Source organism: Neobacillus sp. OS1-32, assembly GCF_030915425.1.
GTDB lineage: Bacteria > Bacillota > Bacilli > Bacillales > Cytobacillaceae > Neobacillus > Neobacillus paridis.
In genome coordinates, this window is the sequence record NZ_CP133263.1 from 2074738 (window position 1) to 2305423 (window position 230686).

Genomic DNA, 230686 nt, shown 5'->3' on the forward strand with positions numbered 1-230686 from the left:
AACTCTCCACCAGTAGACTCCATAACTTTTGAGTAGGGAAGCCAAGTCATTTTATAGGTGCCAAGTAGATTTAAGGAGGATTCCCTACCCTTCATAGTGCCTTGTCCTGTATTTAATCCCCAATTTAACTCACCTTCTAAGATCTTTTCATTATGAATTCTATACTCTAAATCATTAGGTACCTTATCACGGTACACAGGCTGTTTCCAAAGTGCAGGTTCATTGGATAGGATAATAGCAAATCCATTTGTGTTATCTAATGTGTTACAAACCGTTTCAATTCGAACAATGTCCTTAATACAGTCATACCTTGCTAAATCAGGTGCTCCATGACTTTTCAAATTAAATGATTCATCAATTATTTGTAAACTAATTTTTTTTGTAATGTATTTCAACTCTATTGCTGTACGGTAGCCATTTGCGTGCGTAACCCATATATCGAGATACATATTACCATAGGAAATTGTTGGATTATATTCTAATCTTAACTTACTCTGTGAATAGTTATTATGTATTTCCCAAGCCAAAGCGTGTTGAAAATCTGCTTCTGAATGAAACACTGGTCTTTCTTTAGACAAGGTAGTCAATATTGACAACAATTGATCCATATTCCTACACCCCTACTCGATATTTACGAGATTATTAAATAAAGAAGAGCCCGCTAAATAATCCATAGATGGGCTCTTTCTATCTTCGTTTAATATTCATTCCATATTTTTTTTACAAAAAGGAAATTTCTCTAAGCATCCATCGGCCAACCTTTATACTGTTCTTCAGCCTGTTCCATAAACTTATTAGTTAGGAATTGTAGTTGTTGCCCGGTTACTTTTTCCTTCATTAATACCATTTTGACTGCAAGTTTCACTTTGGCATAAACATCTTGGCGATGTGGACTGGTCCAATCAACATCAAGTTTCTTTTTTAACTCATTCACAACTTTGTGAATTAAGTTGGCTAGGAATTCATTTGAAAAAGCGCCTTCTTCCATAGAAGTAATGGCTTTATAAAACTCAACTTCTTCTTCAGACAAACCTAAGTCCTGACGTCTACGCATTTCTTCTTCCATCTCTTTGCGCATTTTAATCATCATTCGAACCACATCTGCGGCTTGAATGACACGATTATGGTATTCAGTCAATGTTTTTTCTAACAACTCTTGCATTGTTTTAGTTTGTGGGCTACCTTGCTTAAATGTAACTTTGATCTTGTCCTCAAGAAGTTTTTTCAATAGTTTTAACCGCAGATCTTCATGTTCTTTCTTTGTTAAATCGGCTAGAAATTGCTCATCAAGAATACTGATATCTTGACGTTCTATCCCAGCAACCTTGAATATATCTACCGTTTCTTTAGCCAATAAATTATGATCTAATAATGCTGACAGTTGCTCTTCTAATGTCTTATTCCCTCCTCCAGTACCACCCGGAGGTCTTAAATGCTTTCGCAGTTGAACCTTTAACATAAGGTATAGAGTGACTTCATCAGCAATTACCATTACTTCTGGCTGATTTTTAACGAGTTGGTAAGATTTTTCTAATTTCGTTGCATATTGTATATAATCATCTGTATCACTGTTTAATAGCACATTTACTATATCTGCAATAAAATCTTCTCTGTCTATTTGCGGTTTATGCCTCCAACCATCAATTACAACATTAGAAGGAATATAATTCCTTACTAAAACTAAATTCTCATTAAATATCCGAATGGCTTCAGCAATATCGTAAGCAGGATCACCTGTACCTCCACCTTTAGTATATTTATGTGTTGCCTCTTTAAGAGAAGTTGCAATTCCTATATAATCAACAACCACTCCACCTTCTTTTCCGGGAAAGACACGGTTAACCCTTGCAATGGCTTGCATTAGATTATGACCCTTCATAGGCTTATCAACATATAGGTATGAAAGTGGCTGTGCGTCCATTCCTGTTAGCCACATATCCACCACTATTACAAACTTAAGTGGGTCTTCAGGGTCTCGTAATTTAGCCTTAACATCTTCTTGCTCTTTCTTAGACTTTATATGTGAATATTGGCTACCTTCCTGATTTTCTCGCCATTCACGCGGGTCTTTAGAGACATCACCAGTCATTATGACTTCCGTTTTTGGACAACCTTCTACTTCTCTTAAACAATCATATAAATCAGCAGCAATTTGGCGGCTCATACATACAATCATTGCTTTTTGAAAAGGATTGGCCAAAGAATTAAAATGTGATACGATGTCGTTTGCAAGGCGTTTGAGCCGTTTTGGAGTTCCCACAACTTTTTCTAAAGCGGCCCATTTTCTTTTATAACCTTCTGTTTCGTCACCTTCACCATTATCCACAAATATATCTTCAAATTGTTCATCAATGTCTTCTGCGGTTAAATCAAGCGGTATTAGTCGGCTTTCATAATAGATTGGTAATGTTGCTTTATCAGCAACAGCCTGAGCCATGTCATAACGGTGTATAGTGTGTCCAAATATCTCTTCAGTATTGTTTCCTACGAAATCTACTGGTGTCCCTGTAAAGCCGATATGAGAAGCATTAGGAAGTGCAAAACGCAGTTGGGCAGCATAACCACCTTCGAAACCTGACTGAGTACGATGTGCCTCGTCAGCAATTACAACAATGTTCCTCCGTTCTGAAAGTACTGGGTGTTGTGTTTCTTCACCTTTCAGACGAAATTTTTCAATTGTAGAAAAGACAACGGGTGTGGCTTCACCTCTAAGAATCGTCCTTAATTTTTCAGTGTTACTTGCCCTTTCAACTTTTCCGATTAATGACTCGCCCTCAACAAAAGTATCATACAATTGTTCGTCTAAATCATTTCTGTCCACTTGGATTACAATTGAAGGATTATTTAGTTCAGGATGTCTACTTAATATCCCTGCAAAGAAAAGCATACTCAAAGATTTCCCTGAACCAGTCGTATGGTACATAACCCCGATTTTTCGATCTCCGTCTGGCCTTGTTGCACGAACAGTTTCCTTAACTGCAAAATTAACTCCGAAAAATTGGTGGTATTTTGCCCCTATTTTCTTCGTTTTGTCCCCCGCCTTAAGGAAGACTATAAAGTTACGAATATAATTTAACAGACGGTCTTTAGGGAACAAGCCCTCTATTAATGTACGCATTGTATTAGCCCGATTGTTGTCTACATTTCGGCCATCAATTGATTTCCAAGAAGCAAAGAAATCATAATCGGCAAATGGCATTCCATGCTTTGTTTCCACATTATCTGAAACAACCGTGAACGCATTGTAGTTAAAAAGTTGTGAAATATCATAAGTGTAGTTTTGTATTTGTGTAAAAGCATCCTTAACGGTTGCAGTTTCACTATTAGGATTTTTTAATTCAAACACAATGAGCGGGAGCCCGTTAACATATATAACTATATCTGGTCTACGAGACATTCTTCCTTCGATTGATAGTTGGTTAACAACTAGAAAATCGTTATTCTCAGGGGTATTCCAATCAATAGGAAAAATGTGAGGAGTAAAAGTTTCACCGTTCAATTCATAGTTAAACTCTACTCCTTTAACTAACATTTGATGAAAGGCTTGATTTCTCTGTATTAAATTTACCCCGTCAGGAGATGTGAAAATGCTTATTAAACGCCTAATTTCTTGATCTGGTATATTAGGATAAGCCTTCTTTAAGAAGGCTTCAAACCTATTAAATAATACAACTTCCTGCAATTGTTCACGTTCCCCACGCTGGAACAATTCTTGTGCATGGAGATATTCATAACCTATTCTTTTCAATCTTTCTATCGTAGTCTCTTCAAATGCTGATTCACCTAGAGGTCTGGACATGATGCAACACCTCCTGTTTTTAAATTAATATGTTTCTTTGGACCGATTTTCAAAGTTTACAATCTCACCTGAAAATAATCGTGGGATTAAGTAATCCCTAATTTCTATTAACTTTTTAATTTCATATATATTCTCTAAAACCAATTCTGAAAAATTCCATACATAATTATTAAATTCTACTATTACTGATCTGTCATTCGGAATAATTATTTGGTATTTCTTCATTTCATTCCAATTTGTCCTTGGCATTTTTGTCCCACTAGAAACACTTACACAATAATCAATAAAGGAATCTTGAATAACTGTACCTAACAATAATCCATAGAAATGGTCTTCTTTAGGTCTTAATACTAAAATATCGGTTGAACATACACCATCATTTGGAGCAATACCTACTTTTTTAAAATAAGGTCGTAATTTCCCAAATAGTACATCCATTTTTTTATATTTATATTTGTTACTTGATACTTCTTCTGAATTTCCCCAATCTGATAAGGTGATTGAACCCTTCGGCATATGTTCTAATCCAATATATGGACACTTTTTATCAATTTGTTGCGGCTTAATGGATTCTTTGGAAAGTAAAAATAACTCCTCAAATGTCTTAATACTATAATCATCTAATATCGGTGTATCTTCACCTGCTGTATTTCCTTCTTTTACTTTGGCACAGTCTACAAAAAGATTTTTGTATTTAACCCTAATCTTTTCCTCAATCAGAGAATTAATATTTAAATTTAATTTTACTTTTTCATTTAGTGGGTCTAAGATTGATACAATTTCCTGTTGTAGTTCTAATGGTGGAACAGGTACTTCCATATTTCTTAGAACATTCAATGCTAGAAAGGGCTGTGCACTTCCTGTACATACCGCCCTAATATTTTCTTGAAACTTAGGAGAAATGACATAGTAATATAGAAATCTTGGCTCTATTATATTAGGGTTGGGCTTCAGCAAAGCAATATTTTTTATAGCATATTCCGGTGAATAATCTATAAAAGCACATTCACCCACTGTTCCAATATTGGAAATTAAAATATCATTTTGTTCAACTTTGCTTCGTTTATTTATCGTTTCATAATCATCTTGAGAAATTATTTGGCAATCATCCAGATTAACAAAGCCATTTTTTATATTTTTGCCTTTTACTAATGGATAACCTCTTTCAGAAGTTTTTGGAGTATCATGGGTTCCATCTGTTACTAATAAACAAACCTCTTCCATTCTTTTATGAATTATCAAATCAAACCCTCCAAATTCTTCCTAATTATATCTTGAAGTCGATTTGACTCTTCAAAGTGTTCTAAAAGAGTTTGTGTTAAGTCAGCCATTTTTTCCTCATATGGTACTTCATCTTCAAAAAGTTCTTCTGTACCCACATAAATTCCTGATGTTAACTTATAATCATTCGCACGAACTTCCTCTATCTTTGCAACTTTACAAAAACCTGCAAAGTTTTCATATAATTTATCTTCATATTTAAATGCATGATATACATTAGACATTTTATCAATATCTTCTTGTGTTAGTGCTTTTTGCTTCCTACTTACTTGCACTCCCAATTTGCGTGCATCAATAAAAAGGATTTCATCTTTTCTTTCTCTAAACTGACCTTTGCCATCGCGGTTTTTACTTAAGAAGAATAGACAGCAGGGGATGCCAGTTGTAAAGAATAATTTTTCTGGCAACTGAACAATACAATCAATATATCCTTCATCAATTAAATATTGACGGACTTCCTTTTCTTCTTTTACATTGGTAGTCATTGCCCCATTAGCCATAACAAATCCAGCAGTTCCACTATCATTTAAATGATACAAAAAGTGTTGCATCCACATATAGTTAGCATTACTATTTGTAACAGTCCCAATTAGTCTCGGATCATTCTTTGCTATACGTTCTGCTCCCCAGTCCTTTTGATTAAAAGGAGGATTTGCAATAACATAATCTGCTTTTAAATCTGGAAACTGATCATTTAACAAGGAATCTCCTAATCGAATCTCCGCATTTATTCCATGAAGAAGTACATTCATTTTCCCTAAGCGAACTGTTGTCGTCACGTTTTCTTGTCCATAAAACGATAGGGCTTTCTTGCGAGGGGAATACTCTTCACTTTGAATGAACATTCCACCACTACCACAAGCAGGGTCAAAAACTTTACCACTGATTGGCTCCAACATAGCAACTAACAGATTTACTATACTTGACGGTGTGAAGAATTCTCCTCCTCTATTCCCTTCTGATGAAGCAAAAGAACCGATAAAATATTCATAGGTACGTCCTAAAACGTCCACACTCTCATTGGCTCTAGCACTGAATATATCACGTGAAAATACTTCAATAAGTCCTGCTATGTTTTCAGCAGGAAGATTAGAACCTTGAAATATCCTTGGTAACATTCCTTCCAGTTCAGGGTTCTCCTCTTCAATTCGTTTCATTGCATTATCTAGTAATTCCTTTATATTTGGTTGTTTTGCATTGGACATTATATATGACCATTGAGCCTCTTCTGGAACAACAAATACATTTTCCGCCTTATATTGATCATGATCTTCAATAATAATCATTTGGGTATCTTCATCTTCGGTAAACCAATCACTGTTTGGGTCTTTTACCATTTGTTCTAATTGCATTCTGCGTTGCTCATATTTGTTTGATAAATACCTCAAAAAGATTAAAGGTAATACATAGTGTTTATAATCAGCAGGTGCTACACTACCCCGCATTTTATTGGCTGCTTCAAAAAGATCTCTTTGAAAATTTATATCTGCTTGTACCTTCATGGTTTATCCTCCTAAAAATCAACAAAAAAACTTCTACCTATTTTCCTATTTTATCATATATTAATTGCCATACTGATTACATATTTTAGTGAATTCTTAAAGAAACAAAAAAGAAGTAAGGAAAAATTCCTTACTTGCTCATTTGAGATTATTAATTATTTTTTCTTTATTCTTCTGTGTTTCTTGCATATCCCTTTTGTAAATGTTAAACAGAATGATTGCAACTTTAAGTTTCATTAAAATTTTTAACTCATTATGCTCTTTCCTCAATATTGTCCTTTGATTTTTCACAGCGCTACTTTTAGGAATCACTATGGCATATTTAGCCTGATTCATCCTTGAAGGTTTAATCTTGATAACTGCAACAAAAATATCATTTTGTTGTGCCACAACCATATCTTTATTAACTTGTATAATTTCCGTTTCATTTCTTACGTTCATCTCTCTACCCTCTTTCGTAAAATTCATTATTGCCATGATGTTCTACATAGAGAGGGCGATACCTTTTTTTATAGATTTCATATCTATTTCCAATTTAGAAGATATAATAAAATAAAATTTAATTATTTTATCAATCTATCAGAAGGAGAACATAATGGCGTTAAATAGGGAATTTATTATACAAACTTTGGCAAAAAAGTATTACCAATTCCTTAGTGCACTTCCATATCATGATCAACTCTATATGAAGGGTATTCATGAAGGAAAAGGGAAATTTCTTGCAAACTTACACATTCATTTAGTCACAAAAGATTTGCCTAAGAAGTGGAATGACAAACGGTATTCTACTGATTTTGTAACACCTGCTGCATTAGAAATTCTTAAGAATAATAGTGTTAATGGCCTTGAATATGAGCATTTAATTCCAAAAAAGAAATATATTCAAGATATATGCGAACAAAAAGCCATTGCGTGAAGCCTAACTGAAGAATTCGTTAGGGACATTATTAGTCAATACCTATGGACCGCAACCGTGACAACACAAGAACATAAATTGCTTTCTCGAAGGGTTATGCCTACAAATTGGGACAATAGAAATATAAAGGCACGATATGAGTATGCTGGCATTACTTTACTAAATCACGAAAAGGAATACCTTGTATGTAATTAAAAATAAAAATGATAAAAACGGAAAATAATTTACAATTACCGTTTTTATCATTTTTTGAATTATTCGAGTGTTATTAATTCTTCCGTTCTTAAATTGATGGCCCAGTCATACGCATTATTATTGTAATTATAAATAATTATTTCAGGATGATAATGATTTATTACTCTACCTAAACTAAAACTAAGTGAAACAGGTGTTGTAGCAAATAAATGGATTTTATTAACACCGTCAGCCTTTAACTTCGACAAAATATCCAAAAAGTATTTTTGATATAAGTCTATTTGAGCATAATTATTAATCTTCCATCTACCTGGATTTTCAATGCCAATTGATATTATTTGTGATACGTTTGTAACGCCTATTATCCCTTCATCCCTGATAGGAAATGATTGCTCTATTTTTAGTGCAATTTCATTTTCGTAACTATTTTGCTGATTATAATTACTAACCATTTTCATGTCAGTATTATATTTCTTATTTAATTCATAGAATCCCTTTCCTAATGATTCTGTATCCTCTCCCTGATACTCGAATAATATTGGATCATCAGTATCTTTGAAATGATATCCATCTAAAAAAGCCAGCGGCACATGCGGGAATCCAAGATAAATTAGTGAATTACTATTTTTACCTCGCTTTATTGCAACCTTCATCCTTTTCTTTTGCTTTTTTAATATTTTCAGGAGATTCTTCTTATTAATACTCCCATCAACCTCAAATAATTTTATTACATTAAGGGTTAAAAACAAACAGCCCTGCTCTTGAAATTTCCCCTTAATTTTTGAATAGTTGGCTTCTTTCTTTGAAAAAGTGGTTAACATGACAAACTCTCTCTTCATAAAACGAAGGATATTATTAATTATCCAATTATATACAATTTGTAGTAACCCAAACTTTTTGTATAACAGAATACTAGAAAAAATCAATATTAATAGAGTTATTATTCCAGTTAATGGGTCACTTTGTATAAGTTTAAATAATTCAGTTACTGTTTGAACTAATTTCATCATAGGCTCCTTTGTAAATATTAACTATTTCCCCATTTAATCGATTCCCAACCCAAATTTTATAAGAATCAATACCACCAATAATGAAAATCAAATAATCGGTGAAAGTATAAGATTTTTTTAGTAACTTTCTCCAATTCCTAATATCTTGTTGAGAGTAATGCGGATCATTTTCAGGATGCGTATGCCATTCACCCATATACATAACAGTCCCATTACTATCCATCCATTTTTTTTGCAATATAGCATTATGAGTCTTTTTCTTTCTTATAAATCGATATCTTGATTGATGATCCCCTATTTGAGGTATAGTGTAGTCTTTAATTTCAATTTCATTGCTGTTAATTACAATTGAGCCTATCACCATACCACCAGATTCTTTATCCTGATAATTTACTTGACGCCTTGCCCTTATTTCTTCAATTATTGTTTCTTCAACATTTATAAACATATTTTCATATTTAATCCTAAGCATTACTAAGTGCCTCTTGAGGATGAATGGAACATATTTTACAACTAGAATTAATATATTCATAGGTATCCTGCATTAAAATATCTAATGGTTGTCTGTATCTCTCAGAAGTTTGGTATCCACTTTTTTCAAACGCTTTAGAAGAACCCCTCCATGATATCAATGGATTTCCATTAATCTCGTTGTTTAAATACCTTAAAACGAGTCTTGAAGCAAGTAATGCTGTCTCCATAGAATCAATACTTCCATATGGAGTGAATGAAGTTGCGCATCCATTTATACTTTTAATAAATGGTACATCACTCTTACCAGCAAATGCTGAAAGCATATTTAATTCATCATCAATTAAACATTCATAACAACCTTTTCCTCTATTGTTAACCATTAAGGCGTGCCCACCTATTCCATAGGCTTCAACCCAAGTAAAAATAGCAGGTGTCGAGGATTTAACGATAAATTCATTTAACTTTCTTTCAACATTTGGGTCCCCAATGGCAACAATTATTAAATCATAATCATTTAGGTTTATTTCCCTCTTATCGATTACAGAAAGAGCATCTTTATCCAATGTTTTTATCTCAACATTAGGATATCTTGATTCAAATTCTTCTTTTAGGAGTTCTACCTTTGGCTTGAAAAGAATTGACTTGTTCATTCCTAAAAAATGTCGATATGAATTCTCAATATTCAATGAGTCATTGTCTAGAATAGTAAAATTTTTAATACCTGACCGTGCTAACAAAAACAGTAAGTCACTTCCAACTGACCCACAGCCAATTAGTAAGGTATTTATATTTTTTTTAACTCCTCCACCTCTTTCAACTAAAGAGGAATCATCCTCCCTAAATATAAACAGAGGAATTATTTCAAAACAATCTGCAACACTTTCATCAATGATAGGTACAACTTTTTTTGAAATAGATGGATTAATTTTCTTATACCAAAGCCCTATAATGGTCTTTTCGCCTGTTAATAATGGAATACTCAATAAATAATAATAATTATTCTTATTTATTGCAAAATCCTTTATTTTTGAAATTGTATCACTTGTTGTATGTTCTTTTACAAGTTTAATGATATCTGTATTACTCCAAAAACGATCCCTTTCTGGGACGCTTCCATTATAGGTAAGATCCAATGGTATAAAAAATGCTTTATCAAACTTACGAGAGTTAATATTTATATTCAACACTCTGCTCAAAACTTGCTTAGATTCATTATTTTCTGTTAAAAATGCCAATGGTCTATTTTTGAGAGTAAGTACTGAAATTTCCATAGGATAATCACTTGGTGTAAAAACTGAAAATACATAATGTATTCCTTGAAGACTTCCAAAATAATAACTAAATTCCCGATGATATTCTATTTTTGGTGAGTCTGCAATTAATACTTTTTCCACTCTCTCAAAAACAAAGTCGAGAGTACTTTCAGGGATATTATTCCAAATAACGCCTTCTCGCTCTAAAAAACATATCAACCCGTTATTCATTACGTGAGGAATTTTCGGTATAATATGCTGCCTTTTGTTTATAAAAACAAAAGGCAACTGTGATGGAAATAACGGACTAAAAGTTATCTCCAATGGAATCGTGTACCCATTTCTCATATTAAATAAAAATTCAAATTGGAATGGGTTTATTGTTTCAACATTTTCTATATATTCTTTTTCACTTAATAATTTTTTAAAATCAGTTTTCATAACCAAATCCCTTTGCAGAGTTTGATGCTGGAGCACTTGATAACGCAACTTTTTGGTATCTTGCTTGTGCTGACTCTGGAATCGGGAATTTATCTCCAAGATATGGACTTAATACAGTACAAGCATCATGTGGATCACTTTTGCTTTGTGCATCGGCTAATGCACCCTCAAAAGTGACGAGTTTTTGATAAAATGTATTCATCTGTACCTTTGTCATTTTAGAAAAGACATTCGAATATGGCTTGACTGGTAAACTATATTCAATTGTGCGTAGATATTCTTCCCGTTCTGAATCCCACACAAGTACAAATTTATTTTTTAAATTATTTACAAAGTCTTTTAAAGCAGTCAAATCGTCATATTTATACGTTCCTGATAAAGAGTTGTATGTTTGTCTAGGGGAAAATAAATCAACTGCTGCAATAGTTATCCCTACACTCGGTGGCCTTGAACTACCTGAAGAAGTAAAGCAAATATCTTTCCATTTTTTCATATATCTCACAATTCGTTTAAATTGTTTTTTATCATCACCTGTAAAAGAATTCGAAATGTGATCGTTTAACCCTTCTGGATCTGCAGGGTCCCAATATTTCTTATCATTCGCGGCAAATTCCTTCCCCCAAGCGAGATACAAATCATTATCATATTTTGATTTAATATAAACAGGTAAATCGACATGGTAAATTGGTTCATCATCTAGTGAATAAGTTATGGTTACACAGGGGTTTTTAATCTTTGGTGGAGTGCTTGTGTGGTTTGCAAGTATATCTTTTATAATTTTTTTTAATTCTACACTATCAGTGTAATCCTCTTTATATAAATCAAAAATTACTCCTTCGTCAATATCGTAATCTTTATCTTCTGGTACAATACCAAGATCAACTGCATAACTGCCTTGATCAATGAATTCTAAACTTGGAACGTCTTTCTCCATTTCTTCAAATTTAGTCTTAATTCCACTTTTGATTTTGCCTATTATGATATCTCTTTTTTCCCTTAACTCTTTGTTTTCCTTAAATCTTTTCAATTTAATCGCATCATGGAACTCTTCAAATTGTTTCTGGATATCAGCCATTATTTCTCCCCCTAAAATATTTTCTTTTCTACTATTATACGACAAAATCTGGAAACCATAAAGAAATGAGACTACAGGCTACGACAAATGAACTGAATTAATTTTAATAAACAACAAAAAAAAACAGAGAATTTTCCCTGTTTTTTTATTGCTGTATATATTTTGTAATTTGTGTCCGTAAGTATGGTACCGGTGGTCGGGGTCGAACCGACACTCCAGAAGGAACACGATTTTGAGTCGTGCGCGTCTGCCAATTCCGCCACACCGGCGTATTAAGATGTTGGTAATGCAATGCCGAGGACCGGAATCGAACCGGTACGGTAGTCACCTACCGCAGGATTTTAAGTCCTGTGCGTCTGCCAGTTCCGCCACCCCGGCGAAATCATTTACCCGTTCTAATCCATACTCAACATTTTTGTTTATGGAGGCGGCAACCGGATTCGAACCGGTGGTAAAGGTTTTGCAGACCTCTGCCTTACCACTTGGCTATGCCGCCATTTATGATGGAGCGGAAGACGGGATTCGAACCCGCGACCCCCACCTTGGCAAGGTGGTGTTCTACCACTGAACTACTTCCGCATGATTGGCTGGGCTAGCAGGATTCGAACCTACGAATGACGGAGTCAAAGTCCGTTGCCTTACCGCTTGGCTATAGCCCAATCATAATAAAAATGGATCAAAGAATCAATAATAAATTTATGGGGCGGCTGACGGGAATCGAACCCACGAATGCCAGAGCCACAATCTGGTGCGTTAACCACTTCGCCACAGCCGCCATAATTCTGGCAGGGGTAGTAGGAATCGAACCCACACCAAAGGTTTTGGAGACCTTCGTTCTACCTTTAAACTATACCCCTGTATATGGTGGAGGGGGACGGATTCGAACCGCCGAACCCTGAGGGAGCGGATTTACAGTCCGCCGCGTTTAGCCACTTCGCTACCCCTCCATATATCTATTCAATTAGTCAGCTTAAGGTGCCGACGAGAGGAATCGAACCCCCAACCTACTGATTACGATTCAGTTGCTCTACCTATTGAGCTACATCGGCATCTGCAATCATTTAAAAAAGTGGTGGCTCAGGACGGAATCGAACCGCCGACACAAGGATTTTCAGTCCTTTGCTCTACCGACTGAGCTACTGAGCCATTCTAGCAATGGCGGTCTGGACGGGACTCGAACCCGCGACCTCCTGCGTGACAGGCAGGCATTCTAACCAGCTGAACTACCAGACCGAATTGCGGGGGCAGGATTTGAACCTGCGACCTTCGGGTTATGAGCCCGACGAGCTACCGGACTGCTCCACCCCGCGATAATAAAAAGATATAAAGTTTTCCTATGCTCCATGCATAAGGACTGTCCCTTTCTCTACCAGCTTATTCAAGGAAGCTAATGCGTCGGGACAACTTGCAGGTTATTCATGGAAGCAACGCCCGTTGCTCCACCCCGCGATAATGAGATTTATTATGGTGGAGGATGACGGGATCGAACCGCCGACCCTCTGCTTGTAAGGCAGATGCTCTCCCAGCTGAGCTAATCCTCCAATATGGTGACCCCTACGGGATTCGAACCCGTGTTACCGCCGTGAAAGGGCGGTGTCTTAACCGCTTGACCAAGGGGCCATATGTATTTAATATGGCGGAGAGCAAGGGATTTGAACCCTTGAGACAGGGTTACCCGTCTACACGATTTCCAATCGTGCTCCTTCGGCCACTCGGACAGCTCTCCACAAAATGGCTCCGCAGGTAGGATTCGAACCTACGACCGATCGGTTAACAGCCGATAGCTCTACCACTGAGCTACTGCGGAATAACTATATAATTCCATACTCAAAGCTTAATTTGTGTCCCCGCCTCAGAAAGAGAAACCAAGTAGCATCTCGGCGTGTACAACTCGCTGTCGATTCATGATGCTTCGCTCGTCTCTACCACTGAGCTACTGCGAAATAATTTATAAATGCCCGGCAGCGTCCTACTCTCACAGGGGCGCGTGCCCCAACTACCATCGGCGCTGAGAAGCTTAACTTCCGTGTTCGGTATGGGAACGGGTGTGACCTTCTCGCCATCACCGCCAGGCCATTAATTTAATCGACACTTTCTTATTATAGTGCCTTTTTCATTTTTTTCAAGAGAAAATTTTCATTCCCTCAAAACTAGATAATACAGAAGAAGTAGTTAAGAACGAGTTCATTTATATTAATTGTCCAGCTCCAGCGTCCAGCAACTAGTGTCTTTCGGTCTTTTCCCTACGATAAGTCAACATCGAATCGTTTCACTCTTCGTGTTTCCTTTATCTCAGTCAAAGCCCACCACAAGGAACACTTCGTCAGCGTAGGCATCGCACGAGGAAAAAGCATTAGCTTTTTCGAGGAAGCCATACGTTGCTAAGCGGACGCTTCCGCTTTTCGATTTTGGTTAAGTCCTCGATCGATTAGTATCAGTCAGCTCCACGTGTCACCACGCTTCCACCTCTGACCTATCAACCTGATCATCTTTCAGGGATCTTACTAGCTTAAAGCTATGGGAAATCTCATCTCGAGGGGGGCTTCATGCTTAGATGCTTTCAGCACTTATCCCGTCCGCACATAGCTACCCAGCGATGCCTTTGGCAAGACAACTGGTACACCAGCGGTGCGTCCATCCCGGTCCTCTCGTACTAAGGACAGCTCCTCTCAAATTTCCTGCGCCCACGACGGATAGGGACCGAACTGTCTCACGACGTTCTGAACCCAGCTCGCGTACCGCTTTAATGGGCGAACAGCCCAACCCTTGGGACCGACTACAGCCCCAGGATGCGATGAGCCGACATCGAGGTGCCAAACCTCCCCGTCGATGTGGACTCTTGGGGGAGATAAGCCTGTTATCCCCAGGGTAGCTTTTATCCGTTGAGCGATGGCCCTTCCATGCGGAACCACCGGATCACTAAGCCCGACTTTCGTCCCTGCTCGACTTGTAGGTCTCGCAGTCAAGCTCCCTTGTGCCTTTACACTCTGCGAATGATTTCCAACCATTCTGAGGGAACCTTTGGGCGCCTCCGTTACTCTTTGGGAGGCGACCGCCCCAGTCAAACTGCCCACCTGACACTGTCTCCCACCCCGATTGAGGGGTGCGGGTTAGAATTTCAATACAGCCAGGGTAGTATCCCACCGACGCCTCCACCGAAGCTGGCGCTCCGGTTTCTCAGGCTCCTACCTATCCTGTACAAGCTGTACCAAAATTCAATATCAGGCTACAGTAAAGCTCCATGGGGTCTTTCCGTCCTGTCGCGGGTAACCTGCATCTTCACAGGTACTATAATTTCACCGAGTCTCTCGTTGAGACAGTGCCCAGATCGTTACGCCTTTCGTGCGGGTCAGAACTTACCTGACAAGGAATTTCGCTACCTTAGGACCGTTATAGTTACGGCCGCCGTTTACTGGGGCTTCGATTCAGAGCTTCGCTTTTAAGGCTAACCCCTCCTCTTAACCTTCCAGCACCGGGCAGGCGTCAGCCCCTATACTTCGCCTTGCGGCTTCGCAGAGACCTGTGTTTTTGCTAAACAGTCGCCTGGGCCTATTCACTGCGGCTTTTCAGGGCTTTGACACCCTAAAAAGCACCCCTTCTCCCGAAGTTACGGGGTCATTTTGCCGAGTTCCTTAACGAGAGTTCTCTCGCTCACCTTAGGATTCTCTCCTCGCCTACCTGTGTCGGTTTGCGGTACGGGCACCTTGAATCTCGCTAGAGGCTTTTCTTGGCAGTGTGGAATCAGGAACTTCGGTACTGTATTTCCCTCGCCGTCACAGCTCAGCCTTCACGGTGAACGGATTTTCCTATTCACCAGCCTAACTGCTTGGACGCGCATGACCAGCAGCGCGCTTACCCTATCCTCCTGCGTCCCCCCATCACTCAAACGATTCAGAGGTGGTACAGGAATATCAACCTGTTGTCCATCGCCTACGCCTTTCGGCCTCGGCTTAGGTCCCGACTAACCCTGAGCGGACGAGCCTTCCTCAGGAAACCTTAGGCATTCGGTGGATGAGATTCTCACTCATCTTTCGCTACTCATACCGGCATTCTCACTTCTAAGCGCTCCACCAGTCCTTCCGGTCCAGCTTCAACGCCCTTAGAACGCTCTCCTACCACAGACACCAACGGTGTCCATCCACAGCTTCGGTGATACGTTTAGCCCCGGTACATTTTCGGCGCAGAGTCACTCGACCAGTGAGCTATTACGCACTCTTTAAATGGTGGCTGCTTCTAAGCCAACATCCTGGTTGTCTAAGCAACTCCACATCCTTTTCCACTTAACGTATACTTTGGGACCTTAGCTGGTGGTCTGGGCTGTTTCCCTTTTGACTACGGATCTTATCACTCGCAGTCTGACTCCCACGGGTAAGTCTTTGGCATTCGGAGTTTGTCTGAATTCGGTAACCCGATGAGGGCCCCTAGTCCAAACAGTGCTCTACCTCCAAGACTCCAAGCCGTGAGGCTAGCCCTAAAGCTATTTCGGAGAGAACCAGCTATCTCCAAGTTCGATTGGAATTTCTCCGCTACCCACACCTCATCCCCGCACTTTTCAACGTGCGTGGGTTCGGGCCTCCAGTAGGTGTTACCCTACCTTCACCCTGGACATGGGTAGATCACCTGGTTTCGGGTCTACAACTACATACTAAAGATCGCCCTACTTAAGACTCGCTTTCGCTGCGGCTCCGTCTCTTCAACTTAACCTTGCATGCAATCGTAACTCGCCGGTTCATTCTACAAAAGGCACGCCATTACCCGTTAAAGGGCTTTGACTACTTGTAGGCACACGGTTTCAGGTTCTCTTTCACTCCCCTCCCGGGGTGCTTTTCACCTTTCCCTCACGGTACTGGTTCACTATCGGTCACTAGGGAGTATTTAGCCTTGGGAGATGGTCCTCCCAGCTTCCGACCAGATTTCACGTGTCCGGCCGTACTCAGGATCCACTCAGGAGGGAACGAAGTTTCGACTACAGGGCTTTTACCTTCTCTTGCGGACCTTTCCAGATCGCTTCGTCTACTCCGTTCCTTTGTAACTCCATGTTGAGTGTCCTACAACCCCGAAAGGCAAGCCTTTCGGTTTGGGCTGTTCCCGTTTCGCTCGCCGCTACTTAGGGAATCGCGTTTGCTTTCTCTTCCTCCGGGTACTTAGATGTTTCAGTTCCCCGGGTCTGCCTTCCTTCCCCTATGAATTCAGGTAAGGATCCTGCTCCATTACGAGCAGGGGGTTCCCCCATTCGGAAATCTCCGGATCGACGCTTACTTACAGCTCCCCGAAGCATATCGGTGTTAGTCCCGTCCTTCATCGGCTCCTAGTGCCAAGGCATTCACCGTGCGCCCTTTCTAACTTAACCTAAAAGGTTTAAAACCATAAATGAGCGATTACTCGGTTCTTACTTGGTTACTTCTTCTATTACGATTATCTAGTTTTCAAGGAACAAGGCTACTGATTTTCATCACGAAGTGATGGATCATATAGCTTTATGAGAGATTATTCTCTCAAAACTAAACAAGGCGACTTCCACGAATCAACTTCATGAATGACCTTCTTAGTTTTGCTTCAAGCTGCCTTGCGACGAGCTGAGAAGTTACTTCCTCGAACTACTACGGCGCAGGAGCAAACTTAACGAGAGGATTGTTCCCTCAAAACTAAACAAACAAGAAACGTCAACTCTTATTATCCTTAGAAAGGAGGTGATCCAGCCGCACCTTCCGATACGGCTACCTTGTTACGACTTCACCCCAATCATTTGTCCCACCTTAGGCGGCTGGCCCCTTACGGTTACCCCACCGACTTCGGGTGTTACAAACTCTCGTGGTGTGACGGGCGGTGTGTACAAGGCCCGGGAACGTATTCACCGCGGCATGCTGATCCGCGATTACTAGCGATTCCGGCTTCATGCAGGCGAGTTGCAGCCTGCAATCCGAACTGAGAATGGTTTTATGGGATTGGCTTAGCCTCGCGGCTTCGCTGCCCTTTGTACCATCCATTGTAGCACGTGTGTAGCCCAGGTCATAAGGGGCATGATGATTTGACGTCATCCCCACCTTCCTCCGGTTTGTCACCGGCAGTCACCTTAGAGTGCCCAACTGAATGCTGGCAACTAAGATCAAGGGTTGCGCTCGTTGCGGGACTTAACCCAACATCTCACGACACGAGCTGACGACAACCATGCACCACCTGTCACTCTGTCCCCCGAAGGGGAACCTCCTATCTCTAGGAGTGTCAGAGGATGTCAAGACCTGGTAAGGTTCTTCGCGTTGCTTCGAATTAAACCACATGCTCCACCGCTTGTGCGGGCCCCCGTCAATTCCTTTGAGTTTCAGCCTTGCGGCCGTACTCCCCAGGCGGAGTGCTTAATGCGTTAGCTGCAGCACTAAAGGGCGGAAACCCTCTAACACTTAGCACTCATCGTTTACGGCGTGGACTACCAGGGTATCTAATCCTGTTTGCTCCCCACGCTTTCGCGCCTCAGCGTCAGTTACAGACCAGAAAGCCGCCTTCGCCACTGGTGTTCCTCCACATCTCTACGCATTTCACCGCTACACGTGGAATTCCGCTTTCCTCTTCTGCACTCAAGTCCCCCAGTTTCCAATGACCCTCCACGGTTGAGCCGTGGGCTTTCACATCAGACTTAAAGGACCGCCTGCGCGCGCTTTACGCCCAATAATTCCGGACAACGCTTGCCACCTACGTATTACCGCGGCTGCTGGCACGTAGTTAGCCGTGGCTTTCTGGTTAGGTACCGTCAAGGTACCGGCAGTTACTCCGATACTTGTTCTTCCCTAACAACAGAGCTTTACGACCCGAAGGCCTTCATCGCTCACGCGGCGTTGCTCCATCAGACTTTCGTCCATTGTGGAAGATTCCCTACTGCTGCCTCCCGTAGGAGTCTGGGCCGTGTCTCAGTCCCAGTGTGGCCGATCACCCTCTCAGGTCGGCTACGCATCGTCGCCTTGGTGAGCCGTTACCTCACCAACTAGCTAATGCGCCGCGGGCCCATCTGTAAGTGACAGCTTGCGCCGTCTTTTAGCTTATCTACATGTGTAGATAAGAATCATCCGGTATTAGCTCCGGTTTCCCGAAGTTATCCCAGTCTTACAGGCAGGTTGCCCACGTGTTACTCACCCGTCCGCCGCTAACCTTGAGGAGCAAGCTCCTCTTGATTCGCTCGACTTGCATGTATTAGGCACGCCGCCAGCGTTCGTCCTGAGCCAGGATCAAACTCTCCAATGAAGTTGAGTTGAAATAGCTCATAAAATTTAACGTTGGCTTCATCTCGTTTAAAAAATGAATATTATTGTTTGTTGACGTTTTTGTTTGTTTAGTTTTCAAAGAACGATCTTAATCGCTCAAAAGCGACCTACTTAATATATCATAAAGTGCTTCGCAATGTCAACACTTTTTTTCAACCGCCGTCTACGAAAACTTCTTTTGATGTTTCGCAGCGACGGTTATTAATATACCAAGTTTTTTGATCCTGGTCAATACTTTTTTACGATAATTTTTTATTTACCCGATAACAGCGATGGTAGACTCCTTGGCCTTTTGTTTCGACATTAACTACTTCTAGCACATGTTTCTCAATTAAATATTCGAGTAGGACTGGCAGATCAACAGAGTATGGTCTTAATTCCTCTTCATTTAACATTTCATTGTACATCCAGTATTCCTTTGAACTTAACACTTTAATTAAATGGGCTGATCCCATTTCCGTTCTGGAATGAATTAAGAACTCACTAGCGAGGAATAACAATTCAAGTCTTTGCTCAAGTGTCTCTTCACTATTAACCAATTCCTCATATAATTTATAAATTTCCGGCTCAATTTGTTTTATCTGACGCCAAACCGTAAGTTCTGGATGCAGTCCATTTTCAATCACCGCTAGTCTGGCCAGATGGTGCAATGAATGAACGACATGATTGTATGCATCTAAAAATTGTTTGTTTTCAAAAAGTGTCTTACCGTCAACATAGCGGCGGATTAATTTTGCAAATTCCAGACCCATCTTGATTTTTCGACCATGAAATGGAAATTCCTCCAGCTCTGTTTTTAATTTAGCAACATATTCGTTACGATCAAAAATAATTCTCGCATGATGCAGCCATTCAAATATCTTACGGTTTGTTCCTAATAAAAGCCATTCCTCAAGCTGTGCTTCTGAAATAACATGCATCGCGGCTTTTTTTTGATCATACGTATAATGTTTTATAAATACCGGATTTTCTGCTTCTTTGACAATAATTAAGAGGACAACATCAAAAGAGTCTGTTGTGAGCGTTGTCTTTTCCTTCTTTTCTACCAATAAAACCCCTAATGTATTCAATTGGCTTGCTCTTTCTTGATAAATAGGCCGAAGAATATCTTCCATCCATGATACCTCCATTTTTCATGTTAGCAATATATGTTCGACAATAATGATAAATCTCCTTCTAAAAAATAAGTCAAAATTCGACATTCCACAAGATGCTGTTTCTTTTTCTCACTTTTAAATAAATATGGTATAGTTTCTCTAGGAGGAGAGACAGATGGCAAAATATTCGAGTAAAATTAATAAAATTCGCACTTTCGCGCTCGCTTTAGTCTTTGTTGGATTTATTGTTATGTACATTGGGGTTTATTTTCGTACCTCTCCCATTATTATGACCATTTTTATGATATTGGGACTTATTTTTATTATTTCAAGTACGATTGTATATTTTTGGATTGGGATGCTCTCAACCAAGGCCATTCAGGTGAAATGTCCCAACTGTGGGAAACCAACAAAAATGCTGGGCAAAGTGGATATGTGCATGCACTGCCGTGAGCCATTAACCCTCGACCGGGATCTTGTCGGTAAGGAGTTTGATGAAAAATATAATAAGAAATCTTATAAAAAATAAAAAAAGGTGACTTAACTATTGGCTTTAAAGTGCCAAAAAGTTAAGTCACCCTTATTTGAAGTGGTAGGCAATTAGTGTACCTCTTTCCCTGCACAATCCGGACATGTACCGTAAATTTCTAAACGATGAGTATCCACCTTGAACCCTGTCACATGTGCGGCCAAATGCTCCACCTCGTCTAAGCCGGGATAATGGAAATCAACAATTTTCCCACAATGCTCACAAATAACGTGATAATGTTCTGATGTAACAAAATCAAACCTGCTGGAAGCATCCCCAAAGGTTAATTCCTTTACAAGGCCAACTTCACGAAATACTCGTAAATTATTGTAAACTGTTGCCACACTCATGTTAGGGAATTTTCCTTCCAACGCTTTGTAAATTTCATCTGCAGTGGGGTGTGACATTGAGTTTATTAAATATTCAAGTATCGCATGACGTTGTGGAGTAATTCTTACTCCAGTATCCTTAAGAGTTTCCAACGCTTCTTTTAGCTGATTCATCGCCATGCACCTCTTTTCTAAAAAATATTATTAGATTATAATTGTTATAATTAGTTTACTAGGAAATTAGTACTTTTGTCAATATTGTAATATCGTTTATGAATGCAATGTTTTTTCGTTAGCACCAAGCAGTTGGTTTACATAGCGAGCGGTTACAAACAGCAAATCTGACAGCCTGTTTAAATAGGCCAGAACTAGTGGGTTGACATCATCTCCAAGCGCCACTGCACATCTTTCTGCTCTCCTTGCGGTTGTTCTTGCGACGTGGAAAGCAGCCCCTGAAGGATGGCCGCCAGGTAAAATGAAATTAGTTAACTGCGGCAGTGTTTGATCCCATGCATCGATATATCGTTCCAATTCTTCAATATCTTCGGGCTTAAGTGACCATTTGACTTCCTTACCTTTAGGAGTAGCCAATTCTGCTCCTACATGGAAAAGATTTGTTTGTATTTTATGATAAACTTTCTCAATTATTTCTTTTTCTTGAAAGTTTTCCTTATTTAAATAACTTAACGCCAGTCCAATCATCGAATTCGTTTCATCACAGGTTCCATATGCTTCTACCCGTATATCGTTTTTTGCAACTCTTTGCCCATAGACGAGTGAAGTAGTCCCTTTATCTCCTGTTTTTGTATAAATTTTCATTTAGAACACCTCTTTCAATCAACAGTATTCATCCAGTTCCATTGTAAAATCTTTTTTATCATACCATTGATTTATGAAGAAAGAAAAGTTTCAGCTATTTACGACACCGTTTTAGACATAAAAAAAGGGGCCCTGTAAGGACCCAAAATTCTATCTGAGGAGGTATGCCCTAATAAAATGATATTCAAAACATGCTCACTTGCATTGGACAAATGCCTTTTCCTTCAAAAATAGGCTTGAAAATATTATAGATTTTCCCGAATGTAGCTTAAGGCTTCCTCGACATGCCCATTCACTTTAACTTTTCTCCATTCCTTTACTAGAACGCCTTCCTTATCAATAATAAAAGTTGACCTTTCAATACCCATATATTCTTTGCCAAAGTTTTTCTTCAACTTCCAAACCCCGTAGCTTTCAGCCACTTGATGATCTGTGTCGGCTAACAGAAGAAATGGCAGTCCATGTTTTTCAACAAACTTTTGATGCTTTTCGACCGGGTCTGGACTGACACCTAGAATAACTGCATTTACATCATCAAATTGATCAAATTGATCACGAAAATCACAAGCTTCCGTTGTGCAGCCCGGAGTCATATCTTTTGGATAAAAATAAAGGACAACGTTTTTTCCTTTTAAATTCGATAATGTTACTTTTTCTCCATTATGAGCTTCTAAGGTAAAATCAGGTGTTTGTTTTCCAATTTCTACTGTCATTTTTATCACTCCACTTTGAAAATCATTCCTATCCATAGCCTAACCAAAGTTTCGTTTCTAAACAACTTTCCTGCTTACTTATCGCGTTCAAACATCACTCTGGCTACAAAGGCTGCTGGCAGAGTATAGCCAATGAGCGCTTCAATCGCAGCAATAAACCTGCCGATACCTTGAGGGATGACGTCCCCATTCCCAACTGAAAATAACATCATCGTACTGAAATAAAAACTCGTTTCAAAAACGTTGTAGCGACCAGCCTCATTGACCTCGATGAGTACAGGCATCTCCATTAAGTAAAGTATTAAATAAATAAGGCCGAATCCAATGATAATTGTTAAGTAAACCGTACATAAATAAAAGAAATTATCGATAGACACTAATTTTCCTTTAATCGTATTTGGAATAAACAGTAAGCGGATGCTCATAAAGATACAAAAAATCACGATTGGCAGCAGGAAAAAGATCAATACAGATCACCTCTAATGATAGGGAGATACTTTATTTCTATGCCAGCTTGGCCAATTAAATGAAAACTTGCCGACTGGCGAGTCCTTTTTTCATGAGGCTTAGTTAAATTTACGCGACAATGGTTCCCTCACACCTGCTTAGTTCCCTGCTCCACGGTATTTTTTTATTCCATGATTCCATAAAACGATCGATAAGCTGAAAAAGACGACGCCTATTAGCGGTGTTAAAAATGCATACCAATACCATTCCGTTTTGCCAAGAAAAAAGGAGGCTGGATAGACACCGACAAAGGCAAACGGCAAAATCCATGTCAGGACAAAACGAATTAATTTATTATAAATATTGACCGGATAGCGGCCGTAATTGCTGATATTATACATCATTGGCATAATCGAGGTTCTGGCGTCAGCCCAAAAGCTAATACAGGCCAGCATCACAAAGATGCCGCCGTACACCAAGGCTCCACCGATGACAAAAATGAAAAATAAAAACGGATCATACCATGTTACCTCTAACCCCAACCTGCTGCCGGCGTAAACCATGACAGCGATTCCGGTAACAGCACCTAACAAAGATTCCAGCTCTATCTGCTCCAGGATGATTTGAAACAGGCTGTGGATCGGCCTTGTCAAAATCCTGTCCAGTTCCCCTTTAACGATATAGCGCTCATTAAAATTCCAGATGTTAAAAAACGCGGAGAAAACGGCATACGGGACGAGAAAAAAGCCGTAAATAAAAATAATTTCATCCCGGCTCCAGCCTCCAAGTAATTTTGTATGCCCAAACACAACCAAAATGAACACAAGATTAATCGCCTGGGACATTAAATCTGATAAAAATTCCACGAACAGATCTGCGCGGTACTGCAATCTTGTTTTGGCATATTGAGAAATATATTGAAAAAACATTGTTAGATAAAACACGTCTTTATCCCCCTTGAATGATCAGCTGTTTCTTGGCAATATACCACAGCAATTGGATCGGCAGGATTAATATTACCACCCAAATAAACTGCTGGCCGATGGCAGCCCATGCTTCTTGATGTGAAAAACCTTTTGTAAAAATCATACTCGGCACGTAGCTGATTCCTTGAAACGGCAGAAATTTCATGATCGACTGGACCCAGCCCGGGAAAAAGCTGATCGGCAGGAGTAATCCAGAAAACAAATCAATAATCACCCGCTTCGCCCGAATGAGGCCGGCATTATTATAGAGGAAAAAGGTGGTAATCCCAGTTAATAAATTCAGCTCTGTGTTAATAAAAAAGCTTAATAAAATGGAAAGGGCAAATAAACCCCAGACACTTAAATCCCAGGTAAAATGAATCGGAAATATCAAGTAGACAATCACAAGTCCGGGCAGCGAAAATAAAAACAACCGAAAAATTCCTTCTCCCAGCCCCTCCATCGTTTTCATTCCGAGGTAATTGTACGGCCGAATTAATTCAACCGCGACCTTTCCTTCCATAATTTCCATTGCCATTTCCCGGTCAAGGTTATTAAAATAAAACGCCCGCGCCATCCAGGAAATCGCCACGTAGGCAGTCATTTGACTAACGGATAAACCCTGAATTTCCTCCTTGCCAGCATAAATCGCCGTCCATAAAAAATAATAGGCACCAATATTAATGCTATAAATCAGTATTCCTGTATAATAATTCGTCCGATAAGCAAGCATCATTAAAAAACGGATGCGAATCATTTCGATATATTTATCCAACTTCAACCGCACCCTTTTCATAGATATTGCGAATGATTTCCTCCGTAGAGGTCTCATTAATTTTAATATCCTTAATTTTAAACGCGGCCACGACTATAGCAATCACTTGAGAAATTAAAAGATCGTCATTCTCAAGGTTCGCGATAAACACCTGCTCCTTTTCATCAAGATCCCACTTAACAGGCATGCCGCTGGTTAACTTTTTCACTGCTGGCAGATCAACCTGCTCAAGAAATTGAAAATGCAACTCTTTTCCGTCGGCGAGATTTTCCTTCAGATGATGCAGGGCCCCATCGTAAATAACCTTACCTTCATCAAGCATGATCACCCGTTCACATAATGCTTCGATATCAGACAAATCGTGGGTAGTCAGGAGAATCGTCGTGTTGTATTTCTGATTGATTTCCTTTAAGAATTCGCGGATCTTCAGCTTTACCAGCACATCGAGACCAATCGTCGGCTCATCCAAAAAAAGCAGCGGCGGATTATGAATCAGGGCTGCCGCCAGCTCACATCTCATCCGCTGGCCAAGAGAGAGTTTCCTAACCGGCTTGTCCAAAAGCGGCTCAATGTCCAAGGTTTTAATCACATGCTGCATATGATCGTCATATTGCTCGTCTGTTACTTTATAGACCTTTTTTAACAGCCGGAACGATTCCTGAACAGCAATATCCCACCATAGCTGCGAACGCTGGCCGAAAACGACGCCAATCGTGCGGACAAATTTCTCCCGTTCTTTGTGCGGGTTCATCCCGTTAACACGGATATCTCCCGAGGTCGGCGTCAGAATGCCAGTCAGCATTTTAATGGTCGTTGATTTACCTGCCCCGTTTTCACCAATGTAGCCCACCATTTCACCCTGGCTAACGGAAAAACTGATATTGTTAACAGCCGGAACCACTTTATAATTTCTTGTAAATAAATCGCGGAACGCGCCTTTCAGTCCGGAGCGGCTGGAATATGCTTTAAACTCTTTGCGCAAATTTTTTACTTCAATAGCATTCATATTTGTACCTCCAGATACATATCTAAAGAAATAGTTTAGCATAAATGATCTACTGACTGCGGTTTATTTGCTTGCTTTTGGATAACAAGACCACTTATTCAATTCTCTTAAATCTGAGGCTATTGTTTTATTTCCCCAGATAACTTGCAACAATTTGAATTTTGTTCATATAATTTCTCTTGGTGATATGTTTTAATTTAAGTGTACGATTATATCACCTCTGCTCAAATATGGATAAAGACCTATTATTGAAAGGATATTAGAGAAAATGAAGTTAGGGGCCCGCATTTTTAAAACGGGAATAGCTATTGTTTTATCGCTTTACTTGGCTCAGCTGCTGCATTCGCCATCACCAGTGTTTGCCGCCATTGCTGCCATTTTCGCGATTCAGCCAACCATTTACCGCAGCTATCTAACGATTATTGAACAAATACAAGGGAACGTGATTGGCGCCATTCTCGCTGTCCTTTTTGTTCTGTTTCTAGGAAATCATTTTATAGTTATTGGACTAGCTGCCATCATCGTCATAACCCTTCATCTGAAACTCAAGCTGGAGAATACGATTGGCCTTTCTCTGGTAACGCTGATTTCGATCATGGAAACAACCAATATGAACTTTATGCAATTCGCCGGCATTCGTTTTTCGACGATCATGATTGGCGTTTTCTCCGCGTTTATTGTCAATCTCGTGTTTATGCCGCCTAAATATGAAAATAAGCTTTATTTAAAAATCGTCAGCACAACGGAAGAAATGGTCAAATGGATCCGGTTAAGCATCCGCCATGATTATGATCATCAACTGTTAAAGGCAGATATTAAAAAACTCAAGGAAAACATTCTTGCCATGGAGCAGTTTTATAAAATGTACAAGGAAGAGCGCCAGCTTTTTAAAAAGAACGATTTGGAAAAGTCGCGCAAGCTCGTGGTTTATCGCCAAATGACCATTACGGCAAGAAAAGCGCTGGATACGTTAAAACGGATTCATCGATATGAAAATGAATTGCTCCAGCTTCCGGAAAACTTTAAGCAATCGATTCAAGAACAGCTGGATTCTTTAGTGTATCATCATGAACAATTAATGCTGCGGTTCATTGGAAAAATCCCGACACCGGCGCCGTATTCCGATGAAAATATGTACTTGAATAAAGATGAACTATTTCAATTCTATTTAACTTACCAACAGCAATTACCCGGAAAAGCTCAAGAACCGCATATTTATCACATGATGCAAATTATCGCCTCGATTATTGATTACGGCGAACAGGTGGAACATCTTGACACACTGATTACCAGCTTTCATTCTTATCATCACAATGAAATATCAGTCGAAGCGGACAACAAAGAATAGAGAAACCGAAGCCAGCTTATCCTGCTTCGGTTTCTCCCTGCTTCAATTGCTGTACTTGAAATAATCCGTAGTATTTCCCTTGTTTTTCCATCAGCTCATCATGTGTCCCTGTTTCGACAATCCGGCCGTGTTCGATTAAAATAATTCGGTCTGCATGTGTAATCGTTGACAAGCGATGCGCCACAATGAAGGTTGTCCGGTCTTTCGCCAATCTGTCGAGAGATTCTTGAATCGAGTGTTCACTTTCTAAATCAAGTGCCGACGTCGCCTCATCTAAAATTAGAATCGGCGGATCTTTCAAGAAGACTCTGGCAATCGCAATTCTTTGCTTTTGCCCTCCGGAAAGCTTAACCCCTCTTTCCCCGACTTTCGTATCATAGCCATCTGCAAGTTGTAAAATAAATTCGTGAGCATTGGCGGCCTTTGCTGCTCGAATGACCTCTTCTTCTGATGCACCCGGTTTTCCCAGTAAAATATTTTCCTTTACTGAATCACTGAAAAGAATGTTATCTTGGAAGACAACACCAATTTTATCCCGTAATGACTGCACTTTAAACTTGCGGATATCGAGGCCGTCCAGCAGAATTCTCCCCACCGTCACATCATAAAATCGCGGGATCAAACTGACAAACGTGGACTTGCCACCGCCGCTCATGCCGACAAGGGCAATCGTTTCCCCTTTTTTCACATCGATATTTATATCCTTTAAAACCTCCTCCTCTCCTTCGTTATAGGAAAAAGAAACCCCTTCATATGAAATATCTCCGTTTACCTGCCGGCACTCCACTGCATCGGGGGCATCCACGATATCATACTTTTCATCCATTAGTTCAAAAACCCTATCCATCGAAGCAAATGATTGCGTGATTGTTGTGGAGGAATTGACTAGTCTCCGCAGCGGATTATAAAGCTTATCAATATAAGCATAAAAGGCCATCATCGTCCCCAAGGACAAATTGCCCTGAATCACCAGATAACCAGAATAGGCGATGACAAGTAACGGGGCAATGTCCGTAATCGTATTTACGACAGCAAATGATTTAGCGTTCCAGCTTGTATGCTTCAGTGCTTTTTCCAAAAAGTGATCATTTGCTTTATTAAACCGGGTTTGCTCGTATTCTTCAATCGCAAAGCTTTTTATGACCGGCATCCCTTGGACACGTTCATGCAAATAACTCTGGACCCCTGCTAAAGCCTGGGAACGAATCCTTGTTAAGCGCCGTAAATTTCCGAAAAAGTAGCGAATCGAAAAGGCATATAGCGGAAAAAGTGCAATCGAAATAAGTGTCAGCTTTACATTCAATGAAAACATAAGAATAATCGCAATAATAATTGTAGCCATATCCAGCCAAAGGTTCATTAACCCGGTAACCACAAAAGCTTTCGTCTGCTCTACATCATTAATAATCCGCGAAATGATTTCACCTGCACGGGTATTGGCATAATACTTAAAGCTTAGCTTTTGGATATGCTGATATAAGACGTTACGCAAATCATATAGAATTTTATTGGAAGTCCATTGGGCAAAATATTGGCGGTAATACTCAATTGGCGGTCTAAGGATAACGAAAACGATAATCATAATCCCCATGATGACCAATAATTTATCTATTTTCTCGTTGGCAACTAAATTGGGATTTTGCACAATATCATCGACAACATACTTAATTAACATCGGAAGAATAAGCGGAATGGAAAATTTAATAATTCCAATGATAATGGTCGCAACAATTTGCCAACGATAAGGTTTGACAAATGTAAGATATCTGCGAATACTATCCATGTTGCAGCCCCCTCTCCCTACTATCTATTTCATTAAAAAACGCCTGTTGATCGCAGTCAACAGGCGATTAAAAACATGCGGTGAACAGAGCCAAGCATTACTGTACGAGAGTTTGCATAATCACTATTTTTTGAAATGAACCGTTTTTTTGCTTTGCTCTGTCCTTGTCCACTACCGTCTGTACGTTAAATAACGCTCATACCAAATATCGATAAAATCCGCTGCAAATGGACCACTTCGCTGTCTAATCATTTGGACAAGTTTATCAACATTCCGCTTTAATATTTGATCAATAACCTCTGGATAATTCATTTCACGGCGATGACGCTCGTACTCATCCTCATCCAACAGATTAAAGGTCATATCGGGATACACTTTGATATCTAGATCATAATCAATATACTTCACTGCCTCGCCATCAAAAACAAATGGTGAGCTGAGATTACAATAATAATAAATGCCATCTTCGCGAATCATGCCAATCACATTAAACCAGTATTGCGAATGAAAATAACAAATGGCCGGTTCCCTTGTAATCCAAGTCCTGCCGTCTGATTCTGTCACCAGAGTACGGTCATTAGCGCCAATCACCAGTTTCTCCGATCCTTTCAAAACGGTTGTCTCTTCCCAGACGCGATGGATGTGCCCATTGTGTTTATAGCTATGTATTTGTACTGGTTCACCTTCGATGGGTACGCCCATTATCTCCCCTACCTTCATTTCCGAACGCTTTGCAACCTATTACTGCCAAAAAATGATAAAAGGCAACAAAGAAAATTCCTATTTTCTTATTAACATTATAACGGTTGCAGACAGAATTTAAAACAAAAGAGCCATAATTCCTACGGCTCTTTGTAAAAATCTCGTATTTCAACTTGATGGTACTAAGTTCATATCCCGGTAGGAATTAATGACATCTTCTGTTTGTTTTTCAAAAATGGTTTGGATTTCTTTTAATTCATTTTTCATCCGCTGAATTTCCGCTTGGATATTATCAAGATCCGTTTCATTTTGCAAACTCAGAAGTTCCGCTTCAACTTCTTGACAGCGTTCCAGCTCTGCTTGAAGAAACAATAATTTGTCCATCGTCGCCATCTGTTCGGAAACCAGTCGGTTAAAATCATTCATCTTCCTCACCGCCTTAATAATAGTTCATATATGTATTCTTTAAAATTAGGTCATTTCCTTTGACTAGTTCTGTATTCTGAAGAAAAGTTTTGTCGAACCTTAAAGATCTTGGAATTCTATAACAATCAGTGAAGTGATTCTCAACTGCTAGATGTCAATTTGGCGATTTCATTCAATGAAATCTAACAAAAAAGAAGGCACCCAATGCATGAATGAGTGCCTTCTAAGTAAGTATGTTTTAATTAGCTTTGACCGAATTGACCGGCGTTTTGGTTTTTTTTAGATTCTGCTTGTTGGTTTTGCTGTCTTACTTCAGAAGCATTCGTTTCACTCGCAAATTCTGTGCCAAAAGATCCAGAAGCGCCTCCTTGGGCAGAGCGAGCATTTTGCTTTCTTACCTCAGCAGCATTGGTTTCACTTGCAAATTCAGTGCCGAAATTAGATCCAGCAGAAGTTTTGTTTGGCTGTTGGTTGAATTTTGCCATTGATATCACCTCCACGAGTATAATGTACCCTTGTTGGTGAAGATTATCCAAAAATTATCAAAAATTAAACGAGCAGCGAAATTCCGCCATCAACAATGATCGTTTGCCCCCTGATCATGCTGGATTGATCAGACAGCAGGAACATTACACAATTCACCATATCCTCAATTTCCACCATTCTGCCCGCAGGTGTTTTTTCGGCGGCCTCCTTTAAAAGCTCGTCGCGATTTGGAAAAGATTTTAGCGCTTCGGTGTCCACTGCACCTCCGGAGACGGCATTAACGACAATATTCTTGGCTGCTAATTCAACCGCCAGGTACCGCGTTAACGCTTCTAGCGCTGCTTTCGATACCCCGACAGCCGTATAGTTTTCCAAATAGCGGATCGCCCCTAGTGAGCTGATACTGACGATTTTTCCACCGCCACTTTTTTCCATCAACTTAGCTGCTTCCTGAGCGCAAAATAACAGTGCCTTGCTGTTAATATTTAAGGTCCAATCCCAATGCGATTCTTCTAGTTCCATCGCCGGCCGCTGAACTCCGGATGCAGCATTATTGACGAATACATCAAGCCTGCCAAATTCTTCATTTATTTGGGCAAACATTGCTTTAATCTTGCTGACATCCCCGACATTAGCTTTCACAATTAACGCTTTTCTCCCAAATGCTTCAATTTGTTCAGCTGTTTCAAGTGCGCCTTTTTTGCTTCTTGCATAGTTAATGACGATATCATATCCCTCTTGTGCCAGCCTGATGGCAGTGGCTTTGCCAATTCCACGGCTGCTTCCTGTGACTAATGCTACTTTTTGTGTCATAAAACTCCCTGCCCCTTTTAAACGTGATGCTATCATTTTAGCTTTTTCATGAATAGAAGACAATTGATATACAAAAAACTATGGGAAATCAGAAATTTGAAAGGATGGCGAGTTATGTATTCTGGGCGCGATATGACTGAACTGTCGATGGTGTCGATTACTGATTGGAAGGATGAAGAACTGGGGTATTTTCACCAGGCCTTACAGCAAATCATGCCTTATTTAAATAGTGAGGGGCAGACGATTCATCGGGAGATAATGGAGGAAATTCAAAATCGCGGCGGAACAGGGCAATTGCAGCTTTGATTTGATGGATTGGGATTGGCAACCGGAGAGAGGAGGGGTGCCAATCACCAATACCCGTGATTGGTTACCCAGGCAGTGCTTTTTTAGATGGCTCAGGCTCCAATAAGGCGCATTGGTTACCGGCTTGACTAATTTTCTCCTGCCCCGGGCGCCAATAAGCCTTATTAGTCTTCCAATGACTTCCTTAATTTAGTAAAGATTCCTGATACAGCAGAAACATCTTCTGATAAGGAACTGGAAAAGCAAATTGCTCCATCTCTTCTGGCGAAACCAGCTTCCATTCATCACTTTCCGCGAACGTGCCATCTATTTGTCCAATGTACACCTTAATATTCCAAAGCAAATGGGAAAAGATATGCTCAACCTGGCCGATAACCTTTCCTAAAGTTACCGACAACTCTGTAGCAGTATTAAAGAGTTGCTCCACATGACCTCGCTCTCCCTCCAGCGGATGAGCAATTTCGACATTTGGAAACTCCCATAAATTGGCCAGAAGACCTGTGGAAGGTCGCTTATGAATTAAAATTTTCCCGTTACCAGCTAAAAGAATCGCCGAAGCTAACTGCACCTGGCGCGTCTTTGTTTTTTTTGTTTTGACCGGAAGTTCTGACTGTACTCCTTCATCAAATGCCTGACAATGTTCACGAACCGGGCATAACAAACAAGCAGGAGAGGTTGGTGTGCACACCAATGCACCTAACTCCATCAATGCCTGGTTAAAGGCAGAGGGGTCCTCATGAGAAATAAGTTCACGAACTGCTTGTTCAAATATCTTCCGCGATGATGGGCGGGCAATATCTTCCCAAATAGAAAGAATTCGTGATAACACCCGCATCACATTGCCATCCACCGCAGGTTCCGGCTTACCGTAGGCAATACTTAATATGGCTCCGGCAGTATACGGCCCAACTCCTTTTAACTTGGAAATTTCCTCGGGACTGTCAGGCACCACCCCACCGTATGTTTCCTTTACTTCCTTAACCGCTGATTGCAGATTTCGTACTCTTGAATAATATCCCAGCCCCTCCCAAGCCTTAAGGACTTTTTCTTCATCGGCAGTTGCCAAATCTTCAATAGTTGGAAACCAATCAATAAAACGATTGAAATAAGGAATGACTGTATCGACTCTTGTTTGTTGCAGCATCACCTCAGATACCCATACTTTGTAGGGATCTTGGTCCTTTCGCCACGGTAGGTTCCGCTGTTCTTTTTTAAACCAGGAAATTAAATCCGTTTGAAAAGCATTTATATTGATTTTTTTTAAATTATTTAGTTCAATTAACATAATATTTCCCCCCATTTTTATAAACAAACAACGAAAAGGGTATATAATAAGTAACAGATATACGATAATTCACTTTATCTTTTTTGACAAGAAATTAAGGAGGCTCAATTTTTGGATACTGGAACTCATGTTGTGATGGGCATTGCACTTGGCGGTCTAGCAACACTGGATCCAGCAGTCGCAAGCAGCCATGTTACGACAACTAGTGTTTTAATTGCTACTATTGCTGGTTCACAAATACCTGACATAGATACGGTCTTAAAATTAAGGAATAACGCGATATACATTCGAAATCATCGCGGTGTCACTCATTCCATTCCGGCTGTCATTTTATGGCCGCTCGTTCTCTTGGCGGTTATCTACCCGTTTTTCCCTGGGGCAAACCTGCTCCACCTATGGGCTTGGGCGTTCGCTGCCGTATTTATCCATGTATTTGTTGACATTTTTAATGCCTATGGCACCCAGGCACTGCGGCCTTTTAATTCAAAATGGCTGGCACTTGGTGTGATTAATACGTTTGATCCGTTTATTTTTGCGATTCATGTACTTGGAATCATTGCATGGGTCATGGGTGCGGATCCCGGTTTTACCTTCCTGTTAATGTATTTTATTATCATTGGCTATTATTTCAAACGATATCAGACGAAAAAGCGGGTTTTGGTCGAAGTAAGGTCGATGATTCCGGATGCCACTGAAATCATTGTTGCTCCCACGATGAAGTTCCATCAGTGGCGAATCGCCGCAATGAACGAAGACTGCTTCTTTGTCGGCAGATCAATTAATGGCGAGGTAAAGATTCTTGATCGCTTTAAACGAATTCCTGTGCCCAACACTCCGGTGATTGAAGCAGCGAAAAAGGATCAAAATATCTCGGCATTCCTTTCGTTCTCACCTGTCTATCGCTGGGAAGTCGATGAATATGATGATCATTATGAAGTCAGATTTATTGATTTACGATACAGGAGCAACGGGCACTACCCATTTGTCGCGGTAGTACAATTGGATCTTGATTTAAAGCCAATAAATTCCTATACTGGCTGGGTATATAGTGAAAGAAAGCTGCGGAAAAAGTTAGGAGTAGTTCCGAGTTAAAAATTTACAGCGGTGACCACATAGTCACCGCTTTTTTATTTGGGGATAAAAGTTCTATTATGTCTGTCATTACGCGATTCAATTTAAAGTATTTTTATCCTGCTCAAAAAATTGCTTGAATTTCGGATTTGTGGCTACGAATTCATGGAGCTTGTCACCATAATGTTCAATCCACTGTTTGACAATTTTCTCGGTCATTTCACTTCCCATGTATTTCTCTCCTGCCTTTGCATATGATGACTCAAAATCTTCCCATAATAATTCCACCCATGTCCGAGCTTGATAATAGGAAAGATAGTCATTTTTTTCAAGCAGTAATTTTGCCAATCGTTCATGATAATCATTCATTAAAAACACACCCCCGTTGCCAATTTCTATTAACATAAGTACAAAAATTAATGCGAATACTAACCTTACGTGATAAGCAATGCGACCTGAACGCTTTGCTCTTCACGTTTCTCATTCCCTTTTTGGAGGTAAAACATGAGAAATAAACAACGCAAATTCCCCAACCAAAATAATAATAAGCTAGAGGGAGAACCGCGGGCAAAAGCAGAATATGCATCAACAAGAGCGGACGGCAGCATAAATACACATCCACAGGAACGGATGCGGGCCTCAGGCGAACGTGATGACGAATCACCACAAGTTTGGAAATAATTTCAACAGAGCCAGAGAAAAAAGACAAGCCAGAGAGGATCCATTCTCTGGTTTGTCTCAGATTATCTTAGCCATTTTAGCATCGATATTGGCAATGCCTCATCTTTGCCGGAGCCATTAAGACGATATCCCCAGGCAAACACACCATTGATATAATCAATTTTAAAATATTCCCCCGGAGCGCCTTCAATTTCATATATTTCTCCAGGTTCAAACTGTCCAGGGTCTGAAAGATAGGCGCGTGCCATTTGCACTTTTCTTTCCAATACGGCAAACTCATTAACCATCCCCAACTGTTCCGCTTTACGGGCTTTTTCTTGGAGAGTGGCAATTTCCTGCCATAATTCTTGATGCGTCATCTCACTGTAGCGTTTCTCCTGCTGCATTAGCTTCACTCCCGATTATCGCTTTATTTCAAGTATAAGTTTTTTTATTCAATTAATAAAGTGAGACCACTCTGCCTTTAGTCTATACCCATCTTGAAAAAATCATCTCAGTAATCGGCGCTATTTTTTTCTGCCAAAAATTTTTCAATTAACTCGATGGAAAAGCCTTTGCGATATAGGGCTTGTTTCATTTTTTGCTGATATTCAAACCCGCTATATTGTGAATATTTACGGTGTGCCTTTTCGCCCTGGTGCCTGATCGCTTCAAGCTCTGCATCCGTCTCTTCTTTAGGAACCGTTTCTTGTAATGCGATTTGAATCAGTTCAAATGAGTACCCTTTGCGGTAAAGCAGCTGCTCAAGCTTTTGCTTTTGAATTTTTAATGAATCTTTTGAGGGCTTTTTGAAAAACTTCTTCCCCACGTTCACAGCCTTGTCAAGCTGCAGCTCAGGAGGAAATTCTGCCAACGCTTGAATGATTATTTTTTCAGCAATTCCTTTTTCTTTTAACTCCTGCTTAATGATATCTGGTCCTTTGTCAGTTGTATTGACCATCGTTCTCACAAATGCAAAGGCGTATTCCGAATCATTGAGATATTGCTGGCTTTTTAATTTATGAACCACTTCTTGAATAATTGGTTCCTCTATGGCTTTTTTTTGGAGATAATCTCTGATTTCTTTTTCCGAGCGAATTCGTCTTGCCAGAAATTGAACAGCTAAATGGTAGGCTTTGCGAATGTCGTCCTGAAATTGGATTTCCAATAAGGAAAAATCATCAAGCTCCATTCCTTTTTTTAACTGGAATTTAATAAGCACATCACTGTCGACACTAAAGGCAAATTTCTCGCCTTTGCCATCATCCATGAAAATATTATAGCGATCGTGGTTTTTCTGTTGTGTGGTGATTTTAGTAATAATGGCCATATCCGTCACCTCAACAATACTTTACCATATTCTCTCGGCAAAACCTGATTGAAAAAGTAATTTTTCGAAAAATGGTATCATTCCTCGTGATAAAGGAAAAAATAGGGAAATGTAGCAATAAATGATGGAAAGGGATGAGCACAATGGGTGGAAAAAAGAAAAAGGATATGGGAAAAGGTAAATATTCGTTAACCAGTACGCAGGAGGTATTGTATCAGCGTGAGTTTAAAATGGCAGACCGTGCCGGCGGCTTTACCGATCGTAAAACAAAGCTGTAATTGATAATTTTAACAACTTCCTGAAAGTTTTCCCATTCATGAACCCCTTGAGAATGGCAGAAGCTAATAGCGGGACCGTATCGGTTCTAATTAGTCATCAGTGAAAGGGGTTTTCGCAATGGGTCGTTCACGCGGACAAAGAACACGTGATAAAAACAAAGCAACACTTCCACAAGTACCAAAAAACATGAAATCCGACGGAATAGATGTAGAATTCTCCCAAGAACTGGCTGACCAGGCAGACCTTGAAGCACAAGCAAGATCCAATGCTGCTAATCAGCGCGTCAAAAATCGCAAATAAGCAAAAGAAGCAGGGGGTATCCCTGCTTCTAATGAAGTTTATTATCGTTCATTGGTTGCAATTTTCTTGTCTTTAGCTTTTTTGAAGTAGCCTTTAATATATGGAACAGCGAATCGGTCGAGCCCGAAGTAGTAAGCACCGGTACCTGCGAATAAGAGAATCATTGCGATTGTATAAAGAATTGGGTTTGTGCTTGTTGTTCCTGCCAGCATAAAGTTCAGGTTCATGAATGCTCCAGCAAGCAAGGCTGGAATAGTAGCTAAACCAACGATTAAACCAATACCGACTAAAAGTTCTCCCCAAGGAATTAATACATTAAAAATATCAACGTTTGGAATCGCGAACTGTTGTAAAAAGTCTGCATACCATGCTTGCACTGCCGGGTGTTCACCAGTTGCATTGGCAAGCGCCCCTTTGAGGAAGCCTCCTGCGTCAAATCCACCAGTTATTTTTTCAAATCCTGCTGTTATCCACTGATAGCCAAGATAAATCCGTAAAACTGTCCATACAACTGCTGCAATAGGCGTTTTGTACCATTTCATTACAATCATCTCCAAATGATTTTATTTTTGATAATGGTAATCAGCTAGCTGTTTCTTATAGTGAAGGCTTGTGATTTTTATCACTACCTTCGCTACACTTATAATATACCTTGAGGACTATTGAAAAACAACCGTTTTCACATTTTCTTAACATATTAATGTTGGATATTTGATAAAATTGTGAACATTCTCAGTTTGTACTTTACATAGGCTTGTTTGTGGGTATTTATCTGGAAAAAGAAAAAGCATCCTGCCATTTGGATGCTTCCATTTGCTGTGTTTTCGAGTGATTAAATCACTGTTGCTGTGGGTTTATTTAAAATGGGCAATTTTCCATCACCAAGAATCTGAAAATAACAAATCTCCGGTTGCCGAACAGCCAAGCCCTTTAAATCCTCCTTGCCAGCTTCGATGATAAAAATGTTGTCAGTAACCTCATCAAGCCAGGTAATTTCAGGATGTTTCGTTTTTTCAACAAAACCTTGAAGCAACCAGTAGTCTTTTTGTTTCCTCCTCATCCGCCCTCGCCAATCAGCAGTTTTCTTAATATTTTGCCGGCTGTTAAGTTTACTTTGACAAACATAGACCAAATCTTCAATCATCGCACTTGCTGTTGGATACATGCCGGCTCCCGGGCCCTGCAGCGTGATTCTGCCAACAATATCGGAATGCACATTTACCGCATTCTCGACACCTTCCACGTGATAGAAGGGATTCTCGTCGCCCACCAGGATCGGTTTTACAGACGCAATGATCTGTTCGTCTTCCTTGCTTATACTGGCTACATGTTTAAACCGCAGCTTTAATTTTTCTGCTGCCTCTATTAACTCGCTTGTGATCGCAGTTATTCCCTGACGTTCAACCGTCTGCCAATCGGGCTCTTCTCCGAAAGCAATCCTGCTGAGTATCATCGCCTTGTAAAAGGCATCGAAACCCTCAATATCATTAGTGGGATCAGCTTCTGCATAACCTTTTGCTTGAGCCTGGCGCAAACTTTCAGCAAATGACTGCTTTTTTTCACGCATTTCGGACAAAATGAAGTTAGAAGTGCCATTTAAAATTCCCTGAATTTGTGATACACGATTAATGTTTAAGAGCTGCCTAAGGGTTTGAATGACGGGAATTCCTCCGGCCACGGTTGCTTCATAGCCGACAGAAACACCGTTTTCCTTTGCTAGATCAAGTAATTCTTTTCCATGGTGCGCAAACATTTCTTTGTTAGCCGTTATGATGTGGCACCCCTTGCCAATTGCTTGTTTCAAATAAGTAAAGGTGGGTTCCTTGTCGACGATGGCTTCAATTACAACATCAAGCTGGGGCAGCCGAAGAATTTCCTCAAAATTCGTTGTCAGAAGCACACCTTCACGAATATTCCTTTCCTTTTGGATGTTTTTTACAAGTATTGCCGTGACTTCAACCTTTTTCCCGAGAACAGCTGTAAATTCTTGCGCATGAGATTGAATCGTCCGGTAAACCCCTTCACCCACCGTTCCGAATCCTAATATCGCTACCTTAATAACAGACACCATTCCTCACCCCACTTCAAAAATAAAAACCTCTTCGATAAGAAGAGGTCTGGTAATCCTCTCTTATCTTTCAGATCCTTAAGATCTGCAGGAATTAGCACCTTTTCAAGGATCACCTTGAAGGTTGCCGGGCTTCATTGGGCCTAGTCCCTCCGCCGCTCTGGATAAGAGTTTTATATGAACTTTTATAAATTTTCCAATAATTAAAGAAAATATTAGCTCAATCTGCCACCAATGTCAATAGTTTCTTTTTGAAAGAGAAGCAATTGCGGAGTGAATCTTTTAATCGTTTTTTGGAATCTTTGCAGGGTTTCGATTATACTTGCACAAAATCAAACCCGCCAAAATTGAGCGGGTTTGATTTTGTTTATTTATGCAGTTTTTGCTCGGCTAATTGAATTTGCTGCTTCACTTGTTCTGGTGCTGTCCCGCCAAAGCTATTGCGAACGGCGACAACTTGTTCCGGAGCCAGTACCTGATAAATATCCTCTTCAAATAAATCGCTAAATTGCTTATATTCCTCGATGGTTAAATCGAGCAAGAATTTGTTGGACTGAATTGAATAAAGGACAATTTTTCCAATCACCTCATGGGCCTCGCGAAACGGCAGACCTTTGCGAACAAGGTAATCGGCAATATCCGTAGCATTGGAAAAGTCAGTGTTGATCGCCTTGCGCATTACCTCTTTATGGACGGTCATCGTTTCGATCATTGGTGCTAATAGCTTCAGGGAGCCTTCCAGCGTCTCTACCGTATCGAACATACCTTCTTTGTCCTCTTGCAAATCCTTATTATAAGCAAGCGGAAGGCCCTTTAATACAGTGAGTAAACCAATTAAATTGCCATACGTGCGCCCTGTTTTTCCCCGCAAAAGCTCCGGTACGTCCGGATTTTTCTTTTGCGGCATGATGCTCGAACCGGTGCAAAAGGAATCGTCCAGTTCAATAAATTGAAATTCCTGGCTTGACCAAAGGACCATTTCCTCTGACAAGCGTGAAATATGGGTCATAATAATCGAACCAATCGACAAAAATTCTAAAATAAAATCACGGTCGCTGACAGCATCCATACTATTTGGATAAATCGTTTCAAATCCTAATAATTCCGCGACCTTTTCGCGATTAATTGGAAAGGTGGTCCCGGCCAGGGCGCCAGAGCCTAACGGCAGCCAATTAATCCGTTTCAAAGAATCCAGCAATCTTTCCTTATCTCGTTCAAACATCCAAAAATACGCCATTAAGTGATGAGCGAAAGAAACCGGCTGGGCCCGCTGCAAATGGGTATAGCCCGGAATTAGTGTTTCAATATTCTCCTTCGCCTGCTTGATGATCGAGAGTTGGACATCTTCAATCAATTTAATTAATTCAGTTGTTTTGGTCCGCAAATATAGATGCATGTCGGTTGCCACTTGGTCGTTTCGGCTGCGGCCAGTATGAAGCTTGCCCCCCACCGGACCAATTTGTTCAATTAACAGTTTCTCGATATTCATATGAATATCTTCATCCGCAACGAGAAACTCAACCTCTCCGCGGTCAACCCTTTCCTTTATTGCCAGCAGACCTTGTTTGATTGTTTCCGCATCCTTTAGCGGAATAATGCCGCACTCCCCTAACATCTGGACGTGGGCAAGGCTCCCGGCAATATCTTCTTTTGCCAGCTTTTGATCAAACGATATCGAAGCGGTGAATTCTTCTACCAGCTTGTTCGTTTCCTTCGTAAACCGACCGCCCCATAATTTTGACATAGATTGCTCCCCCTAAATGATCAGAAATTCCTGTTAATACTTGATTTCCTTTTGTGAATTGAAAATGATATCTGTAGACTAACTCGATATATCTGCAAGTTTCACAGATTTATCTGCCGTTTTGCCTGATATATCTGCAAGTTTTTCAATATATCTGTAGATTCGCTCATTATATCTGCAATTCTCAAAAGTTAGTACTTAAGCAGATTGCCCCCGAATATGCTTCGGGGGCATCACAGTTTATTTTACCATTGATTCTTTCTTATTTACTTCGGTGAACACCTTTGTTGGTAATCCCCACAATTTGATAAACCCAACAGCTGCATTGTGATCGAAGGCATCACCTTTTGTATAGGTTGCCAGCTCTTCGTTATATAAACTGTGCGGCGATTTCCGGGCAACCACTGTATGGTTTCCTTTAAACAGCTTCACGCGAATGGTGCCTGACACCACTTTTTGTGTTTCTTCGACAAACGCATCAAGGGCAGCTTTTAATGGTGAGTACCAAAGGCCTTCGTAGACAATTTTGGCCATCTGCTGTTCGACCTGGGTTTTAAACTGGGTAACTTCACGCGGCAGAGTCAAAAACTCCAATTCCTTATGAGCATTAATTAAAATAAGGGCTGCCGGGTTTTCGTAAACCTCCCGTGATTTAATTCCTACCAATCTATTTTCGATATGATCAATCCGGCCGACACCGTGCTTGCCGCCAATTAGATTCAATGCCTCAATCAATTGAACAAGCGGTAATGTTTCGCCGTTCAGAGCGACTGGTACGCCTTGTTCAAATTCAATTTCGATATATTCCGGAGTATCCGGGGTTAATTCAATTGGATTGGTCCAATCATAAGCTTCTTCCGGAGCCTCGGCCCATGGATTTTCGAGGACGCCAGCCTCGCAGGCACGGCCCCAAATATTGGCATCAATCGAAAATGGATTATCCAAATCAACCGGAATCGGAATCCCATTCTTCTCGGCATAAGCAATTTCCTCATCACGGGTCATGCCCCATTCACGAACGGGAGCCACCACTTTTAAATCTGGGTTGAGCGCTTGGATCGACACTTCAAAGCGCACCTGATCATTCCCTTTTCCCGTACAGCCGTGGGCCACGGCAACTGCTCCTTCTTTTTCGGCGACATCAACTAGCAATTTTGAAATCAGCGGGCGTGATAGCGCCGAGGACAGTGGATATTTTCCTTCATATAATAAATTCGCTTTTAATGCTGGTAAAATATAGTCCTTAGCGAGCATTTCCTTGGCATCAAGGATATAAGCTTTGATGGCACCGACATTTAAAGCTTTTGTTTTAATTGCCTCTAAATCTTTTCCCTCTCCGACATCAAGTCCCAATGCAATGACATCGTAGCCGTACTTGTCTTGAATCCATTTTACAGAAACGGAAGTATCCAGGCCTCCCGAATATGCCAACACAATCTTCTCTTTAGCCATTTTTATTCCCCTTACTTTCCCTTTTGTATTAAAATTCACTGAATAGAATTATTATACATTATTTTTTATAAAAATAAAGACTATTCTGCAAGTAATAATTTTAAAATTGCCTTTTGGGCGTGAAGCCGGTTTTCTGCTTCATCAAAAACAACTGAATGCGGCCCATCAATGATACCCGTTGTTACTTCTTCACCACGGTGAGCGGGAAGGCAATGCAAAAAGATAAAATCGGCATTGGCCTGTTGGCACAGTTCCTCGTTTACTTGATAGGGGGTAAAAACCTTCAGACGCTTGGCTGCTTCCTCCTCTTGACCCATGCTGGTCCAGACATCGGTTACGACCACATCTGCATTTTTAATTGCTTGGATCGGGTCATTGGTGATCGTGACAGTCGCTCCGCTCAGTTTTCCGGCAGCAATTGCCTTTTCAGTGATTATTCCATTCGGCAAGTATCCGGGAGGGCTGGCAATGTTAATATCCATCCCTACTTTAACGGCACCCTCTATTAAGGAATGGGCCACATTGTTATTGCCGTCACCGATGTAGCAAAGCTTTAAGCCGGCCAGCTTCCCTTTATGTTCGAGGATGGTCAACAAATCTGCCAAAACCTGAGCCGGGTGCTGCAGGTCGGTTAAGCCATTGATGACCGGAATCGTGGCATGTGCTGCCAATTCTTCAACAGATTCATGACTATACGCCCGAATCATGATCCCATCGACATATCTGGAAAGCACTTTGGCCGTGTCGGCAATACTTTCCCCTCTGCCCAACTGGATATCCTTTGAGCTCAAGAATATCGCATGACCGCCAAGCTGCAGCATGCCAACCTCAAAGGACACCCTGGTGCGGGTGGATGATTTTTCAAAAATCATCCCCAGCACCTTTCCAGTTAAATATGGATGCGGAATCCCCTGTTTCTGCTCGGCCTTTAATTGTTGCGCCACTTCCAGCAGATAATGAATTTCTTCAGTGGAAAAATCAGCCAGCTGTAAAAAATCTTTTGACTTCAATTGATATTTAATAGCTTCCGACATGGATTGATCCTCTCTCTCCCCATTTGTAATATTCACTTAGCGTCCTTACATTGATAGCAGCGTTACTGGTTTTGCCCATTTCCATCATTGCTTGCACCGTGTCAAAATGGGTAAATACCGGCACCTTATAGCGAATCGCTTGTTCACGGATGCGAAAGCCAAATTTCATTTTATTACGGCCCTGATTGGGTATATTGATAACCGCCTTTACCGCCTGCTGGCGAAACAGGCTGTCAACATCCTGTTCATTGCGAAGTACCTTTTCAACCTCAACCCCATGCTCTTGAAGGAAAGCAGCCGTGCCCTCTGTTGCGGCAATCTTTAAATTTTTTCCAAGCTCACGGATAATCGGCAGACTTTGCGGTTTTTCCCGGTCGGAAATCGAACATAAGAGATAGTCTGCCCCGCTATTTCCTGTCAAAGCCGGAATGACTTTAGCTAGTGCCTCAAGATAGGTTGCCCCCATTCCCAGCACCTCGCCGGTGGACTTCATTTCCGGACCAAGAACATGGTCGACTCCTTTTAGCTTTCCAGAGGAAAAAACCGGGGCCTTAACGGAAAAATATGACGGTTCCGGCTGCAAGCCCGGGGCATCAGAAAATTTAGTTAACGCATCGCCCAATTGAACGCCAATCGCCCACTCAATCATTGGAATCCCCGTTACTTTACTGATGATTGGCACCGTCCGTGATGAACGTGGATTGACTTCCAGAACGTAAACCTGCTGGTCATAAACGACGAATTGGATGTTCATCATCCCAATAACCGGAGCCGTTTTGGCAATTTTTGAAGCATAGTCTATTAAAGTTGCTTTTATCTCCTGAGACATTGAAATCGGCGGAAACACGGAGATACTGTCGCCGGAGTGGACGCCGGCTTTTTCAATATGCTCAAAGATTCCCGGAATGACAATGCTGTCACCATCACTGATGACATCAATTTCGCATTCCAGTCCCGGTAAATATTTATCAACTAGTAACGGCCACATTTTCTCATTGGCATTTTGATTAAGCTGGTTCATATAATCATGCAGTTCCGTTTCCGAAAAAATCGTGAACATTGCCTGCCCGCCGATGACATAGGACGGTCTCACAAGTACCGGATAGCCTAAATCAGCCGCTGCTGTAAGCAATTCCTCTGCGTGGAAAACGGTTTTTCCTTCGATATGAGGAATATTCAAATCTTCGAGCAGCTGGTAAAATTCCTTTCGGTCTTCGAGACGGTCTACATTTCTCACAGTCGTGCCCAAAATCGGAACGCCTTCTTCTTCAAGATCGTGGGCAAGATTAATCGCGGTTTGCCCGCCGAATTGAATCAGTACACCTTCCACCTGTTCTTTTTCAATCACATGAAGCACATCTTCGACGGTGAGCGGTTCAAAATAAAGCCGGTCGGCGACGGAATAATCGGTACTGACCGTCTCTGGGTTGTTATTGATGATAACCGCCTGATAGCCGTGTTTCTTGAGCGCTTTTGCGGCATGCACCGAGCAATAATCGAATTCGATTCCCTGCCCAATCCGGATTGGCCCGGAGCCAATAACGAGAATCTTTTTCGCATCGGTTGTTTCTACTTCGTCAAAGCCATGATAAGTAGAATAATAGTAAGGGGTGACCGCATCGAATTCTGCCGAACACGTATCGACCATTTTATAGCCGGGTTTGATACCAAGTTCCTGCCACTTAGTTCTTATTTGTTTTTCCGGAATTATAAAGATTTGCGCTAGCAGCTTGTCGGCGATATTCATCTTCTTCGCCCGGATCAGCAGAGATTCAGGAACATTGTCCCAATGGAAGCCTGCCAGTTCTGTTTCTACGGCCACGATGGCGCTAATTTTGTGCAAAAACCAAGGGTCGATCTCGGTTAATTGCTGAACTTTTGTAACCGAAATGCCTCTTCGAAACGCCTCGGCAATAATAAAAAGCCTCTGGTCATTGGCTTGTTCCAGCAATTCCAAAAGGTCTGCTTCTGGCAATGATTGATTCATCCGGCGGCAGAGGCCGTAAACATTCATTTCCATGGAGCGGATCGCCTTATTAAGCGCCCCTTCGAAAGTCCGATCAATCGCCATCACTTCTCCGGTAGCTTTCATTTGGGTTCCGAGCGTTCTGTCGGCTTCTGGAAATTTATCAAACGGAAAGCGCGGCAGTTTGACGACAATATAATCAATAGCCGGTTCAAAGGAGGCAAACGTATTGCCGGTTATCGGGTTCAAAATCTCATCCAAGTGGTAGCCGGCCGCACATTTTGCCGCCATTCGGGCAATTGGATAACCGGTTGCCTTTGAGGCCAGTGCTGATGAACGGCTGACCCTCGGATTGACTTCAATAATATAATATTCATTGGAATTTGGATTTAGCGCGAACTGGATATTGCAGCCGCCTATAATTTCGAGTTCCCGGATTACTTTTATCGAAACATCGCGGAGCATTTGATACTGTACATCAGTAAGTGTTTGCGACGGAGCAACGACAATGGAGTCACCGGTATGGACGCCGACCGGGTCCATGTTCTCCATATTGCAAACGATAATGCACGTATCATTGGCATCGCGCATAACCTCATATTCAATTTCCTTCCAGCCTTTGATGCTTTTTTCGACGAGCACTTGGTGAATCGGACTGGCTGCCAGCCCTTTTTTCAGGACCAATTCCAGTTCCTCTGCATTATAGGCAAAACCTCCGCCTTCTCCGCCAAGCGTAAATGCCGGACGGATAATCACCGGAAAGCCAATTTTGTTAACAAATTGAACGCCTTCCTCATAGCTTTGGATGATCGCTGATTCGGGAATCGGCTCCCCGATTTTTAGCATCAAATTGCGGAACCGTTCGCGATCCTCGCCATTTTTAATCGATTCGACTGACGTTCCAAGGAGGGCTACATTGTATTTTTCAAGAATTTTTTGTTCAAACAGCTCCACAGTCAAATTCAAACCGGTCTGCCCGCCAAGTGTGCCAATCACTCCGTCAGGCTGTTCTTTTTGAATGATTTTTTCAATCGTGGCAACATTAAGCGGCTCGATATAGACCTTATCGGCCACTGCTTCGTCGGTCATAATCGTCGCCGGGTTATTATTAACGAGGACAACTTCCAGTCCTTCTTCTTTCAAGGCAATACAGCCTTGAGTTCCGGCATAGTCAAATTCTGCAGCCTGACCAATAACGATCGGACCTGAGCCTATCACAAGTACTTTTTTCAACTGCTTATTTAACGGCATATTTTGTCTCTCCCAATGACGCGATCTCTCTGACAAATCCTGTTAAAATGTATTCTGTATCACTTGGTCCCGGATGTGCTTCGGGATGAAATTGCACCGATTGAATCGGATAATGCTTATGTTTTAAGCCCTCGATTGAGCGGTCATTGACATTGCGGTAAGTAACCTCAAACACCTTGCTGTCAATACTTTCATCGATGACCACATAGCTGTGATTTTGTGCGGTTATTTTGACTTTTCCGGTGGCCAGTTCTTTCACAGGGTGATTACCGCCACGGTGACCATAGGTAAGCTTTTCCGTTTTCGCCCCGTAGGCTAGGGCAATCAGCTGGTGACCCAAGCAAATCCCCAGAGTTGGGAAATACTGGCTGATCTTTTTATATTCGGGGAACCATTTTTTTAACGCCATCGGGTCGCCAGGACCATTGCTAAACAGAACCCCGTCGGGTTGTATGGATTTTATTTGTTCAAACGTTGTATGATATGGGACAATCGTGACGGCGCAGTTTTCAGCCAGCAACGCCGTGAGAATTGACTTTTTATAACCAAAGTCAACTAAGACAACATGAGGACCGCGATTTTTAAAAAACTGCTGCTCTTTCGTCGAAACTTTTTCCACCCAAAATGGGGTTTGTTCCTGAGAAGGAAAAGCGATTGCCTTCTCCCTGCCTAAATAGCCTTTGACGGTTCCCCGGCTGCGGATGGTTTTCACTAACAGTCTCGTATCGACGCCAGCAAGCCCGGGTACTCCAGCTTGCTTTAGTTTTTCAGAAAACTTTTCAATTGATTGATAATGGCTCGGTGTTTCACAAAGGTCGCCGATTACGACACCGGCAAGCGCCGGGGTAATGCTTTCATTATCTAAAGCATTGATGCCATAATTACCAATTAGCGGATAGCAGAAGGTGATAATTTGCCCGGCATAGGATGGATCCGTAATAATCTCTTGATAGCCAGTCATGCTTGTATTGAAGACAACTTCTCCTAGTGAATCGTGTTCTGCACCAATCAGTACCCCTTCAAACAGTTCCCCTGTTTCCAAAGTAAGATATCCTTGTTCCATAAAGCCTCACTCGCCTTTCTCTATACCTTGGAATGCCTGTTCCAACTTTTGCGCAAATTCATCGATTTCACTTTTAGTTACCGTTAACGGTGGCAGGATCCGAACTACATTGGGACCGGCGGTTAGCACTAACAAATTGTGGCTGATCGCTTGTTTTACGATGTCTAACGCATTCGTTTCCACAACCAGTCCTTTCAGGAGCCCTTTGCCGCGGATATCCTTGATGGCTGAAAATTGAGCCTTCAGGCTTTCGAGTTGGCAATCAAGGTAGACGGACATCTCCTGAACATCACTTAAGATGTCGCTGTTAATCATCCGTGAAACAGTGGCAACTCCAGCTGCCGTTGCTAGCGGATTGCCGCCAAATGTGCTGCCATGGCTGCCTGGTTCAAAAACTTTGGCCACTTCTTGTTTGGCAATTATCGCTCCGATTGGGAATCCTGATCCCAGCCCTTTGGCAACGCTGATTACATCCGGCTTAATATCATATTGTTCATAGGCAAACAGCGTACCTGTTCTGCCCATTCCCGTTTGAATCTCATCGACCATTAGCAGAATGTCGTTTTCTTGGCAAATCCGAGTGAGTGCCTGCACCCACTTCTGATCAGCAGGAATGACCCCGCCTTCGCCTTGAACCAATTCAAGAAGAACCGCTGCCGGCTTGATTGTTTGCAGCATCTCAAGGGCATCGTTATCGTTAAACGGCAAGTAACTAAATCCCGGCATTAACGGTGAAAAACCGTGCTGAATTTTTTCCTGCCCAGTGGCTGTTAGAGTGGCCAGCGTCCTGCCATGAAATGATTGCTTAAAGGTGACAATTTCGGGAAAATTGCTGCCCTTTACTTTACTGGCGTAGCATCTTGCCAGTTTAATCGCGGCTTCATTTGCCTCGGCTCCACTGTTACAAAAAAACACTTGATCACCGCAGCTGTTGGCTGTAAGAAGACCGGCAAGTTCCTCCTGATTGGGAATATGATAAAGGTTGGAGCAATGCCATAGGTTTTCGAGCTGCTCCGCCAGTTTCTCTTTTACACAATCGGGAACATGACCAAGGTTGCAAGTGGCAATCCCTGAAGTAAAATCCAAATATTGCTGACCGTGATCATCCCAGACATAGCTTCCTTTTCCTTTGACCAGTGTTACCGGGAAACGGCTGTAGGTTGCCATTACCGGTGAAATTTGCGAGACTAATGTATTGTGGCCCATCCTGCTATCTCCTCTTCTAGAACAATTTTTGTACCAATTTTTTTACCCTGTGTATAATCTATTAGACTATTTTTCTCAAATCCGTTAATGATGGCCACCTCGCGGATATTGTGAACAAGACCATCGATCGCTGCCTTGGCTTTTGGAATCATGCCGCCGTAAATCGTTTGATTGTCAATCATTTCTTCAATAATCGATTTGGAAACCACATCCATTTTCGTCTTTACCCCATCTTTTTCAACCAGAATCCCGGGGATGTCACTGATAAAACAAAGATTGGCTCCTAATGCTTTCGCTACCGCAGAGGCTGCAACATCACCGTTAATGTTATAGCGCTGACCATTACCGTCAATTCCAATCGGGGAAATGACCGGGATATAGCCCTGTTGGATGACTCCATCAATGACTTCATCGTTAACTCCAATTACATCTCCGACAAAGCCTAACTGTTTGGCATTTTGTGCTGGAGCTGCCTGGAGCAGGCTGCCGTCCACCCCGCTGACACCGATGGCATTCCCTCCTGCCTCGATAATCTTGCGAACAACCTGCTTATTGACCATGCCACTTAAGACCATTTCGACAACATCCAATACATCTTTGCTCGTAACCCTTAATCCGTCCACAAAGCGTGTCTCAACATCCAGGCTTTTTAACAATTGATTGATTAACGGACCGCCGCCATGGACAATAATCGGGATCCATTCCCTTGATTGATGAAGGGAAATCACATCCTGATAAAATGACTTAGGAAGGTTTTCCAATACACTCCCGCCGCATTTTATTACTAAGTATTTCATGGAAAAGGCCCCCTTTTATGTGCGGTAGGATGCGTTGATTTTGACATAATCGTAGGTTAAATCGCATCCCCAGGCAGTGGCACTTACATCACCTTGATTTAATTCCACAACGATTTGGACATTTTCTTGTTCCAAGTATTGTTTCAGTTTGGCCTCATCGAATGGGGTAGGCAAGCCGTTTTCAAAAACCGGATAGGCTCCAATCGAGACCTTTATTGAATTTGGGTCAATCGGCACGCCGCTGTAGCCAATTGCCGTGACAATTCTGCCCCAGTTGGCGTCGGTACCATAGATAGCCGTTTTTACCAGATTGGAAGAAATAATGGCTTTTCCGACGGCTCTGGCTGCTTGTTGACTGAATGCACCAGCTACCTTGACTTCAATTAATTTCGTCGCCCCTTCACCATCGCGGGCAATTTTTTTGGCCAATGCTTCGCAAACAGTCTTTAACCCTGCGTAAAAAACCTCCCAATCGGGATGATCTTTTGTGAGCTGACCATTACCTGCCAGGCCGTTTGCCATGACGACAACCATATCATTGGTACTTGTGTCTCCGTCCACCGTGATCATGTTAAATGTTTCGTTTGTGATGTCTTTTAGTGCACTAGATAAGTCTGTATATGCAATGTTAGCGTCCGTGGTCACAAATCCGAGCATTGTTGCCATATTAGGATGGATCATTCCCGAGCCTTTGGCTGCACCGCCGATGCTGACAGTTTTCCCATCAATGTTCATTTGCACGCCAATTTGTTTGACCATTAAATCGGTCGTTAAAATTGCCTGCAGAAAATTATTTACTCCTTCATTGTCTTTGTGAAGGAGTTGCTTAATTCCTGTGTTAATTTTATCCATTGGCAGAAGCTCGCCAATGACCCCTGTTGATGTAACCGCTACTAAGTGGTCTTTGACGCCAAGTTCAGCAGCAAATTGACTTTGCATTTCATAGGCATCCTTTAACCCTTGCTCGCCTGTGCAGGCATTGGCGTTGGCCGAGTTAACCACAATAGCCTGAATTTTATTTTCCTTTGCCAGGCTTTCCTGCGTTACCACGAGCGGTGCTGCTTGAAACACATTTGTCGTGTAGACGCCAGCAGCGGTTGCCGGAACCGCCGAGGTGATATAACCTAGGTCCAGTTTTTTTCTCTTCAATCCGCAATGCAAACCGCCCGCCTTAAACCCCTTTGGTAAGGTCACACTTTCATCTTTTAAAATGACTATTTCTCTCCCTGTTGTTACCTGTGCCAATTAAATTTCCCCCTTATTCTCCCTGAAACGATTTTATGGATAGATTGGTAGTTGGTTAAGACCACTTCGTTCATCCCAACCAAACATTAAGTTCGCATTTTGAATTGCCTGCCCGGCAGCTCCTTTTACCAGGTTGTCAATTACCGAAATGACGGTCAGCCGGTTTGTTCGGCTATCGACATGAAGCCCGATATCACAATAGTTGCTTCCGTGCACTTCTTTCGTTGCCGGAATGTTTCCTTCCGGTCTGATTCGGACAAAGGATTTATTTTTATAAAAATTAGTGTATAAATCTACAACTTCCTTCGTTGAAATAGATTCGTTTAATGTAAGATACATTGTGCACATAATCCCTCTTGTCATTGGCACCAGGTGAGTTGTGAAACTAATCGTGATGGGAGTACCGCTTTCATCTGAAAGGACTTGCTCAATTTCCGGAATATGCTGATGGCTTCCCAGTTTATAAGCTTTTAAGTTTTCGTTTATTTCCGCATAATGGGAGGTTAAGGAAAGTCCTCTTCCTGCCCCTGAAACTCCGGATTTTGCGTCAATGATGATGGATGCTAAATCAGCTTGATTTGTTGTTAAAATCGGGATTAATCCCAAGGTTGCTGCGGTTGGATAGCAGCCCGGGTTGGCAATCAATGCTGCTGTTTTTATTTGCTCCGGATAGATTTCGCTTAATCCGTAAACAGCTTGTTGTATATATTCATGATTGGCTGGCCTTCGCCTATACCACGTTTCGTATTGTTCGCTCGACCTTAGCCGGAAATCCCCGGACAGATCAACACATTTAATCCCTGTTTCCATCAGCTGCGGGACAAGCTTGCTGCTCACACCTGATGGCGTCGCCAAAAACACAATATCATGGTTTTCTGCGATCGTTTCCGGGTCAAATTTTCCTAACGGCTGGTCGGTTAATCCTGATAAATGAGGATAACTTTCACTGAAATTGTTTCCTGCTTGAGAGTTGGAAACAACCGAGCCTACATCTAAATAGGGATGCTGGTGGATAAGTCTGATTAATTCAATCGCACCATATCCTGTACCGCCAATAATTGCAGCTTTCATTTTTTCCACTCCCACGCGTTACTTAGATAATGAATTATTATACATACATGTATATAATTATTCAACAGGAAAATGACCAATTTTTCTGCAAATATCAAATAATTTAATTGACAGCGGTTACATATAAGGTTGAATCGTTATACATTTTTATATACTGAAGACTCACCGATTGGCGAGTCGTTAGGGCGAAGACAGAGGCAAAGTTACACTTATGGCAAATAGGAAAGTTTTTTCTTTTCTGATCAAAAAAAGCCAACCTGACAATTTGTTCATTATTGCGTCAGATTGGCTGATATATTTTCCAGTTTATTCATTTGTAACTCGGCCTATTTCCCCGACATTTAGCCAAAAGAATTTTAATCCCCAAATTAGGAATGTAACAGATGTAATGCTCTTCTCAGTTCTGCTGCCTCTACTTGACCAGGAGCGGACTTCTTGCCGGCAGAAGCAAAGGTCAATGCTGATCCAAACGTTCCTCCGGCAAGGCGGCTGATTACTCCTTTACTCCCCATTGAAATCGTGATAATCGGTCGGTCTGCATACTGTTCATACATTATGTTTGTCGCTACCAACAATGTTAAAACATCGCTGGAACTTGTTGGCATCACAGCAATTTTCGGTAAATCTGCTTCCAATTCCTGCGCTTTTCGCAGCCGTGCAATAATCTCTTCCTTTGAAGGTGTTTTCTCAAAATCATGATTCGAAATGATGACCAATACCCCTTTGCTATGTGCCGTTTTCACTAATGATTTCACAATTGTTTCTTCATTAAGTAACTCTATGTCTATGATGTCCGCCAGGCCAGTTTCAATGATGGCTTTATTCAATTCAATATAATAAGCTGTGCCAACCTCCTTTTCGCCACCTTCTTTAGCACTTCTGAAGGTAAAAATAATTGGCGTATCTTGGAGAATGGCCCGAATTTGGCTTAGTGTTTCCTCTACTTTTCCAATATCCTCAATCTGTTCAAAATAATCGGCCCGCCACTCGACAATATCGTAATCAATTGTTTTTAAGGCGGCCGCCTCCTCGATTAATTCGGCTACCGTGCGGCCAACCAATGGCACACAAATTTTAGGAATCCCCCTACCAATAGTGATTCCTCGGGTTGTTATTGTTCTCTTCATGTCTTCAATCCACCTTTTGAAGAATTTCTGCGACAACCTCTTCGGGATTTTTGTGATCAACCGTAATCTTTACATGATGATCAGCATAAATTGCTTGCCTCTGATTAAAAAGTTCTTCCATTTCTTTAATTGTTTTTCCATGAAGGACCGGCCGGCTATCTTGAATAAGACGAAGCCTGTCCTTCCAGTTTTCAAACGAAATAGTTAAAAAGATCACCGTGCAGGTTGATAAACAAATGTTTTTGATATCCTCCTGGAGGAATGCTCCCCCTCCGACCGAAATGATTTTTCCATGTTGTTCTGCCATGCTGTAAATCAATTCCTTCTCCCGCTTTCTAAATGTTTTCTCACCAAACTTCTGAAAAATTTCGGGAATGGGCAGTTTGAATTCTTTTTCAATTTCCTCATCTATATCAATAAATTGTCGATTGAGCTTTTCAGCCAGCAACTTTGAGACGGTCGTCTTCCCTACCCCCATGAAGCCTATCAGGACGATGCTCTTTTCTTTATTCATTACAAATAGTTCCTCCCACCACAATACGAACAATCTTTAGCTAATTATAAATCTTCTGATTATATAACACAAAATGATTTTTTAAGCTAATTAGAAAAGACCCCACACCCGAGGTCTTTTCGGCTAGTTTTTCATTTTTGGATCGAGGACATCGCGTAAGCCGTCACCCATCAAGTTGAAGCCAAGTACCGTCAGCATAATTGCCATCCCCGGGAAAAATAGTGTCCACGGGGCATTGGTAATATAGTTCTTGGAATCGGCCAGCATTTTCCCCCACTCCGGTGTCGGCGGCTGCGCCCCCATGCCAAGAAACCCTAGTGCCGCTGCTTCAATAATCGCTGTGGCAATCGCCAATGTGGCCTGAACAATGACCGGTGAAATGCTATTCGGTAAAACATGGCGGAAAAGAATCCGTGAATCCTTCATTCCGATCGCCCGCGCCGACATAATGTATTCTTCCTGTTTAACACTTAACACCTTTGAACGGACAAGCCGGCCGAAATTGGGGACGTTGATAACGGCAATTGCGATCAAGGCATTTTGCAATGACGGGCCAAGGATGGCGACTACAGCAATTGCCAGAAGAATACTGGGGAACGCCAGCATGATATCAAAAAACCGAGAAATAATTGTATCTATCCAGCGCCCGTAGTAACCGGCTACGATCCCGAGGAATGTCCCAACTACGACAGATCCCAGGACAGAAAAGAATCCCACCCATAAGGAAATTCTAGCTCCATATATTACCCGGGAAAAAATATCCCGGCCAAAATCATCCGTACCAAACCAATGTTTACTTGATGGTGCCTGCATCCGCTCGGACATAACCTGCTCTTTAAAACCGTATGGCGCCACCCACGGAGCAATGAGAGCAAGGATAATAAAGAAGAGAACAATGGCAAGGCCAATCACGGCCAAACGATTTTTATAAAAAGACTGCCAGGCCTCCTTCCACGGAGGAATAAACGTTTCTTCAGCAGGTATGGTTTGTAGATCCGTTGTATTTTTTGCTAATTCAGCCACTGCTAGAGTCCTCCTTTACTTCGTGTATTTAATCCGCGGATCGATAAACACATACAAGAGATCCACTACTAAATTGATCAATACGAAGATCGCGGCAATAATCAAGATTCCTGATTGAATCACCGGATAGTCGCGATACCCGATGGCATCATATAAATATCTGCCAATTCCGGGCCAGCCGAAAATGGTTTCCGTTAAAATTGCTCCGCCTAATAACAGGCCGGTTTGCAGGCCGATGACGGTAAGAACAGGAATAATTGCATTTTTTAAAGAATGCTTGTACACGACCCAGAACATGCTTAATCCTTTGGCCCGTGCTGTCCGAATATAATCTGATTTCATGACCTCCAGCATTGTCGCCCTGGTCATTCTTGCAATAATCGCCATTGGAATCGTTGCCAGCGCTGCACTCGGTAAAATTAAATGCTGCAGCACAACTTTAAACTGATCGAACCTGCCCTGCAATAATGTGTCAATCAAATAAATATTTGTGATAGCGGTAACCGGATCCCTGACATCCTCCCGGCCAGTTGTCGGCAGCCAGCCTAATTCAATCGAAAATACCCATTGTCCCATTAACCCAAGCCAGAAAATAGGCATTGACACACCGATTAAGGCAAATACCATGGCGGCATAATCAAACCAGGATTTCGAAAACCAGGCGCTGATAATCCCGGCGTTGACTCCAATAATGACGGCAATGATGATAGCAACTAAGGTCAATTCAATCGTCGCGGTTAAATATGGCCAAATTTCCTCATTAATCGGGCCTCTTGTCCGCAATGAAATGCCCAAATCACCATGCAGGAGAGCATTAATATAATCAAAATATTGTATGTACCATGGCTGATCCAGCCCCAACTGTTTTGTCAGTTCTGCGACGGCCTCCTTAGTTGCCCTTTGACCGAGAATAACCTGCGCCGGATTTCCTGGTATCGCGTGTATGATGGCAAAAACAATCAGAGTCATTCCAATTAACACTGGTATTAATGAAAAAATTCGCCGGATTGTATAGGTTAGCACTTTTCTCACCTCTTTTAGTCAGGTTCAAATTAAAGCGGTGTTATAAATCGCGGTGTTTTTGCCGCGAATTTTTCTCAATAAAATGCACATATATTGCTTGTAAAATTTATTAAAATGGCAAGCCTTTGTTGGCAAAAGGGGAGGCAAAGAAACCTCCCCTCGTCTTACTCATTATTTAAATTCAACCTTGCTTAAGCACTCGGAACCGGTTGGATGCGGTAGGTAGTTTACCACGTCTTTAGATGCCGCCAGAAGTGGTGTGGAATGAACGAGCGGCACCCATGGCGCGTCTTCATGAACAATTTCTTGCGCTTTCTTATAAAGCTCGTTTCGCTTTTCTTGATCAGCAATGGTTTGTGCTTCAATTAAAATATCGTGAAGCTTATCATTGCTGTACTGAGCATAGTTGTTGCTGCCGATACTGTCTTTATCCAGCAATGTGTAGATAAAGTTATCCGGGTCGCCATTGTCACCGGTCCAGCCGAGCATGAACATATCAAACTCGCCTTTATTGGCCTTATCTAAATAAGTCGCCCAGTCCACAGATTTGATGTTTGCTTTAATATTAATTTTACTTAAGCTTTCTTGAATGACTTCAGCAACTTTTTGCGCCTCTGGCATGTATGGACGGGCAACTGGCATGGCCCATAAGTCAATGGTAAAGCCTTTTTCCAATCCGGCTTCCTTCAGAAGTGCCTTAGCTTTTTCCAAGTCATATGGATAATCTTCAATCGCATCGTTGTAGCCTTCAATCGAAGGAGGCATTGGGTTTTTCGCAGGCAATGCTTTACCGCCATAGAAGGCATCGATGATTGTCTTTTTGTCAATGGCATGATTAATCGCCTGACGGACCAGCTTGTTATCAAGCGGCTTACGCGTAGTCGTTAAGCCAATATAGCCAATGTTCATCGATGGACGTTCGATGATTTGCAGTTTGTCATTTGCCAAAACGGTTGCTTCATCTGAGTTATTTAAGCCGTCCATGACGTCAATTTCTCCATTTGCCAAAGCATTAAGCCGGGCCGTATTTTCCGGAATTACGCGGAAAATAATTTTGTTTAACTTCGGCAGGCTCTTGTCCCAATAATCAGGGTTCTTTTCAATCACAATGCGGTCGTTAGCCTTCCACTCAACAAATTTGAATGGACCGGTCCCGACAGGATTTTTTCGGAAATCATCGCCATATTTCTTGAGTGCTGCCGGACTGGCGATACCAAACATCGACATGGCTAAGTTTTTCAGGAATGGTGCCTGCGGTCTTTTCAAAATAAATTGGACAGTATGGTCATCAAGAGCTTTAATCTCTTTAATGACATGGCCTTTATCTTTCTTAAATCCGCCAAACATCGTATAATAAGGGAATTGTTTTTCATTTCCGTTCATCCAGCGGTTAAAATTATAAATAACGGCATCTGCATTAAAATCCGTGCCGTCGTGGAATTTTACCCCTTGACGGAGGTGGAACGTATACTGCAGCCCATCATCAGATACTTTCCATTTTTCGGCAAGTCCCGGATGAATCGTTGTATCTTGCTCCCCATAGTTTAATAATGTTTCAAAAATATTAATGGTAACCTTAAACGTTTCCCCTTCTGTTGTCGTGATCGGGTCGAGTGAAACGGAGTCACCGCCACGGCCATAGACAAGCGTATCCTTTGCAGGAGCACTGCTATCAGCTGGCTTCTTGCTGTCGTCTGCTTGTTTATTTGTTTTCGAGTTGCAGCCAACAAGAAACATGCTGATCGCTAGTATTGAAATTAACAGCATTTTTAACGTCTTGTTCTTCATTAAATATTCCTACCCCCTAAATGTTTGTTTTTATATCATCAATGCTGCCCATCACTCGTCATATAAGTGGCAGGCAACATAATGACCGTTCAGAATGCGTTCTGTTGGTCTCGTTGTTTTACAAATCTCCATGCATTCTCCACATCTCGTGTGAAAGGCGCAGCCTGATGGCGGATTAGCCGGGCTGGGCAAATCCCCTTCAATTAGGATTGCCTCCTTTTGGAGATCGGGGTTCGCTATGGGAACCGCTGAAAGCAACGCTTTTGTATAGGGATGCAATGGATTTTCGTATAATTCTTCACTCTCCGCAAGCTCTATTAATCTGCCTAAATACATAACCCCGACCCGGTCGCTGATATGACGGACTACCCCTAAATCATGGGCAATAAAGATATAAGTTAGCTGGAATTCTTTTTGAATATCCTTCATCAGATTTAGAACCTGGGCCTGAATTGAGACATCAAGGGCGGAAACCGGTTCATCGGCGATGATCAGTTTCGGCTTTGTCATCAGCGCCCTGGCAATCCCAATCCGCTGCCGCTGACCGCCGCTGAATTGGTGAGGATACCTTTTGGCATGGTAACTGCTTAAACCGACTACCTCAAGCATTTCCTGAACCCTTTTGCGGCGATCTTCCTTCGAGCCAATTCCATGAACAATCAACGGTTCTTCCAAAATTTGCTCAATGGAATGCCTCGGGTTGAGCGATGCATAGGGATCCTGGAATACCATCTGGATATCGCGACGGATTTTTCTCAATTCTGCCTTTGACATTTGGGTAATCTCTTTATCTTCAAAAATAATCGAGCCGTCACTTGCTTCAATTAAACGCATGAGCAGCCGCCCGGTTGTTGATTTGCCGCAGCCGGATTCCCCGACAATCCCCAATGTTTCGCCTTTTTTGACGTAAAACGAAACATCGTCTACTGCCTTCACTTCCCCTTGTCTCCGGCCTAAAATACCGCCGGTAATCGGAAAATATTTTTTCAGACCTTTTACTTCAAGGAGTAACTCCGACATGTTCGTCTCTCCCCTCTCTCAATATATGTAGGAAACAGCGCACTTCATGTCCGTCTTTTTTTGATTGATATAACTTAGGTGCCTCATTTCGGCACTTATCAAAAGCTTCCGCGCATCTTGCGGCAAATCGGCAGCCCTGATGGACAGTCCCCGGCATTGGAACAGTTCCCGGGATACTATAGAGACGTTCTTTATTTCCTCTCAGGTCTGGAATCGATTTCAATAATCCTTTCGTATAAGGATGCTGTGGATTTTTCAAGATAGTTCTGACATCGCCTTGTTCCACCACCTGTCCGGCGTACATGACGATCACCCGCTCACAAATCTCTGCAACTACGCCTAAATCATGGGTAATGAGAATAATGGACGTATTGGTTTTTCGGTTCAAATTTTTCATCAAGGCCAAGATTTGTGCTTGAATCGTGACATCAAGCGCAGTTGTCGGCTCGTCCGCAATCAGCACCCTGGGATTGCAAGCCATCGCCATCGCAATCATGACCCTCTGCCGCATTCCCCCGGAAAGTTGATGAGGATACTCTTTCAAAATTCCCTCCGCCCGCGGTATTCCCACCAGCTTTAATAGCTCTACACTTCGGACCTTTGCTTCAGCCTTTGAAAGTTGCGTATGTAAGCGGATGGCCTCGATTAATTGGTTGCCAATTGTAAATAAAGGATTCAGCGATGTCATCGGTTCTTGGAAGATCATCGATATTTGGTTGCCGCGAATCTCGCGCCATTCCTTTTCTGAGATATTTATTAAGTCTTTCCCGGCAAAAATAATCTCGCCTTTTTCAATTTTTCCTGGCGGGGTTGGAATTAATCCCATCGTTGCCAAGGAGGTGACACTCTTGCCGCTGCCGGATTCTCCGACAATCCCGAGAATTTCACCTTCTCTTAATTTAAAGCTGATTCCATCCACGGCAGGGAGGTACTTCTTCCCCGATTGAAATGAAACCTTTAAATCTTTTATTTGTAAAATAGGTTCATTATTCACATTTACACCTACCTAATAGTTATATTACATTTTTGTAAAATATTAAAAAATAACAAATATTAAAATAATAATACCATAGATGATTCTTCAAAAAAACCCATAGATGGGTATTATTAAAAAAAATGTGCCTAACATCCAAGTGTCAGGCACCTATACAATATTATTTTTTTTGAATACCAGTATAAATAAGAATGGCCTCTCTTAGAAACTCAGCCGTACCTGGCTGTTCTTTATCATAATAAGCCTTAAACCGTTCGTCTTCGACATACATTTGTGCCAGGCCAGCGTGGGCTTCCTTACTATACTCATGCCAAAAGAAGGTAAGCCACTCTTTATGAAGTTCCGCTGCTTTTTGCGCTAACTCTCCTGCAGGGTCTCCGGTTTTCATCGCTTCAGCTAGTGTTCGTGTTATCTCCTCTGACAGGGCAGTAACCTCTTCATATTGCTCCTTGGTCATGTTTTGCAGTTTGGCATTGGAGCGGTCAACAGTTTCGTTGCCGTACTTCTCCCTGATTTCTTTACCGTACTTCTTCTCATTTTCATCGATCATTTTCTTCTTAAAGCCTGTAAATTTTTCCTGATCGGTCATTTCGATTCCCCCTTCTGTGTGCGCAATTGTTTTTTCAATATTTGCAATTAATAAGTCCAATTGCACTCTTTTTTCGAGGAGCTTTTGATGATGTTCTCTTAGTGCTTTGACAGCATCAAAAGCGGGGTCGGTGACGATCGTCTTAATCTGCTCCAGGCCCATCCCAAGTTCCCGAAAGAAGAGAATTTGCTGCAGCAGATCTACCTCCGCTTGACTATAGATCCGGTATCCTGAAGAATTGATTCTCGCCGGCTTAAGAATACCTATTTCATCATAATACCTTAAGGTTCTGGTGCTAATCCCCGCCAGCCTTGCCAGTTTTTGCACTGTATATTCCATCACATCACCTCCTCATCATTCACGATACACCTTTACGCAACGTCAAGGTCAACAAAGATTTTGGTCATTTTTCATATAATATTTTTATTAAAAAGAAAACCCAGATTGCGTGAAACAATCCGGGTACTATTTTCCTTTTGAATCCTGCAAACCTATTTATTTAGCAAGTGTTTTATCGAATAAATCGGATGGTACAACAGCATCCAAGGTCCAGAATACCTCATCACGGCTTTCATTTTTTCGCGGTATTTGGGCTTATAGCAGTGAATTTTACAATTAGAGCAGGCAGTCTTATCTTCCCCAAACCGGCAAAATGACAGTCGCAATAACGCATAATTTTTCAAATCCTGACATTCCTTACATAAACTATCCCGATGGTGTTTCCGGTGGCAATAGATTTCAATCATTTGTCTGACGACTTCTTTTTCCTTTTGAATCTTTGGCCCACTATTTGGTTCAATTACACGTGCTCCCATGTTTCTGAACCCCCTTTAAATACTAGAAACATCCTTCTCACTTTGACCATATCATAAAAAAGGGCGTATTTATGGGAAAATATTTACAAATTGCCAACATTTTATTACCAGAAAAAAATCTGTCAAACCGATAAGAGAAAAGACTCTGGAGGGAGTCCTCAGAGTCTTTCATACGTATTATTTGCCAGTTTCGTTATAATTTCTTCACAGATTTCATGGGTTTCCAGGGAATCCCATGCGGTAATTTCCGGATTGGTTCCTCCCTTAATTGCCTGAATAAAGTCATTGACCATTTGCGGAAACCCCCGCTTAACCAAAGTAGGTTCCCAATCATTGCTCCGCACTTCAATATTCTCGTTTTCTTTGGAAATAACAAGTTGCGAAACATTGGTAACCGTTCCCTTCTCATACGGCCCCATAACTTGGACGATCTCTTCATTGGCCCCATTTTCCCGGTTCATTATCCCAATGGCTGTCCCCCCTGTGACATAAATTGAATAACCACATGGTAAAGAAGGTCGTCCTCGATTCGGCCATTTACCAGCAATTCCTCAATTGGATGGGTGAACAAGTACCTCATGGTATCAACAACATGAATGAAATCATCAAAAATTAACGTTCTGGGGTCCCCGGGGTGATTTCTGCGATTTTTCTGAACTATGACCATATTAGGCTCCGAAATTTTCTTTAACCTCGCGTAGGCAGGGGCATACCTTCGGTTGAAGCCAGTCATCAGAATTAACCCTTTTTCCTCTGACAATTCAACAAGCCTTTTGGCTCCATCAAAATGATCTGTAATCGGCTTATCAACAAAAACATGAATACCCCTGGTAAGCAGCCACCTGACAATTTCTTCATGCGAAGATGTCGAGGAATGGACAAATACTCCTGATATACCGCTGTTTACCAATGATTCAAGATCAAAATGCAAATGCCGAAAACGATACTGTCTGCCGATCGCCATTAGCTTTTCACGATTTCTCGTGTAAAAATGAAACTCAACATCCTTGATTTGGCTGTAGACTGGCAGATAAGCTTTTTGGGCAATATCACCAAGTCCAATAACCCCAATTTTTATCACCATTATCCCTCTTTCCCTTGATACAATCGTTCCTTGTATTTTTTATATTCCGGGGTAAAATTATGCTCCTCTTGTTTGCTGGTGGCTTCCTTTTAGACATGTTTTCAAAATGGCAAGATTTGCTTTTTCATTTTTGCGAAATCTAGCTTGATAATTGGGCAGAACCATGTCGTGCGGGGAAAGATGCTCCTCGCCGCATATATCGACACCTTCAATCTTTTTATACTTGCTAATTGCTTCAAGAAAATAAGTTAGAGTAGAAAGATTCATCACACCCTGATCCCAATTGGTCTCGGCTTCGGTTGTATTTAACACATCCTTATCAATACTAATATAAACATTTTGCGTACGAATAGCAGATAAAATGGACTTTAATGCATAATGATGCCTGCCATCAAATGGAAAGATAACAACGTGATGATAATTGAAGTGATGCTGTGAAATCGTGGTGGGGCCAATGATGACAACTTGCTGCAATAACGGAATTTCTTTTAGGGCATACGATACCCATGATCCGCATGATAACAAACTCTCTTCATGGCCTTGATCATTTCCTAGATCGGGATGATTGTCAAATAGAATGAGGGTAAACGGTTCTGTCATTTCTGTTAATATGATATAAGTAATATAATGATAGTTTCCACTGCCAATATAGGTAATCCCTTTTTGCTTCCTTTTTTGCAATTGTTTTTGTAAAATCGTTAAAGAATCTTCCTCACAAAATAGATTCACATGCTGCATTTGCCGAAAATCCAAGTCCTCATGCGGGTATTGCAGCAGTTTGGTTTGTGCAAAATACGTTTCATCAAAATGAATAACACTAATTCCTTTTCGTACTAACCCCATTTTTCGTCATCTCCTGTATAAACAACCTGGGTGTCAGGCACCAATTTGGTTACGATGAATTAGAAATGTTTATTCTTTTCTACCATTATATCATTTTTCGGAAACACTTGTTTGCTAACAGGCACGGCTATGGTTGGAAAAATACTTTTATATGATATTAATACGATATTATCCTGGGCATTCCTGCAAAAAAATACAATTTACTAGTTAATATGTAAACCTTTAAATTGGAATTCCCTATAATTTCATAGTTATAATAGTAAAAAATATTGAATTTAACTCGGAGGAACTCGATGAGTGAGCATGAAGAAAATCAAAAAGAAAAGTTTTATAAAGTCCTGCTACTCTTCGGAATCATTTTTGTGGCATTTAACTTACGTCCTGCGATTACGGCAATTGGACCAATCATTGGCATGATTAGGGCTGATTTTGGAATATCTAATGGAACTGCAGGCTTTATTACAACACTTCCGTTGCTTTCTTTTGCCGCCTTTTCCATCCTGGCACCTAGATTAGGGCAGAAATTGGGCAATGAACAAACTATTTTGCTTGGATTATTTGTGTTGTTTTTTGGTATTATCATTCGCTCTATAGGATTTATCAGCACCGTCTTTCTAGGTACTTTATTAGTGGGAGTTGGCGTAGCCATTGGGAATGTTTTGTTACCGGGAATTGTAAAAGCGAAGTTTCCATCAAAAGTTGGGATCATGACCAGTATGTATACAACGTCGATGAATACCTTTGCTGCGTTAGGTTCAGGAATAAGTATTCCTCTTGCTCAAGGTTTACGATTGGGCTGGCAAAAGTCGCTTGCTTTTTGGGCAGTGATTGCACTCATTGCGATTATTATTTGGTTGCCACAGCTTAAAGGAAATCTAAGAAGAAGAAAATCTTCTAAGGGACAGCCATCTTCTATTAAAGAATTGTGGGGCTCAGCAGTTGCATGGCAAGTTACCCTTTTTATGGGATTGCAATCATTTTTATTCTATTGTTCGATTGCCTGGATACCTGAAATATTGAAAAGCGGTGGGATGAACTTGCCCACTGCTGGCTGGTTGCTTTCACTCATGCAACTAATCGGATTGCCGGCAACTTTTTTAGCACCGGTCCTAGCCGGGCGGTTTCAAACTCAAAAGGGCATCGTTCTGGTAATTTGTATATTTTACTTTGCAGGGATGTTGGGGCTGTTGCTTGGATCGACTTATTCGATGAGTGTTATATCTATTATTTGTGTTGGGGTCGCCCAGGGCGCCAGTATCAGTTTAGCCCTTACACTTATTGGTCTAAGGACTAGAGGGGCGCGGCAGGCAGCGAATTTGTCAGGAATGGCCCAGTCTATAGGTTATTTGCTGGCAGCTATTGGACCAAGCTTAATCGGCTTTTTGTTTGATCGTACCCATTCATGGACAATCCCGTTAGTTATACTATGTGTAGTGGTCGGATTGATGGCAATTGCCGGAGTTGGTGCTGGAAAAGACCGGTTCGTAGTGGAGGAGTCAGTGGTTAATAATAATTGATGTTGGATGAGATGTTCATGAGAACTGACACATGATACCATCAGACCTTTTTGTTCTCATGAAGCGTTTATGAGAACGATTGGACCTCACCGGCACCGCTTGTTGTTCTCATAAAAAAAGGGGGCATCCCCAAAATCAAGGATAACCTCCTTAGCCAATTAAATTCAACTGCTCTCTTACGCCATCCATAATATCAAACGGTGTTACGCCATAATGGGATAAGGCTTTTGCCTTTTCCTCACCGGCTCTAGCATGGAGATAGCTCGCAGCAATAAGAGCATTTACCGGGACAGCCCCCTGTGCAAGGAACGAGGCAATCAAGCCTGTCAGCACGTCGCCGCTGCCACCTTTACCGAGGGCATCATGTCCAAATGGATTAATATAAACCGCGCCATTAGGAGTCGCAATAACCGAACGATGACCCTTTAACAACAAAAACAGCGAATTCTCGATTGCAAAACTTTTCGCAATCCCGAGACGATCTGCCTCGACTTCCCTTACAGTGCAATTTAACAGCCGCGCCATTTCCCCTGGATGCGGGGTAAAAATGATGTTTCCCTTATAGCGGCGAACCAATTCCAGTTCATCGCACAATAAATACAAGGCGTCGGCATCAATAACAACTGATTGAGTCGTCAGCGAGCTCATAAAAGTTTTTAGCCAATCTTCCCCATGAGGAAACCGGCCCATACCGGGTCCAACTGCAATGCTGTCAAACTGATGCAGTCTAGGCAATAATTCATTCAAACCTGCTTCGGCGAAATGACCATCAACCTCGGGTAATGGTAAAAACAAGGACTCTGGATTCTGAGCCGCGGCCATTGGATAGATAGTTTCTGGAACCGCCAGTGTGACCAATCCGGCTCCCGAGTTTAACGCCGATTTTGCTGCAAAAATTGGCGCCCCAACAAAATGCCGTGAACCGCCAACAACTAGGACATGGCCGAATGTCCCCTTGTGACCCTGCTGTGGGCGCACCGGAACTGCTTCTTGCCCCAGCTTTTCCGTGATGACAGTTGGCAAGTCTAACCCTAAATCGGTTACCAGCGAAGGCGGAACGGAAATGTCAACGACCTTCCATTCTCCAACATAACGTGGCCCATCCTGCAGGAAAAATCCTTTTTTCGGAAAAACAAATGTCACCGTTTTGTCTGCTTCAATGGCCTTTCCGACGACTTTCCCGGTATCACTCGAAACACCTGAAGGGATATCAACAGCAATCACCAATTTCTTTCCTTTATGTTCATTTACCAGCGAAATGACCAGATCAAACGGCGGCCTAACCGGTCCGCTTACACCTGTTCCTAAGATTGCGTTAACAATTATATCGGCACGAGCCAATTCTTTTTGAAAGGCAGCCTTCGTATTCTCTTGAAGGAAAAAAATCGGCAAACCGCGATTCTGATACACTTCGAATTGAAGCCGCGCATCTCCCTTGAGCCGCTCTGGATTCACAAGTAAGCAAAGCAGCGGCTCAAGGCCTGAATCATACAACCTGCGGGCGATAACAAAACCGTCGCCGCCATTATTCCCTCCGCCGGCAAGGACTAATACTTTGGGGTGCTCACAAGGAGTAGAAGCTAATATTTCCTCAACCACCCTGGCTCCGGCGTTTTCCATTAAAACGATTCCCGGTAAGCCGATTTTATCAATTGTAAACTGATCCATTTGCTGCATTTCCCTCTGACCTGCTGCAAACATTGCCAATCCGCTCCTTTTTATTAACCACTACTTCTTCTATTATAAGAGATAACAAGCGCTAAAAATCAAACATTTGATGGAACTTTTTTGATTCTGACGGCCTTACCAGCTCCAATTTCCGGATGCACTTTGCGTATCACAGAAGGTCTGGCCAGAACAAGGATGACGCCAACAAACAGAGCGGCTGAGACAATCATAATCCATTGGGCGGGAAATACGTCATACAAGAAGCCGTACAGCACCATGCCAAGCGGCATCAAAGCCATTGCCATTGTCTCGAGGATGGAAAATACCCGGCCTTTAAAACGGTCATCAATTTGTTTTTGCAAAATCACCATGATCGGCGTGTTCGTAATGATCGACGCGGCTCCTAATCCCAGCTGCAGCACAATATAATAAACAAATATCGAATGATTTGGGAACTTCAGCATTAATGGCAGAACAAGTGCAGTCATAACCACGCCCATGCCAATGATCCCCCATTTGGAAACCAATAATGGATATTTGACCTCTTTCCGAACCGAGTAATAAATCGATAACAGCAGCATCCCCGCAGCGAAAGCCCCTTCGGTTAAACCAAACTGCTGGGAGGCCATTTTCAGTTTTTCGATTAAAATAAACGAGTAGCCGACCTCGTATGCCCCGAACAGAAAATTAACCAAAAGCGCAATCCAAATGACGGTCATCAGCAGTGATTGGGTTTTTATATAGATAAACCCGGACTTCATGCTTTGCCAAAGTGGTTCCTTTTCGTCCTCTTCTACTAAATCATGACTGGTGTATAGCTTGAAATTCATCGTTGATTCCAGTATAACGGCCATACTCGATGCAGCCATATAGATAATCAGGAAAGTGGACATGGAAACAGCACCATACAACAAGCCGCCGACAGCGGGGCTGCCAATCGAAGCAAACGAAATTGACATTTGATTTAACGACATCGCTTTTTGAATCCGCTGTTTATCTACAAGTCCAGTAATGGAAGATGTAAATGCGACTCCGGAAAAGACTGATGTAAGCGATAAGACACAAGAGGTTGTATAAATGGCGGTGAGCGATAATCCTGATGTGAAGCTGACGAGGAGCAGTCCCCCAATTGCCAAAGTAGTGGCGATTTGCGAAAAAACTACCACCTTTTTCCGCGAATAATTATCAACAATGTAACCGGCAAACGGTGCCGCAAGCGTCCGCGGTAAAATATTGCAAATTAGATTGGCGGCAAAACTTGTCGCCGAACCCGTCGCTTGTAAAATATAAAAACTAATGGCAAAGGCATACACCTGTGCCCCGAAAGCAGAAATCAGCTTGCTGACGGTAAATGTCCAAAGATGGTATGTCGCTCTTTTTAATTTTAATGCTTCATTCATCAATAACCACTCCAAAAGTTTAATTTTATTAAACAAATTATAACATGGTACCCTCTTCCATTTCAAGCTAAAGTTTAATATAATTAAACTAATGAATAAAATTGCCTAGGAGTGAATCAGTTTACATGTTAGGAGAACGTATTCGGGAAATTCGCAAAAAGAAAAAAATGACGCTAGAAGCTCTAGCCGGAGATGAACTGACAAAAGGAATGCTCAGCCTGATTGAAAATAATAAGGCGAATCCTTCCATGGAGAGCTTGACCTATATCGCTGGAAGATTAGGTGTGGAAGTAAGTGAACTTTTGGAAGAGGTAAGTTCCCTTAAATTGCGGGAAATACTGGACGAGGCTGAAAAGCTTTATAATAAAGGGATCGAAATAGGTGAGGAAACGGACAAATTTAAACAGCTGATTGACCTGATTGGGCCTTACCTTGAACACCTCTCCCAGGGCTATGAGTCGGCACGGTTACTGGAAATTTACAGCCGCAGCCTGCAACAGGAAGGACTTGACGGCTGGCAGGAGCTTTCGAAGAAAGCAGCAAAGATGTATGATGAAATGAACTTAACTGCCAAACGGGCAAGCATTGGCATCTTTTGGGCAATGATAAAGTTTGTTGAACATGACTATGCCGAGTCTTTAAAAATTTTCTTACAGGAACGAAGACAAATCGAAGCAAAACATCATTTCATTGACCCGATGACCAGAGTTGACCTGGATTATAATGAAGCGATTCTCCATTTTGCCGTGGGCGACTCGGAGGCAGCGGCTGATGTGATGCAACAGGCAATTCAATTTTCCAAGGAGCACCGCATTTTTTACCGGATTGATGATTTATACCGGCTTGCGGCCGCACATGGATTGATGAAGAAAAATAAACAACAGCAGCTGCATTATACCGAAAAAGTAAAACAATACGGCGATTTCGCCGAGGACCTACAATCGCTTACTTTTTATGATCTCTTTCACGCCTTATCGCTTAATGCGGAAGAGCAAAAATATGATCAAGCCCTGGAAATTTGCAACAAGTATTTAGCAGATCCCGCAACCGATAGGGATTATCAGTTCTGGTTTCTACTTGAAAAAGGAAAGTCTTTATATGGTTTAAAACAGTGGCAGGAAGCGCTTGCCTGTCTGGAAAAGGTGGAAATCCCCGCCTATGCCCACCATCCGTACGATTTATCATTGTTTTATATTAAAGATTCGTATAGGGCGCTATGCTACAGCGAACTGAAGCAGCAAAAGGAAGCCATTCAAGCGGCCATGATAGCGGTGGAGAATTTCAAATCAATGCCGCCTACACCGTACAAAGATTTTGCCATCGAAACGTACGAAAGCATAATTAGTAAGGACATTGACAAGCCCTAACCAATGAGAAAAGTCGGCAATCGACTTATTTGTGAATGAGGAAGGGTGGATTTTAAAAGAATCGTTCGGTAAATAACCCCCCGCCTTGAACTCCCGGAGGATCCAAGGCAGGGGGGATGTTCATTTAACAGAGCCGATCTTCGTTTAAACTCAATTCCGAAACCTTAATATGAGCCGGGATGAGGGGGTGCTGGCGGATGAAGTTAATACTATGCTGAACCACATCAGGATGAGTATGACTGACTGAAAACCATTCACGAAGAGTCACATTAGGGAATTCTGGCATGCAATTTTTAAACAGGTAATCTAGGGTTTGAATTTTTTGCTGTAATTCTTTATTTTCAAAAATGATCTTTTCGATCTCGCTTGTTTTATGTTGGCCGTTCGTTGCCGCAGCGACAAAAATTTCGTCGACATTCTCCAAGTGGACTACTAAAATCATGTCACGCATGATATCGCCGAATGGTGCAATAGTTGAACCATAACTTTGAATAATAATGATATTTTCCCGCTGAATACCAGATAATTTTTCAAGAAATCGGTCCGGCTTTTGTTCATTGCCAAGGACAAAAAGTATTTTTTTCTCTTCAGTTGTACGCATCAAATTCACCTCACTAAAGAATCGGGTGTCGGGTTCGGCTGCTGTGGTTCTGCGTGTGTTGACCTGACCGCCCCGTGCTTCGGGCTATCGTCCTGGCCCATCTCAGTTATGACAATTCGCTTTGCAGATCAACCGAAAGCTTAAAAATGATGACCCTTTCCCCGGTCCGGGTGCTAATGTCAGTATGGAAACTTACTACTTCGTGTCCGGTAATGTTTGAAATGATCTCTTTTAAGTCGTCAATACCTGATTCGACTAAACTATTACGATTTTCCTTAACTGATAATAATCCCTCTTTATCCTGGCATAGTGAGTATTCAGCTGGAGTTAAGATGCCTTTTAAAACAACGATAATCATATCTCGTAAAATATCTGATTTAACTGAAACGGAACCTCGTCCAAGATAACTTTTCTCCCAATGTGTTAATGCCTTACTGATTTCTGCTTCTATCGTTCCTTTGGTTTTTACCATAAAAAATTGCTTCCCTCCTATCATTCTCTTTCAATTAAGACCAGCTCTTCCAGCTTCCTTTCGGATCAATGGATGCAAGCCGAATCCAGCTATTTCGAAGCTTTTGGCGAAATTCATGGTCCTGATGTAACAACCGTTCAATATATTCACTTGGTGCTTCTATTACGATTAACAGCCTGAGCGGTGCATGATAGAACTGTTCATCCGATAGCATCACCGATTGCCATGGAAGGCCTGCTAATAAATCACTGGCATTCCCTTGCATCACTCCGATACCCGCGGTCACTGTTTGTGTCGCTTTATTCCCGCTCCCATAATAATGAGGTGCCACAGTAGAGGCATAATATTGCAAATTAATCCATTGGGCAACTGTCGCCGGCCCGGAAATAATATTGGCTAAAAGCGTTCCAGATCGATCTTTTTGCCAATGGTAATTATGCAGAAAAACTCTCCCCTCGAGATCGCACTCCTTCGTAAGCTCCCGCGAACCAATAACAAAAGCGGCATTGCGCGCAAGTCCCCATTCCGGACGGATTTCACTCCAATCCTCAGCCAAGCGCTCTGCTTCAAGTTTAGGATTTTTACCATTCACCCGCAAACCTGGCAGTTTCACGATCCGCTCGGCACAAGAGGCATCACTCACCTTTGGTAGTGCCGCCTGGATACGCGCAAAAGCCATTTGCGCCGCGGATGAGAGGGCTGGAACATAAAGCCATCTTAATTCATCAACTGTGGTAATATGCTCTGCCGCTGTAAAAATTGTCTCACATGGAATGTTGATCCCTTCTGCTGCAAGGGCTTCCCTTACTTCCGGAAGATTGCATAAAGCCGCCAATACCCGAGCATTGAAGCCGCTCGAGGCCCCGCCGCAGGCACCACAGTCGAGCGAAGCAGCATATGGATTGTTCGTACTATGACTGCCATGACCGCAAATGACCACTAAGGGAACAAAATTTTCCGTAAGCCCCATCATCTTAAGCGCCTGCCGTGCATAACGAATTTTCTCGTCCAGAGAAAAACCAACCGGAAGTTCCGTTTCCATGTTGGGGGTATTGTCAAGTGTCAGCTTAGTCGCTGGTTTTCGGAGCCAGGCTTGGCGAATTCTGCGAAAACTTTGACCGGCCTGCCGTGGCACGAATGTACGGCCAAGTGTTTGCAGACTTAGCCAGGGCCCGCTTAGTTCCGGCAGCACCAAACTGGTTAACAGGTTATGCTTTAACGTCTTAAAGGTACGGCCCAGTGAATGAACTGCACTGTTGCGTTGTTGATACCGAGAGAATTCCGATTCTGATGCTGATTCCCTTACTTTATATTGCGGTTTGAACATGACCGGCAAGGAGGGATGGGAATGCTGACTGCCCAGCTCGCAAGTTTCTATCGGTAATCCAAAAAAGCCGGCCGTACCAAACGTCTCAAATGGACCTGCCTTTTCCAGTTTACGGCGAAAAGGCTCGGATCGAACATCAATACAAAATACAAATTGTGCAAGGGCAGGCTTTTCTTTGGTTACAGTCGTTTGCCGGCTGGCTGTGACCCGCTTCATTAAATGTGCTTCGTATGTTTTTTCCCATGCTTCGAGCCAGAGTTGATTGCGAAGAATTTCATCAAACCGATAGGCAAGCGTCAATCGCGCTTTTATTTCCGGCGCTGACAGCTGTGACCACTGGTCGATCGGCATGTCGCCCCAATGGTACCACGCGGCAAGCAACGGTTCTAAAGGTACATGTTCTTCTTTCATTTTTAGTGGCAAATAAGGTTTAACCACCGCTTGCTCCAGTGAGATTCTAACAGCCAAATATTCCGTTAACAGCGATGACTCTTTCGGACTTTGCTGCGACCGCCAAAGCATCATTCCCGCCCAACCCGGCAACGCCAGTAAATGTGCTTCCAGGTAGCTCTGTACCTCGGAAAAAGGAATCCCCAGATTCAATAACGCTATCTTTAAAGCCGGTTCGGACTGATCTGGTAAATTTTTCAGTTGTTTCCGAATTGCCGCCTTGAGGGCCGGGTCGTGCCCGATAAGGTTCCTCCAAACTTGATAAAATCCATTTTTACGGTTTGGCAGTGACCACACAGCCTGTGATTCATCTAAATACAGTTTACACCACTTGATCATATGGCGATTAAGTTCCTGTGCCAGATTTATTTTTCCGAGCTGTTCCAGACGCTGACTATACGTTTTTACTGCCTGTGCTTCGCTAAATTGATACGTAAACCGGTTCAGTTTTTTCGCCATAATTGATAACTCAGGAAGGTCCGTTTGTTGGGAAACTGGCGGTATATCCAGCCTTAATGCTTTCCGGCAAAAGCGCTCCGCTGTATCGCGTGATAGTTCCAGTGACTGTGCATCAAGCCATTTTTTGAGCACATCTTCTAGCAAATTTTCATCAATCTCGCCCTGTTCCGATGCAGAGAGAAGCAGATGCTTATTTGGGTAGATCGCAACATCACAAGTTTCTTTAAACCAACGGGCCGTTTTGTCAAAAGATTGGTACTCCAATCCTTGCCAAGGGTGGCGGGCCGCAAACGCATTTAGGGGACCTAGCGGTGCAATGACCTTGCTCGCGGATGCCACTGCATCACTCAAATCCAAATCAAAATAATTCGATTCCTGCTTCAAATGGAAAGCTTCACTTAAGGTTGCCACGGGATTCATGATAAATGACCTCCTTGTGAAAATGATTGTGTTAGATACTTCGGATGGCTTTCAACCAACTTTTCCTTCGGCTCCCCCAATCGTACCAGCCACAAGTAAATGACGACTAAAGCGGTGGAAGATCGATGCCGGGCTGCCAACATAGCGATCGCACTTCCGGCTAATAAAACAAAAACAACCAAAATAACTGCTGGTGTCGGTGGCTGGATTCCAGACTTAACAGTATCACCTAATATTCGAGCAAAAGCGCGATGGGCAAAGCTGTACATTACAGCGGCTCCCGTAAACAGGAATAATCCCGCTACGCGGCCAATCAACCCTTTACTAAAGGCAATCAGCTGCTTCCAAGCCAATAACACAGATGATCCTAAAATGAGTGCACTGATCCATTGATACCCATCTCCAGGTGCTTTTTGCCAAAAACCAATAACTGTTAAAAGAGCGATTATTCCTCCTAAGATTGTCGGCAAAATAGCCTGACGTCCGGGTTCTGTCTGATGGTTGTGATGAATTGCCGAACCGGCTTGTAAAAAAAGCGTGGATTTGAATATGCCATGCAACACGGCATGAATCATCGCCGCTATATAAGCACCTAAGGCACATTGGATCAGCATAAAGCCCATCTGAGCAATCGTCGAGCCAACAAGCTGCCGCTTATAATCAACCTGGACGAGCATGATTCCCGTGCCGATCAGCACCGAAATAGTTGCTATCAAGAGTAAAATGATCTGAGTAATATTTCCGCTAAAAAGCGGTGCGAAACGGGCCATAATCATCCCGCCGGCATTTACGATACCGGCGTGCATCACCGCGGAAATCGGAGTCGGGGCAACGACCGAGTCTAACAGCCAGCGCTGAAACGGCCATTGTGCCGCAGGAATAACGACAGAGACAATTAGCAGCAGGTCAATACAAGTTGTTTCCCACGAACTGATTTGAGCAAGGCTAGCTTGATTAACAATCAGCGACAGCTGCCAGTGACCTGTTTCTTGAGCTATCCATAAAATGGCGACAAATAAGCCAAGCCAGCTAATAGCCAGCATCCGCCCGGCTAATAAAGCTGCGTTTCTGGCAATCTGCCATTCTTGTTTCAAATAGATTAAAAGTGTCAGCCCCAGGAGTGTTGCTCCCCAGCAAAGTAAAAGAAGGCGAAGATCATCACTCAGCCATGCAAGTACATCAAAAGTGACAGTAAAGGTTAATAAGGCAAAGTATTTTCGATAGGATCGATCCCCAAATATGTAACGAATGGAGAAACGCTGAACGATTAAGCCAATTGTTAAGACAAACATGGCCACCAGCCATGACAAGGAATCAAAACGGAAAGGTCCAAGGTTAACTACCCTATCGTTCATCACAAGGGCCACCAGCGCGATGATCGGTAATAGCGTCACCATACCGACATGAATTTGAACAAAAGAGTAACGGAACTTTAGGGTGCAGCAGAAATAGTGCACTCAGCAAGGAAACCGCCAGAATGAGTAAAAATGCGATCGCTAGTAAAGCTAACATTCAGCCTCCCCCGATAAAGCAAAGCCACAGGATTCGCCGAAGCTTCGAAAATAGAAACCATATTTATTTGCACCACTTTGCACTTTCCTTTCTTTTCCATCCAAGTCTAGAAAAAATAAAAAAACCGACATTTACAGAGAATCATGGTTCCATTAAAACCATTAATCTCTGAAAAATGTCGGTTTACTATTAACTGGCCAGTATTGGTCTTTTAATAAGTCTACCTTTTAAGTAAATATAGGGTTTACTTTTTCATCCAATCAATTTTTCAATTTATTAACTGTATGCTAAAGCAAAGCTATATTTTTTCTAATTCAATGTTATTTATAATGTTTTATGTTACTGATTATGAAGGTTCTTGTCAAGGTAGAAATACAAATCCTGTTTTCTCGTTTCTTTTCATGTATTCCAGTGTGGCGGTGCCGAGTACTTGTGCCGCAGTTAACATTGCCCTTTCGTCGATATCAAATTTTGGATGGTGATGCGGGTAGGAGCTTTCCCGTCCGCACTTCATGTCCTAATTTTTCATGATAGTCGGCAATCAGTTTCGGTGTTTCCACTTCCTCAAAAGATAATTCCGGATACTGATGAAGGTGTCGCCTGATTTCAACCATTTCCTCGAAGCCTTCATCCAATAAACGATATAGTTTTTCCAATACTCCCCACCTCTTATCAGTAATTATATGATTATTTTTAATATTCCACCAATATTTGATATTTTTAAGGGCAAATTGACCAGCTGGAAAGCAGAAGGGCTTACTGCACACTACTATCTATCCTGTAAAGCTGAAAAATTATTTTTGAGGGCAAATTGGATGCCGCTATCTGCCCTCTAAAGCACAAAACTTAGAGCAATCGCTCTAAGTCAAAACTGAATTTTACCTTCTCATTAGCTGCATTTGTTTATTAAATAATGTTGGATAGGACAGGAACCCCAGCATAATACTTGTGACCGCCGCAGCAGTTAATAGCAAAAAGAGCACAAGCAGTTGAAATTGAACCGCTTGGATCGGACTGGCTCCGGCGATAATTTGCCCGCTCATCATTCCCGGGAGCTGGACGAGTCCAATCGTTTTTTGGCTTTCGATGGTTGGAATCATACTTGCTTTGATGGCGGCAATCAACTGCCGGTGAATGGCCTGTTTTGGTGTTCCCCCAAGCGATAGAATAAGCTCTGTTTGATCTTGATGGGCCGCTGTTTCAGCGATAAACCGATTGAGAAACAGTATGGCCAGGACCATCCCATTTCCAACAACCATTCCGCTGATTGGAATGATGTATTGAGCGGTGTGCGGGGTAATCTGAAATCCCAGTAAAATAGCTTGTGTAAGCACTTCAATAAAAATTAATGTCACAGCAATTTTCCAGGTAATTCCTTTAATCGCCGCACCTTTTTTCCGGGCATTCTGAGTGGCAGCAGCAATCATCACGCCCACCATCAACAAGATATAAACAATACTTTCCGATTCAAAAACAAATTTAAGGACATAGCCGACAACAAACAGCTGAATAATCGAACGGACGACAGCAATAATCGTATCTTTTTCCAGCCCAAGGTTGAAGGTTTTTGATAAGATAAACGGAATCAGCACAAAAATGAGGGAAATGGATAATGCGGTCAGACTCATCCCCATTCCCCCTTTACAAACTGTTTCACCCGGTCATTGCTTGGCGATCTTAACAAATCGCTCTTGCCCGCTTCGATGATTTCCCCTGCCATCATCACCCATGTATAGGTTCCTACATCGACCGCCTGCTGCAAGTTATGGGTAATCCAGACAATCGTCACACCGAATTTCCGGTTGATTTTTATGATTAACTCTTCAATCTCTTTTTGCGAAACTTGATCCAACGACGAGGTAATTTCGTCCAGCAATAAAATTTGCGGTCGGTTCACCAGCGTACGGGCAATTGACACCTTTTGGCGCTGCCCGCCTGATAATTCCTTACTGTTTCGCTGTAAAAGCTCTGCCGATAGGCCAACATCCTTTAATAAGTCTTTCGCTTGGTGTTCTGATAAATGTTTTCCTTGCAGTTCCAATGGCAATGCTAAATTTTGTTCCACACTGCCATCAATCATCGGGGCACTTTGAAGCGCCATTCCCACATTTCTTCGCAATTCGATCGGATCCCAATCACGAATATCCTTCCCGTTTATATAAATATCCCCAGACTGTGGCGACAACAGCCGATTGCATAATTTAAGCAAGGTCGTTTTTCCAGCGCCGGATGGACCAACTAAAGTCGTGATTTCCCCCTCGTAAAATGAACCGGTAATCTGTTTTAAAATGGGAAGATTGTCAATCCGATAATAAACATCATTGAATTGTATTGCTGATTTCATTTTGCCACATCCTTATGAAAAGCACGAATCGGCCATGTTACTGGCCGGGATGGGTGCAGTCTGTTATGGATGGTCAAATTATAGCGCATTACACAAGGTACGTTCAATTGTTAAATTTTTTAAAAAAATAGGTTGGAGTAAATAACAGAATAACTTCTGCTATTACTCCAACCGCTTTAGTTAAACCCTATGCTTTAACTTTTTTAATCAAATCAACAAATGCATTGACAAATGATTGTAAGAATTGAACAGTTCCTTCATTGTTGATTTTTCCATTTTCATCCAATAATTCCGCAGAATTTGATATGTAGGCTTCAGGCTGCTGAAGAATCGGCATATTTAAGAATACTAGCGGCTGACGTAAATGGTGGTTTGCCCCAAAGCCGCCTATATTGCCTGGAGATTGACTGATAATTGCCGCGGGTTTGCCGTCCCAAACACTTGCACCATATGGACGTGAACCAACATCCAGGGCATTTTTGATTGTTGCTGGTATAGTACGGTTATATTCCGGAGTAACAAATAAAACCGCGTCCATTTCCTTCATCGTGTTGCGAAAGGTGGTATACGCTTCCGGTACATTGCCTTCATCGTCATAATCTTGATTATATAAAGGTAAGTCACCGATATCGACAAATTCTGTTTCATATCCTTCTGGGAACATTCCGGCAACATTAACAGCAATCTTTTTTGAAAAAGATTCTTTCCGTAAACTGCCAACCAAAATCGCTACTTTCGTCATAAACACTCATCCTTTCATTCGCTAATTATCTTTAAATCAAGATAATTATATTCAAAGTAATTTCCAAAGTCCAATGAAGTGCTCTTCACCGTGACACTTCATCAAAAAGACTAATAAAAGTATCTCACCAAAAATATTATCTATACCCATTTTTTCTATACATGAAAATTTCCTTTCGACAATATTTGATGCCCTATTGCTCTCGGTTCACAATATAATTCAATAAATGCTTCAAGAATGTAAGATTCCGCGGTATTTCCTTTAGCGCTTCAATCGCAAGGCAATAATGCTCCCACATTTCTTGTTTCGCACCGTCCAGGCCGAGAACAGACACAAAGGTCGAATGGTTATTTTCGGCATCCTGACCAACCGGTTTTCCGAGTAACTTCACGTCCCCCTCGACATCCAGCAGGTCATCCTTAATCTGAAAGGCAATGCCGGCATGGCGGGCAAATTTTTTCAAAACGATAATTTCAGCCTCATCAGCCCCCGCAAGAATCGCTGGCATCAGCAACGACGCTTCAAAGGCTAAGCCTGTTTTATAAAAGCTCATTAAAGTCAGTTGTTCCCGGGTTAACGGTTTCCCTTTTGTCTGTAAATCCATTGCCTGTCCTTTGCACAATTCTGCTGTCGTCTGCGAAGAATATTGAATCAGCCGCAGCACGTTTTTTGAATCGAACGCATCAAGAGATGCCTGTTCCGTTACAGCCTTTTGCGTGAGAAAAAGGCCGGTCAATTCGGCTACCGCCGTGTTATATTTCTTATGCAGGGTTGCCCGTCCCCTGCGGGTCTGCGCATTATCCTGTGATGGCAGATCATCAAAAATCAGCGAGGCCGTGTGCATATATTCTAATGATCGCAATAGCGGAACAATCGCTGCATTATTTAAGCGATATTCTTTAACCGCCATAAACCACGTGATGATTGGCCGTAATCGCTTTCCGTTGCCTTCCAGACTGTAATTGGCTGCCGTGGTTATGATGTCCTGCGGCAAGGAATCGCCCTCGGCAATTGCCAGACTGTTATTGATTTGCGTACGGACCATATCGACCGTATGAAAAAAATCTTCCCGTTCTTGCTGCTGATTTTTTAAAATCGAAATGATATGATCGCGAAGCAGTTTGTCGAAGAAATCAACATCATCCGCCTTGTGTACGAGCTGCTGGATGAGCTGTGTGAACTTCGGCTCGCCAAAGTCAAATAACGCCATCACCTCATTGTACTGCTTCGTTCCCATTCGCACTTTATAGCGCTTTAAACCGTTAATCGCCCGATCTAGGATCACTTCACAGGCTTTGGGGTCAGAATGGTAGACATGGTGAATTAGATGCGCAATGACCGCCCAATATAATTCGAACGGGTTTAACAAATCAGGACGTGTCCGATGATACTTCCAATAGTAGGTGTATGGAGTCACCGCCCCGGACTTCAGGTCATCAAATAGATCGGCAAAATCATCGGCCAGCTGGTTGTAGATACCGTAAAAAAATGTTCGCTTGTCAAATCCCTCATCTTCTGAAGCGCCAACAATAGAGCGGACAATTAATCTTGAAGAGGCAGATTTTAAGATAACCGGGATATAGATATCTTCATTGGAGTAATTAGCATGATCAAGTTCCTTTACCCGATCTGTTTCCTGCGATTGAAAAAACACATAAGCCTGCTCGAAAAATTGGTTTCCCGCCACTCCCCGATGATGGGCTTTCAGATAGTCAAATGCTTCGCGAAGCTCGGAATGAATATAGCGCATCAGTGTGGTGTTTTTTCCAGACCAATGGCCCCATTTTGGTACGACACCGGTAACAAGGGTGGTACGGATCAAATTGGAATATTGCTTTTTTTCAGATGCCGATAAAACTGACGAGTCCAAAAGATCGTCAATAAACGGGTAGGTCAGTCCATAGGCATAGCCTAATCTGATTGCTTCGTCCAGTTTCTTCGCCCGTTGTTCAGACGACAGACGATCCCCCATCTCATCAAGTGCATGCATGCTTACCCCGGCAATAATTTTGATCAATTTTCGCTGGGCCTGAACGGCATCCAAGCCTTGCGGAATATGGGCAGATACCCTCTTTAATTTTTCCGCCAGCCAGATAAAAGTGGATTCAATCCCTTCCTTCTGGGCCCAGCGGTATAGCCCAACCATGCTGAAATCTTTCGCTTTGTCGTCATGTCCCCTCAAATATATTTTTAACCGGTTCACTGCCTGCCGGATCTCGGCCTGGGTATCGGGTGAATCCAGAGCTTTTCCCAAATCCCGCATATAAATATAGGAGATGCTTCGGTCGAGATATGAATCCAGTTTACCTCGATAATCGAGCCAGCGAAGATAATAGTCGTAACCGCGGGAATCCGCTTTTTGCTTTCCCAGTGAAAACAAAGAATGGCGGATATGACTTTGTTTCCACACATGGAAGTCTTTTGTTAAGGTAGAGATATAGGTCTTTTGTGAGACCAGCGTTTTTAATGACTGAAAATATTTTGCCGCCTGCTGCTCTGCCCGTTGGTAGCAGGCATTTGTATGAATGATAAGCCCCTCCTTCATTGACCATTACCTCTACTTTTCCATCAAATTTTCAAAACATATTAAAATATAAGTCTAGAGAATCAGCTTTATAACCAGATATACGGAAGCCCGGGTAGAAAAGTTCCCTCAATTATTGATGTTTATTCTTAAATAGCAAAAACTAAATTACTTGAAGGCGTTGACGCAATTTTTCCCTTTTGTTTTGGATACATAAAGCGCCTTATCGGCCATCCCGATAAGTTCTTTGAAATCAATCGAAGGGATTGGAATAATGGTTGCCACGCCAAGACTGCAAGTCAAAACCGTACTAACAGAAGAAGTTGCATGTGGAATCTCCAGCCTTTCAATGGCCGAACGAATTTTTTCCGCTATCTTCATCCCGCCTTCTTGATGGGTCTCCGGTAAAATGACCGCAAATTCCTCGCCGCCGTAACGGCAGGCAACATCAGCCGGCCGCTTAAGTGTTTCTTGAACTGTTTGAGCTACAAGAATGATACTTGCATCTCCTTGTAAATGACCATATGTATCATTATATTTTTTAAAATCATCAATATCGAGCATGATTAACGTAAGAGGCTGCGATGTTCTGGCACAGCGGCGCCATTCCCGTATAAGCGTTTCATCGAAGTAGCGGCGATTGTGGATCTTCGTTAACCCATCCATTAGTGATGCCTCTTGTAGGTGTTTTTCGAGTTTCTTTTGTTTGGTTATATCCTTAAACTGCCAGAGGAAACCGTCAAGCTGATCGTTAACAAAGATAGGAATGGCATCACGGCTAATGATTCGTCCGTCCTTCAATTTCCACTCCTCATCCAAAACTGTTTCACAATGTTCGAGAATTTCCCGGTTTCTTTTTTCATAAAGATCTCCTTCGAGGAAAATATTTTTTCCCTGCGCCGATCCTTCAATAGGTTTTATTCCAATAATTTCTTGGGAAAAAGACGAATTTGTGAAGATCTCCCTTAACTTTTGATTGACTAAAAGCACTTGATTGTTTTTATCTAATGCTAAAATCCCATAGGGAAGATGGGAAATTAATGCTTCAAGTCTTGCAGACGTTTGTTTGATCTTTTGTTCCATTTTGATACGCTCGGTAATATTACGAGAAACCATTACGACCTTTTGAATCTTCCCATTTTTTTCGACAACCGGCTTGCCCCTCATGGCAAGAAAGATCCATTCAGCGCCCACTTTCCAGCGGATATCTGCCTTCAGGTTTGTTCCTGTTTCGATCATCGAATGAAATTTGCTTAGGAATGAGTCAAGATCATCCGGGTGAATATAAGCATGGGAATAGGTCCCTTCCAGTTCGGAAGGATTCATTTTCATGACATTTTCATGCGAAGGAGAGGCATAGAGAATTTTGCCATCCGGAGCTAAAACAGTCACGAAATCATACATATTATCAGCAATTAAACGATATTTTGTTTCACTTTCCTTCAAGATTTGTTCCTGTTTTTGAATTAGAGCTTCCGCCTTCTCGGAATATTTGGATTCATAAATATTCAAGACGGCATATAAAAGGAAAAACAACAGAAAATAAATAACATCAGTCGCCTCCCAGTCGGTAAAGTAGCTTGCTCCATGCAAAAGAAGAAAGTAACTAAAGGCGGCAGCACTAATCATCGTCGTAATGAAGATATACTTCCAATTGCGATACAAGACACTAATGATCGGAGGGAGGATGAGAAAAAATAAATTGACAACATTGGCCGCTTTTATATTTAAAATAAATAAGACCGCCAAAATCAAAATAAGATCTAAATCCATCACGAGTCTAGCTGAGGTATTTTTCTTGACTAAATACGTCATTAAGACTAAAGCAGGAATAGCGACAACGATTAATACTTTTACTGTTGCAAAATTGCCTTGTAATAGATTGATAGGAATATCAATTGCGAAGAACAACCATGTTGCCTTAATAATGAACAGGTTTCGTTGTTTCATTACCTCTAGATTATTCAATGAACTCCCCCCTTTCTATAGGAATATTTTACTATAATTTAAGGTAGTTCAACATAACTTCCATTAACGCCGCCTTCATTTTTTTGAAAAAAAGCTCCGTCTCGATAAAATCAAGGCGGAGCATGATCCTTTTTATTGAAAAAAATAACCTAAATCATCGAATATAAAACATCGGGAATGGCGGACAGGCTTGCTTGTTTTTCCACTGCACCGATTTCAAACGCCACTTTTGGCATTCCATAGACAACGGAAGTTTTCTCATCCTGGCCAATCGTTCGGGCTCCTTTTCGCCGCATCGCCAGTAATCCTTTTGCACCATCATAGCCCATACCGGTTAAAATAATGCCAATCGCCTGCTTTCCCACTTCTTTCGCAACGGAATCAAAGAGAATATCAATTGAGGGGCAGTGGCCGTTCACCTTTTCCCCACGGAAACACTCCACTTTATACTTGGCGCCCTCTTTTTTGACGCGCATATGCCTGTCACCGGGGGCAATTAGCACCGTGCCTGTTTCAATATAATCCCCTGTCTGCGCTTCCTTGACAGATAGCGGCAGCTCGCTATTCAGTCTCTCCGCAAACATCGTAGAGAACAGCGGTGGGATATGTTGCACAATGACTATACCAGGCAGATTACTTGACAGGGATTTTAATAGATTCAAAATCGCTTCCGTTCCCCCGGTCGAGGCACCAATGGCAATCAGCTTTTTGGTGATTCCAGTTGAATGGACGGGATCAGGTGACTGCTTGACTGTATTTCGCCGCGGCAATACCTTTGCCATGGAGGCAATCTTAATCTTCTCAATCAATTCTTCAATAAAAACCTCTACATTATTGGCCTCTCGCATATTTGGCTTAGCAATAAAATCAACAGCTCCAGCGTTTAATGCATCGAAAACAGCATGACTAATCACACTGACAACAATCACGGGTATCGGATATTGCGGTAATAGCCGATTGATGAACTCAATGCCATTCATTTTGGGCATCTCAATATCACAAATCATGATATCTGGCTGATATTGCAAAAGCTTATCTCTAGCTTCAAAAGGATCCGCTGCTTTTGCGATAACTTCTATATCAGGATCTGTCGAAATCCCGCGTGAGATAACTTCTCGGAACAAGAGAGAATCATCAACTACTAATACATTGATTGTCTTTTTTATTCTCATAGAATCATCTCCAATTTTCTCCAGTCATTCTTTTTGATACACGGAGGGAATAATGTAGTGAAATTTCTGATACTCTTTGTCGATTGATTCGGAATGGCCCATAAACAGATAGCCTTTTGGCTCTAACCAATGATAAAATTTATCGATTAATGCTAATTTTGTTTGATGATCAAAATAGATCATCACATTTCGGCAAAAAATGATATGAAACTTTTTTTTAAAAGGAAAAACTGGCCTCATCAGATTAAACCGGCGGAAGACGATCTCTCTTTTTATGTCATCAATAACCTCAAATTCCTCATTATTATGCTGAATGAGATAAGTTAAGCGCCAGTTTTTAGGAAGGGAGGCCACCGCTTGCTTATTGTATATTCCCGTTTTAGCAATCGATAAGGCATTCTCGGATATATCGGTTGCGAGAATTTTTCTATCCCAGAGCTTTTTTTCGTGGTTAAGATACTCATCAATTAACATCGCCAGCGTATACGGCTCCTCACCTGTTGAGCAGCCGGCACTCCAAATTCGCAAATCTTTTTTAGGCAAGGATGGGAGGAGAGTCGGAAAGACCTTTTCTTTTAAAAAATGAAAATGCCCGGCCTCCCTCATGAAAAACGTATGATTCGTCGAAATTTTATTGATTAAGGTGGTCAGAGCTTCGCCACTCTTGTCAGAAAGAAGATAGTCATAGTAATCGGAAAAGGTATCGATCTGTAATTGTTGCAGGACGGGGCTCAGTCTTCCTACTAAAAGCACTTTCTTTTCTTCTTTCAGGTAAATTCCGAAATTGGCTTTAATATAAGCGGCTAATTGTCGAAATTCTTTATCTGTTATCGTATACGGGAACATTTCATCACTCCCAGCCAATTTAAATGAAAACTTGCCGACTGGCGAGTCCTTAAGGACGGTTCATAAGGCGTAGTTGAATTTAGGCGACATAGGAAAGAATAAAGATTGGAAAAATTCCCTATTTGTTAAAAAAGAAGGAAGGAAAGAGCCCAGCGACTCTCTCCTAAAATAGGCTTCAATATTTGCCAAATTCAGTATCACTTAAGTCAATTTCTGTTTTTTGTCTCGTCGTGGCGCTCTCTGCATAGGCAGCTTGAGTTTTGGCTAAATTGGCCTTTTTCTTTTCAGATAGTTGTTCAAGCATGTTTAATAATTCCGGATTTAAATCTTCTATCCCGGCATGATAGGTATTATTGTAATAACCCTTTCTAATTGTAAATTTTTGCACTTGTTCTTTTAATATTTGAGCTTGGCCGGATAATTGCTCGCTGGCTGCAGCACTTTCTTCCGAGGTAGCTGAATTTTCTTGAACGACTTGCGAAACTTGCATAATTCCTTGGTTGATTTGATTGATGCCCACTGCTTGTTCATTGGAAGCAACATCGATATTATTGACGAGGTGAGCGACTTTCGCTACATCATCAACAATTTTTTGCAGTGCTGATGCTGTCTCATTCGCGATCCTTGTTCCATCTTCCACTTTCTTGATGGAGCCTTCAATCATTTCTGTTGTTTCCTTTGCGGCATTGGCCGATCTGGCGGCGAGATTGCGAACTTCCTCAGCAACCACGGCAAATCCCTTGCCATGCTGGCCGGCTCTTGCTGCTTCAACCGCTGCATTTAATGCTAAAATATTGGTTTGGAAGGCAATTTCATCAATAACCTTTATAATTTTTGAAATATTTTCCGAGGCAATGTTGATCTCATCCATCGCCTTTAACATTTCCTGCATCTGCTCGTTGCCTTGGGTCGCATTCGCTTTCGTCGATTCTGCCAAAACGTTAGCTTGGTTGGCATTCTCGGCATTTTGTTTCGTCTGAGAAGAGATTTCCTCAATCGATGAAGTTAATTGTTCAATCGAGCTCGCCTGTTCGGTTGCCCCTTGAGACAGAGAAACACTTGATGAGGAAACTTCCTTAGCACCGCTGGCAACTTGCTCGGCTGCTGTCTGGATATTTCCCATTACCTCATTAAAGGAATTAATAATGTTATTTAAGGAATCTTTGATTTCTGCAAAATCTCCTTTGTAATCATTGATGATCGCAACATCTAAGTTACCGTCTGCCATTTCTGCCAAAACTTGGGAAATTTCTGTTACATAGCCTGATAATGTAGCACCCATGCCGTTTAACGAGTTTTTGATCTTAGCATGGTCGCCTTTGTATTCTCCCTTTACGCTGACGTGAAGATTTCCTTTTGCCATTTCATCCAAAACAACAGCAGCTTCTTGGATTGGTTCCAAGATGGCATCGATGAGGCCGTTTAAGCCTTCCATTAGTTCCGCCCAGTCCCCATGGAAGAGTTCGATGTTGGCTCTTTCACTAAGCTTACCTTCATTAGAGGCAACAATCAGTTTCCTAATTTCCGCATTCACGTCTTTAAGATTCTTTCTCAATGCTTCGATATGATCGTTAATAAATGCTTTTTTACCCGGGAACTTTTCCAGTTCGGCATCGAAATTACCGTTGGCAAACTCGGCGATGCAAGCCATCGCTTTTTTCTTCACGTTAATGTGTCCTCTAACCATCGTATTGACGCCTTGGGCCATGATCCTAAAGTCACCCTGGAACTCTTCTTCCGGTAAGTAAACATCAATATCCCCGGCATCATGTTCGGCCGACATCTTGGTCATTTCGGCGATAAATTGTTTAATATTTTTTCGCAAACCTTCGATATGATCATTAATGAACGCCTTCTTACCCGGGAATTTTTCCAGATCAGCATCGAAATTACCGTTGGCAAACTCGGCGATGCAAGCCATCGCTTTTTTCTTTACACTGATATGATTTTTTACCATGTTGTTAACGCCTTGAGCCATTGTCTTGTAAGCACCGTTGAATTGGCCATCGGGAATGAACACATCAATATCCCCAGCATCATGCTCTCTAGACATCTGGGTCATTTCATGCATTAAGGTTCTAAGTGTTTCAACAACCTGTTTCAAGCTCCGTGACAGGATATCCTGATCAGACTTCACTTCTGCATGGATATCGAGATCGCCGGAAGCAATTTTATTTGCAGCTTCGGCTTGATTACGAGTTGTGGTCAAGATTTTTGCGAACGATGTCATTAATTGGCCAAATTCATCTCTGACGCTCAACATCAAGGTCTACAGCAAAATTCCCCTCTGCTATGTTGTTGGCACTATGAATCAGGTTCTGAAGCGGTCTGCCAATCACGCCAGAAAGGAATAATCCCAGGAATAAATTCAAGAGGATGGCAGCAATGACGATACTAGTAAATAAAGATATTTGACTTAACTGATCTCCATAATTGATCGCAATCAGACCAACGATAACGGTTAAAAAGGCATTGAGGGAAAAACAAAACAATATTTTCGACTTCATTTTCACGTTTCTTAACCAGTTCATTGCTAATGCTCCTTCCCGATTGTTTCTAAAGTTTGGGCTTCGTCAGTATTTAACAGCTTGGTGCAATCCAAGATTAATTTCACGTCCTCCCCTACGGTGCCGACACCCATCACATATTTGTTTCCTTTTTGATGGATTTCAGGTGGAGCGACAATTTCGCTGTCCGGTATCGAAAGAACCTCCGATACACTATCGACAATCAGACCAATTGATAGATCATCAACATCAATCACCACAATGCATGTCCGATCGTTGTATGGTTGAAATGGCTTTTTAAAGCGCAGCCGAATGTCCATAACGAGAATAATTTTCCCCCGCAAATTGATGATTCCCCGAATAAAGTCTGGCATCTCGGGAATTTCGGTTATTTTCTGGATGCCAATGATTTCGGTGACATATTTAATTTCAATTCCATAACATTCATTTTCAACAATAAAGGTAAGAAATTTGTCCTTCTGCGTATCCTCCTCCCATGTTTCCACCTCTTGAGATCCTATTTCTGTCATCATCTACAGCTCCTTTCGTTCAAATTCTAGTCTTCATTAACCCTGTTACATCAAGAATTAAGCTAATACTTCCATCACCTAATAGTGTACAGCCGGAGATAGTTTCAATATTTTTGATTCTTTTTATATACGGTGGCAGAGACTTGACCACGACTTGCTGCTCACCCAATAATTCATCAACAAAAAGACAGATACACTGATCCTCCTGTTCCACCATAATCAGAATCCCTTCATGTATTTGAAGTTTATCCGCTTTCGTATGATAAAGCTGATGAAGCCGAAGAATCGGATAGCATTGACCGCGAATCATGATCATTTCATTCCCATCAGGATCGGTGATAACATCGTTTTTCCCCGGTCTGAATGATTCCTTAATCACCGTTGTCGGTAAGGTATAATAGGAATGACCGACTCTTGTATTCATCCCGTCGATAATTGCCAGGGTCAGCGGGATTTTAATAGATATGGTTGTACCTTGATTGGGCACACTGTCGACGGAAACAGAACCACCTACGGCTGAGATGTTTTGGACGACGACATCCATTCCTACCCCCCGTCCGCTAAATTCGGTGATCTTCTCCTTTGTCGAGAAGCCCGGAAGGAAAATCATCTGGTAGATCTCTTTATCCGTCAGCTCTTCTTCGTTTTTATGTAGTAAATGACTTTTCTTCGCTTTTTCGAGAATTTTATCGCGGTTTAAGCCTTTTCCATCATCCTTTACCTGAATGATCACTTCCCCACCGGCATTTTTGGCTTCAAGAGTAATCGTCCCTAATTCCGGCTTACCGCTTATCCGCCGCTCTTCTGCCGATTCAATCCCATGATCCAGGGAATTTCTAACTAAGTGCATAATTGGATCAGAGATATGCTCGACAATACTTTTATCCACCTCCGTTTCTTCCCCAATTAATTGCAGGTGAGCGGTTTTGCCAAGCTTTTTACACATATCATGGACGACCCGGTGCATCTTGTGAAATGTGCTTGTTAATGGGACTAGGCGAATAGCCATGACTTTATCTTGAATTTCATTGGTAATCTTTTGCAGGTGCCTTGCCGCTTTCTGAAATTGTTCCAGCTCAAGACCGTTCAAATCAGGATTTTGGGTGACCATCGCTTCAGCAATCACTAATTCGCCCACTAAATCCATTAGTTCATCTAATCTCAAAACATTCACATTGATAAAACTGGTGTGCTGGCTATTGAGTCGCTTTTCTTCAATAGACCTTCGCTGATGTGAATGATTGCTCTCATCAGCACTTGCTCTCTCTTCTTCTCTGTTAATCTGTGAAATCTTCAACTGCTGTAAAAAACTAGACTGAGAAAGCAGCTGCTCAATTTCCTCACGAGATTTTTCTGTCCGAATAAATATCTGAAAGCCTTGATTTCTAATCACCTCACTGGAAACGATAAATTCCTTTTCGATCTCTTCCGGGATATGATAAAGTTCATTGACAATGTCTTTTAATCGATAGACAATTTGAAACGCACGGACATTCTCCATTTCACAGCCAGCTTCAAAATAGACCGTTATATGGAATAGGTTTAAATCATCATTGTTCCTGTCACTCAACATCCGTTCGATCATATCAGCAGCCTGCCGGTCTTGCCTTTGTAGATCATTTCCCTGCTGACTCTCGCCATTTGTCGCAACTCTGCTATTTTTCAAATTTGATAAATAGGATTTGGCAGACTCAATCAAAAAAGAGGCTTCTCCATCAACCGTATCAAGGTTTTTGGCTTTTTGAACCTCAACTTTAATGAAGTCGATGCTATCCAAAATCAAATCAGAAAGAGTGGAGAAATCGATGAATTGAGGTTTTTCTACCCTAATAAAAGAGAAAATATCTTCTAATGAATGGGACAATGCTGCAATATTTTCATGATGCATCATCGCCGAAGAACCCTTTATCGTATGCATAATCCGAAAAATCTCATTCACGGCATTTTTCGAAAAATGTTTGGCTTCCTCACTTTCCAGAATTAGTTCTTCTAGTTGTTCCAGCAGCTGAGAGGTTTCCATAATATACATTTCAAGAAACGAGTCATTTTCTGTTTGGTTCGGCATATTCTCCCCCTCTTTCCTCTATTAATTTCTGCTAACAATGTATGAAACATTTTTCCTGAGAACAAACAGAACTCTATATAAAAAGAAAAAAGCTATCCAACAAATGAATAGCTTTTCCGCAAAACTTAGCTATCCGGTAACCTGTCAACCATCGCATTTAAATTGCATTAGGCACATGGCTTTGCGTCCCTACCTTTCAGAAGGTTTGCCTTTATCGAAACGGAGTTAAACTCTAATCATAGTTAGGTACATAGTCCTAAATTTCAATATACAAAGTGTGAATAAAGGATGCTGTGAAAAATGTCACCGTAATATTACTAAAACAACAAATACATAAAAAATTCACATAATAAACCAATATTACTTAAAAAATTCATTATCAATGATAGAAAAAGGCAACGCCCGTTGTTTCGGGTTCGTTGCCTTGTCCATTATTCCATGTGGGAGATTGTCCAAAAAAATCCAAATTTTGATGTGTTTGAAGCAGACGAGATCCATTTCAAGCATCATTTAATTTTATCAATTTGGTTGTTTACTTCAGTAATTGCTTTTACAACTTCGTCGGATTGTTTTGTTTGAACTTGGAAAATTTTATTTAATTCTTCTGCTTGTTTTAGATTGTTTTCGATTTCCAAAGCCATTTCTTTACTAGATTGTAATTGATGACGTGCAGCAGCCACTATTATTCCAGTCATTTCTTTCAAGCTATTAATATTACGGACAATTTCCGCTTCAGTAATCGATTGCTCCCGGGTTGCATTTTTCACCGTATTAGATTGGTTCGTAACATTTTCTGCTGCCTCTACAATCTCCATGATGCCTTTCGCCTGTTCTGCAGTGGCAATTGAAATTTGCTGTACTTGGTCACTTGCTCCGGAGATACCTTTCACCATTTCCTCAGCAGTGATCGATTGTTCCTTCGTCGAATGCGTCATTTCCGACGCCTTTTTCTTCACATTCTCAACCGCTAGGGTAATCATTTCACTATTCCTCGTCTGTTCCTCTGTCGCTTTGGCAATCTGATTCATTTCCTCTGTTACATGCGCAATCCCTTTGACAATCTTCTGAATGGCTTCGGTTGTTTTTTCCGCAAGCTGGTTGCCAACCTTGACTTTATCTGCACCATCCTTAATGGAAGTAACAGCAACTGACGTTTCTTCTTGAATTCCCTTGATTAACTTCGAAATTTCTTTCGTTGCTTGGGCGGAACGCTCGGCTAATTTCCGCACTTCCTCCGCTACCACAGCAAAACCTTTTCCGTGTTCACCAGCACGGGCAGCTTCAATAGCAGCATTCAGTGCCAAGAGATTGGTCTGATCGGCAATATCATCGATTACTTGAATGATCATGCCAATTTCATCTGAACTTCTTCCCAGTCTTACCATCACTTCGCTGGCCTGATTTATGACTAATGAAATTTCCTTCATGCCATGTAAGGTTTTATTCAGAGATTCCGTTCCTTCCAAGGCATCATCTTGAACGGTGTTGCTTAACTGGTTCACCGTTTGGGCGCTTTCGGCGATTTGCTTAATCGAAACGACCATTTCTTCCACTGCATCTGCCGTTTGTTCTGCGTCATCCGTTAAGCTTTCTGCACGCTTGCTTACACCTTTTATGGACTTACTCATTTCTTCGATTGCTGCTGAAATTTGATCAACCGTTGCCCCGGCACTGCTGACATTTAACGCAACTTGTTCAATCGAGGTCATCATCTCTTGAATGGCGGAAGAGGTTTGCTCAGCAGAGGCTGAAAGGGTATCTGCACTTGATGCCACGATGTTTCCCGATACTCCCGCTTGTTCGATTGCAGCCGAAATTTCATCGATACTGGAACTGGCTCCATTGGTATCTGACGCAAGCTTCTCGACAAAGGCCAATAATTCTTTTGTATTAGCACTTGAGCTGTGCATATGCTCCTCAAGTATTTGAACCTTATTGGCGGTTTCATCAATCAACTTTTTAATTTCCATAACAGATTCGGTCGTAATATCTACATTTTGGATAACCCCAACGACAGAACGACGGATCCGTCTGGTAATGATGAAGGCTACAACAATACAGAATAGCTCTGCTAAAATGGACACAATAATAATTTGCTTTGCCGCATTAGCTGACTGGTGCTCTGCATCCGCAATGATTTTGTTATTATCTTTTTCTACTCTTTTTGTTAAAACATCTAAAGAAGCGATCGTGCTGCTTCCGCTTTCCGTCATGGCTGTTAATTTTCTTTGTGCCTCCTCTTTGTCGTTCCTTTTAGAGGCTTGAAGAAATGATGAAAGATCAGAAGCATAGGTTTCAAAATTTTTATTAAAGATATTCAATTGGTCATTATTCTCTTTGTTAATAATGAACTGATGAACTTCTTTAATATCTTTTCTAGCATCAGCAATCTTTATATTCATGAGGTTTTCCAAATTTTCTCTGCCTTTATCACTGGCATCCAACGAATAATTACTAGAAAACATGCCAATATAAAGGACATCTTCTTTTAAACTTCCAGCAATTGAAGCTTTTTCATTTGCTGATTACCAATTTGATGAATTTTACTTGTTGAATCACTTATATATTTATAGGAAAAGGACGATATAAACACAATCACTAAAAATACAATAATATAACTGCTCCACAATTTGATCCCCATTGAAAACAGATTTTTCTTTTTCTTCATTTTACCGTCTCACTTTCATTCTGAGATATAGATTCAATATATTATATCAAGCTAAAAAAACGCCTTCAAAGGAGGAAATTGGCATTTTATTCTTTTCAGAACATTTTGTGTGTCAGAAAAATGACATTTTTGATTTCACTCAACGGATACGAATATAAAGGGCTCGTTTTAGAAGAAAATCTTTAGCAGCTGCAATTCACAGCAAAAAGAAGTTCAAAAATTCTCTTACTTTTTCAGACATTTTTCATTTTGGACGGTTAGGCTAAAGATAATAAATCTTACGAAAGGAGTTCCTTCCATGAATTATAAAGTGATATTCATCGGATTGTTGTTTGTTTTTGCTCTTGGTTTTGTTTCAGCAGGAAGTCACCTTGTTTCAGCCGATGATGATTTCGATAAAAAGTATGAACATCATGAAGGACACGATAAAGATGAAAAAGACTATGAGGATATTGGTAAAACGGTTGGCTGGGGAACCGCTGCAGCGATAGGAGCAGCGGGACTGATTTTTCCAATCAGAAGATCGACGAAATTCATGGTAAAAAATTTCCCCGATAGGAAGAAGCTTTTTATCTCCCTCTCTAAGTTTTTTGGAAAATATCATCTTTTTATCGGAGTTATTGCCTTGGGCTTAAGTATCACTCATGGTGTTGTCATGTACTTAGACAAAGGTGAACTGGAAGGTGAAGGGATGATTGGCTTAGCCGCAGTTATCTTAATGGCAATTGCCGGCATCGTGGGGGCAGTCTTATTTAAAAATAAAAAAGCCAAAACTCTGCGAACCGCCCATACAGGTGTGATCGCTTTGGCTATTCTAATCGGATTGATTCATATTTTTGCTTCATAACTACGTGTGCCCTAGAGTTAGACAGGCCCTGGCTCACCGGTAAACTGCTTGTTTTTATGCCGATATGGTACAATAAAAAGACATGATGCAAAGGAGTAATGGAGATGGAATCTGTATCATCGATTTTTAAAAGACAGTACCATATCGACCTTAGAGATGTTGATTTCAACAAACAGTTAAAGTTAAGCACCCTTTTCAGTTACTTCCAAGATATCGCTAGTTTGGCTTCCGCGGACCTTGGTTTTGGAATTGAAACGCTGGAGAAGAAATTTGGGGTAGCTTGGATTTTAACCCGAATTCGCGTCGATATCCTCCGGATGCCCAATTGGGATGAGGAGATTACGATTGAAACCTGGCCCTTGGAACCAACCAGGGTGGAGTTTGACCGTGATTACCTTGTCAAAGATGCCAGCGGGAATATAATCATCAAGGCTGTATCCAAATGGGTGATTATGGATATAAAAGAGCGAAAAATTAAACGAAGTGACCTCATTCAGATTCACTATCCGGAGAAAATAACGAAACGAGCCATCGCGGGAAAGTTAGCAAAACTAAAGGATTTTGGCAAGTTAGAACCAGTGTACGACAAAGTCATCGGATACAGTGACATCGACTTTAATGGTCATTTAAACAATTCCAAATATGTCGACTACATCATGGATTGCTTTCCGGTGGCAGATCACCAAAACTACACGATTCAAACCATTGATCTCAATTTTAATCAAGAAGCATTGCCTGGTGATTCGATCACGCTTTTTAAAGACACCTCAGGAGTGGATGAAAATGTCATATACATAGAGGGTGTCAATCAAACGGACGATAATGTGGTATTCAAATCACTCATTACGATTAAAGAAAACAGTTAGGCTGATCCTCCCACCTGCGGAGCGTTCACTGCCTGCTTATGAAAAAACTGCTCCGCCAATCTTAGAAAAACAGGATCATGTCTTAAATGAGAGGTTTTAGAAAAAACTAAAACCTCTTTTTTATTTCTTTTGATTCTCAGTTGACCTGAGCTAACCTAGACCTTTTTCGGATAGGTAAATCGCTCCTTGCTGCCCGAACAAATCTCCATTTTCGTTTTTTGGGTAACTAGACCCCAGCTTGGCCCACCCTCTGCTGATTCCATTAACCATTACCACTAGTGGCAAAGTTTGCTAAAAAGTTCAAAAAGTTGTCATGAACACCTTGTAAAACATTGGTATAGTTAGATTAAACAGTGTTTAAAACAATGTTTAAAACACAACAGAAATCGGGGATAAAAATGAATAATATCACAGAATCGGAATTCACAAAGAAGGAGCTTATTCTCAAAGCGACTTTGAACCTGATTAAAAAACAAGGCTTTGAAGGCGTAACGATGAGGAAAATTGCTTCTGAAGCAAAGGTAAACGTTGGCCTTGTCAATTATCATTTCGGTTCCAAAGATAAGTTAATCAATGCGGTGATCCAAATCCTCGTCGATTCCCTAAAGGAAACGTTCACCATATTGGATGATGATTCGATCGAACCAAGACAGCGGTTAAAGCAATTTCTGCTTCAATACATCAATGCCTATTATCAATATCCCTTTATTGCACAGCGAATGCTTGTCGAAGGGACCATCATTTTTGACAGTCAAAAGGAATTTATCCATTTTATGAAAGCATTCGGGATAAAGAAAATGCAGCATACGGTTGAACAATTAATCGGCAAAACAGAACCGGAAACGCTCATTATCATTATGTCTAATCTATTAGGGGCAACGTTTTTGCCTGCGTTGATTGAACCATTGTATGAAAAAGTGACCGGTTTTCGGTTTCCTGAAATGGAAAAAAGAATTGATCTTTTATTGGATCGCTATTTTTCCGATGCAAACTCAGAAAAGACATGATTTTCCTAGTTGCCCGATGATTATTTTTCGTGAAACAAACTAATAAAAAGGTGTGTTTCTCAAGGAGGATTTTGCTTTTTCTTTTACCAAAGCAAGCTTATAAAAAGACATGATGTTTTCAAGGAGAGGGGAACCATGGAACTGAAAGTTGGCCTTGATGTTGGCTCAACAACAGCCAAACTCGTTGCCTTAAACAACCAAAATGAAATTGTCTTTAAATTTTATCAACGGCATTTTTCTGATATCAAAACGACCACATTAAGATTGTTGCGTCTGGTGTCTGAGCGATTTCCTTATGCAAAACTGAAAATGAATGCCAGTGGTTCATCAGGCCTTGGATTATGTGAACCGCTGGGTATCCCGTTTATTCAAGAAGTCGTTGCCTGCACGGAAGCGGTAAAATCGACCGAAAATGATATTGATGTCATTATCGAGCTGGGCGGTGAAGACGCCAAGATCATCTACCTTACAAACGGAATTGAGCAGCGAATGAACGCTGCCTGCGCCGGCGGAACGGGGGCGTTCATCGACCAAATTGCCACCCTGCTAAATACAGATGCCGCTGGATTAAATGAACTGGCAAAAGGCGCAGAAAAAATCTATCCGATTGCCTCAAGATGCGGTGTATTTGCGAAAACGGATATCCAGCCGTTGATAAATGAAGGAGCCCGAAAAGAAGATATCGCTGCATCTGTGTTTCAGGCGGTCGTCAATCAAACCATCGCCGGACTTGCAAACGGCAGACCGATTCGCGGCAATGTCGCCTTCTTAGGCGGTCCGTTAACTTTTTTATCGGAACTGAGAAAGAGTTTCATACATACCTTAAAGCTGACCGGTGAACATATATTATACAGTCAGGACGGGCATTATTATGTCGCGATCGGGGCGGCCCTGGAAAGCAATAATAATGAATCAATTGAAGTGGACAAACTGATTCAAATCCTTGCGAATATGGATCAAGCTGTCAATGTCGACCAGTCCAAACGGCTTGAGCCCCTCTTCCGTTCAAAGGCAGATTATGAAGCATTCAAAAGCCGCCATTCCTTGGCAAAAGTAAAACAAAGTCCGCTGTCAGCCTATTCCGGTCACGCTTTTTTAGGGATCGACGCCGGGTCGACGACAACGAAAATGGTGTTAACCGGTGAAACCGATGAAGTGCTGTTCCGTTTTTATGAAAAAAATAAAGGGAACCCGATTGGAACCGTCCGTGAAGGCTTAACGGCTCTGTACCAAGCGCTGCCGGTGGATGTGAAAATTGTCCGTTCCACCGTAACCGGATATGGCGAAAAATTAATTCAGGCAGCCTTTCGGATTGACGATGGGGAAATTGAAACGGTGGCCCACTATACTGCGGCAAAGCAATTCCAGCCGGATGTCGACTTTATCATTGACATCGGCGGCCAGGATATGAAGTGTATCAAAATCAAAAACGGCGTGATTGACCAAATCTTACTGAATGAAGCATGCTCGTCAGGCTGCGGCTCGTTCCTCGAAAGTTTTGCAGAAACGTTGGAAAAAAGTGTCCAGGAGTTTTCTGAAATGGCCTTAATGGCGGAGGCACCAGCCGACCTCGGATCACGATGTACCGTGTTCATGAATTCAAAAGTTAAACAATTGCAAAAAGAAGGCGCCAGCATTCCCGACATTTCCGCCGGCTTGGCACATTCGATCATTTCCAATGCGATTTACAAAGTCATTAAGCTCAAATCAGCCGAACAGCTCGGCAATCATGTGGTCGTCCAGGGAGGAACCTTCCTCAATGATGCCGTCCTTCGCTCGTTTGAAAAAATTACCGGTAAACAAGTTATTCGTCCGGATATGGCGGGATTGATGGGAGCCTACGGCTGTGCCCTGATTGCCAAAGAAAGATGGGATGGACAATCGGTGTCTTCGCTGCTACCGGTGGAACAGCTCGGCAATTTTACCCTGCAAACGTTCCACCGCCGCTGTGGTAAATGTGAGAATAACTGTCCGATTACCGTGAATAAATTCTCTGACAAACGGTCCTTCATTACGGGGAATCGCTGCGAGCGGGGGGCCGGAAAGCAAAAGCAAAAAAGTCCATATCCCAATTTAGTTGAAGAAAAATTGGATAAAGTATTTAACCGTGTCTGCCTTGAAGGCGATGAAGCGGAAAGAGGAAAAATCGGCCTGCCCCGTGTGTTAAATATGTTTGATAACTATCCGTTCTGGCACCGCTTCTTCACCGAATTAAGTTTTGAGGTGGTTTTATCGGACCCTTCCAGTAAGGCCATTTTTGAAAAAGGGATTGAAACCATTCCGTCAGAATCTGTCTGTTATCCAGCCAAGCTTTCACATGGTCATATTTTGAACTTGATTGAAAAAGGCGTCAAGACCATCTTTTATCCGTCCGTTGTTTTTGAAAAACGGGAAAATCAGGCCCAGCAAAATCATTACAATTGTCCGATTGTGGCCTCCTATCCTGAGGTGATCAGGGTGAATTTGGAGAAAGTCTTTATTGATAATCAAGTAACATACTTAAACCCATTCTTAACGATCGATCATCCTGCCGCACTGTTGAAAAATCTGAGTGAATGTTTTCAGGACATTCCAAAAGTCGAACTCAAAAGGGCTCTTAAGAAGGCCCAGGCTGAAAAAGAGGCCTATACCGAATGGCTGCACAGACGTGGCGAGGAAGTCATTGCTCAATTACGCAAAGAACAGCGAAAAGGGATTGTCTTTTCGGGGCATCCGTATCATATTGACCCTGCGATTAATCATGGCATTCCGGGTGAGATCAATAAATTGGGGTTCGCCGTGTTAACCGAGGACGCGATTGTCCAGCTGGCTCCGGAGGATTTGGAGGTGGATGTCGTCAATCAATGGACCTATCACTCCCGACTTTATCAGGCGGCAGATGTGGTTAAAAAAGAACCTTGTCTCGAACTGCTGCAGGTTACCTCCTTCGGCTGCGGGCTGGACGCGATCACAACAGATGCGGTACAGGAAATTTTGGAGGAAAGCAATCAGTTATATACGTGGATAAAGATGGATGAAGTCAGCAATTTGGGAGCAGCACGGATTCGTCTTCGTTCCTTAAACGCAGCCATTGAAGAGAGAGAAAATCATCCAGAATTACAGCATAAACAGAACACAGCGAAAATCAGACCGCCTAAATTTGCCAAAGGTGATAAAAAAAGATACACGATCCTTGCACCGCAGCTGCTGCCCAGTCATTTTGATCTGTTTGCCAAGGCGTTTGCTCTCGATGGATATGATTTAAAAATATTGCAGGATGTCAAAGATGCCGATGTCGAGGTTGGATTACGCTATGTCAACAATGATGCCTGTTATCCGGCGGTCATCACAATTGGTCAGCTTGTCGGCGCTTTGAAGAACGGAGAATACGATTTGGACCGAACCGCTGTGATTATGTCGCAAACCGGCGGCGGCTGCCGGGCAACCAACTATTTCGCGCTGCTAAAGAAGGCGTTGCGGAATGCCGGAATGCCTCAAGTTCCTGTGATCTCCTTAAACGGCGGCGGGATGGAGAAAAAGAATCAGCCGGGATTTAAGATCTCCCCTACGCTCGCCAAATCGATGGTAATTGCCGCCTGTCTCGGTGATTTGCTCATGCGATTGAAACTTACCGTCAGGCCCTATGAAAAAGTCACCGGCAGCACCGAAAAAGTTTATCAAAAATGGCTAGAATCCAGCAAGCAGCTGTTAGAAGCGTTCTCGATGCGCGCATATAAGAAAGTGATTAATGAGATCATTGCCGATTTCAGCGAAATTGAAATGATTCCAGAGCGAAAACCGCGGGTCGGAATCGTGGGTGAAATACTTGTTAAATTCCACCCATATGCCAACAACCAGCTGATTGAAACCATCGAAAAAGAAGGCGGCGAAGCCGTTGTTCCGGACTTTATTGATTTCTTCTTATATGGGCTTTACAACCGGAAATATAAGGTGGAGCACTTTGGTAAATCCAAACTGAATATTGCCATTGGAAAAGTAGCGATTCAATTGATTGAATATTATCGCAGTCCGATCCGTGAGGCTCTGTTAGCAAGCGAGCGCTTTGAAGCTCCACTAAAAATTTCCGAAGTGGCGGAAAAAGCATCACGCTTCTTAAGTATCGGCAATCAGATGGGGGAAGGCTGGCTCTTGCCGGGAGAAATGGTTGAGTTAATGGACTCCGGCGTTGATAATGTCGTTTGCGTCCAACCGTTTGGCTGCCTGCCAAATCACGTTATCGGCAGAGGCATGTTTAACGGCATTAAGAAGGAATATCCAAATGCCAACATTATTTCGATCGACTATGACTCTAGCATCAGCAAAGTAAACCAGGTCAATCGCATCAAGCTGATGATTAATATCGCTAAAAACAAACTAAAACAAGAAAATGATCTAATCATGAAATCATGACAATGGCTGTTAGGCACTCTGTGAATTTTTCACATAGTGCCTTTTTCCTATTGACGCGCTGCTCCTTTCAATTGGCGGGTTGCACTTTTTGATTGGCGCTTTTCCCGCTCCTATTGGCGCCTTGCTCCTTTCAATTGGCGTTTTTCCCGCTCCTATTGGCGCGTTGCTCCTTTCAATCGGCGTCTTATCCGTTCCAATTGGCGCACCTAAAATTAATACCACAAAAATTTCTACCAATCTCCAAGTATTCCACAAATTTCTTTATTTTTCAGCAAATAAAGTGTACACTATTTCTTAAGTGAATATAGCTTGCAGGGAATAGGTTGCTAATTCGTTAGCTTAATAGGGAATCCGGTGAAATACCGGAGCTGTTTCCGCAACTGTAAGTGCTGATGAAATAAGAAATAGCCACTGTTTGTCAAAGAGTCAAAGACTCAACTTCAGGCAAATGGGAAGGTTCTTAGAGTAAAATGATGCACAAGCCAGGAGACCTGCCTATTCTTGAACGTATTATGCTCTTCGGAAGATAAGAGGATTGTACGGCAGATTTCATCTGGTTCTTACATATTTTAGCAAGAATCTACAGCCGGCCAATTTTTTATCTGGGCGGCTTTTTTGTATTTAAAAACAAATTGTCGGTCGGATAACTTAAATAAACAAACCATCTTTATATATTTGTCTTACTCTTCTTCCGAGGAACTTGATATCGCAGGTGTTTCACAAAAATAAAATTACAAGGAGGAGAGTAATCATGCCAAAAAAAGACTTGCGATTTCTTTGTTATCCCTTTATGCGTGAGTCAGCCTCGACCGTCGATTTTGAAATCCGGACCGATTCATTAACGACGAAAATTGGCTTGGCCGCGTCATTAACAAAGGATATCCCGATTATCCACGAAGATTTACTGTATCTGCTTCCCATGGCCTACCATCTTAATGGCTCAGCACGGGGAAAGCTTGCCATTCAAGAGAAAGATTTAGAACGATTAAGCATGATGTATGATTTTTATGAAGCTGAGGTGAAAGATCGCATTGATCAGTTCCTGCTTCCTTATGGAACGACGGCCGCCTGTGTTCTTCATACTTGCAGGAGTGAAGCCAAAAAATCTGTCAGAGCTCTACATAAGCTGAGTCTCGAAAAAGAAATTCCGGAAATTCTGTTCGACTACACTCACTTGCTGGCGAATGTCCTGTTTTTGATGGCGGTTTATACCAACAAGCAGAACGGCATCCGAGAAATTCCATTTATCAGTAAATCCTATCCAGTAAGACAAAAAAGGAACTTGGAGGGTCAAAATCAATGAAAAAGAAATATTTACTCAGCATATTAACTATGATCATCATGATTGTTTTTGCAGCTGGCTGTCAGTCAAATGAAAAAAGCACGGCTACTGCTAATCCGCAAAAGCCCGCAGCAAAAACAACTTCGTATTCGGTAACGGACGACAGAGGGAAAAAAATTACTTTTAAAAAGGTTCCGGAAAAGATCGTATCCTTGCAGCCAAGCAACACGGAAATATTATTCGCCTTGGGTGCCGGTAATAAAATCATCGGTGTGACTGACTTTGATAACTATCCAAAAGAGGCAAGTAAGATTGAGCGGGTATCTGATTCTGTTAAAATGAATGCTGAAAGAATTATCGAACTCAAGCCTGATGTAGTGTTGGCCTATACAATTGGAGATAAAAACGCGCTTAAACCGCTGGAAGATGCCGACATTCCCGTTTTTGTGATTCAATCGGCTACTACTATTGAAGATGTCTATGGCGATATCGCACAAATTGCTGAGGTCATGGGGGTTAAAGAGAAAGGCGAACAGCTTGTTGAAGAGATTCAGTCACAAGTTAAACATGTCGAAGAAAAACTACAAGGCATAGAGAAACAAAAGCGGGTCTACTTCGAAATCAGCCCGTCACCAGACATTTATACAACCGGAAAAAATACATTCCAGCAGGAAATCCTGCAAAAAGCAGGGGTGGAGAATGTCTTTGCTAAACAAGAAGGCTGGGTAAAACTTTCAGAAGAAGATGTGGTCAAGCAAAACCCCGAGATCATTGTCACGACGGTGAATTATACAAAAGACCCGATTGGCGAAATCAAAGCTCGAAAAGGGTGGAAAACGATCAATGCCATTCAAAAAAATAACGTCTATCAATTAGACCCGGACATCCTGTCCCGCCCAGGCCCAAGAATCGGCGAAGCAGTAGAGCTGGTAGCTAAAACTGTTTATCCTGAACTATTCAAGTAGCCTGGAGGAACGAGGGTCTTCCCAATACTCTTATACAAAAAAATAATGAGAACCAATCATATTACAAAAGCTGGTTGGTTCTCACTGTTTACAATTTTAGGTATTTGCTGAAACGATTGCCTTAAAAAAACGTTAGGGTATTTCACCTAAACACGTCGTTCGGAACATCAAATATTTTCCATAAAAACAAAACAAAGACGAAAGAGAAAAGCCATGCCAGCCATGGACGGGTATAGTGGACTCTAAGGGTGATGAACATAACGACATTAAACAAGATGGACCAGGCAAGATTCCATCCATTGTAATACTTGATTAGGTTAAAAAAGTTATCGACTAATTCATTAGCAATGTAAAGCAATACCCAGCCGGTAATATACAATATTTGTTTGATTCTTTTTTCCGGAAATTTGGATAAGTAAATAAACGTGGTGGTGGGATATTTAATAGCCATAATTGAGAAAGAGACATGGGCATTAGTCAATCCGATATTTTCATCGATTCCTTGCGGGTTATACTTCCACATCGGGTAACAGTCAGATAATAAATAGAGATATAAAAAATCCCCCAGCAAAAAGAACAGATAGGTAGGATAGTACTTATGCCAATTCTTAAGGTCACCCCATTTAAAAAATGCAAACAGCCAAATTAATGCGTAAACTACATTCAAAATGCAACATCCTCCAACATTATTACTAACTATATTATTTCCACTATTTTCCTAAAATAACATTTTTTATTGGACATACAAAAAAAGTGCCTGCACCACCCCAAAATTATCGATGAATCCCCGACAAATTGCAGGCAGTGACAGGCACTTATCCCCAATCACTCGTGTTATGTAAGTGATGAAGTCTGATCAGTCTCCTCAAAATTCACTTTTGTGATATTCGTCTTAAAGATCTTCAATTGAATAACCATATAAGTTAAACCAATGATGACCCAAATAATCCCACCAATCAGGGCATCCGCGCTTAGGTGATACCACAAGATTCCCGTCGTTCCGGCTCCAAGGAGCGGCATGATGACATAATTGAAAAAGTCTTTTCCTGTTTTATATTTCTTTTGGTGAAAGACGAAATGAGCAAGTACTGACAAATTGACGAATGTAAAGGCAATGAGTGCGCCAAAATTTATAACGGATGCGATTAACTCAAGTGAAGGAGTAATCGCTAGCAATGAAACAATACCGACCAAAATAACGTTAAATGCCGGTGTGCGAAATTTCGGATGAACATAACCAAAAGCCTTTTTCGGGAGAACCCCATTGCGCCCCATTACATATAGCAGCCGAGAAACACTTGCATGTGAGGCAAGCCCAGATGCAGCTGTTGCGGCAAATCCCCCTGCAACCAAAAATATTTTGAAAATCGTGCCGCCAACGAACAATCCAATCTCAGGCAGAGTGTTGTCGGTTACTTTAAAGTTTGCTAGATTGGGGAACAAGGCTTGGGCGAAAAAGGATGAAACTAGAAAAATCGCTCCACCGATTAAAACCGTTAAAATGATCGCTCTTGGCAGTGTTTTTTCATCAACCGCCTCTTCGGCGTACATCGTTATCGCATCAAATCCAATAAAGGAAAAACAGACAACGGTTGCCCCGGCTAAAACCGCTCCGAGTTGTACATTGGAATGATATAAAGGTGTTAAAGTAAAAATGGTTCCTTGGCCCATTCCATTGGTAAGCTTAATAGAGGCAAGTACGATAAAGGCGACAATCAGGAAGAGAGAAAAAATGACCAGAGTTGCATTTGCATTAGAGGTTTTACCCATACTCCAGACATTTAAAATCGTGACAATCGCAACATAGGAAACCACCCATATCCAAGCCGGGAGATTAGGAAAAAATGATTCCATATAAAGGCGAATAATAAGGGCATTTACCATTGGGAGAAGAAGATAATCAAGTAAGGCTGTCCAGCCAACCATAAATCCCAGATATGGGTTCATCGTCTCTCGCGTATACGTATAGGCTGATCCGGCACTTGGAAATACTCGTACCATTTTTCCGTAGCTAATCGCCGTGAATAACATGACAATTAAAGCAGCTAGGTAGGCCATAGGAACAACGCCATTTGTTTCATCCGATACAATTCCAAACGTATCAAACACAACGGTTGGTGTCATATACCCCAATCCAAGCCCGACAATTGCCCATAGTCCCAGTGAACGCTTAAGTGTTACATTCTCCAATTGCACCACTCCCCCTATTTTTAAAACTTTCTTACTATTATAACAATTTGACAGAGTTTTAACAATAATCAGAAATTTTCATTCCATTGGAGTGGAATCTCTACAAGCAGTGACAGGCAGGTTCATCTTTTGGACATGTCCCTCCAATCCACCTCATATATTGATGGAAGAAGGATGTGAGTTCATGGTCCAGTTATTTCTTTTTTTACTTTTCATAGGATTGTTTATTTACGGCATGACACTGTTAAGGTCAGGTCTTTTTAATCTATCTGCAGATTCTTTGAAAAAATGGATTCTGAACGTAACGGATACCCCCTTGAAAGGGGTTTTAGTAGGAATTATTATCACTATTTTGCTACAAAGCAGTTCCGCCGTTTTGATTATTACCGTAGGATTCGTCTCAGCCCGGCTGCTTACCTTCCCGCAATCAATCGGAATTATTTTAGGATCCAATATCGGCACCACGATGACAACCGAATTAATTACCTTTAATATTGAATCCTATCTTATTCCGATCGCGATTATCGGGGCTATTCTTGCCCTTATGAAAAAGAAAAATCTGCGTAGCATGGGATTGATTTTATTAGGAATTGCTGTTGTGTTTTCGGCGATTCGCGGCTTTGAATACTTGGCTGCTCCGTTAAAGGATATGGATTTGATTAATGAATGGCTGCTGACCATCGATAAACACCGTTTGTATGCGGTTGTGACGGGTATCATTCTTTCAGCCATTATCCAGTCGAGTACAGCAACAACCGCGATTGTTATGGGGTTTCTTACAGCAGGAACGATGCATTTAGATACAGGGATCGCAATTGTCCTCGGGGCCAATATCGGAACTTGCGTTGATGTTTTTCTCGCTTCCATCGGGTCAGGTAAAGAAGCGAAACTAACCGCTTACGCTCACATCTGGTTAAATGTCCTAGGTGTAGCTGCTTTTTATCCTTTTATTGGCGGCCTCGCTAGTCTAGGAGCTCAGCTTTCCAATCAATCGGACGCACAACTCGCCCATATCAGCGTGATCTTTAACGTTATATCTTCCTTAGTTGTCCTTCCGTTCACAAATCAATTCGCCAAGTTTATTACAAAATTACATGGTCGGTGACGTGACTTTTTCATTTCTGCTTTCGGGCAACTAGACCGCTCCTGGCTGACCGAAATGGCTCCTTTTTTCTGTTTTCGGGCAACTAGACTGCTGCTTGCTGACTGAAATGTTTTCTTTTTCTGTTTTCGGGCAACTAGACTGCTGCTTGCTAACTGAGCGGATAACTATTTTCATTTTTCGGTAACCTGGCAGCCACCTCCCTCTTCCAGCTCAAAAAAACTGCCTGTCACCGCCCGGATACTGGAGATATCAGTTCAACCGTTTCCAGACAGGCAACAGGCATATTTTTAATCAAACAGGATAAACCCCATGTTTACGTTCCGAAAATACCAGATACTTAGACATATAGAATTCTAAACGAGTGGCCAGTTCTTCGCGAAGACGATTGGGTTCGACGATATCATCAATAATCAGATCTGAAGCGAGCCGGTAAATATCGATATCCTGACGATATTCTTCGCGTTTTTCGGCGATGAAGGCGGCGCGCTCCTCCTCTGGTAAACTGGCAATCTTATTGGCATATACCGCATTAACGGCAGCTTCCGGCCCCATCACCGCAATCGCCGCCGTTGGCAGGGCGATACAGCAATCCGGTTCAAATGCAGGACCGGCCATGGCATACAATCCGGCCCCGTAAGCTTTACGGACAATGACAGTCATTTTGGGAACAGTTGCTTCACTCATTGCCGAAATCATCTTGGCGCCATGGCGAATTATACCTGCCCGCTCCACATTGGTTCCAATCATGAATCCCGGTACATCGGCCAAAAACAACAGCGGAATATGGTAGGCATCACATAAATTAATAAACTTGGCCGCTTTATCGGCGCTGTCATGAAATAGCACGCCCCCTTTTACCCGCGGCTGATTGGCGATAATTCCAATCGGCTGGCCGTTGATCCGCGCAAGGCAGGTAATCAATTCCGGAGCAAATAATTTCTTTATCTCACAAATGGTATCCGCGTCAACAATGCGCTCAATCAATTGATACATATCAAAAGGGGCATTCTGATTCTTTGGAATAATTTCCTCGATTGATTTTTCGAAGGAAGTTGGCGGCTTTGCTGCTGCTTTCTCCGGTTTTTCGGAAAAATTATTCGGGAAATAGGTAAGATAGTTGCGGGTAAAAGCGATGGCTTCATCCTCACTTTTGGCTAAAACATCCCCACAGCCGGAAACGGAGCAATGCATCCTAGCACCGCCCATCTGTTCCAGTGTCACTTTTTCACCGATCACCATCTCCGCCATCCTTGGCGAGCCCAGATACATCGAGGCGTTGCCTTCCACCATCACCACGATGTCGCAAAAGGCAGGGATATAAGCTCCCCCGGCTGCCGATGGACCAAATAAAAGGCAAATTTGCGGAACTTTCCCCGACAATTTAACTTGATTATAAAAAATCCGGCCGGCTCCTCTTCTTCCCGGGAACATTTCCAATTGATCGGTAATTCTTGCTCCGGCAGAATCGACAAGATAGAGCAGCGGACAACGCAGCTTTTCCGCTGTCTCCTGAATGCGTATGATTTTCTCCACGGTCCGCTGTCCCCAAGAACCTGCTTTTACAGTTGAATCATTGGCCATCACACACACGGTTTGGCCATGAATTTTCCCTATTCCGGTGACAACTCCGTCCGCCGGAAGGTCTCCGGCGAGTAGATTGGCGAACATCCCGTCCTCCGCTTGAAGACCGTTATCCAATAATAATCTGAGACGATCGCGGACAAACAATTTCCCCTGTTCCCAATTCTTTTTATGATATTTCTCATGCCCCCCTTTTAATACGGTTTCTTTCCTTTGCTGGTAATCTGATTTTGTATTGACTTCGTTCAATTATAGTTCCTCCTTTTGGCGGCCAGGCACCACCTGAAGATAGTAACTGGATCGTTTATTTCCCTTTATATTGAGGAGCCCGTTTTTCGGCAAAGGCTCGCAGTCCTTCCAATCTGTCCTCGGTGGGAATCAGGGCATCATAGGCCAACTCTTCTATTTTGAGGCCGGTGGCTAAGTCCACTTCCAGTCCTTTGTTAATCGCCAGTTTGGCCTGCACCAGCGCAAGCGGCCCATTTTTCACCATTGCAGCGGCAAGCTCCAGCGCTTTTTCTCGCATCTCTGACTGGGGAACGACGTATTCGAGCATGCCGACTGCCGCCGCCTCCTGGGCCGATAATCGTTTCGCCGTGTAAATTAATTCCTTTGCTTTGCCTGGACCGATTAATCGGGGCAGGCGCTGAGTTCCTCCGGCCCCGGGAATAATCGCCAGGGAGGTTTCGGTAAGACCAAGTTTGGCTTCGGCTGCCCCGATCCGCAAATCGCAGGCAAGCGCCAGCTCCAGCCCGCCGCCAAAGGCCGCACCATTCATCGCGGCGATGACCGGCTGCGGCAACTCTTCAACCTCTTTAATCACGGCACCAATGAGACGGACTGTCTGTCTTACCTCGGAATCGGTCATTCCCTTCCGCTCTTTTAAATCGGCACCAGCACAAAATACCTTGGTTCCAGAACCGGTCAAGATCACAACTCGAACATCTGGATCATGTCTAATGTCAGCTACTGCTTCTTGAAGATCATAAAGCATCTGTTTGGAAAAAGCGTTTGCCGCTTCAGGACGGTTCAATGTGATCCAGGCAATTCCATTATTCAGCTTTTCTAGCTGTACTGTTTTCACGGCCATTTCCTTCACAACCCCCCTCCTTTCTACAAGATTGTCAGCTTGCTAAACTTGTTTTTCAATCCAGCTGCTTAAATGAAAACTCGTCGACTGGCGAGTCCTTAAGGACGGTTCATGAGGCGTAGTTGAATTTATACGACATAAGAAAGCATAAAATTTGGAAAAATTTTATACTTTCTTATTAGTCCACTATGCAGGGCAAAATCAACGCTGCACCACAAAGAATGAAAATAGTTATCCTTTCACGGTAGCTAAAAATTTTTCATTGGGTCGGAATTAGGTCTTTCGTTTGCTCAATAAGTTTGTACTTTTGAATTTTTCCCGATGCGGTCATTGGGTAAGAATCGGTAAAGAATATATACTTTGGCACCTTTTGACGGGATATCCTTTCTTTGCAGTACTGTCTAATCTCCTCTTCTGTCGCGATGCAGCCCTCTCTCAAAATAATCCAGGCACATACCTCTTCGCCAAATACCTTATCGGGAACGCCGACAATCTGGGCATCGAGAATTTTCGGATGGGTGTAGAGGAATTCTTCAATTTCCCGCGGATAGACATTTTCACCGCCGCGGATAATCATATCCTTTAGCCGGCCGGTGATGCGGCAATAGCCGTTTTCATCCATAATCGCCAAATCGCCTGTATGCAGCCAGCCGTCCTCATCAATCGCTTCCCTTGTGGCATCGGGGTTTTTATAATAGCCTTTCATCACATGGTAGCCGCGCGTGCATAGTTCCCCTTGTTGGTTAAAGGGCAATTCACGGCTGGTTCCCGGCTCAACAATTTTCACTTCTACATTTGGCAGTGCTTTTCCGACTGTTTCCACCCGCAGTTCGACCGGATCATTGGTACGGGTCTGGGTAATTACCGGCGATGACTCCGTCTGACCATAACAAATGGTAATTTCCGTCATGTTCATTTTATTCATCACGTTTTTCATCACTTCAACCGGGCAGTTGGAGCCAGCCATCACCCCGGTTCTCAACGTAGACAAGTCATATTTCGGGAAGTTAGGATGATTGAGCTCGGCGATAAACATTGTCGGCACCCCATGAAGCGCGGTACATTTCTCCTGTTCCACAGTTTGCAGTACCACTTCGGGATCAAACTCCTGAACCGGAACCATCGTCGCTCCGACACTAACAGCGGCAAGCGTTCCGATCACACAGCCAAAGCAATGGAAAAACGGGACAGGAATACAGAGCCGGTCCTGCTGGCCTAGTTCCATGCAGCGGGCGATATTGTAGGCATTATTGACCAGGTTGCTATGGGTCAGCATGACACCTTTCGGAAATCCCGTTGTTCCCGACGTATATTGCATATTAATCACTTCGTCCGGTTTCAATGACCGAGAGCGCTCCTCCAGCTCTTGAGCGGTAACACGATCAGCCATTTCTAAGATGTCTGTCCACCTAAAGGTGCCTTTATATGTTTTTTCACTTAAGACGACAACATTTTTTAACAGCGGCAGCCTTTTTGATTCCAGTTTTCCCGGCTCACAATGTTCAAGCTCCGGGCAAATCTCATAAATGGTATCAATATAGGAATTTCCCCGATAGTTTTCGATTAAAAATAATGTGGTGGTGTCTGATTGTCTTAATAGATATTCAAGTTCAGCCGTACGATAATTCGTGTTGACGGTGACGAGGACCGCTCCCATTTTACCGGTAGCAAATTGCAAACTGACCCATTCCGGGACATTCGTTGCCCAAGCGGCAACGTTCTCCCCCTTTTGAATTCCAAGACCGATTAACCCTTTGGCGATTCTTTCACAGACAGCATGAAATTGTTGGTACGAATACCTCAGTCCTCGGTCCGGATAGACGAGGGCCTCATGATCCGGCATTTCTGTGGCACGATCCGCTAACAATTGTCCTACGGTTTTACGAATTAATTCAGACATCCTATCTCCTCCTGTTTAGCATCCTATATGGCGGGCAATGACTAAACGTTGAATCTCCGAAGTTCCTTCGCCGATTTCCATTAATTTAATATCACGCAAATGTCTTTCGACGTCATACTCTTTCATATAACCGGAACCACCATGGATTTGGATTGCCTGATTACAGACGCGGAACCCGGCTTCCGAAGCAAATAATTTAGCAAACGCTGCTTCTTTTCCGAATGGTTTTCCTTGATCTTTTAACCAGGCAGCCTTGTAAACTTGATTTCTCGCTAACTCAATTTCCATTGCCATATCGGCCAATTTAAATTGAATCGCCTGGAATTTAGATATGGTTTGGCCAAACTGAACCCGTTCTTTTGCAAATTTTAATGCTTTTTCATAGGCGGCCTGGGCGATGCCGACAGCGAGAGCGGCAATCGAGATTCGGCCCCCATCTAAGGTGTATAAAAACTGGCTGAAGCCCTTTTTCTCATCGCCAAGCAGGTTTTCTTTGGGCACGCGGACGTTGTCGAGGATGATTTCACATGTATTGGAGCCGCGAACCCCCATCTTGTCATAATTGCTGGAGATCTTCACGCCCGGTGTGTCTGTTGGGACAATAATTGCGGAAACAATGTTTCTTCCGTCCTCTCGCTTTCCTGTGACAGCGGTTACAATTACTTGTCTGGAAAAACTAGCATTGGTAATCCAACATTTCTCACCGTTAATCACCCATTCCCCGCCATCAAGGACTGCTTTTGTTCTCGTGCCACCAGCATCCGAGCCGGCATTTGGTTCGGTCAAACCGAAAGCGCCCAGTGTTTTCCCACTGGCCATCGGAACGAGCCATTCCTGCTTTTGCGCTTCTGTTCCAAAATAATAAATCGGACTTGCCCCTAAACTGGTGTTGGCCGCATAGCTCAAACCGGTTCCGCCACACGCCTTGCCAATTTCCTCAACAGCAATAACATAAGAGATGGTGTCGCCACCGGAACCGCCATATTTTTCCGGAAACGGAATTCCCAGCAACCCTAATTCCCCTAATTTTTCAAAAGTTTCATAGCGCATTTGCGCTGTCTCATCGACTTCACGGGCAAATGGCTTGATTTCCTTTTCAGCAAATTCGCGTACCATTTCTTTGAGCATTTGCTGCTCTTCGGTTAACTCAAAGTTCATTATTTTCCCCCTCGATTGTTGTCATTAATGGGATCCTGCAAACGGACTAGTCGGTTTGTTTTATGCCTCAGCCGTCAGAGTGTGATTTTTCAGTAAAAAAAGTTGCACAACTTCCTGTTTCTTCCCTTTCTCGGATAAGAGAGAATGGAGCAACAAATCATTAAAGATCTGGGCAATCGATTCAATCGATAACCGACCGTCTTTGTTAAACCATTTATATGTCCAATTAATCATCCCAATGATGGCCATGGCCGCAATATCAGCTGGCACCTCAGGGCGAAAATCGCCGCTAGTCTGACCTTCCTCGATGATTTGGACAATGATCCTGCGGTACTGATCGCGTTTTTCGTTTATGCGTTGGGAATATTCTTCAGTCAAATAAGTACTTTCTTGATAAAAAACAGTAATATGAGGTTTGTATAAATCAAATACTTTGGTGAAAGATTGAATGGTAGCACATAAGCGTGCTGTCGGTGTTTCAAAATGATGATTATTCTGTACGTCTATTGCTTTTTCAAGAACATAGGAGATAAAAACGTCGTGGATGTGATAAAGTAATTCATTTTTTGTTTTAAAATTATGGTAAAACCCGCCTTTGGATGTTCCAGATTGTTCAACAATCTGGTCTACGGTCACCCCGTGGTAGCCATTTTTTTCAAATAGCACCAAGGCCGTGTCAATAATCCTTTCCTTCAGTGATTTCTTCTTCACTTTCATCCCCCTTCTGAAAAAAATAGTAACATATTGATTTCACTAATTCAATATATTTTCCGAAAAGTATATCTATTCAGAATTAACTACTCTATTAACATTTTTGCAAATCCTATCATCAAAATTGAAAACTCGCTGACTGGCGAGTCCTTAAGGGCGGTTCATGAGGCATAGTTAAATTTATGAGACGTGGAAAAATTTTATACTTTTTTATAGCCCATCATGCAGTGCAAAATCAACGCTGTACCACAAAGAAAGAATGAAAATAGTTATACTTTCATGGTAGCCAAAAAAAGAATCTCGTGAAATTGTTCTCGTTCACGAGATCCTTGGATTATTTTTAATCATGATGGGTCAGCCTTCGGGAAACAGCTTTACGAATTTCTTCAATCATGAGAATGATCGGCGGCACACAGAAAAGGAGGAGCCAATTCTTTGTCCCAATTGGTGCTGTCCCAAAGACGTCCTGTAATAAAGGAACGTACATAATGAGAGCCAGAAAAAGGATTTCTGCAGCAATTCCGATATTTATGATAGGATTTTTCCAAAGTCCCTTTTTAAAAACAGATTGTCTTTCCGTACGACAATTCATTACGGCACCAATTTGACTAAACACAATACCGGCCAATGTCATCGTCGTTGCCACCAGATAAACATTGCTGCCCTTTTCCGCCCACCCCGCTGCTGAATATCCATGGGAAAAGTTGACAAAGAAATATCCACACATGGAAATGACTGATGCCAAAATCCCATACCAGCAGAAAGCTTTGAAGATAATCCGTTTATTTAATAAGGGTTCAGCCAAATTTCGCGGCGGTTTACGCATAATTCCGCTTTCCGGTTCTTCTGATCCCAAGCCTAATGCCGGAATTAGATCGGTACCAAGGTCAATAAATAAAATTTGCATAATCGTTAACGGCAATGGAATCGTCCCTCTTGAAAATAAGAAGAACGCCGAAGGGACCGCTTCCGGCATATTGCTATTTAAAATATAGAGCAGGAACTTACGAATATTGTTATATACTGCACGGCCCTGTTCAACCGCCTGGACAATCGAAGCAAAATTATCGTCAGTTAAGATCATATCTGCTGCTTCTTTGGCCACATCGGTTCCGGAGATCCCCATAGCAACTCCAATATCCGCTTTCTTAAGGGCCGGAGCATCATTGACGCCATCACCAGTTACGGCTACGACTTCGCCGACTTTTTGTAAATTTTCAACAACACGATACTTTTGCTCAGGGGCAACGCGGGCAAAAATAATTTCCTCTTTTAATAATTTCCTTAGCTCTTCATCGGATAGATTTTCCAATTCGACACCGGAAATCACCCGTGGAGAATCGCCCCTTACAATACCAATTTGTTTAGCGATACTTTCAGCTGTTAATCCATAATCACCAGTAATCATCACAATTCGAATTCCCGCTTGATGGCATTTTGCGACCGCATCAGGAACCTCCGGACGCGGCGGGTCAGCCATCACAACTAAGCCGATAAAGGTCATTTTTCGTTCGATATTTTCTACTGTATACTCACTAACATCAGCCGGGAGATCCTGGTCATCTTCTCCGATATAGCGGACCGCTACGGCCAAAACACGCAAACCCAAACGGGCATACTGATCATTTGCGGCCATCACCGTTGCTTTGAACTCAGCCGTTAACGGAGAAACCGCTCCATTTACGTTCACTGTTTCACATAAATCGATTAATTCTTTTGGGGCACCTTTTGTAAAAGCTACTCGGGTTTTTCCATGAACCTGTGTGTTAAGTTCGTGAATTGTTGTCATTCTTTTTCTTCTCGAATCAAAATGCAATTCGTAAATTCGCGGCAATTCTCTTTGCAAAAAGTCCACATGGACACCGGCTTTTTCAGCAACAACACCTAAGCAGGCTTCAGTCGGGTCTCCGAGAACCGTGTAATGCGGATTTTCCTGATTGGGTGGAATCACTTTGGCATTACTGCAAAGGCTTGCAGCGGTAACAAGCAAATTTAATGCTGAATCATTAGCTGCGGAAATTTCTCGGCCGTTATCGAGAATTTTACCTTTTGGAGCAAATCCGCTACCCGTCACCTTTAATTCTCTGCCCGGCAGCCATATATGGTTAACGGTCATTTCATTTTGCGTCAGCGTTCCTGTTTTATCGGTACAAATAACGGTGGTACAGCCCAGTGTTTCAACCGATGAGAGGTTTTTCACCAAGGCATTTTTCTTGGCCATTCGTTGAACACCCTGTGCCAAAGCCAGGGTAACCGTGGGCGACAGTCCTTCTGGAATAAAGGCAACGATCATCCCCAGAGCGAAAATAAACGATTCCGCCATCGGATTTTTCACAAAGAAAATCGCCAGCAAAAAGAATGTCAAACCAAAAGCAAAGGCAATAATGGAAATCTGTTTTGTCAGCCGAACCAGTTCTTTTTGCAGTGGACTTAATTCTTCAGATACATTGAGAGTTAAATCGGCAATTTTACCAAATTCCGTATTCATGCCGGTCTTGACGACAACAGCTTGTCCGGAACCGCTGGAAACCGTACTTCCCGCAAAAATTAAATTGGGGATTTCAAAGCTTTCTAAATCTTTCCCCTCGACAGCATCGGCATATTTTTGCACGGGATGGGATTCACCTGTAAGTGCGGATTGATTTACCCGTAAATCACTGGACATAACTAGGCGGGCATCCGCCGAAATTTTCTCACCTTCCTCGATCAATATCAGATCACCCGGCACAAGTTCCTCTGCCAAAATTTGCTGCTCTTGTCCATCACGAATTACCCTGGCGTACGAGGAGATTAAGCTTTTTAAGGCCTCTGTTGCCTTCCCTGCCCGATATTCCTGAATAAAACTAAAGATCCCATTAATCAGATTGACACACCAAACGGCAATCCCCAATTGCGGCATTTGAGCAATAAAAGCAATGGCGCCGCTGACCCATAGAAGAATGGCCAGCATACTGGTGAAGTTGGCGAGAAATAACGGATAAAGTGATTTTCCTTGTTTCTCTTTAATGGTATTTTTCCCGTAAAGGTCTAATCTCTTAGTGGCCTCTTCTGTTGTCAAACCTTCCTCATTTGTTTGCAATTGTTCAAAGACTTGATTTGGAACCAATTTAGCTATTGTTTGATCAACCGTATCAAACTCTAATTTCTCATTCATTGTTAGTTCCCCCATTTACAAACGTATTAAGAAAATTCGCTAGAGGCTAGTTTATTCTGTTAAAAGTGTTGTTATTGATGTAAAACAATGGAAAAATATTTTCCTACTATTATAGTACTCCCACTTATGCTAGGTGTAAATCGATTTGAAAAAAGGTTCATAATCGTTCACATAGCTGTTGGGCTAACAGAAAAAAGCATGGCACACCCATGCTCTCTGTTGTTTTTATTCAAGGTTACTCTTTGCCGGTTTTAGTCTTTGAACTCTAGTCAGCTGATGGATCCTTCGATTTCTCCCCTGTCGTTTTTTGAAGTGTTTCTTGGTCGACTACTGTTCTTATTGCCCGAATAATAGGATCAAAGTTTGCGTATTTTTTTCCATATTCCAGATTGAATTGATAATCAAAACCTTTCGGATTTTTTCCTTGGTTATGCTGAATAATGGTTTCAATTTTATCCAGTGCTTTAACCAATTTAGCTTCTTTTGTTTCAGCTTGATTATATTCTTGCCACAATGCTAAAAACTGTTCTTGTATTTTTGGCGAAAGTGGTTCGATCATTTTGTTTAAAGCAAATTCTTCCCTTTTTAATTTTTCACTGGTATTTCCAGTCTCCTTGGCTGAAATATCCCCTTCATAAGCTTCCCCTAAATCATGGATCAAAGCCATCCGCAGCACCTTATTAAAGTCGACATCGGGAAAAGAATCCTCCAGTACGAAAGTAAAAAGGCACAGGCGCCAGGAGTGCTCCGCAATGCTTTCGTGCCTGCCAGTGCTTGTCCATGCTGTTCTGGTATTGTTTTTTAATCGTTCCAGTTCTTTGATAAACGAAACAATATTTTCCTCCTTCATCTATTAGCTCCTCCAATTACTGTATTTTTTAGTTTGAAATAAAAAGAGCCTAATTCCAAATAGTTGGAAAAGGCTCTTTATTTTTCATTTCAAAATTAGCTATGCATCTCTTAAAGATCCTATGTTAATGCAATACTCTTGTAGCAGTAGTAAATTTAGACGGATTAAATGGTGCAATTCTTACAACGTCACCCGTTTGCGGTGCATGAATATATTGCCCGCCCCCAATATAAATGGCAACATGATGAGCCGGGTTCCCTCTAAAGATTAAATCTCCCGGTTGCACTTGGCTTAAAGGAATTTGTTGACCAACATCTTGCTGGGCTCTTGAAACCCTTGGCAGGCTGATGCCAACAGAACGAAATACATATTGAACGAATCCTGAACAGTCAAATCCGCTTGGTGATGTTCCACCCCAAACATACGGAACTCCCAGATATTTTTTAGCATTCGCAATAACAGCGCTCGCTGATGCCGAACCCGTTACTTTGACAGGTGGGGCCGATGGTGTTGACGGTGTTGACGGACTGGAATTGGACGATCCGTTATCGGAAGATTGCGGACGGTCTTGCTGTTGCTGAGCTGCTTCAGCTCTCTTTTGCGCTTCTCTTTGTTGTGCCTCCCGCTGCTGCGCTATTTTAGCCAGCCGTTCAGCTTCTTGTTGAGCAAGTTGATTTTGTTGGCTTTGCAATTTGTTTTTGGCATTCGCCAATTCTTTGAAAACTTCTTTTTTAGCTTCTTTAATTTCTTTTTGCTCGGCAGCTAAGTCAGCTTGACTCTGTTTTAAATTTTCTAATTCATCGCTTAGTTTTTGTTCTGCATTTTTAAGTGCCTGTTCTTTTTCATTCAGACCGTTTAAAAGATCTGTATCACTTTGCATAATCTCTGAAATAGCTGTAAAACGAGTTAAAAACTCCGAAAAGTTATCGGATGAAAGCAATAGTTCTGCATATGTAACGAGGGAATCTTTTCCTTCTGCCTGAAGACTTTTTAGTCTTTCGGAATAGATCTCTTTGTGAATCTCTAAGTCTTTTTTGGCTTTTACAATTTCGGCCTCAGTATCCTTTATTTTTGCTTGTTGTTTTTTAATATGATCATTTAATTCTTGACTTTTCACCATTGCGACGGTGATTCGGTCATCCAATTTCTCAATTTTCATTTCGAAGTCCTCGATTTGGCTCTTGGTTGCTTCGATTTGATCTTTTGTCACTGTCGCCGGTGCTGCAAAAGCAGGTGTTACTTGAATCGTAGTGGCAAGGACGGCTACGGATATCGTGTACTTACATAATTTCTTAATCATACAAAATCTCCTTTTACTACTAATCATTCAGTCAATTAATCTATGTACTAGTTTATCTGCCAAGGGAGAGAATTACAATAATCCTGTCGGTAATGTAATATAATTGTAATGTTATGTAGAAAAAATAGGAAATGAGTCGACCGTACAACTGCCACCAAAATGATCACTTGGTGCCGGAGCCGAACCTAGAAACTATGACTACTTTAGCGGCACGGATAAAGCCACGACGAATCTTTTGGGGCCGGCCCAGCTGAGGTGATTTCTGAATTCTGTTGGAGGCAGTCGCTGTCAAATAATTTATATTTCACGTTAAAGAAGGATGCCACATTTTAGGCATCCTTCTTTAAATATCTTGCTGCTAAACACCTTTCTAGAATAACATGTGAGCATAAAGGAAGCTGATTGGATATCATTTATATGAGCTCACTAATGAAAAAAATTACAATATCAGCAAACAGTGACAGTAAATTCAGCGCGAATATTACTTTGGTTAAACAGCATGGGCCAGTTTTGCTGCTTCAGCGGTCGCATCAATGGCTCGACGTGGCTTAAGGGCATCGCCAATGCAATGATACTCAATACCGAGCCTATGGCAGCATTCCTCCAGCTCCGGTAAAGAGGTACTCTGCGCCCCCACCGCGACCGCAACAGCGTCACATGGCAGTATTTCCGTTTTTCCCTCATGCTCGACGACCACGCCTTCAGGCTTAATTTCTACGCACTTCGTTGACGTAAGCATGTCCACACCGGCACCATAAAGGTTTTCCATGACAATAATTTTGCGAGTGGAACCAAGATCCGCTCCGATTGTGTCAAGCATTTCAATAACCGTGATCTTACAGCCGTTATGAAGCAAATATTCAGCTGTCTCCAATCCTACAAGACCGCCGCCAATGACCACAACATGGCCGTCTGGAATCCGTTCACCTTGGAGAATTTCCGGATAACTGTAGACATTCGCTAATTCAGCTCCCGGAACTTTTAATTTGATCGGCATTGCCCCAGCTGCATTGACAACGATATCAGGCTTTATTTCTTCAATAACAGCAGGCGTTAACGCTGTGTTCAGCCGGACATCCACCCCCATTTTTTGCAGTTGCTGTCCCCGGTGAATAGCAGCAGCTTTCATTTCTGCCTTTCTTGGGGCGAGGCCTACCAAGATAAACTGACCACCAAGCGTGTTGGATTTTTCAAATAAGATTGGATTGTGTCCCCGTTGCTTCAGTATCGAGGCAAGTTCCATCCCCGCCATACCACCGCCGGCTATTAGCACAGTCTTAGGTGCGTCAGTGGAAACAATTGCATATTCCGCTTCATGCCCGCAAGCAGGATTTTGCAGACAGCTGATAAAAGGAATATCGGCCCGCTCGTTGGCGTCATAACACCCTTGGTTGCAGCCGACACAACGGACGATCTCATCCACCCTTCCTTCTCTTGCCTTATTGCAAAACTCAGGATCCGCAATTTGTCCCCGCCCAATGACCACCATGTCCACCTTGTCACTTTCAAGAATCTCTTCAGCAAAGGCAGGGTCGTTGATACGACCTACACCGATCGTAAGCATTCCAGTCTCCTGACGAATTCTGGCAGCATTTTCAATGTTGAAGCCCCATTGTAGGTCAATAGGCGGCACCTCATACTTAAGGGCGGCGGAAATAATGTTCCCCCGTGAAATATCTAAAACATCTACGCCTGCGTCCTTCGCCCACTTGCAAAATTGAATGACCTCTTCAATCGTAAGGCCACCTTCAAGATAATCATCATGTGCGTCGATCCGCATCAATAGAGGCATGTCTTCAGGCATCTGTGCCCGGATTGCCCTAATGACGGCCAGCGGAAAGCGGGCCCGATTTTCTAATGAACCGCCGTACTCATCTGTTCGCCGGTTAATCCCGCCCGAGAGAAATGAATGCAAAATGTAATTGTGTGCCATGTGAACTTCTATGCAGTCGAAACCGGATTCAACGGAACGGCGAGCAGCCTGGCCAAAGCACTCGGTCAGCTCGGCAATTAACTCATGGCTTGCCCCGGGAACCGTATATTCAGGCGAGAGCTGCATATCACTGGCGACAATGATCATGGCCTTCGGGTCACTAGCGACAGCGATACTGCCTTGCCAGAGTTGAATACAAGTCTTTCCCCCCGCTTCATGAATAGCTTGATTAAAGCGCTTAAAACCAGGAATATATTTATCTTCTGCTATCGAAAAAAAGCGACCAGGTGTAGATGGTGCGTGTACGCCGGTGCATTCCATAATATTTAGCCCTGTCCCACCTTTTGTACGCGCTACATGAAAATCGATCAGCTGGTCGGTCATACTGCTGTCTGTTGTGAATTTCGTCCCCATAGCCGGCAAGATAATGCGATTTTTTAGTTCAAGCCCCTTAAGCCTGATCGGTGAAAACAATTTAGGAAACATCTATATTTCTCCTTTCGCCATGCGAAGTATTTCACATTAATTTTACACTCATTTTTCAGGAAAGAGAGGGCAAATTCAGCAAAATTATTTACAAAATAAGGACAAATATAGTTAAGGTAATCTCATTTTGTGAAGATGCGGATCAGCCCTTTCAATGAACGGTTTTCGTTGGCGGTTCCCGTTTTTGTGCACGTTGAATCTTCCCATGAACACTTTTCATTTGCTGCTCTCCGATTTCGTGCTCGTTAGACCTTCCCATGAACACTTTTCAAAGGTGGTTCCCTGTTTTTGTGCTCGTTGGGTCTTCCTATGAACACTTTTCATTTGCTGCTCTCCGATTTGGTGCTCGTTAGACCTTCCCATGAACACTTTTCAAAGGTGGTTCCCTGTTTTTGTGCTCGTTGGATCTTCCTATGAACACTTTTCATTTGCTGCTCTCCGATTTCGTGCACATTAAACCTTCCTATGAACACTTTTCCTTGGGAGTTCTCCATGTTTGTGCCCGTTAGACCTTCCCATGAACACTTTTCATTATTCAATACAACAATTACTCCCATTTGATTTCTATGATATAATATTATCCGGCATAAGTTGAAATTAAAGATACTTGATGCGGGTGGGAGAGGGCAACACGAAAGTGTGATTACAAATATGAGAGGAGTTTTTAAACTTAAGCAGCATGGAACAACTATAAGAACGGAGGTTGTAGCCGGGGTTACATCGTTTTTTTCGATCGTGTATATTATTGCCGTCAATGCAAAAATTCTGGAGGATGCTGGAATACCGCTTGAGGCTGGTATTATCGCAACGATATTGTCCTCATTTATCGGCTGTCTTTTGGTGGCATTGATCGCAAATGCACCATTAATTCTCGTTCCGGGTATGGGCATCAATGCTCTGTTTACCTACACGATTGTCGGTTCGTTAGGGCTTAATTATATGGAGGCATTAGGAGCGGTTGTCATTTCCGGAATACTTTTCGTTCTGATTACATTTACAAAGTTATCTACGATCCTATCAAACTCCATTCCTGCTTCATTAAAAGAGGCCATTTCAGTGGGAATTGGCTTGTTTATTGCTTTTATTGGATTGCAAAAGAGCGGACTTGTAGTAGGAAACACGGCGAATTTTGTGACTCTTGGCGATTTATCAGCACCGGTTGTTCTGGCTGCGATTATTAATTTGATCATTACCTTATTTTTATTTTTAAAAAAAGTACCGGGAAACTTTTTAATCAGTATCGTGCTAGGCACGCTCGTTTCCTATCTTTTTGGCATTGTTCATTTTTCCGGAATGGATACCAGCTTCCTATCTTTTAAGGAATATCGACATGTTTTTCTCAGTGCCGATTTTGGAAAATGGCTGAGCATCCCATTTTGGTCTGCAGTCTTTTCACTTGTTTTGGTGCTAGTCTTTGAAAATATCGGGCTGGTCCATTCCCAAGTGAACGGTATGCTGCAAGCGCCGGAAAAGAACGAAAAGTCATTACGGGCTGTCTCACTAACCACGATTGTTTGCGGACTTTTTGGAACAAGCCCATCCGTTTCCACGGTGGAAACAGCGGCAGGGATTACATCGGGAGGAAAAACCGGGTTAACTTCAGTTGTCACGGGTATATTGATGCTGGCATCGCTTTTCTTTATACCGTTTATCAAGCTGGTACCAGACACGGCGATTGCACCGATCCTGATTATCATCGGCGGATTAATGCTGACCAATATTACCAACATTGACTTAACGGACTTTACCGAAGCATTTCCAGCGTTTTTAATCATCATTATGATTCCCTTAACTTACAGTATCGTGAACGGAATTGCCTTCGGCTTTATTGCCTACCCGCTGGTGAAAATTTTTACCAATAAGCATGAGCAGCTGTCGCTGGCAAGTTTTATCATTTCACTGTTGTTTTTAACCAACTTTTTCTTACATGGGGTCGGCTAAGGCCGATATATTAAAACGAAGAGCTCAGAGCTCTTCGTTTTTTTATACCGGAAAAATATCATGCCAGTTCCTTGGAGTAAGAATTTGCGGTTTCAACAAAATAATGCACTTTGGAAGGCAGTATTGTTACTGCCAAAAGTGCTGCAGCAAATAATATTCCAACACCGCTAAAAATGATACAAACCATTTGCAATGAGAACCACTCTGCAAAAAAGCCCAGAAAAAGTGTAAGACCTATTTGAATTGTTCCCTGCACCATATCCGCTATACTCGCGAACCGACCCATAATAATTGCGGGAACACTATTTTGGAAAAAGGTTGCATACCCTGCGTTTGCAAAAGTCATGAAGAAACCCAGAAAGACAAACGCCAAAGTTGCAGAAATAAAGTTAATGGAAGAATAAAACAAGATATAACCTATGGATGTTAAGAATATCCCGCCCCCCAAATATAGTCTTAACGGCACCTTTTTGGCTACAACAGCCGAAACCATTCCACCTATCAAAGACCCAATTCCAGTAATACTTACGATTAAGCCATAGTCTTGATCGGATAGTTTCAAATGTTGTTTGATAAATGTAACCTCTTGTGAATCCAGAGCAAATCCAATTAACAAGGCACTTTGAAATAACAGATAAACCATTATAAAAAATTTCGACCTAAAGGAGAACTCTTTAACCTTTTTCCAATCCTTCACAAGTATTTTCCATTTGAGAGGCTCCCGTATTTTTTCTTCATTTTCCTCTACATTGGGAAGGAGATAAATGAAAAAGGCACACATAAAAAAGCTAATCGCATTAATAAAAATACATAAATTGGTGTCAAAGTTCATGATCAGAACACCTGAAAGAGCAGGACCCAGGAGAAATGCCCCCGAATTCATCATACTCATCAATGAATTAAAGCTCTTGCGGTTTTCCGCTGGAATCAGCTTTGTTATATACACGGACGAACTGGGGCCGAAGAATGCCCCGAACACATTAATGATTAACATTAGAAAATAGATGCCCCACAAAGATTTCATGAATGGGATACAAAAAACTAAAATTCCCCTGACAATATCAATAAAAGTCATTAATTTTCTTTTATTAACACGGTCAATTACACTCCCAGACCAAAAATTTGTAAGTAAAACGGCGATCGGACGGATGATGAACAGACCGGCCACTGCCGCTGCTGATCCAGTTAAATTTAAGATTGAAATATTTATGGCGATTAGATAAATCCAATTTCCCAAATAGGAAATACCAATTCCTGAAATTAAGAGAATTGGATTTTTCCAAGCTCCCATACCATCAACCTCTCTTTTAAAGCATTAACGCTTTTATTTTGACTTATTGTTTATTTTTTCCAACTATTATTATATCATGTCATATAAGATTCGGAAGCTTATTGCCTCCTCAAAGTATTATTGCTTCCAATTTTGTTCCACAATAAACACTAACATACGAATCCTAAATAATTTTTGCAATAAATACGATCAAATACGAAGCAGGAATAATTAACAGCAGCGAAGCGAATGTTCCTAGTGTTTTACTTCCAACCATTCCAATCACCACTGTTCGAAAATCTTCCTCTGTACATTTACCTTCCATCACATCATCAGTCATAATCGATAACTGCGGATCGATAAAGATCGACATGAGAATCGTCGCAAAACCATTTATGATGGACGATAAGGTAATACAGGTAGCCCTAAGGTCCGGAGCAATACTTCCGGCATAAATGGGCGCCAATGCCCCTACGGTTAACAAAGCAACAGCAATAACATTATAAATAATAATTTTCCCGGGTAATTTCCTGAACTTAAAGCCTGTTATATTCTCTTTTACCGGAATGGCAACACAGTCCTTGATATAGTGAATTCCCGCTTTTGAAAAACTATGGATGACAAGCTTTGGAATTGACCGATCAACGGAGAAACGTAATACTCCTTTAAAAAAAAGTCGCTGAAATGTTGGGATTAAGAATGCCCCGACAATAGTTGCAGCACCCGATACGATAATAATTCCATTAAAAATTTGTAACAAATGACTGGAGCCGGTATGATGTTCCACATATTTTGTTAATAGCGGCACCTGAAAGGTTACGGCCATCCTGGAAATTAGGGATAAGATATTAAATACGGCAAATGAAACAGCGATTTTCCCTGTTCTGACCCCAACCATTCTGACAGAATACGCTAATGTGCCAATTAAAGATATGATAAAGTTTAATATTAAGACAATGATAATTTGGGAACTCACAGTCTTTCCTCCCATTTATAAAAAAGCATGATTAAAATCGTAGATCGGCTCATGGTAATTATTTTAAGTTATTTTAGCTTGCAACAGGTGATTGGCGCATGTTAATGAATTATTTTTTAAATATAGTAACATCTTCAATGCGAATGGAATGAACTTCACCACAATGTAAGCAAAATGTATAAATTTTGTTGGAACCTTTAAGTGACATTTTATTCGGTTTTACAGGCATATAGTCTGTTGCTTCGGTAAACTCGCTACTCCCACACTTCGAACATACTTCATTTATTGAACTCATCGTCCACAACCGCCTTCTTAATTTTTCTTTTCCTTTCCATAAAACTTAGTTCTGAGTCGTTTACGAAAAATTTAAGATTACTTTAACATAATATAGGAAATTCCGAAATTATTACTTTGATACATATTTTAAGGAACCTATTCTTAACACGCAACTTTTAATTGCAAAACCGCTTAGCACAATTATTTCGCCTAGCAGTCCGTGTATCACAGAGAAAAAACTAAAAAAGCAGATGGAGAAAAATCACCGTTTTTTCCATCTGCTTTACCACGTATTAACGGGAGGTAGAACCAGTCTAGTTTACCCAACGCTTATGAATCTATCCATTTCAGTCAGTAAGAACCGGACTAGTTGACCGAACGCTTGAGCACCAGCCATTTCGGGCAAGTAGAGCCCGGCTACTTCACCGAGTGCTTTAGAACCAGCACTTTACGAGCAAGTAGAACCCCACTGATAAAATTTTTATGGTTCCATAAAATGGCCATTCATATCCTATTCAGATCACGATTGTTCATTATAGCCAATATTTGCTTTTACCTTTACTTCCGCATATCTGACAGGATCTGATTCCTTCGATAAAATGGTTCCGATATATCCGCCTAAAAAGCCGAGTGGTACCGAGATTAATGCCGGGTTGGCCCATGGGAAGATCGGCTCACCGGTAATTAAGGCAGCACCAGGGACCGGAGACATAACGCTTGGGCTTAGGGCAACCAAGACAAGTGCCGAGATCAGTCCTGCTAAAATGGCGGTAATCGCCCCGGCTGTATTAAATCGCTTCCAATAAACAGTATAAAGGATCACCGGTAAATTCGCGCTTGCCGCGATACAAAATGCTAAGGAAACGAGGAAGGCTACATTTAGCTTTTGGGCACCCAAGGCCAAAATAATTGAAAGGACGGACACTGCCAAAGAAGCATTACGGGCAGCCATCATTTGCTGACGCTCAGTTACCTTTCCTTTTTTAATAATTTGCGCATATAAATCATGAGCAAAGGCTGATGCGCCTGATAAAACAAGCCCGGCAACAACGGCTAAAATCGTCGCAAACGCAACCGCAGAAATAAACGCAAACAGTAATTCCCCACCGATCGCCTCAGCCAGCAGCGGCGCTGCCATATTCCCTCCAGGGTTTGCCTCTAAAATCTTGGTTTGACCGACAAATGCCGCGGCCCCGAAACCGAGGAAAAGGGTTAGAATATAGAAAATACCAATCGTCCAGGTTGCAGTGATAACGGAACTTCTTGCTGTTTTTGCATCCTTTACGGTGAAAAAGCGCATCAGAATATGCGGCAAACCGGAAGTTCCCAGTACCAAGGCAACCATCAGAGAAATCGTTCCAAGGCCGTCTTTATATTGAATGCCAGGTTTAAGATAGGCGGCACCATGACTGGTAGCCAATTTTACGGATGTAAACATCTCCCCGATATTAAAATGAAACTTCCATAAAACAAGGAAGGTCATAATAATCATTCCGGCCATCAATAGAACCGCTTTGACAATTTGCACCCAGCTGGTGGCAATCATTCCGCCAAATAAAACGTAAATCGTCATCATCACACCAACGATTAATACGGCAATCCAATACTTAATTCCAAATAACAATTGAATCAGTGCACCCGCGCCGACAAGCTGGGCAATCATATAAAAAATAACAATCGTAATCGTACTTAGGGCAGCAGCTCCCCTTACCTTCTTGGCATCAAAGCGAGCATTGATCATATCGGCCAGTGTATATTTACCTAAATTTCGTAACGGCTCAGCCACTAAAAACATCACAACCAAATAGGCAATCAAAAACCCAATGCTGTAAAAAAAACCGTCAAAGCCATTTAAGGCAATGGCACCGGCAATACCTAAAAACGAGGCTGCGGACAAATAGTCACCGGAAATCGCAATTCCATTTTGGAACCCGGTTAAACCGCCGCCTGCGGTATAAAAGTCGCCGGTTGTTTTTGTATTTTTAGCAGCCCAGTACGTGATCACAAGGGTTAATAAAACAATGGCCAGGAAGAGAGCAATAACCGTGATATTCATTAGGCGGCTCCTCCTTTTTGAATTTGATTTTTAATGATGAGTTCTGCTTCTTGATCCAGTGCACCAGCTTTTTTGACATAAACAATTGATAACACAAATGTCATCACAAATTGTGCAAAAGCAAAGAGCCATACCCAGGAAATATCACCTATTGCCGGTGTATTAAGAAAAGAAGTATAAGAAGTGCAGATTGGAAGTAAAAAGTAGAATACGAGAAAAAAGATGGTGTAAGGCAAGATAAATTTCTTTCTTTTTGTCATGAATTGCTGAAACTGTTCACTTTGTTCCACTTGGACATAATCGACTTTCTGATTTTGACCATTCAAATAAATCATCCTCCTTTGTTTATCGCTGAAAGCGCTTACCCTAATTATATGAATTTTCAATTATTTTACGGGGATTTTTGTTTGAATGGTCGATATAAATGCATAAATGGTTTGGTATTCGGGATTAATGGTTATTTTCAAACATTTGAAACAGCATTTTCCGTGCTGTCCGGCTGACCGGAATCTGGATGTGCTCCATATCTTTGAGTGTGATATTGCTCGTACCATTAAACCATGGAGTGATTTCCTTAATATAATTCAAGTTTACTAGATAGCTGCGATGGGTGCGGAAAAAGGGAAACCCTACAAGCTTTTTTTCCAAGTCCTGCAGCGTCATTCGACTCATAATCACTCTGTCTTTTGTATGAATTTCCAGTATCCGCTTGTGCGGCATCGCAAAATAAATCATATCCGGTGAAATAACAACCGTCCGCTCTCCATCATCAATCAGTAATTTCACCGGCCCGGAAGATTTCGGATTGGAAACATAGGGTTCCATTAGCTTCCGTTCCCGCTGCCTTAACTGGTTTCGCAGGCGTTTCATTGCTTTTTGAAAACGCAGCTCATCAAACGGTTTTAACAGATAGTCAACTGCTTCCAGGTCAAAGGCCGCAATCGCGTACTCATCATAGGCTGTTGTAAAAATAAATAATGGCGGATAATGAACGGCTTGATCAATCAGCTTTCCCGCTGCCTCAATCCCGGATATACCGGGCATCTGGATATCAAGAAAAATAACATCCGGTTCGTATTCGCTGCATAATTCGAGCAGCTGCTCCCCCGTTTCCGCACTTGGGCATAGTTCCACATCCTCTTCCTGCGATAACAAATAGAATAATTCTTTTCTCGCCATTAGCTCATCTTCGGCAATCATCGCATGAATTTTCACCTTAAAACCCCCCTTTTAGGTTTAGATCTTCCATTGGAATTTGAAACGAAACCTCACTTCCTCCTGAAGCAAGATTACCTACGTGAAGTTTCGCCTCTTCACCCAATAAACTGATTAAACGCTGATTAACATTGAATAAACCCATCCCACTATTTTGGTGTTCATTCAGTGGTTTATTCGTCACCTCGTTTAGCAGCTCTGGTGGAAAGCCGCAGCCATTATCGCGGACGATCACGCGCAAGCGGCCGTCCTCTTGTTGAATCATGACCTCTACTTTTCCATCGCTGGCAATATTGCGAAGCCCATGCTGAATGCAATTTTCAACCAGCGGCTGGATCGTCGACGGCGGTATAAATACATTCGGAATGGTTTCCGGACACCGAAAAACAATCTTCAGCTGATTGGTAAATCTCGCTTGGATAATTTCCATATAGGCATTGACATGATCACACTCTTTTTCCAGTGGTACGAGCGGATTGGACACCAGCTTTAGATTAAAACGCATATATTGCGCCAGCTGGACGGTGATGTGACGGGCTTTTTTTGGATCTTCGCGAAATAAAGTAGCAATCAAATGTAATGTATTAAAGAGAAAATGAGGGTTAATTTGGGCTTGAAGATTTCGCAGTTCCGCATCACGAATATGAAGCTTCAAGCTTTGCGCAGCTAACACGTTCAGCTGGTTGGAAAGTAATTGCCCCAAACCTTGTGCTAAAACAAGCTCAACAGGGCGGATATGATGGGCTTTTCGGAAATAAAAGGTGATCAGCCAGATCACATCATTTGCTTCTGTAATGGGGATCATAATCGCCGCTTCAAATGGACAGCTCTTATGAGAACATTCAATTTGCGAACGGGTCGTGGCTACTTTCATCTCCTTTGTCTCCATCGCTTCATGGGCAAGCGAAGGACCCACGGGCTGACCCGGTTGGTGATGGTCATCACCTATTCCGGTGTAGGCCAATACTTCCTGTTTATTCGCTACCGACACGGCCGCAAGCTTTAACCGCTCTCTTAATAGATTACTAAGCCCGGCAGCCATTTCTTTAGAGTGATGCTTTTTTAAAAATGGCAGTGCCTCTTCCGCAATGGTTAATGCCTGCCTCGTTGCCTGCGCCGCTTCATTCTCCTGCTCCTTGAGGACAATCGCAATCATCGCGGTAAAAATGGCAATCGCCAGACTATTGGACAACACGAGCGGCAAGCCGATTTTATCGATAATGTCACTCCCCACCGGTTGCAAAATAAGCAAAAGATGCATCTGCAAAATGGGCGGAAAAACACCAATAAATAACGCTTTTAACGGCGAAATAACCCGCTCCTGAGAAAAAAAACGGGCCGTCAATCCCGCCAGCAGACCGGTTAATGGATTGACCAAACCATTGGCCAGCCAGCCCACCCCGCCCAAAAACAATAAATGAATTCCGGCAACCAGCCCGGCCCCCGTACCAACAATCGGACCGCCGAGGAGCCCGGCAATCACAACCGCGACAAGACTTAAACTTACCACTAATTGGTCTTTTTCAACTGCCGTCATGACAAAGGCAAAATGACTGACCGATTCCCCATCGATCACCACGCCTGCCATCGTGCCGGCGATTCCGAACAAACCAAAAACGCCCGCATGAACAAGTGACATCTTCAGGTTAAATTCTCGGTTTAACAATGTTTTAAAGCCTGGAAACCTGGTCAGGACAAAGGCAATAATCAATAATAAACCAAGGCGTTCAAATAAAAGTATCGTCATTTCTTTCACATGCTTTTACCCCTCATATCAATTCCCGTTTGTGCTTTAATAAAAAATGGTGCCATTTCTTCATCCGCCGACTGGGATGATTTTTGAAAAATTAGACTAGCAATGATCGCACTAAAAAAACCAACAGGGATGGCAACAATACCAGGATTATATAACGGAAAGAGCGGTTTACTGGTAATCCAGCCACCGTTCGGATTCATAATATGGGGTCCTAAAATTAAACAGGCCAGCGATACAATCATTCCGGTCACCATCCCCACGATTGCCCCTGTTTGATTAAACCGTTTCCAATAGATTGTTAATAAAAGTACCGGAAAATTACTAGAAGCAGCAACTGTAAAGGTTAATGACACCAAAAAAGTCACATTCATATTTTCCATCCGTAACGCAAATATCGTAGAAATCAAGCCAATTCCCAGGGCCGACCATCTTGCCGCACGCAGCTGGTCCTCCTCTGAGGTTGTCCCTTTTTTCATAATATGATGATAGATATCATGTGAAAAAGCGGTTGTCGCGGAAATCACCAATCCTGCAACAACGGCTACGATCGTGGTAAAGGCAATCGCCGAAATAAACGCTAAGAGAAAGTCCCCGCCAAGTTCCTTGGCCATTAATGGGGCTGCCAAATTTCCGGTGGGGTCCGCTGCTACCAATTTTTGATAACCGATTAAGGCAATGGCCCCAAACCCGAGGACCAGCGTAATCAAATAAAAAATCCCGATGATCCATGTAGCACTAAGGAGTGACCGACGCACTTCCTTCGTATTTTTCACGGTAAAAAACCGAATCAGAATATGCGGCAGGCCGGCTGTTCCAAGCAATAAGGCAAGCTGCAGGGAAACTAATTCTACCGGGCTGTTGAGCAGCTGTCCAGGGATAAAAAATTGCTCACGGAGCGGCGTTTGCTGGATGATTTCGGTCATGACGGCAGAAGGACTCCAATGAAAACGCGATAACACGATCAGGGATAGCAGGAAGGTTCCAGATAGGAGAACGACCGTTTTGACTATTTGCACCCATGAGGTGGCAATCATCCCGCCAAACACCACATAAATCGTCATCAGGCCGCCAATCACGACAACAGAAATCGAATAATCAATATTAAGCAGTAAACGGAGCAACAAACCGGAAGCAACTAATTGCGGAATCATATAAAGAAATGAGATTAATAAAGTCCCAAACGCCATAACAGAGCGGATGCTGTTACGATTAAACCGGTAACAGACGACATCCGCCAGCGAATATTTTCCAAGATGGTGAACCGGTTCGGCGATTAAAAACATCACAACCAAATAAGACACCAAAAAGCCGACAGAATACAAGAAACCATCATATCCATTAATCGCAATGGTGCCGACGACTCCCAAAAAAGAGGCAGCACTGATATAATCACCGGAGATTGCCAATCCATTTTGAAAACCTGTTAAGCTCCCCGCAGCCGTATAAAAGCGGTTCGTTGTCTTACTTCGCTTTGCCGCCCAGTATGTAATAATGAGGGTGCATACAATGATACAAATGAAAAACGTAAAATAGGTAAGATTCACATTCTCCCCCTTGCTTCATTTCTTCTTGCAGCCTGTCTAAATCGTTAGCCTTATGTGCGTAAACGCTTCCCAAAATCCAAGTCATCGGGATTTGAGCAAAAGCAAAAATCCAGCCCCATGTTAATCCATTGAAATAGATGGACCGATTCATCCATTCGGGAAAGAAAGTTAAAGAAAAAGGCAGACCAAAATAAAAGACGAACAAGAAAATGAGACTATTGATCAGGAATTTTTTTTTCCGTTCCATAAGTATCCGGATCTGCTCTTCCATGCCAATCCCCCCAAGCCGCAATACTTTTTCAGTAAATTCCCTATATTTTGAATATAACGAAGCTCTAACAGGATGTAAAGAGGAAAAAGAATTCTTCGAGTGGAGCAACTATGGTTGTGACGATTTCATACCGCCATGAAAGATCCTTCTATTAATATCTTTAAAATATCGAAGTCGTAGATTTATCGGCTATTTCAGCCAATAGTTTGGAACATTCAGCCAAAATTTCGGCGGAAGAGGCCAAGTTTTAATTATTTTTCCCAATATTTCTAATCTTCTTAAAGTTGGTATGGTACTTGCATTATAGGAAAGCGTACGAACAAAACAAGGGGGAATGAAAATGAAAGCAGCAGTTGTTAATGAGTTCAAGAAGAATTTGGAGATTAAAGAAGTGCCAAAACCAAACTTGGAGTATGGCGAAGTGCTGGTGAAAATTGAAGCCTGCGGCGTCTGTCATACCGACCTTCACGCGGCACATGGAGATTGGCCGGTAAAACCAAAACTCCCATTAATTCCAGGGCATGAAGGCGTAGGAGTTGTGGTAGAAGTTGGCGACGGTGTCAAATCGCTGAAAAAAGGTGACCGGGTTGGGATCCCATGGTTATATTCCGCCTGCGGTGAATGTGAATATTGTTTAAGCGGCCGGGAAACGCTTTGTCCGCATCAGCAAAATGGCGGATATTCCGTGGATGGCGGTTATGCAGAATATTGTAAAGCACCAGCAGATTATGTTGCCAGAATTCCTGATGGTCTAGACCCGGTGGAGGTCGCTCCGATTCTCTGTGCAGGTGTCACAACCTATAAAGCTCTTAAAGTATCAGAAGCTAAACCCGGTGACTGGGTCGCGATTTTTGGAATTGGCGGCCTCGGTCATATCGCCCTTCAATATGCAAAAGCAATGGGCTTCAATGTTGTGGCGGTCGATATTCATGACGAAAAACTAGAGTTGGCAAAAGAGTTAGGTGCAGATCTGACCGTTAACGGTATGATAACCGATCCGGTTAAGTCGATTAAGGAGGCAGTAGGTGGAGTTCAAGCTGCCGTTAGTGTCGCTGTCACCAAAAAGGCATTTGAACAAGCCTATCAATCTATTAAACGCGGAGGCACAATGGTTGTCGTTGGTTTACCGCATGATGAACTGCCAATTCCGATTTTCGATACCGTCCTCAATGGTGTAACGGTAAAAGGTTCGATTGTAGGCACGAGAAAAGACATGCAGGAAGCACTTGATTTTGCCGCGCGGGGAAAAATTCGGGCGCAAATCGAAACAGCCCCGCTTGATTCTATCAATGAAGTTTTTGATAAAATGGCAGCCGGCAAAATCAACGGGCGCGTCGTATTAAAGATGTAGTAATGTTTTTATATTCAACTTAATAGCAGGAGGAAACAGTGTAATGATATATTCTAAACCAGGAGAACCGGGATCAGTTATTACCTTTAAAAAACGCTATGAGAATTATATCAATGGTGAATGGACGGCACCGGTTGGCGGGAAATATTTTGAAAATATATCACCGGTAACGGGTGAAGTGTTTTGTGAAGTTGCCCGTTCATGTGAAGCGGATATTGAAAAGGCATTGGATGCAGCACATGCGGCAAAAAAAGCCTGGGGCAGTACCTCTGTTGCAACGAGAGCGGTCATCTTAAATAAAATTGCCGACAGGATGGAAGAGAATTTAGAAAAGCTTGCAGTCGCCGAAACTTGGGATAATGGAAAAGCAGTGAGGGAAACCTTGAATGCCGATTTACCTCTTGCTATTGATCATTTCCGATATTTTGCGGGAGCGATTCGCGCACAGGAAGGCTCCCTCAGTCAAATTGACAATGATACCGTTGCCTATCATTTTCATGAGCCGTTAGGTGTGGTCGGCCAAATCATTCCATGGAACTTTCCATTATTAATGGCTACATGGAAAATTGCCCCTGCATTGGCTGCCGGGAACTGCATCGTTTTAAAACCAGCGGAACAAACACCCGCATCCATCATGGTACTAATGGAATTAATCGGGGATTTATTGCCGCCGGGCGTCCTTAACATTGTCAATGGTTTTGGTTTGGAAGCAGGAAAACCCCTTGCCTCCAGCAGCAGAATTTCCAAGATTGCTTTTACCGGAGAAACGACAACAGGCCGTTTGATCATGCAATATGCTTCACAAAATATTATTCCAGTTACACTTGAGCTCGGAGGCAAATCACCAAATATTTTCTACGAAGATATTATGGAACAGGATGACGCATTTTTAAATAAAGCCGTCGAAGGCTTTGTGTTATTCGCCTTGAATCAAGGAGAAGTTTGTACCTGTCCTTCGCGGGCACTGATTCAAGAGTCGATTTTCGATCAATTTATCGAACGTGCCCTGGAAAGAGTGAAACAAATTAAGACCGGAAATCCGCTTGATACGGAAACCATGATGGGAGCACAAGCCTCCAATGAACAAATGGAAAAAATTCTTTCCTATATCGATATTGGGAAACAAGAAGGGGCAGCACTGCTGACAGGCGGTGAAAGGAACGTCATTGCCGGATTCGAAAACGGTTATTATGTCAAGCCGACCGTTTTCAAAGGGAGTAATCAAATGCGGATTTTCCAGGAGGAGATTTTTGGTCCGGTTGTGTCTGTCACAACTTTCAAAGATGAACAAGAGGCCTTACAAATCGCCAATGACACATTATACGGGTTGGGTGCTGGGGTTTGGACAAGGGATGGAAGCAAGGCCTACCGCACTGGCAGAGCTATTCAGGCAGGACGTGTGTGGACAAACTGTTATCATGCCTATCCTGCTCATGCCGCATTTGGTGGCTATAAAATGTCCGGGATTGGCCGGGAAACCCATTTAATGATGCTGAGCCACTATCAACAAACGAAAAACCTTTTAGTTAGCTACAGCCCAGATGCACTGGGATTCTTTTAAAAATCTCGTTTGAAACCAGTAAATAGGGGGATATGAATGGTCGAACGGGTAACAGCAACAAATGAGGCACTTCAATTAATCGGGAAATTAACGGAGAAACATGGCCCGTTATTGTTTCACCAATCTGGAGGCTGCTGTGATGGCAGCTCTCCTATGTGTTATCGCCAGGAAGAGTTTATGATCGGAAATTCTGATATCTTGCTCGGTGAAATCGGGAATTGTCCTTTCTATATGAATCGGGCGCAATTCAATTATTGGAAACATACTCAGCTCATCATCGATGTGGTCGAAGGAAGGGGCGGAATGTTTTCCCTGGAAGGCCCCGAAGGAAAACGCTTCTTAACGCGTTCCCGGGTCTATACGGAAGCGGAGCGAAAGGAATTAGGACTCTAAATAAGGGGGAATGATCACCGTTTTGGGAGGTAAACTGGAAAAACGCAAAAGCAAGTGGAGCAAAACAGATGCCGTTACTCCACTTGCTTTTTATTTTTTTCATTTAATAAATACCGCAATTTTCGGTCGGTGATCCCTAGTAGTCGTGCAGCTTCCGCACGATTGCCAATTGTTTTTTTCAAGGCCTTTTGAATAAAGGTATTGGTTGTTTCCGTTTCCAGTGATTTCATCATGGCAAGTACCTTATGTAAACCAAAAGTTTCTTCCTTTTTCCACATTTCCAGCATTTCCAGCTGCCACTTTTTTAAGTATTCTTCAAATCCCAATTTGATATCAGATGTATCGACCGTAGCAGCTGTTTCCTGTTTGGAAGTGGCTGCAGTTAATTTTGCCGGAAGGAATTCCGGAGTAATGACCGATGTTTCGCCTTCTGCCAAAGCCGCAGCTCTTTTGATGACGTTGACGAGCTCTCTGACATTTCCCGGCCAATTGTAGTGTTGCAAATAGTTCAATGTCTCTTGGGTAAAGGTAAGTTTTAACCCCTGTTTCTCCATGTAGAAATCGATAAAGTTCGGGATATCCTCGAGCCGTTTTCGTAATGGTGGAATCGTCAGTTTGACAACATCCAGCCGATAGAGCAGGTCTTCTCGGAAAGTTCCTCTGGCAACTGCTTGCTGCAGGTCCACGTGGGAAGCGGCAATCAGCCGTGCTTTGCTGCGTTCGGTGTGTTCCCCGCCAACTTTGATATACTCTCCTGTTTCCAGGACCCTGAGAAGTTTGACTTGGGTCGCTAAGGAGGCCTCGCCGATTTCATCGAGGAATAAGGTTCCCTTCCCTGCCAGTTCAAAATAACCTTTGCGCTCCCTTGCTGCTCCCGTAAAGGCCCCTTTGGTATGACCAAATAATTCACTTTCCAGCAAGTTTTCAGAAATGGCGCCACAATTAACAGCCATATAGGGGGAATCCCTTCGCAAGCTTGCTTGATGGATATAGTGAGCAAGTACTTCTTTTCCTGTCCCAGTTTCTCCTTGAATCAATACAGTAACATTTTTTTGCGCAAACTTATATGCCAATGTATATAATTGATTCATTTCTTCATTTTTCCCGATAAAACAATCAAGACGGCTGGCCAGCTCATGAACACAATTAACGGCAGGCGCCGGTCCGTTTCCTAATAATTGGTCGGCAAGATTCTCAATATCCTCAATATGATCAAATGGCTTTTCAATAAAATCGTCGGCTCCCAGCTTAATCGCCTCTACAGCTGTTTTAACGGTCCCATAGCCAGTCATGACGATGACTTTACAAAGCGGCTGGGTTTCTTTTAGACTTTGCAGAATTTGCAGGCCATTGCGGTCGGGCAGCCGGACATCCAGAAAAGCTAAATCAAATGCCCTGTCCACTATCAGCCGGTCGAATTCTTTCCCGCTCGTACAAACGTTGACGGAATAGCCTTTATCAGATAAAAGGTGGCTAAGGAAATGGCAAATTTCTTTTTCATCGTCAACTACTAAAATATCTGGCATTTTTTCACCTTCCTTTTTCTTCCAACCTACTGAATTGGTAAAATTAGTTTAAATACACTCCCTTTACCGGGTATACTTTCTGCTTGTAATGTCCCGCCGTGAGCCTCAGCTATTCCAAGGCTGACGGATAAGCCCAATCCATAACCTTTAGAGGCATTCTTTGTCGTGTAGAAAGGATGGAAAATTTCCGAGATCACAGCTTCTTCTATCCCACTGCCATTATCCTCCACCGCTAAAACGAGGACATTGGACCCATCAATTGTCTGTTTACATGTCCGCAGGATAATTTTCCGATCCTTTTGATGAGCTTCCTCTAATGCATCCTTAGCATTTAACAGTAAATTTAAGATAATTTGACTTATTTGCTGGCTACTCCCTTCGATGAGCGGAAGAGAATCGTCAAGATCGGTTTCAATCTGAATAGCCTGCTTCTGCAGCTGATTGCCAATCAGCCCCAATACTTGGGTAATCGCTTCATTGACCGAACATTTTTCAAAAAGATATTCCTCCTGCCGGGAAAACGTTAACAGATTTTGGATGATGTTTTTACTCCGTTTCCCGCACTCATAAATATCCGCCAACAGCTTTTTGTGAGAGGGATCCATCTCCAATTTTCGGAGCAAAAGCTGGGAATTACCCATAATCGCTGTCAGAGGATTATTCAGCTCATGGGCTACACCAGCGGCCATCTCCCCAATAGCCGCCAGTTTTCCGGATTGAAGTAGTTGCGTCTCTATTCTTCTTTTCGCGGTTACATCCTTCAAATATATAATCGAAGCATACAGTGTATTGACCTCATCAAAGATGGGATAGCAGTTCCATTCAAACACCTTTTTTCCAATCAATAATTCTCCTGTAGAAGTCGATTTTGTCAGGATGGTTTCCTTAAAGAGGCGCTCTTCCTGTGGGAAAAGCAAAGATTGTATATTTTGCCTGGCAGCCCCGCGCTTTTTCAAAAAACAGTTGTGGGCAGCATCGTTTGCTTGAAGAATATTCCCCTCTAGATCAACGATGAAAATCGCATCTGAAACAGCTTGGAAGGTTTCTTCCCATAGCTTTTTTGTGTTTAGAACTTCTTGAAAAAGACGGGTATTTTCCATACAGACTGCAAGCTGATCGGATAATTGTTGAAAAAACGAGATATCCGGCGGATAGTTTTCGATTTTTTCTTGGCTCCCCAATGCAAGGATCCCGCTCACTTTCCCTTTTCGAGTCAACGGGAATAAAAGATTGCTCACCAGTCCCATTTTTTCAAATGAATCCTCTTCATACCAGCGTTTATCCCCCTGTCCGGATCCTGTAAGATAAAAATACGGTCTGCCTGTTCTTAAAACATGCCAATATAATGATTGTTTTTTGGGAATCGGAGACCCCGGGGCGATATGAAACAATTCAACTGGATAAACGTTTGACAGAATAAGTTCCTTCCCGATTGTCAGAGATAAACTGATTCGTTCAATTGGAAAAATCGTTTTTAGTTTCTCCAATACATTTTTCAGCATCTCGTCGATGGTCATTTCAACATTAAAGCTTTTCATTACTTCGTTGATGATTTCCAGCTGGATATTCTTCTTTTGCAGTTCGTTAACGGTTTTTTTTAACTCGGTATAATAATTTCTTTTGGATGATTGAACTCCGGTTAAAAGTTCGATCATTTTTTCTCTATTTTCCATGACAATCTCCCTATAAGGCTAATCTCAGTATTTTTTCTACATCAACGGCAGTAATGTCGCGGGGATTTGTAATCATGCAGGCATCATTTAGGGCGATTTCACTGATTTCTTTAATCATATATTCTTCGAAGCCCATTTCCGATAATCGCTGCGGCGCTCCGATATCAAGTGACAGTGTTTTTACGTAGTCAATCGCTTTTTTACCGGCTTCGATGGAGGATAGTCCAGCAATATTTTCTCCCAGCAATTCGGCGATTTCTTTAAATTTATTTGGTGCGGCCAATAAATTAAATTCCATTACATGCGGAAGCAGGACCGCATTTACGTCGCCGTGCATGATCTGATATCTGCCGCCTATTGAGTGACTCACGGCATGGACAGCACCAAGAATGGCATTGGAAAACGCAAGTCCGGCTTGAAGACTGGCCATTGCCATGTTTTCCTTCGCAGTGGCATTTAATTGGGATGCTACAGAGGGGCGAAGATTCTCGGAAACCAGTCTGATCGCATTTTTGGCATGAACGTCCGTCATAGGTGTCGCAGCAATACTAACAAACGATTCGATGGCATGTGTCAGCACGTCTAAACCGGTTGATGCTGTAAGATGAGCATTTTTCGTCGAAAGTGTCTCCGGGTCAATAATGGCGATATCAGGAACAAGAGACTTTGAGACAATGGTCATTTTCTTTTTACTTTGGGTGTTTACAATGACAGAAAATTGCGAAACCTCTGAGCCTGACCCGGCTGTTGTGCTTGCCATGACAAGCGGCGGGAGAGGAATCTTTATTTGATCAACGCCCTCATAGTCAGAGATTTCTCCCCCATTCGTTGCTAGTATGGCAATAGCTTTAGCCGTATCAATCACACTGCCGCCGCCGACACCGATAATGGCATCGCAGCCACATTGATTATATATTTTTACTCCCTGTTCAATTTCATAATCCTTGGGGTTTGTAGTAATATCTTGAAAACAGCCATAGGATAATCCGGCATCCTCACAGCTATTGATTACTTGATCCAGCCAACCGGCTTCAATTACGCCTTCATCTGTGACAATTAAAACTTTTTTTGCCCCAAGCCGAAGGCAGCTCTCGCCCACCTGCTTAAGCGACCCGCTGCCGAATATGACTTCAGGCATTACAAATTTACTAATCAACTTTTTCACCAGCCTCCCCCTCAATTGCTATGCTACTAATCTGGTTAAAAAAAGCTATCTTGCCAACCTTGCACTACAACCATCTATCTTACTCTACTTGAAAGACGGTGGATAATTAACAGAATTTTTAAACAAAATATCATCAATATATCAATTCGTTATGTGACAGTAATTTCCTTTATTTTTTATCGAAAAAAAGCCTTGATCTGCGTTACGATAAAGCAACAGGGGATGGCCCGAATATGGAATGTCCGTCTTCAATTAAATATATCCCGCTTATAAAACATTGAGCTGACAAGTAAGTATCCGCCGGTAGAACCGGCGGTTTTAATTTCGCCCTATAAGGGCACTTTACCAACGAAGCCCCTTAAGGGGCCTTAAAATTGACCGTCAACCGTTTACCCTCTTACATATCTTTAAATGGATCCACATATTCTCGTTTGCTCATGTTGTCTCGCAAACGATCCTCCGCTTCTTGCTCTCGAATATATTTTGCGATTGTCTTTTCGTTTAAACCAACCGTACTTACATAATAGCCTTTTGCCCAAAATGTTCGATTGCCATGATTGTATTTTAAGTTTGCGTGTCTATCATGGATCATTAAAGAACTCTTACCTTTTAAATATCCCATGAAATACGAAACTGACATCTTTGGAGGTATTTTGACCAACATATGGATATGATCTGGCATTGCGTGTGCTTCGATTATTTCTACATCTTTCATATCACATAGTTTTCTTAAAATCGCTCCAATATCTTTTCTTAATTTTCCGTACACAATTTTCCTTCTATATTTTGGAATGAAAACGATATGGTACTTACAATTCCACCTTGTATGTGATAAACTATTGTCGCTCGACATGGGCAGGACTCCTCTCGTTATTTGAAGTTGGTTTGACGGCCATCTTCTATTATAACGATTGGAGTTTTTTTCTGGTACAACTCTACAAGTTTTGTTTGCACACAGGCAGAGCCTGTGGTTTAAAAAGACTAATGAAAACTCGCCGACTGGCGAGTCCTTAAGGACGAAGACAGAGGCGTAGTTGAATTTATGCGGCATAAGAGAGTATAAAATTCGAAAAATTTTTTTACTTTCTTTTTAGCCAAAAAAAGGATTAACCCCTTATTGAGAGAGCTAATCCTTTGATTAATTTTCATTTATGGACTTTTGTATCGCTCCATACTGGTGGTCTTTTTTCCAAAAAGGCTCTAATTCCCTCTTGGGCATCCGGATGTTTACTATTAAGTGCAATCACTTCTGTAGCATAATGGAGGGCCTGGAAATCTTCCATATTAATTTGCTGGTAAAATTGCCTCTTGCCCAGTTCAATGATATTTAAGCTTTGCTTGGTAACCTGTTTCGCCAGCCTTTCTGTCTCCTCATCCAAAAGCTCAGCTGGGACTACTTTATTAACCAATCCATGCTGCAATGCTTCTTCCGCTGACATAAAATCACCGGTAAATAATAATTCTACAGCCTTTTTCCGGCCAATATTTCTGCTTAAAAATACCGCTGGGGTGCTGCAGAACAGCCCGCTATTAATTCCGGGGGTGGCAAACTTTGCTCGGTCGCTGGCAATTGCCATATCACTGGCTGCCACTAATTGGCATCCCGCTGCCACAGCCGCTTTAAGTACTTTGGAAATGACAAGCTGTGGAATGTCTCGCATGGTCCGCATGACCTGCTGACAGGTTTGAAATAGTTTTAGCACCTCATTTGCCGTTCTAGACTCGATCTCTCTTAAACTATGCCCGGCACAAAATACCTTTTCTGACCCTTCAATGACAATTACCTTAACTTCTCTTTTGGAACCGATGTCTGTTAGAAGCTCGTTTAATTCTTGTAGTAGTTTCATCGTTAAAGTGTTAAATTCCATTGGGTTTTGTGTTCATTGGAGGGGTCTATGGGCACTTGTCATGGCACTTCCACACTCTATGTGTTCATTGGGCCTGCCTATGAACACTTGTCTCGACCTTTCCCCATTTTATGTGCTCATTGGATCCGCCCATGAACTCTTGTCTCGACCTTTCCCCATTTTATGTGCTCATTGGATCCGCCCATGATCACTTGTTTCGACCTTTCCCCACTTTATGTGCTCATTGGACCCGCCCATGAACTCTTGCCTCGGCCCTTCCCCATTTTATATGCTCATTGGACCCGCCCATGATCACTTGTTCAGCCTCTTCTATCTTTTTGTGTTCATTGGACAACTCATTATACGCCAGCTGTTATTACCTACTAATACGGCGTTATTTTTCTAAATATCTGTTAAGGTGTAATAGCTTTTGGCCCTTTGTCATCTTGGAGGATATTTCCGCCGTCAACAACAATTAACTGGCCGGTAATATAGGAAGCCTGCGCTGATGCTAGGAAAGCAATCGTATGGGCTACTTCATCCGGGCGCCCTGCTCTGCCAACCGGGGTATGAAGAGCGGCAATTTTTTCATGCTCAAGCTGGGAACCGGTAGCAATCCAGCCTGGTGCAACATTATTGATCGTAATATTATTCTTGGCCGTTTCGATCGCAATCGCTTTGCTCATTCCCACCATCGCTGCCTTTGCGGCACTATAAGCTGCTTCACCAGGATAACTGACTAACGGGCCGGTAACAGAAGAAACATTGACAATTCGGCCGTAGTCCTGCTCAATCATTTGAGGGACTACCTTCCGTGTCACATTAAAGCAGGTTGTAAGATTGCGGGAAATACCGAGATCCCATTCCTCATCTTCCATCTTAGCAAACTCCGTATAAATTTCAGGAGATCCTGACTGTGCCATCCCGGCATTATTGATCAGGATATCAATCCGGCTAAAATCCGCGATAACAGAGTCTATCAGTTTCTGAACCTGGGAACGGTCGGTTAGGTCGGCAATATAACCCCTAGCATAAATGCCCCTTTCATTTAGTTCATTGACACGGTCAAGGATTCGCTCCGTTGTAGAGGTAATCGCTATTTTACCACCCAGCTTGCCAATAATTTCAGCCGTGGCAAATCCGATGCCGGAAGGGCTGCCGGCGCCGGTAATCAAACAAACTTGATCATCAAATCGAATTAATCCATCCATCTTTTTTCTCCTACTTGGTTATTTCTGCTTCTAAAAGGGCTTATTCAATTGAATAAGCCCTGAAAAACGTATCTGGTATTTGGAAAACCTATACAGTATAATACTTTTCTCCCTTAGAAAATTCCTGCTCTTTTTTTAAAATAGTCCTATGAAATTACTTAATTGGATTTTCAATCACCACTTTTGCCGAGGCTAAATTAACACTGTTTGCAATCGTGTCACCTACAGGGCAATGGGCTTCAATATATTCCTTGAAAGCCTCCACTTTCTCTTGAGAGGCATTGGTTTCAATATGAAAGACTGTGTTAATCGTTTGAAATCCAGGCCGTACATCTGATTTTCCAAAGAATCCGTCCAAGTCAATTTCCCCTTCCAGTTCAACCCAGAAACTTTGCAGATCAATCTCAAACTTTTTAGCATAAGTTCGGGCGACAATCGATTGGCATGCCCCTAATGCAGATAGAAGAAGTTCGACTGGATTCATCCCTTGATCTGTTCCGCCTAAAGCAACTGGTTCATCAATAATAACTTTATGCCCTCTAGTCTCTGCCTCAACTAATACCTTTTCCTTTAAAACTGTTTTTGTCTGTACTTTTGTGATTGCCATACTTATTTTCCTCCCCTTATTTTTATCGCAAAATTTTTAATTGCCCACCGCACACTGATGTGAAATACCCTAATGAATCAAATAGCTATACCTACCCTTAAATTCATAGTATTTACATATGAATTATATGTATTATATTATCACAAAAAGTTATGTTGTCAAACAATTCTGATTTAATTTTCTCATCCGTATTCTTCACCTCATAATCTAAAATGTTGCTTTTAGAAGTTCAAACCATAAAATGACCAATACTACGATTACTGTGAAGTTATAAGTTAAGCCGTATCCGCTTGGGTATCCATACATAAACTATCACATCCGTTACTTTTTCGGGATAATGATTACATCCCGCGATTATATTTTTTTAAAAAATGATTGGACAAGTTCATAATTATTAACAGAAATTCGCTACTTCACTAAAAAACCCCACTAAATACCCAACTAGTGTTAGCGTATCAAAGTTGATGTCGGTGCTTTTGCTCCCCCTACTAAGTGTTTGATGAAATGAAAAGAAGCGTATCAAACGAACGATACGCTTCTCCGGAGGTATCCCAATATGCAGGGATTGCAATACTGCGGAGCGGTCTATGGTGAGAGATTTCTGTCTCTCAATGATAAAATATGCATAGAGAATAATATTGATTGGACAAGCGTGGATTATTTAAGTAATTATTTTTGTATAACATTTTCACTTACTTTTTGATTCAAAAATGCCTCTCCTCTCGCTCGTTTTCCGCATTTTTTCACGTTTTTTTTCGGTGTAAAAAAGTTTTCCGTTTTTTATTTCAAGATGCTGACAATATCCTCTTCTATTTTGCTAGGCTTAGTTGTAGGAGAATATCTTTCAACCACTTTTCCATTTCGATCAACTAAAAATTTCGTGAAATTCCACTTAATGTTTTTTGAAAGGAGACCACCCTTTTGGTCTTTTAAAAATGTATATAAAGGGTGTTCTTTTTCTCCATTTACATCAATTTTGGCAAACATCGGAAAAGTAACTCCGTATTTCTTTTGGCAAAATTGGAGCGTTTCATTTATGTTACTGAATTCCTGATTTTTAAATTGATCGCAAGGAAAACCCAAAACCACAAAACCTTGTTCTTTATATTTCTCATAGAGTTTCTGAAGTCCTTCAAACTGAGGGGTAAATCCGCACTTGCTTGCTGTATTCACAATGAGCAGTATTTTCCCTTCATATTCCCTCATTGATTTTTCATTACCATCCGTCATTTTCACAGTAAAATCGTATACAGTCTCCAAGAAGTCCTCCTCCTTACAAAACGAATTTTAAGCTAATTGAAATTTTATCTATCGGTGAATAGCACGCCCCTTTAACTATAGAAATTCTCGTATTCTTTACATGAAACAGCCTTTATTTTTTATTGCGAATTCTTCAAAGGAATGGGGGGTTTTTCCTGTTAGGTTAAAGTAATCGTTTGTAACATCCTTTGCTGTCCCCATCCTTGTCATAAAATAGAGGGCAACCGTCACGTTCACATACGCTTTTTCCAACCCTCGATGTTTAATATAATAGCGTCGATATTTCAAATAGCCTGGTTTTGCATAGGTTATCTTTCTACCTGTTACTCTGCTGAGAATTTCGGCAATTTGATAATAATCTAAAGCCTCTGGCCCCGTTATAGTATGAGCGGAATTTTTATATTTTTCTGGCGAGTGAAGCAAAACGGCGACAGAAAATCCAATATCCTCCGCATCTATGAAACTCGTTTTGCTATTTCCAGCTGGAATAAAGATCTGATTCTTCTCCCTTATCTCAACGGAATGAACACCTGAAATATTTTGCATAAAGAACCCCGGGCGTACATGTGCATAAGGAATGCCTAATTCTTCGATATACTTCTCAATCTTATGATGGGGTGGGATTGTGTTCTTTTCTACTCCCATTAACGATAAAAAAGAAACAAGTCTTATATTATGTGATTTCATTGCATCAATAAACGGATATAAATCTTCCGGTTTTCCTAAGTGAGGGGGCCTCATTAAAAAAACCCTATCGACGTTTTCAAGTGCCTTTTTGTAACTATTTTTGTCTGTAAAATCAAAATAAACAGCATCAACCTTATCTTTAAAGATGTCTTTTAGCCTTTGCGGATTTGTCCCTGCAGCTACTACATGCTCTCCCATTTTTATTAATTCACCTGTAACGTACCTGCCAACATTTCCTGATGCACCAGTGACTATATTTTCATCATGATCCTTCTCTCATTTTTAATACTTGTAGAAAATTGATTTAATTTGAATTTGGTTTATTTAGCATCCTTCGTTGCTAGACCAGTCTATATAATTAGTAAAAAAGCTAACCATTTCTATTTAAGAAGGGATGGAATTTGTTTTGCCACTAAGCGTAACGGTTCACTTTTCCCCATTGTAAAGGATATTAGAAACGCCCCTTCTATCATTGAATTGATGACAATACCTAACTCCATTGCATGCTTTTCCTCATATCCAGATTGAATTAATTTTTCAGTAAAGGCACTTTGAAATTTTTGATAGGCTGATTGGCAAGATGCCCTTAGTGGTTCACTAATAAGGGACGTTTCAAGTGCTACAGCCGCAATCGGTATTCCAACCGTACAACTCTCTCTTTCGAAACGTTCCGCCATATCTTTTATGAATAATTGTATAGCTTCAATAGGATCAGTTGATTTATTTAATCCTTCTTCGATTTGTTTAGAAACAAATGCTGTAGTTAATTGTACAGATTCAATCGCAAGTTGTTCTTTTCCATCTGGAAAATGATAATATAAGGAACCCTTTGGAGCTCCACTCTCTTTCGTAATTTGATTTAGACCTGTTGCATGATACCCTTGTAATTGAAAAAGTCTTGAGGCAGTCTTAATTAACCTCTCTCTCGAATTTTCTTTTCCAGTCATTTTATTACCTCGTTCAAAAAATTATACCAATTGGTCTATATATAGACTATCTTGTAAAATTTACCTTGTCAACACCAATCGAAGTATTTAGCTGTTTTTTAGTCCTTCCTCCCTCCCTTATTCCACCTTATGAATTTAATATTACATCATTTTCTATATTTAAAATTGACCATGAAACAGCCCCGAAATCGGAAAAGTATTTTTTCACAAAATCAGGGCTGCAATCGGAAATGTTTATTTTTCGAAAATGGTTATTCTGTTAAAACAAGCAATGCGACAGCTTCTACGTGAACTGTGTGCGGGAATAGATCAACCGGCTGGACTACTTCTAAGGAATAGCCAAATGGTTCAAGCTCCTTAATATCGGTTGCGAAAGTATCTGGGTTACAGGAAACATAAACGATTCGCTCGGGTTTGGCTCGTCCGATTCGCCTCATTACTTTACCGCCGGCACCCGACCGAGGCGGGTCAAGTAATAATAATTCCGGGTTTCCGAAGCTTTCCAAAACCTGGTCAATACCTTTTCGCGCATCACTTGCCAAGAAATACGTGTTTTCGATACCGTTATCTTTGGCATTGCGTTTTGCCGACTCAATCGAGGTTTCAACAATTTCAATTCCGGCCAGCTTGCCGACTCGATCAGCAAATGGCAGAGAAAAGGTTCCTACCCCGCAGAAAAGATCCATCATTTTTTCCGTTTTCTTCGGCTGTCCCATTTCAATCGCCAAATCCACCAGTTTTTGAGCCTGTGGCGGATTTGTTTGGAAAAAGGTATCAAACCAAAGACGAAAACGGTATCCACCCATTTCATCATAAATAAAGTCCCGGCCGGCTAGAATATGACTTCTTTCGGATTGAGTGCGATCCGCCCAGTCTGTATTTTCGAGCCATAGCAAGCTTTTAACCTTAGGGAATTTATTTGTTATCCGCTTTACTAGATCGTCTGCAGCATTTTTTAACTGAACAGCTGGTGCTTCCGTAGCAAACAGAGCCAGCATGATTTCCCCGGTTGCAAACGATTGTCGCACCATCAAATGGCGCAGCAAACCTTCATGAAGATCCTTGTTATAGCCAGTTAATTGATGATTTTTCGCCCAATCCGCTACTTCCATCGCAGCTTCGACCATCTCCTTCCCCGCAATTAAGCAGGTCTCAAGGGAAATGACTTTTCGGAAATTGCCTTGTTCATGCAGCCCAAGCGTGCCATCCGGGGCAAAGGTAAATTCCATTTTATTGCGGTAATGCCAGGGCTCGTCCATCCCAATGGTATCGCGTACCAAATTCAGGTCGAACCCTTGTGATTCAATCGCTTTTTTCACATGATTGGTCTTTTGTTTTAACTGGCCTTGGTATTGCCAATGCTGCCATACACAGCCGCCGCACATTTCAAAATGAGGGCATCGCGGAGACGTTCTTTCTGGATGTGACTCCAGTATTTCCTCCGGCATTGCCCGCCATCTTCTTCGGTCAGGTTTGTCGACAATGACACTTACTTTTTCTCCCGGAAGTGTTTGCGGGATGGTAAGTTTTAATTTTTTCATGTTGCCTTGCTCATTTTCACGCCAAATGACTGCCTGCCCCGAGCCTTTTTCATCTAATTGGCGTATTTCGGCATTCATTGTTTCTCCTCTAAGCGACAATTCATTTTCCTCCTTCTCGCAAAAATACTCTATTAAACAAACTATTTATCACAAAACGAAATATCCACTAACATAGTATATAGGAGAAACCATGATTATAAAATCCATTCATGACTAGAAGATATTAACAACTTTCTTTAGAGAGAGTGCCTGCTCCCGCTGTATTATGCTTTGGGGCAGGCACTTGTTTCATTTAGGAATTAAAAATGGTATCGATCCTTGTGATTTCTTCCTCTGTTAATTGAACCTCAGCAGCTTTGATGTTGTTCAGTATTTGCTCAGGTTTTTTTGCACCGGGAATTACGGCATCAATCGGCCCTCTCGATAAATACCATGAAAGGACTATATGTGTGACCTCAGCGTTCTTGTCAGCCGCTATTTGGCGTAGTTGTTCGACTTTTTCCAGATTGCTGAAATAGTTTTCCTCATTAAATAATGGATGCTTTTTTTGTTGTTCGGTCAACTTTGTATCCTTATGATATTTGCCTGTTAGCAAGCCCTTTGCCAAGGGAAAATAGGGAATAAAGGATATATCACGGGATGGAAGATAGGGAAAGGTTTCGTTTTCGACATCCCGATTAAATAAGTTGTAATGCCCTTGCAGCACTTCAACATAACCGTCCTGATTGGCTTCCTTTACCTGTTCGAGGGAAAAATTAGATACGCCAATCGCCCGTATTTTTCCAGCATCCTTCAATTGTTTTAAAGCCCCAACCGCCTCATATTTCGGCGTTTTTTCGTCAGGAAAGTGAATATAAAACAGATCAATATAGTCGGTTTGAAGTCTTCTTAACGCTTCATCTACACTTTGGATAAGAAATTCCGGAGAATTATCATGAACCATTTTTCCATCAGAGAAGGTATGGGATGCCTTTGTAGCGATCACAAAATCCTCCCGCTTCCCATGTTCCTTCATTACCTCGCCAATTAGCTCTTCAGAGCGGCCAAGCCCATAATAGTAAGCAGTATCAATAAAGTTCATGCCATGACTCACAGCCGTGTGGACAATCTGTTTGGAAACAGCCTCATCGATATTTTCATAAATATTATGTCCACCAATAGCGTTTGCTCCAAGTCCAATAGGGTGGATAAACAGGTTTGTTTTTCCCAGACGAGTTTTTGTCATAGCTAAATGGCTCCTTTCTAGCACATCATTATTAATGTTATTTTGGTGTTGCTATTGAATAGGCTTCTGAAAACGGAGTGGGCGTTTTTCCGCTGCCCACTGTGCTCATGAATCTTCTATGAGAACTGGATTAGCCTTTTTTCAGTGTGCTTTGTTCCCATGAACCCTCCATGAGAACGGACAGGGCCTTTTTGCCGTGTGCTTTGTTCTCATGAACCCTTTATGAGAACTGGATTCGCCTTTTTGCCGCGTTCTTTGTTCCCATGAACCCTCCATGAGAACGGACAGGACCTTTTTTCAAAGCTCCCTGTTCTCATGAAACCTTTATAAAGAGTTTAATCATCATTCCACCTTGAAGCGAACTGCATGCAGCAGCCTAAATATTTGATTCGTTGTTCTGCGCAGATTTTCAAAGGTGGCTGTTGAATCCATCGCTTGTTCCAATGTCATTGGTGAACTCAGAATCGGGAAAATAGAGGCTATCCCAAGCGAGTGCAGACCTTTCGTCTCTTCAACAACACTTCCGCCCAAGGCAATAACTGGAATATGGCGGCTTTGGGCGAGTCTGGCAACGCCCATAGGAGCCTTCCCCATCGAAGTCTGGCCATCAATCCTTCCCTCACCAGTAATAACTAAATCGGCGCCCACTATGTGCTTCTCCATTTCAAGCATATCCAGTACCAGATCCACACCAGACTCAAGTTTGGCCTTCAGAAATCCAGAAAACGCCGCTCCCAAGCCGCCGGCAGCACCGGCACCGGCTATATTTTGGATATCCACGCCAAGTTCAGCAGATACAACCTCCGCCAACTGTTTTAGCCCACGGTCCAGCTCCTCCACCATCTCAGGTGTTGCTCCCTTTTGCGGTCCAAAAATATGGGAAGCACCGTCCGGCCCGTACAGCGGGTTATTCACATCACACGCCACTCTAAAGGAGCATTGTTGTAGCAGTGGATTTACCTGACTGGAGTCTATTTTAACAATATGTGCTAACTCTTTCGCCCCTAAACTGATACTTGCACCACGGCTGTCTAAAAAACGGTAGCCTAGAGCCTGGAGCATACCGATTCCTCCATCATTTGTTGCACTGCCGCCAAGCCCGACCACAAAATTCCGACACCCCTGTCTAGCGGCATCTAAAATCAGTTCGCCGACACCAAAAGTCGTTGTGCATAAAGGATTACGTTTTTCCAATGGGACAAGTGGAAGCCCGCAAGCTTCGGCCACTTCAATGACAGCGGTGTTACCGTCAGCCAATATTCCATAGGCGGCGATTGTCTTTTCACCTAAGGGTCCGGTTACTTCTTTATTAACCAGTTTTCCCCTAGTCGCTTGCACTACTGTCTTTACGGTCCCTTCACCACCATCAGCTAAAGGGAGGGTGACAATTTCCGCATCAGGATAGACGTCTTTGATTCCTGATGCAATAGCTTTGCTGCCCTCAACGGAAGAAATGCTGCCTTTAAAGGAATCAATCGCAATTAACACTTTCAATCAGCTCACCCCTTTTATGGAAGAAGTCTCCGATGCTATAAGTATATACGTTTTCACAGTGAAAAAGATAGGATGCACCTGTAATTGTGCGGGAAATTGGGTTTCGTTATATATTTATTACAAAATTCCGTCTGGGAAAATTATATCGTAAAACGGTGCTGCCAATCCAAATGAGTGAGGACGAATTTATCTATTCTTTAAACATAAAAAAGGGCCTGTCAAAAAGCCAAATATATGACCTCCTGAGCAGCCCTCTATTTTTCTGTTAAAAATGATTGTCCTGACTCTATTAGAATAGACAAGGGATAAATCTCTCCGATGGCGATGGGATAATCTCGGCATTTACCAGTAAGCCTTTTTCTTCGGCAATCGCCCTTCCCGCCTCAATGCTTGCTTCCACTGCCGCTACATTGCCGGTAAACGTAAAGAAGGCCTTGCCACCCAAGCCATTACCCAAACGAAGCTCAATTGCTTCCACATTCGCAGCCTTAAGGGCGGCATCCGCAGCTAAAATCATTGTGGCAATTGAGAAAGACTCCATCACCCCTAAAGCTTGAATTTTTTCAGGCATCGTTGTTCCTGTGATCGCAGGAAAAACCTCTGGGCTTACATTTGGGATAATCATAGAATCGACAAAATATTCTTCTGCGATTCTTTCACCCGTTTTAACTGAATCTTGAACAGCCGCGACGTCACCATGAACAATCGCAATATACTTGCCCGGGCAGCTCGAACTGGCGGTGACAATTTCTACATCCGAAACCTTTACCATCTGGTCTGCTGTAAAAATACCGCGGGCAACACTTGTAAATTCAACAACACCAATTGCACTCGGCATATCAGTCCCTCCTTATTGCAATGAATGCATCATTAATTTCGATGACCGTTCCAGAAATGCTTGCATGAATTGTGGCACCCAAACTATTTTCCGGAATCTTTCCAATCAGCTGTCCGGCCTCAACATGGTCGCCGAGTGAAACAACCGGTACTGCCGGAGCCCCGACATGCTGTCTTCTGGCGATATGTACAACCTCCGGATCTACGGTAATTTCCGTCATGGGCGCCGGTTGATCAAAATGATATAATCCTAATTTGGCAATCAAACGCTTGCTTGGTACCAAACGAAATTCCCGATTTTTGCGGGCTTCGAATTGGGTCTGTTCCGTAGAATATCGGATATTTTTTTGCACTAATTTCTCTCTGACAAACATATTGGCGTGCTTTGGATAGATCCCGATGGGACATGAGAACATGGTGCATAAATTACACTGGGAGCAAAGCAGCGCCATCTTTTGGTCTTCGATATCTTCGAGACCATAGTTTGTTACTCTCACCATCTTATGTGGCTGAAGATTATGCCCCAGTAAATACCGCGGGCACAGATCCGTACACATCCGGCATTGTTCACAAGTCTTATTGATTCTTCTAGCCTGATCCATTGTCGTCGTTTTTCTTTTAATCAAATTGTGCTGTTTTTTCAGAATAAGTAAGCCCTTCGTTTTCTTTGTCACATAACCGTTTAAATGATCCATAACAGGGCCCATCATCGGACCACCGTCAATAACAGCATAGTCATCAAAATTTTCAATCCCGCTCAACCGCAGCACATCGATAATCGGCGTCCCGACTGGCACCTTTACCGTCAATCGCTTCGGCACATCGCCGGCAACCGTGATATATTTTTCCGTGACAGGCTTATTTTCGGAAGCATAGTAGACATTTAAGGCTGTTTCTGTATTAATCACGACGCAGCCGACCTGAATCGGAATCCCTGCCGGGGGAACGACTCTGCCCGTCAGCTCGTAGACCAAAACCTGCTCATCGCCTGCAGGATACATATCCTTCAGTTCTTTTACCTCAACGAAATCCCCTAGCTGCAGTGCCTCAATTCGTTTTTTCAGAATCGCGATCACTTCTTTATGTTTCCCTTTAATTCCTAAAAGTGCTTTACGGGCTCCTACCAGCCTTCCTGCCGCTGCAAAACCTTTGATGACTTCATCAGGATACAATTCCATCAATTGCTGGTCCACTCTTAAAAGCGGCTCACATTCAGCGCCGTTTAGAAGGATGTATTCCGCGTTAGCTGCCAATTTCACATGTGTAGGGAATCCTGCCCCACCTGCCCCGATAATGCCGGATTCCTTTACCCTATCTAAAAGACTCAATTTGGCGTCCCTCCAATCTCTTCCATCTTTCCATCACTCTTTTGACTTCACCTAGAATCATGGCCTAAACTCCCCGTGTCGGGATGTTTTTTGCAAAGTCCTTTTTGAAAAAATGCTTCTAGAATAATAATACTCGTTATACTCGAGGGAAGAATATGACTATTGTTACTATAATTCGAACTTTGACGTTTTGCGGTTTTAAATAGAGTAGGCGCATGAATTACTCATGCGCCTCTCACAGATCCGTACGTGCGGGTCATCGCATACGGCTCCTCCATGATTATCCCCGTTGGGGATGATGTTCATTGTAAATATCCACAAGAGAAACAAGACCTTTCTCTTTATAAAACCATTCATTTGGAAGGGCTACGTTTACGGGTTTACACTTTGAACTTCTCCATGCATACATCCGAAGCTGTGGAAGTTCCCCTTTCCATTTTCTTCTGCGTAACTCCCTATGTAGTTTCCTTATTTTCCTCCAACTTCTTAATTGAACAGACCGTAATCTTCTTCTAATCCATTTATCAAACTTAACCATTAGTGTCTTTGAGTGCCAATATCCAAAATAATTTCCCCATCCTCTTAAATATGGGTTGAGTCTTTCTTTAATCAGTTTTTCAATGTTCACCGTTTGGTTTCGCTTTGTTATCTCCTTGACTTTACTTTTAAACTTCTTTATAGATTTCTTAGAAGGTTTAACCCAGAAAGCTTGTTTAAATTCATACCCCAGAAAAACAAATGATTCATTCATATTATTAACAATCTTAGTCTTTTCGGGATGGATGATTAATCCGAGTTTTTGTTCAAGGAATCGAGTGACTGATTTAAGTACCCTTTCGGCACCCTTTTGTGATTTACAACAAATAACGAAGTCATCTGCATATCGTGTAATGCGATGCCCTCTTTCTGTCATAAGTTCATCCAATGGATGCAAATATATGTTCGCAAGTAACGGACTGATGACACCGCCCTGTGGAGTACCTTTTTCATTTAGATGGAAACTGCCACCCTCCATAATTCCTGCTTGGAGAAAACTTTCAAGCAATCTAATGACACTTCCGTCCACTATTTCTTCCCTAACTAAAGTCATAAGTTTGTCATGCGGAATTGTATCAAAATATGATTTCAGGTCTGCATCAATTACGTACACATACCCATCCAGTAAATCCTTTCGGATTTTCTCTAATGCCATATGTGCACTTCGATTCGGTCGAAAACCAAAACTACAATCAAGAAATTTAGCTTCAAATATTGGTTCTATTATTCTACGTACAGAAGCTTGTACTACTCGGTCTCTCACGGTTGGGATGCCTAAAGGTCTTTTTGAACCGTCAGCCTTTGGAATATATACACGCTTCACAGGTCTCGGCTTGTATGTCTTTTCTCGTAACTCACGTTGAAGGATTTGTACATTATCCTCCACACCAAATTCAAATGCTTTAATGGTTACTCCGTCTACCCCTGCGGCTCCACGATTCCTTTTTACCTCTTTAAAGGCTTCCTCCATGTTAGGCATTGCCCATATTTTATCTATGAGACTATACCATTTCTTCTTTTGTGGAGTCTTTACTCCCTCACGAAAACCTTGTTTGTCTTCTTTTCCGTTCATGTTCCGTTTCTTTCCTTTCAGTCTGATGATTAACTAGCCCAACCTCGGCAATATCAACAGATCCATAAAGTACTACGCCCCATACGGTCTACCCTTCTGTTCGACCCCGATTCTATGGATTTGTCCTCTCGGTTTCTGTATGGACATGACGTATTCTAAGCTAACTCAGTTTCTCTTCCATGGACAGACGGGCTTCGCATAGAGTCCATACCTTTTGGGTTATGGCTCCTCTCAATAACTAGGTATTGAGTCACTTACCTTTGCGACCTTTCCGGTAAGTTTGTTCACTACTATCCCCTGCTCTGACTTCTCACCATCCATAGCCTTAACTTGCCAATCACTGACTTGTTTAAGGTTTACCATAGTATGTATGGAGACGATGAGACCTCCTTGGGTCACGTCATCGGGCTTTCCCCTGAATCCAGTCCTCCTAACTAACAGAGCCTTCTTGTGGTTTTGGACACTCCCTTATTTTGCAGGGTTATCCGACTCAGCCAGCCAACATGGTTAAATAGTCGCCTGTTCCAGGTTTTGCCTTCAAGTCCTCTGCACATTTCCTCACGGCAATGCACTACCTGTCAGCTATACACTTCCGCCACTTCGGTGTGTTCGGGACTTTCACCCTCTAGTCCGATGCGCTGCCAAGCGCACAAAATCCAAACCCTTGGTCATTAGGATTTGGATTTTTTAAGTAAGCTGATGATTAAACCGTCACTAAATTTGACTCAGTGCTGCCGATGCTCAATCCTGCGTCAAATCCTTCTTTAGTAGCGACAAGGGCGTTGCTGGTTTTGACAGCTCCGGCGATGGTAATCACATTATGATGCACGGATTGAAGTTCCTCAGCCAGTTTATGGTTTGGTTTATAACCGAGTGCAAGGACAACCGTTTCGGCCGGAATCGTGAACTGACCCTGACTGTTTTCAATGACCACGCCGTCATCCAAGATTTCAACTACTTTTGTACTGGTATATTGCTTTACTTCATATTCTTTTAAAATATTCTTGAGGTGATAGCGGTTGACTCCGTCAAGTTCACTTAAAATGGCCGGAAGCATCTCGACAATTGTCACCTCTCTCTGTTGCATACCAAGGTGAGCTGCTGTTTCGCCGCCAACTTCGCCGCCCCCGGCAACAACGATTCTGTCACCAGTAGGTACATTTCCAAGTAATACATCTTCAGCGGTAACGACATGAGCTTTGTTGATGCCCTTAATAGCTGGGACTACCGGACTGCCGCCAGTAGCAACAATTACGGTATCAGGCTGTTCAGCTTGGACCACTTCTTTTGTTAATTCGGTGTTCAGGCGAATTTCCACTCCAAGCTTGTTTAATTCATTGGAGATCCATGCCGTATAAGTGGCTAATTCCCCTTTAAAAGGCGGGTAGGCTGCAGATTTGAATTGTCCTCCTAAAAATCCTCTTTTCTCAAACAGAGTAACCCGGTGCCCTTTGATTGCAGCAGTACGGGCTGCTTCTAACCCGCCAGGGCCTGCTCCAGCGATAAATACAGTTTTAGGTTCTTCAACAGGTTCGTAGTCAAGTTCGTCTTCTCTCCCCAGACTCGGATTCACTAAGCAAGTAATGGAGTCACCTTTAAGCAGATTTCCGACACATCCTTGCATACAGCCGACGCAATATCTAATTGACGTCAAATCTCCTGCCTTTGCCTTGTTTGGCAGGTTTGGATCGGCCAGAGAACCTCTTCCCATTGCGACGAAATCAGCTTTATTCAACTCCAGGATGTTTTCGGCCATCCGCGGATCATTGATTCTATTTACGGTGATTACCGGGATATTGACTAATTTCTTAATCTCAGCAGCAAAATCCACTGTCCAAGCATGAGGGACATACATTGGTGAAACGATTCCTTTATTGTGATCACCGTAAACACCGCTTGAAACGTGGAGGGCATCAAATCCCCACTCCTCAAATAATTTAGCTAATACCCTTGACTCTGCCATATCGCGGCCGCCTTCTACCACCTCATCCGCTGAGAAACGAACAATGACTGGGAAGTCTGTTCCGACCTTACTGCGGACATTTTCATAGATTTCCTGTAAAAACCGGACCCGATTTTCCAAACAGCCGCCATATTTGTCCGTTCTCTTGTTGACATAAGGAGATAAAAATTCGGCAATCAAATAGCCATGGGCTGCATGGATTTCGACGCCGTCAAAGCCAGCTTTCTTTGCTCTTAAGGCACAATCTCCAAACTCTTCAACGATTTGCTCTATTTCAGGAATCGTCAGTTCACGAGGAAGCTCGCGCAGCCAAGGGCAAGGAATCGCTGATGGTGCCACCGGTTGAACACCGCCGTTTACGAACCGATTGGATTGTCTGCCAGCATGGTAGATTTGGCAAAAGATTTTTGTATCATACTGATGGATAGTATCGGTTAACTTTTTATGACTGACGATTTGATCATCATTCCAAAAACCGCCAATATACTTGTATCCCATTGCGTTTTGATTAACCGCATAATCCTCAGTAATAATCAAGCCCCAACCGCCTTTTGCCTTGGCTTCATGGTAAGCGATATATCGGTCAGTAGCTGTTCCATCTTCGTTGCAGTAGTTGGCAACCATTGCCGGGACGACGAGTCTGTTCACTATTTCACAATCACCAATATGAAAGGGTGAAAATAATTTGTTAAACATGATTGACCTTCTTTCTTTATTTGATAGCTAAAGCGTAAACCCTTTACTTACTACAGGGTCAATCATGTTTGGTGACAACGATATTTACAATTTTGTGACAGGCAGCCAAACCTCAATATAACGCTGATAACCATCCGGTTCATGGACCCGGGCCAGCAGGTTGCCGGTAATCGTTCCGGAGAGTTTATAGCCATGTTTTTCAATAAAGGACATTGCCTTGTCCAGTAATTGTAAGGAAAAACTTCCTTTATCTCCTGCGCAGATGACTGTATAAACACTCTTAACACTTTCGACATGCTTAATCTTTTCATTTAGAGGAATTTGGAATGCATCTGCATATCTTTTTTTAATGGCAAATCCCCAGCCATGCTCATTGCAATGATCTCGATTCAAAATTGCCTCTTCTTGAATCTCAATTATGGTCTCAACAAAGGGAAAATACCCCAGCCAAATATCGAAAAAATCGCCGAATTGATCCTTACTTTTATATGTGTAATTATATCTATGGATGAAATAGTAAATTTCCGGGTGTTCGGTTAAGGTACATTCCCAGAGGTTTTTTTTAATCGAATGCAGGGAGTGCTGGTACACCTGATTTTTTTCCATCAGGAGTGTATAGTATTTCAATCTTTCCTCAAAATAGCTTTGCCTGTCATCAATTTTATCCATGAACTTGGTGAGACTATCATGATATAAAATATCCTCCACTTCAGACAGCGAGAAATCGTAGCTTCTAAATTTTTTGCATTCGATTAAATAATTGATTTCCCACGCATCATAAAACCGATAGTTATTGTTAGCGCTCTTTTTTGGGTGTACAATGTTCTTTTTCTCATAATAACGAAGCGTATCAATCGGGATATTTAAGATATTTGAAACTTCACCAATCTTGTACTCCAAGGAAAAAACCTCCCCTGCCATTTTTCGCGTGAAGATTATATCTATATTTTAGTCTATATTGTTATCAACAAGGTGGATAAGTTTCTTACTATTTTTAGACAGTTTTGAAAGACTGCTATCATTCCTCGTTACCTGGCACCACCATTTGGAAAAATTCGCCTTCTTAACTAGGGTAATTTAAAGATAAACTATCTAAAAAAGGGTACCTCTAAACGTTATTCACTGAGAGGCACCCTTCATTTATCGTTCTATTTTCTAATCAGTTCGAAAAAGCTGCAGATGGTTAAGATCCCTTTATTAAAGTTTTCCAAATGAAAATGTTCATTCGGAGCATGAAGGTTTTCTCCCGGCAGGCCAAAGCCCATTAACACGACGGGAACATTTAATGCTTGGTTGAAATCTGATACAATCGGGATCGAACCGCCTTCTCGTTTGTACACAGGCGATTTACCATACACGTTTTGATACGCTTCAGCCGCTTTTTGAATCATCGGACTGTCGATCGGAGTTAAAAATGGATTCCCCGTATCTTGGAGTGATACTTTTATTATGCATCCCTTAGGTGCAAATTCTTCCAAATGTTTTTTGATCAATTCCTGAATCTTTTTAGGTTGCTGGTTGTTGACAAGACGGCAAGTAATTTTGGCATGGGCCTCGTTCGGGATCACCGTTTTGGTCCCTTCCCCTTGAAAACCACCCCACATTCCGTTAATCTCTAATGTCGGCCGGGAACTGATTCTCTCAGCATAGGAATAATCTTTTTCTCCTCCGGTCAAATCCGTTAACCCTAACGATTCTTTTACTTTTTCTTCATCCAGCCCCAATGCTTTCATTTGTTCCTTTTCAAATTCTGTCAGTTCGACAACATCATCATAGAAATGGGCCACGTTTACTTTTCCGTTTGTATCATGCAAGCTTGAGAGCAGCTGAACCAATAAATGGTTGGCATTCTGAACTCCCCCGCCGTAACTGCCTGAATGCAAATCAGTATTTGCCGTATGAAGAGAAACTTCCAAAGCACATAGACCTCTTAAGGAATAGGTGATGGCAGGGACGCCTTTGTCCCACATATCGGAATCGGAAATGACGACGACATCACAGGATAACTTTTCTTTATTATCAGTTAAGTATGCTGGAAGATGGGGACTTCCGATTTCTTCTTCCCCTTCGATGCAAAATTTAACGTTGACCGGCAATTTCCCCTCCGATTTCAATAAGCTTTCCACTGCTTTGATATGTAGAAACAGCTGTCCTTTGTCATCGGTTGCCCCTCTGGCAAAGATTTTTTCATCGCGGATGGTTGGTTCAAACGGCGGGGTTTCCCACAAATGAACTGGGTCTACAGGCTGTACGTCATAATGGCCATATACTAAAACTGTCGGGGCATTTTCCTGGTGAAGCCAATCGGCATAAATAATCGGATGACCTTCCGTCTGGATCACTTCAACATGCTCCATTCCGATGTTTTTCAATTTATCGGCGATCCAAGAAGCAGCGGTTTGAACATCCTCTTTATGTTCCGACTGTGCACTAATGCTTGGAATCCGGAGCAACTCTTTTAATTCTTCGACGTTCTTATTTTGATTCGTTGCTAAAAACTCAGCTAATTGACTCATGTTATCACCTTTTCTATTTTTAATTTCCATCCTTATTGTATACAAAAAAATGGAGAAAACCTACTCTTGACTAGTGAAACGGTAAATGAATGCTCTTATTCCACTTTTGCAAAACTTTGACCGATTGGGTTGATTAATGTATTTTGCCTATTTCGCATATAGCGAAGACCAACGATATATAAAAAAAATAATAAGAAGAACTCCCCCTGATTACCGAATCACAAGGTTTAGGTTCATTCCACCATTTCCCTTTAGTAATTTGTATGCAGATGTCCATTTTATTAAAAAAATAAAAGACCTCGGAACTAAGAGGTCGATTTCAAGTTCAATGCTATTAATTATTTAACATATTGTCGTTTCGCCTTTTAGCATTTTGCCATTTTCATCATCAATATAGTCCGTTCCGTTCTCACAGTTTTCTTTATTTTGCCATTTAACAATATACTTATTACCTTTATGACTAACTGATTTTATTTCAACTTTACCAATGTGTTTAGTGTGGCTTTCTAGCACAATTGATTTTGCCTGTTCTTCCGAAATTTTTGGCTTCGATAAATGATTACAACCGTTCATTACCAAAATCAAGGATAGACACACTATTGAAACTATTTTCTGCAAATATTCTCCCCTCCATATTCATTTAGACGTAATGTTATTTAAAAAGTAGTCCAATTTGGAGTATGAATTGTGATTTTGTACTCCAAACTGAACTACTTAGCTTTTCTCCAGCGTTAACTTTCCTTACTTTGCTTTACCCGTGAAAAATAATTTAGGCCCTCCCGCGATGATTGGTTCATTTCCTTTACCAGTAATCACAATTTTTCCGCCCGCTGGTACTGTGAAGGTGGAAGTCCACCCATTATCAATCTCGAATTTCTTCACATCACCGGATTGATAGTAGACCACATAATCATATTTTCCCTTACTTGAAACAACAATCTTTACATCAATATCCATTTTACTAATATTGGATAATTCATAACTTTTCCCTTTTTCAATGGTATATCTCGTAAAAGCTGCTGAGCTGCTTGCTTTGCTCGTAAATAAGGCTTTCGGGCCTCCTACAATGATCGGTTCATTAGCAATGCTCGTAATCACGATTTTTCCGCCCGCAGGCACGGTAACCGTGGAAGAGTAGGATACATGCAACCTATTTTTGTATTGATCCACTTCTCCATATTGATCGTACACGACATAATCATATCTTGTTTTGTCTGAGCCATTGATTTTGACAGGGCCTTCTATTTTACTAGTATTCGTCAACACATACGTTTTTCCTTTGGAAATCATGGCTCTTGTTAGAGCCGTCGAACTGCTTTTTTTGCCCGTAAATAAGGCTTTCGGGCCTCCCGCTATGATCGGCTCGTTGGCAATGCTCGTAATCACGATTTTTCCACCGGCGGGCACGGTAACCATGGAAGAGTAAGATTCATTCAACTTAGTTTTGTATTGATCCACTTCCCCATATTGATCGTACACGACATAATCATACCTTGTTTTACTTGAGCCATTGATCTTGACAGGACCTTCTATTTTACTAGTATTCGTCAACACAAACGTGTTTCCTTTGGAAATCGTGGCTCTTGTTAGAGCCGCCGAGCTGCTTTTTTTGCCCGTAAATAAGGCTTTCGGGCCTCCTGCTATGATCGGCTCGTTGGCGATGTTCGTGATCACGATTTTTCCACCGGCGGGCACGGTAACCATGGAAGAGTATGATTCATTCAACTTAGTTTTGTATTGATCCGCTTCTCCATATTGATTGTACACAACATAATCATATCTTGTTTTGTCTGAGCCCTTGATTCTAACAGGTGCATCTATCTTGCTTCGATTCGAAAATTGATAGGTTTTCCCTTTAGAAACCGTGGATCTGGTAAAGGCTGCTGAACTGCTTGCTTTACCTTTGAATAAAGATTTAGGACCACCTGCTTTGATAGATTCTTTCCCCTGATTGGTGATGATCACCTTACCGCCAGACGGAACTGTGATGTATGAGTATCCCCAATCATGTAACAGGCTGCTGTATACTTCTCCATACTTATCGTAGACGACAAAATCATATCTTGCTTTGCTCGTTCCAGTAATCTTAACTTGACCGGTCTTTTTACTTACATTCGAAAACTGATAGCTTTTTCCTTTGGAAATTGTTTTAGATATTGTGCTGCTGCTTTTTGTATACCCCTCTTTATTAATAGCGGCATATCCTTTATTAGAAGAAAAAGCTAAACTCACAAGCATGACAATTAGCAAAATAGAAAACTTTTGAATCCTTTTCATTGCTACCTTCATCCCCTAATGATATTTCCCATTGGCTAACCTATAACCGTTAATAATAAGAATATAGCTTAGTCTCATCCGCCCTCCTACTAGCAACTGTAAAATTTTATATAACAAGACAATTCCTAGTAATTATACTATTTTGCTATCTACATATCCATAATATTAACAAAATACCCACAAACCTCCTATATGTGTTTTCAATACTTAAGAATTTTTCACTATAATCATTACAATAATTAACAAATGACACGACCTGAAAATAACATGGTTGTCCCTGGTTATACAAAATTAATAATCCGCTAGGTCAACATTGCTCAGACTGGCCACGACTAATAAATGGGTCTGATTGGGTTAACCTTTAACGGCTTTTACGTCCCTGTAATTTTTCAGCTTCCTATTGCTTGTTGCGAACTTATAACCTGACTTTCTGCGGCCAAAAGTTTTTCTCAAAAATAATCAAACTTGCTTGATCGCTTTTAAATGCTGGACATGTATACCTATATGTCCTATACCAATTATGATCGCTGATGCAATCAGCCAGACAACTTTACCATAAATGCCTAACAGTAAAAAAGCGATAACCGGCAAACTCGCACCAGGCACAGGAATCCCCCAAAAACTGCGATAAAAGTTTGCTTCCGTATGATCATTTATAAAATAGCGAATCCAACTAATCTCATAAACAATCATCAATAAAAACGATGCAATCAACCAGAAACTCCACGGAGAAAAGGCCGTAATGTTAAAATCTTTAAAAATCAGGATGCTGCAAGTACAGCAAACTTGTCCAACACGTTCAAACACTAATAATATTTTATTTTCGTGGCTGCTATCATAATCTATCGGCTTATTCTTACTCCAAATGATATTCGGAATCCATAACATCAATAAATAGATCAGACCTACATATGAAAATCCTAAATGTCCTAACATATTAGTCCCTCCTTGAAAAAATGACATGCTTACATGAATAGTCATTTCACAAACCATTAAGCAGCATCTTCATTCCCTCCCATCGTGTATCAGAGTGATATATATGTCAAGAAAAAATGGAAGTAGTTGAAAACAATAAAAACCTAACAAAATTATTCTGGATGCACTGGCGCCACTTTTTATGCATAATCTGTTCTAACCTGGAGATATAAACAATAATATAGCCATTGGGAAGGAGCTGCTTTGATGATACAGACTAGCATTAAACATCTTTTGGAAATTGACATGCACGTAACCATTTCAAGTGAGAAGGAAGGTATCCTTAAAAATGGAACCAAGGTATTCAGAACTACAATTAAACGGACTCGACCCATTATTCCTGGTAAAAAATAACTAATTATTCTGCCATGCCTTGTAAACAAAACTTTATTTTTGTAAAATTAAGCCAAATAGGGAGGCGATGCTTATTTGGCTTGGAAAGATAAATTCAAACAATTTGGCATACCGGGTTTTATACTGTTTGTTATCATCTCTTTATTTTCCCTTTATTTAATCACCAATGACTCTGAACTTTTGAGAGATCTCCACGTAAAGATGTCCAAGTTTGTTACTTCCGGCTTTTTTCAATACCAAGAACAAAAAAGTCCTATTTTACAAGCATTACAATTTATTCTATTAATTTTGATTTATGGTTTATTTCTTTTGGGTTTGGTAAATGCTGTTTTAATGATTAAGAAGGTGATTTTGAAACCAACTCCTTCCGTTTCCCCACATAATGATTTTGAATCATACTTAGAGCTTGAAGACAAGTTAGGAGATGTGTTAACTGCATTTGAGCAACAATCTTCTGTTAGAGTAATAGACGAAAAAATGACCATCTTTATGCTGCGAAATCATGAAGAAATCAAGAAAATATTCGGCCTCCCTGAACGTCTTATCGAATTTGTCTGGTACTTCCAAGGAAAAAACAATGATGTTGAATTAGTATATTTAAAAACACCTTTAGACATCGAAGGTGCGGCCAAATTAATAAACTCTGCGCTGGACATGCCATATGTCCGGGTACAAGAGCCTTCTGTCAACAGCCGAATGGAATTACGGGAAAGTCCCATTAAGCAGTTCATATCCGTCCGCAATTACGGTACTTTAAAGCTGGGACTTGCCGTATTTATTCTCAAAGAAAACATATTTACAAAAGAAAAATTAAAGGATTTTATCTACTGTACATCGAAAATCATTTTATTAGGCACAAATAACCGATTTTTACGACATTTTAAAAGGAAAAAGAATAATGGAATTTAGGAGACGGCTTTTATGGCGAGAACAGTCAAGGCAAACACGATTGGTTCCTCGACGATCAAACGAAATGGCGCAGTTGTGAAAGGAACAAAAGGTAACCGGATTGCGAATCTGAGCAATCTTAAGGAGAATGTAAGATTATCGAGGAAACAAAATGCCTAATCGAAGAAACAGCACTTAAAGGGTGCTGTTTCTTTGTTCATGGAACCTACAATTCCACTATTTCAGGAGTGAATTGCTTAGCAAAAAGTTCTGACAAGTGCTCCGGGACAGTTAAGAAAATTAATCCATTGCCTTCAAGTTTTGGTGAATTTCCTAATGGGACAGTCCGTTTAATTAATTGGGCATAGAGTTCGGGTTCTGTCAAATTCCGTTCAAAGCTGGAGTTGGCCAGTACTTTTATCAGCGCCATGGCTCCGGAAACATGAGGCGTTGCCATGGAGGTTCCGCTTAATGTTGCATAGGTTCCATTTAAATAGGTGGATAGAATTTTTTCACCAGGAGCCACTAAGTCAACTTCATTATTTGAATTGGAAAACCTGGATGAGTTCCTATTTAAGTCAACCGCCCCAACACTGATCACTTCATTATATGAGCCGGGATATGCAAATTCATCCGTTGAATCATTGCCATCCCCCTCATTACCTGCTGCACAAACGACCAGAATATTATGTTGAACCGCTGTTTGAATCGCTTTATGCAATTCAGGGACATCTACCGGACCGCCAAGCGACATCGAAATAATATCAGCCTTTTGCTCAATGGCATAGTTAATTCCATTAATAATCCATTCGTATTGACCGGAACCTTTTTTATCCAACACCTTAATGATCAGTAATTTTGCCTCCGGCGCAACCCCTACAACACCGTTATTGTTTTGAATCGCTGCAATCGTGCCTGCAACATGGGTGCCGTGGCCATTGTAATCCTTGTAAACATCAGGGTCTCCATTATCATCGTTCGTAAAATTTCTCCCGCCGATAATCTGATCTTTTAAGTCGGGATGAGTCAAATCACAGCCGGTGTCTAAAATGGCAACTGTGATTCCTTTTCCTTTTGTTTTCTCCCAAATTTTTGGAGCCTGAATCATTCCAATCCCCTTTGGCACTTCATTGACCGTGTCGAATTGCTCCACTACTTGATACGGAATCAAACCTACCTTTTGCTCCATTTATTTCCCTCCTATTGGATATATTTGAAGTAGGCCAAGGATGTTACAAGTAGTTTAACAATTCTGATTAATACTTAACAGTTACTTTTGCAGTGTTTTTATTCCTTTATTATTGTCGATTACATTAGTAAGTACTGGGATGATGGTGAACCGAAAGTGTACTCATAAGCAGGACTCACCGTTTACCCGTCATTTTTCTGATTTTACCCGTCAAAATTGGAATTTTACCCGCCGATTTTGGAACTTTACCCGTCGGTTTTGACCGTTTACCCGTCGGTTTTCAAAATTTACCCGTCAACTACAATTTATCTGAGAATTTATCAGAAAATTTATCTGTCTTTTCGAATCTCTTCTACAATCAATAGAAAAAGAGCCGAATCGCGAGCAATTATTTGGGTATATCGACGCGACGCCTGTCATTTCAATTTTCCCCATTTGTGACGATACAAAAAGAACCCAGATCGAAATTGAAATCGATCGGGTTCTTTTTGTAAAAAAACACCATTTTACACAAGAGTGTAGCATTTAAATAAGCAGCGCCGCGACTCTCCGAAACGGATCCGCTGTATTTATGGGTTATGCCCCTTGAGTTACCAAGGTTTTTTGTCCTGCATCTGAGGCTGCACTGCTTTGTTCATCGTTGGAACTATCATCCTGTACAAAACCAGAATCAATAATTGTAGCAATTACTTCATCGTCCTCATGCTTAATCGTGATATTATGATATTTATTTCTAATTGCACCTATATTAATGGTATGTCCAATCTCCAGATCAGAAATATCCACTTCAATAGCTTCGGGAATCTCATTTGGTTTCGCGGTAACATTAATTTCATGAAGAGATTGTTGTAGAACCCCTCCATGTTCTACCCCTTTTGCATTTCCTGTTAACTCAACATAGACCTTCGCGTGAATTTCAGAAGACATGTCGACATGAAGAAAGTCCAAATGAAGAACATCATGACTAATCGGGTTCCATTGAAAATCTTCAAGGACCACATTCCTTGGTTTGCCACCAATTTCAAGGGAGATAATCCCGTTTCTTCCATGATCCCTAATGAGTTTGAGGAAATCCTGATTTTTCACAACAATTGCCTTGCTGTTTTCATGTTTCCCATAGACCACTGCCGGGATCTTTCCTTCCTTTCTTAATTTGGTCAAAACGGATCTTCTAAATTCTTTGCGCTCCTCTGCCACTAATCTATTATTCATGGCGTTTCACCTTCCGATAAGTAAGAATTTTAGACATAGGTATAAAATTTCTTAATATTATAGGAATGTCTAAGGGAAAAAGGAAAAATATGCTTTTCCATTATTATTTTAATATAGAATTCAAAATTCGACAAATATTTTGACTGTAGGATGCATCATAGTTCAACAGCAAAGCCTGTTCGCTATAATTTCCCCGTTTATTTCCATGAATTCAGCAACACAATTCAGCAACAGATTATCCCTAAAATGGTGTATTTTTTTGTTTCATATCGAACAATATATGGAATGAAATATAAATTTTGGAGGGAAGCAGAATGAAACTAGCGGCACATGAATTGCATGATTTAAATGAACTGACGATGAGCTGTGTAAATTCAATCACTAATATGGCCTACATGCTCCAACATGTTCAGGATTCGGAATTTAAAAAAATTCTCGAAAGACATTTACCTCTTCATGTAAGGGACTATAATATGAAAGTTGAATTTTTAAATAAAATGGAGGGGGCTAAAAAGGAATTACCACTGTTAAGCGAAAACAGACAGGTTTCCGACCAAACCTTGCAAATGATTTCTCCTGCTCCCGCTGTTCAGCCTAGAACCATGGTAGAAAATATGAATGACCGCGAAATGGCCACAGCCTATCTATTAACGTTGAAAAGAGCCGGTCGAGAATATGCGTGGGCCGCGATGGAGATGGTCAATCCGGAGATTCGCTCATTCTGCCAAACCGCCTTTATGATGAGTTGTTCTCATGCGTATGACATGTGGCAATATATGGCTTCCAAAGGGTATTATCCTGTTGAAAATGCAGCCCCAGCGGATATTGCCAAAATTGGCGCCATGTATCAGGTTATTCCGGAAAACTCCGATCAAATTCAACAGTATATGGCCCACTACCAGAATCCTACGGTCGGAAACAGCGACCAGCTTTATCAATAATTTTTCAAGAAGATGGATGTCCCCTTTGAATCCTGCAAGAATCTCCGGCATCCGTCTTCTTTTTTTGTAATGTTACACCGATGCCACAAACCAGTTGGCTTTCGACCAATGCGGTGTAGTCATTGTCAGTTAAATACCATTCTACGAACACATTTTAAAAGTGGATGAGAGGATAAATCCACGGGAGAATGATTGAAGTAATAATTGCTGCTGCCCCCATCGCCAGACTTGAAACGGCTCCTTGAACGGGACCTTCCATCATAATTTGACTGGTGCCAATCCCGTGCGATACAGTACCAATACCAAGACCGCGTGAAAAGGGGTCGGTAATTTTTACTAATGATAAAATGATGGGGCCCAGCACTGCCCCAAAAATACCTGCGGTAATAACAAAGGCTGCTGCCAGCGGCGGGTTCCCGCCAATAAGAACAGCCGCTTCAATTGCCACAGGTGTAGTGACGGCTTTCACCGCAGACGTCGCTTGAAAACGGTCAGATAATCCTAATGCTTTTGTAAGCCAAACAGCCGAAGTAATCGTTGAGATTGTACCGATCATTAGTCCCCAGACAGCAGGTTTGAGCTTATCCTTAATGATTTTTTGATTTTTATACATTGGAACCGCAAGAGCAACAGTAGCAGGTCCCAGCATAAAGGTCATCCAATCTTTTGCAGGTGTATATTGGTTATAGCTGATGCCCAATGAGCTAAGAATCACGATTATGACTGCAGTGGCGGTTAATATCGGCGTGGTAAATGGGGATGGGAACCGTTTTGCCAGTTTGATTGCAGCTATATACACGATGAGCGTTATAAAAATACTAGGCAGAGTGAGACTGTCCATGATAAGTCTTATCCCTCCCGGTTGAATTCTCTTGCTTCTTTGTCAAATATTGAGTTGTTCCCGCTGTTATCACCAAGCCAATGATCGTACTGAATCCAATCATTAGCAGCAATTGTAATCCGTGGGTTTTAATTAATTCTCCATAGTTCATTAGGCCGACAGCAATCGGGATGAAGAAAAATCCTAAGTGCTTATTTAAAAAGGCTGCTCCCTTCTCAATAAACCTTACCTGAATCACTTTGCAGGTTAACATGATATATAAAATAATGATCCCCAATACACTTGATGGAATAGGGATATGGAAGGTCTCAACAATATATTTTGAAAATGCATAAATAAGCCAAATAAAAAAAAGCTGGCCTAAGAATAAAAAGCCATTTTTCACAAGATGACATTCCTTTCCTTTTCTTCATTATGATAATACTTTACCAAGGTCCAGCAAATTTGAAAAGAAAAAAGTCCCTATCAGCGGGCCCAAAAAACTAGACCGTCTCCAAAAACGGAAACGGTCATATTCCCTTTACAAAAATTTAAAATTACTGAACTTCTGTTGAAGTCGTTATTTGATAAGGAGTGATAAATTCATCCCACATCGAAAGGAATACATCAATTAAATTCGGGTCAAAATGTTCACCTTTTCCTTCTATTAATATCGTTTTCACTTTTTCCGGAGGGAAAGGATCTTTATAGGCTCTTTTGGTTAACAATGCATCAAAGACATCTACTATGGCGACGGTTCTTCCTTCAAGCGGTATTTCCTCACCCTTCAATTGATTGGGGTATCCTGTTCCATTCCATTTTTCATGATGCGTATTAGCAATCCGTGAAGCCATTTGAATAACAGGCAAATCCAGTTTTGACAGAATTTTATGGCCAATCTCCGAATGGGTTTTCATTGATTCCCTTTCTTCATGTGTTAATTTTCCTGGTTTATTTAAAATCGCATCAGGAATTCCTACTTTACCAATATCATGGAATCTTGCAGCAAGTTCTATGTTATGGATAAACTGTTGATCACAACCGGATATTTGCGCTAATTTTCTGGCCAGCATTCCAATCCTTTCCACATGTTTACCAGTATCATCGTCTCTTAATTCTGCCAGCTCTAACAAACTTTCAATTGTATCAAAAATGACTTTTGTTTCATCGGTAATATTCTGGCTTACTAGCAGCCGGTGACTTAATTCAGCAATGGCTGGCTGCGGTAGCTGCCATGTTTTAAAGTATTGCGAAATATTGTCATTTTCTTTCGAAGTAATAAAGGACTCGCCGCTATCATGGCGAACCGGGCATCCTGTACAGGGGAGAACCCGATTATATAAAAGTTCATAGCAGCGTTTTCCTAAAATGGCATCATTCTTAACTCCTTGTGACTCTAATAATCGCTTGGCATTGTCATCAACCCAAGTGACAATCCCAAAATCCAAAATATCAATTTCATAGCCGAAAATATTTAGAAAGCTATAAGTTTCCAGCGACTTATATGGCATTAACAGTTCTCTCACGACTGCTAACGTAAATCTGATTAAACGCTCAAATGAACCTAAGAACGTGATAACTTCTTTTTCATATTGAGAATCCCTCTTTAAAAATGTCTCACGGACTGCTTCATTAAAAAGATCAATGATAAAAGTCAACTCTTGCTCTGAAATATTCTTTTGATTAATTTTCTTTACCCAATCTCGAATAACCCGATAAAACGAGATCTCATCCCTGTATACTTTCTCCTGGAAAAATTGTGTAAGATAATTTTTTAGATATTCAGTTTCGCTAAGAACATCTTTGGATTTCCAGGGAATATGGGCCGCTCGCTGAAAAAGACCCTGATAGAACTTTTTCATAATTTCTTCCAAGCGATAAGTTAATTTACCATTAAAAGTATCTAAAATATCAAAATCTTGGTCAATTAACCCGGCTTTATTCTGTAAATGTTTAAATTCATACCGTAAAGGAAACAGTGCTTTATCCATTTCAATTTTTGTATAGGCAGTAACGACAATTTGGACATCGAAATTGAGCAGCGATTCGATTGCATTCATTAATTCAGAAGCCTCTTTAATAGGCATTGATTTGACCAGAAAATCTAATACTATTTGGCAGTATAAACGGTGTACAGAAATAAACCATTGTAAATCCAATCCAATTCTTGAGTGAACACTGCCGACTTTATAGCGATTTTTAATATAGGCGTCATTGATAATTGGACAGAAAACTTGCGTTAAATAAATCCGTTGGGTCTCCTTCAGTTGCTCTAATGTAGAAGAGTAATCAATAATTTTTTTTAGATGATCGACCCGATAAATTTGTTCATAAAGCTCATCTACTATCGGACCCACTAACGGCAATAATATATCCTTATGCTGGTGAATTAGTTCTAGTGATGATTCAGTAACACCGGTTAGCGACAATAGTGATAACCGTTCGGGATCATTAATTAAAATATAAGCCATCTGTGAACACTTCCTCTAAATGTTGGGATAATAACTGACAGACTAACTTTCCCTGAAAATATCACGGTTCTGTTGGATTTTGAGATTGGAAGAAAGGTATGGTTCATGACTTTTGCTGAGGAACTGCTTGATTCTAGTATTGGGTGATTGGTTAGCCTTTTCAGTTTCTTTCGTCGTTTAAGAAATATTGATAGTGAATAAAACTTTTAAAACAAATAATGGTTCTATTAGAATATTTTAAAACAATCAATATGAAAATTAAATGAAAATCCGCCATTTTTCCCCAAAAAAATAGGAAATATACTAATACATACGAGGTATTGCCATTACATCGAATAAGGAAATGGGCTTATTTACACCTGGATTCATTCAGACAATCTTTTTTTTATCCTTATATTTAGTGATGATTCTTGGGAATACAGGATTTATCTTAATCCTGAAGGAGAGGGCAAATGAGGAACTCATTTATATGGCATACTATGATGAATTAACCCAAACGTTAAATCGAAGAACGTTTATTTCAAGAGCTGAACAAATTATTGCTCAATGTATAAAGAATCAAGAGCACCTGTCCTTTATTCTATATGATATCGACCATTTTAAGAATTTCAATGATACCTATGGTCATGATGCCGGAGATCGAATACTACAGGACCTTACACAGCGAATCCGCCAGTTTCTCGGTTCTACAAATCTTATTGGCAGATATGGCGGTGATGAGTTTGCTCTCCTTCTGTACGGAATGGACAAAAATGAAACTGAAAAGTATTTAGAACAAATTATGGGGCTTGTTGCGGAAGCAGATATACCCGGTGTTTCCGAAAAGTATACCATTAGCATGGGGGTCATCAACCTTATCCCCAATAAACATACAGAACTAGACAGTCTTTATGCTTTTTCAGATAAAGCACTCTATCAAGCCAAACATAACCAAAGAAACTGCATATGCTTTGGTGAGATTATGGTAGAACAGTAGTAGAAAAAGCAGGGACTGTTCTTTTTGATCATACGATGTGTCATTAAAAAGGATCTTACAAATTGATTTACATCTTATGTATGATCCTTTTTTCAATAACTGGCTTGGTGATTCTTTTCTGATTCAATTCTAGAAATTTTTTAGAAATACAACTATTTCAATTTATTAGCTCACCAAATTTTCCCAGCAAACATTGAATAGCACTTTATACGAATTGAGAAGAACCTCATAGTAGATATGACTTCCCTATTCCTCAATCCATTTAATGATTTTTGCAGGGTTTCCTCCCACTACCACATTATCTGGCACGTCTTTGGTAACGACGGCACCTGAAGCAATGACAACATTGTCGCCTATTGTAACACCAGGATTGATGATGGCACTGCCGCCAATCCATACATTGTTTCCAATGGTAATCGGTTTCGCGTACTCTCTTCCTTCGTTCCGTTCAACAGGCTTGAGCGGGTGAGTTGCTGTGTAGATCTGTACGCCAGGTCCCAGCATACAATTATCCCCAAATCGCACTTCACAAACATCTAAGATGGTACAGTCGAAGTTCGCAAAAAAGTTTTCACCCACGTGTGTGTTATAACCATAATCAAATCGTATATTGGGCTCCATATACACGTTTTCCCCAGTGGAGCCGAGGAATTCCTTTAATAATTGAGTCCTCCTTTCTGCTTCAGATTCGAAAGTTTGGTTATATATTCTAACCTGCCGTCTTACTGCCTCGCGTTCCTTTGATAACTCTGGGTCAGCAGGGTTGTACATTTCCCCAGCCAACATTTTCTCTTTTTCAGTTTTCATTTTTATCATTTCTCCTAAATATGAATGTGTCGAAAAAATGTATTCCTATATGCTATGACATTACTTGCTTCGAATACTTGTCTAATTATTTCATTTGTATGTTTTGTCCACCCGACAGAAGCATAGACTTCTCTTATTTCATCAAGATTTGCATTGGAGAAATCACTATGAATTTTTAAATTCAAATATATCCCCTCTTTCCAACAATGCCTTCTCTCACATAGGTGTTAACCCTAGCTTATTAGAAATATGGATTATTTACAATGCTATTAGTCATAAGTGACCCAAAATACCCAGCACAAAACTTCGGAACCGCCTGTTCTTGTCTATTTAACAGGTTCATTGAAGCAAGTAGACCTCTAGGATGATGTGCATCAAGCTGGGCTTTCGACTATTTCTTTTCCTTCCATAATCCTGCTTTGATTAAAAAATTCCTAGCGACAGTCTTGGCACTTTTCCCTTGAACAGCTACTTCATAGTTCATTTTCCGCATTTCACTGTCTGTGATTTTACCTGACAGTTTATTTAATGTAGGGACAATGTCCGGATACTTGTCTATAGTTTCCTGCCTTAATAACGGAGCTCCCTGATATGGCGGGAAGAAATGCTGATCATCTTCCAGAACTTTCAAATGATATTTTTGCAATTCGCCATCAGTGGAATAAGCATCCATTAGATTAATATTGCCTGCTTTCATTGCAGTATATCGGACAGAAGACTCCATCGTCACAAGCGAGTGAAAGTGTAGCCGATATTTTTTGGACAAGCCTGGATAACCGTCAGACCGGTCTGTGAACTCCCGGGTAAAACCTGCTTTCACATCGGACTGGACATTCGCCAAATCCGATATTTTTTCAAGGTGATAGGTTCGGGCCAAGCTTTCCGGCACCGCCAATGCATAGGTGTTATTGTATTGCATCGGTTTTAGCATGACCATATGGAATTTCTTTGACATCCCGCTCTTCGCCTGGTCATACACTTCCCTGTTATCAGTACTTATCAGTTCTTCCTTCAAAAATTCAGTGATCGCTGTTCCCGAGAATTCCGGATAAATATCAATATCTTTTGATTTAAGCGCATTAAAGACAAAAGAAGTACTGCCGAGCCCTGACTTTAATTCCACTTTCAAGTCAGTATTTTCTTCAATCAGCAGCTTATACATATTGATCAGGATTTCCGGTTCGGATCCCAGTTTGCCGGCAATGACAAGTTTCTGTTGTCCGGCCGGATGAATAAAGCTGGAACCGATTATCAGCAAAATAATAATCGAAAAAGTTGAAGCGGCAATCATAACATTTTTAAATGAAACTTTTTCAAGCTGCCGGAGTAGGACATCAAGAAGAATCGCCAATAATGCCGCCGGGACAGCACCAAGAAAAATAAGGGTATAATCATTACGGTCGATCCCCAGCAGAATGATATCCCCCAAACCGCCTGCACCAATCAGAGCGGCGATGGTCGCCGTCCCGACAATTAAAATCGTCGCCGTTCTTATCCCCGCCATAATGACAGGCATGGCTAAAGGAAGTTCCACTTTTAAAAGTCTTTTTCTTCGATTCATTCCCATTGCATCTGCCGCTTCCAACAATGCAGGGTCCACTTCTTTGATCCCGGTATAAGTATTCCGTAAGAGCGGGAGCAAGGCATATGCCACCAAGGCAATAACGGCAGGTAACGTTCCAATTCCAAATAAAGGAATTAACAGTCCAAGCAAGGCTAAAGATGGAATCGTTTGTAAAACTGCCGTAATTCCGATAATCATCTCGGCCACTTTTCGCTTGCGTGTCAAATAAATGCCCAATGGAATGGCTATGATGATAGCGATAAAGAGGGCAATCAAGGAAATCTGAATATGTTCCCACAGAGCATTGAGGAGCTGTCCTTTTCTAAATGAAAAAACGGCTATTAAATTATTCATGCAATCGCCCTCCCTGTTTTACATATTGGGCCATTTTGCGGAGCAAGTTTGAACGGTGAATGACGCCGATGACGTTGCCGTTTTTTTCTACAGCGATCACCTCAGCTGCCGCCATCCGTTCAAGCAGCTCATTCAACGGCATGGTATAGGGAACGGGCTGTTGATCGTTCACGCTGGCATCTTCAACAGGTGTAATAACATCATGCCAATCCAGATTCATTTCTTGCATTCCGACGAATTCGCGAACAAACTCATTCTCGGGATTGGTTAAAAGTTCTGAAGGTGTTCCGATTTGCACCACTTGTCCTTCCCTCATCAGGCAAACCCGATCACCAAGTTTCATTGCTTCCTTCATGTCATGGGTGACAAATACAATCGTCTTCTTGATGGTACGTTGAATGTCCAACAGATCATCCTGTAGCTTTTCACGGCTGAAGGGGTCAAGAGCACTGAACGGTTCGTCCATTAACAGAATCTCCGGGTCTGCCGCTAATGCCCGGATAACCCCAACCCGTTGCTGCTGCCCGCCGGAAAGTTCCCCTGGTTTCCTACTGCGGTATGTTGCTGGATCAAGCCCGACCATATGTAAGAGTTCATCCACCCGCGCTGCCATTTTTTCCTTGCTCCATTTTTTCATTTCCGGCACGACCGCAATATTTTCGGCAATCGTCATGTGTGGGAAAAGGGCGATCTGTTGCAGGACATACCCGATCTCCCAGCGAAGTTCATGAATGTCATAATCACTGATTGGTTTTCCATTGATTGAGACCGTTCCGCTAGATACACCAATCAGCCTGTTGATCATTTTTAATGTCGTTGTTTTTCCGCAGCCACTCGGACCGATGAGGATAAAGAACTCTCCATCCTTGATCTCGAGATTCAATGATTTTACAGCAGTAGTCCCGTCTGCATATTGTTTCGTTACTTTTTCAAATCGAATCATTTCATTTACCCCTTGTAATGGCGATTCAGGCAGCCTTCCAAATCTCCTGTTTTTTCACATTGTCACTATTTAAACATGTAATTCATTCGATCAAAGTATATTATACCAAAAAGAGAAAATGGATATAGTATTCGATAAGGATCTCAAATAGCGGTTTCGATGTTACCATTTGATGCGGGTAATGCTTTTTTACAATCCATTTTAAACTTTGCGTTTGGAAAGATTGCCCGGCCGGCAGAGTTTAGTTTAACGAAATCTTCACAACCTTATCCAAATATTTCGTTGTTTGATATCCATCAATCTCCAGTTTTTTTGGAATTACGGTTTTTCCATTGTCGTCATGATGTAATTCCATGCTTTGAACGGTAACAAAATACCGCGGTTGCTCAATTTTTTCATATGAGAACGAGCTATCATTCGTATCGTATTCTACCCCGTTTTTATCAACCACCACTCCTTCAGCGTTCCCCTCCATTGAACTGGGTTCATTTTCATCCTTATCCAAAATACGAAATTGAAGCGACTCATATGCCCGATTCTTAATTTCATGGTTACTTATGACAATTTTCGTCGGCTGCCCGACTTCCAGCTTATCGATCGAGATGGTGCTGCCTGCATATTGAAAGGTTTGCGGATATTTCTTAGAAGCATCTAGTTCGATGGTTTTTGGATCCTCAAATGTTAAATGAGCAGAATTGAGGTCGATGTTGACCTCCACTGGTTTTTCTCCAAAAACAGGGTCAAACTGTGTTTGAAAAGTATTCCAATTCTCGTCTTCTTGTGAATCCAAAAAAGAGCTACCAAACATATCAGCTTTCACTTTTTTGTTGTTCACTTCTATTTTATCAATATTAAGAACATCTATTCGCTTCTCTGGCTGTTTATCATGAATAGCATAAAGCAGAATCGTTGATGTTGGAGCAATGATTAGTTTATCAAATCGAACCTGAATCCCTTCGACTTCTGTTTCTTTATCCAATGCATATTCGTGCGATGGCTGTTTTTTCACAGGAATCTTAAAGTTCCACTCACCTGATTCATATTCCATGGTATCCCTAAGAACAAAACCAGGCCAGTCAGAGGAATCACGAATCAATTTATAAAGCTTTGTAATTCTGAGTTTAATGGTTCCGTCATCCTTTGAGAGGGGAGGCAGGCTAATTTTCCCCTGATAGACATTCTTTCTTTCATTATTTCTTTTCGATTTAAGGTCAGGGAGATAGTACTTTGGATATGTTACCGCGCCCATGATTTCAGATTCGTTCTCCACAAGAACCCCATCATCATTATTCATCATCATATATTGATTTTCTTCTTTTTTATCCTCGATTTCATAAAAAACCAGCGTCTGAACATCATCAGCAATCGCACTCTTGATCTTTATTTTCAACCCATTGCTTTCCGCTTCCAGGTTCAACCTTTCACCGAGGTCATGCTGCAGAAACGCACGTAATTCTTCATCTTCCTCCGTCCAAGTATAATAAAGGCTGCGAAACGTCCCTGTAAAAAAACCTATACTTATTAATAGAATTATAGCTCCAGTAAAAATAAGCCCAATTCTATTACGTTTCTTGTTCTTTAGTCGTCTCCGCTGTTCCTCCTCGGCCAGCCTGTCTTTGACGTTCACCAGAAGATCTGATGGCACATGCAAAGCGTCAATATTTTCTGCGAGATTTGACAAGGTTAACATGACATCCTGGAAGGCAGCCAAATCCTCCTGACAGTTTTGACAATGATAAATATGTATTTCAAAATCTACCTTTTTCGGCCGCTCCATGGTTCTTTCCAAATAATCAATGTAATCCTTGTGGTACTCTTTACAGCCATTAAAAGTGGCTTCATACCCTAGTTGTTTTTTTAGTGACTGAATACCGGTAAATAATAAATCTTTCATCTTTTCCACTGAAACTTGGAGAATCTGTGCCGCTTCCTCCTTAGAAATCCCTTTTATATAGGTAAGGAGCATCGCTTCCTTCTGATCCACTTTCAATTGATCGAGTGCTTTGAACAAATCCAGGGAAGGTTCACCTCTCTCTGCAGCCTGAAATCTGCTATGATCATAAAGCTGTCTGCAAGTATGGATGAAAATGGATGTAACCCATGTTTCGAATGAGGTTTCTCCTTTAAATCGTGGTAACTCCTTGTTGGCTTTCATAATCGACCGGTAAAATAGCTCCCCCATTTGCTGTTGATTTCCAAGATAGAACCAACCAAGTGTATAGAACGATTGTTTATGCTGATCGAACCAGTCGACGATGGCTTCGATACCTTTTTCTTTTATCCTAGTGATTGAATTAGAATCTATTTTTGCCGGGACTATCAATGTGCCTCCCCCTTTTCTGTCTCTACATCTTTTACCTATCACTATTTTTTCACTAACACCATTTTCGCATATAAAAATGCCTGCCACCACCCGAATAACGCCGAGGAAATTCGACAAATTCTGAGAAGTGACAGGCACCTATTTATTGGTCAATGAGAGAGGGCGCCATGTCCCAAAGCCCGGGAGATCCTAAACATGGTTAATCTGAGAGCCCATCATGACCATAAAGCAAAAATAATCATTAACAAGATGGATATTGATAAAGTGAAACTTCCATCACCTGAAGGTTATCAAGAAGAGTCTAAAAGAATTAGCCAGTACATTACAGGTTTAAATGAGATTCTTCATGAACTAAATGAAACGCTTAGTAATTTTACAGATGACGTAAATAAAGGAGTTTTTCCAAAAATAAACATTAAATCAATAATTAATAAAAGTGATGTGGTAAATGGAAGGGAACAGAAAAAAATAGAAGAATTCCTTGATAAGAAAAATATTAAGACAAAAGCATTTGGGCGTGAACATTAAGAAAAACAGAGTAAAACAGCAATTCATTGAACTTTATAAAATTGCCAGTTAAAAAGGTGTCCCGACTTTAACGGTTGAAACAAAAATAAAAGGATGAAAATGTTAATTTCTTTTTTTATAATTGGGGGATATTGAACAAAAGCCCCCCGATAGTTTAAGTATAATAGTTCACAAACTGACTAAATCATTTGGTTTGTTTGAAAAAATGCTAACAAATTTAAGCAACAACCATTTTCATCATTCACTCAATGCATCCTTTAAAAATTTAATGAAAATTGATACTTCATCAGTCTCTACTTTTGTTAATACATAAGTTGAAGATGTAGGTGGAATGATGTTCCTTGGCTTAATTTTTATCAATTTATTCATCTCAATTTCATTTTTAACGACCGTAGAAGGTAAATAGGAAACTCCAAGCCCTTCTTCTATAAAACGCTTTGTAACCTCTATTTGGTCAACTCTCATTGTATGCACAGTCGGATAATGCCTCTTAATATCATCCAAAAGATTATCCCAATAGTCTGGATGGTTATGGGTAATTAGCCTATATTTATGTAATATAGTTGGCTCATCAAGGCAAGAAATGTCTTTGCATTCATTTGGTGCAACTAATATTACAGATTCTTTATGGATAATATGGCTCTTTATATTTGTTTGCATTGGTAAAATTCTCGTAAGTCCTACATCTGCAATCCCCGCACTGACTTCCTCACCTATTTCATAAGATTTAAGTACATTAATTAAAACTTCTATATCAGGGTTTTTATCCATGAATTTCCGCAATATTGGTGGCAAGATTGATGATGCAATTTGTGGTGCAGTAGCAATAATTAACTTTCGATTATATCCTTGTTTCCACGATTCAAATTCTTCCATACCTTGAACGTATTTTGAAACTATCTCCGTTGCATATGAAATAAACTTATGACCTGCTGGTGTAAGAGTAACTTTTTTACCTATTCTTTCGAACAATTGAATATTAAGACTTTCTTCCAACTTTTTAATATGTTTTGTTACAGCAGGTTGAGTCAGAAAAAGCTCCTCTGACGTTTGGCGAAAATTTTCATATTTAGCTGCAATTATAAAAGTCTTTAACCATTTAATATCCATATGCTCTCCCGCCTAATAACAATCGGTTATTAATATTCTCTATTTTTGTTAATATTAATTATTTAATTTCTCAATTATAATCTATTTAAGGAATAACATACAGATTATTTTGATAATTATGGAGTTTCATACTGAAAGGGGAGTTTAACTATGGACACTATTAAAAGTACAAACGATAGTTGGAATGCGAAACTTTATGACAATAAGCATTCCTTTGTCTCAAAATACGGAAGTAACTTGGTTGAATTATTAGCTCCAAAGCAAGGAGAGAAAGTTCTTGACCTTGGTTGTGGAACAGGAGATTTAGCCAATACATTTTATGCATATGGCGTTGAAATTATAGGTGTGGACAAATCTGAAAATATGGTGGAACAAGCAATCCGTAAATACCCACATATAAAGTTTCGGGTTCAAAATGCAACAGAATTGGATTATCATAAAGAATTTGATGCGGTCTTTTCTAATGCAGCACTTCATTGGGTACAACAACCCATCCAGGCATTACATGGTATTTATCAATGCCTAAAAAAAAGTGGAAGATTCGTTGCTGAATTTGGAGGCAAAGGCAATGTTCAAACAATAACGGATGAAATCATTGATCAAATAAAAGTTGCAGGATTTGATTTTAAAAAGGAACAATTCCCTTGGTTCTATCCAAGCATTGCTGAGTATTCAACTCTAATGGAAGACGTAGGATTTAGAGTGACTTTTGCTCAACACTATGATAGACCAACGAAGTTAGATGGAGATGATGGATTAAAAAACTGGATTGCAATGTTTGGTAATCAGCTATTCAATGGTATCCCAGAAAAAGCAAAAAATGAAATAGTCGCAAATGTTGAAAGTAATTTAAAAGAAACTTTATATAAAGATGGTAATTGGATTGCCGATTATAAAAGAATACGTGTAATTGGAGTAAAAGAATAATTGATAAAGGGCTGTCCGAAAAGTGGTTTTTTAGCCTAAAAAAATTGAAACTCAGTACAAACCCGATTGGTTCAACTAAGCCGCTAAAGAACGCAGCGGCAAGTTTCACTGCACCTCACCAATCGGACCTTTACGGACAGTTAATCCCCCACCGTCATTTGAAACCCCTTCTTGGGTGTAAAAAACTTTCATTATTAACAGTTTCCGTCATTCGGGTTGAAAATTTTAACACATTTTTTCCTAACTGACCATATGGGAAAGAACAAGTAATTTCTTACTGATTTCGGTTTGCAGAGTCTAAAGATGAGGTCTGATTCCCACTACGGGACCTAACCCCTTTGATACATTTATTATTTAGATTACGTATGATACTATTAATAACATAGAAATAATTAGTTTACGGGTTTAAACATAATATAGAAGGGAGGGGTTTCATTTGATGTTCAAAAATAAATACAGCCTAAGTGACCGAGAATCAAGATTTTTATTGAAAAAGAGCCGTGTCGCTTTAATACATTCAGCTTCACGCCTGGAGAATGTGAATACAACTTTTCCACAAACCAAAACAATTGTTGAAGGTATGAGTGTAAGCGGGGTTCCTATAGAGGATATACAAGTCATTCTTAACCTAAAAAATGCGTATCAATATGTATTGAAACTGCCTCATAATATTAAATTTAATCTGGAAATTACATGTAAAATAAACAGTTTTATTTCCTATAACGAATCTCTTGAATGGGGCGTGTTACGGACTGGAAATGTTGGAATACACGGTGTGGTTTATACCCCTGCCGTTCCGATTGAATCAGAAGTCAGGGCCATAATTGAAGAGATTATGAATGGAAACATGTCCGAGACATATAAAGCGTTGAAATATATGTATTTTGCAATGAGGGCACAGCTGTTTTGGGACGGAAATAAGCGAACAGCCATTGTTTCAGCAAATACAATCATGATGTTGAATGGTGCAGGTGTAATCAATATTAATGAAAAACAATTGGAACATTGGAATAGTCTATTATCGGAATTCTATGAATCAAATAATGATGAAAAAATAATTCAATGGACGTATGAAAACTGTATACATGGAATTGATTATTGATGTGAAGCATTATATGGAAGCTGGAAACTCGGAGTTGCTAGCGGACAAGGTACTCGAAAACATCGCTCACACCAAACGGTACCTAACTGACTACCACATTAAACCGATTGACGATAAAAGACATGAATCAGGGGGCTGCGGCACTCCTTTTTTGTTGTCCATTTCTCGATTTGATGGAAAATTTGAGGTCAGACCCTACACAGCCAAAAAGGGACTGCCCTAAAAAATGAGGCAGTCCCTGAAATGTATTGATTTTATCTAAAACCAAATATCAATCAGCTAAAATAACTCAGTGAAATTGAGGCAGGTATACTTTATGGGCCTCCAGCATCTCATCTACTCACTTTGGGAACTTCAGATCTTCAAGCCTTTCCTTTACTATATCAATATCCCCCTCATCCTTGGCAATTGCCAGAGCCTTTTCATACAATTCCCGCGCTTTATGATGATCCTTCTTATGACCATAGAGGAACAGATCTGCCCAGCCAATATAGCCCCAAGGATTGTTCGGAAAATCATGCACTAACTTCTCAAACTCAGACTCGGCTTTCCCGTATTGATCCAACATAGCGTAAGATTCTCCAATGGCATGACGCATATTGTGAATAATTAACTCGTCTTCTTTCGGAAAATAGTTGCAGAACTCACGACAATAATTAATTCTTTTTTCAAAATAAGCAGAATCGTCAAAGCCTGCATTATAAAGCTCCGCCTCTAAGTCTTGGCAAAAATTCCTAATAAAAAAGTTAACCTGATAGTGCTTGTCCAAATAATCCAAGGTTTGGAACGTAGGATCAATTCTATTTTTTATTGCTTCCCAAACCTTTAACCATGTGTCACATGCAGAAATAGAATTATTTTCAGCTAAATACTCAAAACCATGATCAAGCAAGTCACTCATTTGTTCCCTAGATAATTTATTTGCCGGAGCCAATCTCTCCCATAAAATCCAAGCCGCCAGCCAAGGGAAATCTTCATCTCTCCCCTTTGCAGTAACATTGTACTGATGGAACCAGTTTTCCGAAAGTTCTTCCGCAGAGTAGAACCTGTCGATATCTTTTAAAAATGTATCTTGCTCAAATGGTATACCCATTTCCCGTAAATTGTGAATAATTTCGTCCGTACTCAGCACGTCTACTTCTTCATAAGTTAGGGTAAAATTGACAGGATTCTGTACAATTTGCATCGACTTTAATTGTTCATCCTTACCCATACAACATTTTTTATATTTTTTTCCACTTCCACATGGGCATAAATCGTTTCTTCCGATTTTGGTCATACTTTTCACCGTTCTCACCTTAAATTAAATTTTGTCAGCAGTCTGTATCAAATGTGAAGCTTATTAAGTCAGTTTTCTTTGCCTTATCACTTAAACATCATTTATTTGATATTTCTCCAATAAAGCCTTAGCCTCTTTGATACCGGCTTCCGTTAAATAAACAGATTTTGATCTGATACTTCCGCGAATGAAATCCTCATCAGTCAATTCATTTAGGACATCAAACGGATAGCCCTTCCAGCTTCTTCTCATTTCTCCATACAGTTCATCCTCTTTCTATGATGTTAAATAGAGCAATAACAGAGTAAGTTCCTTGATCTTTTCATCCATTTCCAACAACTCCTTTCTCTAACATCAGTGATAACCTTAGCTTAGTAGAAATATGAACAGTTTACAACAAGTAACCAAATATTCATATAATAGTCTACGGTCGCGAACTTTCCTTTGATTGAAAAGTTATTTATAGGTAAGGCAACACCGGTTATCCAAAATGGAAAAATTATATCCAACAATCTTAAAAAGCTGCGCATATCCGTTGAACAGCTGGAGGCAAGATTAAGGGAAAACGGAAGGAGGTGGATTCTAAAAATGCTTCAATCGCCTGAGGAACCGTTTCCTGGCAAATCTCATTAAATTGATAGGTATCCCTGATTTCATCAATTGTGAAATTTAAGGAATAATATCTACTATTTATCTGGTTTCAAATCTCACTTTTTCGTAAATCCGCGAGAGCCAACAATATCACCGATCATCGCGCCAATCATCCGCTATTCCCCTTCCCATATAATGCATCCAGTTTTCCAGTGTAGCTTGCACTTCTGCCCATTATAGAAATAGCCCTACCATAACACATTTTAAGATTATCACAAAACTATCTGATGGAACTTATTTAGTTTATGTTAAAATTGGTGTCAAATTTAAATGGGGATCAATGTGGTCTCTTTTTTAAACATGGGAACATCGCTATCTTTTTAGTTTTTTAGTAAGCAGAAAAACTCTGCTTTATTTCGTTTTTAATATACCTCGTTGGAAGAGTTCGGCGATGGCATGAGCGCGGTTTTGCGCGCCGAGTTTTTTAATGGCGGATTTGACGTATTGTTTGACAGTGACTTCACTGATTTTCATGGAGTAGGCCATTTCTTTGGTGGCTTCGCCGCGGGCGATTCGTTTCATCACCTCAAGTTCTCTTTTACTTAATACGATTGTTTCTTCATCGACGGTAATGGAATCATCAAGGACCTTTCCAGCTAGTTGTCCAAAAAGAGTTAGAGAAGCCAACACTTGATGATCGAAGACTGCGCCGTTTTGAAATTGTGTGCTGCATATATACCCAATCACTCTTCTGCTGCTGCAAATAGGAGTAACGGCTAAGGCATTAGCGGGAAAATGTGCGGAGTATTTACCGCTGGAATATTTAAAAAAATACTCCTCTCCTTCACTATATTGTGCTTTCCGTTCAAGAATAGCCCTGTGAATAAGAGGCAGTGTCCGAATATCGTCCCGAATTCCTCCTATATTCACAAATCCTGAGGATGTTAGCGAAACAATTCCCTCTCCAAGATACTCTAAAGGGGAATACCTAAACAAGAATGAATCCAATGCTGGAAAAAGTTCAAGATATACTTTCAACATTTCATGCAACTTCTCTTTTTGCGTTGACAAGGCATCTAATTCTTCAACTCGTACTTGTAGGGTATAGACCGTGAGAATAGTATCATTTCCTTTTTAGGGACCTATATATTCAAAATTAGGAATATTCATATTATACAAATAATTTTATGATAGTTGTAGATATTTAAGATACTATTTTCTAATATCTAATAATTTTAGAGAGGGAGATGTATGTTGGTTAATTTAAGTCCACAAGTGAAAGCTTATTTGGATGCATTTTATCAGATGCCGCTGCTTCAAACTTTAAAACCGCAAGAGGTTAGAGATATGTTTGCCGCGGCCCCGCCTGTAGAGGTAGAACTGGCCGCACTTGCTAATGTTGAAGATAGGCTGGTTCCTGTCGGCGATGGTGCGGAAATTAAAGTCCGAATCTATACGCCAGAGGGCGAAGGTCCATTTCCTCTCTTTGTCTACTATCACGGCGGCGGCTGGGTCATCGGCGATCTCGAAACCGCTGATGCCAGCTGCCGGATGATTGCTAATAAAACGGAAAGAGTTGTCGTTTCGGTAGATTACCGTCTCGCACCTGAATATAAGTTCCCCATTCCTGTTCAGGACTCCTATGCGGCACTGCAATGGGCACATGATCACGCAGCTTCATTAAATGCCAAAGCTTCCAACATCGTTGTCGGCGGTGATAGTGCGGGTGGAAATCTATCAGCAGTTGTTTCGATGATGGCAAGAGATAAAAACGGCCCTAACATAACCGCACAGATACTCATCTATCCTGTGACAGATTTGCAATATAACACTCGTTCCTATCATGAATTCGCCGAAGGGTATGGGCTTGATAAAGACTTAATGATATGGTTCGGTGACTACTATATTAACCATGAATTCGATGCCAAAAATATCTACGTGGCTCCGCTGTTAGCCCATGACCTTAGCAATCTCCCACCTGCTTTCGTGGTAACAGCTGAATGTGATGTATTAAAAGATGAAGGAATTGCCTATGCAAAGCGTTTGGATGAAGCTGGTGTCCAAGTAAAAGCCTATACAGAGCCGGGACTTATTCATGGATATTTTACCAATATGGCCGTATTCCCTGAACGGATCAAAGGGACCATTGCTCAAATTGAGCAGTTTTTAAGCAAGATAAATGAAAGCGTTACCATTTGATAGGTTCTAAAGGAGGAACTGGTTGATACCCCACCAATGGGTTAACCCGTTGATAAATGAACATTAGGGAGGAATATTCATGAGCACCGCTAATAATCAACCGACTGCCCTTGATGCCGTTGTGATCGGGGCCGGTTTTTCAGGACTGTACATGCTTTACCGCTTACGTGAGGCTGGTCTTTCAGTTCGTGTTTATGATGCTGCCGATGGGGTTGGTGGTGTCTGGTATTGGAACCGTTATCCTGGGGCACGCTGCGATTCGGAAAGTATCTATTACAATTACACTTTTTCCGAGGAGCTTTATAAGGAGTGGACTTGGAATTCCAGGTACCCCGAGCAGCCGGATATCCTTCGTTACTTAAATTTTGTCGCCGATAAGTTTGATCTCCGTCCGAATATTCAGTTTAAAACACGGATCACCTCCGCTGAATTTGATGAAACAGCCAGCCGTTGGCAGCTTCAGACGGATGGCGGTGAGACTATTTCGGCGAAATATTTTATAACGGGAGTAGGCTGTATTTCCACTGCCAATATCCCCAACTTTAAGGGCTTGAACAGCTTCAAAGGCAAGTGGTACCACACAGGACACTGGCCGCATGAAAAAGTGGACTTCAGCGGTAAGCGGGTTGGTATTATTGGAACTGGCTCAAGCGGTGTACAGGCCATCCCGGTAATCGCCCAAGAGGCAGCCCATCTTACTGTTTTTCAACGAACGCCGCAATATAGTGCCCCTGCCAGAAATCGTCCTTATACCGAGGAGGAAATTCTTCAGGCAAAGGCCAATTTCAGTGAAATGAAGCAGCAGGTACGCGCCTCCGCTGGCGGAACTCCCGTTCAAACCGGGGACCGCTCCGCACTTCAAGACTCCCCTGAGGAGCGCCAACGGGTATTTGAAGAAGCTTGGGCATTAGGTGGTCATGCTATCCTTACAGTTTATAACGATTTGCTTACGGATGAAGAAGCCAATGAAACGGTCTCCGAATTTATCCGTACGAAAATACATGAAATTGTTCAAGACCCAGAAACAGCGAAAAAATTGACACCTTATTATTTATACGGGACTAAACGTGCGATTATTGACACTGATTATTATGAAACTTTTAATCGCTCGAATGTCTCCCTAGTCGATGTTAGATGTTAAGCAGGCACCGATTGAGGAAATTACTCCCACGGGGATTCGGACGACCGATGGTGAATATGAACTCGATGTGATTGTCTTTGCAACTGGCTATGACGGCATGACAGGATCCTTGTTTAAAATGGATATTCGCGGCCGAGATGGTGTTTCCTTAAAAGAGAAATGGGAAAACGGTGCCGCCACAAGAACATACCTTGGCATGACAACGGCGGGATTCCCCAATATGTTCATGATTACCGGTCCTGAAAGCCCTTCTGTATTAGGCAACATGCCAATCACAATCGAGCAGCATGTGGAATGGATCGCGGACTGTATCCAATATCTTCGCAAGCACGAGGTCGATGTGATTGAAGCTAAACCTGAAGCAGAGGCGGAATGGAGTAAGCACTGCCGCGATCTAGCGGATACCACACTCTACACAAAAGCGGAATCCTGGTACACAGGTGCCAATATCGCAGGTAAAGCCCGCGGCTTCCAAATTTATGTAGGCGGTTACGCACCCTACCACCAAAAATGTGCCGAAATTGCTAAAAACGGCTATGAGGGGTTCACCTTAAAAACAGCCCAAAAATCTTTACATTAACATTCACGGGGACGGTTCTTGCCCATGATAATGGTGCAAAAGAACCCTCCCTTGTTCATGGGACAGGGGTCCAGGCTCATCGTTCGGAACCAGAGACTAGTTAGTCAGCTTGAAGTACGTTTCCCACCAAACCTATACCCTCAGCGAGCCGCGAAACCCCCTGGCGGCATAATAGGATTCTGCTCCATTGTGGTACAAAAAAACAGTGTCGTAGCGACGGTCACAAAAGACCGCTCCACCAAGTTTTCTAATCTTATCGGGTGTCTTCACCCAACTCGATGTTTTCATATCAAACTTTCCAAGCTTTTGCAGCTCCCGGTACTGTTCCTCCGTTAAAATTTCAATCCCCATGTCTTCCGCCATATCCAAAGCGCTATTCTTTGGTTTATGCTCCTTCCTTGACTCCAGTGCTTCACGGTCGTAACAAACACTTCTGCGGCCTTTAGGACTTTCCGCAGAACAATCATAAAAAATATATTCCTCTGTCTTCTGATCATAACCAACAACATCGGGTTCGCCGCCGGTTCTTTCCATTTCATGGAGCGACCACAGTTTCTCGCTATTAGCTTCCAGTTTTGCTTGCACTTTAGCCCATGCGATTTCTTCGTGGCGGTTCATATTTTTCTCAAAACGGGCCTTCAATGTTCTAAGCAGTTCTTCGCGTTGTTCTGGTGACAACTCCTGTTTATTTCCCTTTGTCATAGTAGTTCTCCCTTTTTAATGTTATTTATCATGTAAAAAATTTTCATCCCTGCGATGGCTTTATGCAATAATCTGATTATAACAAACGATGTGGTGGAATTGAAAATACCAAAAAGTTTATGGTCATAACCATGGTTGCTTTAACCTTCGCTTTTCGCTTCTTTTAACCATCGATTAGCAATCAAAAATATTTCCTTTTTCAAGCGCAGTGTACAAACTTCCTTTATTTAGTATAATATAAGTTAAATTGGAGGTTAAAAAAATGGATCAATATCAGCATCATGTTGAAGAACATTTTTCAGGATCTGACTTTATTCGAGATGTTGTCATTGGTATGTCAGACGGATTAACCGTACCGTTTGCTCTAGCTGCTGGTTTGTCCGGTGCCGTAGATACCACAACATTGATTCTCACTGCCGGAGGTGCTGAAATTGCCGCAGGATCCATTGCAATGGGACTAGGCGGATACTTGGCCGGGAAGACAGATATGGAACATTACGAATCGGAACTTGCCCGTGAACAGCGCGAGGTAGTAGAACTTCCGGAGCGTGAAGAAGAAGAAGTAGCCGAAATATTTCGGGAATATGGGCTCGAAGAAAATCAAATCAAATCGATTACAGAAACGATGAAAAAGAACCCGGAAAAATGGGTAGATTTTATGATGAAATTTGAATTAGGACTGGAGAAACCAGAACCGACAAGAGCAAGAAACAGTGCAATTACGATTGCGATTTCCTATATTGTTGGAGGGGTCATTCCTTTGTTCCCCTATTTTATCTTTCAGCAGCCTTCAACTGCCTTAATGGTTTCTGTGATTGTTACACTTATTGCCTTGTTAATTTTTGGATACATAAAAGGAAGATTCACCGGAACTTCTCCGTTGAAGAGTGCTTTCCAAACGATGCTTACCGGGGGGCTTGCTGCAGCAGTTGCGTTTAGTCTAGCGAGAATTCTCACCTAACGGCTGAAATTTCTTCTTGCCAGAAGACCTCGAAAAGGCGCAATTCTTGGGAATTGCGCCCGTTTCTTGAATATTTTTCAAAGAATGTTTCTTTATATCTCTTTCATTAGTAAATCCTTGCCGTACCGTTGCTGCAGCTTTTCTTCCACCACAAGGCAGGATTAATAATTTTCTTTTCGCACTTCAAAGAAACTTTGAGAATGTCCGCAAACAGGGCAAACTTTAGGTGCTTTTTTTCCGATTACAAGATGTCCGCAGTTTCGGCATTCCCACATGGTTTGTTCACTCTTTTCAAATACTGCTTTCATCTCTACATTGTTAAGAAGGGCACGGAATCTCTCCTCGTGAGCTTTCTCAATTTCTGCGACCATTCTAAACTTAGCAGCAAGAGCGGTAAAGCCTTCTTCTTCAGCATCCTTGGCAAAACCTTCATACATATCTGTCCATTCGTAGTTTTCACCTTCCGCGGCATGAAGTAAATTGGCGGCGGTATCACCAAGCTCTCCAAGCGCTTTAAACCACAGCTTTCCATGTTCCTTTTCATTTTCAGCTGTTTTCGTAAACAGTTCGGCTATTTGCTCATAGCCTTCCTTTTTGGCAACGGATGCGAAATAAGTATACTTGCTCCTTGCCTGAGATTCACCAGCGAACGCTGCCTTCAAGTTAGCTTCAGTTTTAGTTCCTTTCAAATCCATATTAAACTCTCCTTCTATATTTTTGTGAAATTATTCACAAAATTACATATTGAAAAATCCAGTAGTCATATTTCGCCTTCACAAATATAACCACTTTCTTATATTAATAGCATAACAGATATTTAGAAAACCGAACGATCGATTATACATATTGTCATGAAAGATTCAAATAATAAAACGAATAGAGCCTGGTTTTGAAAAAAGAGTGATCAAAACAGGCTCTCAAATTTTTTCGTTCAGTGGATTCTCCCTATACCTACTATTATTGAACTTGATTCGTTCAAACTAGGATTTACGGTTTCTTTTATACCATTCCGAGATTTCCTCAAGTCTTTGTTTGAACTTAGCCTCTGAACCTTGAGTTGTTGGATGATAATACTCATGACCTATTAACGAATCCGGCATCGTCTGCATGGTTGTTAATTTTTCCTCCGTATCATGTGCATATTGATATCCCTTACCATAATTTAAATCTTTCATCAACTTGGTAGGGGCATTGCGTAAATGTAGGGGAACAGGTTCATTCATTGAGCTCAGTGCATCTTTTTTTGCTTTCATGTAGGCTAAATAAGCTGAATTTGATTTTGGGGCCAATGAAAGGTAAATCACAGCTTGGGTTAGGTGTACATTACATTCGGGCATACCGATGAATTGACATGCTTGAAAAACAGATACGGCAATTTCTAAAGCTCTACTGTCGGCTAAACCGATATCTTCACTAGCAAATCTGACCAGCCTTCGAGCAATAAATAAAGGGTCTTCTCCAGCTTCCAACATCCGTGATAACCAATAGATCGCCGCATTCACATCACTATTTCTCATCGATTTATGCAATGCAGAGATAATATTATAATGTTCTTCTCCATTTTTGTCGTACAATAGTGATTTTCTATTAATAATTTGGGACAGATCTTCTCTTTTGATGATAATCGAGTCATTCTGTTCTTTTTCATTTTGAACAGCCATCTCCAAAGTATTCAACGCAGTCCGAGCATCTCCATCAGAAAATTCGGCTATCGCCATTAATGTACTATCTTCAATTTGAATATTTTGAAGCCCATATCCATTGGGATGTACGATGGCTTGTTTTAATAATTCTACAATTTCGCTGCTCGTTAACTGCTCGAGAACAAAAACTTTACTCCGTGATAACAGGGCCGAATTGACTTCAAAAGATGGATTTTCAGTGGTTGCACCGATAAGGATAATGCTGCCCTTCTCCACATACGGTAAAAATGCATCTTGTTGTGCCTTATTAAATCGATGGATTTCATCAATAAATAAAATCGTCTTTTCACCTAATTGTCGACGTTCTTCAGCTTCTTTCATAATGTTTCGAATATCTTTAATCCCACTTGTCACAGCACTGAAATCAATAAATTTCGATTGGGTTTGATTGGCGATAATTTTCGCCAATGTTGTCTTCCCTACTCCAGGGGGACCCCAGAAAATCATAGAAGAAACACGGTCATGTTCAATCATTTCCCTAAGAACCTTTCCTTTAGCTAACAGGTGTTTTTGTCCAACGAAGTCAGCCAAACTTTGAGGGCGAACTCTACTGGCCAAGGGACGGCTTTGATCATTATCATTCTCAAATAAAGAAATTTGCTCCAAGGTTAGCCCCTCCTTGCAAAAAAATACGACACTGCATTAAATGAAGATAGGAATGATATAAAAAAGACTCTTGCCATTCGGATTTCCCTTTCCTTTTATCATAAAAAACTTTTGCTCAAGGATCGTTATAAGCTCAGGTTTACTTTTCGGTAAATATAGATTTTTTTCTTGTTTTCTCCATTCGTGTTTCAAGCTTTAACACCTCGTTTAATAGTCGTATCCAACCTATTCCAATTTATTATAGAACATTACCATTCTTAAATTAAGTGTTTGTCATAATCATCAAAACTCCCTAATATGATAGTCCTGAATAATGATTTTCGAAGTTCTCATTTAGTTTTCTTTTTTCACTTAGAGAAACTTCCAATAAGAGCGAGATGTATTTTGTGGTGCTTCGCAGTTAGCAGCAGAATATCACATATCTCCACACATGAAACTTCACCATTTAACCGTATCAAAATAATGGAAAGGCCTCCCTGCTGCAATAATGTATGGATTCTCATTGAAATAGTACATAATTGTTCCATTTTATCTAAATGTATATTATAATAATTATAAAATAAAAATTATTATTGATTTTTATTTCTAAAAACAGCTACAGAATAATTATCTAATAAACTTGTAAACAAGGAGAGGAGAAAAAATATGGATACTAAAAACAATGGTAACATTGAAGGATGCCCGTTTCACGGCGGTGCTACCAGCTTCAAATCAAGTGGTACTACTAATCGAGACTGGTGGCCAAACGCATTAAATTTGAATATTCTCCGTCAGCATGACCGAAAATCCAACCCTATGGGAGAAGACTTTGATTATGCAGAGGAATTTAAAAAGCTGGACTACGAAGCTCTTAAGCAGGACTTACGCAATCTAATGACAGACAGTCAAGACTGGTGGCCTGCTGACTATGGACATTATGGTCCATTCTTTATCCGTATGTCCTGGCACGCTGCAGGTACCTACCGGATTGGTGATGGCCGTGGTGGCGGCGGAACCGGCAACCAACGCTTTGCCCCACTGAACAGCTGGCCAGACAACGTAAGCCTTGATAAAGCCCGACGCCTGCTTTGGCCGATTAAGCAAAAGTATGGAAACAAGATCTCTTGGGCCGACCTGCTTCTTTTAGCAGGTAATGTTGCGATTGAATCCATGGGTGGCAAGACCATCGGTTTTGGTGCAGGACGCTCAGACATTTGGCATCCTGAGGAAGACATCTATTGGGGTGCTGAAAAGGAATGGCTCGGTGATAATCGCTACACAGGCGATCGTGATCTTGAAAATCCCCTTGCTGCTGTTCAGATGGGGCTTATCTATGTGAACCCGGAAGGTCCAAACGGTAAACCAGATCCGATTAAAGCGGCTCACGACATTCGCGAAACCTTTGGACGCATGGGAATGAATGATGAAGAAACCGTTGCCCTTATTGCCGGCGGTCATACTTTCGGTAAGGCACACGGTGCAGGAGATGCCTCTCATGTTGGTCCAGAACCAGAAGCAGCTCCGATTGAAGCGCAAGGCTTAGGCTGGGCAAGCACATACGGTTCCGGAAAAGGCCGTGACACGATCACCAGCGGTCTTGAAGGGGCTTGGACTCCTAATCCAACGCAATGGGATAATGGTTATTTTGATATGTTGTTTGGATATGAATGGTGGCTTACCAAGAGTCCTGCTGGGGCGTGGCAGTGGCTTGCGGTTGATCCTGCTGAGGAACATTTAGCACCAGATGCAGAGGATCCATCTGTTAAAGTTCCAACAATGATGTTTACCACCGATCTGGCATTGCGTCATGATCCGGAATACGAAAAAATTGCCCGCCGTTTCCATCAAAATCCAGAAGAGTTTGCTGATGCATTTGCCCGTGCTTGGTTCAAACTTTTACACCGAGACATGGGGCCTAAAGCAAGATATTGGGGCCCGGAAGTTCCAGAAGAGGATTTTCTATGGCAAGATCCTGTTCCAGCTGGTAATTATGACTTAACAGATGCTGAAATAGCCGAGATTAAGGAAAAGATTTTAGACTCAGGACTTACCGTCGGCAAACTGGTGACAACTGCCTGGGCTTCTGCCAGTACCTATCGCGGTTCGGACCATCGCGGCGGTGCGAATGGTGCCCGCATCCGTCTTGCTCCACAGAAGAATTGGGAAGTAAACCAGCCAGAACAACTCACGCAGGTGCTTCAGGTACTGGAAAACATTCAAAAGGAACTGGACTATACCATCAGCATGGCCGATTTGATTGTACTGGGCGGCAGTGCTGCCATTGAAAAAGCGGCACGAGATGCTGGCTTTGATGTAACGGTTCCTTTTGCTCCGGGGCGCGGTGACGCAACACAAGAGCAAACAGATATCGAAAACTTTGAGGTGCTGGAGCCTGTCGCTGATGGTTTCCGCAACTATCAAAAGAAGCAGTATAGTGTAAGCCCAGAAGAGCTTCTGGTAGATAAGGCTCAGCTGTTAAACCTTACCGCACCGGAAATGACTGTACTTATTGGCGGGATGCGCGTTCTCGGTACAAACTATGGAGGTACCGGCCACGGCGTTTTCACCGACCGAGTTGGTACACTGACGAACGACTTCTTTGTGAACCTGCTTGACATGGGAGTGGAGTGGAAACCTGTAGATGGCGGCATATATGAAGGACGTGATCGCAAGACGGGCAAATTAGTGCGTACAGCAACCAGAGTGGACCTGGTGTTCGGTTCTAACTCCATTCTGCGTGCTATTGCCGAAGTGTATGCTCAAGATGATAATAAAGAAAAGTTTGTCCGCGACTTTATCGCAGCCTGGGTCAAGGTCATGAATGCCGATCGTTTCGACCTTAAAGCGATGAACCTTAAGAAAGGGCAACTAACAGGCAGATAAGTATTAAGACATACTAGCTTCACTATCATGATAGCTCACAAACAACCGAACTAAAAAGGGAATCATCATTAGGAAAAACCGCTGTCGACTAACCGATAGCGGTTTTCTTTTGGAAGACCAACAATAGATCCCGCTCTAATAAACCAAACACTTGCATCATTCCTTTAACAGTTTTTGATATATCGCTTTTAAAGCTGGATAATAAAGCTCTTTGATATCTTGTATCAGCTTTTTCGCCACCGTTTCATCATATGTGTGAGAAGTTAAAATAGATTTTTTGCGTTTCTTTTTCAATAAACTTGATTAAGTTCCTTAACGCTTCACGGACATCATCCAGTTCAAAGATATCGGCACTTTCCCAAAATTCCTCCCTAACACTTTGTCAATCACCGGTTTTTGCTCCAATACCTGCGGAATCGTCCCTAGTTTGGAAAGGGCTTCTGCTGTTTGGATGACACTGCGAATCGGCTTGGTAGCATTTTTTGTTTGTAGTGTGGCTAATTCAATCGTATACATGACTAAATCAAACCGCTTGGCGAGTCCATCATCGTTCAGCGGTACTATAATCGGTGAGATATGATCCTTAATTTCATTTGTATTAAGCATAGATAATGTGCTCCAATTGTTCCGATTTTTGAATTTCTCAACAAACTGCAGATGCTGTCTCACCCTGAAATTCTCGTTATCAAGAGCTAAAATATCTCTTGTGACTTCATTTACCAGTTCATTGTGATGAGCTATATATTCTTCCGTTTGATAATTAAGGCCTTGTAACTCGCGAATGATATCCACTTTGGCATTGAAGAGTTTTTCCGTAAGACTTTTCCCAACTTGTCCATCCCTTTCGGATTTTCACCGAAGAACTTGAAGTTTCCGCAATAATCTAGGAACAGAATGACATAATGGAGATCGAAAAGAATTTTAATAAAACTCTAAGAGAGCTCTCATTATTTTCTAATTTTCCATTATTATAATGAATTTGAAAATAGCGAAGGAGGTTTTAAGATGAGAAATAAGTTAGTTCGAACGATGATCGGCACAACACTTGTTGCTTTAGTTGGATTTGGCGGCTTTGCATCTGCAATGGAATTGAAGGAGGAGAAAGGTTTTAACGGTAGCTATACTCAATTCAATTATCATGAAGTGGAAGGAAAAGTAAAGTCGTTAAGTAAAAATAAAATGGTTGTTTCGTTTCCATTTGGGGGCAGCAGAACCTATAAAATTACAAAAAATACAAGAATCGAAGACTATGGCCTAAAATTGAAAAGAGGTGTGTTAGTTGAAGTTGAAGCCAATGGGAAAACCGCACAGAGCATTGATACGGAACGGACTATCGATAGCCATGGAATCATCGTTTCCGACAGCAAGAAGCAAATGAAGATAAAATATAGAGGAATAACCAAATCATTTACAAAGGCTGCCCATTATTATTTAGATCGGGATGGGTATCGTGGAAGTTTAAAAGGAGTACCGGTTGAAATTAAACTTGATAGAAACTTCAAACTGTTATCTGCTGAGATTGATGACGATTAAAATAATGATGATTTTAATTAAATAATTGAATATTAGTTACTTAAATAGTGGTGTGAAATTTTATGCTTTCCTATTTGCTAAAAAAACTTTTTTCCCGTTTTGCCTGAACGAATCCACTCTTTGCTGTAGAAAAGACCGAATTCTGCTCGAATTCGGCCTTTTTTTCATATAAATTCCGGGAGCTAGACAAACAGCTGAATCGGATAGGGCAAATACTCAACAGCATCTAATTTTTCCACGGTGATGTATCCGGCTGGTGCTTTTAATATAGTAGGAATCCGGTTGACCACTGTCGCACACGTATGTTCTACCGTCGCCGGCTTCTGTACATAAAAGGTGGTGTCAGGTTCCCCGGTTATTTTCCAATCACACATATCGCCGTCGTCCGGTCCATACACTTTACCGATGCACTGTGTTTCAATAATCGGTCCCTGGAAGGTCTCGGTTGTCACGACCGCACTCATCCCAATGCAATGTCCTTTTGGAATCACCCGGCCCAAAGTTGCCGAATACAGGTCTTGGTCATAAAAATATGGAACACATTTCTGTGTCTGTGACTTGATCGTCCAGCCCATTTTTGCACACAGTGCCTCGTTCGAGTTCCACACATAGCTTGGTTCCAGCGTTTCTGGATGAGCGATTTTTTCCTCAAATTCCTCCGGTGTCATCCCGGCGCCATGGGCCTCTGCAAGCGCAAGTCCATAATCCTCGACATTGTAGCTGACAGCGCCTTCAATCTTGTCAATGCGATGGACACCGCCAGCAATGCAGCCAATCATATTAATCCAAAAAATGTCCTGCATCCCGGAACCAACAATCGTACAATTATGTTCTTTCGCGAGTTTATCCAGCTTGTTCGTAATCGTAGAAGCGGTAGTCCACGGATAGATCGCCTCTTCACAGGTTGTTACCACATTGATACCGCGCATCACGCATTTTTCAAAATGAGGATAGACATCATTCATGAAGCTAAACAGCGTCAATACCGCAATATTGGCATCACATTCATCCAACACGGCATCGGCATCATTGCGAATCGGGACGCCGAGCTTCACGCCAAGTTCCGCCCAATCGCCAACATCCATACCGACCACATCCGGGTTGATATCAATCGCCCCGACAATCTCCGCACCTTTTTCATACAAATAGCGCAGAATATACTTCGACATTTTCCCACAGCCATACTGTACTACACGGATCTTCTCATGATACAAGATGGATAACCTCTTTTCTATTATATTTTCGGGAACAGGAGAACCTATTTTTTGCTGATGATAGATGTCTCGTTACCGGAGAAAAATCTGGTAAATCAATAGGAGAACCCATTCCACTAGCTCAAGTATATAATGGATGAGATTACCGCGCATGGTGGATATTAGTAGATTATGTGAACTTTAGAACCTTTCTAGTCCAAAAAATGGATGAAGTTAACCAATGATTACGCCAGCCTGCTTAGCTAGGCTGGACCATTTGCTGTATTTTATTGCCAGCTTTTCTGCCATGTAACAAATAATAGAAGAACAGGCAGGCAAAAAGTACAATCGCCATCGTCATATATAGACCGCGATACCCAAGTAACAGAACAATAAACCCAAGGATTGATGGGCCAATCCCCATCCCGCCGTCAAAAAAGATAAACCAAGTTGAGGTTGCCAGTCCCATTCGTTCCTTCGGAGAGACTTTAATAGAAATCGCCTGACCGCTGGAGGTGAGTGTTCCGTATCCAAGACCTACAAAAGCACCTGCTAATAAAAGAGTAAATCCGTGCTGCGCCTGGCTTAGGACAAACAAAGCAAGAGCGAATACGAAGAACGACGGATACATCACAAAATTTTCCCCTCTTACATCAAACCAACGGCCTGTAAAGGGCCTTGATACCAGTACAAGTACAGCATACACAATAAAAAAGAAACTGCCGACGCCAACTAAATCAATTTCGTTTGTATAGGAGCTTAGAAAGGTAAGAATGCTTGAATAGCCCAGCCCAATAAATGCCCCCATGATGGAAATCGGAATGGCCTTTACCTCAAAGAAATGATCAAGCGAAAATCCCTTCATTTCCTCCAACTGCTCTTTGGTAAATTGGATGGTTGGAACGTTTAGAAAGAATATCGCGATCAAGCTGAACGCCAGCAGCAGGATACATAAAACGAAGTTAATCGAAACCCCCGTATACTGCGAAAGAAACATAGCTAAAAAAGGGCCAATCGCCGCAGCCAGTACGACACTTAAGGCATAATAACCGGTGCCTTCCCCCCGCCTTTCATTTGGAATGATTTTCGCAGCAATTGTTCCGGTTGCGGTAGAAGCAATTCCCATTGCGGCCCCGTTTAAAAAGCGGTTGATTAAAAGAGTTGTCATGTTATTTACGAAGAAATACAAACCTGTTGTGATTAGGAAAAATATAAAGCCGATATACAAAGTCTTCTTCCAACCTGTCTTGTCAATTGACCTGCCTGTAAAGAGACGTCCGATTAGCATCCCAATAACAAAAATCCCCGAAGCGAGACCGGCCGCACTCGGTGTGGCATGGAATTTCTCCGATGCAAAGTTGGTGATCGTTACCATTAATAAATAAAATGTAAAGTAAAGAAAAAAGTTAGCCGTTGATACAATGAAGAAATCTTTTGTCCACAATTTTGGTTTTGTCATTCATTCTCTGCCCCTTTGTTCAAAATATTTTGTTGTATTTTTGGAAGGATTTGAAACAAGGTATTTTTTTCATTGTCTGGAATACCTTTCATTACCTCATTCTCTAACTGATTGATTTTCCGACGGCATACTTTGTATACCTCCCTACCCTTATCTGTCAACTGAATCATTCTTTCACGGCCGTCCTTGCTTGATACTCCTTCAATAAGCATTTGTTCTTTCAAACGATGGACTCTTCTAGTGATCGACGGCTTTTCGACATGATAATAGTCGGCGATCTCTACCAGCGTTGATGGTCCCATTTTTTGCACGTAAAAAAGAACCTCCCATAATGAAAAAGAAAGCCCGTGTTCAGCCAGTATTTCATTTAGTCTACTTATAATGGACCGATATAATCGTATATAACGTTGAAAAAAATATTGCAACTTTTGCCCCCCTAAAAACAAAATAGTTACCCTAGGTAACCATATATGAGTTTTACTATACTTCCATTTTTTAAATTGGTCAAGATTTAGACACAATTTCCCTAATCACGAAAATAATATCATTTCCCATCATGAAAAATTCATTATTTCTGCGAATTTTAGCTATATGATGAAGGTAACGAAAGAAAGGGGGTGTTAAATCATGAAAAAACTTGCTGTTGGCATCTTAAGTGGAGCTTTAATTCTTGGAGCTGGTACAGCTGTATTTGCAGCTGGTAACAGCAATTCGGGTGATGGCTTTAGTTTTGAAAAAATGCTGCCTTTCATGCAAAAAATGCATCCAAATTCTTCAAAAGAGGATTTACAAAAAATGTACAAAGCCTGCCATGGAGATGGAGGCATGATGAATGGAATATACAAAAATAATACGGAAACCAAAAGCATGATGAATAACTTATAGAAATTACGAAATATAAAATTTAAAGGTCGATTAAAAAAAGTTCAAAAAAGCTGAGTGAAATTCCTCAGCTTTTTTGAATCCGAAAATTAATTAGCAGTTTATACATTCCCCTCATTTCTTATCTTTATTCCTGTTCATGATCCTCCAAATAATCAAGATTAACGTTAAGAAAAGAAAGCAAATGATCATCATCTGTGAAAACCAAAAGAACATGTGATGCAGCATCATATGTTTCCCCATCATCATCCCCATTGGGGTCGGAGGAAACCAAGTCATTTTAATAACAAATATCAAGGATAAAATCCCTAGAATAATAATCAAAATTAAAAATATGGTGGACAGTAATTTATTCATTTTCTCACCTATTCAACTTTATATCCAATTCCCCAAACTGTTTTAATGGGTTGCTCATTGACCCCTGCTGCTTTTAATTTATCCCGGAGATTTTTAATGTGAGAATCAACCGTTCGATCTTCCCCGGTAAACTCTATCCCCCAAACTAACTCAACCAATTGCTCTCTAGATAAGACAATTCCCCTATGTTCTAAAAGAATTCTTAGTAGATCAAACTCTGTTTGTGTAAGGCTAATTTTTTTATCATGAAAAATTACATCTCGAGCATTTAAATCTACTATGATACCTTTATATTTTAACAAGTGTTCCTTTTCCGCACTTAGATGGGTCCTGCGAAGCAATGCATGAACCCTTGCTATCAATTCCTCAGCATCAAATGGCTTGACTAAATAATCATCTGCACCCTTTGATAATCCGGCAACCTTATCTTTTACTGTCCCCTTTGCCGTTAGCATCATCACCGGTAAATCTGACACCTTTCGAATTTGTTCAAGTGTCTGCCAGCCATCAAGCAGTGGCATCATGATATCAAGGATCATTAACTGATACTCGTGTTTCACAATTTTTTCATAAGCTTCCTTCCCGTTCTCTGCTTCTTCTACAACAAAACCTTCCTGCTGTAAATAAAGCCGCAAAAGCTGTCTCATTTCAAACTCATCATCGACTACCAAAATTTTTATCATTACTTTTTCTTCTCCTTATAACATTTAGATTTTTAATGTTATAGTAAAAGTTGATCCTTTGTTTTCTTGACTATCAACCGTTATTTCTCCCTCATGGGCCTCTACAATCTGTTTTACAACATATAGGCCCAGCCCGGTTCCTCCTGTTTGCCGGGCACGAGATTGTTCAACACGATAAAAACGGTCAAATATTTTCGTTAAATCTGACTTTGGAATCCCGATTCCAGTATCTTTTACTTTTATTTTTACAAAACCTTTTTCTACATAAGCGAGAATCGAAATTTCCCCTTGCTGGGTGTATTTCAGTGCATTTTCAACAAGGTTATAGAAGACTTGCTCGATTCTTTTAGGGTCAACACTAATTAACGGGATTTCTTGTAAGTTAGAGGTAATCTTTAACCCCTTTTTCAATATTTCTGGCTGGAGATTTGTTATTACTTTTTCAATAATCTGATTGATATTGGAATACTCGCGATCTAAAACAAATTCATTTACCTGCAATTTACTCATTTCAAATAAATCATTTACCAAAAACGATATACGTTTTGCTTCATTATTGATAATTTGTAAATACTGCTTCTGTTCTTCACTGCTTTTATACATCCCCTTCATTAAAATATCGCTATACCCTTTAATATAGGTTAGAGGGGTGCGAAGCTCATGGGAAACAGCTGCAAGGAAATCATTCCTGCTGTCCTCGAAGTATTGGAGCTGTTCCCCCAGTGACTGAATCGATTTTCCCAGTTGGGCAATTTCATCATCACCTTTGACAGGAATTTTTTGTTGATACCTTCCAAGTGACATTTTATTTGTTGCATCCTTCATCAATAAAAGCGGCTTTGTCAGCCTTCTTGATAAAATTCCAATAAAACCAAAGGCAAGCAATATGACTCCTACGCTGGCCATTAATATTAATAGGTTTAATACCACCACGATTTCACGTATTATGTAGGCCGGATAGTACATATATACGTAGCCTTCATTTTTCCCAATTGGAGATACGGAAATGATATAATCATGGTTTTTCCAATCACTTTCTACTATCAGTCCTTTTTTTAGGACCTGTCCTTTAGATAATAAGTGATTTTTCATATCTTCATCCAGGGGAACCGAAGAACCGATGACACTTTGATTAGGATTAGTAATTACAACCTTGGTTGTGGCTCCTTTTTCCATTCTGATTACATGAGCAATTGTTTCTTTATTCAATTGTCCTTCCAACACCTTGGCATGATTATAACCTCTTACCAGCAAATCCTGCTTAACATAATCACTGAACATATTAATAAAAACCCCGTATAATATCGAGCCAAGAATGAAAAGTAATAAAACAAATATTCCGCTGAAAAGTAATCCCAGTTTTGTTGATATGCTCGTTATTTTTTTAAATTTTTTCATTAAATTGCCCCTTGGTTTGCAATAAAAGTATTCATGTATTTCATCGTAAAATAATAATATCGAGAAATGATGAAGAAATCTATTTAAGCCGTCAATCCTCCCTTAAACTTTACATGTAAAATTACCCGGTATGCGAAAAGTGATTTGCTCCCCACTAACCAAGAGTAAATATAGTACATCAATAATGGGAAAGTTTTAACAAAATCCTTGAATAACAGCTGACTATTTAAGTAAGCTTTTTCTAAAAGATTTGTGTGTTTTTTTGATTCGCTAATAAAATCCTTTAAACCGCTAATAAATGAATCGAATTCGCTAATAAAATCGATAAATTAGCTAATAAAACTGTTGCCCTGAGACAGGTAGCTTTTTTGTATTTTAATAGTAAGTCAAATCGATTCTAAAATGATCGGCTATAGATAATTTATAAACTATTCAGCATTTTCAAACTTCCCTCTTCATTTCTCCGCTACCTCCGACCTGTGGCTGGTTGGTCCAGTGAATCCTCTAATACCAAAGAAAAAGCCGACATTTCATTTTTAAAAATGTGAGTCGGCTTTTTCACGAGATTCTCTCAATAATAACCTTTTTTATATCGCTTTTTCCTCAAAATTTATGTCTTCTTCCTTTTTTCGAGAAAATAAATTCACCAAGGTACCTGGAAGAGCCACCATCGCTGGCAAAAAGATTGGCAGCAGTACAAAGCAAAGTACGATGAGCCCTGTAATAACAGCAATGGCCAATTCCGATAATAGCACCATTCCAGCAGGCATCAATGTGGCAAAGGTGCCTCCAAGGATGATAACGGCAGCAATGATCACACTGCCAATATGTCTTGAAGCCTGCACAATCGCCTCTTTTGGCGACATATGCGGGTATTCCTTATCCTGGATCGTGATGGAAGAGAAACGTTTCGTTTGCAGAACATGTATAAAGCTCTGGATAATTTGCCGGCGTGTCCGCTCAGTCGTATAGTTCATAGTACATATCTCTCCTTTAATCCGAAACAACCATGATTCCCCTTAACAATAGTAGCTCTTTAGTACAAATGCAATATTTAACAATGTAAAAAAGAGAGCAAACTGTTAACGGTTTACTCTCCTTCTTACTAAATCAACTAAAAAGTTTATAAATTAGGTAAATGACTCCTGCCAGGAGCCACACAAATGTCCCCGGTCATATGGGAATCAGCTGTTTAGCTGGTTCCTCTTCTTTCCCAGGCATTTTGGGGCGGCTAATTCCTCAAGAACCGGTTGTCTGACAAGTATTTTGAACTTTTTTATTTTCTTTCATTTCAATTCACCCCTTTAAACTAGGACTACCATACAATTCTTTTGGACGTTTTTTCTCTGCGTACCATGTTCCAACGCTCAGTCTAGATAAACAGGTTAAGGCCGGATTGTTCAGCGTCACCAAGGAAAGTGGCCACTCCGCCAATCTCGACACCATCAATTAATTCTTCTTTTTTAATTCCCATGATATCCATCGACATGGAGCACGCTACTAGTTTTACTCCAGCATCAAGGGCATTTTTCATTAAAGTTTGTAGATTATCGACATTTTTCTTTTCCATTACATGGTTGATCATTTTTGCCCCCATTCCACCCATATTCATCTTGGACAGCGGCAATTTTTCAACACCTTTAGGCATCATCATGCCAAACATTTTTTCCATAAAATCTTTTTCGACTGGTGGTGCATCTGTTCTCCGCAATACATTGAGCCCCCAGAACGTGAAAAACATCGTTACTTTTTTACCCATCGCCGCAGCACCTGAGGCAATAATAAACGAAGCGATCGTTTTATCCAGGTCCCCGCTAAATACCACAAGCGTAGCTCCGTCTTTCTCCGGTAAGGCAGAAGTTTCTTTTGATGCAGCAGCTTCATTTTGGATTCCTTTTTGAATCAAGGCCTTAAATTTCCTATCTTCAAAACTAGTTTTTATTAAGGTATTTCCCGTTTTATTAGCCCATGCTTTAATATCCTTGGTAAATCCCGGATCAGTTGCATGAACTTCCAAAATGTCGCCTGAATTCATTTTATCCATGGTTTGATAGACTTTCATGATTGGGCCGGGACATTGTAATCCGCAGGCATCAACCAAAATGGTCTGTTTAGGAACGGATTGTTTTGCTTCGATTACCCCTGAATCGCTTATAGAAAACCCAGAGTTGTCATCTGTATTGGATTCGTAAACATAGGAATATGTTTTTATTCCACCATCCAAATTTTTCACCTTAAACCCATGTTGCATTAAAACTCGCGCTCCTAGATAACCTCTCAGACCTACCTGACAGGTTAAGTAAATCGTTTGATCTTTTGGCAATTCAGCCAGATGGTTCCGCAATTGTCCAAGTGGAATATTGACGGACCCTTCAATATAACCCACTTCTCTTTCCATCGGTTCGCGAACATCGATTAATAATCCGCCATTGTTGATAATTTCATTGATCTCGTACCATTGAACCGTTTCGACTAAGCCCGCCGCCACATTCGTTGCCGTGTAGCCAGCCAGATTCACCGGATCTTTAGCCGAAGAATAAGGAGGTGCATAGGCTAATTCCAAGTCCGGCAAGTCAAAGATCGTCAATCCGCCTTTGATGGCTGTCGCAATCACGTCAATGCGTTTATCAGCACCATCATAGGAAACAGCCTGAGCCCCATAAATTTTCCCGGTTTCCTTTTCGAAAATTAATTTCAGGGAAAGCGGAAAAGAGCCTGGGTAATAACCCGCATGTGAGCCAGGATGGACGTGAATGACCTCATATGGCATTCCAAGCCGTTTTAATGTTTTTTCATTATTACCGGTTGCTGCTACAGTCATATCAAAAACTTTTGCAATCGACGTTCCTAATGTTCCGTTATATTTAGCCTGGATTCCATTTATATGGTCGGCAACGATTCTCCCCTGACGATTAGCTGGCCAGGCAAGCGGGATTTGCGTTGGCTGGCCGTTGATATAATCTTTTACCTCAATCGCATCGCCAATCGCATAAATATCGGGATCTTCCGTTTGCAAATATTCGTTTACTTGTATGCCTCCCCATGCCCCAACCTTAAGACCGGCACTAAGAGCTAATTGATTTTCTGGTTTGACCCCGATGGCTAAAATAATCATATCGGTTTCAATTTGCTTGCCGCTCTTTAATCTTACAATCTTTCCGTTTTCTTTAAACGCTGCTACCCCGTCCTCCAGGATTAGCTTTACTCCTTTTTCACGAAGATGTGAGTGTAAAATCGCAGCCATTTCATAGTCAATCGGTGCCATGATCTGGTTGGACATTTCAACAATGGTTACCTGAATTCCTAAATCGCAAAGATTTTCGGCCATTTCAATGCCAATAAAGCCCCCGCCGATGACTGTTGCTTTCTTTGGTTTCTTGGAATCAACGAATGATTTAATTTTATCGGTATCAGGAATATTTCTTAATGTAAATAGGGATTCTGCCGCTTCAATCCCCGGGATGGGCGGTTTAATAGGACTAGCTCCAGGCGATAACACCAGTTTATCGTATGCTTCCTCATAAATCTGACCCGTCCTTAAATTTTTTGCTTCAATCGTCTTTTTCTCGCGATTAATTTTTGTCACTTCAGTTAGATTTCGGATATCTAAATGAAACTTTTCAGACATTTCTTCCACCGTTTGAACCAAAAGCTGATCACGTTCAGATATAGTCCCACCGATATAATAAGGCAAACCGCAGTTTGCAAATGAAATATATTCGCCTCTTTCAAAGAGGATAATTTCAGCATGTTCATCCAATCTTCTCAGTCGGGCCGCAGTAGTAGCTCCTCCTGCAACTCCGCCAACAATGATGATCTTTTTTCCCATATGTTTTCCCTCCTAGTTGCTTATATGCGCATTATATCACAAAATACAATTACGGGTATAGGTATATTGTAACAACAAAAAAACAGCAACAAAAGAATAATTGAAGTTGAAGGATGATGAATTGGTTTATCCTACCCTTCACGAAAGTATTGTTCTTGAAATCCGTCAAGATATTGGGCTAAGGAGATTTCACTATTATGGAAATCAATACGGATTACTTCATCGATAAAAATTCGGCGCGAGCCGTCTACAGGCTGTGCAATCTGTTATGCCAAGAGTAGGAGAATCGGAAGAAATTGCCCAAGTGGCCCTCTTTTTAGCTTCCGATGAATCCAGCTTTGTCAATGGTACAGTATTAGTAGCAGACGCTGGCTGGACTTCTGCATTTTAGAGGTCAGATATCGGCAGTCTTTCAATTATATCTGCAATTTTTCTATTATTCTGCAATTTCAGGCCGGATATCTGTAATTTTTCTATCTGAAAAGAGGTGCCTGGCCCCCAGTGCATTAAAGTTTTCCCACATCGGAGGTTAAGGCACCTATACATTTCATCTCAAATATGTTTTTTTAAATTAAGCCTCCATATGAAACGGCTGCACCCACTGTCCGTGAACTACCCGGCGCTGCCTTTGTTATTTTTCAGTTCCTCCAATAAGGATATAATCTTTTTATTTTGATCAACTTGAATTTCGCTGTTTATTTTGATTAGGCGAATCCATCTTAAGACAAATGCAAATAGAATTAACGGTAAAAGAGCGATTAATCCAGGAATAAAATTATTCATTACTATTTCCCCCAACTTTTTGGTATATTTACCTGTTGTATTACTCTTACCATAGTTTCGGCATTAGGGAATGGAACATAACATATTCGTTTTCCAAATGTTCGGTATTTTCCCCTAACACCTCTAGGTTATCAGAAGCTGTTCCCACTGTATGACATGTACCATTTCATCGGGGGTCAGGTACCATATAAGTAGAATATCTCGTAGGAATAATCCTTTAAATAGATGGTAACAGTTTAACGCATAGATGCTTATTAAAACGACCACAGATCACCTTAAACATCTAACTCTAGCCATTCATCCGTTTCTTTAAAGCCAAACTTCTTATAAACAGGTCTGCCCATTTTTGAAGCACCAAGCCATATTTTTGTAATCCCGGCATTTTTTGCTTCTTCTACTAATTTAGATAACAAACTGGTTGCAATACCTTGACCCCGGTAGCTTTTTTTCGTATACATATTCGTTATATAAGCCTTTTTCCCGCTTTTATTCGAATAGGAAGGTGGAAATTGATAAAAAATAACCGCCCCGCAAGCAATAACCTCTTCCTGATCTTCCACAAGCCATTGATGCAAAGACTGATCATTTAATTTATTTATAAAGAAACTATGTAGATCCGTATCAATATCGATATTGGGTTCGATCCCTTCATCAATCAGCTGCTTTTTTCTTAAATCAACCATTACATCAATATCATTAATAGTAGCTTTACGATAGTTAAGCATTTTACCACTCCTGCTTTTAGTCTCTCACTGAAATAATATCTTTAATCTTTTAGCATGAAATTCAAGGTCAAATATCTCATATTGAATAGAACTCCCTTGATCACTAAAGCTCCCATGTTTTATTAAAGATATTCAATTTCATTAAAATCAACGCTGTATAACATACATTTTGCTGAATGTAATCCGGTGGGTAGTTCACAAGATTTGATTTATATTATTCTATCATTCTCCCCATCATATATTAACATAAAAGCCGACAGAAAATTCTTAAGACCTTCTCTTTTAAATTACAAAAATTAAATTAGCAATACAAATAAGGTACGAAATCGTAACGTTTTCGCACCTTATTTTTTATTGATTTATCAATGTTTTTAGCAATTTAGCACCTAAAATAACCACTTAAATAGCAACCTAATTTTTAAATGAGGAATAAGCTTCCCTTTTTGGTAAAATAGGTGTGAATTGGGATGCTAAAATATCAAATATGGAGGTGGAAGAAATGGGATTTGTTCAAATTACAAACAGTAATATAGAAACCGAACACATATGCTGTGCATTGGGGGCAAAACAATATGAAAATGCAGTAAGCGAGAAGAAGCAATGGCTTTCAGAACGAATGGATGAAGGATTAGTTTTTTATCGCTTGGATGAACGTGCAAAAGTATTTGTTGAATACTTACCTGCCGAAATGGCATGGATTCCTATTCAAGCATCGAATTATATGTATATTAACTGTTTGTGGGTTTCAGGAAGATACAAAAATAATGGGTATGCCAAGCAATTGTTAAATTATTGTAAAGAGGATGCAATCAATCGTGGTATGGATGGGATTGTACATATTGTAGGCAAGAAAAATTATCCATATTTAAGTGATAAACGTTTCTTTGAACATATGGGGTTTGAGTTAGTAGACCAAGCAGAACCGTATTTTGAATTAGTGGCATTGTCATGGAATAAACAAGCAATTGCACCATCTTTTAAAAAACAGGTAAAAACTTTTTCTTATGATGAAGGCATAACTATTTATTACACTGTTCAGTGTCCATTTGCTGTTGGTATATTGGAAGAACTAAGAAAAATAGCAGAAAACAAGGGTGTCCCTTTTAAATCTTTTAGAATAACTACTAAAGAAGAAGCACAAAATTCACCAACAATTTGGACAACTTTTGGTTTGTTTTATAACGGAGAATTCATTACACACGAAATAATCAGTCCAAACAAATTTGATAAACTACTAGCAAAACTATTAGCATCTGAATAATGCTCTTAATTTGTTTCTGTTTTTAATGCTTAACTGAAAAAAGCATGAGCCATTCTATAGGTGAAATGACCCTGTTTTCTTATTTGCTAATGACAATGTTTTTTTTAAGTTTCGTAATTCAAAAGGGAACATCTTACAAAAACCACCCGGCCTTTTTTGATTAGAGGATTTCCGATATTTGTACTCTATGCCATGTACACCTTTATAATATTCCGGGTATATTTCTCCTCTACACTGTTCGCATGAAAATAGATAAAGAAACCAATTATTTTGAAAAACATGGATACATTTATTATTTCTCGCAAGGGAATCCTTCTACTATAAGAAGTATTTCGGAGATGATTTGATATGGAAATTGCGATTATGGGGGCTGGACTCTCCGGTTTAGCGTGTGCAATAACCCTTAAAAAAAACGGAATTACCCCAACAATATTTGAGAAAAGAAGCAAAGTAGGGGACAGATTTGTCAACGGCGAGGTCTTGCTGGATATCTTTTCCCGGCCCGTTCATGATTGCATTGCCTCCTTGTCAGATGAGTATGGAATATATCTCCAACCGACATCAAACATTCAAAGAATGGAACTTTTCTCTAAAAATGAACAGGCGATAATCGAGGGACATCTTGGGTTCACAAATGTCCGCGGCAGAGAACGGGATTCTTTTGAATCACAGTTAGAACGGCAAACGAAATCAACAATTCATTTCAACTCCCAGAAAACATATGAGCAATTACTTAGTGAATATACTCATGTGGTCATAGCAACTGGAGATGGAGCCTATGCAAAGGAGACCAGAAACTTTAGAGAAGATTTTTCCGTATCTATACAAGGTGCCACCGTTGAAGGCTCGTTTGACCGATATACAGTTATGGCCTGGGTCGATTACGACCTGTCTCCATACGGGTATTGCTTCCTAATTCCCTATTCAGAAAAAGAAGCATGCATTTCCCTTGCCATTCCAGACTTACCGAAAAACGCAGATCTCAATATCAGGGATCTCTGGAAGCTATTTTACCAAAAGGTTCGCTCTCAGCTAAAGCAGGAACTGCCCATCACTGATCAGTTTCAAATTACTCATTATCCTATTGGAATCTGTTTGAAACCACGAATAGGAAATACCTTTTACATAGGCAATTGCTTCGGAACGATGATGCCGTTTATGGGCTTTGGCCAGTATACTTCGATATTAAGCGGTGTTTATGCAGCCTATGATTTGTGTGGGATGGGAAATTACGAGGAATTAATGGCGCCGCTTCGCCAAAGCTATGAAGATTCTCTCGTACTAAGAAGAGCTATGGAGCAAATATCCAATGAAGGATTAGATCGCATAATACGATCACTTCATGGATACTGGGGTGAAAAATTGTTTCAGACAAAAACCATTAATCCATTAAAAGTAGCAAGTTATTTAATGCGCCCCTTTCTAAAAATGAAAAAAGGTGTGACTTCTTGATGGGTAACCCTGAGTCGGTTCCTCTCACAGCATTGGGCACTTGGCTATCTTTGGACTGGTTATTCCATTAATAAAATGTCAAGGTGACTAACAACTGGCCGGTAACTAAAAACGGATAGCCACAAATAAATATTTTAATGAAAGTAACGACACTAGCCGTAATATCCGGAGTCGCACCTAAAAGGTAAGCAATTCTTTCGGCGTTGAAAAACACTAAGGCGGCCAGTATTGTTACAGAAATGACACAGAACCAGAAACACTGGGCAAAGACTGCCTTTGCGCCCTCCGTATCGTTTTTCCCAAGCTTCATGGCGGCAACACTAGCAACCCCAATTCCGAAAAATCCCCCTAACGCCAGGTTTAACATTTCCAAAGGCATAATCACGCTGATCGTCGCAAGTCCAAGAGTTCCCAACCCATTTCCGATAATTACCCCTTCAAAAATAACCATTACGGCTTGTGCCAACATCCCTATTAAAGTCGCAATACTATACTTTGCATATAAACTTTTAATAGGTTTCGTTCCCAGTTCCCGATCTTGCGTCTCAATATGATTGGTATAGTTCTGGTTGTCATCCATATCATGTTGATGATCCTGGTTGTCATTAATTTGAAAGGCTTCGCTCATCTTAATCACCTCATTTGAATGTGGTAAGTCAGGTTTACCGATTTGATCCATTAGATAGATTAAGAGGAGTTAAAAGAACGATTCTTTTGCATACTGTTATTCCTCCTTTCTAAAGCAGCGGCCAACAACTTTTTCAAGCGTAAGATGGGTTATGGTTGGTCCTGGATTAAAAGTATCATCAGTTTTCCAAATTCAACACTAACCATTGGGTATATTTGAATATATCCGCCGGATATATTTTGGTTATATCCCTGAGGTGGTATATATACTGAGGTTGATTACAGCAAATATCTTCTTTCTGATCGCACTCTTTATTGCAGCAGGCAGCTAATATTAAGCAACCCATTTTAATTTACAAATCAGAGATGAATGATATCAAAGTCGGTGGAATCACCGCTGATCAAAAGAAAAAGTGCCTGTCGTTGCTCGAAACTCGTCGAGAAGATTTCGACAAATTTCGAAACATGACAGGCACTGTCAATTCTATAAAATTTATATTATATCACAGCTGAACACATCTATTTAACCCTGTACTAATCTTGAGGGGATGAAATCCAATTTGCTGGCATTGCCCGCAGCCGCCGCAAGAAATTCTTTTCTCCAATAAGAATTTCCATTTTTACTTGAATGTTATTCTAATCACCTATAACCTTAATTCCGATATAAACTGCTATTCCCCATATAATAAACGCTGATACTTGATTAAATCGTTTGATCAATTTACCAGTTGTATCAACTTTTCCAAAAATTCTTCCCGCAATCGCCAAACCAAAAAACCATATCCATGAAACACTAATACAGGATAATGCAAAGATAACTAACTCATTTCCTTTGTAGCTCAATGAATTAAAGCCAATCACTCCAATAGTATCAATGATTGCATGGGGATTAAGAAAGGAAGCTGATGTCGCAAATATAATCTGCCGTTTTGCAGTTAATTGCACATTCTTTTGCTGTTTCCCTTTATTTTCAGAATCACTTCTAAAAATAGACCAGCCCATATAGATTAGAAAGCAAAATCCAATAATAAAGATTAAATTGGTCAGCCATTCAAAACGAAAAACAATGATTGAAACACCTGTGACCGCTAAAAGGATTAAAATTGTATCACAAATAGACGCTGTAATAATAGCAGGTGTTGCGCGTAAGAATCTTTTTTGTGTAGCTCCTTGATTAAAAATAAAAACATTTTGAACCCCAAGTGGCAGAATTAAGCCGAAAGCTAATGCTGTTCCATGGATAAATGCCTCAATCATTATGTTTCCTCCTTTTTTGAAAATATTTTATAGGAAGAATACGGTGAAGTCTCCAACCAATTGGGTGGGCTTTAAACCAACCAATTGTTATAATAAAAGAAAAACAGGAGTGCATTAAGATATGTCTAATCTTGAATGGGTGCCAAACCGTTCTTCTCAACTCCCCTTACATCAACAAATTTACGCATATATGAAACGGAAAATCATGAATGGGGAATGGACAATAGGCACAAAAATACCTCCACAAAGAACATTAGCTCTGCAGTTTAATGTAAATCGAAGTACAATTGTTACAGTTCTTGACGAATTAGTTGCAGATGGGTTAATTCAAGCAAAAGTTGGCAGAGGTACAGTTGTCATGAATAATACCTGGAGCATCATTTCCTCTACCCCACCACCCGATTGGAGAAATTATGTAAAATCAGGTACATATCAACCCAACCAATCAATCATACAGGATATTAATAATGCCGAATCTAGACCGGATATTATTCGTCTTGGAACAGGTGAACTCGCACCCGAACTTTTACCGTCTGAAAAGATGAAAAAAGTCTTTCTTCAAAACAAAAAACACCCACTTTCTCTTAGCTATACGGAACCGAAAGGAGATCTTTATTTAAGAGAACAGATTTGTAACTTTTTAAAAACAAAAGGAATTGCGGTTACACCTGCATCCATATTAATTGTTTCTGGCGGCCTTCAGGCATTACAGTTAATTTCTCTAGGGCTATTACATAAAGGTTCCACTATTTTTCATGAAACACCATCTTATCTAACATCTATTAATCTATTTCAGTCCGCGGGGATGAACTTATTTGGGATTCCGATGGAAAATGAGGGAATGAAAATAGATTTATTAGGGCAATTAAAACGACAACATAATGGGGCATTGCTCTATACCATTCCTTCTTTTCACAACCCAACAGGCGTTTCAATATCGAAGACTAGAAGAAAACAACTTCTGGATGTTTGCAGTAAGGAAAGACTTCCAATTATTGAAGATGATGTTTATGGAGATTTATGGTTTGAGCAACCTGAACCAAAACCGCTAAAAGCCACAGACCAGCAAGGACTTGTTTTATATATGGGGAGCATGTCCAAAACTTTGGGTCCTGGTTTACGAATTGGCTGGCTTGTCGGCCCAGAACCAGCAATAGATCGTTTATCTGATATTAAGATGCAAACTGATTATGGATCAAGCACATTATCGCAATATGCTGTTGCAGAATGGCTTGCAAGTGGCTTGTATGAAGAACATCTTCATCATATAAGAAAAGAGTTGAAAATCCGTAGGGATTTAACTCTTCAAATTCTCGAAAAATATTTCTCAGAGATTGCAACATGGAATATTCCAAAAGGTGGTTTTTATATTTGGCTCAAATTAAACATGGATGTATCTATGAATAAATTATTTAAGAAGGGGTTGAAAGAAGGGATTTTGATTAATCCGGGAAATATCTATGATCAAAATGATTCTACTCACCTTCGCCTCTCCTTTTCATATGCAACAGCAGAACAGCTTGAACAAGGTTTAATAAAACTTGCTGATTTAATCGAAAAAAGGAATGATTAGAAAGATAGTTTACGACTGTCTAAATTCAAGGTATAATGCTTTTCAACTACGGTTTAGTACAGTCAGATTTAAACATTTGATCTATTTTCGGAGGGAGTTATGATTTTACTCAGTTCTTGTTTGGCGGGATTAAAGGTAAGATATAACGGTACGCATAGTTTAGATAATAGATTAGCGAAATTAATCGGAGAAAATAAAGCAGTTACTGTCTGCCCTGAATTGCTCGGAGGATTTTCAACCCCAAGGGAACCTGCTGAAATAATCGGAGGAGACGGAGAAGATGTACTGGATGGAAAGGCTAAGGTTGTAGAGAAATCGGGAAAAGATGTGACCGAACTTTATATAAAAGGAGCTTATGCTACTTTAGAAATGGCTACAAATATTAATGCAACATTAGTTGTTCTAAAAGATAATAGTCCATCCTGTGGGAGTACAATGATTTATAATGGTGAATTTATAGGTAAGAAAATTGTAGGAAATGGAGTTACTTCATCCTTACTAAAAAGAAATGGATTTCAAGTAATTTCAGAAGAACAATTTGTTACGGACTTTCTTTAAATACTAAAACTAACAAAGGGTTTGTAAGAGACACAGGATTTTAATATCCTGAACCCTGGGACACGGTAGCCTAGCGCACTTTTCGAGGTTATCAAAAGACAATGCACGTTTTCCTCGGTTTGAACTATTCGGTTTTTCCGAATAGTTGTCGTCTCTTCCAATTCACCCTCTTCGAAATGTTTTTGATATGTTCATTTATTGGATTGACATCTTTTTGAAAAAGCTCTTTTGAGTCATCCACACTGTTCGATTTTCCGAGCGGACATCTGTCTTGGGTTTTGCCTCTTTCGTTTGATAGTTGGAATTTGACTTTGAAGATTTATACAAATTCCATTTCAATTTTCCAATACTGTTCGTAGTTTACAAACCCCTTCTTTAATTTCTTCCGTCCTTAAGTTTCCATAACCAAGTATCACTTTATTTACATGTCTGCCTTTACGAATGGCATGGTGTTCTACAGGATATACCTTGACATGGTTTTGAAAAAGTCTTTTTATTATATCCTCTGTAAACTCAACTCCTTTAAATTCTGCAATAAGATGTAGGCCGGTAGAATCACCTAAAATCTTCGCAGTTTTTCCAAACTCCTGCAAAAAAACTTCCCTCAATGCTTTTCGCCTTTTCATGTAAACTTTTCTCATTTTACGAATATGACGTTCCAGGAGTCCTTCTTCAATGAAACGAGCAAGGATCATTTGATTGAGTGAAGGAGTGTGGAGGTCATGAAACCATTTAAGGCTTTTACACCGCTCAATAAGAGCTTGAGGAAGCACCAGATAACCCATTCGCAAGGCTGGAGAAAGATTTTTGCTAAATGTCCCAACATAAATGACTCTTTCAGAATCCAATCCTTGAAGGGAGCTGATAGGTTCGCCATTATAGCGAAATTCACTGTCGTAATCGTCCTCAACAATATAACACTCGTTTGCTCTGGCATATTGAATGAGTTGAATTCTGCGTTGAATGGGCAAAATACTGCCTAATGGAAACTGATGAGATGGAGTTACAAAAATAAACCTCGGTTTTTCACTATCTGAAAGTAAATCTGTTCGCATTCCTTGCTCATCAACAGGAATCGGTATTAAAGAAGCACCAGTCGATGTGAAAATAGTTTGAATTTCATTTGTAATCGGGTCTTCGATGAAAACCTTATCACCTTGGGAAAGCAGTAGTTTCGTTATCAAAGAAAAGGCTTGAGTTGCTCCCGTTGTAATGACGATTTGGTCAGCATGGCATTTTACCCCTCTTGTTTTTCTTAGATATTGTGAAAGAATCTTTCTTAATTCCAAACGCCCTTCAGGATGGTCATATCCAAAGGTATAATCTGGAGCTTCTAAACATACTTCTTTTGCCAACCTTCCCCAATCCTTTTTTGGAAACATGTCTAAGGCAGGTATCCCTGAACGAAAATCAATCACGTCTTTTTCCTGGATACACTCTTCTGAAATTTCCAAGGTTGTCGTTTGTTCCTCCTGCATTTGCTCCAAAAATGCTCCTTCAGCTACAAAAGTACCTGAACCCTGATGACCAACAATATATCCTTCCGCCAATAATTGCTCAAATGCCTCAATCACAACATTACGTGAGATTCCCAAGTGGGAAGCACACTCACGAGTAGCTGGTAGCTTTTCTCCTGCTCTTAGCTCTCCATGTAAAATTAGTTTTCGTATGTATTCATAAACCTGTCTCTTCAAAGGAATATCCAGTGTGCGGTCAATCGGAATCCACAGCATCCCTTTCTCCTCCCTCAAAATTGGTACTCTAAAAATTACTCTAAATTAGCTCTTATTCTAACCATTTTATCATGATACCGTAAAAATGCATGATAATTCAAAACAGATTATAGGAGGTACATAACAATCATGGAGGCAATCGAATGCAGTTACAAAGAACATTAGGTTGGAAAGAAGCAACTTCTCTTGGGATTGGTGCAATGGTCGGGGCAGGGATATTTGTGCTTAGTGGAGTTGCACAGGCAAAGCAGAACCTGCAGTTATGGTCTCATTTATTTTAGCCTCCTTACTCGCCATTTTTCTATTTCTCTTCATGAAATGTGGTTAGGAAAATAAAACGTAAGAAGGCAACGACCGCTGGGATAATTGCCTTTCTTTAAATAAGGAACCTTTCCAAAGACAAGTCCTTAATTTGATGCAGCAATGGCACCTGCTTGTACATCGTACTGAGTCAAGTTGTGAGTCTTAATTATAGATTGTAATAGATTGGCATAGTTGGGATCAGTAGCATAACCGTCTTGCTGAATGTTTACAGTTGCTTCCCTGTAATCTGTTACACCAATAATGTTGGCATATCTTGGCTTTAGTAAGAACTTGGTATGGTCAACTGTGGAATCATGTAAGCTACGATACTTTCTAAATTTTTCATTTGCAGTGAATGGAACCCCTTTGACATCATATTCTAGAGTAGGCAGGATGACATAATCACCAGTCCAATAATAATCAGCCTTGATACCAAAGTAGTTGTTAGCATTTACTGACAACCAAGAGAATCCATAGCACGACTCAAGAATAGCTTGTGCAATTGTTAATGAAGGTAAAATCTTGTAATCCTTCCAAGCTTGTATTGCATCTGGTGCTACTTGATTTATGAAGTTTACTTTTTCTTGTGTAGTAAGGTTGTATTTAGTAATATAGTCTACAGCTTGTAATTGAGGTGCAGGCTGCGATACTGGTTGTTCTACATAACCTTCGGATGCGGTTAAACGTAGAACTTGCCCAACATAAATCGTGTCAGAGGTTAGATTGTTGTATCTTTTAATATTTTCTACTGTCAATCCATTTGCTTTAGCGATTAAAGATAGGTTGTCACCCGCCATAACTGTATATGTATCTACATGAGGCTGTTCTACAACGGGCGGTTTTACTGGTTTAGGTGCAGGTTTTGCGGTTTTAACCACTGGCTTTGGATTCGTTTTAGGCTTCTTTACCGTTTTAGTAGGTTTCACTATTTTCGATGTTTTTGTACGAGTTTTTGATGATGTTGATGGAATTCTCAACACTCGACCAACTTTTATCTTGTTAGCGTTTACAATCTTATTTGCAGATTTTAAACTTGCTAGAGATACCTTATACTTTTTGGCAATTGCTGATAGGATGTCTCCTGACTTAACAGTATATGTTATTGTAGCGGCATTTGCTGGTAACATTGTTAAGGGTGTTAAAATTGATACGGATAATGCTGTCGTTACAATGGCCTTCTTGATCTTTTTCAAACTAAACTTCCCCCTATATTCTTCAGTAACCCAGCCACCATAGCTTATTTGCTTTAGGTCTGTGGTTTTGCGAGACTATCTTTCGATAGCTGTGCTTTTTTCGAATGAGGAATGTTATTATCTCTATCTATACCTCACAAAACTATCATATTAAATTTTTTTCATAGGATATAGGGGGAATGGTTTCCAAAATTCAATAGTACAGAAGAATACCTTACAGAACGTAAAAAGGCAACACCCAAAGGGTTAGTTGCCTTTCGATACTATGCCAAGAAGATAGACACAGATTTTTCTAGCGCACTTCACATGGTGGCCTTGATAAAAAAGTTTAAATAAAGAGAAATTTAAACTTCCTCATAAAAGTAACGTTTTTCTCAGTATTTGAAATTTGCAATAACCATTTTTATCGTGTATAAGCTGAATATGGTAATATGACCTATGACTTTAATTTCTGCATTTTAAATAAATTTTCCTGCTCTGAATATGCAATGCCTGTCAGTTTGATATAATAAAAAAATGGAAAGGGGAATTTGTAATGTCAGATGCATATCAAGTTATTTCTTTTGTTGAAAACCAAAACATGAAAATTGAAATTTTAGAATATCAAAATCTAGGCGGGAATGATAATTTTACCGTTGCTGAAAAATTATATTATGCTCAAAAGTCAAATATAAAATTAAGACAAGTTAGGATTACACTAAAGAATAGCTCCTTAACAGCGGAAGCCGGTGCTCTTCAGTTGATGAAAGGGAATATTACATTAAAAAGCTTAGGTGGATCTGGCGCCAAAGGGTTTTTCAAAGGACTAGCCTCCAACGTTTTAGCAAATGAATCCATGATCAAACCGCAATACCAAGGCAGCGGAATTATTTATCTGGAACCCAGTTTCAAACACTACATGATTGTGGAACTTGACAACGAAGAAATCATTGCAGATAAAGGTCTATTTTATGCTTGTGAATCCAGTGTTTCCGTTTCCGTTCAGGCAATGAAAAATATCTCTTCCGCCATTGTCGGAGGGGAAGGGCTATTCCAAACGAAAGTTTCCGGAAGCGGATTTTGCGTATTTGAAATACCGGTTCCGGAAGACGAGCTTGTGGAATTTGAAATTCAAAATGAAACGGTTCAAGTTGATGGGAACTTCACACTTTTCCGAGTTGGCAACATTGACTTTACCGTTGAAAAGTCATCAAAAAGCATTTTCGGTTCTGTTGCTTCAGGAGAAGGATTACTTCAAACATTTAGAGGGACGGGAAAAGTCATTATAGCACCAACATTACCTGTTTACCAAAAATTAGTTCATGCTCTTACCCCAACGCCACCGGAGAAATAGGATAAGGGGCAGTCCGAAGACATAGCATAATTAAAGTAGTTAATATGGGTTCAATATCGGTTGTATTAGAATAGGGATTGAGGAAACTAGAAATAATCCATAGACAAATGGAAAGTCCCCTGAAATCAACCGTAATATGGCTGGTTTTTTTCGAATATCTTACACCCCCTCAATTCCCTATATTAAGTTTTATGGAGCAAAAGGAACAAAGTACCTAATCATAAATTTCCAGGATTGTCGTTTGTTCCTCCTGTATTTGCTCCAAAAATGCTCCTTTATCTACAAAAGTACCTGAATCCTGCTGTCCAATGATATATCCTTCTGCCAATAATTGCTCCAACGCTTCAATCACAACATTACGTGAAATTCCTAATTGGGAAGCACATTCACGAGTGGCTGGTAGCCTTTCTCCTGCTTTTAACTCTCCATGTAAAATTAGCTTTCGTATGTATTCATAAACCTGTCTCTTCAAAGGAATATCCAGTGTGCGGTCAATCGGAATCCACAGCTTCTCTTTCTCCTCCCTTAAAATTGGTACTCTAAAAATTACTCTAAATTGGCTCTTATTCTAACCATTTTATCATGATACCGTAAAGGAGCAGGAAAATTTTAAAACTATTGAACAGATTATAGGAGGTACATAACGATCATGGAGGCAATCGAATGCAGTTACAAAGGACATTAGGTTGGAAAGAAGCGACTTCTCTTGGAATTGGAGCAATGGTCGGAGCTGGGATATTTGTTCTTAGTGGGGTCGCAACAGGCAAAGCAGGACCTGCAGTTATGGTTTCTTTTATTTTAGCTTCCTTACTCGCCATATTATTAGGGCTATGTTATGGAGAATTAGCATCACGATATCCAAGGGCTGGTGGTTCATATGAATATGCACGAGAAACAATGGGAGGTTTTATTGGAACGATTGTTGGTTGGGCATATTGGGGAGCTTGGTTGGCCGCCAGTAGTTTCGTCTCACAAGGTTTTGGTCATTATTTAAATGCTCTTACTGGTGCTCCCCCAAAGTTAAGTGCAGTCCTTTTACTCATTGGTTTAGGGATGTTAAATATTGTTGGAATTAAATTCAGTGGAAAGCTCCAAGTCGGGATCGTCTGTACAGTGATTGCTGTACTTATAGGATTTTTCATTATAGGGATTAAGCATGTTGACTTCTCTTAGTATCAACCTTTTTCCCCTAATGGGTTTTCTGGAATATTAGAAGCTACATTGGTGGGATTTCTCTCGATTGTCGGTTGGGATGCCATTGTTGCTTCAGGAGAGGAAATACGAAATCCAAAAAAGACGATACCTTTAGCCATTATTACTTCCATAATGGTTGTTTTATTTCTTTATTTAGGGCTTTTATTTGTCTCCATTGGGGTTATACCTTGGCAAGAATTCGGAGCTTCGGATGTCCCTGTTGCTTTAGCCAGTCAACAATTTTTCGGAAACGTTGGTCCAATCTTTATTAGTTTGGTCATTGTTTTGGCGTTACCAGCGACATGCAATGCCTTTATCATTACAATTTCGAGAACTGCATTTGCGATGGGGAGAAATGGCTTATTACCGAAGAAGACAGCCTATATTCATCCACGTTTTCAAACACCTATTTGGGCGATTACACTTGGAGTCGGCATTCAAATTGCATTTACACTGATAAGTTCGATAAATATTGCTGTAACAGCTACAGGATTTTTATACCTTTTAACTTTCATTTTTACGATGATTGCCTTTTTCATCTCAAGAAAACGAAACACAATAAAAGATCCAGAAACACAATTTTACGTTCCATTTTATCCAGTCATCCCTATTTCGGCTTTACTTATCTGTTTGGGCTTACTTATACCCGTTGGAAAGTCTGGTTTTTTAACAGGACTGCTATGGATATGCTTTGGAATATGCATTTACATTTTAAGATTAAGATTCATTGCGACTACTGACAAAGTTGATATCCAAAATAATGCAACGAATATGTAGGCAGGTTCAAGTGTCGAACCTGCTTTTTTGTACTTCGTAAGTAAAACTGAATCTCTCAACTTCCATTAAAGCGATTGTAATATTTCATAATTTGGAGGTAGAAAAATGCTCGAGGTTCAACATTTAACAAAGAAATTTAAAAATGGTAAAGGGATTTTTGATGTTACTTTTTCAATAAAAAGGGGGAAGTCTTTGGCTTTTTGGAACCTAATGGTGCTGGAAAATCTACGACTATTCGCCACATCATAGGGTTTATGAAAGCTGATGGAGGATTTATCAAAATAGATGGATTAGATACATGGATCGATGGCCTATTTATTGTCTACTCCAACGACAAGAGGAAAGGTTGCATTTACACAAGCAAGTGTTTTTATAACAGGATTATTCTTGATAACGGCTATTACAACCGTTTGTGGTATTGTTGGAATTCGTATTTTTATAGATGACACCAGTTCTTTTCATACAGAGCGATTTATCCAGTTGAATGTAGCAGCTTTTGCCCTGTTCTTTGCCTTAGGCGGAATTTCATTTTTGGTTTCGTCCTTGGCTAATGATGACTCAGCCAATGTTGTTGGAATCCACATTTCCCATTCACCTCAATTATTTATAATTAAAAAAGTTCTATTACACACATTATAACAAACATACATTCCTATTTCATATTATGAATTATATTTTTCTCCTTTTTTTAGGGTTTTCTATAACATCAATTTTTAAATGAAACCACTTGCTACCAATGCGTAGATAGCTGATTTAATAAATATGTATAAACTTTGAATTACCTATCCCTCTATTAATGAATAAAATGCATAAAAAAAGTGATATGAAATTAGCTATAGCTTATAATAAGAGAAAAAGGAGAGAATGATATATGAAGTGGCAGGAAGTTAGAGAATTATTCCCAAATCAGTTTGTATTAGTATCGATTCTTAATTATCATGAGGAAGAGGATAAAAAAATTATTGATGAAGTCGCACCCATTAGGTCCATTCCAGAAGAAAATGTAAATAAAGAGTTTTTTAAAGTAGAACCTGGAAATATTGTTTACCATACATCGAACAAGGAATGTATCGTTCATATTCGTAAAGACCCGTTGATGAGGGTGAGACGAATATAATGAAAATATCATTTGATGGACAACTTATTACAACATCACTTATAGTTACTTTTCGAGGAAGAACGTTACAAATCGATAATATGATTATAGATACAGGTTCCTCTCACACTGTAATTAGCCCAGATATATTAGAAGAAATAGGGGTAACGTATGAAAACGGTGACGATATTTATGAAGCATATGGAATTGGTGGTTCAGTTCCATTCTATACAAAAGTAATGGATGAAATTCAAATTGATAAATTTAATATAAAGAATATTGAAATTGATGTGGGGGTTCTTCCAAAAAATCACAATGGACTTCTAGGGTTGGATATTTTAATGACCTACAATTTTATTGTAGATATGGACAACTTAGAATTATATCCATCAAAAAAATAAAGCCGAGGATTAAGTATGATGAATAAAACTATTCTAGGAACAAAGTTTTAAAAATCCCAATATCTCTTTACTGCCAATAATTTTAACTCTACAATACCCGCACTCTTTTTCCGCTAGTTTTTTCACAAAAATTATTTCTCAAATTAAAAGATTTTTTTAGTACGTTAAAAGATTAAAAATCTAGGCAACGACAAAGCAGATGAAAATGCCTGGCATCAGCTAAATGACTTATCTCCAACAAACTTCATTCACTGGTTGAAAAGATTACTTGTGATCATGACTGCACTATCCATATTAAATATGGTTCTGTTAATCTGTTACGAGAAACATGAAAAGGCAACTCCCCATAAGGTTAGTTGCCTTCTTTTAAAATGAGTTACGAAACATACACTCCACGTGGCTCGAGAGGATAGGATTGATGTCTTTCGAGCCGTCGGTAGGCGGAAACATGTCCACGGTATATTTTGCACTAAGGGTAGGCGGGAACATATCCACTATATTCGTATAAAAGAAAGATGCGCCTTAACTTCAGATTGTGCCCATAATCTCATTGACAAATTGGAATTTGTCACTGTAATTCAAAAAGCACATTTTCATAGTTTTGAACGTAATATTTAATATTCTTCCTGCCCTTTTGAATAACTGTATGTCCCTCTTGTTCCAGTTTTTTCCGCTGTTCCTCCACACCACCAGGATTCTTTGGATTCAATTCACCATTTGCTTTTAATGTTCTCCAATATGGTGTTTCATTCTCACTTCTTTGGTAACTTGCCCATGCTACGATAGAAATAAATATTCCTGCTGTTATAGGATCGGTAAAATCAGCACTACTTAATTTTGCAAAATATTCTCTGATTTTTCCCACTGTTGTCACTTTGCCATATGGTACTAATTTCATTACCTTATCATACTCAATAGGTGGGGCAAAATACATTTTATCTCCACCATATTTTTCAATGCTTTTAGGATCTGTAATAGTTTGAAATTTGGGCATATCCTTACTATCATTCAACATTGCATTAAAATCTTTTTTATCTTCATTTGTCATATTCAGCACATCCTAACCAAAGCATAATATACATCATCAATCCATACAATGAGACAGTTTCAAAAATTTGAGTAAATTAGAATTTGTTAGTTACTTGTATTCATTCGGAACAGGAATATCAAATCTCTCGCACAATAGTTTTACATCATGCGCATCATTTTCATCATGCTCATAACCCAAGTGAAATAATACTTGATTTTCAGCATCAATACATCTTACCACTTTATCACCTATTTTCCCAATCCCACTAAACACGTCTGGGGGATATACTTCTCCCTCAAAAACAATGTATTCTTGTTCGTTAAATTTAAATATATGAAGATCAATTACTCTACCTTTAGTATCCTTCCAAACCGTGTGAGATGCGGTTGTATATGCTTCTGTAACTTCAGCAAAGCCTTTTTCTTTCAGTATTTCAACAAACTTTTTACTGTTACTTTCTTCCACAAATAAATCAATATCATTGTGTGCTCTTGTTTCCACTTCTAATAGCGCATCTACTCCCCAACCACCATCTATCCAAATGCTAATTCCATTTTCTTCAGCATATGTTATTATCTCAATGGCATCTGTTTTATTTACCATGCAATCCCTCCGTTTCAAATTAAAATTTATAAGTGATAAATCTCGAAGCTATTATTCCTAATAATATAATGCCTATTGTTCCAATCAAAGCTATAGATGAAGTTTGCCTTCTTTCGCTCGCCATAATTAGAGCTAAATCGAGGTTCTAGCAAATCCTTCACATCCATCAAATATAAACAAACCACTGACGGGAATTTGTTCGCGCAAATAATAAGTTAAATCAATATCTCCAACAGTCACTCCACCACAAAGTGAGCCTTTGAAAGCATGTTTTTTACCTTCCGTATCTGTAATCGCCATTTCCCAAGTTCCTATATCTGTAGCATAGCAATCGAATTGGTCACTATTTATGTACTGCGAAAAAAGCGCCAATATTTCTTTTGCTACAGGTTCACCAATTGCTAACTGTTGTTTTCTACAAATCTCATATTTGACAAATCCATTAGCATACTTATATGCTGTAAACCATACCCTGCCACTTGCAGATATAGTCAAATGCTGTTCCACTTCATCTTCAGGAAGTGGTTCTGGGCCGTAGCAAATATTATTGGATACAATCCTTACTTTTTGTATTTTCAATTGAACACCTCATCTTCAAATCTCGATTATGTAATATTTACGACCCTCGCTTAAGTCCTGCCAGATAAAATCATATCTGCCTGATAAGGTAATGCAATCTTCGTTTTTTCCTACACCCGTTGGTTTAAAAATACTACCGTAAACAGCATGTTCTTCTCTAAAAAATTTATAAATACCTTTATTGTTGCGTCCTTCATAGAAAGGTCTGTCTGAAACAAGGGTAACAGTAGCTGTTTTAGTAAATCCTCTGCTTTTAAGTTCTTCCGTGAACTTAATATCCTTCACGAATGAATACATCTGCTCTGGATATTGGCCATTTAATGGACACTTAAGTTCAATGGCATACTTCTCAGACTTATCTTCATTAAATATGGTTATATCTATTTCCTTCTTAATGGTTTTGTTGTCTGGTATGAAATATGACACATTCCTTTCAAATTGAATCCGATAGCCCTGAAGTTTTTTACGTAGGAATATCCCCAGCTCATGCTGGAGGCTAAACTCATTATAGATTTCAATGTTATTAGTCTTTACGTATAGGAAAAAACCAACTACTAATTGCCTTAAATCAAGCAAAGCATCCACCCCCAACTCTTACAGAAGCCACAATTCTTTACTACCATTTATAACAGTTTGTACTATTACTTCAAACCTTTTTATACCGTTGCTGATTTGAAGAAGTCTTTTCAATAGCCTTTAAATTACCATTCATTTTACTAACCCGATTAAGAAATAAAGTTCCAAGTAAAAGTCGATCCTTTCTTGGTATTCTGTTCCACACATAACCCTTAAACAGATCCTTAACCAGAAAAACTTCACCTTCATTCAGTTTTGCAGTTTCTTTGATAGCTTCTTCTAATAGCTCGTTTACATCAAACATGTTGTCCACTCCTTAAATACCAATACAATTGCAGATTGTATATACAAATCAAATACGTTTAATCTTTTTGTTAACAATTATAAACTATTGTAAATATACTGATCCAACGAAGCTCTATAAAGCGGGTGTGCTACTTCCCTGAGTTCGCCCGTCCCATGATCTCCTGGACTATCGATGTTTTGGCATCAGCGTAGTTCTGAACATGCCTCCATTTATTCTTTGCTAAGTCTTGCTTGACTTGTGCATATTTTTTCCTGTCTGCTTCATTAGACCGCAACCAATCTCGAAAGCGTAACATTCTATCAATCTCAGATGTGCCTGAACTAAACACATGCAAGTTGATATCAGTATCAGGCCCTTTGAACAGACGATGCTCGAACCACTCTGGCTCTCGAACCCGTAGTATGTAACCAGCTGCCTCCAAAGCCGGGACATAGGAAGGCTCGTCGGCTGAGTCCTCCACAACCAGCAGCATGTCTATAATTGGCTTTGCGCACAGCCCCGGTACTGAGGTTGAGCCCACGTGCTCCAACTGTATTATCTTGTCTCCCAGTATTGAACGAACCCGATTAGCTTCCCGTTCAAATAGTTCTGGCCAATGTGGATCATACTCAGTTAGGGTGATGGGGGCATTATGCGGTTTCAACTTGCCCACGGTGATCTTCTGAAGATCTTCATCACTCGTATACTGGTTTTCTGTTTCTTTTATTGCTCTATCTGGCCATTTATTTACATCACTCATATTGTCCACTCCTTATAATAACAATATCAACAACATTGTTAATAATATTATATATACATTACCAATTTTAGTAAATTTACAAAAGAAAAAACCGACAACCAAGAGAATGCATCTCCTGATTGACGGTAGGTCACGAAGGGTGTATTCATATATCTATTTCAACACCTGATTTGAATTCAACGGTGAGTTTATCATCATATACCGTAACTTTTTCAATAAGCCTTCTTACAATCTGCTCATCGTATTCCTCCATCTCGTAGGACTGCTCATTTAAGAAATCAGTCATTTCAGCGATTCGTTGCCTTTTTCCTTCACGCTCTGCATTCTCTACAAGTGAATTTTGCTTCAATTCCCGTAGGCGGTAAGTTTCATCAGCCACATCTTCATAGTCATTCTTGGACTTTGCTTGTATAAGTAGCTGTTGCTGTAATTCTTCCAATTTACTATCAATATCATCGGTGGCATTATTATTTTCTTCATTTAATACAGTAGCTATGTTTTTCTGGAAAGTTGAGAGGAAGGGTTCTTTGTTAGCCAAAAGTTCGTTAATAGCCTTAACCACTGCTGTCTGTAATATTTCCTCGTTTATTGTAGGGGCAGTGCATTCAGAGTCCTTTTCCTCCAAACGGCTTTACTTTCTTGTTATCAACGCCACGCACTCCACATGGCTCGTATGTGGGAACATATCCACTGGCTGAATGTATTTCACATCATAATTCTTACTTAGCACTTGTATATCCTTCGCCAACGTAGATGGGTTGCAAGAAACGTAGATTAACTTTTTTGGTTTAACCTGCAATATCGTTTGCAGCAGCTGACTGTCGAGGCCTGTTCGCGGCGGGTCCACTACCACCACATCGGGCTTCCAGCCTTTGTTTACCCATTTTGGCAGGACTTCTTCTGCTTTTCCCGGGACATATTTCGTATTGGTGAATCCATGGCGTTTTGCATTTTTCTTGGCGTCTTCAATCGATTCTGGAATCACGTCCATGCCGCGGACTTCTGCAGCCTGATCGGCGAGCCATAACCCGATCGTCCCGACGCCACAATAAGCATCAAGCACTTTTTCTGTTCCCGTAAGATCTGCTGCTTTTTTTACTTCATTATAAAGTTTTAGGGTTTGCGCCGGATTTAACTGGAAGAACGTTCTTGCGGATAACTCAAATTGTAAATCTCCTAATGTTTCTTGGATAAAATCTTCACCCGCGAGGTTCACCGTTTCTTCACCAAAAATCAGTGATGTTTTTTCACCATTGATGTTTTGCACAATCGATTTCACCTGAGGAAGCCGCTTTTGAATTTTCGCAATAATAAGCTCCTTTTTCGGCAGTTCTTTTTGTGAAGTAATTAAGACCACCTGCAGTTCGCCTGTTTGCACTCCTACACGGGTAACAATCGTGCGGACAATCCCTTTCCGCGTTTTTTCATTATAGATGGGGATGTGCAGGTCTTGTAAAATTCGCTTTACCACGGCTGTTGCTTCAGTTGTTTGTGGATGTTGCACCGCGCATTGGTCGATATTGATTAACTGATGCGAATTGAGGCCATATAGGCCGGCGAGCAGTTTACCATCTTTTTCACCAACTTGAAAGCTGCTTTTATTCCGGTAGCCCCAAGGATTTTCCATCCCTATTGTTTCGCGGATATCAAGTTTTTCCAGTGTGAGCTTTGTATGGCGTTCAAGTGCTTGGATCACAATATCGCGTTTTTCCTTGAGCTGCTGGCTATAAGCAAGATGCTGCAGCTGACAGCCGCCGCATTGCTCATAAATCGGACAAAGCGGCCTGACCCGATGCGGTGACCTGATACGGATTTTTTTGATCCTGGCTTCGGCATATTTCGGATGAATTTTCGTAGCCTCAACCACTACTTCTTCACCTGGAAGGGCCCCAGGCACAAAGACAACTTGTTTTTTAAAATATCCGACGCCTTCGCCATTAATCCCAAGCCGTTTAATCGTCAACGGGAATGTCTGCTTTGGTTCGATTTTGATTGATGCTTCTGTTTTCATCATGTTATGTTCACTCCAAATTATTCAATGCTGCGCCATAAATATAACGAAGCATAGCTTAAATATGGCTCCCACCCTTTTATATAGTGTGCCATTTCTTCATTAGTCGGTTTCCGCTCAAGCTGGTACAGCTTTTTAAGCGCATTTTGAATTCCGATGTCTGCCATTGGAAAAAGATTGGGGCGGCCCAGTCCAAAGAGAAGAAAATTTTCTACCGTCCACTTGCCGATTCCGCGCACTTTAGTCAACCGATGAAAAATTTCCTCATCCGATTCCCTTTTTAAAGCTTCCAGATCTAATCCATGATCGACAATTTCCCTGGCAAAGTCAATGATGTATTCTGCCTTCCTGCCGCTCATTTTTATTTTGCGCAGTTGTTCCACTGTTAAAGCAGCAACTGTCTCCGGCTGTGGATTAAACCATAGACCATCTATTTCAAAGCCAAATGTTTTAACAAATCTCTCCGTTAACGTATAGGCAAATTTCATATTAATTTGCTGATGAATAATACATTTGGTTATACTTCCAAATAGATCGAAATCCAGTATAAGCGGTGTCCCGATAAAGGTCTGGAAAATTTCTTTTAAGTCGGTCTGTTGAAAATACTGGTGGATCCGCTTTAATGGAATATTCCATTGAAAAATTTCGGCGATGCGCTGAATTAGCACTGCTTTATCGGCTTCATTTTTTCCGGAAAGATGGAATGTCGGCTGGTCAATTGTGCCAATAGCCTTTACATCGACCACATGTGGCCGGTCATCAATAAATATCGGCACCCGAATCGACCTTTGCTCCAGGTTTACCTGCTTCAGTGGATCAGGCTGATGCCTATCCAATACACTATCAAAATTATAAGGACCATCTATCTTTATTGTTTCTTCCCACACAGAATCATTCCATCCTTTTTCCCCGTATTATAACACGAAACAGTCAAAAATCGATAATTGGCAGAAAATGTGTCCACTACAGGAGGACAAATGTCCACGAAGGGTGTCAGGCACCAAAATGGAGAAGCACCAAAATGAGGCACTAAAATAGCGAGGCACCAAAATGGTACGGTAGGGTGAAGGCAGTAAAGAGTACCAAAAAAATGGCATCAAAAACAAAAAGCGCCTTGTTATGCGCTTGGAAATTGGATGGTGAAGGTTGTGCCGATCCCGGGTTCGCTTTCGACGTTGACCCTGCCTTTCATTGCTTGGATAAGTTGGTACGAAATGGTGAGTCCGACACCGGTGCCTTTTTCTTTTGTCGTGTAGAAAGGAGTGCCAAGTTTTTCTATTTGATTCGCTGTCATTCCTTTGCCAGTATCACTAATGTCAATCGATATCAGGCCGTCCTTTTCAAAGGCGCGGACGGTCAAAACTCCCCCGGTAGTCATCGCTTCAATGCCGTTTTTGATGATATTGACTAAAAGCTGCTTCATTTCCCCTCTGTTTCCCTTCACATAAAGAGAATCTTGAATATCGGTTTCAATCGTAATATTTTGGATATTCGAGTAAGACTTCATAAGTGCCAATGTTTTCTTAACTTCATCCGAAATATTGATCGAAGTCAGTTCTTCCGTATTTGGCTTCGCTAATGATAGGTAATCATTGATGATGGATTGGGCATGTTCCAGTTCATTCAAGGCAATCCGAATATACGATTTTTGCGATTCCTGTAAATTGTTATCATCGGACATCAACTGCAGAAAGCCGCGTACTGATGTCAATGGATTCCTCACTTCATGAGCCACGGAAGCTGCCAGTTGACTGACTACATTTAACTTTTCATCTCTTTGTAGTTTTTCACGGATCATCATTTGCTGATTGACATTTTCAATCACAAAGACAACCAGCATTAAGCACACCCAGGTGATAGTGTAGAAAATTAACATAAAGCTGATTTGTGAACTTTGATTTTTGGTGAATAATGTCAGCATCACAATAAAAGTATTCGCCCAAAACACTAAACTAATAAACACCAGTTTGTGCTTCTTATGAAACGAGGCAATTTTCTTTCCCGTAAGAATTAATAAAACACAGGTGAGTGAATAATTGATGAGGACGACGGTAAATCCATCACCCCCAATGATAAAACGATAAATCATTAACACGACCCAAGTTATTAATCCTGATATAGTTCCCCCATAGATAAATGAAATCATAAAGGGAATAATTCTAAAATCATAAACATACCCTTCAGCAAATTTAATAGGAAAGGACATCGCTAGAATTAGTATGATGAGCTGAATGATGGTCAGTTTTGAATGAGGCTTTCTCCGGTCACGTTCATTTTCATTAAAAAATAAATGATAAACGAGCATAGGAAAGAGGATAATTAATACTTGAAATAATACAACCTTGTAATAAATAGACATAAAAAACTCCTCAAACCTTTATTTTGAAATAATGGAAGGTTGCGACTAACTAAGGGTATCCTTAGGATAATATGATTTTTGGATTGTGTAAATAATAAACTAATTATGGAGAATAATTTTTGTATAATTGGCCATAAAAAGACCGGACTTCGATGAAATCCGGTGTTACTTTTTCTTCATTATATGATCAAGGCTTTTGAATTCATAGCCCTTCTTTTTCAAATCTTTAATAACATTTTCCAAGGCATCAGCATTATCTTTGGAGACGGAATGCAATAGCAGCACGCAGCCTGGATGAATTTGTCTCATGATGTTGTCATAAGCGTATTGCCAGCCTCTTTGCTGGTTAATGTTCCAATCGACAAACGCCAGCGACCAGAATACATGTGTGTAGCCCGCATCTTTTGCAACCTGTAATGTCCTTTCGCTAAAAATTCCGCGCGGTGGGCGCAAATACTTCATTTCCTTCTGCCCGGTTAATTCGCTCGTTTTCGCCTTCACTTTTTCAAGCTCATCGCGAATTTTCGCATCACTCATTGTCGTGAAATCCGGATGACTCCAGGAATGATTGCCGATGATATGCCCTTCTTTAACGATCTGTTTCGACAGTTCAGGCTGCGATTCTAAGAAATGACCTGTGACAAAAAAGGTTGCCGGTACCTTTTCCTTTTTTAATACCTCAAGAATTTTTGGCATAAAGCCATTTTCATAACCGGCATCAAAAGTTAAGTATAAGGTCTTTGTGCCTGGGTCGCCTTTGTAAAAAGCACCGTATTTGGCAAGAATCTCATTGTACTGTGCACCAGCATCCGGCGGCTGCTCGTTTACGGCTTTTTTAAATCCCCAATGAATCGGCTGATTGGATATTGCGTATGTAATATTTGGAAGCAACAGAACGATCATGCTAATGATCGACACGATTATTTTTTTCAACTGTTTTCCCCCTCGATAAATTGTTTTTTATAGTGTTAGTTTTATCAGGGAAAACATAATTGGTAGATTGTGGCGATGTTTGAAGATAAATGCGGCCTTTCGTTACACCTTCGTGTGGTAAGTCAACTAATGATAACAGATAAGATGCTATTCTCACATTTGGAAGGTGCAGAAATGTTCGAACTTCGGAATTTGTTATCGGGGTATTAAAAATTAGGAAGTAGTCATTAATGGCTTTTAAATGGGCATCTTTAGATACAAATTGGCAAAAGGGGCAAATCCAATACATACGATGGTAGGTCATGGGGAGGCGCAAACAACTTGGACACTGGACTCCTGTTACAATGTCTCCATTATCGATACTGAACATCTTTAGAACATCGTAATCCTTTGGGGTGTGGCTTTGTAATAAAAGGGTGCTTATATTATCTATTGTCGCTCCATTGACAAGCTTCCGATTGAATCTTTTCTCAGATGCTTGAATGATATTGAGTAAATTGCCTACTCGTTGTATTCTTTCATATCCTTCCATGTATTCAGTGGGCAAAATGATTTCAGCCGATGGTTTACAGAATATTACATAACAATCACTTGGAAAATGTGGAATTTGGTATTGCTTCAGAAAATAATTCATTAATATTTTGTGACGCTCCGCCTGCGAAATTGGGTTTTCATAAATTTCTCGATTGCCGTTATATTCCTGTACCATTTGATTCCGATCAATATGCAGCGTTCCTGAATGATTTTTTCCCTCAAGTATGAGTTTCATTTTTTGCGAAAGAAGAAAAGCATCAATTTGAAAAAATCCTTTTCCACATCGTAATCTCAGATCGTGAAAAATACGAAATTTATCCTGAGGCAATTGACTTAGATAATAGTTAATAGCTTTTTCCCCATTATAGCCTGACCTTAAGGATTTAATTTTTAATTTGATCTCCGGTATTGCAATGTGGTTTTCTGGCAGCCTCCCTTCTAATGCTTCTAATTGCTCCAACAATTTCGGAACTTCAATATCTTTATCAAACAAGGTTTCTTCCTCCTTTATATCGTTACCTTGTTTGTTTTCTTTAAAGCCATCGTTTATCCTACATAAAATTGAACAAAATTATGAATATTTTGTGACAAAAAGACTAGTGGCGATTTATGTAATCTCAATTCTATTTTTTTAAAGTATTTATTTTACAAAAATCAGAGGACTTTTTACATAACTCACACACAATTTTACCTAATCCCGTCTCTTTTTTACAAAGTTTGGAATTTACTGGATCACTTCTTGGTTCGATGAAATAATTTTACAAAGCCGGGATGCTTTTTTACATAATTCACGCACAAATTTACCTAATCCCGTCCCTTTTTTACAAAGTTTGGAATTTACTGAATCACTTCTTGGTTCGATGAAATAATTTTACAAAGTCGGGATGCTTTTTTACATAATTCACGCACAAATTTACCTAATCCCGTCTCTTTTTTACAAAGTTTGGAATTTACTGGATCACTTCTTGGTTCGATGAAATAATTTTACAAAGCCGGGATGCTTTTTTACATAATTCACGCACAAATTTACCTAATCCCGTCCCTTTTTTACAAAGTTTGGAATTTACTGGATCACTTCTTGGTTCGATGAAATAATTTTACAAAGTCGGGATGCTTTTTTACATAATTCACGCACAAATTTACATAATCCCGTCTCTTTTTTACAAAGTTTGGAATTTACTGGATCACTTCTTGGTTCGATGAAATAATTTTACAAAGTCGGGATGCTTTTTTACATAACTCACACACAATTTTACCTAATCCCGTCTCTTTTTTACAAAGTTTGGAATTTACTGGATCACTTCTTGGTTCGATGAAATAATTTTACAAAGTCGGGATGCTTTTTTACATAACTCACACACAATTTTACCTAATCCCGTCTCTTTTTTACAAAGTTTGGAATTTACTGGATCACTTCTTGGTTCGATGAAATAATTTTACAAAGTCGGGATGCTTTTTTACATAACTCACACACAATTTTACATAATCCCGTCTCTTTTTTACAAAGCTTGGGACAAATTGGATTCTAGCAACTAAAATAAAAATAGACCCGCCCGAAGGCAAGTCTATCCAACCTTGTTGATTTAAAATACCCGTTCTTTAAATTGGGCTAGTTTTTCCAGAGAGGATTTGTCAACATCAGCATGGAGGCTGTTTCCATGAGAGTCCATGGTGACAACGGCGCGGAAACCTTTGACGCGGAGGTGCCACATGGCTTCAGGGATACCGAATTCCATCAGGTCCACACCTTCAACTGCTTTGATACAGTCAGCATAGTATTGAGCAGCGCCGCCGATCGCGTTCAAGTACACACCACCGTGCTCTTGCAAGGCAGCTAATGTCTTCGGACCCATGCCGCCTTTACCGATTACAGCGCGGATGCCGAATTTCTTCATGATGTCACCTTGATAAGGCTCCTCGCGAATACTTGTTGTTGGCCCGGCAGCCTTCACATGCCAAACGCCGTCTTTATCCTTCAGCATAACCGGGCCACAGTGGTAAATCACTTGCCCGTTCAAATCAACCGGGGCATCATGATCATTTAAATATTTATGAATCGCGTCACGGCCGGTGTACATTAAACCGTTAATCTCGACCACATCGCCGACTTTCAACGAACGAATTTGTTCCTCTGTAATCGGGGCTTGCAAAGTAATCACGTCTTCTGAGCCAGACGCAGCCGTTTCTTTCTCTGCCTCGTTGGCAGCTGCAAAGTCAATGAATTCACCATCTTGATAAGCCCATTCGATAATTTCACCGGTTTCAGGGTCAACGCTTACGCCCATGCGGCGAAATGCCCAGCAGTTGTAGGCGACGGAAACAAAGAAGCTCGCCGGGATACGGTGCATGGCGCCAATTTTACAACCCAGTAAAGTGGCTTCACCGCCGAAGCCCATTGTGCCGATACCTAGTTTGTTGGCATTTTCCATTACATATTCTTCAAGCTTGCGCAGATCTCCATTAGGGTTCACATCTTCAACGGGACGGAATAATTGTTCCTTCGCTAAGTCATAGCCTGAGGAACGGTCGC

The 230686-nt window shown here is 40.9% G+C and carries 199 protein-coding genes, 16 tRNA genes, 3 rRNA genes, 7 pseudogenes and 4 riboswitches (2 of these 229 running past the window's edge); of the genes and pseudogenes, 49 read left to right on the top strand and 176 right to left on the bottom strand.

The window, feature by feature from the left end:
- From RCG24_RS10490 to RCG24_RS10510, 5 genes are all read right to left on the bottom strand, one after another.
- Window positions 1-608, bottom strand: partial view of a hypothetical protein gene (locus RCG24_RS10490; protein WP_308079036.1) — the 5' portion only. It extends 43 nt beyond the left edge of the window; the window shows 608 of its 651 coding nt (coding positions 1-608); its start codon is at window positions 606-608; its stop codon lies beyond the left edge, outside the window.
- 131 nt (window positions 609-739) lie between these two features.
- A complete protein-coding gene (locus RCG24_RS10495) occupies window positions 740-3799 on the bottom strand; it encodes a type I restriction endonuclease subunit R (RefSeq protein WP_308079037.1) in 3060 nt (1019 codons plus the stop codon).
- 24 nt (window positions 3800-3823) lie between these two features.
- Window positions 3824-5041, bottom strand: coding sequence for a restriction endonuclease subunit S (locus RCG24_RS10500; RefSeq protein ID WP_308079038.1), 1218 nt, complete (start codon window positions 5039-5041; stop codon window positions 3824-3826).
- Window positions 5038-6582: a type I restriction-modification system subunit M gene (locus RCG24_RS10505; protein ID WP_308079039.1), complete on the bottom strand. Its 1545-nt coding sequence runs from the start codon at window positions 6580-6582 to the stop codon at window positions 5038-5040. Before RCG24_RS10505 ends, RCG24_RS10500 begins: the two co-directional genes overlap by 4 nt.
- Before the next feature lie 138 nt (window positions 6583-6720).
- A complete protein-coding gene (locus RCG24_RS10510; protein WP_308079040.1) occupies window positions 6721-7023 on the bottom strand; it encodes a hypothetical protein in 303 nt (100 codons plus the stop codon).
- Between the two features lie 154 nt (window positions 7024-7177).
- On the opposite strand from RCG24_RS10510, the gene RCG24_RS10515 reads away from it, so the two are divergent.
- Window positions 7178-7498 carry a hypothetical protein gene (locus RCG24_RS10515; protein WP_308079041.1) on the top strand — a complete coding sequence of 107 codons (321 nt, stop codon included), beginning with the start codon at window positions 7178-7180 and terminating at the stop codon, window positions 7496-7498.
- 254 nt (window positions 7499-7752) lie between these two features.
- Here the strand turns inward: RCG24_RS10515 and RCG24_RS10520 are convergent, their stop codons facing one another.
- From RCG24_RS10520 to RCG24_RS10635, 24 genes are all read right to left on the bottom strand, one after another.
- Window positions 7753-8703 carry an SAVED domain-containing protein gene (locus RCG24_RS10520; RefSeq protein WP_308079042.1) on the bottom strand — a complete coding sequence of 317 codons (951 nt, stop codon included), beginning with the start codon at window positions 8701-8703 and terminating at the stop codon, window positions 7753-7755.
- Window positions 8675-9175, bottom strand: coding sequence for a Mov34/MPN/PAD-1 family protein (locus RCG24_RS10525; RefSeq protein WP_308079043.1), 501 nt, complete (start codon window positions 9173-9175; stop codon window positions 8675-8677). Before RCG24_RS10525 ends, RCG24_RS10520 begins: the two co-directional genes overlap by 29 nt.
- Window positions 9168-10871: a ThiF family adenylyltransferase gene (locus RCG24_RS10530; protein WP_308079044.1), complete on the bottom strand. Its 1704-nt coding sequence runs from the start codon at window positions 10869-10871 to the stop codon at window positions 9168-9170. Before RCG24_RS10530 ends, RCG24_RS10525 begins: the two co-directional genes overlap by 8 nt.
- Window positions 10861-11946 (bottom strand): cyclic GMP-AMP synthase DncV-like nucleotidyltransferase, encoded by a 1086-nt coding sequence (locus RCG24_RS10535; protein WP_308079045.1) that lies wholly within the window; start codon window positions 11944-11946, stop codon window positions 10861-10863. Before RCG24_RS10535 ends, RCG24_RS10530 begins: the two co-directional genes overlap by 11 nt.
- Before the next feature lie 184 nt (window positions 11947-12130).
- A tRNA-Leu gene (locus RCG24_RS10540) sits at window positions 12131-12215 on the bottom strand.
- Between the two features lie 23 nt (window positions 12216-12238).
- Window positions 12239-12324, bottom strand: a tRNA-Leu gene (locus tag RCG24_RS10545).
- A gap of 44 nt (window positions 12325-12368) precedes the next feature.
- Window positions 12369-12442: transfer RNA gene (locus RCG24_RS10550), tRNA-Cys, on the bottom strand.
- Between the two features lie 8 nt (window positions 12443-12450).
- Window positions 12451-12525, bottom strand: a tRNA-Gly gene (locus RCG24_RS10555).
- 5 nt (window positions 12526-12530) lie between these two features.
- Window positions 12531-12605, bottom strand: a tRNA-Gln gene (locus RCG24_RS10560).
- A 40-nt stretch (window positions 12606-12645) separates the two neighbouring features.
- Window positions 12646-12721 (bottom strand) — tRNA-His (locus RCG24_RS10565).
- An 8-nt stretch (window positions 12722-12729) separates the two neighbouring features.
- Window positions 12730-12803: transfer RNA gene (locus RCG24_RS10570), tRNA-Trp, on the bottom strand.
- Between the two features lie 5 nt (window positions 12804-12808).
- Window positions 12809-12893 (bottom strand) — tRNA-Tyr (locus RCG24_RS10575).
- Window positions 12894-12922: 29 nt separating this feature from the next.
- A tRNA-Thr gene (locus RCG24_RS10580) sits at window positions 12923-12995 on the bottom strand.
- A 21-nt stretch (window positions 12996-13016) separates the two neighbouring features.
- Window positions 13017-13092, bottom strand: a tRNA-Phe gene (locus RCG24_RS10585).
- 10 nt (window positions 13093-13102) lie between these two features.
- Window positions 13103-13179, bottom strand: a tRNA-Asp gene (locus tag RCG24_RS10590).
- A 3-nt stretch (window positions 13180-13182) separates the two neighbouring features.
- A tRNA-Met gene (locus RCG24_RS10595) sits at window positions 13183-13256 on the bottom strand.
- A 155-nt stretch (window positions 13257-13411) separates the two neighbouring features.
- Window positions 13412-13487 (bottom strand) — tRNA-Val (locus RCG24_RS10600).
- Between the two features lie 4 nt (window positions 13488-13491).
- Window positions 13492-13566 (bottom strand) — tRNA-Glu (locus RCG24_RS10605).
- Between the two features lie 14 nt (window positions 13567-13580).
- Window positions 13581-13672: transfer RNA gene (locus RCG24_RS10610), tRNA-Ser, on the bottom strand.
- A 6-nt stretch (window positions 13673-13678) separates the two neighbouring features.
- Window positions 13679-13753 (bottom strand) — tRNA-Asn (locus RCG24_RS10615).
- Between the two features lie 149 nt (window positions 13754-13902).
- Window positions 13903-14019: ribosomal RNA gene (rrf, locus tag RCG24_RS10620) — 5S ribosomal RNA — on the bottom strand.
- 335 nt (window positions 14020-14354) lie between these two features.
- Window positions 14355-17296, bottom strand: a 23S ribosomal RNA gene (locus RCG24_RS10625).
- A 333-nt stretch (window positions 17297-17629) separates the two neighbouring features.
- A 16S ribosomal RNA gene (locus RCG24_RS10630) occupies window positions 17630-19179 on the bottom strand.
- The 16S, 23S and 5S rRNA genes sit together here with 16 tRNA genes alongside, the layout of an rRNA operon.
- A 259-nt stretch (window positions 19180-19438) precedes the next feature.
- Window positions 19439-20314, bottom strand: coding sequence for a nucleotidyltransferase-like protein (locus tag RCG24_RS10635; protein WP_202654879.1), 876 nt, complete (start codon window positions 20312-20314; stop codon window positions 19439-19441).
- Between the two features lie 157 nt (window positions 20315-20471).
- Between RCG24_RS10635 and RCG24_RS10640 the strand changes: the two genes are divergently transcribed.
- The gene (locus RCG24_RS10640) at window positions 20472-20825 is read left to right on the top strand and encodes a YgzB family protein (protein WP_202654878.1); all 354 of its coding nucleotides are present in this window, start codon (window positions 20472-20474) and stop codon (window positions 20823-20825) included.
- A 71-nt stretch (window positions 20826-20896) separates the two neighbouring features.
- Here the strand turns inward: RCG24_RS10640 and perR are convergent, their stop codons facing one another.
- From perR to RCG24_RS10675, 7 genes are all read right to left on the bottom strand, one after another.
- Entirely contained in the window at window positions 20897-21334 is a 438-nt protein-coding gene (perR, locus tag RCG24_RS10645; RefSeq protein WP_202654877.1) for a peroxide-responsive transcriptional repressor PerR, read from the bottom strand.
- 90 nt (window positions 21335-21424) lie between these two features.
- Window positions 21425-21973 carry a cob(I)yrinic acid a,c-diamide adenosyltransferase gene (locus tag RCG24_RS10650; protein ID WP_202654876.1) on the bottom strand — a complete coding sequence of 183 codons (549 nt, stop codon included), beginning with the start codon at window positions 21971-21973 and terminating at the stop codon, window positions 21425-21427.
- Between the two features lie 245 nt (window positions 21974-22218).
- Window positions 22219-22686, bottom strand: a complete 468-nt coding sequence (bcp, locus tag RCG24_RS10655) for a thioredoxin-dependent thiol peroxidase (protein WP_202654875.1) — start codon at window positions 22684-22686, stop codon at window positions 22219-22221.
- A 74-nt stretch (window positions 22687-22760) separates the two neighbouring features.
- Window positions 22761-23111 carry an ion channel gene (locus tag RCG24_RS10660; protein ID WP_308079046.1) on the bottom strand — a complete coding sequence of 117 codons (351 nt, stop codon included), beginning with the start codon at window positions 23109-23111 and terminating at the stop codon, window positions 22761-22763.
- A gap of 180 nt (window positions 23112-23291) precedes the next feature.
- On the bottom strand, window positions 23292-24077 hold the full coding sequence (locus RCG24_RS10665; protein ID WP_308079047.1) for an ABC transporter permease: 786 nt from the start codon (window positions 24075-24077) through the stop codon (window positions 23292-23294).
- 4 nt (window positions 24078-24081) lie between these two features.
- Window positions 24082-24873: an ABC transporter permease gene (locus RCG24_RS10670; protein ID WP_202654872.1), complete on the bottom strand. Its 792-nt coding sequence runs from the start codon at window positions 24871-24873 to the stop codon at window positions 24082-24084.
- Window positions 24866-25879 carry an ABC transporter ATP-binding protein gene (locus tag RCG24_RS10675; protein ID WP_202654871.1) on the bottom strand — a complete coding sequence of 338 codons (1014 nt, stop codon included), beginning with the start codon at window positions 25877-25879 and terminating at the stop codon, window positions 24866-24868. Before RCG24_RS10675 ends, RCG24_RS10670 begins: the two co-directional genes overlap by 8 nt.
- Before the next feature lie 268 nt (window positions 25880-26147).
- Here RCG24_RS10675 and RCG24_RS10680 point away from each other — a divergent pair, with 268 nt between their 5' ends.
- The gene (locus tag RCG24_RS10680) at window positions 26148-27227 is read left to right on the top strand and encodes an FUSC family protein (protein WP_202654870.1); all 1080 of its coding nucleotides are present in this window, start codon (window positions 26148-26150) and stop codon (window positions 27225-27227) included.
- Between the two features lie 16 nt (window positions 27228-27243).
- Here the strand turns inward: RCG24_RS10680 and RCG24_RS10685 are convergent, their stop codons facing one another.
- From RCG24_RS10685 to fabL, 5 genes are all read right to left on the bottom strand, one after another.
- On the bottom strand, window positions 27244-29010 hold the full coding sequence (locus RCG24_RS10685; protein WP_308079048.1) for an ABC transporter ATP-binding protein: 1767 nt from the start codon (window positions 29008-29010) through the stop codon (window positions 27244-27246).
- A gap of 171 nt (window positions 29011-29181) precedes the next feature.
- The gene (locus RCG24_RS10690; protein WP_202654868.1) at window positions 29182-29712 is read right to left on the bottom strand and encodes a nucleoside tri-diphosphate phosphatase; all 531 of its coding nucleotides are present in this window, start codon (window positions 29710-29712) and stop codon (window positions 29182-29184) included.
- A gap of 168 nt (window positions 29713-29880) precedes the next feature.
- Complete coding sequence (locus RCG24_RS10695; RefSeq protein ID WP_202654867.1) at window positions 29881-30138, bottom strand: YgaB family protein; 258 nt, start codon at window positions 30136-30138, stop codon at window positions 29881-29883.
- A gap of 242 nt (window positions 30139-30380) precedes the next feature.
- Window positions 30381-30623, bottom strand: a complete 243-nt coding sequence (locus RCG24_RS10700) for a gamma-type small acid-soluble spore protein (RefSeq protein ID WP_202654866.1) — start codon at window positions 30621-30623, stop codon at window positions 30381-30383.
- 64 nt (window positions 30624-30687) lie between these two features.
- Window positions 30688-31437 carry an enoyl-[acyl-carrier-protein] reductase FabL gene (gene fabL, locus RCG24_RS10705; protein ID WP_202654865.1) on the bottom strand — a complete coding sequence of 250 codons (750 nt, stop codon included), beginning with the start codon at window positions 31435-31437 and terminating at the stop codon, window positions 30688-30690.
- A gap of 114 nt (window positions 31438-31551) precedes the next feature.
- Between fabL and RCG24_RS10710 the strand changes: the two genes are divergently transcribed.
- Complete coding sequence (locus tag RCG24_RS10710) at window positions 31552-31743, top strand: hypothetical protein (RefSeq protein ID WP_308079049.1); 192 nt, start codon at window positions 31552-31554, stop codon at window positions 31741-31743.
- A 184-nt stretch (window positions 31744-31927) separates the two neighbouring features.
- Here RCG24_RS10710 and mutY read toward each other — a convergent pair whose 3' ends face one another.
- Window positions 31928-33028: an A/G-specific adenine glycosylase gene (gene mutY, locus RCG24_RS10715; protein WP_202654863.1), complete on the bottom strand. Its 1101-nt coding sequence runs from the start codon at window positions 33026-33028 to the stop codon at window positions 31928-31930.
- Window positions 33029-33139: 111 nt separating this feature from the next.
- On the opposite strand from mutY, the gene RCG24_RS10720 reads away from it, so the two are divergent.
- Window positions 33140-34120: a metal-dependent hydrolase gene (locus RCG24_RS10720; RefSeq protein ID WP_202654862.1), complete on the top strand. Its 981-nt coding sequence runs from the start codon at window positions 33140-33142 to the stop codon at window positions 34118-34120.
- Between the two features lie 78 nt (window positions 34121-34198).
- Here RCG24_RS10720 and RCG24_RS10725 read toward each other — a convergent pair whose 3' ends face one another.
- Window positions 34199-34468: a YfhJ family protein gene (locus tag RCG24_RS10725; RefSeq protein WP_202654861.1), complete on the bottom strand. Its 270-nt coding sequence runs from the start codon at window positions 34466-34468 to the stop codon at window positions 34199-34201.
- 135 nt (window positions 34469-34603) lie between these two features.
- Here RCG24_RS10725 and RCG24_RS10730 point away from each other — a divergent pair, with 135 nt between their 5' ends.
- Window positions 34604-34780 (top strand): small, acid-soluble spore protein K, encoded by a 177-nt coding sequence (locus tag RCG24_RS10730; protein ID WP_202654860.1) that lies wholly within the window; start codon window positions 34604-34606, stop codon window positions 34778-34780.
- Window positions 34781-34842: 62 nt separating this feature from the next.
- Here the strand turns inward: RCG24_RS10730 and RCG24_RS10735 are convergent, their stop codons facing one another.
- Entirely contained in the window at window positions 34843-35166 is a 324-nt protein-coding gene (locus tag RCG24_RS10735) for a YfhH family protein (RefSeq protein ID WP_202654859.1), read from the bottom strand.
- A 107-nt stretch (window positions 35167-35273) separates the two neighbouring features.
- Window positions 35274-36089, bottom strand: a complete 816-nt coding sequence (gene recX, locus RCG24_RS10740) for a recombination regulator RecX (RefSeq protein WP_308079050.1) — start codon at window positions 36087-36089, stop codon at window positions 35274-35276.
- 143 nt (window positions 36090-36232) lie between these two features.
- On the opposite strand from recX, the gene RCG24_RS10745 reads away from it, so the two are divergent.
- Both RCG24_RS10745 and RCG24_RS10750 read left to right on the top strand, forming a co-directional pair.
- Entirely contained in the window at window positions 36233-36367 is a 135-nt protein-coding gene (locus RCG24_RS10745) for a YfhE family protein (RefSeq protein ID WP_202654857.1), read from the top strand.
- Window positions 36368-36485: 118 nt separating this feature from the next.
- Complete coding sequence (locus tag RCG24_RS10750; protein ID WP_202654856.1) at window positions 36486-36668, top strand: YfhD family protein; 183 nt, start codon at window positions 36486-36488, stop codon at window positions 36666-36668.
- A 41-nt stretch (window positions 36669-36709) separates the two neighbouring features.
- Here the strand turns inward: RCG24_RS10750 and RCG24_RS10755 are convergent, their stop codons facing one another.
- The 23 genes from RCG24_RS10755 to RCG24_RS10865 all read right to left on the bottom strand — a co-directional run bounded on the left by RCG24_RS10755 (window position 36710) and on the right by RCG24_RS10865 (window position 62385).
- Window positions 36710-37210 (bottom strand): DoxX family protein, encoded by a 501-nt coding sequence (locus tag RCG24_RS10755; RefSeq protein ID WP_308079051.1) that lies wholly within the window; start codon window positions 37208-37210, stop codon window positions 36710-36712.
- A gap of 290 nt (window positions 37211-37500) precedes the next feature.
- Window positions 37501-38739 carry a homoserine dehydrogenase gene (locus RCG24_RS10760; protein WP_308079052.1) on the bottom strand — a complete coding sequence of 413 codons (1239 nt, stop codon included), beginning with the start codon at window positions 38737-38739 and terminating at the stop codon, window positions 37501-37503.
- 57 nt (window positions 38740-38796) lie between these two features.
- Window positions 38797-38907, bottom strand: a riboswitch (SAM riboswitch).
- Window positions 38908-39103: 196 nt separating this feature from the next.
- Window positions 39104-40480 carry an argininosuccinate lyase gene (argH, locus tag RCG24_RS10765; RefSeq protein ID WP_308079053.1) on the bottom strand — a complete coding sequence of 459 codons (1377 nt, stop codon included), beginning with the start codon at window positions 40478-40480 and terminating at the stop codon, window positions 39104-39106.
- A gap of 240 nt (window positions 40481-40720) precedes the next feature.
- Complete coding sequence (locus tag RCG24_RS10770) at window positions 40721-41932, bottom strand: argininosuccinate synthase (RefSeq protein WP_308079054.1); 1212 nt, start codon at window positions 41930-41932, stop codon at window positions 40721-40723.
- Between the two features lie 80 nt (window positions 41933-42012).
- Window positions 42013-42966, bottom strand: coding sequence for an ornithine carbamoyltransferase (argF, locus tag RCG24_RS10775; RefSeq protein ID WP_308079055.1), 954 nt, complete (start codon window positions 42964-42966; stop codon window positions 42013-42015).
- Window positions 42950-46183: a carbamoyl-phosphate synthase (glutamine-hydrolyzing) large subunit gene (gene carB / locus RCG24_RS10780; protein WP_308079056.1), complete on the bottom strand. Its 3234-nt coding sequence runs from the start codon at window positions 46181-46183 to the stop codon at window positions 42950-42952. Before carB ends, argF begins: the two co-directional genes overlap by 17 nt.
- Complete coding sequence (locus tag RCG24_RS10785; protein WP_202654850.1) at window positions 46170-47246, bottom strand: carbamoyl phosphate synthase small subunit; 1077 nt, start codon at window positions 47244-47246, stop codon at window positions 46170-46172. The genes carB and RCG24_RS10785 overlap by 14 nt, the downstream gene beginning before the upstream one ends.
- Window positions 47247-47252: 6 nt before the next feature.
- Complete coding sequence (locus RCG24_RS10790; protein ID WP_308079057.1) at window positions 47253-48452, bottom strand: acetylornithine transaminase; 1200 nt, start codon at window positions 48450-48452, stop codon at window positions 47253-47255.
- The gene (gene argB / locus RCG24_RS10795; protein WP_308079058.1) at window positions 48434-49249 is read right to left on the bottom strand and encodes an acetylglutamate kinase; all 816 of its coding nucleotides are present in this window, start codon (window positions 49247-49249) and stop codon (window positions 48434-48436) included. Before argB ends, RCG24_RS10790 begins: the two co-directional genes overlap by 19 nt.
- A gap of 15 nt (window positions 49250-49264) precedes the next feature.
- Window positions 49265-50494 (bottom strand): bifunctional ornithine acetyltransferase/N-acetylglutamate synthase, encoded by a 1230-nt coding sequence (gene argJ / locus RCG24_RS10800; protein WP_308079059.1) that lies wholly within the window; start codon window positions 50492-50494, stop codon window positions 49265-49267.
- Between the two features lie 33 nt (window positions 50495-50527).
- Window positions 50528-51565 (bottom strand): N-acetyl-gamma-glutamyl-phosphate reductase, encoded by a 1038-nt coding sequence (argC, locus tag RCG24_RS10805; RefSeq protein ID WP_308079060.1) that lies wholly within the window; start codon window positions 51563-51565, stop codon window positions 50528-50530.
- A gap of 368 nt (window positions 51566-51933) precedes the next feature.
- Window positions 51934-52692 carry a type I 3-dehydroquinate dehydratase gene (gene aroD / locus RCG24_RS10810; RefSeq protein ID WP_202654845.1) on the bottom strand — a complete coding sequence of 253 codons (759 nt, stop codon included), beginning with the start codon at window positions 52690-52692 and terminating at the stop codon, window positions 51934-51936.
- Between the two features lie 4 nt (window positions 52693-52696).
- On the bottom strand, window positions 52697-53206 hold the full coding sequence (locus RCG24_RS10815; protein ID WP_202654844.1) for a shikimate kinase: 510 nt from the start codon (window positions 53204-53206) through the stop codon (window positions 52697-52699).
- A 123-nt stretch (window positions 53207-53329) separates the two neighbouring features.
- A complete protein-coding gene (gene nikC / locus RCG24_RS10820) occupies window positions 53330-54229 on the bottom strand; it encodes a nickel transporter permease (RefSeq protein WP_202654843.1) in 900 nt (299 codons plus the stop codon).
- A gap of 15 nt (window positions 54230-54244) precedes the next feature.
- Window positions 54245-55252, bottom strand: a complete 1008-nt coding sequence (locus RCG24_RS10825) for an ABC transporter permease (RefSeq protein ID WP_202654842.1) — start codon at window positions 55250-55252, stop codon at window positions 54245-54247.
- A 171-nt stretch (window positions 55253-55423) separates the two neighbouring features.
- Complete coding sequence (locus tag RCG24_RS10830; protein ID WP_202654841.1) at window positions 55424-57040, bottom strand: ABC transporter substrate-binding protein; 1617 nt, start codon at window positions 57038-57040, stop codon at window positions 55424-55426.
- Between the two features lie 51 nt (window positions 57041-57091).
- The gene (locus tag RCG24_RS10835; RefSeq protein ID WP_202654840.1) at window positions 57092-58060 is read right to left on the bottom strand and encodes an ABC transporter ATP-binding protein; all 969 of its coding nucleotides are present in this window, start codon (window positions 58058-58060) and stop codon (window positions 57092-57094) included.
- Window positions 58041-59054, bottom strand: coding sequence for an ABC transporter ATP-binding protein (locus RCG24_RS10840; protein ID WP_308079061.1), 1014 nt, complete (start codon window positions 59052-59054; stop codon window positions 58041-58043). Before RCG24_RS10840 ends, RCG24_RS10835 begins: the two co-directional genes overlap by 20 nt.
- 160 nt (window positions 59055-59214) lie before the next feature.
- Complete coding sequence (locus RCG24_RS10845; protein ID WP_308079062.1) at window positions 59215-59982, bottom strand: MerR family transcriptional regulator; 768 nt, start codon at window positions 59980-59982, stop codon at window positions 59215-59217.
- Window positions 59983-60134: 152 nt separating this feature from the next.
- Window positions 60135-60458: a nitrous oxide-stimulated promoter family protein gene (locus RCG24_RS10850; RefSeq protein ID WP_308079063.1), complete on the bottom strand. Its 324-nt coding sequence runs from the start codon at window positions 60456-60458 to the stop codon at window positions 60135-60137.
- Between the two features lie 158 nt (window positions 60459-60616).
- Window positions 60617-60919, bottom strand: coding sequence for a hypothetical protein (locus RCG24_RS10855; RefSeq protein WP_308079064.1), 303 nt, complete (start codon window positions 60917-60919; stop codon window positions 60617-60619).
- Entirely contained in the window at window positions 60919-61542 is a 624-nt protein-coding gene (locus RCG24_RS10860; RefSeq protein WP_308079065.1) for a Gfo/Idh/MocA family protein, read from the bottom strand. The genes RCG24_RS10855 and RCG24_RS10860 overlap by 1 nt, the downstream gene beginning before the upstream one ends.
- 57 nt (window positions 61543-61599) lie before the next feature.
- A complete protein-coding gene (locus RCG24_RS10865; protein WP_308079066.1) occupies window positions 61600-62385 on the bottom strand; it encodes an arginase family protein in 786 nt (261 codons plus the stop codon).
- A 293-nt stretch (window positions 62386-62678) separates the two neighbouring features.
- Between RCG24_RS10865 and RCG24_RS10870 the strand changes: the two genes are divergently transcribed.
- Window positions 62679-63902, top strand: a complete 1224-nt coding sequence (locus RCG24_RS10870; RefSeq protein ID WP_202654835.1) for a CynX/NimT family MFS transporter — start codon at window positions 62679-62681, stop codon at window positions 63900-63902.
- A 150-nt stretch (window positions 63903-64052) separates the two neighbouring features.
- On the opposite strand, the gene RCG24_RS10875 is transcribed toward RCG24_RS10870, so the two are convergent.
- Complete coding sequence (locus RCG24_RS10875; RefSeq protein ID WP_308079067.1) at window positions 64053-65603, bottom strand: NAD(P)H-hydrate dehydratase; 1551 nt, start codon at window positions 65601-65603, stop codon at window positions 64053-64055.
- 65 nt (window positions 65604-65668) lie between these two features.
- Window positions 65669-66970 (bottom strand): MFS transporter, encoded by a 1302-nt coding sequence (locus RCG24_RS10880; protein WP_202654833.1) that lies wholly within the window; start codon window positions 66968-66970, stop codon window positions 65669-65671.
- A gap of 125 nt (window positions 66971-67095) precedes the next feature.
- Between RCG24_RS10880 and RCG24_RS10885 the strand changes: the two genes are divergently transcribed.
- Window positions 67096-68337 carry a helix-turn-helix domain-containing protein gene (locus RCG24_RS10885; RefSeq protein WP_308079068.1) on the top strand — a complete coding sequence of 414 codons (1242 nt, stop codon included), beginning with the start codon at window positions 67096-67098 and terminating at the stop codon, window positions 68335-68337.
- A 124-nt stretch (window positions 68338-68461) separates the two neighbouring features.
- On the opposite strand, the gene RCG24_RS10890 is transcribed toward RCG24_RS10885, so the two are convergent.
- The 18 genes and pseudogenes from RCG24_RS10890 to RCG24_RS10975 form a co-directional block, all read right to left on the bottom strand.
- Window positions 68462-68938, bottom strand: a complete 477-nt coding sequence (locus RCG24_RS10890; RefSeq protein WP_202654831.1) for a carbonic anhydrase — start codon at window positions 68936-68938, stop codon at window positions 68462-68464.
- 106 nt (window positions 68939-69044) lie between these two features.
- Window positions 69045-69410 (bottom strand): Na-translocating system protein MpsC family protein, encoded by a 366-nt coding sequence (locus RCG24_RS10895; RefSeq protein WP_202654830.1) that lies wholly within the window; start codon window positions 69408-69410, stop codon window positions 69045-69047.
- Between the two features lie 34 nt (window positions 69411-69444).
- A complete protein-coding gene (locus RCG24_RS10900; protein ID WP_202654829.1) occupies window positions 69445-72066 on the bottom strand; it encodes a DUF2309 domain-containing protein in 2622 nt (873 codons plus the stop codon).
- Window positions 72063-73578: pseudogene (locus tag RCG24_RS10905) on the bottom strand (NADH dehydrogenase subunit 5). The gene RCG24_RS10900 and the pseudogene RCG24_RS10905 overlap by 4 nt, the downstream one beginning before the upstream one ends.
- Window positions 73579-74075: 497 nt before the next feature.
- Window positions 74076-74234 (bottom strand): annotated as a pseudogene (locus tag RCG24_RS10910) (amidohydrolase); the annotation flags it as partial.
- A gap of 222 nt (window positions 74235-74456) precedes the next feature.
- A complete protein-coding gene (fetB, locus tag RCG24_RS10915) occupies window positions 74457-75206 on the bottom strand; it encodes an ABC transporter permease (protein WP_202654827.1) in 750 nt (249 codons plus the stop codon).
- The gene (locus tag RCG24_RS10920; RefSeq protein ID WP_202654826.1) at window positions 75203-75922 is read right to left on the bottom strand and encodes an ABC transporter ATP-binding protein; all 720 of its coding nucleotides are present in this window, start codon (window positions 75920-75922) and stop codon (window positions 75203-75205) included. Before RCG24_RS10920 ends, fetB begins: the two co-directional genes overlap by 4 nt.
- A gap of 187 nt (window positions 75923-76109) precedes the next feature.
- The gene (locus RCG24_RS10925; protein ID WP_202654825.1) at window positions 76110-76664 is read right to left on the bottom strand and encodes an NADPH-dependent FMN reductase; all 555 of its coding nucleotides are present in this window, start codon (window positions 76662-76664) and stop codon (window positions 76110-76112) included.
- A gap of 193 nt (window positions 76665-76857) precedes the next feature.
- Entirely contained in the window at window positions 76858-79209 is a 2352-nt protein-coding gene (locus tag RCG24_RS10930; protein WP_202654824.1) for a polyprenyl synthetase family protein, read from the bottom strand.
- Window positions 79210-79356: 147 nt separating this feature from the next.
- Complete coding sequence (locus tag RCG24_RS10935) at window positions 79357-81156, bottom strand: sensor domain-containing diguanylate cyclase (RefSeq protein WP_308079069.1); 1800 nt, start codon at window positions 81154-81156, stop codon at window positions 79357-79359.
- 149 nt (window positions 81157-81305) lie between these two features.
- Window positions 81306-82328 carry a protein-glutamate methylesterase/protein-glutamine glutaminase gene (locus RCG24_RS10940; protein WP_235888085.1) on the bottom strand — a complete coding sequence of 341 codons (1023 nt, stop codon included), beginning with the start codon at window positions 82326-82328 and terminating at the stop codon, window positions 81306-81308.
- 24 nt (window positions 82329-82352) lie between these two features.
- On the bottom strand, window positions 82353-83192 hold the full coding sequence (locus RCG24_RS10945; protein ID WP_308079070.1) for a CheR family methyltransferase: 840 nt from the start codon (window positions 83190-83192) through the stop codon (window positions 82353-82355).
- Between the two features lie 157 nt (window positions 83193-83349).
- The gene (locus tag RCG24_RS10950) at window positions 83350-85437 is read right to left on the bottom strand and encodes a methyl-accepting chemotaxis protein (RefSeq protein ID WP_308079072.1); all 2088 of its coding nucleotides are present in this window, start codon (window positions 85435-85437) and stop codon (window positions 83350-83352) included.
- On the bottom strand, window positions 85418-85705 hold the full coding sequence (locus tag RCG24_RS10955) for a HAMP domain-containing protein (protein ID WP_308079073.1): 288 nt from the start codon (window positions 85703-85705) through the stop codon (window positions 85418-85420). Before RCG24_RS10955 ends, RCG24_RS10950 begins: the two co-directional genes overlap by 20 nt.
- Window positions 85706-85707: 2 nt before the next feature.
- Window positions 85708-86214 (bottom strand): chemotaxis protein CheW, encoded by a 507-nt coding sequence (locus RCG24_RS10960; RefSeq protein WP_308079074.1) that lies wholly within the window; start codon window positions 86212-86214, stop codon window positions 85708-85710.
- 16 nt (window positions 86215-86230) lie between these two features.
- Window positions 86231-88276 (bottom strand): chemotaxis protein CheW, encoded by a 2046-nt coding sequence (locus RCG24_RS10965; protein WP_308079075.1) that lies wholly within the window; start codon window positions 88274-88276, stop codon window positions 86231-86233.
- A 132-nt stretch (window positions 88277-88408) separates the two neighbouring features.
- A riboswitch (cyclic di-GMP riboswitch) is annotated at window positions 88409-88496 on the bottom strand.
- 286 nt (window positions 88497-88782) lie between these two features.
- A complete protein-coding gene (locus tag RCG24_RS10970) occupies window positions 88783-90678 on the bottom strand; it encodes a methyl-accepting chemotaxis protein (protein ID WP_308079076.1) in 1896 nt (631 codons plus the stop codon).
- A gap of 86 nt (window positions 90679-90764) precedes the next feature.
- Window positions 90765-90944, bottom strand: coding sequence for a hypothetical protein (locus RCG24_RS10975; protein WP_202654378.1), 180 nt, complete (start codon window positions 90942-90944; stop codon window positions 90765-90767).
- A 298-nt stretch (window positions 90945-91242) separates the two neighbouring features.
- On the opposite strand from RCG24_RS10975, the gene RCG24_RS10980 reads away from it, so the two are divergent.
- The 4 genes from RCG24_RS10980 (at window position 91243) to RCG24_RS10995 (ending at window position 98053) form a co-directional block, all read left to right on the top strand.
- Window positions 91243-91791, top strand: a complete 549-nt coding sequence (locus RCG24_RS10980; protein ID WP_202654379.1) for a cytochrome b family protein — start codon at window positions 91243-91245, stop codon at window positions 91789-91791.
- Window positions 91792-91895: 104 nt separating this feature from the next.
- The gene (locus RCG24_RS10985) at window positions 91896-92657 is read left to right on the top strand and encodes an acyl-[acyl-carrier-protein] thioesterase (protein ID WP_202654380.1); all 762 of its coding nucleotides are present in this window, start codon (window positions 91896-91898) and stop codon (window positions 92655-92657) included.
- Between the two features lie 398 nt (window positions 92658-93055).
- Entirely contained in the window at window positions 93056-93664 is a 609-nt protein-coding gene (locus RCG24_RS10990) for a TetR/AcrR family transcriptional regulator (protein WP_308079077.1), read from the top strand.
- Window positions 93665-93799: 135 nt separating this feature from the next.
- Window positions 93800-98053 (top strand): acyl-CoA dehydratase activase-related protein, encoded by a 4254-nt coding sequence (locus tag RCG24_RS10995; protein ID WP_308079078.1) that lies wholly within the window; start codon window positions 93800-93802, stop codon window positions 98051-98053.
- 9 nt (window positions 98054-98062) lie between these two features.
- On the opposite strand, the gene RCG24_RS11000 is transcribed toward RCG24_RS10995, so the two are convergent.
- Window positions 98063-98290, bottom strand: a complete 228-nt coding sequence (locus RCG24_RS11000) for a hypothetical protein (RefSeq protein ID WP_308076938.1) — start codon at window positions 98288-98290, stop codon at window positions 98063-98065.
- 66 nt (window positions 98291-98356) lie between these two features.
- A riboswitch (cobalamin riboswitch) is annotated at window positions 98357-98567 on the top strand.
- Window positions 98568-98804: 237 nt separating this feature from the next.
- On the opposite strand from RCG24_RS11000, the gene RCG24_RS11005 reads away from it, so the two are divergent.
- Window positions 98805-99356 (top strand): ATP:cob(I)alamin adenosyltransferase, encoded by a 552-nt coding sequence (locus tag RCG24_RS11005; RefSeq protein ID WP_202654383.1) that lies wholly within the window; start codon window positions 98805-98807, stop codon window positions 99354-99356.
- Window positions 99353-100300, top strand: a complete 948-nt coding sequence (locus RCG24_RS11010; RefSeq protein ID WP_202654384.1) for an ABC transporter substrate-binding protein — start codon at window positions 99353-99355, stop codon at window positions 100298-100300. The genes RCG24_RS11005 and RCG24_RS11010 overlap by 4 nt, the downstream gene beginning before the upstream one ends.
- Window positions 100301-100442: 142 nt before the next feature.
- Here RCG24_RS11010 and RCG24_RS11015 read toward each other — a convergent pair whose 3' ends face one another.
- Window positions 100443-100967, bottom strand: a complete 525-nt coding sequence (locus RCG24_RS11015; RefSeq protein ID WP_202654385.1) for a CBO0543 family protein — start codon at window positions 100965-100967, stop codon at window positions 100443-100445.
- 167 nt (window positions 100968-101134) lie between these two features.
- On the bottom strand, window positions 101135-102490 hold the full coding sequence (locus tag RCG24_RS11020; RefSeq protein ID WP_202654386.1) for an APC family permease: 1356 nt from the start codon (window positions 102488-102490) through the stop codon (window positions 101135-101137).
- 184 nt (window positions 102491-102674) lie between these two features.
- On the opposite strand from RCG24_RS11020, the gene RCG24_RS11025 reads away from it, so the two are divergent.
- A complete protein-coding gene (locus RCG24_RS11025) occupies window positions 102675-103595 on the top strand; it encodes a Na/Pi symporter (RefSeq protein WP_202654387.1) in 921 nt (306 codons plus the stop codon).
- Window positions 103596-103886: 291 nt separating this feature from the next.
- Here the strand turns inward: RCG24_RS11025 and RCG24_RS11030 are convergent, their stop codons facing one another.
- From RCG24_RS11030 to RCG24_RS11070, 9 genes are all read right to left on the bottom strand, one after another.
- Window positions 103887-105425: an acyl-CoA carboxylase subunit beta gene (locus RCG24_RS11030; protein WP_308076939.1), complete on the bottom strand. Its 1539-nt coding sequence runs from the start codon at window positions 105423-105425 to the stop codon at window positions 103887-103889.
- A gap of 55 nt (window positions 105426-105480) precedes the next feature.
- Entirely contained in the window at window positions 105481-106266 is a 786-nt protein-coding gene (locus tag RCG24_RS11035) for an enoyl-CoA hydratase (protein WP_308079151.1), read from the bottom strand.
- A 259-nt stretch (window positions 106267-106525) separates the two neighbouring features.
- The gene (locus tag RCG24_RS11040) at window positions 106526-108166 is read right to left on the bottom strand and encodes an AMP-binding protein (RefSeq protein WP_202654389.1); all 1641 of its coding nucleotides are present in this window, start codon (window positions 108164-108166) and stop codon (window positions 106526-106528) included.
- Between the two features lie 15 nt (window positions 108167-108181).
- Window positions 108182-109324, bottom strand: coding sequence for an acyl-CoA dehydrogenase family protein (locus RCG24_RS11045; protein ID WP_308076940.1), 1143 nt, complete (start codon window positions 109322-109324; stop codon window positions 108182-108184).
- 60 nt (window positions 109325-109384) lie between these two features.
- Window positions 109385-110035 carry a TetR/AcrR family transcriptional regulator gene (locus RCG24_RS11050; protein WP_308076941.1) on the bottom strand — a complete coding sequence of 217 codons (651 nt, stop codon included), beginning with the start codon at window positions 110033-110035 and terminating at the stop codon, window positions 109385-109387.
- 340 nt (window positions 110036-110375) lie between these two features.
- A complete protein-coding gene (locus tag RCG24_RS11055; protein ID WP_308076942.1) occupies window positions 110376-113189 on the bottom strand; it encodes a cation-translocating P-type ATPase in 2814 nt (937 codons plus the stop codon).
- A gap of 265 nt (window positions 113190-113454) precedes the next feature.
- On the bottom strand, window positions 113455-114039 hold the full coding sequence (locus RCG24_RS11060; RefSeq protein WP_202654393.1) for an HD domain-containing protein: 585 nt from the start codon (window positions 114037-114039) through the stop codon (window positions 113455-113457).
- A gap of 124 nt (window positions 114040-114163) precedes the next feature.
- Complete coding sequence (locus RCG24_RS11065; RefSeq protein WP_202654394.1) at window positions 114164-115339, bottom strand: C40 family peptidase; 1176 nt, start codon at window positions 115337-115339, stop codon at window positions 114164-114166.
- Between the two features lie 490 nt (window positions 115340-115829).
- Window positions 115830-117758 carry a bile acid Fe-S flavoenzyme BaiCD gene (locus RCG24_RS11070; protein WP_308076943.1) on the bottom strand — a complete coding sequence of 643 codons (1929 nt, stop codon included), beginning with the start codon at window positions 117756-117758 and terminating at the stop codon, window positions 115830-115832.
- Between the two features lie 651 nt (window positions 117759-118409).
- Here RCG24_RS11070 and RCG24_RS11075 point away from each other — a divergent pair.
- A complete protein-coding gene (locus tag RCG24_RS11075) occupies window positions 118410-119699 on the top strand; it encodes an NCS2 family permease (protein ID WP_308076944.1) in 1290 nt (429 codons plus the stop codon).
- A 58-nt stretch (window positions 119700-119757) separates the two neighbouring features.
- Here the strand turns inward: RCG24_RS11075 and RCG24_RS11080 are convergent, their stop codons facing one another.
- The 8 genes from RCG24_RS11080 to RCG24_RS11115 all read right to left on the bottom strand — a co-directional run bounded on the left by RCG24_RS11080 (window position 119758) and on the right by RCG24_RS11115 (window position 129063).
- Window positions 119758-120990, bottom strand: a complete 1233-nt coding sequence (locus tag RCG24_RS11080; protein ID WP_308076945.1) for an MFS transporter — start codon at window positions 120988-120990, stop codon at window positions 119758-119760.
- A 163-nt stretch (window positions 120991-121153) separates the two neighbouring features.
- Window positions 121154-121945, bottom strand: coding sequence for a lipid II flippase Amj family protein (locus tag RCG24_RS11085; protein ID WP_308076946.1), 792 nt, complete (start codon window positions 121943-121945; stop codon window positions 121154-121156).
- Window positions 121946-122741: 796 nt separating this feature from the next.
- Window positions 122742-124277, bottom strand: a complete 1536-nt coding sequence (locus tag RCG24_RS11090) for a solute symporter family protein (RefSeq protein ID WP_308076947.1) — start codon at window positions 124275-124277, stop codon at window positions 122742-122744.
- Window positions 124277-124603, bottom strand: a complete 327-nt coding sequence (locus tag RCG24_RS11095; RefSeq protein ID WP_235888157.1) for a DUF485 domain-containing protein — start codon at window positions 124601-124603, stop codon at window positions 124277-124279. Before RCG24_RS11095 ends, RCG24_RS11090 begins: the two co-directional genes overlap by 1 nt.
- A 124-nt stretch (window positions 124604-124727) precedes the next feature.
- A complete protein-coding gene (locus RCG24_RS11100; protein WP_202655023.1) occupies window positions 124728-125492 on the bottom strand; it encodes a LytR/AlgR family response regulator transcription factor in 765 nt (254 codons plus the stop codon).
- A gap of 1 nt (window position 125493) precedes the next feature.
- Window positions 125494-127239 (bottom strand): LytS/YhcK type 5TM receptor domain-containing protein, encoded by a 1746-nt coding sequence (locus RCG24_RS11105; protein ID WP_308079152.1) that lies wholly within the window; start codon window positions 127237-127239, stop codon window positions 125494-125496.
- A 5-nt stretch (window positions 127240-127244) separates the two neighbouring features.
- Window positions 127245-128792, bottom strand: a complete 1548-nt coding sequence (locus RCG24_RS11110; protein WP_202655021.1) for a solute symporter family protein — start codon at window positions 128790-128792, stop codon at window positions 127245-127247.
- Window positions 128710-129063, bottom strand: a complete 354-nt coding sequence (locus RCG24_RS11115) for a DUF485 domain-containing protein (RefSeq protein ID WP_308076948.1) — start codon at window positions 129061-129063, stop codon at window positions 128710-128712. Before RCG24_RS11115 ends, RCG24_RS11110 begins: the two co-directional genes overlap by 83 nt.
- 340 nt (window positions 129064-129403) lie before the next feature.
- On the opposite strand from RCG24_RS11115, the gene adhP reads away from it, so the two are divergent.
- The 3 genes from adhP to RCG24_RS11130 are packed head-to-tail and all read left to right on the top strand — an operon-like array spanning window position 129404 to window position 132368.
- Window positions 129404-130414, top strand: coding sequence for an alcohol dehydrogenase AdhP (adhP, locus tag RCG24_RS11120; protein ID WP_308076949.1), 1011 nt, complete (start codon window positions 129404-129406; stop codon window positions 130412-130414).
- A gap of 43 nt (window positions 130415-130457) precedes the next feature.
- Window positions 130458-131975 carry an aldehyde dehydrogenase gene (gene adh / locus RCG24_RS11125; RefSeq protein WP_308076950.1) on the top strand — a complete coding sequence of 506 codons (1518 nt, stop codon included), beginning with the start codon at window positions 130458-130460 and terminating at the stop codon, window positions 131973-131975.
- A 36-nt stretch (window positions 131976-132011) separates the two neighbouring features.
- Window positions 132012-132368, top strand: coding sequence for a DUF779 domain-containing protein (locus RCG24_RS11130; protein ID WP_308076951.1), 357 nt, complete (start codon window positions 132012-132014; stop codon window positions 132366-132368).
- Window positions 132369-132442: 74 nt separating this feature from the next.
- Here RCG24_RS11130 and RCG24_RS11135 read toward each other — a convergent pair whose 3' ends face one another.
- From RCG24_RS11135 to RCG24_RS11240, 22 genes are all read right to left on the bottom strand, one after another.
- Window positions 132443-133894, bottom strand: a complete 1452-nt coding sequence (locus RCG24_RS11135; protein WP_308076952.1) for a sigma-54-dependent transcriptional regulator — start codon at window positions 133892-133894, stop codon at window positions 132443-132445.
- Between the two features lie 26 nt (window positions 133895-133920).
- On the bottom strand, window positions 133921-135567 hold the full coding sequence (locus RCG24_RS11140) for an ATP-binding protein (protein WP_308076953.1): 1647 nt from the start codon (window positions 135565-135567) through the stop codon (window positions 133921-133923).
- A 10-nt stretch (window positions 135568-135577) separates the two neighbouring features.
- Window positions 135578-136705, bottom strand: a complete 1128-nt coding sequence (locus RCG24_RS11145) for an iron-containing alcohol dehydrogenase (protein WP_308079153.1) — start codon at window positions 136703-136705, stop codon at window positions 135578-135580.
- A gap of 424 nt (window positions 136706-137129) precedes the next feature.
- A complete protein-coding gene (tnpA, locus tag RCG24_RS11150) occupies window positions 137130-137585 on the bottom strand; it encodes an IS200/IS605 family transposase (RefSeq protein ID WP_308076954.1) in 456 nt (151 codons plus the stop codon).
- A 292-nt stretch (window positions 137586-137877) separates the two neighbouring features.
- Window positions 137878-138600 carry an enoyl-CoA hydratase-related protein gene (locus tag RCG24_RS11155; RefSeq protein ID WP_308076955.1) on the bottom strand — a complete coding sequence of 241 codons (723 nt, stop codon included), beginning with the start codon at window positions 138598-138600 and terminating at the stop codon, window positions 137878-137880.
- Window positions 138601-138992: 392 nt separating this feature from the next.
- Window positions 138993-139790 carry an SDR family NAD(P)-dependent oxidoreductase gene (locus tag RCG24_RS11160; RefSeq protein ID WP_308076956.1) on the bottom strand — a complete coding sequence of 266 codons (798 nt, stop codon included), beginning with the start codon at window positions 139788-139790 and terminating at the stop codon, window positions 138993-138995.
- Between the two features lie 154 nt (window positions 139791-139944).
- Window positions 139945-140397, bottom strand: coding sequence for an OsmC family protein (locus RCG24_RS11165; protein ID WP_308076957.1), 453 nt, complete (start codon window positions 140395-140397; stop codon window positions 139945-139947).
- Between the two features lie 780 nt (window positions 140398-141177).
- Window positions 141178-141657 (bottom strand): glutathione peroxidase, encoded by a 480-nt coding sequence (locus tag RCG24_RS11170; RefSeq protein WP_308076958.1) that lies wholly within the window; start codon window positions 141655-141657, stop codon window positions 141178-141180.
- A 96-nt stretch (window positions 141658-141753) separates the two neighbouring features.
- Window positions 141754-142599: an NmrA family NAD(P)-binding protein gene (locus RCG24_RS11175; protein WP_308079154.1), complete on the bottom strand. Its 846-nt coding sequence runs from the start codon at window positions 142597-142599 to the stop codon at window positions 141754-141756.
- Between the two features lie 125 nt (window positions 142600-142724).
- Window positions 142725-143291: a TetR/AcrR family transcriptional regulator gene (locus tag RCG24_RS11180; protein ID WP_308076959.1), complete on the bottom strand. Its 567-nt coding sequence runs from the start codon at window positions 143289-143291 to the stop codon at window positions 142725-142727.
- 251 nt (window positions 143292-143542) lie between these two features.
- Window positions 143543-144910, bottom strand: coding sequence for a 23S rRNA (uracil(1939)-C(5))-methyltransferase RlmD (rlmD, locus tag RCG24_RS11185; protein ID WP_308079155.1), 1368 nt, complete (start codon window positions 144908-144910; stop codon window positions 143543-143545).
- A gap of 214 nt (window positions 144911-145124) precedes the next feature.
- Window positions 145125-146057 carry an aldo/keto reductase gene (locus RCG24_RS11190; RefSeq protein ID WP_308076960.1) on the bottom strand — a complete coding sequence of 311 codons (933 nt, stop codon included), beginning with the start codon at window positions 146055-146057 and terminating at the stop codon, window positions 145125-145127.
- A 342-nt stretch (window positions 146058-146399) separates the two neighbouring features.
- Entirely contained in the window at window positions 146400-147551 is a 1152-nt protein-coding gene (locus tag RCG24_RS11195; RefSeq protein WP_374049089.1) for a glycerate kinase family protein, read from the bottom strand.
- A 289-nt stretch (window positions 147552-147840) separates the two neighbouring features.
- Window positions 147841-148389 (bottom strand): BMC domain-containing protein, encoded by a 549-nt coding sequence (locus RCG24_RS11200; protein ID WP_308076961.1) that lies wholly within the window; start codon window positions 148387-148389, stop codon window positions 147841-147843.
- 1 nt (window position 148390) lies between these two features.
- On the bottom strand, window positions 148391-149716 hold the full coding sequence (locus RCG24_RS11205) for a 4Fe-4S dicluster domain-containing protein (protein WP_308076962.1): 1326 nt from the start codon (window positions 149714-149716) through the stop codon (window positions 148391-148393).
- A gap of 280 nt (window positions 149717-149996) precedes the next feature.
- Window positions 149997-151325: a group II intron reverse transcriptase/maturase gene (gene ltrA, locus RCG24_RS11210; protein ID WP_308076963.1), complete on the bottom strand. Its 1329-nt coding sequence runs from the start codon at window positions 151323-151325 to the stop codon at window positions 149997-149999.
- Between the two features lie 703 nt (window positions 151326-152028).
- On the bottom strand, window positions 152029-153984 hold the full coding sequence (locus RCG24_RS11215) for an oxidoreductase (protein WP_308076964.1): 1956 nt from the start codon (window positions 153982-153984) through the stop codon (window positions 152029-152031).
- An 84-nt stretch (window positions 153985-154068) separates the two neighbouring features.
- Complete coding sequence (locus tag RCG24_RS11220) at window positions 154069-154884, bottom strand: MerR family transcriptional regulator (protein WP_308076965.1); 816 nt, start codon at window positions 154882-154884, stop codon at window positions 154069-154071.
- Between the two features lie 248 nt (window positions 154885-155132).
- Window positions 155133-156530 carry a dipeptidase gene (locus tag RCG24_RS11225; RefSeq protein ID WP_374049090.1) on the bottom strand — a complete coding sequence of 466 codons (1398 nt, stop codon included), beginning with the start codon at window positions 156528-156530 and terminating at the stop codon, window positions 155133-155135.
- 312 nt (window positions 156531-156842) lie between these two features.
- Entirely contained in the window at window positions 156843-157118 is a 276-nt protein-coding gene (locus tag RCG24_RS11230; RefSeq protein ID WP_308076966.1) for a hypothetical protein, read from the bottom strand.
- 123 nt (window positions 157119-157241) lie between these two features.
- Window positions 157242-158777, bottom strand: a complete 1536-nt coding sequence (locus tag RCG24_RS11235) for a hypothetical protein (protein WP_308076967.1) — start codon at window positions 158775-158777, stop codon at window positions 157242-157244.
- A 459-nt stretch (window positions 158778-159236) separates the two neighbouring features.
- Window positions 159237-159713, bottom strand: a complete 477-nt coding sequence (locus RCG24_RS11240; RefSeq protein WP_202655010.1) for a hypothetical protein — start codon at window positions 159711-159713, stop codon at window positions 159237-159239.
- 468 nt (window positions 159714-160181) lie between these two features.
- On the opposite strand from RCG24_RS11240, the gene RCG24_RS11245 reads away from it, so the two are divergent.
- Window positions 160182-161015, top strand: a complete 834-nt coding sequence (locus tag RCG24_RS11245; RefSeq protein ID WP_308076968.1) for a hypothetical protein — start codon at window positions 160182-160184, stop codon at window positions 161013-161015.
- Between the two features lie 12 nt (window positions 161016-161027).
- The gene (locus tag RCG24_RS11250; RefSeq protein ID WP_202655008.1) at window positions 161028-161174 is read left to right on the top strand and encodes a hypothetical protein; all 147 of its coding nucleotides are present in this window, start codon (window positions 161028-161030) and stop codon (window positions 161172-161174) included.
- Window positions 161175-161220: 46 nt separating this feature from the next.
- Here RCG24_RS11250 and RCG24_RS11255 read toward each other — a convergent pair whose 3' ends face one another.
- Window positions 161221-162183, bottom strand: coding sequence for a S8 family peptidase (locus RCG24_RS11255; RefSeq protein WP_202655007.1), 963 nt, complete (start codon window positions 162181-162183; stop codon window positions 161221-161223).
- Window positions 162184-162759: 576 nt separating this feature from the next.
- Window positions 162760-163395: a 50S ribosomal protein L25/general stress protein Ctc gene (locus RCG24_RS11260; RefSeq protein ID WP_308076969.1), complete on the bottom strand. Its 636-nt coding sequence runs from the start codon at window positions 163393-163395 to the stop codon at window positions 162760-162762.
- Window positions 163396-163709: 314 nt separating this feature from the next.
- Between RCG24_RS11260 and RCG24_RS11265 the strand changes: the two genes are divergently transcribed.
- Complete coding sequence (locus RCG24_RS11265; protein ID WP_202655005.1) at window positions 163710-164336, top strand: spore coat protein; 627 nt, start codon at window positions 163710-163712, stop codon at window positions 164334-164336.
- Window positions 164337-164490: 154 nt separating this feature from the next.
- Here RCG24_RS11265 and RCG24_RS11270 read toward each other — a convergent pair whose 3' ends face one another.
- The 3 genes from RCG24_RS11270 to RCG24_RS11280 all read right to left on the bottom strand — a co-directional run bounded on the left by RCG24_RS11270 (window position 164491) and on the right by RCG24_RS11280 (window position 167627).
- Complete coding sequence (locus tag RCG24_RS11270) at window positions 164491-165177, bottom strand: LrgB family protein (RefSeq protein WP_308076970.1); 687 nt, start codon at window positions 165175-165177, stop codon at window positions 164491-164493.
- Window positions 165155-165562: a CidA/LrgA family protein gene (locus RCG24_RS11275; RefSeq protein ID WP_202655003.1), complete on the bottom strand. Its 408-nt coding sequence runs from the start codon at window positions 165560-165562 to the stop codon at window positions 165155-165157. Before RCG24_RS11275 ends, RCG24_RS11270 begins: the two co-directional genes overlap by 23 nt.
- 151 nt (window positions 165563-165713) lie before the next feature.
- Window positions 165714-167627, bottom strand: a complete 1914-nt coding sequence (locus tag RCG24_RS11280) for an HD domain-containing phosphohydrolase (RefSeq protein ID WP_308076971.1) — start codon at window positions 167625-167627, stop codon at window positions 165714-165716.
- Window positions 167628-168030: 403 nt separating this feature from the next.
- On the opposite strand from RCG24_RS11280, the gene RCG24_RS11285 reads away from it, so the two are divergent.
- A complete protein-coding gene (locus tag RCG24_RS11285) occupies window positions 168031-168603 on the top strand; it encodes a GGDEF domain-containing protein (protein WP_308076972.1) in 573 nt (190 codons plus the stop codon).
- A 246-nt stretch (window positions 168604-168849) separates the two neighbouring features.
- On the opposite strand, the gene RCG24_RS11290 is transcribed toward RCG24_RS11285, so the two are convergent.
- From RCG24_RS11290 to RCG24_RS11305, 4 genes are all read right to left on the bottom strand, one after another.
- On the bottom strand, window positions 168850-169410 hold the full coding sequence (locus RCG24_RS11290) for a sugar O-acetyltransferase (RefSeq protein WP_202655000.1): 561 nt from the start codon (window positions 169408-169410) through the stop codon (window positions 168850-168852).
- 391 nt (window positions 169411-169801) lie between these two features.
- Window positions 169802-171328, bottom strand: coding sequence for an osmoprotectant update ABC transporter permease/substrate-binding subunit OpuFB (gene opuFB / locus RCG24_RS11295; protein ID WP_308076973.1), 1527 nt, complete (start codon window positions 171326-171328; stop codon window positions 169802-169804).
- A complete protein-coding gene (locus tag RCG24_RS11300; RefSeq protein WP_308076974.1) occupies window positions 171321-172271 on the bottom strand; it encodes an ABC transporter ATP-binding protein in 951 nt (316 codons plus the stop codon). Before RCG24_RS11300 ends, opuFB begins: the two co-directional genes overlap by 8 nt.
- Before the next feature lie 241 nt (window positions 172272-172512).
- Window positions 172513-174594: a sigma-70 family RNA polymerase sigma factor gene (locus RCG24_RS11305; RefSeq protein ID WP_308076975.1), complete on the bottom strand. Its 2082-nt coding sequence runs from the start codon at window positions 174592-174594 to the stop codon at window positions 172513-172515.
- Between the two features lie 195 nt (window positions 174595-174789).
- Between RCG24_RS11305 and RCG24_RS11310 the strand changes: the two genes are divergently transcribed.
- A complete protein-coding gene (locus tag RCG24_RS11310) occupies window positions 174790-175122 on the top strand; it encodes an NDxxF motif lipoprotein (RefSeq protein ID WP_308076976.1) in 333 nt (110 codons plus the stop codon).
- 237 nt (window positions 175123-175359) lie between these two features.
- Here the strand turns inward: RCG24_RS11310 and RCG24_RS11315 are convergent, their stop codons facing one another.
- Entirely contained in the window at window positions 175360-176232 is an 873-nt protein-coding gene (locus RCG24_RS11315; protein WP_308076977.1) for a LysR family transcriptional regulator, read from the bottom strand.
- 150 nt (window positions 176233-176382) lie between these two features.
- Between RCG24_RS11315 and RCG24_RS11320 the strand changes: the two genes are divergently transcribed.
- The 3 genes from RCG24_RS11320 to RCG24_RS11330 all read left to right on the top strand — a co-directional run bounded on the left by RCG24_RS11320 (window position 176383) and on the right by RCG24_RS11330 (window position 178484).
- Window positions 176383-177159 (top strand): class I SAM-dependent methyltransferase, encoded by a 777-nt coding sequence (locus tag RCG24_RS11320; protein ID WP_308076978.1) that lies wholly within the window; start codon window positions 176383-176385, stop codon window positions 177157-177159.
- Window positions 177160-177598: 439 nt separating this feature from the next.
- Window positions 177599-178261, top strand: coding sequence for a Fic family protein (locus RCG24_RS11325; protein ID WP_308076979.1), 663 nt, complete (start codon window positions 177599-177601; stop codon window positions 178259-178261).
- Entirely contained in the window at window positions 178230-178484 is a 255-nt protein-coding gene (locus RCG24_RS11330; RefSeq protein WP_308076980.1) for a hypothetical protein, read from the top strand. Before RCG24_RS11325 ends, RCG24_RS11330 begins: the two co-directional genes overlap by 32 nt.
- A gap of 117 nt (window positions 178485-178601) precedes the next feature.
- Here RCG24_RS11330 and RCG24_RS11335 read toward each other — a convergent pair whose 3' ends face one another.
- Window positions 178602-179540, bottom strand: a complete 939-nt coding sequence (locus RCG24_RS11335) for an SEC-C metal-binding domain-containing protein (protein ID WP_308079158.1) — start codon at window positions 179538-179540, stop codon at window positions 178602-178604.
- Window positions 179541-179630: 90 nt separating this feature from the next.
- Window positions 179631-179792 (bottom strand): DUF6429 family protein, encoded by a 162-nt coding sequence (locus tag RCG24_RS11340; RefSeq protein WP_308076981.1) that lies wholly within the window; start codon window positions 179790-179792, stop codon window positions 179631-179633.
- Between the two features lie 192 nt (window positions 179793-179984).
- On the opposite strand from RCG24_RS11340, the gene RCG24_RS11345 reads away from it, so the two are divergent.
- Complete coding sequence (locus RCG24_RS11345; protein ID WP_308076982.1) at window positions 179985-180173, top strand: YetF domain-containing protein; 189 nt, start codon at window positions 179985-179987, stop codon at window positions 180171-180173.
- A 369-nt stretch (window positions 180174-180542) separates the two neighbouring features.
- On the opposite strand, the gene RCG24_RS11350 is transcribed toward RCG24_RS11345, so the two are convergent.
- Window positions 180543-181172: a response regulator transcription factor gene (locus RCG24_RS11350; protein ID WP_308076983.1), complete on the bottom strand. Its 630-nt coding sequence runs from the start codon at window positions 181170-181172 to the stop codon at window positions 180543-180545.
- Window positions 181173-181382: 210 nt separating this feature from the next.
- Here RCG24_RS11350 and RCG24_RS11355 point away from each other — a divergent pair, with 210 nt between their 5' ends.
- From RCG24_RS11355 to RCG24_RS11365, 3 genes are all read left to right on the top strand, one after another.
- Entirely contained in the window at window positions 181383-182330 is a 948-nt protein-coding gene (locus RCG24_RS11355) for an alpha/beta hydrolase (RefSeq protein ID WP_308076984.1), read from the top strand.
- Window positions 182331-182409: 79 nt separating this feature from the next.
- On the top strand, window positions 182410-183471 hold the full coding sequence (locus RCG24_RS11360; RefSeq protein WP_308076985.1) for a flavin-containing monooxygenase: 1062 nt from the start codon (window positions 182410-182412) through the stop codon (window positions 183469-183471).
- Complete coding sequence (locus tag RCG24_RS11365; protein ID WP_308076986.1) at window positions 183458-184051, top strand: NAD(P)/FAD-dependent oxidoreductase; 594 nt, start codon at window positions 183458-183460, stop codon at window positions 184049-184051. Before RCG24_RS11360 ends, RCG24_RS11365 begins: the two co-directional genes overlap by 14 nt.
- A gap of 132 nt (window positions 184052-184183) precedes the next feature.
- On the opposite strand, the gene RCG24_RS11370 is transcribed toward RCG24_RS11365, so the two are convergent.
- Complete coding sequence (locus RCG24_RS11370) at window positions 184184-184753, bottom strand: DUF4256 domain-containing protein (RefSeq protein ID WP_308076987.1); 570 nt, start codon at window positions 184751-184753, stop codon at window positions 184184-184186.
- A gap of 262 nt (window positions 184754-185015) precedes the next feature.
- Here RCG24_RS11370 and RCG24_RS11375 point away from each other — a divergent pair, with 262 nt between their 5' ends.
- Window positions 185016-185714: a VIT1/CCC1 transporter family protein gene (locus RCG24_RS11375; RefSeq protein ID WP_308076988.1), complete on the top strand. Its 699-nt coding sequence runs from the start codon at window positions 185016-185018 to the stop codon at window positions 185712-185714.
- A gap of 161 nt (window positions 185715-185875) precedes the next feature.
- On the opposite strand, the gene rbr is transcribed toward RCG24_RS11375, so the two are convergent.
- On the bottom strand, window positions 185876-186409 hold the full coding sequence (gene rbr / locus RCG24_RS11380; RefSeq protein ID WP_308076989.1) for a rubrerythrin: 534 nt from the start codon (window positions 186407-186409) through the stop codon (window positions 185876-185878).
- A gap of 285 nt (window positions 186410-186694) precedes the next feature.
- Entirely contained in the window at window positions 186695-188023 is a 1329-nt protein-coding gene (locus tag RCG24_RS11385; RefSeq protein WP_308076990.1) for a replication-associated recombination protein A, read from the bottom strand.
- A gap of 645 nt (window positions 188024-188668) precedes the next feature.
- Between RCG24_RS11385 and katG the strand changes: the two genes are divergently transcribed.
- Window positions 188669-190885: a catalase/peroxidase HPI gene (gene katG / locus RCG24_RS11390; protein WP_308076991.1), complete on the top strand. Its 2217-nt coding sequence runs from the start codon at window positions 188669-188671 to the stop codon at window positions 190883-190885.
- A 156-nt stretch (window positions 190886-191041) separates the two neighbouring features.
- Here the strand turns inward: katG and RCG24_RS21285 are convergent, their stop codons facing one another.
- Both RCG24_RS21285 and RCG24_RS11400 read right to left on the bottom strand, forming a co-directional pair.
- Entirely contained in the window at window positions 191042-191125 is an 84-nt protein-coding gene (locus RCG24_RS21285) for a hypothetical protein (protein ID WP_374049156.1), read from the bottom strand.
- A 25-nt stretch (window positions 191126-191150) separates the two neighbouring features.
- Window positions 191151-191778: pseudogene (locus RCG24_RS11400) on the bottom strand (DEAD/DEAH box helicase); the annotation flags it as partial.
- 112 nt (window positions 191779-191890) lie between these two features.
- Between RCG24_RS11400 and RCG24_RS11405 the strand changes: the two are divergent.
- Window positions 191891-192418 (top strand): hypothetical protein, encoded by a 528-nt coding sequence (locus RCG24_RS11405; RefSeq protein ID WP_308076992.1) that lies wholly within the window; start codon window positions 191891-191893, stop codon window positions 192416-192418.
- 182 nt (window positions 192419-192600) lie between these two features.
- Here RCG24_RS11405 and RCG24_RS11410 read toward each other — a convergent pair whose 3' ends face one another.
- The 3 genes from RCG24_RS11410 to RCG24_RS11420 all read right to left on the bottom strand — a co-directional run bounded on the left by RCG24_RS11410 (window position 192601) and on the right by RCG24_RS11420 (window position 195591).
- Window positions 192601-193632: an NAD(P)H-dependent amine dehydrogenase family protein gene (locus tag RCG24_RS11410; protein WP_308076993.1), complete on the bottom strand. Its 1032-nt coding sequence runs from the start codon at window positions 193630-193632 to the stop codon at window positions 192601-192603.
- Window positions 193633-193870: 238 nt separating this feature from the next.
- Window positions 193871-195070 carry an MFS transporter gene (locus RCG24_RS11415; protein ID WP_308076994.1) on the bottom strand — a complete coding sequence of 400 codons (1200 nt, stop codon included), beginning with the start codon at window positions 195068-195070 and terminating at the stop codon, window positions 193871-193873.
- Window positions 195067-195591 (bottom strand): MarR family winged helix-turn-helix transcriptional regulator, encoded by a 525-nt coding sequence (locus tag RCG24_RS11420; RefSeq protein WP_308076995.1) that lies wholly within the window; start codon window positions 195589-195591, stop codon window positions 195067-195069. Before RCG24_RS11420 ends, RCG24_RS11415 begins: the two co-directional genes overlap by 4 nt.
- A 106-nt stretch (window positions 195592-195697) precedes the next feature.
- On the opposite strand from RCG24_RS11420, the gene RCG24_RS11425 reads away from it, so the two are divergent.
- Window positions 195698-195955 (top strand): hypothetical protein, encoded by a 258-nt coding sequence (locus RCG24_RS11425; RefSeq protein WP_235888151.1) that lies wholly within the window; start codon window positions 195698-195700, stop codon window positions 195953-195955.
- Between the two features lie 111 nt (window positions 195956-196066).
- Here RCG24_RS11425 and RCG24_RS11430 read toward each other — a convergent pair whose 3' ends face one another.
- The 5 genes from RCG24_RS11430 to RCG24_RS11450 all read right to left on the bottom strand — a co-directional run bounded on the left by RCG24_RS11430 (window position 196067) and on the right by RCG24_RS11450 (window position 202219).
- A complete protein-coding gene (locus tag RCG24_RS11430; protein ID WP_308076996.1) occupies window positions 196067-196231 on the bottom strand; it encodes a hypothetical protein in 165 nt (54 codons plus the stop codon).
- Between the two features lie 86 nt (window positions 196232-196317).
- Window positions 196318-196992: a response regulator transcription factor gene (locus RCG24_RS11435; RefSeq protein ID WP_308076997.1), complete on the bottom strand. Its 675-nt coding sequence runs from the start codon at window positions 196990-196992 to the stop codon at window positions 196318-196320.
- A gap of 24 nt (window positions 196993-197016) precedes the next feature.
- Window positions 197017-198390, bottom strand: coding sequence for a sensor histidine kinase (locus tag RCG24_RS11440; protein WP_308076998.1), 1374 nt, complete (start codon window positions 198388-198390; stop codon window positions 197017-197019).
- Window positions 198391-198977: 587 nt separating this feature from the next.
- A complete protein-coding gene (locus tag RCG24_RS11445) occupies window positions 198978-199367 on the bottom strand; it encodes an MMPL family transporter (RefSeq protein WP_308076999.1) in 390 nt (129 codons plus the stop codon).
- Window positions 199368-199762: 395 nt separating this feature from the next.
- Entirely contained in the window at window positions 199763-202219 is a 2457-nt protein-coding gene (locus RCG24_RS11450; protein ID WP_202654977.1) for a CoA-disulfide reductase, read from the bottom strand.
- Between the two features lie 229 nt (window positions 202220-202448).
- On the opposite strand from RCG24_RS11450, the pseudogene RCG24_RS11455 reads away from it, so the two are divergent.
- Window positions 202449-202610 (top strand): annotated as a pseudogene (locus RCG24_RS11455) (SDR family oxidoreductase); the annotation flags it as partial.
- Between the two features lie 221 nt (window positions 202611-202831).
- On the opposite strand, the gene RCG24_RS11460 reads toward RCG24_RS11455, so the two are convergent.
- Both RCG24_RS11460 and RCG24_RS11465 read right to left on the bottom strand, forming a co-directional pair.
- A complete protein-coding gene (locus RCG24_RS11460) occupies window positions 202832-203002 on the bottom strand; it encodes a hypothetical protein (RefSeq protein ID WP_202654975.1) in 171 nt (56 codons plus the stop codon).
- A gap of 275 nt (window positions 203003-203277) precedes the next feature.
- On the bottom strand, window positions 203278-203727 hold the full coding sequence (locus RCG24_RS11465) for a GNAT family N-acetyltransferase (protein WP_202654974.1): 450 nt from the start codon (window positions 203725-203727) through the stop codon (window positions 203278-203280).
- 499 nt (window positions 203728-204226) lie between these two features.
- Between RCG24_RS11465 and RCG24_RS11470 the strand changes: the two genes are divergently transcribed.
- Together RCG24_RS11470 and RCG24_RS11475 are read left to right on the top strand one after the other, a co-directional pair.
- A complete protein-coding gene (locus tag RCG24_RS11470) occupies window positions 204227-204988 on the top strand; it encodes a GNAT family N-acetyltransferase (protein ID WP_308077000.1) in 762 nt (253 codons plus the stop codon).
- Between the two features lie 348 nt (window positions 204989-205336).
- The gene (locus RCG24_RS11475) at window positions 205337-206440 is read left to right on the top strand and encodes an NAD(P)/FAD-dependent oxidoreductase (RefSeq protein ID WP_308077001.1); all 1104 of its coding nucleotides are present in this window, start codon (window positions 205337-205339) and stop codon (window positions 206438-206440) included.
- Between the two features lie 67 nt (window positions 206441-206507).
- On the opposite strand, the gene RCG24_RS11480 is transcribed toward RCG24_RS11475, so the two are convergent.
- Both RCG24_RS11480 and RCG24_RS11485 read right to left on the bottom strand, forming a co-directional pair.
- Entirely contained in the window at window positions 206508-207068 is a 561-nt protein-coding gene (locus RCG24_RS11480; protein WP_308077002.1) for an MATE family efflux transporter, read from the bottom strand.
- Window positions 207069-207703: 635 nt separating this feature from the next.
- The gene (locus RCG24_RS11485; RefSeq protein ID WP_308077003.1) at window positions 207704-208324 is read right to left on the bottom strand and encodes a LysE/ArgO family amino acid transporter; all 621 of its coding nucleotides are present in this window, start codon (window positions 208322-208324) and stop codon (window positions 207704-207706) included.
- A gap of 121 nt (window positions 208325-208445) precedes the next feature.
- Between RCG24_RS11485 and RCG24_RS11490 the strand changes: the two genes are divergently transcribed.
- Together RCG24_RS11490 and RCG24_RS11495 are read left to right on the top strand one after the other, a co-directional pair.
- Window positions 208446-209897, top strand: a complete 1452-nt coding sequence (locus RCG24_RS11490; protein WP_308077004.1) for a MocR-like pyridoxine biosynthesis transcription factor PdxR — start codon at window positions 208446-208448, stop codon at window positions 209895-209897.
- Window positions 209898-209996: 99 nt separating this feature from the next.
- Window positions 209997-210455, top strand: coding sequence for a 2-thiouracil desulfurase family protein (locus RCG24_RS11495; protein WP_308077005.1), 459 nt, complete (start codon window positions 209997-209999; stop codon window positions 210453-210455).
- A 335-nt stretch (window positions 210456-210790) separates the two neighbouring features.
- On the opposite strand, the gene RCG24_RS11500 is transcribed toward RCG24_RS11495, so the two are convergent.
- Window positions 210791-212188: a MocR-like pyridoxine biosynthesis transcription factor PdxR gene (locus RCG24_RS11500; protein WP_308077006.1), complete on the bottom strand. Its 1398-nt coding sequence runs from the start codon at window positions 212186-212188 to the stop codon at window positions 210791-210793.
- A gap of 143 nt (window positions 212189-212331) precedes the next feature.
- Here RCG24_RS11500 and RCG24_RS11505 point away from each other — a divergent pair, with 143 nt between their 5' ends.
- Window positions 212332-212469, top strand: coding sequence for a hypothetical protein (locus RCG24_RS11505; RefSeq protein ID WP_308077007.1), 138 nt, complete (start codon window positions 212332-212334; stop codon window positions 212467-212469).
- A 126-nt stretch (window positions 212470-212595) separates the two neighbouring features.
- Here RCG24_RS11505 and RCG24_RS11510 read toward each other — a convergent pair whose 3' ends face one another.
- Complete coding sequence (locus RCG24_RS11510; protein WP_308077008.1) at window positions 212596-213684, bottom strand: glucosaminidase domain-containing protein; 1089 nt, start codon at window positions 213682-213684, stop codon at window positions 212596-212598.
- A gap of 21 nt (window positions 213685-213705) precedes the next feature.
- Window positions 213706-213790: riboswitch (cyclic di-GMP riboswitch) on the bottom strand.
- Window positions 213791-214219: 429 nt separating this feature from the next.
- Between RCG24_RS11510 and RCG24_RS11515 the strand changes: the two genes are divergently transcribed.
- Entirely contained in the window at window positions 214220-215017 is a 798-nt protein-coding gene (locus RCG24_RS11515) for an AIM24 family protein (RefSeq protein ID WP_308077009.1), read from the top strand.
- A gap of 256 nt (window positions 215018-215273) precedes the next feature.
- On the opposite strand, the pseudogene RCG24_RS11520 reads toward RCG24_RS11515, so the two are convergent.
- Window positions 215274-215525 (bottom strand): annotated as a pseudogene (locus RCG24_RS11520) (GntR family transcriptional regulator); the annotation flags it as partial.
- A gap of 155 nt (window positions 215526-215680) precedes the next feature.
- Between RCG24_RS11520 and RCG24_RS11525 the strand changes: the two are divergent.
- The 5 genes and pseudogenes from RCG24_RS11525 to RCG24_RS11545 all read left to right on the top strand — a co-directional run bounded on the left by RCG24_RS11525 (window position 215681) and on the right by RCG24_RS11545 (window position 218485).
- Window positions 215681-216988, top strand: a pseudogene (locus RCG24_RS11525) (APC family permease).
- A gap of 105 nt (window positions 216989-217093) precedes the next feature.
- Window positions 217094-217290, top strand: a pseudogene (locus RCG24_RS11530) (ATP-binding cassette domain-containing protein); the annotation flags it as partial.
- Between the two features lie 4 nt (window positions 217291-217294).
- Window positions 217295-217627 carry a hypothetical protein gene (locus tag RCG24_RS11535; protein WP_308079237.1) on the top strand — a complete coding sequence of 111 codons (333 nt, stop codon included), beginning with the start codon at window positions 217295-217297 and terminating at the stop codon, window positions 217625-217627.
- A 232-nt stretch (window positions 217628-217859) separates the two neighbouring features.
- A complete protein-coding gene (locus RCG24_RS11540; protein ID WP_308077010.1) occupies window positions 217860-218105 on the top strand; it encodes a hypothetical protein in 246 nt (81 codons plus the stop codon).
- Entirely contained in the window at window positions 218105-218485 is a 381-nt protein-coding gene (locus tag RCG24_RS11545; protein ID WP_308077011.1) for an aspartyl protease family protein, read from the top strand. The genes RCG24_RS11540 and RCG24_RS11545 overlap by 1 nt, the downstream gene beginning before the upstream one ends.
- Window positions 218486-219053: 568 nt before the next feature.
- Here RCG24_RS11545 and RCG24_RS11550 read toward each other — a convergent pair.
- The 13 genes from RCG24_RS11550 to RCG24_RS11610 all read right to left on the bottom strand — a co-directional run.
- On the bottom strand, window positions 219054-219533 hold the full coding sequence (locus RCG24_RS11550; RefSeq protein ID WP_308077012.1) for an MGMT family protein: 480 nt from the start codon (window positions 219531-219533) through the stop codon (window positions 219054-219056).
- Window positions 219534-219623: 90 nt separating this feature from the next.
- Window positions 219624-220118 carry a nucleotidyltransferase domain-containing protein gene (locus RCG24_RS11555; RefSeq protein ID WP_308077013.1) on the bottom strand — a complete coding sequence of 165 codons (495 nt, stop codon included), beginning with the start codon at window positions 220116-220118 and terminating at the stop codon, window positions 219624-219626.
- Window positions 220119-220250: 132 nt separating this feature from the next.
- On the bottom strand, window positions 220251-220697 hold the full coding sequence (locus tag RCG24_RS11560) for a hypothetical protein (RefSeq protein WP_308077014.1): 447 nt from the start codon (window positions 220695-220697) through the stop codon (window positions 220251-220253).
- Between the two features lie 15 nt (window positions 220698-220712).
- Window positions 220713-221282, bottom strand: coding sequence for a hypothetical protein (locus tag RCG24_RS11565; RefSeq protein WP_308079160.1), 570 nt, complete (start codon window positions 221280-221282; stop codon window positions 220713-220715).
- Window positions 221283-221343: 61 nt separating this feature from the next.
- Window positions 221344-221577 carry a single-stranded DNA-binding protein gene (locus RCG24_RS11570; RefSeq protein ID WP_308077015.1) on the bottom strand — a complete coding sequence of 78 codons (234 nt, stop codon included), beginning with the start codon at window positions 221575-221577 and terminating at the stop codon, window positions 221344-221346.
- 130 nt (window positions 221578-221707) lie between these two features.
- Complete coding sequence (locus RCG24_RS11575; protein ID WP_308077016.1) at window positions 221708-222319, bottom strand: GrpB family protein; 612 nt, start codon at window positions 222317-222319, stop codon at window positions 221708-221710.
- A 145-nt stretch (window positions 222320-222464) separates the two neighbouring features.
- Window positions 222465-222944 (bottom strand): DNA recombinase, encoded by a 480-nt coding sequence (locus tag RCG24_RS11580; protein WP_308077017.1) that lies wholly within the window; start codon window positions 222942-222944, stop codon window positions 222465-222467.
- A gap of 6 nt (window positions 222945-222950) precedes the next feature.
- Window positions 222951-224330, bottom strand: coding sequence for a 23S rRNA (uracil(1939)-C(5))-methyltransferase RlmD (gene rlmD, locus RCG24_RS11585; protein ID WP_308079161.1), 1380 nt, complete (start codon window positions 224328-224330; stop codon window positions 222951-222953).
- 20 nt (window positions 224331-224350) lie between these two features.
- Window positions 224351-225217: a DNA-3-methyladenine glycosylase family protein gene (locus RCG24_RS11590; RefSeq protein ID WP_308077018.1), complete on the bottom strand. Its 867-nt coding sequence runs from the start codon at window positions 225215-225217 to the stop codon at window positions 224351-224353.
- 230 nt (window positions 225218-225447) lie between these two features.
- The gene (locus tag RCG24_RS11595) at window positions 225448-226689 is read right to left on the bottom strand and encodes an ATP-binding protein (protein WP_308077019.1); all 1242 of its coding nucleotides are present in this window, start codon (window positions 226687-226689) and stop codon (window positions 225448-225450) included.
- Between the two features lie 165 nt (window positions 226690-226854).
- Window positions 226855-227592 (bottom strand): delta-lactam-biosynthetic de-N-acetylase, encoded by a 738-nt coding sequence (pdaA, locus tag RCG24_RS11600; protein ID WP_308079162.1) that lies wholly within the window; start codon window positions 227590-227592, stop codon window positions 226855-226857.
- A 1-nt stretch (window position 227593) separates the two neighbouring features.
- Complete coding sequence (locus tag RCG24_RS11605) at window positions 227594-228649, bottom strand: nuclease-related domain-containing protein (protein ID WP_308077020.1); 1056 nt, start codon at window positions 228647-228649, stop codon at window positions 227594-227596.
- 1090 nt (window positions 228650-229739) lie between these two features.
- Window positions 229740-230686: the 3' portion of a fumarate hydratase gene (locus RCG24_RS11610; protein WP_374049157.1), read on the bottom strand. It continues 571 nt past the right edge of the window; the window shows 947 of its 1518 coding nt (coding positions 572-1518); its start codon lies beyond the right edge, outside the window; it ends in the stop codon at window positions 229740-229742.

Excerpts from the sequence above, each read along its gene's own strand:
- RCG24_RS10495 (WP_308079037.1), bottom strand. The coding sequence starts at position 3,799 with ATGTCCAGACCTCTAGGTGAATCAGCATTTGAAGAGACTACGATAGAA.
- RCG24_RS10505 (WP_308079039.1), bottom strand. The coding sequence starts at position 6,582 with ATGAAGGTACAAGCAGATATAAATTTTCAAAGAGATCTTTTTGAAGCA.
- RCG24_RS10510 (WP_308079040.1), bottom strand. The coding sequence starts at position 7,023 with ATGAACGTAAGAAATGAAACGGAAATTATACAAGTTAATAAAGATATG.
- RCG24_RS10515 (WP_308079041.1), top strand. The coding sequence starts at position 7,178 with ATGGCGTTAAATAGGGAATTTATTATACAAACTTTGGCAAAAAAGTAT.
- RCG24_RS10520 (WP_308079042.1), bottom strand. The coding sequence starts at position 8,703 with ATGATGAAATTAGTTCAAACAGTAACTGAATTATTTAAACTTATACAA.
- RCG24_RS10525 (WP_308079043.1), bottom strand. The coding sequence starts at position 9,175 with ATGCTTAGGATTAAATATGAAAATATGTTTATAAATGTTGAAGAAACA.
- RCG24_RS10530 (WP_308079044.1), bottom strand. The coding sequence starts at position 10,871 with ATGAAAACTGATTTTAAAAAATTATTAAGTGAAAAAGAATATATAGAA.
- RCG24_RS10535 (WP_308079045.1), bottom strand. The coding sequence starts at position 11,946 with ATGGCTGATATCCAGAAACAATTTGAAGAGTTCCATGATGCGATTAAA.
- RCG24_RS10635 (WP_202654879.1), bottom strand. The coding sequence starts at position 20,314 with ATGGAAGATATTCTTCGGCCTATTTATCAAGAAAGAGCAAGCCAATTG.
- RCG24_RS10640 (WP_202654878.1), top strand. The coding sequence starts at position 20,472 with ATGGCAAAATATTCGAGTAAAATTAATAAAATTCGCACTTTCGCGCTC.
- perR (WP_202654877.1), bottom strand. The coding sequence starts at position 21,334 with ATGGCGATGAATCAGCTAAAAGAAGCGTTGGAAACTCTTAAGGATACT.
- RCG24_RS10650 (WP_202654876.1), bottom strand. The coding sequence starts at position 21,973 with ATGAAAATTTATACAAAAACAGGAGATAAAGGGACTACTTCACTCGTC.
- bcp (WP_202654875.1), bottom strand. The coding sequence starts at position 22,686 with ATGACAGTAGAAATTGGAAAACAAACACCTGATTTTACCTTAGAAGCT.
- RCG24_RS10660 (WP_308079046.1), bottom strand. The coding sequence starts at position 23,111 with ATGAGCATCCGCTTACTGTTTATTCCAAATACGATTAAAGGAAAATTA.
- RCG24_RS10675 (WP_202654871.1), bottom strand. The coding sequence starts at position 25,879 with ATGAATGCTATTGAAGTAAAAAATTTGCGCAAAGAGTTTAAAGCATAT.
- RCG24_RS10680 (WP_202654870.1), top strand. The coding sequence starts at position 26,148 with ATGAAGTTAGGGGCCCGCATTTTTAAAACGGGAATAGCTATTGTTTTA.
- RCG24_RS10685 (WP_308079048.1), bottom strand. The coding sequence starts at position 29,010 with ATGGATAGTATTCGCAGATATCTTACATTTGTCAAACCTTATCGTTGG.
- RCG24_RS10690 (WP_202654868.1), bottom strand. The coding sequence starts at position 29,712 with ATGGGCGTACCCATCGAAGGTGAACCAGTACAAATACATAGCTATAAA.
- RCG24_RS10695 (WP_202654867.1), bottom strand. The coding sequence starts at position 30,138 with ATGAATGATTTTAACCGACTGGTTTCCGAACAGATGGCGACGATGGAC.
- RCG24_RS10700 (WP_202654866.1), bottom strand. The coding sequence starts at position 30,623 with ATGGCAAAATTCAACCAACAGCCAAACAAAACTTCTGCTGGATCTAAT.
- fabL (WP_202654865.1), bottom strand. The coding sequence starts at position 31,437 with ATGACACAAAAAGTAGCATTAGTCACAGGAAGCAGCCGTGGAATTGGC.
- RCG24_RS10710 (WP_308079049.1), top strand. The coding sequence starts at position 31,552 with ATGTATTCTGGGCGCGATATGACTGAACTGTCGATGGTGTCGATTACT.
- mutY (WP_202654863.1), bottom strand. The coding sequence starts at position 33,028 with ATGTTAATTGAACTAAATAATTTAAAAAAAATCAATATAAATGCTTTT.
- RCG24_RS10725 (WP_202654861.1), bottom strand. The coding sequence starts at position 34,468 with ATGAATGATTATCATGAACGATTGGCAAAATTACTGCTTGAAAAAAAT.
- RCG24_RS10730 (WP_202654860.1), top strand. The coding sequence starts at position 34,604 with ATGAGAAATAAACAACGCAAATTCCCCAACCAAAATAATAATAAGCTA.
- RCG24_RS10735 (WP_202654859.1), bottom strand. The coding sequence starts at position 35,166 with ATGCAGCAGGAGAAACGCTACAGTGAGATGACGCATCAAGAATTATGG.
- recX (WP_308079050.1), bottom strand. The coding sequence starts at position 36,089 with ATGGCCATTATTACTAAAATCACCACACAACAGAAAAACCACGATCGC.
- RCG24_RS10745 (WP_202654857.1), top strand. The coding sequence starts at position 36,233 with ATGGGTGGAAAAAAGAAAAAGGATATGGGAAAAGGTAAATATTCGTTA.
- RCG24_RS10750 (WP_202654856.1), top strand. The coding sequence starts at position 36,486 with ATGGGTCGTTCACGCGGACAAAGAACACGTGATAAAAACAAAGCAACA.
- RCG24_RS10755 (WP_308079051.1), bottom strand. The coding sequence starts at position 37,210 with ATGAAATGGTACAAAACGCCTATTGCAGCAGTTGTATGGACAGTTTTA.
- RCG24_RS10760 (WP_308079052.1), bottom strand. The coding sequence starts at position 38,739 with ATGGTGTCTGTTATTAAGGTAGCGATATTAGGATTCGGAACGGTGGGT.
- argH (WP_308079053.1), bottom strand. The coding sequence starts at position 40,480 with ATGTCAAAATTATGGGGCGGTCGGTTTACGAAGGAAACGAACAAGCTG.
- RCG24_RS10770 (WP_308079054.1), bottom strand. The coding sequence starts at position 41,932 with ATGGCTAAAGAGAAGATTGTGTTGGCATATTCGGGAGGCCTGGATACT.
- argF (WP_308079055.1), bottom strand. The coding sequence starts at position 42,966 with ATGTCGGAAGCTATTAAATATCAATTGAAGTCAAAAGATTTTTTACAG.
- carB (WP_308079056.1), bottom strand. The coding sequence starts at position 46,183 with ATGCCGTTAAATAAGCAGTTGAAAAAAGTACTTGTGATAGGCTCAGGT.
- RCG24_RS10785 (WP_202654850.1), bottom strand. The coding sequence starts at position 47,246 with ATGGAACAAGGATATCTTACTTTGGAAACAGGGGAACTGTTTGAAGGG.
- RCG24_RS10790 (WP_308079057.1), bottom strand. The coding sequence starts at position 48,452 with ATGGGCCACAATACATTAGTCTCGCAAATTTCACCGGTAATGGCAACC.
- argB (WP_308079058.1), bottom strand. The coding sequence starts at position 49,249 with ATGAAATACTTAGTAATAAAATGCGGCGGGAGTGTATTGGAAAACCTT.
- argC (WP_308079060.1), bottom strand. The coding sequence starts at position 51,565 with ATGAAAGCTGCAATTATTGGCGGTACAGGATATGGTGCGATTGAATTA.
- aroD (WP_202654845.1), bottom strand. The coding sequence starts at position 52,692 with ATGAAGAGAACAATAACAACCCGAGGAATCACTATTGGTAGGGGGATT.
- RCG24_RS10815 (WP_202654844.1), bottom strand. The coding sequence starts at position 53,206 with ATGAATAAAGAAAAGAGCATCGTCCTGATAGGCTTCATGGGGGTAGGG.
- RCG24_RS10830 (WP_202654841.1), bottom strand. The coding sequence starts at position 57,040 with ATGAAGAACAAGACGTTAAAAATGCTGTTAATTTCAATACTAGCGATC.
- RCG24_RS10835 (WP_202654840.1), bottom strand. The coding sequence starts at position 58,060 with ATGTCGGAGTTACTCCTTGAAGTAAAAGGTCTGAAAAAATATTTTCCG.
- RCG24_RS10845 (WP_308079062.1), bottom strand. The coding sequence starts at position 59,982 with ATGGAATATACAGTGCAAAAACTGGCAAGGCTGGCGGGGATTAGCACC.
- RCG24_RS10850 (WP_308079063.1), bottom strand. The coding sequence starts at position 60,458 with ATGGGAGCACGTGTAATTGAACCAAATAGTGGGCCAAAGATTCAAAAG.
- RCG24_RS10855 (WP_308079064.1), bottom strand. The coding sequence starts at position 60,919 with ATGAACCGGGAAAATGGGGCCAATGAAGAGATCGTCCAAGTTATGGGG.
- RCG24_RS10860 (WP_308079065.1), bottom strand. The coding sequence starts at position 61,542 with ATGGTGATAAAAATTGGGGTTATTGGACTTGGTGATATTGCCCAAAAA.
- RCG24_RS10865 (WP_308079066.1), bottom strand. The coding sequence starts at position 62,385 with ATGGGGTTAGTACGAAAAGGAATTAGTGTTATTCATTTTGATGAAACG.
- RCG24_RS10870 (WP_202654835.1), top strand. The coding sequence starts at position 62,679 with ATGAGTGAGCATGAAGAAAATCAAAAAGAAAAGTTTTATAAAGTCCTG.
- RCG24_RS10875 (WP_308079067.1), bottom strand. The coding sequence starts at position 65,603 with ATGTTTGCAGCAGGTCAGAGGGAAATGCAGCAAATGGATCAGTTTACA.
- RCG24_RS10880 (WP_202654833.1), bottom strand. The coding sequence starts at position 66,970 with ATGAATGAAGCATTAAAATTAAAAAGAGCGACATACCATCTTTGGACA.
- RCG24_RS10885 (WP_308079068.1), top strand. The coding sequence starts at position 67,096 with ATGTTAGGAGAACGTATTCGGGAAATTCGCAAAAAGAAAAAAATGACG.
- RCG24_RS10890 (WP_202654831.1), bottom strand. The coding sequence starts at position 68,938 with ATGCGTACAACTGAAGAGAAAAAAATACTTTTTGTCCTTGGCAATGAA.
- RCG24_RS10895 (WP_202654830.1), bottom strand. The coding sequence starts at position 69,410 with ATGGTAAAAACCAAAGGAACGATAGAAGCAGAAATCAGTAAGGCATTA.
- RCG24_RS10900 (WP_202654829.1), bottom strand. The coding sequence starts at position 72,066 with ATGAATCCCGTGGCAACCTTAAGTGAAGCTTTCCATTTGAAGCAGGAA.
- fetB (WP_202654827.1), bottom strand. The coding sequence starts at position 75,206 with ATGAGTCTGACCGCATTATCCATTTCCCTCATTTTTGTGCTGATTCCG.
- RCG24_RS10920 (WP_202654826.1), bottom strand. The coding sequence starts at position 75,922 with ATGAAATCAGCAATACAATTCAATGATGTTTATTATCGGATTGACAAT.
- RCG24_RS10925 (WP_202654825.1), bottom strand. The coding sequence starts at position 76,664 with ATGACGAAAGTAGCGATTTTGGTTGGCAGTTTACGGAAAGAATCTTTT.
- RCG24_RS10930 (WP_202654824.1), bottom strand. The coding sequence starts at position 79,209 with ATGAAGGAGGGGCTTATCATTCATACAAATGCCTGCTACCAACGGGCA.
- RCG24_RS10940 (WP_235888085.1), bottom strand. The coding sequence starts at position 82,328 with ATGAGAATAAAAAAGACAATCAATGTATTAGTAGTTGATGATTCTCTC.
- RCG24_RS10950 (WP_308079072.1), bottom strand. The coding sequence starts at position 85,437 with ATGTTGAGCGTCAGAGATGAATTTGGCCAATTAATGACATCGTTCGCA.
- RCG24_RS10955 (WP_308079073.1), bottom strand. The coding sequence starts at position 85,705 with ATGAACTGGTTAAGAAACGTGAAAATGAAGTCGAAAATATTGTTTTGT.
- RCG24_RS10960 (WP_308079074.1), bottom strand. The coding sequence starts at position 86,214 with ATGATGACAGAAATAGGATCTCAAGAGGTGGAAACATGGGAGGAGGAT.
- RCG24_RS10965 (WP_308079075.1), bottom strand. The coding sequence starts at position 88,276 with ATGCCGAACCAAACAGAAAATGACTCGTTTCTTGAAATGTATATTATG.
- RCG24_RS10970 (WP_308079076.1), bottom strand. The coding sequence starts at position 90,678 with ATGAATATAAAGATTGCTGATGCTAGAAAAGATATTAAAGAAGTTCAT.
- RCG24_RS10975 (WP_202654378.1), bottom strand. The coding sequence starts at position 90,944 with ATGAAGAAAAAGAAAAATCTGTTTTCAATGGGGATCAAATTGTGGAGC.
- RCG24_RS10980 (WP_202654379.1), top strand. The coding sequence starts at position 91,243 with ATGAATTATAAAGTGATATTCATCGGATTGTTGTTTGTTTTTGCTCTT.
- RCG24_RS10985 (WP_202654380.1), top strand. The coding sequence starts at position 91,896 with ATGGAATCTGTATCATCGATTTTTAAAAGACAGTACCATATCGACCTT.
- RCG24_RS10990 (WP_308079077.1), top strand. The coding sequence starts at position 93,056 with ATGAATAATATCACAGAATCGGAATTCACAAAGAAGGAGCTTATTCTC.
- RCG24_RS10995 (WP_308079078.1), top strand. The coding sequence starts at position 93,800 with ATGGAACTGAAAGTTGGCCTTGATGTTGGCTCAACAACAGCCAAACTC.
- RCG24_RS11005 (WP_202654383.1), top strand. The coding sequence starts at position 98,805 with ATGCCAAAAAAAGACTTGCGATTTCTTTGTTATCCCTTTATGCGTGAG.
- RCG24_RS11010 (WP_202654384.1), top strand. The coding sequence starts at position 99,353 with ATGAAAAAGAAATATTTACTCAGCATATTAACTATGATCATCATGATT.
- RCG24_RS11025 (WP_202654387.1), top strand. The coding sequence starts at position 102,675 with ATGGTCCAGTTATTTCTTTTTTTACTTTTCATAGGATTGTTTATTTAC.
- RCG24_RS11035 (WP_308079151.1), bottom strand. The coding sequence starts at position 106,266 with ATGGCCGTGAAAACAGTACAGCTAGAAAAGCTGAATAATGGAATTGCC.
- RCG24_RS11040 (WP_202654389.1), bottom strand. The coding sequence starts at position 108,166 with ATGTCTGAATTAATTCGTAAAACCGTAGGACAATTGTTAGCGGATCGT.
- RCG24_RS11045 (WP_308076940.1), bottom strand. The coding sequence starts at position 109,324 with ATGAACTTTGAGTTAACCGAAGAGCAGCAAATGCTCAAAGAAATGGTA.
- RCG24_RS11055 (WP_308076942.1), bottom strand. The coding sequence starts at position 113,189 with ATGAATGAGAAATTAGAGTTTGATACGGTTGATCAAACAATAGCTAAA.
- RCG24_RS11060 (WP_202654393.1), bottom strand. The coding sequence starts at position 114,039 with ATGAAGGAGGAAAATATTGTTTCGTTTATCAAAGAACTGGAACGATTA.
- RCG24_RS11065 (WP_202654394.1), bottom strand. The coding sequence starts at position 115,339 with ATGATTAAGAAATTATGTAAGTACACGATATCCGTAGCCGTCCTTGCC.
- RCG24_RS11070 (WP_308076943.1), bottom strand. The coding sequence starts at position 117,758 with ATGTTTCCTAAATTGTTTTCACCGATCAGGCTTAAGGGGCTTGAACTA.
- RCG24_RS11075 (WP_308076944.1), top strand. The coding sequence starts at position 118,410 with ATGAGAGGAGTTTTTAAACTTAAGCAGCATGGAACAACTATAAGAACG.
- RCG24_RS11080 (WP_308076945.1), bottom strand. The coding sequence starts at position 120,990 with ATGGGAGCTTGGAAAAATCCAATTCTCTTAATTTCAGGAATTGGTATT.
- RCG24_RS11090 (WP_308076947.1), bottom strand. The coding sequence starts at position 124,277 with ATGAATATCACGGTTATTGCTCTCTTCCTGGCCATTGTTTTATTAACC.
- RCG24_RS11105 (WP_308079152.1), bottom strand. The coding sequence starts at position 127,239 with ATGACGATACTTTTATTTGAACGCCTTGGTTTATTATTGATTATTGCC.
- RCG24_RS11115 (WP_308076948.1), bottom strand. The coding sequence starts at position 129,063 with ATGGAAGAGCAGATCCGGATACTTATGGAACGGAAAAAAAAATTCCTG.
- adhP (WP_308076949.1), top strand. The coding sequence starts at position 129,404 with ATGAAAGCAGCAGTTGTTAATGAGTTCAAGAAGAATTTGGAGATTAAA.
- adh (WP_308076950.1), top strand. The coding sequence starts at position 130,458 with ATGATATATTCTAAACCAGGAGAACCGGGATCAGTTATTACCTTTAAA.
- RCG24_RS11130 (WP_308076951.1), top strand. The coding sequence starts at position 132,012 with ATGGTCGAACGGGTAACAGCAACAAATGAGGCACTTCAATTAATCGGG.
- RCG24_RS11135 (WP_308076952.1), bottom strand. The coding sequence starts at position 133,894 with ATGCCAGATATTTTAGTAGTTGACGATGAAAAAGAAATTTGCCATTTC.
- RCG24_RS11140 (WP_308076953.1), bottom strand. The coding sequence starts at position 135,567 with ATGGAAAATAGAGAAAAAATGATCGAACTTTTAACCGGAGTTCAATCA.
- RCG24_RS11145 (WP_308079153.1), bottom strand. The coding sequence starts at position 136,705 with ATGCCTGAAGTCATATTCGGCAGCGGGTCGCTTAAGCAGGTGGGCGAG.
- tnpA (WP_308076954.1), bottom strand. The coding sequence starts at position 137,585 with ATGTCGAGCGACAATAGTTTATCACATACAAGGTGGAATTGTAAGTAC.
- RCG24_RS11155 (WP_308076955.1), bottom strand. The coding sequence starts at position 138,600 with ATGGAATTTAACACTTTAACGATGAAACTACTACAAGAATTAAACGAG.
- RCG24_RS11160 (WP_308076956.1), bottom strand. The coding sequence starts at position 139,790 with ATGGATGGATTAATTCGATTTGATGATCAAGTTTGTTTGATTACCGGC.
- RCG24_RS11165 (WP_308076957.1), bottom strand. The coding sequence starts at position 140,397 with ATGGCAATCACAAAAGTACAGACAAAAACAGTTTTAAAGGAAAAGGTA.
- RCG24_RS11180 (WP_308076959.1), bottom strand. The coding sequence starts at position 143,291 with ATGACTGGAAAAGAAAATTCGAGAGAGAGGTTAATTAAGACTGCCTCA.
- rlmD (WP_308079155.1), bottom strand. The coding sequence starts at position 144,910 with ATGAATGCCGAAATACGCCAATTAGATGAAAAAGGCTCGGGGCAGGCA.
- RCG24_RS11190 (WP_308076960.1), bottom strand. The coding sequence starts at position 146,057 with ATGACAAAAACTCGTCTGGGAAAAACAAACCTGTTTATCCACCCTATT.
- RCG24_RS11200 (WP_308076961.1), bottom strand. The coding sequence starts at position 148,389 with ATGCCGAGTGCAATTGGTGTTGTTGAATTTACAAGTGTTGCCCGCGGT.
- ltrA (WP_308076963.1), bottom strand. The coding sequence starts at position 151,325 with ATGAACGGAAAAGAAGACAAACAAGGTTTTCGTGAGGGAGTAAAGACT.
- RCG24_RS11215 (WP_308076964.1), bottom strand. The coding sequence starts at position 153,984 with ATGTTTAACAAATTATTTTCACCCTTTCATATTGGTGATTGTGAAATA.
- RCG24_RS11225 (WP_374049090.1), bottom strand. The coding sequence starts at position 156,530 with ATGGAAATTAAAAATAGAAAAGGTGATAACATGAGTCAATTAGCTGAG.
- RCG24_RS11235 (WP_308076967.1), bottom strand. The coding sequence starts at position 158,777 with ATGAAAAGGATTCAAAAGTTTTCTATTTTGCTAATTGTCATGCTTGTG.
- RCG24_RS11240 (WP_202655010.1), bottom strand. The coding sequence starts at position 159,713 with ATGTTAGGACATTTAGGATTTTCATATGTAGGTCTGATCTATTTATTG.
- RCG24_RS11250 (WP_202655008.1), top strand. The coding sequence starts at position 161,028 with ATGGCGAGAACAGTCAAGGCAAACACGATTGGTTCCTCGACGATCAAA.
- RCG24_RS11255 (WP_202655007.1), bottom strand. The coding sequence starts at position 162,183 with ATGGAGCAAAAGGTAGGTTTGATTCCGTATCAAGTAGTGGAGCAATTC.
- RCG24_RS11260 (WP_308076969.1), bottom strand. The coding sequence starts at position 163,395 with ATGAATAATAGATTAGTGGCAGAGGAGCGCAAAGAATTTAGAAGATCC.
- RCG24_RS11265 (WP_202655005.1), top strand. The coding sequence starts at position 163,710 with ATGAAACTAGCGGCACATGAATTGCATGATTTAAATGAACTGACGATG.
- RCG24_RS11270 (WP_308076970.1), bottom strand. The coding sequence starts at position 165,177 with ATGGACAGTCTCACTCTGCCTAGTATTTTTATAACGCTCATCGTGTAT.
- RCG24_RS11280 (WP_308076971.1), bottom strand. The coding sequence starts at position 167,627 with ATGGCTTATATTTTAATTAATGATCCCGAACGGTTATCACTATTGTCG.
- RCG24_RS11285 (WP_308076972.1), top strand. The coding sequence starts at position 168,031 with ATGATTCTTGGGAATACAGGATTTATCTTAATCCTGAAGGAGAGGGCA.
- RCG24_RS11290 (WP_202655000.1), bottom strand. The coding sequence starts at position 169,410 with ATGAAAACTGAAAAAGAGAAAATGTTGGCTGGGGAAATGTACAACCCT.
- opuFB (WP_308076973.1), bottom strand. The coding sequence starts at position 171,328 with ATGAATAATTTAATAGCCGTTTTTTCATTTAGAAAAGGACAGCTCCTC.
- RCG24_RS11300 (WP_308076974.1), bottom strand. The coding sequence starts at position 172,271 with ATGATTCGATTTGAAAAAGTAACGAAACAATATGCAGACGGGACTACT.
- RCG24_RS11310 (WP_308076976.1), top strand. The coding sequence starts at position 174,790 with ATGGTTAATCTGAGAGCCCATCATGACCATAAAGCAAAAATAATCATT.
- RCG24_RS11315 (WP_308076977.1), bottom strand. The coding sequence starts at position 176,232 with ATGGATATTAAATGGTTAAAGACTTTTATAATTGCAGCTAAATATGAA.
- RCG24_RS11320 (WP_308076978.1), top strand. The coding sequence starts at position 176,383 with ATGGACACTATTAAAAGTACAAACGATAGTTGGAATGCGAAACTTTAT.
- RCG24_RS11325 (WP_308076979.1), top strand. The coding sequence starts at position 177,599 with ATGTTCAAAAATAAATACAGCCTAAGTGACCGAGAATCAAGATTTTTA.
- RCG24_RS11330 (WP_308076980.1), top strand. The coding sequence starts at position 178,230 with ATGAAAACTGTATACATGGAATTGATTATTGATGTGAAGCATTATATG.
- RCG24_RS11335 (WP_308079158.1), bottom strand. The coding sequence starts at position 179,540 with ATGACCAAAATCGGAAGAAACGATTTATGCCCATGTGGAAGTGGAAAA.
- RCG24_RS11340 (WP_308076981.1), bottom strand. The coding sequence starts at position 179,792 with ATGAGAAGAAGCTGGAAGGGCTATCCGTTTGATGTCCTAAATGAATTG.
- RCG24_RS11350 (WP_308076983.1), bottom strand. The coding sequence starts at position 181,172 with ATGTTGAAAGTATATCTTGAACTTTTTCCAGCATTGGATTCATTCTTG.
- RCG24_RS11355 (WP_308076984.1), top strand. The coding sequence starts at position 181,383 with ATGTTGGTTAATTTAAGTCCACAAGTGAAAGCTTATTTGGATGCATTT.
- RCG24_RS11360 (WP_308076985.1), top strand. The coding sequence starts at position 182,410 with ATGAGCACCGCTAATAATCAACCGACTGCCCTTGATGCCGTTGTGATC.
- RCG24_RS11365 (WP_308076986.1), top strand. The coding sequence starts at position 183,458 with ATGTTAGATGTTAAGCAGGCACCGATTGAGGAAATTACTCCCACGGGG.
- RCG24_RS11370 (WP_308076987.1), bottom strand. The coding sequence starts at position 184,753 with ATGACAAAGGGAAATAAACAGGAGTTGTCACCAGAACAACGCGAAGAA.
- RCG24_RS11375 (WP_308076988.1), top strand. The coding sequence starts at position 185,016 with ATGGATCAATATCAGCATCATGTTGAAGAACATTTTTCAGGATCTGAC.
- rbr (WP_308076989.1), bottom strand. The coding sequence starts at position 186,409 with ATGGATTTGAAAGGAACTAAAACTGAAGCTAACTTGAAGGCAGCGTTC.
- katG (WP_308076991.1), top strand. The coding sequence starts at position 188,669 with ATGGATACTAAAAACAATGGTAACATTGAAGGATGCCCGTTTCACGGC.
- RCG24_RS11405 (WP_308076992.1), top strand. The coding sequence starts at position 191,891 with ATGAGAAATAAGTTAGTTCGAACGATGATCGGCACAACACTTGTTGCT.
- RCG24_RS11415 (WP_308076994.1), bottom strand. The coding sequence starts at position 195,070 with ATGACAAAACCAAAATTGTGGACAAAAGATTTCTTCATTGTATCAACG.
- RCG24_RS11425 (WP_235888151.1), top strand. The coding sequence starts at position 195,698 with ATGAAAAAACTTGCTGTTGGCATCTTAAGTGGAGCTTTAATTCTTGGA.
- RCG24_RS11430 (WP_308076996.1), bottom strand. The coding sequence starts at position 196,231 with ATGACTTGGTTTCCTCCGACCCCAATGGGGATGATGATGGGGAAACAT.
- RCG24_RS11435 (WP_308076997.1), bottom strand. The coding sequence starts at position 196,992 with ATGATAAAAATTTTGGTAGTCGATGATGAGTTTGAAATGAGACAGCTT.
- RCG24_RS11440 (WP_308076998.1), bottom strand. The coding sequence starts at position 198,390 with ATGAAAAAATTTAAAAAAATAACGAGCATATCAACAAAACTGGGATTA.
- RCG24_RS11445 (WP_308076999.1), bottom strand. The coding sequence starts at position 199,367 with ATGAACTATACGACTGAGCGGACACGCCGGCAAATTATCCAGAGCTTT.
- RCG24_RS11450 (WP_202654977.1), bottom strand. The coding sequence starts at position 202,219 with ATGGGAAAAAAGATCATCATTGTTGGCGGAGTTGCAGGAGGAGCTACT.
- RCG24_RS11460 (WP_202654975.1), bottom strand. The coding sequence starts at position 203,002 with ATGAATAATTTTATTCCTGGATTAATCGCTCTTTTACCGTTAATTCTA.
- RCG24_RS11465 (WP_202654974.1), bottom strand. The coding sequence starts at position 203,727 with ATGCTTAACTATCGTAAAGCTACTATTAATGATATTGATGTAATGGTT.
- RCG24_RS11470 (WP_308077000.1), top strand. The coding sequence starts at position 204,227 with ATGGGATTTGTTCAAATTACAAACAGTAATATAGAAACCGAACACATA.
- RCG24_RS11475 (WP_308077001.1), top strand. The coding sequence starts at position 205,337 with ATGGAAATTGCGATTATGGGGGCTGGACTCTCCGGTTTAGCGTGTGCA.
- RCG24_RS11480 (WP_308077002.1), bottom strand. The coding sequence starts at position 207,068 with ATGAGCGAAGCCTTTCAAATTAATGACAACCAGGATCATCAACATGAT.
- RCG24_RS11485 (WP_308077003.1), bottom strand. The coding sequence starts at position 208,324 with ATGATTGAGGCATTTATCCATGGAACAGCATTAGCTTTCGGCTTAATT.
- RCG24_RS11490 (WP_308077004.1), top strand. The coding sequence starts at position 208,446 with ATGTCTAATCTTGAATGGGTGCCAAACCGTTCTTCTCAACTCCCCTTA.
- RCG24_RS11495 (WP_308077005.1), top strand. The coding sequence starts at position 209,997 with ATGATTTTACTCAGTTCTTGTTTGGCGGGATTAAAGGTAAGATATAAC.
- RCG24_RS11500 (WP_308077006.1), bottom strand. The coding sequence starts at position 212,188 with ATGCTGTGGATTCCGATTGACCGCACACTGGATATTCCTTTGAAGAGA.
- RCG24_RS11505 (WP_308077007.1), top strand. The coding sequence starts at position 212,332 with ATGCAGTTACAAAGAACATTAGGTTGGAAAGAAGCAACTTCTCTTGGG.
- RCG24_RS11515 (WP_308077009.1), top strand. The coding sequence starts at position 214,220 with ATGTCAGATGCATATCAAGTTATTTCTTTTGTTGAAAACCAAAACATG.
- RCG24_RS11535 (WP_308079237.1), top strand. The coding sequence starts at position 217,295 with ATGGCCTATTTATTGTCTACTCCAACGACAAGAGGAAAGGTTGCATTT.
- RCG24_RS11540 (WP_308077010.1), top strand. The coding sequence starts at position 217,860 with ATGAAGTGGCAGGAAGTTAGAGAATTATTCCCAAATCAGTTTGTATTA.
- RCG24_RS11545 (WP_308077011.1), top strand. The coding sequence starts at position 218,105 with ATGAAAATATCATTTGATGGACAACTTATTACAACATCACTTATAGTT.
- RCG24_RS11550 (WP_308077012.1), bottom strand. The coding sequence starts at position 219,533 with ATGACAAATGAAGATAAAAAAGATTTTAATGCAATGTTGAATGATAGT.
- RCG24_RS11555 (WP_308077013.1), bottom strand. The coding sequence starts at position 220,118 with ATGGTAAATAAAACAGATGCCATTGAGATAATAACATATGCTGAAGAA.
- RCG24_RS11570 (WP_308077015.1), bottom strand. The coding sequence starts at position 221,577 with ATGTTTGATGTAAACGAGCTATTAGAAGAAGCTATCAAAGAAACTGCA.
- RCG24_RS11575 (WP_308077016.1), bottom strand. The coding sequence starts at position 222,319 with ATGAGTGATGTAAATAAATGGCCAGATAGAGCAATAAAAGAAACAGAA.
- rlmD (WP_308079161.1), bottom strand. The coding sequence starts at position 224,330 with ATGAAAACAGAAGCATCAATCAAAATCGAACCAAAGCAGACATTCCCG.
- RCG24_RS11595 (WP_308077019.1), bottom strand. The coding sequence starts at position 226,689 with ATGTCTATTTATTACAAGGTTGTATTATTTCAAGTATTAATTATCCTC.
- pdaA (WP_308079162.1), bottom strand. The coding sequence starts at position 227,592 with ATGATCGTTCTGTTGCTTCCAAATATTACATACGCAATATCCAATCAG.